This window comes from Actinacidiphila sp. bgisy145, assembly GCF_057708125.1.
Genome location: NZ_JBYIRL010000013.1, coordinates 1 through 198,817, shown reverse-complemented (window position 1 = coordinate 198,817; position 198,817 = coordinate 1). Strand labels below are relative to the sequence as shown.

Below are 198,817 nucleotides of genomic sequence, written 5' to 3'. Positions count from 1 at the left end.
GGGGGGGGGTGACGTCCCAACCCCCCCCCCCCCCCCGCCGCGTTGGCCGTATCCGCCGTACGGCCGACGGTCACACGGTCACACGGTCACACGGTCACACGGTCAGGACGATCTTCCCGGTCGCGTGCCCGGCCTCGCTCTCGCGCTGTGCGTCGGCCGCCTGCGCGAGCGGGTACGTGCGGTGCACGGCGAGCCGAAGTTTCCCGGTCGCGAGCAGTTCCAGGGCCTCGGCGACCGCGGGCCGGCTGCGGTCGGCGTCACCGCCGCCGGTGAAGGCGACCCCGGACTCCTTCGCGGTCGCGGCGTTCGCCACGGTGATGACGCGCGCGGTGCCCCCGGTCAGCTCGACCGAGTCGGCGAGCGCCTGCGGCCGGCCCGCGAGGTCGAACGCGGCGTCCACCCCGTCCGGCGCGACCTCCCGCACCCGCGCCACCAGCCCGTCGCCGTACACGACCGGTACGGCGCCCAGCGACCGCAGCCGGGCGTGGTTGGCCTCGCTCGCGGTGCCGATCACCTTCAGGCCGCGACCGACCGCGAACTGGACGGCGACCGAGCCGACCCCGCCGGCCGCGCCGTGGATGAGCAGGGTCTCGCCGGGGTGCAGGTCGAGGCGTTCCAGGGCGCGGTAGGTGGTCTCGGCGGCGACCAGCAGGGAGGCCGCCTCGGCCCAGTCCAGGCCGGCGGGCTTGGGCAGGAGGGCGTCGGCGGACGCGAGCGCCTGCTCGGCGTAGGCGCCGGTGGCCACCCGGCCGAACACCTCGGTGCCGACGGCGAGATGAGTGACGTCGGGGCCGACCGCCTCGATCACGCCGGACGCCTCGACACCGGGGACGTAGGGGAAGGTCACCGGGAAGACCTCCTGCATGGCGCCCGACCTGATCTTGCTGTCGATCGGATTGACGCCCGCGGCGCGTACGGCGAGGCGCACCTGTCCGGGCCCGGGCTCCGGCAGTTCGATGTCGGTGGCGTGCAGCACGTCCGCGCTGCCGAACTCGGTGAGGGCGATGGCCTTGGTCATGGCGGGTCCGTTCCTGGGTGGGCCGACTGCTCGACGGCGTGCGGGGTACGGCGTTGCTGGTCGCGGTCGCGGTGATCGCGTACCGCCTTCCAGCATCCCTCACCGGCCCGGCCGGCCCCTCCTGCTCCCGGGCGGATTCCGCGCGGGCGAAAGCCGGTTCGCCCGGCCGGCCGACCCGTGCCCGCCCGGTGGCGCGCTACGTCGCCAGCACCCTCGGCGCGCTGGGCGCGGGTTCGCGCGGGCAGGCGGTGGCGGCGGCCCACAGCACGGGGCCCGCCCCGGGCGCCGTGGCGGCGAGGGCGGCCGCGATCCGGGCGGCCCGCACCCCCCGCGCGGCGGGCCGGCCCGATCCGACCCGGACTCGGCCCCGGACGCGGGTACGGACCCGGATACGGGCCCAGGTGCGCGCTCCGGCTCCGGTCCCGGTCCCGGTCCGGGTCCGGGTCCGGGCGAAGACGTACCGCAGCAGCAGGAAGCGTGCGATGCCGGCGGCGCCGGAGGCGGCGAGGTAGACGCCCTGCCGCAGCAGTGCGCCGCCGCCGGTGTGCAGGGCGTCGTAGCCGAGCAGCGCGCCGGTGGTGAAGAGGTACGACAGCAGGACGGTCAGCCCGCTCGCGCAGTGGTCGCTCCAGCCGGCCCGGCCGCGCCGGAAGGTGAAGCGGGTGTGGAGTTCGGTGGCGAGCAGGGTGGTGGCGACGGTCACGACGGCGTTGGCGGCGGCGACCGGCGCCCGGTCGCCGACCAGCAGCAGCGCGGCGCTGCCGAGCAGGGTGACGCCGCCGCCGAAGACCACGAACCGCACGAACGCCGGCAGCGCGCGCACCGCCGCCGGGGCAGTACGCTCTTGCGCTGCTGCCATGCTGCCTGCCACGGGCTCTCCTCGTGTTGCCGACCGACCACCCGACCTTCTCGTGGCGGCGCGGCCCGGCCCATCCGGCACATCCCCGGACTTCCTCGGGGGCTTACCCCACCACCAGGTCAGGGACCGCCCCCTACAGGGTCTCACCAGTCACATAAGCATTCTCTATATGAAAAGGTCATGAGAGAGTTTAGCCATCATTTACAAGGTGGTGGCACATGTCACCCTTTCATCCCCAAGTAATATGCCCGGTTTGTGGCGAGTGACACGCTTGCCAAACTTGCTCTTGCACCCCGACCCGTGCCACAGTCGTAGACAACGGCCGCCACCGACCCGGGCTCGGCCGTTCCAGGACCGCCGCGGAACACCCCCCCTGCTTCGCGGCGATGTAGAAGAGGCCCCCCGCAGTCATCCCCCCCGACGCGCGGAGGGCCTCTTCCCTTTCAGATCCGGTCCATGACCCGCAGCTCGAACCATGTGGTCTTGCCGCGCGCATGGAGATCGACGCCCCACCGGTCGGAGAGCTTGTCGACCAGGAACAGTCCGCGCCCGCTGGTGTCCATCTCGCGCACCGGCAGCCGGCAGGGCAGTGCCCGCGACGGGTCCCGCACCTCCACCCGCACCCGCCCGCGCCGCCGGTGCATCCGCAGCCCGCAGGTGCGTGCGCCGGTGTGCCGTACCGCGTTGCCGACCAGCTCCGAGACGAGGAGCTCCACCGTGTCCGCGAGGTGCGGCAGCCCCCAGCCGCGCACCACCGACAGCGCCAGCCGGCGGGCGAGGGCGGCCGACTCCGGCCGCGAGGTGAGGTGCACCTCCTTGACCGAGGGGTCGCCGAGCCGCTCCAGCGCCCGCGCGGCCGCGGCCGCCACGTCGTCGGGGTCGTCGTCCACCTCCGCGCGTCCGTCCGCGGCGCCGCAGGCCGGGCGGTCGCCGGCAGCGTCGGCCGCGGGGCGGGCCGGGGTCACCATGGCCGCCAGAGGTGCCGTGGCAACCTCCTGAGCCGCCTGCCGTGACTGCTCCGCTCCACCCCGTCCCGCCATGCCCTCATGATGGCCGTAACGGGACGGCTTCGCCCGGTAACCCGGCTAATTCATCTGAACCGGCGTCACCTCCGCCACCTGCGCCCCGCGCTGCGGCGGCCCGGCGGCCCGGGCGGACCGCCGCGGGATCAGGCGAACTCCGCCTTGCCCGGGCCGTTCTCGATGAAGCTGCGCATACCGGTCTCGCGGTCCTCGGTGGCGAACAGCGCGGCGAACAGGGTGCGTTCGAGGGTGAGCCCGCTGGACAGGTCGGTGTCGAGCCCGCCGTCCACGGCCTCCTTCGCGGCCCGCAGCGCGTACGCCGGGCCGCGCGCCAGCCGCCGCGCCCACTCCAGCGCCTGCGGGTACACCTGGTCGGCCGGCACCACCCGGTCGACCAGGCCGATCGCCAGCGCGTCGGCCGCGGTGACCATCCGGCCGGTGAAGATCAGGTCCTTCGCACGCGAGGGGCCCACCAGCCGGGCCAGCCGCTGGGTGCCCCCGGCGCCCGGGATCAGCCCGAGCAGGATCTCCGGCTGGCCCAGCTTGGCGTCCTCCGCGGCGATCCGGATGTCCGCGCACAGCGCCAGCTCGCAACCGCCGCCCAGCGCGTAGCCGTTGACGGCCGCGACCACCGGCTTGGGGATGCGGGCGACCGCGGTGAAGGCGTCCTGGAGGCCGCGCGAGCGGTCCACCATGTCCTGGTACGACATCGCCCGCATCTCCTTGATGTCCGCGCCCGCCGCGAACACCTCCGGGCCGCCCCACACCACCACCGACCGCACGTCCGCCCGCGCGGCCGCCTGCTCGGCCAGCTCCTTGAGCAGGTCCTGCATCGCCGCGTCCAGCGCGTTCATCGGCGGCCGGACCAGCCGGATGGTGCCGACGCCGTCTTCGACCTCAAGGGTCACCGGGGTATCAGTCATGCCCGGAGCGTACGACGACGGCCCGCCCCCGCGAAGGGACGGGCCGTACCTACCTCACCACGGCGAGCGAACACAATCAGGCAGTCCACTCGCTCCAGGGCATGTTCCAGCCGTTGAGGCCGTTGTACCACTGGACGGTCTTGTCCTTGGAGTTGATCACCTGGACGACGTCCCCGATGATCGAGTTGTTGTAGAACCAGGCGGCCGGGGTGTCGGGGTCGCCCGCGCCGCGCACGTCGTGCAGGCCGACGCAGCCGTGGCTGGTGTTGCTGTGACCGAAGACGGAGGTCGCGGCCCAGTAGTTGCCGTGGATGAAGGTGCCGGAGTTGGTCAGCCGCATCGCGTGCGGCACGTCCGGGATGTCGTACTCCCCGCCGAAGCCGACCGTGTCGCCGTTCATCCGGGTCTTGATGTACTTCTCCGAGATCACCATCTTGCCGTTGTAGGTGGTGTGGTCCGGAGCGCCCGAGGAGATCGGGATGGTCTTGAGCACCTTGTTGTCGCGGTAGACGGTCATCGTGTGCTTCGCCGCGTCCACCACGCTGACCTGGCGGCGGGCCACCGTGAAGTGCACCGACTTGTTCTGCTTGCCGTACACCCCGGGCGCGCCCTCGACCCCGTCGAGGTCCAGCTTGAGGGTGACCTTGGTGCCGGCCGCCCAGTAGTCCTGCGGGCGGAAGAACAGCTGGGTGTCGCCGTTCCAGTGGCCGGCGATCGGCACGGACGGCGAGGCGGTCACGCTCAGCCCGGCCTCGACGGCCTTCTTGTTGGTGATCGGCCGGTTGAAGTTGAGGTAGACCTCCATGCCGACCCCCACCGTGGAGTTGTCCTCGGGGGTGAAGAACCCGACGAAGGTGTCCTTCGGCACGACCGTGGTGAAGGTCGCGTGCTTGTCGGACTCGCGGCCCGAGGAGTCCTTCGCGGCGGCGTCCACCGTGTACTCGGTGGAGGTGTTCAGATGACCGGTGGGCGCCCATGACAGGCCGTCGGCGGCGATGCTTCCGTCGACCGCGTTGCCCTTGTCGTCCTTCACGGTCACCGACGACAGCTTGCCGTTGGACGCCGACACCTTGAGCGCGCCGGTGGTCGCGACGTTGCTCGCACCGTCCTTGGGCGCGATGTCGACCACCGCCTTCGAGACGGTCGTGTCGGTGGCGCTGGTCGACGCGCCACCGCCCTTGCCGTCGTCGCTGCCGGAGCTCGCCTTGCTGCCGCCGTTCGGACCGCACGCGGTCACCACCAGCATCAGCGCGCCGAGCACCACGGCCGCGGCCGCGTGCCGTCTGGCACGCCGGGCCCCACCTATCGGCTTCACAGTTCCTGTTCCCCTATTCCCCATACCGCGACACACCCGAACTCCCCCTGCCAGCGCAAGAAAACCATACGAAGTAGGAGCACGCCGCCACGGGAATGTCACCGTTTCGTCCCAACTGCCATCAGGGCGTCTACCCCGGGGACATGGGCAGTCAACACGCGGTTCACCCGCACGGTTCCGTACGGCGCGGCACAGGGTCACGGCATGGCGCCGCGGCTCAGAGCGCGGACCCGGCCGTCCACTCCGGCCAGCTCAGGTTCCAGCCGCTCATCCCGTTGTCCGGGGCGACCACGGCGTCCGGGGAGTTCACCACCTCCACGGTGTCACCGACCAGGGACTGCCCGTAGAACCACCCGGCGGGGGTGTCCGCGCCGCCGCCCTTGACGTCCCGCAGGCCCACGCAGCCGTGGCTGACGTTCGCCGTGCCGAACACGCTCGGCGGCGACCAGTAGTTGCCGTGCACGAAGGTGCCGGAGGCGGTCAGCCGCATCGCGTGCGGCACGTCCGGGATGTCGTACTCCCCGCCGAAGCCGACCGTGCTGCCGTTCATCCGGGTCACCGCGTACTTCTCGGAGATCATCATGATGCCGTTGTACGTGGTGTGCGCGTCGCTGCCCGCGGAGATCGGCAGCACCCGCAGCGGGCGGCCGTCGCGGACGACGGTCATGGTGTGGGCGAGCACGTCCACGGTGCTGTGCTGGTCGCGGCCGATGGCGAAGGACATGTCCTTGGACTGGGTGCCGCGCACACCCGGGGCGCCCTGCACACCGCGCAGCCGCAGGTGCAGGGTGACGCGGGTGCCCGCGCGCCAGAAGCGGGCCGGGCGCAGGTCCAGCCGCCGGTCGCCGAACCAGTGGCCGGTGACCTCGACCGGCGGCACGCTGGTGACGCTGACGCCGCGCTCGACCGCGGCCCGGTCGGTGATGTCCCGGGTGAAGTCCAGGGAGATGATCATCCCGGTGCCGACGGTGGTGCCCTGCTCCGGGGAGTAGATGCCCACGAACGTCGGCGGTTTCGTCGTCGGGCGCGGGCGGGCCGAGCCGTGCGGCTTGCCGTCGGAGCCGCCGCCCGAGCCGCAGCCGGCCACCAGCACGGCCAGCGCGGCCACCGAGGCGGCGAGCACCGCGAGCGGTCCCCGTGCCGTACGGCGGGCGCGCGGCACCCCGTACGGGACCGTGCCCGCCGTCCCGCGCGCCGTCCCGGCCCTCCCGCCGCCGGCTCCCGCGCCCGTCATGTCCCCCGCAGCATCACCCGTCACATCACGTGTCACGCAAGGTCAACGATGTCGTGCCGCGTTGGTGACTGCACGGCGGCGTCAGGGTGACGGCCCGGCCACCGGGGAACAATCCCTGCGAGGAGCGCGACGCGTGCGGGGACCGCGAAGGGTGCGCGGACTGCTCAGGGACGGTCGGCCGCCGGGCACGGGACGCCCCGCGGCACCGGGGAGCCGCTGGAGGGCTGAGACATGTCCGAGACCCGTGAGTTCGACGCCGAACGGGCCGAGCCGTTCCCCGAGCCGGGCCCGGGCGCCGGCCCCGCAACCCGCCCGCCGGGCATACCCGGGGCCCCGGCCGCACCGCCGGGGCCGCGCACCGGCCGCCGTACGCCCCCGCCCGCCGGCCGCCCACCGCCGTCCGCCACCACCACCGTCTGGCCCGGCTCCCCGCAGCCGCTCGGCGCCCGCTTCCACCCCGGCCCGGACGGCACGCCCGGCACCAACTTCGCGCTGTGGGCCGGCGGCGCGGAGTGGGTGGAGGTGTGCCTGTTCGCCGACGACGGCACCGAGACCCGCGCCCCGCTGACCGAGCTGACCCACGAGGTGTGGCACGGCTTCGTCCCCGGGGTGCGGCCCGGGCAGCGCTACGGCCTGCGGGTGGGCGGCCGCTGGGACCCGTGGACCGGCGCCCGCTGGAACCCGGCGAAGCTGCTGCTCGACCCGTACGCGCGGGCGGTCGACGGCAGCTTCCGCACCGCGGCCCCCGAGGTGTACGGCCATGTGCGCGACTGGCCGGAGGCGGGCCTCGCCGACACCGTGCGCGACGACCGGGACTCCGCGCCGTACGTCCCCAAGGGCGTGGTGGTCGAGGACGACGACGACTGGCGGGACGACCGCCGCCCCAAGACCCCCTGGTCGGACACGGTCATCTACGAACTGCACGTGCGCGGCTTCACCCGGCGGCACCCCGGCATCCCGCCGGAGCTGCGCGGCACCTACGCCGGGCTGGCCCACCCGGCCGCGATCGCGCACCTGACCCGGCTGGGCGTCACCGCGGTGGAGCTGCTGCCGGTGCACCAGTCCGCCGACGAGGAGCACCTGCTGCGCCGCGGGCTGAGCAACTACTGGGGCTACAACTCGATCGGCTACTTCGCCCCGCACGCCGCCTACAGCGCCAGCGGCAGCCGGGGCGGCCAGGTCGGGGAGTTCAAGCGGATGGTGCGCGCGCTGCACGCGGCGGGCATCGAGGTGCTGCTCGACGTGGTCTACAACCACACCGCCGAGGGCGGCCAGGGCGGCCCGACGCTGTCGCTGCGCGGCATCGACAACCGCGGCTACTACCGGCTGGGCGCCGACGGCCGCGGCTACACGGACTACACCGGCTGCGGCAACACCCTGGACGTGGTGCGGCCGCACGTGCTGCGGCTGATCACCGACAGCCTGCGCTACTGGGTCACCGAGATGGGCGTGGACGGCTTCCGCTTCGACCTCGCCGCCGCGCTCGCCCGCTCGCTGCACGACGTGGACATGCTCTCGCCGTTCCTCGCGGTGATCGCCCAGGACCCGGTGCTGCGCCGGGTGAAGCTGATCGCCGAGCCGTGGGACGTCGGCGCCGGCGGCTACCAGGTGGGCGCGTTCCCGCCGCTGTGGACCGAGTGGAACGACCGGTTCCGCGACACCGTACGGGACTTCTGGCGCGGCGCGACCACCGACGTGCGCGACCTCGGCTACCGCCTGTCGGGGTCGAGCGACCTCTACGACTGGGGCGGCCGCCGACCGTACGCCTCCGTCAACTACGTCACCGCGCACGACGGTTTCACCCTGCGCGACCTGGTCAGCCACGACCGCAAGCACAACGCGGCCAACGGCGAGGACGGCCGGGACGGCAGCGACGACAACCGCTCCTGGAACTGCGGCGCCGAGGGCGACACCGACGACCCGGCCGTCCTGGCGCTGCGCCACCGCCAGCTGCGCAACCTGCTCGCCACCCTGCTGCTGTCCACCGGGGTGCCGATGCTGGTGGCCGGCGACGAGATGGGCCGCACCCAGCAGGGCAACAACAACGCCTACTGCCAGGACAACCCGACCGGCTGGGTCGACTGGTCGCTGCGCGAGGACCCGTCCTACGCGGCGCTGCTCGACCTGACCGCCCGCCTGATCGCGCTGCGCCGCGCGCACCCGGTGCTGCGCCGCGGCGGCTTCTTCTCCGGGCTGTCGCTGACGCCGGACGGGCTGCCGGACGTCACCTGGTTCGGGCCGGACGGGCGGGAGCTGGCCGAACGGGACTGGTTCGCGCCGTCCGCGACCCTGGGGATGCTGCTGTCCGGGCGGGACATCCCGCAGCGGGACGCGCGCGGGGAGCCGGTGGTGGACGACAGTTTCCTGCTGATCGTGCACGCCGGTGCGCGGGAGCTGGAGTTCACGCTGCCCGGGGTGCCGTGGGCGGCGGGGTACGAGGCGGTGCTCGACACCGCGGCGGAGGGCGACGGGAGCGGCGGCGGTCAACTCCTTTCGGACGGCGGGACGTTGACGGTCGCGGCCCGGTCGGTGCGGCTGCTGCGGGTACGGCCGGCCGCGCAGTGAGCCGGTCGGCCCGGGCGGGCTCGCGGAACCGGGCATCTCGCAGGTCAGAACCCTGTGGAAATCACCGAGTGGTCCAGTCCATATTGGCACCGTGAGCACTCCGCAACCCGGACCCGAAGTCACTGCCGCCGCTTCGGGGTTCACGGTACGCCCGGCCGCCGGCCCGCTGTGGTCGGCGAACTTCCGCGCCTTCTTCACCGCCCGCACGGTGGCGATGCTCGGCGACACCATGCTGCCCGTCGCGCTGTCGGCCGGTCTGCTGGGCTACGGCTACTCCGCCGGCGACATCGGGCTGGTGATGGCCGCGTCCACCGCGTGCTTCGCGGGGTTCGTGGTCTTCGGCGGGGTGTTCGCCGACCGGTTCGACGCCCGCGCGATGATGGTCGGCGCGGACCTGGTGCGGGTCTGCACGCAGTCCACCGCGGCGGTGCTCTTCGCCGTCCACCAGGTGCGGCTGTGGGAGGTGGCGCTGATCGCGGTGGTCAACGGCATCTGCGCGGCGATGTTCCAGCCGGGGGTGGCCAGCACGATCGTGCGCGTCGCGGACGACGTGCAGGGCGCCAACGCCGTCATCCGCACCGCCGAGTCCGTCGCCGGGCTGGTCGGGCCGGGGCTGGCGGGGGTGCTCGTCGGGTTCACCTCCACCGGTGTGGTGTTCGCCGCGCACGCCGGTACGTACCTCGCCAGCGCGCTGTGCCTGCTCTCGCTCCGGCTGCCGCCCCCGCCGCCGCGGCTCGCCGCCGCCGTCTCGTCCTTCCGGGCCGATCTGGTCGAGGGCTGGCAGGAGTTCCGGGCCCGCACGTGGATGTGGTCGGTGATCCTCGTGTGGATGGTGTACATGGTGTGCACGGTCGGGCCGTACACGCCGCTCGCCGCCGCGCAGATCATCCCCGCGCACGGGGCGGGCGCGTACGGGCTGGTCAACTCCGCGCTCGGCGGGGGTACGGCGCTCGGGGCGCTGTGCGCGATGCGGCTGCGGTCCGCGCGGCCGCTGCGGGCGGGGTCGCTCGCGCTGTTCGGGGTGGCGCTGATGCCGACGTCCGTCGGTCTCGGCCTGCCGGTCTGGGCGATCGCCTGCTGCGTGCTGGTGGCGGGGGCGTGTTCGGCGTACTGGGGTGTCAACTGGGCGACCAGTGTGCAGACCCATGTGCCCGGGGACATCCTCAACCGCATCCACGCGTACGAAGTGGCCGGGTCCATTGCGATGGTGCCTGTCGGGCAGGCGCTGGCGGGGCCCGCGTCCGCGGTGTTCGGTGCGCGGGATGTGCTTCTTGTCGGCGGGGTGGTGCCGTTGGTCGTCGCCGCGACGCTTCTCGGGATTCGGTCCGTGCGGAGCCTCCCCGGCAGGTAGCTCCGCGGGTTCAGCCGCGCCCCCCGTTCCCGGGGTGCCCCCGCCGCCCGGGTCCGCGCCCCCGGTGGGCCCGCGCCATGCGCCGCTGCGGTGCACGAGCTTGCCCGGGCGCGCCCGGTGGGGGTGCGGCCAGCCGCCGCTGCGGTGCCCCTTCTCGCCCGGGTGCGCGCCGGTGGGTGGCTGGGCGCGCAGTTCCCCGCGCCCCTACGCCGCCTCCGGCGGCACGGTTCCTGAACCCCGGTGGGGCTGCGGCCAGCCGCCGCTGCGGTGCCCCTCCTCGCCCGGGTGCGCGCCGGTGGGTGGCTGGGCGCGCAGTTCCCCGCGCCCCTGCGCCGCCTCCGGCGGCACGGTTCCTGAACCCCGGTGGGTCTGCGGCCATGCGCCGCTGCGGTGCACGAGCTTGCCCGGGTGCGCCCGGTGGGGGTGCGGCCAGCCGTTGCTGTGGGGCCGGCCGTTGGTGGGGGGTGATGGCAGGGGGTGTCATGGGGTGTTAGGGTTGATGACAGTGGCTGACATCGGGGTGGCCGGATGGCTGGTCGCCCGTGTGCGAGGAGGTTGGGTCATGCGTGTGTTCGTTACGGGTGCGTCGGGTTGGATCGGGTCGGCGGTGGTGCCGGAGCTGCTGGGGGCGGGGCACCAGGTCGTGGGGCTGGCGCGGTCGGACGCGTCGGCGGAGGCGCTGGTGAAGGCGGGGGCCGAGGTGGTGCGGGGCACCCTCGACGACGTGGAGACGCTGAGGGAGGCGGCCGAGGGGGCGGACGGGGTCATCCACTTGGCGTTCAAGCACGACATCGCGTTCAGCGGCGGGTTCGAGGCGGCCGCGGACGCGGACCGGCTGGCCATCGACACGTTCGGCGACGTGCTCGCCGGGACGGGCAAGCCGCTGGTGATCGCGGGGGGCGTGCTCGGGCTGACCCCGGGCCGGGTGCTGACCGAGGAGGACGGGCTGACGGGCCTGGCGGACGACCACGGGGCGGGCCCGTCGAAGCGGATGGACAACGCCCGGGCCACCGTCGCCCTCGCCGACCGCGGGGTCCGCTCCTCCGTGGTGCGCCTGCCTCCGACCGTGCACGGAGACGGCGACCAGGGCTTCGTGCCCACCATCATCAGTGCCGCCCGCACCAACGGCCGCTCCGCCTACGTCGGCGACGGCACCAACCGCTGGCCGGCGGTCCACCGCTCCGACGCGGCGACCCTCTTCCGGCTGGCGGTGGAGTCCGCCCCCGCGGGGTCCGTGCTGCACGCGGTCGGCGAGGAGGGCGTGGCCCTGCGCGACGTGGCCGAGGTGATCGGCCGCCACCTGGACGTGCCCGTGGCGTCGATCTCCCCGGAGGACGCGCCCGCGCACTTCACCTGGATGGCGACCTTCGTCGGCCTGGACAGCCCCGCCGCCAGCACCCGCACCCGCGAACTGCTGGACTGGCGGCCGGCCGGCCCCGGCCTGCTCGAAGACCTCGACCAGGGCCACTACTTCACCGGCCCGGCCGCCTGAGACCCGGCTGCCCAAGGCCCCGCCGGGCTACACCAGGCTGTCCGCCCACGCCTGGTGCAGCCCGGCGAAGTCACCGTCGGCGGCGATGAGTTCGGCGGGGGCGCCGTCCTCGACGACGCGCCCGGCCCGCATCACCAGCACCCGGTCGGCGATCTCCACCGTGGACAGCCGGTGCGCGATGATCACCGCGGTGCGGCCGCGCAGCACCGTGTCCATGGCGTGCTGCACCGCCTGCTCGCCGGGGACGTCGAGCGAGGAGGTCGCCTCGTCGAGGATGAGGACGGCCGGGTCGGCGAGCAGCGCCCGGGCGAAGGCGACGAGTTGGCGCTGCCCCGCGGAGATCCGGCCGCCGCGCTTGCGGACGTCCGTGTCGTAGCCGTCGGGCAGCGCCGCGATGAAGTCGTGCGCGCCGATCGCCTTGGCCGCGGCCTCGACCTCCTCGCGGGTGGCGTCCGGCCGCCCGATGGTGATGTTCTCCGCCACGGTGCCGGAGAAGAGGAACGCCTCCTGGGTGACCATGATCACCCCGCGGTGCAGGTCCTCCCGGCCGAGGTCGCGCAGCGGCACCCCGTCGAGCAGCACCCGGCCGTCGGTCGGGTCGTAGAAGCGGGCCAGCAGCTTGGCGAGCGTGGACTTGCCGGCGCCGGTCGCGCCGACCACGGCGACGGTCTGCCCGGCCGGAATGCGCAGGTCGAAGGCGGGCAGCACCTCCCCGCCGGTCCGGTAGGCGAACCGCACGCCGTCGAAGACGACCTCCCGCCCGGGCAGCGCGCCCGCCGCGCGGGACGGCAGCGGCACCGGCTGCGCCGGCTCGGGCACCGTGGGCGCCTGCGCGAGCAGCCCGGCGATCTTCTCCAGCGAGGCGGCCGCGGACTGGTAGGAGTTGAGGAACATCCCGAGCCGGTCGATCGGGTCGTACAGCCGCCGCAGGTAGAGCACGAAGGCGGCGAGGACGCCCAGCGCCATGCTGCCGCCGGCCACCCGGTAGGCGCCCCACAGCACCATCCCGGCGATCGTGACGTTGGCGATCAGCCGGGAGCGGACGACGTAGCGCGCCATCTCCAGGATCGCGTCGCCGTTGGCCCGGTAGTGCCGCTCGTTGAGCTCGGCGAACGCCGTGTCGTTGGGCTGCTCGCGGCGGAACGCCTTGACCGGGCGGATGCCGTTCATCGTCTCGGTGAACTTCACGATCACCGCCGCGATCGCGGTGGAGCGCCTGCGGTACGCCTCGACCGCGCGCCGCTGGTAGCTGCGGATGGCCAGGTACAGCGGCCCGTACGACACCAGGGTCAGCAGGCCGAGCTTCCAGTCCAGGAAGAGCAGCAGGGCGGTGATGTACACCGCGGACAGCACGACCTCCACGAGTTCGTCGAGGCCGTCGTTGAGCAGTTCGCGGATCGACTCGACGTCGGAGGTGGCGCGGGCGATCAGCCGGCCGGAGGTGTACCGCTCGTGGAAGTCGAGGCTGAGGGTCTGGGCGTGCCGGAAGATCCGCCCGCGCAGGTCGACCAGGACGTCCTGGCTGACCCGGGCGGCGGTCCTGATGAAGACCCGTTGCAGCACGCCGGCCGCGACGCCGCAGCCGATGTAGCCGCAGGCCACCGCGACCAGCGGGCCGTGCCGCCCGTCGCGGACCGCGGGGATGGCGTGGTCGATGGCGTAGGCGACGAGCAGCGGGCCGACCTGGACGGCGGCCTGCTGCACCAGCAGGTAGATCGCGGCGGCCCACACCCGGGCGGAGTGCGGGCGCAGCAGCGAGCGCAGCAGGGTGAGCTGGGCGTTGCGCGGTGCCGGGAGGACGTCCCGGTCGAACGGGTCGGCGGTGTCGACGAGTTCGGCGGTCATCGGGCGTCGCTCCCTTCGAGGGCGGCGAGTCCGCCGGGCCGGTGCGCGGCGCCGGGGCCAGCGGGTGTTCCACGTGGTGGCCGGCCGGGTGCGGCGGCGCCGTCGGCCGGCGCGCCGGACATCAGGTAGCGGTACTCGGCGCTGTCGCGCAGCAGTTCCGCGTGGGTGCCGACCGCGGTGATCCGGCCGTCGGCGAGCAGGGCCACGCGGTCGGCGAGCATGACGGTGGAGGGCCGGTGGGCGACCACCAGCGCGGTGGTCGCCCGCAGTACGTCGCGCAGTGCGGCCTCGACCAGGGCCTCGGTGTGCACGTCGAGCGCGGAGAGCGGGTCGTCCAGTACGAGGAACTGCGGGCGGCCGACCACCGCCCGGGCCAGCGCGAGGCGCTGCCGCTGGCCGCCGGACAGGCTCAGCCCCTGCTCGCCGACCTGGGTGTCCAGGCCCTGCGGCAGGGCGTCGACGAAGTCGCACTGGGCGACGGCCAGTGCCCGCCGGACGTCCTCTTCGTCGGCGCCCTGCGGCCCGGCGCCCATCTCCACGTTCTCCCGGACGGTGGCGGAGAAGAGGGTGGGTTCCTCGAAGGCGACGGCGACGAGTTCGCGCAGCCGGCCGGGGGCCAGGTCCGCGGTGTCGACGCCGTCCAGGGTGATCCGGCCGCCGGTGGCGCGGTGCAGCCGGGGCAGCAGCGCGGTGAGGGTGGTCTTGCCGCAGCCGGTGGCGCCGACCAGGGCCATGGTCTCGCCGGGGCGGATGTGCAGGTCGATGCCGCGCAGCAGTTCGGGGCTGTCCGGCGGCGCGTCGGGGTAGCGGAAGCGGACGCCGGCCAGCCGGATGCCGTCGGGGTGGGAGCCGCGGTCGGCGGCGGCTGCGGCTGCCGCGTCGGCGGTACCGGGGGCGTCGGCGGCATCGGGGGTGTCGGCGGCATCGGCGGTCCGCGGGGTGTCGCGGACCTCGAAGTAGCGGTCGGCGGCGGTGGCCGACTCGTTGCTCATCGCGAGCAGGAAGCCGATCGACTCCACCGGCCAGCGCAGGGTGAGCGCGGTGGACAGGAACGCCACCAGGGTGCCGGCCGACAGCCGGTCGTCGGCGACCCGCAGCGCCCCGACCACGAGGGCGGCGCCGAGGGCGATCTCCGGGAGCGTCATGATGACCGCCCAGATGTTGGAGAGCAGCCGCGCCTTGTCGATCTCGGTGTCCCACAGCGCGCGGGTCTGGCGGCGGAAGGACGCGGCCTGGCTGCGGTGCCGGCCGAACGCCTTGATGATGCGGATGCCGAGCACGGACTCCTCGACGAGGGTCGCGAGGTCGCCGGCCTGGTCCTGGGCCCGGCGGGCGGCGAGCGCGTAGCGGGTCTCGAAGTAGGAGCACAGGATCATCAGCGGCACGGCCGGGGCGAGCAGCAGCAGTCCCAGCAGCCACGACTGGGCGAAGAGGATCGCGAAGCCGATCAGCACCGTGGCGCCGTTGACCACCAGGAACACCAGCGGGAAGGCGAGGAACATCCGCAGGATCTGGAGGTCCATGGTGGCCCGGGAGAGCAGTTGGCCCGACGCCCAGCGGTCGTGGAAGTCGACCGGGAGCCGCTGCAGGTGCTCGTAGAGGTCCTTGCGCATGGCGGCCTCGACGCCGGCCAGCGGGCGGGCCACCAGCCAGCGGCGGACGCCGAACAGGCCCGCCTCCAGCAGCCCGAGCAGCAGGACGATGCCGCCGCCGAGCCACACCCCGCCCGGGTCCCGGTCCTGCACCGGGCCGTCGACCATCCACTTGAGCACCAGCGGGATGAACAGCGACATGCAGGACGCCACCACCGCCACGACCGCCGACAGGGCCAGTCTCGCCCGTACCGGTCTGACGTACGGCCACAGCCGGCGCAGGGAGCGGACGGTGGATCGGTGGCGGTGGTCGGGCGCGGTCGTGTCGCTGGTGGCAGAGGTCACTTGTCGACACTAGGCCCACCGTGTGACAGCGCTCATCCGGTTTTCCGGCCGGGGCCGGGGCGTGGACCGGCCTGCGCTCGGCCGGACTGGTTTTTGCCGTTTTCCACCGGTGTGGGGTGATCGGCACCCGGGGTCCGATTCCGTACAGTGCGGTGTTGGAAACCCGCAATACCCCGTAGGAGATGGATTATGGCAACCGGAACCGTGAAGTGGTTCAACTCGGAAAAGGGCTTCGGCTTCATCGAGCAGGACGGCGGCGGCTCCGACGTCTTCGCCCACTACTCCAACATCCAGGCCACCGGCTACCGTGAGCTGCTGGAGGGCCAGAAGGTGGAGTTCGACGTCACGCAGGGCAACAAGGGACCGCAGGCGGAGAACATCCGCATGCTCAACGGCGCGGTCTGAGGACGGCCGCCGGCTCCGGCCCCCGTGGCTGAGCTCAGGCCCGCACCGACCAGCTCGGTGCGGGCCTTCCCCGTCTCCCCTAGCGCAGCACTCCCGCGGTCATGCCCTCGGTCTCCGGCGGCACCGCGACCAGGCCCGGTTCGGCCGGGTCGGCGAGCAGCGGGTGCGCCGGCAGCACCCGCGCGGTGTAGCCGAACGCGCCGGTACGGTCCAAGGTGAGCGACCCCTCGAAGGTGCAGCGGCCCGCCACGTCGGGCCGCGCCACCGGTTTGAGGGACTGCGCGACGGGCGCGGTCAGCCGGTCGCCGGCGTCCACCGGCCCGGACAGCAGCTGCACGTCCACGTCCGACGGGTCGAGCCCGCCCAGCGCGACCTGCACCCGCAGGGTGAGGGTGGCGCCCAGCTCCGCGTCCTCACCCACCGCGCCGGCCGCCGCCACGGCCTCCACCTCGTCGACCGCGACCCGCGGCCACTCCTGGCGCACCCGGCGCTTCCATCCGGCCAGTTCGGCGGCGGCCGGGCCCTGGACCGCGCGGTGCGAGCGGGCCGCCGGGGCGTAGAGCTGTTCGACGTAGTCCCGGACCATCCGCCCGGCGAGCACCTTCGGGCCCAGCACGGTCAGGGTGTGCCGGACCATCTCGATCCAGCGGCTCGGCAGGCCGTCGCGGCCCTGGTCGTAGAAGCGCGGGGCGACCTGGTGCTCCAGCAGGTCGTAGAGCCCGGCCGCCTCCAGCGCGTCGCGCCGGTCCTCGTCGGCGACGCCGTCGGCGGTGGGGATCGCCCAGCCGTTCTCGCCGTCGTACCACTCGTCCCACCAGCCGTCGCGGACCGACAGGTTGAGGCAGCCGTTGAGGGCGGCCTTCATCCCGGAGGTCCCGCACGCCTCCAGCGGGCGCAGCGGGTTGTTGAGCCAGACGTCGCAGCCGGGGTAGAGGGTGCGGGCCATCCGCATGTCGTAGTCAGGCAGGAAGACGATGCGGTGCCGCACCCGCGGGTCGTCGGTGAACCGCACCAGCTCCTGCACCAGCCGCTTGCCGCCCTCGTCGGCGGGGTGCGCCTTGCCGGCCACCACGATCTGGATCGGCCGCTCCGGGTGCAGCAGCAGCGCCGCCAGCCGCTCCTTGTCGCGCAGCATCAAGGTCAGCCGCTTGTAGGACGGCACCCGGCGGGCGAAGCCGATGGTCAGCACGTCCGGGTCGAGGACCTGGCCGGTCCAGCCCAGCTCGGCGTCGTCGGCGCCGCGCTGCCGCCAGGACGCGCGCAGCCGGTCCCGTACGTCCGACACCAGGCGTTCGCGCAGGGTGCGGCGCAGCTCCCACACGGCGGCATCCGGCACGCCGGCGACCGCCTCCCAGCGCTCGGCGCCGCCGACGGTCAGGGCGTCCTCGGCGCGGGAGGCGCCGAACTGGCGGCTGCCGAGCCGCAGCACCTCCGGCGCCACCCAGGTCGGGGCGTGCACGCCGTTGGTGATGGAGGTGATCGGCACGTCCTGCGGGTCGAAGCCGGGCCACAGCCCGGCGAACATCTCCCGGCTGACCGCGCCGTGCAGGGTGGACACGCCGTTGGCGCGCTGGGCCAGCCGCAGGCCCATCACGGCCATGTTGAACAGGTCCGGGTCGCCGCCGGGGTAGGTCTCCCGGCCCAGTTCCAGGACGCGGGCGACGTCCACGCCGGGCAGTTCGCCGCCGTCGCCGAGGTGGCGGGCGACCAGGTCGCGGGTGAAGCGGTCGATGCCGGCCGGGACCGGGGTGTGGGTGGTGAACACGGTGCCGGCCCGTACGGTCTCCAGGGCCGCGTCGAAGTCGAGGCCGTCCAGGGAGAGTTCCCTGATGCGCTCCAGGCCGAGGAAGCCGGCGTGGCCTTCGTTGGTGTGGAAGACCTCCGGCTGCGGGTGGCCGGTGATCCGGCAGTAGGCGCGGACCGCGCGGACCCCGCCGATGCCCAGCAGCATCTCCTGGAGCAGCCGGTGCTCGCTGCCGCCGCCGTAGAGCCGGTCGGTGACGTCGCGTTCGGCCGGCTGGTTGGGTTCGGTGTCGGAGTCGAGCAGCAGCAGCGGCACCCGGCCGACCCGCACCAGCCAGATCCGGGCGGCCAGGGTGCGGCCGCCGGGCAGCGCCAGGGTGATGCGGGCGGTGCTGCCGTCGGCCTCCCGCAGCGGACTGATCGGCAGCGAGTCCCGGTCCAGCACCGGGTAGTGCTCCTGCTGCCATCCGTCGCGGGACAGGCTCTGCCGGAAGTAGCCGTGCCGGTAGAGCAGGCCGACCCCGACCAGCGGTACGCCCAGGTCGCTGGCGGCCTTGAGGTGGTCGCCGGCGAGGATGCCCAGGCCGCCGCTGTACTGCGGCAGCGCCGAGGTGATGCCGAACTCGGGTGAGAAGTAGGCGACGGCGGCGGGCAGGTCGGTCTGCTCCTGGTACCAGCGGGGGGCGGTGGTGTAGTCCGCGAGCTCCTCGGCGGCGGCGGACAGCCGGCGCAGGAAGCGGCGGTCGGCGGCGAGGGCGGCCAGCCGCTGTTCGGAGACGGCGGCGAGCAGCCGGACGGGGTCGCCCTGGGCGGTCTGCCAGCCGGCGGGGTCGATGCTGCGGAACAGCTCCCTGGTCTCCTCGTGCCAGGACCAGCGTAGGTTCGAGGCCAGTTCCCCCAGCGGGCGCAGAGGTTCCGGCAGGACGGTGCGCACGGTGAATCGACGGATTGCCTTCACGTCTTCGACCGTAGCCCGGGTGCCGCGGGGCCGGGGGGGTTGTCCACGATCTCCTGGGCCAAACGCCCGAACGGCGGCTCACCGGGGCGAAGCGGCCCCGGGGCCGGGCGCGGGCGCGCCCGGGTGGGCCCGCCCGCCGTCCGGGTGCGGCCGCCGCCGGGGCGGCGGGCGGCCCGGGGGCACGGCGGTGCCCGGGCGGTGCGGCGCCGCCGGCCGGGCACGACGGCGTGCGAGCGGTGCTCCGGCGGCATGCTGCCCCGGCAGGCGTACGCGGGGGCGCGCCGCGGGGCGCAGACCCCCGGTGACGAGCGCGGGTAAGGGGCGCGGCCGCTCGGCGGATCGGTCACCGCGAACGCGCGCACTTCGCGCCGCGCTACCGAAACGCCGTCAGGTGGTGCGTTCAGGCCGGGAAGCGTGGGCAGGCTCGCACATGTGACGTCCCGCACCGGCGGCCACCCGGGTGAACCCCTCCTGGAGCGACCTCGCGGGCGAGCCGGTTCGGCCAAGAGCAGTTAAAAAGTAGCGAGGCTCCCTACCGGGCGGCCCCGCCGTCCCGTCCCCCGCAGCCGACCCCAGAACGTCCCGGCAGATCCGGTCAGCCGGCCCCGCCGGCCCCGCCGTCCGCACGTCAGTCGAGCAGTCCCGTCCCGAGCTGTCAGGTGAGGAAATGATCGGTCGTATCCCCGTCGTCGACGTCGAGCCGAGTGTGGACTGCGGCCGCAGGCCCGCCAAGGCGGTGGTCGGCGAACGGTTCCAGGTGACCGCCACCGTCTTCCGCGAGGGCCATGACGCGGTGGCGGCGAACGTGGTGCTGCGCGACAGCTCGGGCCGGTCCGGGCCGTGGACGCCGATGCGGGAGCTGGCGCCGGGCACCGACCGGTGGGGGGCGCACATCACCCCGACGGCCGAAGGGCGCTGGACGTACACGGTCGAGGCGTGGTCGGACCCGGTGGCGACCTGGCGGCACACCGCGGGCATCAAGATCCCGGCCGGGATGGACACCGACCTGGTGCTGGCCGAGGGCGCGCGGCTGCACGAGCGGGCCGCGGCCGGGGTGCCCAAGGGCGACGGGCGGCCCGCGGTCCTGGCGGCGGTGGACGCGCTGCGCGACGCCTCCCTGGCGCCGGCCGCCCGGCACGCCGCGGCGCTGGCCCCGGAGGTGGTCGCGGCGCTGGACCGCTTCCCGCTGCGGGAGCTGGTCAGCGCCTCCCGGCCGATGCCGCTGCACGTCGAGCGCGAGCGGGCGCTGTTCGGGTCCTGGTACGAGCTGTTCCCGCGCTCGGAGGGCGCGAGCGCCGGGCCGGACGGGCGGCTGCGCTCGGGCACCTTCCGCACCGCCGCCGAACGGCTGCCCGCGGTGGCCGCGATGGGCTTCGACGTGGTGTACCTGCCGCCGATCCACCCGATCGGCACCTCCTTCCGCAAGGGCCGGGACAACAGCCTGACCGCCGGGCCGGACGACGTCGGCTCGCCGTGGGCGATCGGCTCGCCCGAGGGCGGCCACGACGCGGTCCACCCGGACCTGGGCACCCTCGCCGACTTCGACCACTTCGTGGCGCGCGCCCGCGACCTGCGCATGGAGGTCGCGCTCGACTTCGCCCTCCAGTGCTCGCCGGACCACCCCTGGGTCAAGGAGCACCCGGAGTGGTTCACGCACCGCCCCGACGGCAGCATCGCCTACGCGGAGAACCCGCCGAAGAAGTACCAGGACATCTACCCGATCGCCTTCGACCGGGACTTCGCGGGCATCGTGCGGGAGACGCTGCGGGTGCTGCGGCACTGGATGGCGCACGGGGTGCGGATCTTCCGGGTGGACAACCCGCACACCAAGCCGGTGGTGTTCTGGGAGAAGGTGATCGCCGACATCAACCGGACCGACCCCGACGTGATCTTCCTCGCCGAGGCGTTCACCCGCCCGGCGATGATGGCCACCCTCGGCAAGATCGGCTTCCAGCAGTCCTACACCTACTTCACCTGGCGCAACACCCGCGACGAACTCACCTCGTACGCGACCGAGTTGAGCGGCGACAGCGCCGCCTACATGCGGCCGAACCTGTTCGTGAACACCCCCGACATCCTGCACGCCTACCTCCAGCACGGCGGCCGGCCGGCCTTCGCCGCCCGCGCGGTGCTCGCCGCCACCCTCTCCCCGACCTGGGGGGTCTACGCCGGCTACGAGCTGTGCGAGGGCGAGCCGGCGCACCCCGGCAGCGAGGAGTACGCCCACTCCGAGAAGTACGAGCTGCGGCCGCGCGACTGGGCCCGGGCGGAGGCCGAGGGCCGCTCGCTGGCGCCGCTGCTCACCACGCTCAACCGGCTGCGCCGCCGGCACCCGGCGCTGCGGCAGCTGCGGGACATCACGTTCCACCCGGTGGACAACGAGGCCCTGCTCGCCTACTCCAAGCGGCACGGCGACGACGTGGTCCTGACGGTCGTCAACCTCGACCCCTTCCACACCCAGGAGGCGACCGTGTCGTTGAACATGGCGGCGCTCGGGCTCTCCTGGCACGAGTCGTTCCCGGTACGCGACGAGCTGACCGGCCAGACCTACCACTGGGGCAGGGACAACTATGTGCGGCTCGATCCGGGCCACGCGCCCGCGCACGTGCTGTCGCTGCGACCGTCTCCATCGATCGGAGGGTCACTCAGTTGATCGTCAACGAACCCGTTCCTGACACCTTCGAGGACACCCCTGCCAAGGACCGTGATCCCGAGTGGTTCAAACGGGCGGTGTTCTACGAAGTCCTCGTCCGCTCCTTCCAGGACAGCAACGGCGACGGCGTCGGCGACCTCAAGGGGATCACCGCCAAACTCGACTACCTGCAATGGCTGGGCGTGGACTGCCTGTGGCTGCCGCCGTTCTTCGCCTCCCCACTGCGGGACGGCGGGTACGACGTCGCGGACTACACCGCGGTGCTCCCGGAGTTCGGCGACCTCGCCGACTTCGTGGAGTTCGTGGACGCCACCCACCAGCGCGGCATGCGCGTCATCATCGACTTCGTCATGAACCACACCAGCGACCAGCACCCGTGGTTCCAGGCCTCCCGCAGCGACCCGGACGGGCCGTACGGCGACTACTACACCTGGGCCGACGACGACAAGCAGTTCTCCGACGCCCGGATCATCTTCGTGGACACCGAGACGTCGAACTGGACCTTCGACCCGGTCCGCAAGCAGTACTACTGGCACCGCTTCTTCTCCCACCAGCCGGATCTGAACTACGAGAACCCGGCCGTGCAGGAGGAGATCCTCGCCGCCCTGAAGTTCTGGCTGGACCTGGGCATCGACGGCTTCCGGCTGGACGCGGTGCCCTACCTGTACCAGGAGGAGGGCACCAACTGCGAGAACCTGCCGCGCACCCACGGCTTCCTGAAGAAGGTGCGCGCCGAGATCGACGCGCACTACCCGGACACCGTGCTGCTCGCCGAGGCCAACCAGTGGCCCGAGGACGTGGTCGACTACTTCGGCGACTTCCCGGCCGGCGGCGACGAGTGCCACATGGCGTTCCACTTCCCGGTGATGCCGCGGATCTTCATGGCGGTGCGCCGCGAGTCGCGCTACCCGGTCTCCGAGGTGCTGGCCAAGACCCCGGCGATCCCGGCGAACTGCCAGTGGGGCATCTTCCTGCGCAACCATGACGAGTTGACGCTGGAGATGGTCACCGACGAAGAGCGCGACTACATGTACGCGGAGTACGCCAAGGACCCGCGGATGCGCGCCAACATCGGCATCCGCCGCCGGCTGGCCCCGCTGCTGGACAACGACCGCAACCAGATCGAGCTGTTCACCGCGCTGCTGCTGTCGCTGCCCGGCTCGCCGATCCTCTACTACGGCGACGAGATCGGCATGGGCGACAACATCTGGCTCGGCGACCGCGACGGGGTGCGCACCCCGATGCAGTGGACCCCCGACCGCAACGCCGGGTTCTCCTCCTCCGACCCCGGCCGCCTCTACCTGCCGACGATCATGGACCCGGTCTACGGCTACCAGGTCACCAACGTCGAGGCGCAGATGAGCTCCCCCAGCTCGCTGCTGCACTGGACCCGGCGGATGATCGAGATCCGCAAGCAGAACCGGGCGTTCGGCGTCGGCTCCTTCACCGAGCTGTCGTCGAGCAACCCGGCGGTGCTCGCCTTCCTGCGCGAGGACGGCGACGACCTGGTGCTGTGCGTGAACAACTTCTCCCGCTTCGCCCAGCCCACCGAGCTGGACCTGCGGCAGTTCGCGGGCCGGCACCCGGTGGAGCTGATCGGCGGGGTGCGCTTCCCGGCGATCGGACAGCTGCCGTACCTGCTCACGCTCGCCGGGCACGGCTTCTACTGGTTCCGGCTGCGCCGCGACCCGTCCTGACGGCGGGGGGCCGGCCGGACCGGCCCCTCGGCCTGACCCGCCGTCCGAGGTGCGCGGGCACCGCACCTTTGGGACGATCGAGCGAAACCCGCAGCAGCCCGTACGGCGGTTTCCTGTCACCCGCCCGGGGCAGGCTCCCCGTGTCGCCGGACAGCCCGTACCCGTCATCCGGGAGGCTGGCGCATCCGCCGCTCCACCACCGCGGCCGGTGCGCGACTCCCCGGGGAAAGGACGTCATGTCGGACAGCTCCTGGACCCGCGTTCCCGCCACCACCGGCCGCGCTGTCGTGCCGGGACTGCTGCGCTCCCTCGATCCGCTGCTGCGGCGCTGGCTGCCGCGGCAGCGCTGGTTCGCCGGCAAGGGCCTGCCGATCGGCGACTTCCGGCTGGCGGCGGCGACCGAGCTGGTTCCCCCGGGTGGCCGACTCGGGCCGCTCGGCCTGCTGCACATCCTGGTCGACGTGGAGCAGCCCGGGCGGCCGCCGGACTGCTACCAACTGCTGCTCGGCGCGCATCCGCTGCTGCCGTCCGCACTGGTGCGCGCCGCGCTCGGCCCGGCCGTCGGCGGCCCCTACGACGGGCTGACCCTCTACGACGCGCCGCACGACCCCCGGATGGCGGCACTGCTGCTGGAACGCCTCAAGCTCCCCGGCCGCACCGGGAACCTGCGCTTCACCACCGAGCCGTCCGCGCAGTTCCCGCCCGGGCTGACCCCGCGGGTGTCCACCGCGGAGCAGTCCAACACCTCCGTGGTGTACGGCGACCGGTACATCCTCAAGCTCTTCCGCCGGGTCTCGCCCGGCAGCAACCCGGACCTGGAGCTGTCGCTCGCGCTGGCCCGGGCCGGGTCCCGCCGGGTGGCGGAGCCGGTGGCGTGGTTCGAGGCGCTGGACGCCGACACCGCCGACGCCATGGACGCCATGGACCCCAAGGACGCCGCCGGCACCGGCGGCCCGGCCGCCGCGCCGCCGGGCGGCCGGGAGCCGATCACCCTCGGGGTGCTCCAGCGCTTCCTGCCCGGCTCCAGCGACGGTTGGGCGCTCGCCCTGGCGTCCGTGGCCGAGGACGGCGACTTCCGCGCCGAGGCCGCGGCGCTGGGCCGGGCCACCGCCGAGGTGCACCGCGCGCTGGCCGACGCGCTGCCGGTGCGCCGGCTGGACGGCAGCACCCTGGAGCGGGTCGCCGCGGCGATGACGCGCCGGCTGGAGGAGACCGCCGCCGAGGTGCCCGGGGTCCGCCCGTTCACCGGTGCGCTGCGCGCCGCCTACGACGACCTCGCCAAGCTCGGCGCGGGCACCGGGCCCGGCGGGGCGGTGTTCGCCCAGCGCATCCACGGCGACCTCCACCTCGGGCAGGCGCTGCGCGGGCCGGACGGCGCGTGGGTGCTGATCGACTTCGAGGGCGAGCCGGCCCGCCCGCTCGCCGACCGGCGCCGCCCCGCGCCGCCGGTCCAGGACGTCGCGGGCATGCTGCGCTCCTTCGACTACGCCGCCCACCACAGCGGCAACGGCCCCTGGGCCGCCCGGCACCGCGCCGCCTTCTGCACCGGGTACGCCGCGGTGGCGGGCACCGACCCCCGTGAACAGCCCGTGCTGATACGGGCCTTCGAAACCGACAAGGCGGTGTACGAAGCCCGGTACGAGGCCCGCCACCGCCCGGCCTGGCTGCCCATCCCGCTGTCCGCCCTCGCCCGCCTGTCCACGACCCCCTGACGAGACCCCGAGGAGTGCTTGCCGTGACCCCCGCCGCACAGCCACCGCGCCAACCGTCACCCGGTGACGGCGCCCTCCCGGAAGCCGCCGCCCGCGGCTACGACGCGACGACGCCGCACCCGGCGGCCTCGGGTACGGCGCCCAAGGAGCGCGATGCGCCCCACTCCACGCCGGTGGTGCGGGGCGAACCAGGCGGCCCCACCCGGCCGGTGACGGACCGCGGCGCCGTCGCGGCCGGTCGCGCAGTTCTTCCCCCAGAGCCTGGCCTGGGAGGTACCCCCAGCGCCGCTGGGTCTTCCGGGGACGCCCCCGAACGCAGCGGCGGCCGCAACTGCGGGGGGACCGGGCTCAGCGCCGAGGAGAGGGGGCGGCTGGTGGGGGGCACCCATCACGACCCGCACGCGCTGCTCGGCGCGCATCGCGAGGCGGAGGGCGTACGGGTGCGGGCGCTGCGCCCGTTCGCCCGCGCCGTGGCGGTCGTGCTGGACGGCGAGCGCACCGAACTGGCGCCGGAGGGCGACGGGTTGTTCTCCGCGCTGCTCCCGCTGACCGAGATCCCCGCGCGGTACCGGCTGGCGGTGTCCTACGACGCGGGCGAGACGGTGGTCGACGACCCGTACCGCTTCCTGCCGACGCTGGGGCAACTGGACCTGCACCTGATCGGCGAGGGGCGGCACGAGCAGCTGTGGAAGGTGCTCGGCTCGCACCCGATGACGCACGGCGGGGTGCCCGGCACGCGCTTCGCGGTGTGGGCGCCGAACGCGCGCGGGGTGCGGCTGGCCGCGGACTTCACGTACTGGGACGGCTCCGGGCTGCCGATGCGCTCGCTCGGCTCGTCCGGGGTGTGGGAGCTGTTCGTCCCCGGGGTCGGCCCGGGCACGGCGTACAAGTACGAGATCATCCGGCCCGACGGCTCGCGCGGCATGAAGGCCGACCCGATGGCGCGCGCCACCGAGGTCCCGCCGGCCACCGCGTCGATCGTCACCGAGTCGTCGTACGCGTGGGGCGACGCGCAGTGGATGGCGCACCGCGCGGACGTCCCCGTGCACCGCGCGCCGCTGTCGGTGTACGAGGTGCACCTGCCGTCCTGGCGGCCGGGCCTGGACTACCGGGGCCTGGCCGAGCAGTTGCCCGCCTACGTGCAGGAACTGGGCTTCACCCACGTGGAGTTGATGCCGGTCGCGGAGCACCCGTTCGGCGGCTCGTGGGGCTACCAGGTCACGTCGTACTACGCGCCGACCTCGCGGCTGGGCTCGCCGGACGACTTCCGGTACCTGGTGGACGCGCTGCACCGCGCGGGCATCGGCGTGATCATGGACTGGGTGCCGGCGCACTTCCCGAAGGACGAGTGGGCGCTGGCCCGGTTCGACGGCGAGCCGCTGTACGAGCCGGCCGACCCGCGCCGCGCCGAGCACCCGGACTGGGGCACCCTGGAGTTCGACTTCGGCCGCACCGAGGTCCGCAACTTCCTGGTGGCCAACGCGGTGTACTGGTGCGAGGAGTTCCACATCGACGGCCTGCGGGTCGACGCGGTCGCCTCGATGCTCTACCTCGACTACTCCCGTGAGCACGGGCAGTGGCTGCCGAACGCGTACGGCGGCCGGGAGAACCTGGACGCGGTGGCCTTCCTCCAGGAGATGAACGCCACCGTCTACCGGCGCTGCCCGGGCGTGGTCACCATCGCCGAGGAGTCCACCGCGTGGGACGGGGTGACCCGGCCCACCCACCAGGCCGGCCCGACCGGCTTCGGCGGCCTCGGCTTCGGCCTGAAGTGGAACATGGGCTGGATGCACGACACGCTCCAGTACATGGCGCACGAGCCGGTGCACCGCAAGTACCACCACGACGAGCTGACGTTCTCGATGGTGTACGCGTACAGCGAGAACTACGTGCTGCCCATCTCGCACGACGAGGTGGTGCACGGCAAGCGGTCGCTGGTGGAGAAGATGCCCGGCGACTGGTGGCAGCGGCGGGCCGGCGCCCGCGCGTACCTGGGCTACATGTGGGCCCACCCGGGCAAGCAGCTGCTGTTCATGGGGCAGGAGTTCGCGCAGGGCGCGGAGTGGTCGCACGACAGCGGCCCGGACTGGTGGCTGCTCGCGCCGGACTACCCCGCGGCCGGCGACCACCGCGGGGTGCGCGACTGGGTGCGCGACCTGAACGCGGTGTACGGCGCGACGCCCGCGCTGTGGCAGCGCGACACCGACCCGGGCGGCTTCGAGTGGATCGACGGCGGCGCCGCCGAGGACAACACGCTGTCCTTCCTGCGCCACGACACCGCGGGCAACCCGCTGATGTGCGTCAGCAACTTCTCCCCCGTGGTGCGCCGGGACTACCGGATCGGCTGCCCCGAGGGGGTGTGGGTCCAGGTGCTCAACAGCGACGAGACCCGCTACGGCGGCAGCGGCGTGTCGGTCGGGGGGCCGGTCAAGAGCGAGCCGACGCCCTGGCACGGCCGCCGGCACAGCATCACGCTGACCGTGCCGCCGCTGGCCACGGTCTGGCTGCGGCCGGCCGCGGGCTGAGCCGCGGCGGCCGGCCGCGGCTCGGCCCGCGACCGGCCGGGCGGGGCTCTCAGAAGACCGACTCGGCCTCCTCCATCCGGTCCTCGGGCACCGTCTTGAGGTGGGTGACGGCGTCGGCGAGCGGCACCATCACCACGCGGGTGCCGTGCAGCGCCGTCATCTGCCCGAAGGAGCCGGCGTGCGCGGCCTCCACGGCGTGCCAGCCGAACCGCGTCGCCAGCACCCGGTCGTAGGCGGTGGGGACGCCGCCGCGCTGGACGTGGCCGAGGATGACCGGGCGGGCCTCCTTGCCCAGCCGCCGTTCCAGCTCGCGGGCGAGCGTGGTGCCGATGCCGTTGAACCGCTCGTGGCCGTACTTGTCGATCGCGCCGACGCCGTACTCCATGGTGTCCTTCGCCGGGTGGGCGCCCTCGGCGACGCAGACCACCGCGAAGCGCTTGCCGCGGGCGAAGCGCTTCTCGACCATGTCCACCAGGTCGGCCGGGTCGAAGGGCCGCTCGGGCACGCAGATGCCGTGCGCGCCGCTGGCCATGCCCGCCTCCAGGGCGATCCAGCCCGCGTGGCGGCCCATCACCTCCACCACCATGACCCGCTGGTGCGACTCGGCGGTGGTCTGGAGCCGGTCGATCGCCTCGGTGGCGACGGTGACGGCGGTGTCGAAGCCGAAGGTGCGGTCGGTGCCGTTGATGTCGTTGTCGATGGTCTTGGGCACGCCGACCACCGGCATGCCGGCGTCGGAGAGCATCCGGGCGGCGGTCAGGGTCCCCTCGCCGCCGATCGGGATGAGGACGTCGATCCCGTACTGGGCGCACAGCTCGTCGGCGTTGTCGGCGGCCTCGCGCAGCCGGGCCCGCTCCAGCCGGGCCGAGCCGAGGATGGTGCCGCCGCGGGCCAGGATGCCGCTGACGGAGTTGAGGTCGAGTTCGCGGAAGCGGCCTTCCAGCAGCCCGACGAAGCCGTCCTCAAAACCGATCACCTCGTCGGTGTGGCCGGTCAGCGCGCGGTGGACGACCGAGCGGATGACGGCGTTGAGGCCGGGGCAGTCGCCGCCGGCGGTGAGCACTCCGATACGCATGGCGATCTCCAGGAGACACGGGTAGCGGGTCGCGGACCGGGTGCGGGTCCGCGCCGCCGCACGGGCCGGGCGGGCCGGGCCCCCGGTGTCACGGGGACTTCGGGATCAGCGTGCACTCAGTGATCCGCCCCGCGAGGTAGTCGTCCACATTGCGGACGGTGGCCGTGACGATCTCCTCGACCGCGTCCACCGTGAAGTACGCCTGGTGCGAGGTGATCAGCACGTTGGCGAAGGTCAGCAGCCGGGCCAGGGTGTCGTCGGTCATCACCTCCAGCGACTTGTCGTAGAAGAAGACCCCGGCCTCCTCCTCGTACACGTCCAGGCCGACGCCGCCGAGCCGGCCCTCGCGCAGCGTGGCCACCAGCGCGTCGGCGTCGATCAGCGCGCCGCGGCCGGTGTTGACCACGATCGCGTCGTCCTTCAGCTCCGCCAGCCGCCGCGCGCCGAGCAGGTGGTGGGTGGAGGGCATCAGCGGCACGTGCAGGCTGATCAGGTCGGACTCGCGCAGCAGCCGGTCGAGTTCGACGTACTCCAGGCCCATCTCCTGGCACTGCGGGTTGACCGAGATGTCCCAGCCGAGCAGCCGCATGCCGAAGCCGCGGGCGATCGCGGTGAAGGCCGCGCCGATCCGCCCGGTGCCCACGATCCCGGCGGTGCGGCCGTGGAAGTCGCGGCCGAGCAGCCCGTCCAGCCGGAAGTCGAAGTCGCGGGTGCGCGAAGCGGCCCGCACGATACGGCGGTTGAGCGCCATCGCCAGCGCCCACGCGAACTCCGCCACCGCGTACGGGGAGTAGCGGGCCACCCGGGCCACGGTCAGCCCGAGTCGCTCGGCGTGCGCGAGGTCGATGTTGTTGTAGCCGGTGGAGCGCTGGGTGATCAGCCGGGTGCCGCCGCGCACCAGCGCCTCCAGCGCGGGCGCGTCCAGGGCCGCGTTGACGCTGGTGGACACCGCTTCGTAGCCCGCGGCCAGCGGCAGCGTGTCGGCGGTCAGGACGGTCTCCAGGCAGCGCACGTCGTGCCGCGGCGCGAACGCGCGCTCCAGCAGGGGCCGTTCGTCACGCTGCACTCCGGTAGCCAGGACCTCCATGGCACCGCCCTCCGTCTCCGATCTGCCCTCACTGTACGGGTACGGCCGGTTCCGTCCGGTGGACCCGCCGAACCGGCCGCGCCGCGCCTGCCGCGCGCTGCCCGAACGGCCCAGAAACGCATCCCGCGCACCGCGTGTCCGCCGACGCGACGTCGGCACGCCCCGCCCTCGTCGGGCATTCGCCCGGTTGGCGCGTTAGCGTCTGCTGTGCGCACGCACGTACGCACTTCCCGCGCCCCGCGGGCCGGCAGCGGTCCGCGGCACGGGGTTCGGCAGCACAGGAACGGAGCACAGGGGTGACGCGCAGCGTCTATGTCACGGGCATCGGCCGTGGCGACGGCCGTCAGGTCGTGGAACTCGGAATGATGGAGCTGCTGACCCGCCAGGTGGACCGGGTCGGCCTCTACCGCCCGCTGGTCCACGACGCCCCGGACCGGATCTTCGAGCTGCTGCGCGGCCGCTACCGGCTCGCCCAGGACCCGGCGACGTACTTCGGCCTGGGGTACGAGGAGGCTGCCGCGCTCCAGGCCGAGCAGGGCGAGGCGGCGCTGATCGGGCGGCTCGTCGAGGGCTATCTGCGGGTCGCGGAGAGCTTCGAGACGGTGCTGATCCTCGGCTCGGACTTCGCCGCCACGAACCTGCCGGCCGAGTTGGGGGTCAACGCCCGGCTGGCGAACGAGTGCGGCGCCTCGGTGCTGCCGGTGGTCGGCGGCCGGGACCAGAACGCCGAGTCGGTGGTCGCGGAGGTCCGCAACGCCCACCACGCCTACACCAACCTCGGCTGCGACGTCATCGCGATGGTCGCCAACCGGGTGGCCCCGGACCAACTGGAGGCGTCCACCGAGCAGTTGCGGCGCAGCCTGGACGTGCCGGTGTACGTGCTGCCGGACGAGCCGGCGCTGTCGGCGCCGACGGTCCGGCAGATCGTGCAGACGCTCGGCGCGGAGGTGCTGCTCGGCGACGACGCGGGGCTGGCCCGCGACGCGCTGGACTTCGTCTTCGGCGGCGCGATGCTGCCGACGTTCCTGCCCGCGCTGACCCCCGGGTGCGTGGTGGTCACCCCGGGCGACCGCGCCGACCTGATCATAGGAGCGCTGGCCGCGCACTCGGCCGGGTCGCCGCCGATCGCGGGCGTGCTGCTCACGCTGGGCGAGAAGCCCGGCCAGGACATCCTGCAACTGGCCGAGCGGCTGGCCCCGGGCACCCCGGTGGTGGCGGTGCCGACCGGCTCGTTCCTCACCGCGACCGAACTGTTCGGGCTGGACGGCAAGCTGGGCGCGGGCACCCCGCGCAAGGCGGAGACCGCGCTCGGCCTGTTCGAGACGCACGTGGACACCACCGAGCTGACCGAGCGGCTGTCGGTGGCCCGCTCGGCCCGGGTCACCCCGATGATGTTCGAGCACGCGCTGCTGGAGCGGGCCCGGAGCAACAAGCGGCGGATCGTGCTGCCCGAGGGCGCCGAGGAGCGCATCCTGCGGGCCGCGGAGGTGCTGCTGCGCCGGGGCGTGTGCGAGCTGACCCTGCTCGGCGAGGAGGACGCGGTCCGCAAGAAGGCGGGCGACCTCGGCATCGCGCTGGACGACCCGGCGCTGGACATCCTGGACCCGCACACCTCACCGCTGCGGGACCGTTTCGCCGCCCTGTACGCCAAGCTCCGCGCGCACAAGGGCGTCAGCTACGAGCTGGCCTACGACGTGGTCGCCGACGTGTCGTACTTCGGCACGCTGATGGTCCAGGAGGGCCTGGCCGACGGCATGGTGTCGGGGGCGGTGCACTCCACGGCGGCCACGATCCGCCCGGCGTTCGAGATCATCAAGACCCGGCCGGGCGCGGCCATCGTCTCCTCGGTGTTCTTCATGTGCCTGGCCGACCGGGTGCTGGTCTACGGCGACTGCGCGGTCAACCCGGACCCGGACGCCGAGCAGCTCGCGGACATCGCGATCCAGGCGGCGGGCACCGCGGCCCGCTTCGACGTGCAGCCGCGGGTGGCGATGCTGTCGTACTCCACCGGCACCTCCGGCTCGGGCGCGGACGTGGACAAGGTGCGGGCGGCCACCGAGCTGGTCCGGCAGCGCCGGCCCGACCTGCTGGTGGAGGGCCCGATCCAGTACGACGCGGCGGTCTCCCCGGTGGTCGCCGCCGCGAAACTGCCGGGTTCGGCGGTGGCCGGGCGGGCCACGGTGCTGGTCTTCCCGGACCTGAACACCGGCAACAACACCTACAAGGCAGTCCAGCGCTCGGCGGGCGCGGTCGCGGTCGGCCCGGTCCTGCAAGGACTGCGCAAGCCCGTCAACGACCTGTCGCGCGGCGCGCTGGTGCAGGACATCGTCAACACGGTCGCGATCACCGCGATCCAGGCCCAGGGGGACCCACGGTGACCGCCGCGACCCATGTACTCGTGCTCAACTCCGGCTCCTCGTCGGTGAAGTACCAGCTGCTCGACATGGCCGACGGGGCCCGCCCCGCGTCCGGGGTGGTGGAGCGGATCGGCGAGGAGGGCGGCGTCGCCGACCACGCCGAGGCGCTGCGCCAGGTCGCCCGCGAACTGGACGGGCAGGGCCTGGGCCTGGACTCGCCGCGGCTGGCGGCGGTCGGGCACCGGGTGGTGCACGGCGGCACCCGCTTCACCGAGCCGACCCTGATCACCGACGTGGTGGTCGCGGAGATCGAGAAGCTGGTGCCGCTCGCCCCGCTGCACAACCCGGCGAACATCACCGGCATCAAGGTCGCCCGCCAGTTGCGCCCGGACCTGCCGCAGGTGGCGGTCTTCGACACCGCCTTCCACGCGAGCATCCCGGAGGCGGCCGCCCGCTACGCGATCGACGCGGCCACCGCCGAGCGGTACGGCATCCGCCGCTACGGCTTCCACGGCACCTCGCACGCCTACGTCTCCCGGGCGACGGCCGCGCTGCTCGGCAAGGAGCCCGCCGAGGCCAACGTGATCGTGCTGCACCTGGGCAACGGCGCCTCGGCGTCGGCGGTGCGCGGCGGGGTGTGCGTGGACACCTCGATGGGGCTGACCCCGCTGGAGGGGCTGGTGATGGGCACCCGCTCCGGCGACATCGACCCGGCGGTGGTCTTCCACCTCCAGCGGGTGGCCGGGATGCCCACCGACGAGATCGACACGCTGCTCAACAAGCGGTCCGGGCTGCTGGGCCTGTGCGGCGCCAACGACATGCGGGAGATCGGCCGCCGGATGGGCGCGGGCGACAAGGAAGCGCAGTTGGCCTTCGACGTCTACGTGCACCGGCTGCGCCGCTACATCGGCGCGTTCACCGCGGTGCTGGGCCGGGTGGACGCGGTGGCGTTCACCGCGGGCGTGGGCGAGAACTCCGCCGCGGTGCGCGCCGCTGCGCTGGACGGGCTGGCGGGTCTGGGCATCGAGCTGGACCCGGTGCGCAACGCGGTGCGCGCCTCGGGCGGCCGGCTGGTCTCGGCCGCGACCAGCCGGGTGGCGGTGGCGGTGGTCCCCACTGATGAGGAGTTCGAGATCGCACGGGATACTTATGCCTTGGCGCGCGCTTAAGGACCTGACGCCGAAGGCACCAGCAACGCAGCCCCACATTATTCCGGAGCGGAACAAACCGATAGGATAGTGCCCATGCGCCGAGCCAAGATCGTCTGCACCCTGGGTCCCGCCGTCGACTCGTACGACCAGCTCAAGACGCTGGTCGACGCCGGTATGAACGTGGCCCGCCTCAACTTCAGCCACGGCAGCCACGCCGAGCACGAGAGCCGCTACCAGCGCGTGCGCAAGGTCGCCGAGGAGACCGGCCGCGCGGTCGGCATCCTCGCCGACCTCCAGGGGCCGAAGATCCGGCTGGCCACCTTCGCCGACGGGCCGGTGGAGCTGGTGGCCGGCGACGAGTTCGTCATCACCACCGAGGACGTGCCCGGTGACCGCACCATCTGCGGCACCACCTACAAGGGCCTGCCCGGCGACGTCTCGCAGGGCGACCCGATCCTCATCAACGACGGCAACGTGGCGCTGCGCGTCATCGAGGTCGAGGGCGCCCGGGTCCGCTCGCTGGTGGTCGAGGGCGGTGTGATCTCCGACCACAAGGGCATCAACCTGCCCGGCGCCTCGGTGAACGTGCCCGCGCTGTCCGAGAAGGACATCGAGGACCTGCGCTTCGCGTTGCAGATGGGCGTCGACATGGTCGCGCTGTCCTTCGTCCGGGACGCCAAGGACGTGCGCGACGTGCACCGGGTGATGGACGAGGAGGGCCGCCGGGTCCCGGTCATCGCCAAGGTGGAGAAGCCGCAGGCGGTGGAGAACATGGAGGACGTCGTCATGGCGTTCGACGCCGTGATGGTCGCCCGCGGCGACCTCGCGGTGGAATACCCGCTGGAGAAGGTGCCGGTGGTGCAGAAGCGGCTGATCGAGCTGTGCCGCCGCAACGCCAAGCCGGTGATCGTGGCGACCCAGATGATGGAGTCGATGATCACCAACTCCCGGCCGACCCGCGCCGAGGCGTCCGACGTGGCCAACGCGATCCTGGACGGCGCGGACGCGGTCATGCTCTCGGCGGAGTCCTCGGTCGGCAAGTACCCGATCGAGACGGTCAAGACGATGGCGCGGATCGTGGAGGCGGCCGAGCAGGAGCTGCTCTGCCGGGGCCTCCAGCCGCTGGCGCCGGGCAAGAAGCCCCGCACCCAGGGCGGCGCGGTGGCCCGCGCGGCCGCCGAACTGGCCGACTTCCTCGACGCGCGCACCCTGGTGGCGTTCACCAAGTCCGGTGACACCGCCCGCCGGCTGGCCCGCTACCGCGTGCCCGAGCCGGTGGTGGCCTTCACCACCGACCCCGCCACCCGCAACCAGCTGGCGCTGACCTGGGGTGTGGAGACGTTCGTGGTCGAGCACGTGGACAACACCGACGCGATGGTGGAGCTGGTCGACCGGGAGATGCTCAAGCTCTCGGAGTACGCCAAGGGCGACACCGTGATCATCACGGCCGGCTCCCCGCCCGGCGTGCCCGGCACCACCAACCTGGTCCGGGTGCACCACCTGGGGAACTGACCCGCCCCGCACGAGCAGCGGCCACGTACCCCTGTGGGAGGGGGTGCGTGGCCGCTTCGTGCGTCCTGCCGCGCGGCCGGGGCCGCGCGCGGGGTGCGGTCAGGGCTGGCCGGGCAGCACCTGCATGCCCGGCACGTGCAGGTTGCCGCCGAACTGGCCGGCGTTGATGACCGTCACGTTGGTGAAGAACAGCTCCGGCAGCGTCAGCGGCGGCGGGGACTTCGGCGTGAAGGTGATCGGGATCAGGCCGAGCAGGTTGCCGCTGAGCGACTCGGTGTAGAGCGTCGTGGTGCCGCCGGTGATCGTGGACGTGGAGCCCTTGGCGGCCTTGACCTCGGTATGGCCCTTGCCGCCCGGGCCGACCACGAACTGGTCGAGGTCGCCGATGTCGATACCGGTGGTGGTGAACTTCAGGACGTCCTTGACCTCGCCGCTGGCGGTCTTCACCTGCACGATGCCGTCGTAGTTCAGGCCGTGCAGGGTCAGGATGCTGCTCTTGAGGGTCCACGGCTCGTCGGGCAGCAGCGGTATGCCGCCCTCGGTCTTCGCGTCCGCGAGCGCCTTGGCGTCGTAGGTCGGGCAGGGGTAGCCCTGCTTGCCGTCGGAGGCCGTGGTGGACGGCGACGGGGTGGCCGTCGCCTTCGGGGTCGCCGTGGCGTCCGTGAGGCCCTTGACGGCCTTCTCGACGGTGTCCGTGGTGGACTTGCTGCTCTTGGTGCCCGTGCTGCTCTTGCTGCTCGTCGTGCCGCTGCCGGACGTCTTGGACGTGGACGTCGGGTCGGGGGCCGGCGTGGTGGCGCTCGCCGTCGGCGTGGGGTCGGCCGTGGTGGGCGTCGCCGTCGGCGTCGGGTCGCTCTTCTTGCCGCCGAGCAGCCCGCTCAGCAGGTCGCCCAGCCCCAGCGGGTCGAGCGGGTTGTACGACGAGGTCGCCGTCGGCGTCGGGCTCGCGGTGGCGGCCGGCGTGGACTTCTTGGCCGAGTCACCGGACGTGGCGGTCGGGCTCGGGCTCGCGGTCGCGGCCGGCCGGTCGCCCTCGGGGCTGGCCGTCGGCGTCGGGGTGGCGGTACCGGACGTGCTGTCCTGGTCCGCCTTCTTGGTGCTCTTCGCGCTGTCCTTGGCGCTGCTCTTCGAGCTGTCCTTCGTGTCCTGCCCGGAAGCCGTCGGGGACGGCGTCTCGGACTGGGAGACGCAGGCGCCGGGCGCGAACGACGGCGTCGAGGGCTCGTCGGCCTGCGCGAGGTGCGGGGTCAGGCCCATGCCCATCAGCACCGCCGTGGGCATCGCGGCGAGCGCCACCGCCTTGCCGGCGGGGACATGCAGCTTGGTCAGCAGCGACTTGCGCGGAGCCGCGTGGCGCGGCCCCGAGGTCGCCCTGGCGCGTGGCCCGTCGCTCGTGGCCGGCTGAGCGTCGTCACCCAGCACGGTGCCTCCCGTTCTTCTCCTTGGTGGTCTCTTCGTCGCCGCGTCCGCCGGCCAGTACCGGCTCCTCGGCGCGTTGCGGCGTCTCGCCCCGCGGCTGGGCGGGCACGAACGGGTCGTCCGGACGCGCGCCGCCGGGGGCGCCCTCGTCCTCGCCGGCCGGTCCCGGGTCGCCGTCGGGCAGTTCCGCCTTCTCACCGGGCTCGTCCGCCGCCGGGACGCCGGGCGCCCAGGAGACCGCGAGCGCACCGCCGAGCAACGCGAGCACGAAGCCCATCAGGAAGCCGCCGACGTTGGAGACCGGCAGCGACACCAGCGCGAGCAGGATCGAGGCGACCCCGGCGAAGATCCGTACCGCGGACTGGAACCACATGGTCAGCCCCAGCACGAACAGCAGCACGCCGATGATCAGCGAGGCGGACCCGGTGGTGGTGGACATCCGCACGGTCAACTGGCCGAGCGTGAGGTTCTCGTACGGGAAGTACGCGATGGGCAGGCCCGCGATGAGGGTCAGCAGTCCGGCCCAGAAGGGGCGTTGCCACCTCCAGTGACGGAACGCCAGACGTCCTTTCCGGAACCCGGCACGCAGTCCTGTCGACTCGGCGCTCATCGAAAACAGCTCCCTGGGACTGGCTTGGTGCGGTGGAAATACGTACGGCGGCCTGGGCGAGCCGCGTCCCGCGCGACTCGCCCGCGGCCACACGGCGCGGCTCTCGCCTGATCGCCTAGTAGCACTCGACTCCGGAACCGGAGCCCTTCTTCACGCTCATGCTCAGCCCGGCGAGCTTGAAGGTGCCCGCGCTGGTCGCCCAGGCGGTCTGGTCCACGTTCGTCAGGACGGCCCGGTCGGCCTCCTGCGCGAACGACCCCGGGTCGGCCTTGTCGCCCGCCGCGACGCCGGGGCCCTTCTGGCTGTCACCCGCCGCGACACCGATGTTGATGTCGTAGAAGGTGGCGTCGGCGTTGAGCTGGTTCAGGTCGATGTAGAGGTTGCTGGCCTTGACCTTCTTGCCGTTGTTGCCGGCCGTCAGCTTCAGCGTCACGTCGCCGACCAGCGGGATCTTCGGCAGGACCACCGACTGGCACAGCCCGGTGATGGTCGCCGACTTGAAGGCCGAGACCGCGACCGGCTGCGCGGTGCCGCCGTGCTGGACGTCGACCGCGCCGTACTGGATGAACCCGGTGCCGTTCAAGGTGTCGGCGTGCACCTTGAACTCCTGGCCCGACACGCTGAAGGACGCGGCCAGCGCCCCCTGGGCCAGCGCCACGCCTATCGCCGCGGTGGCCGCGACGCTCGGCACCATGACGACGGCGAACCGCCGCCATCTGGTACCGCCACGAACGATCGACTCCATACTTCCTCCTTCTCGGACGTACATCTCCGGCCGGGTCGTTCGGGCCCGGCCCGGGATGGGAGAAGTGCTACGTCCTCGGGAAGGAGAGCGCCGGTGGTCGGGAGGCCGTCCCCTCCCGGGGGAGTCGCGGACGGCGCTGTCCGAACGTCGGCGATCACCCCCGAGCGACAACCACTGGCCACGCTCTCGCGCAACCTTGGGGACAGGCTCCATCCGGTTCCATCCGTGGACGGAGACCCCCCTGTCCCGGGGCGACGGCGGTCACCGCGCACCCCGCCCGGCGGGGACCCGCGGCCGTCGCACCGGCTGGCGGCCGGACGCACGGTTACGGGACCGAGCTTGGCCGATCGTGGTCCATTCGGGGGCTGTGCACAAGGGGGTTCGTTACCAGCGGGTAACGGCAGAGCGTCACCAACATGATCGCCACAGCGCCTTTTCTGACGCAGAGTGACCGAAATCCGGGGGCGCGAATCCGGCACCCCGGGACAACGGCCCCCAAACGGGGGCGGGCTTCCTACCGGAAGTAACAGCGGCCGCGCATTGTCACGGTTTGATAAAGTGCGGCCGCCGTATCGCTAAATCCGTGAGTGCCCGCAGGTCCGCGCGCGGGTCACGCGCGGGTCAGAAGAGCACCCGGGCCAGCGCGGTACGCGCCGCGACCACCCGCGGGTCGTCCGGGCCGATCACCTCGAACAGCTCCAGCAGCCGCAGCCGGACCCGGTCGCGGTCCTCGCCCGCGGTGCGCCGCACCACGTCCACCAGCCGGCCGAAGGCGTCCTCCACATGACCGCCGACCAGGTCGAGGTCGGCGGCGGCCAGTTGGGCGTCGACGTCGGCGGGGGCGTCGGCGGCCGCCTTGCGCACCTGCTGCGGGTCCGCGCCCTCCACCCGCTGGAGCAGCTCCGCCTGCGCCAGGCCGAGCTTCGCCTCGGCGTTGCCCGGCTCGTCGGACAGTACGTTGCGGTACGCCTGGATCGCACCGGCCAGGTCGCCCGCGTCCAGCGCCTCGTGCGCCGCGGTCAGCGCGAGCTCCTGCGGGGTGGCGGGGCGCGGCGGGGCCTGCTCGGCGGGCTCCGCGGCCGCGTCGGCCGGGTCCACCTCGGCGCCGACGATGCCGAACCGCTGCTCGGCGACGGCGATCACCTGGTCGAGCACCTCGGTGATCTGCTCCTCGGGCGCGGCGCCCTGGAAGAGCGGCATCGCCTGCCCGGCCAGCACCGCGAAGACCGCGGGCACCCCCTGCACGCCGAACTGCTGGAAGAGCAGCTGGTTGGCGTAGACATCGGCGGTGGCGAGGACGAAGCGCCCCCGGTACTGGCCGGCCAGCCGCTCCAGCACCGTGTTGAGCTGCTTGCTCTGCTCGGCCTGATCGGCCCAGAAGCTGATGACGACCGGGACCTCGGCGGAGCGCTGGAGGACGTCGCTCTCGAAGGTCGCCTCGGTCACCTCGATGACGAGCGGGGCGGCGGGGGCGGCGCCGGGTCCGGCCTCCTGGCGCTGGGCGCGGGCCTGTTCGGCCTTCGCCTTGGCCTCGGTGGCCGCCTTCACCGCGGCGAGGTCGACCACGCCGCTCATGGACATGTTCCGTGGCTGCATGAGGCAATCCTCCCCCGTCGCGGAGCAAAGCGTGTACAGACCCCGATACCCGCCGGATTGCGGGAGGGGCCGGTGGCCGGTCGCGGCGGGGAACGCCGCCGCGGGTGTCCTCGGTACGGAGTCCCCGTCCGTACGGTGTGGCTGTCGCGTCGGCGGGCTCGCAGGCCCACCCTTTCGCTACGAGTCGTAGCGTAACTGCCGGGCGCGGGGCGCGCAGTGGCGCCTGGTGTGACAACGATCACGCGCGCCGCGATGGCTACCGGCGGGTAAGGTCCGGCCTATGTCCCCCACTCCGCCGGCCGGCCCGAGCAGGCGCACCGGTCGGCCCAGAAGCGCCGAGGCGGACCGCGCCATCCTGGACGCGACCCGCGCGGCGCTGGTGGAGCTGGGCTACGGCGGGTTGACGCTCGGCGACGTGGCGGCCCGCGCGGGCGTGGCCAAGACCACCTTGTACCGGCGCTGGGCGGGCAAGAACGAGTTGGTGGTGGACGCGCTCGCGGCGCTCTTCGACGAGCAGCTCGAACTGCCCGACCTCGGCAGCCTCCAGGCCGACATCGAGGGCGTGGTGCTGCGCTTCGCCGAGGTGCTCGACCGCCCGGAGACCCGCACCTCGCTGATGGCGGTGGTCGCGGAGGCGGGGCACGACGAGGCGCTGCGCGCCCGCATCCGGGAGGCGATCGTCGACCGGCAGAAGCACCTGGTGCTGCTCGGCCGGGCCCGCGCCCAGCTGCGCGGCGAGCTGCCCCCGGACGAGGGCGCCGCCGACCCGGCCCGGGACGACCTGATCTTCGACGTGGTGGCCGGGGCGGTGGTGCACCGGGTGATGGTCAGCTCCGAGCAGGTGGACCGGGAGTGGGCCGACCGGCTGGCCCGGCTGCTGGTGAGCGGGCTGACCGCGGCGCCGGACCGCTGAGCCCGGCCGGCGGGCGGCCCGGCCGTCAGCCCGTCTCCGTCGCCCGGCCCGCGTCGGCCCTCTCCCCCGGGTCCGTGTCCGATTCCGTGTCCGTCTCCGCCTCCGCCTCCGTCACGAAGTGGTCGAACTCCCCGGCCTTGACGCCCTTCACGAACGCCTCCCACTTCGCGGGCGTGGTCACCGCGACCACGTCGGGCCGCCGCGTCTCCCGGATATAGATCATCCCGTCGTCACCGACGGTCGCTTCGAGGGCCACGCGGTTCCTTCCGCAGGGTTGCCGGGCTGGGTGCGTATGAGACTAAGGGCGCAGCCAGTAGCATCCCGTGGCCAACTCGGCTTCAGGAAGGGGGCGTTGGTCCGATCAGGTGACGGAAGATCAGAATCGGGCCGGTTCGGTGTACGAACCCCACTCCTCCCGCAGCACCCCGCAGACCTCGCCGAGCGTGGCCTCGGCCCGGATCGCGGTGAGCATCGGCTCGATCATGTTGGAGCCGTCGCGGGCGGCGGCGGTCATCGCCTCGAGCGCGGCGCGCACCGCGGCGCCGTCCCGCGCGGCCTTGCGGTCGGCCAGCACCCGCACCTGCTCGCGCTCCACCTCGTGGCTGACCCGCAGGATCTCCAGGTCGCCGGTGACCGAGCCGGTGTGGCAGTTGACGCCCACCACCTTCTTCTCGCCCTTCTCCAGTGCCCGCTGGTACTGGAAGGCGGACTCGGCGATCTCCCCGGTGAAGTAGCCGTCCTCGATGCCGCGCAGGATGCCCGAGGTGATCGGGCCGATGGGGTGCTCACCGGTCGGCACCGCCCTGGCGCCCAGCTCCCTGATCCGCTCGAAGATCTGCTCCGCGTCGGCCTCGATCCGGTCGGTGAGCGCCTCGACGTACCAGGAGCCGCCGAGCGGGTCGGCCACGTTGGCCACCCCGGTCTCCTCCATCAGCACCTGCTGGGTGCGCAGCGCGATCTCCGCGGCCTGGGCGCTGGGCAGCGCCAGCGTCTCGTCCAGCGCGTTGGTGTGCAGGGAGTTGGTGCCGCCGAGCACCGCCGACAGCGCCTCGACCGCGGTGCGCACCACGTTGTTGTACGGCTGCTGGGCGGTGAGCGAGACCCCGGCGGTCTGGGTGTGGAAGCGCAGCCACTGCGCCTTGTCGGAGGTGGCCCCGTACACGTCGCGCATCCAGCGGGCCCAGATCCGGCGGGCGGCGCGGAACTTGGCGATCTCCTCGAAGAAGTCCAGGTGCGCGTCGAAGAAGAAGGAGAGCCCCGGCGCGAAGGTGTTGACGTCCAGGCCGCGGGACAGGCCCAGCTCCACGTATCCGAAGCCGTCGGCGAGGGTGTACGCCAGCTCCTGCGCGGCCGTCGCGCCCGCCTCGCGGATGTGGTAGCCGGAGACCGACAGCGGCTTGTAGGCGGGTACCGAGCGGGCGCAGTGCTCCATCAGGTCGCCGATCAGCCGCAGGTGCGGGTCGGGCGCGAAGAGCCACTCCTTCTGCGCGATGTACTCCTTGAAGATGTCGGTCTGGAGCGTGCCGTTGAGCACCGCGGGATCGACGCCCTGGCGCTCGGCGGCGACCAGGTACATGCAGAAGACCGGCACCGCAGGGCCGGAGATCGTCATCGAGGTGGTGACGTCGCCGAGCGGGATGCCGCCGAAGAGGACCTCCATGTCGGCCGCGGAGTCGATCGCGACCCCGCAGTGGCCGACCTCGCCGAGCGAGCGGGGGTCGTCGGAGTCGCGGCCCATCAGCGTCGGCATGTCGAACGCGACGGACAGCCCGCCGCCGCCGGCCTGGAGGATCATCTTGTACCGCTCGTTGGTCTGCTCGGCGTTGCCGAAGCCGGCGAACTGGCGGATGGTCCAAGTCCGGCCGCGGTAGCCGGTGGCGTGCAGGCCGCGGGTGAAGGGGTACTCCCCCGGCCAGCCGATGCGGTCGAAGCCGGGTACGTCGGCGCCGGGCGGTGGCCCGTAGACCGGCTGTACGGGGTCACCGGAGAGGGTGGTGAAGTCGGCGTCCCGGGTGCGCGCGGAGTCGTAGCGCGCCTGCCAGCGCCGGCGGCCTGTCTCGATCTCGTGGGCGTCCATGCCTCAAATTTACTTGGACGTCCTAGTAAATGTCGACGGCAGTCGGCCCGCACCCGGGTGATTCCGGGGTGGACGGCGCCGACCTGCGGCGGAGCGGCAGATCCTGGGGCTTTCTTTACCGGGCGGCGCCCCGGGTCAGACCTCGACCGGCTCGGCGGCCTGCTCGGCGCGGACCACCTTCGGGGCCAGCTCGCGGGTGACGCGGCGCTCGACGAAGAAGGCGGCGGTCGGCACGGTGCCGGCCAGCAGCACCCAGGCCATCCGGCTCAGCGGCCACTTCGCCTTGGTGCTCAGGTCGAAGGCGAAGACGAGGTAGACCACGTAGAGCCAGCCGTGGGCGAAGCCCACGATGCCGGTCGCGGTGCTCGCGCCGTCGATGTGGAGCACGTACTCGGCGATGACGCTGAGGGTGAGCACGATCAGCAGCACACCCGTCACATAGGCCATCACCCGGTAGCGGGTCAACACGCTGGATTTCATGGGACGAGCGTAAACCGCCCCGAACCTCCCCCCGAATCCGGGGCGGGCCAGGCCCTCCCAGCAACGCTATTCCGGCTGGCCCCTTTGTCGCTCGGTCCTCCTGCTCGCAGCCTCCGCGGAAGACCTCCTCCGTCGGCCTTCCACTCCGGCTGCTCGGGCGTCAGCCCACACCTCACCCCACTCGGTCCTCCTGCTCGCAGCCTCCGCGGAAGACCTCCTCCGTCGGCCTTCCACTCCGGCTGCTCGGGCGTCAGCCCTCGAAGTCCCCTGCCGCTATCCGCAAGGGGCGCAGGAGCGCGAAGATCTCGCCGCACTCCTCCTTGTCGTACACGCCCAGGCCGAAGTCCATGGCCATCAGGTCGCGGGTGGCCGCCTCGACGATCTCGCGGCCCTTGGGGGTGATGGAGGCCAGCGTGCCGCGCCCGTCGTTGGGGTTGGGGCGCTTGGCGACCAGACCCGCCGAGACCAGGCGGTCGACGGTGTTCGTCACCGAGGTCGGGTGGACCATCAGCCGCTCGCCGATCTTGGACATCGGCAGCTCGCCCTCCTGGGAGAAGGTGAGCAGCACCAGCGCCTCGTAGCGGGCGAAGGTGAGGCCGTACGGCTTGACCACCGCGTCGACCTGGCCGAGCAGGATCTGCTGGGCGCGCATGATGGAGGTGATCGCGGACATCGAGGGCACACCGCCCCAGTGCCGCGTCCACAGCTCGTCGGCGCGGGCGATGGGGTCGAAGGGCAGGCTCAACGGCTTTGGCACGGCCCCGAGCCTACCCGCCGGTCACATACTGGGCACAAGTGTCCATCGTGTGGGCGCTTTCCCCGCCGCCCGGCTACCGGGGGCGCTCGGCCCGCAGGTGGTCGGCCACCGGCTGGAGCGCCTCGCGGTAGGCGGTCAGCGACCCGGGCGTCAGCATGTCGATGAAGTGCCGGCGGACCGAGGAGACATGGCGCGGGGCCACCTCGCTCATGGTCTCCCAGCCCTGGTCGGTGAGGACCGCGTACAGCCCGCGGCGGTCGGACTCGCAGTCCTCCCGGCGCACCAGCCCGGTGCTCTCCATCCTGGTGATCTGGTGGGAGAGCCGGCTCTTCGACTGGAGCGTGGACTTCGCCAGGTCGCTCATCCGCATCCGCCGGTCGGGGGCCTCGGAGAGGTTGACCAGGATCTCGTAGTCGTTGTTGGTCAGGCCGAACGGCTGGAGGTCGCGCTCGAGTTGGTGCATCAGCAGGCGGCTGACGTCCAAGTGGAGTCGCCAGGCGCTCTGTTCTGCCTCGCTGAGCCAGGTGGTGGGGGCATCCTCGGTCTCGGTCTCCATGCCGCCATGTTACCGGGGATCGCACCCCGCGACGGCTGCCAGGGTAGCCGCCCGGTCACCCTGTGGAACGAGCCCGGGGGCGTGCGGGTTACGTGCCGGGCGCCGGTTCCGCGCCGGTCGCGCGCTGCGCGAGCACCGACTCGGTGGACTGGAGCAGCACCTGCCCGGCGCCGACGAACTCGTACTGGTGCTCCTCGCCCGAGGCGCCGCCGATCCCGGTGAGCGCCCGGATGCCGCCGAGCACGCCGCGCAGGTACGCGTGGTCGTAGTGGTGGCAGGGCGAGGGGCAGTCGGCCCAGCCGACGAGCGCCTGCGGGTCCACCCGGATCGGCGGCTCCACGAAGTGCACGGCGCCGTTGGAGGCGGCCACGAACGTGCCGGTGCCGATCAGGGTGAGGAAGCCGGGGATGATCGACTGCTTCAGCGACAGCCCGGGCTGGAAGGCGAGCAGGTTGCCCGAGCGGATGGTGAGGTTGCCGTTGTCCAGGTCGTAGGAGTTGATGTCGTACGACCGGTCGGCGAGCAGCATCTTGCCGCGGCCCTGGGCGACGACCCAGTCCGCGGCGTGCGTCGGGGAGTGGAAGTTCGCCGCGATGAGGTGGTCGAGCGGCCCGGCACCGATCCCCTGGAAGTCGATCTGCCCGTAGTAGGCGATCATCTTCCCCTTCTGCAGGAACCACTGGCCGTCCAGGGCCACGCTGAAGGCATAGGGGTTGACGTTGTCGCCGGAGGGCAGCGTCCACGCGTCGTGGACGACCGGCCCGGACGGCGGTGTGCCCGGCAGCGGCGGCCGGGACGGGGGCGAGGGGGGCGGGGGCGGGTAGCTCACAGTTTCTCCTCCGACGCCTGCACGTAGACCGTTCCGCTGCCGGACAGCTCCAGTTGGAACGCCTCGCCCGAGCCGCGGCCGACCATCTCCCGCCAGCCGATCGCCGCGGTGAGCTTGTTGCGGACGTCGCCGCGGTGCGCGACGTACGCCTGCGGGTCGACGTGGACCGGGCCGCGCGCGGTGATCGGCAGCTCGATGACGCCGCCGTGCGCCATGAACGCCACCGAGCCCTTGCCCGCCAGCGTGGTGGTGAACAGGCCCTGCCCGGTGACCTGGCCGCGTATCACGCCCATCACGCCGCCCTGCGAGCCCATGAACATGGTGCCCTGCTGGAGCGAGCCGTCGAAGGCGAGCAGCCGGTCGGCCTCCACGTAGAGCGTCTCGCCGGCGAGGTCCACGGTGTGGATGTGGTGGCCGCCGTGCCCGAACATCACCGAGCCCGAGCCCTCGACGGTCATCAGCGGGGTCGCCTCGCCCGCGACGCGGCGGCCGATCATCGACATGACCCCGCCCTGGCCGCCGACGATGCTGGGGGTGAAGGTGACCTGGCCGCGGTAGGCGAGCATGGCGCCGCGCTGGCTGAACAGCCGCTGCCCGGGCGCCACGGCCGCCTCGACCATCTTGGAGTTGATCCGGGTGAACGGCACTACAGCTGCCCTCCCACGGTGTCGCGTTCGCTGGGCTGCACGTAGACCAGGCCCTCGCCCTCGAAGCGGAGCTGGAAGCTCTCGCCGGAGCCCTCCCCGACCAGGGTGCGCCAGCCGACCGCCGTCTGGAGCTGCTGGCGCAGGCCGCCGGTGTGGGCGACGTACGCGCCGGGGTCCACCACGAGCGGGGTCTGCGCGGTGACCCGCAGCACGATCGCGGGCCCGTCGGACAGGATGGCGGCCTGCCCGGTGCCCTCGACGGTGGTGGTGAACAGGCCGTTGCCCTGGGAGGCGCCGCGCAGCCCGGTGAAGGTGGTGCCGGTGCGCAGCGACGGCTCGGTGACCAGGAGGTTGGACGCCTCGACGTAGAGCTTCTCGCCGCCCAGCCGCACCAGGTTGATCTCGGTGGCCCGGTCGGCGAAGTAGCAGGTGCCGTGGCCCTTGACCTCCATGACGGCCATCGACTCGCCGGTGATCCGGCGGGTCATCAGGCCGCGCAGGCCCTCGCCGCCGCCGGTCATCTTCTTGAAGGTCATCTCGCCGTCGTAGGCGACCATGGCGCCGTTCTTCGCCTTGACCGCCTCACCCGCCAGGTCCACGGCGAGCACACGGGTGCCCTGGAGCCGGAAGTTCGCCATGGCTCACACGGTATCGGCCGACGAGGCCGGCGAGGCCGGGGAAGGCGAGGAAGCCGAGGCCGGGCCCGGGGAGGCGCCGGGGTGCCGGACCGGCAGCGGCGGCTTGGCGGCGCCGCCCGGCAGCCCGGCACCGGCCCTGGCGGCGGGCGTACGGGCGGGGTTGCCCGCGGGAGTGCCCGCGGTGTCGACCGCGCCGGCCGCCGCCTCGACCTCCAGCAGCGACTCCTCGCGCCGGGACGCCTCGAACGCCGCGTGGCCGCCGCGCAGCCCGAACAGCCGCTTGCCGACGAGGATGTAGAGGACCGCGACGATGTTCAGCGCCAGGGTGCCGACCTTGAACCAGCTCATCTTCTCGGTCAGTTCGTAGACCTCGATCGGCAGGAAGGCGGCGGTGGCGACCACCGCCAGGTACTCCGCCCAGCGCTTGCCGAACCACAGCCCGACCCCCTCGACCGTCTCGATCAGCGCGTAGCCGAGCAGACCGCCGGCCACCACGTGCAGCGTCGACTTCTTGTAGTCGAAGGTCTTCTGGATGGTGTCGACGACCGGCGAGTGGTCCAGGTCGTAGCCGAAGTGGTTCGCGACCGGGCGGAAGACGGTGAGGTCCTGCTCGAAGAGGCGGCGCACCGCGTCCTGGGAGTTGGAGAACTTCCACACCGCCCAGGCGGCCAGGATCACCAGCACCCCGCGCAGCACCCGCTCGACGGCGAGGAAGCGCAGGATGAACAGGTCGCGCAGCGCCCGGCCGCGCGGCACCAGCGGCGCCCGGTCGGCCGGCCCGGAGCCGTGCGGCTCGCCGAGGACGAAGTCCCCGCAGCGCAGGCAGCGCCACACGGTGCCCAGCGCGGTCGGCGCCTGGAGCAGTTCGCGCAAGGCCGGCTCGTCGGGTGCGTAGGTGATGTGTCCCTTGCTGGCGCAGTGCCTGCGATTCCAGTCTCTGCTCATCGGTGTCGGTCCCCGTGGGTCGTCGCTCGGCAACGGAAGGTGGGCGGAAAGGTCCAGGCAGGAGGGCCGCCCGGGCGGTGCGCCGGGGCTCCGGCCCGGCCGCGCTCCCTGGACTGGGACGTTATCGCCCGCCGTACGGTTGCCGACCCCGGCCACCGGTCATCGATACGGTCCGGTGATAATGGAAACGCCTTTGTGATCGCCTTCACAAGAGCTACGCATCCGCCCCGGCCGCCCGGCGGCGGCCCCGCACGACCGTCCCGACAGCGAGGTTCCCGTGGAACTCAAGACCGCCGCCGCTCTGCGCAGGCTGCGCCTGATCTCCGCCCCGGAGGCGGCGTCCTTCGTGATCCTGCTGGTGTGCGTGGTGCTCAAGAGCACCACGGACTTCAACGCCGTGCCCGTGATGGGCATGGTGCACGGCATCCTCTTCATCATCTACGTGCTGTTCTGGGCCGACGCCTGGAACCGGGCCCGCTGGCCGCTGGGCCGCTCGGCGCTCTACCTGGTGCTGTCGGTGCTGCCGACCGGCGGGTTCTTCGCGGAGCGGATGCTCGCGAAGGAGAGCGAGCGCGCGGTGGCGGTGGCCCGGGCCGCGCAGCAGCAGGGCGCGGCCGGCCCGGACGCGTCCGACGCCTCGGACGCCGAGGCGGTGACCTCCGCGTGATCGTCGCCTTCTCCGTGACCCCGCTCGGCGTCGGCGAGGACGTCGGGGAGTACGTCGCGGACGCGGTGCGCGTGGTCCGCGAGTCCGGGCTGCCGAACCGCACCGACGCGATGTTCACCTCGATCGAGGGCGAGTGGGAGGAAGTGATGGACGTGGTGCGGCGCGCGGTGGCCGCCGTCGAGGCCCGCGCGCCCCGGGTGTCCCTGGTGCTCAAGGCCGACATCCGGCCCTCGGTGACCGACGGGCTCACCTCCAAGGTGGAGACGGTGGAGCGCTTCCTCGCGCAGTGAGGGCGCGGCGGGACCCGCCGTACGTACGGCCCGGTCGTACGCCGGGCGGTACGGGTACGGGTGCGGGCAGGCGTACGTCTACAGCAGGCCGCCGGTCGCCATCGCGATGCCCAGCGGGGTGCGCTCGTAGAGCACCTGGTGGCCGTAGCGGCGGGATCTGAGCAGCCCGGCGTCACGCAGCACCGCCAGATGGGCGGAGACCGAGGACATCGCCAACTCGTGCCGGTGGGCGAGGGCGGTGGTGGTGGTCGGGGCGTCGAGCCCGGTGAGGATCGCCGCCCGGTTGGCGCCCAGCAGCCGGACCAGCGCGGCGGACGCGCTGGGCCCGCTGCGCGCCCACAGGCCGCCGACCCCGCGGGCGGGATACACCACGGTCGGCTGCCACGGCGGGTCGAACGCGCTGCCCGCCTCGGGCCAGAAGAAGACGCTCGGCACCAGCACCAGGCCGCCCTCGGTCGCCGGCTGCCGTGTCTCGGGCAGCGCCCCGCCCACCGCCAGCGCCCCGTCCGACCAGCTGAGCAGCGGGTGCAGCCCGGTGAACAGCCGCTGCATGCCGCCGTCGGTCAACCGCCGTGCGTGGTAGGCGACATCGGCCTCCAGGACGGCCCGCAGCCGCGGCCAGTGCGGCGCGAGCAGCGCGGTCCACACGTGTTCGTAGAGCGCCGCCAACTGCCCCACGGTGCCGGCCGGGTCGGCGAGCATGGCGCGGCCGCGCCGGGTGCCGGCCGCGCCCGGGGTCTGGGCCAGCGCCTCGGCGATCTGCTGCCGGGCGAGGTCGGGGCCGGTGGCCCTGATCGCGGCGGTCTCGTCCTCCAGCGCGGCCAACGGCAGTGCCGGCACCGGGTGGAGGAAGCCCGGGCCGTGGCCGCCCACCGGGGCGAGCAGCCGGAACGCGCTCAGATCCAGGCCCGCGACTGCCGTGCGGACCTGGCGCAGCCACGGCAGGTGGTAGCCGTTGCGGTCGGGGTGGGAGAGGGTCCGGATCGCTCCCTGCACCTCGCGCAGCGGCGAGATCGCGAAGCGGCAGCGCAGCAGTTCGTCGGCGGTGAACCGCAGGCGCGACGACACCACACCCCCCAAGATTCGGCAGCAGCCGAAAGACTACGACGGGTGGGGCCCCTGCCACCAGTGTGATGTCATGACAACGGACAGCGAGCACCCGTCGCACGGGGAGCATCCCTCCCCGTCGGCGGACTCGGGCCACTCCTCCGGCACCACGGAGCGGGAGAACGAAAGCGCCGGCTACGGCGCGGTGTTCGCGGTCCGGGAGTTCCGGGCGATGTTCGCCGCCCATGTGCTCTCCATGCTCGGCACCGTCTTCTGCGAAGTGGCCCTGGCGGTCCTGGTGTTCCGGCAGACCGGCTCGGCGCTGCTGACCGCGCTGGTCTTCGCGCTGACCACGCTGCCGTACGCGCTGAGCGGGCTGCTGCTGTCGGGCATCACCGACCGCGCCCCGGCCCGCCGGGTGCTGGTCACCTGCGACCTGCTGTCGGCGTCCTGCGTCGGGCTGATGGTGATCCCGGGGATGCCGGTCGCCGCGCTGCTGGTGCTGCGGATGGGCGTCTCGATCATCTCGCCGCTGTTCACCGGCACCCGCGGCGCGAGCCTGTCGGAGATCCTGACCGGGGACCTGTTCGTGCTGGGCCGCTCGCTGATCTCGATGGTCTCCCAGTCCTCGCAGATCGTCGGCTTCGGGGTGGCCGGCGCGGTCGTGGCGTGGCTGTCCCCGCGCGAGACGCTCTATGTGACGGTGTGCACGTTCCTGTGCTCGGCGCTGCTGCTGCGGTTCGGCACGCTGCGCCGGCCCGCGCGCGGCGGCCCGGGCACGGCGCTGATGCGCGAGTCGCTCGCCGCCAGCGGCCGGCTGTTGTCGCACCCGCGGATCAGGGCGCTGCTGCTGATGTGGTGGGTGCCGCCGATGTTCTTCGGGGTCGCCGAGGGCGTGGCGGTGCCGTTCGCGTCCGACGCCGGGGCCGGCTCGGTCGGCTACGGCATCTTCCTGGCGGCGATGCCCGTCGGGACCGTCGTCGGGCAGATGGTGGCCGGTTCGCTGCTCGGCCCGGCGACCAGGGACCGGATCACGGTGCCGCTGGCGGGCGTCGCCCTGCTGCCGCTGGCCGCGTTCGCGTTCCACCCGCCGCTGCCGGTGGCGGTCGGGCTGCTGATGGTCACCGGGCTGTGCGGGGCCTACGCGCTGGGCATGGACCGGTGGTTCGTGGAGGCGGTGCCCCCGCAGATGCGCGGCCGCGCCATGACGCTGCTGGGCACCGGGCTGATGACCCTTCAGGGGGTCGGGATGACCGCCGCGGGCGCCGTCGCCGAGGCGCTGCCGCCGTACGCGGTGGTCTGCGGCGGCGGGCTGGTCGGGACGGCGGGGGTGCTGCTGGTGCTGCGGGCGGTGCGCCGGACCGTCCCGCCGGTGGAGGCATCCGCCCCGCAGGGCGAACCCGCGTGAACTTACAGGCGTACAGCTACGGCCGCAAGCGTACGGCCGGTAGCCGTACCATCCGTGACCTTACGGGCGTAAGCTTCCGCGCGTACAGGCGTTTCGCTACGCCTCGGTGAGGCCCGCGACGAGGTCGTCCGCCGCCGCGTAAGGGTCCAGGGCGCCGTCGGTGACCTTCGCGGCGAGGGCGGAGAGGCGGGCGTCGCCGTGCAGGGTGCCGATGCGGCGGCGCAGCGCGGTCACCGCGATGGTCTCGATCTCGCGGGCGGCGCGCTCGAGGCGCCGGTCGGCCAGCGTGCCGTGCTCCTCGGCCCAGCCGCGGTGCTTGTCGAGCGCGTCGAGGAGTTCGTCGACGCCCTCGCCGCGGCTGGCGACGGTCCGGACGATCGGCGGCCGCCAGTCGCCGGGCGCGCGGGCCTCGCCCAGGCCCAGCATGTGGTTCAGCTCGCGGGCGGTGGCGTCGGCGCCGTCGCGGTCGGCCTTGTTCACCACGTACACGTCGCCGATCTCCAGGATGCCGGCCTTGGCGGCCTGGATGCCGTCGCCCATGCCGGGGGCGAGCAGCACCACGGAGGTGTCGGCCTGGGCGGCGATCTCGACCTCGGACTGGCCGACGCCGACGGTCTCCACCAGCACCACGTCGCACCCGGCGGCGTCCAGCACCCGGATGGCCTGCGGGGCGGCCCAGGCCAGGCCGCCGAGGTGGCCGCGGGTGGCCATCGAGCGGATGTAGACGCCGGGGTCGGAGGCGTGCTCGGACATCCGCACCCGGTCGCCGAGCAGGGCGCCGCCGGAGAACGGCGAGGACGGGTCCACCGCGAGCACGCCGACCCGGCGGCCGGACCTGCGGTACGCGCTGACCAGTGCCGAGGTCGTGGTGGACTTGCCGACGCCGGGCGAGCCGGTCAGCCCGACGACGTAGGCGCCGCCGGTGAGCGGGGCGAGCGCGGCCATCACCTCGCGCAGCTGCGGGGAGTCGCCCTCCACCAGCGAGATCAGCCGCGCCACCGCGCGCGGCCGCCCCGCCCGTGCCTGCTCGACCAGCGTCCCGACGTCCCGTCCGTGGCTCACCGCGCGTGCTCTCCCTCTCGACCCGGCGCGCCCCGCGGCGCCCCGTGCGACGTCAGTTGCCCGGCACCCGGATGATCAGGGCGTCGCCCTGCCCGCCGCCGCCGCACAGGGCCGCCGCACCGGTGCCGCCGCCGCGCCGCTTCAGTTCGAGTGCCAGGTGCAGCACGATACGGGCGCCGGACATGCCGATGGGGTGGCCCAGCGCGATCGCGCCGCCGTTGACGTTCACCTTTTCCGGTGTCACGCCCAGGTCCTTCATGGACTGCACGGCCACGGCGGCGAACGCTTCGTTGATCTCGATGAGGTCGAGGTCGGCGACGGTCAGCCCGGCCTTGCCGAGGGCGTGCTCGATCGCGTGGGAGGGCTGGGACTGGAGCGAGTTGTCCGGCCCCGCCACGTTGCCGTGCGCGCCGATCTCCGCGATCCAGGGCAGCCCCAGCTCCTCGGCCCTGGCGCGGCTCATCACGACGACCGCGGCGGCCCCGTCGGAGATCTGCGAGGAGGTGCCGGCGGTGATGGTGCCGGCCCCGTCGGCGCCGGCGAAGGCGGGCCGCAGCCGGCTCAGCGACTCCGCGGTGGTCTCCGGGCGGATGCCCTCGTCCTGCGAGAAGACCACCGGCTCGCCCTTGCGCTGCGGGATCTCCACCGGGGTGATCTCCGCGTCGAACAGGCCGTTCTTCCGGGCGGCCGCGGCCCGCTGGTGCGACAGCGCGGCGAACTCGTCCTGCGGGGCGCGCTCGATGCCCAGCCGGGTGTTGTGCCGCTCGGTGGAGGCGCCCATCGCGATCTCGTCGTAGGCGTCGGTCAGCCCGTCGTACGCCATGGAGTCGAGCATCTCGATCGCGCCGTACTTGTGGCCCTCGCGGGACTTGGGCAGCAGGTGCGGCGCGTTGGTCATCGACTCCTGGCCGCCGGCCACCACGACGTCGAACTCGCCGGCCCGGATCAGCTGGTCGGCCAGCGCGATCGCGTCCAGGCCCGACAGGCACACCTTGTTCACCGTGAGCGCGGGCACGCTCATCGGGATGCCGCCCTTGACCGCCGCCTGCCGGGCCGGGATCTGGCCGGCGCCGGCCTGGAGCACCTGCCCCATGATCACGTACTCGACCTGGTCGCCGGCGATGCCGGCCCGGTCCAGCGCGGCCTTGATCGCGATGCCGCCGAGCTCCGCGCCGGAGAAGGCGCGCAGGCTGCCGAGCAGCCGCCCCATCGGGGTGCGGGCGCCGGCGACGATCACGGAGGTGCGGGCTTCCTGACTGCTCATGGTGCGGCCCCTTCGACAGAAGAGAGGTTAACGAGGGTTACCGTCAATGTACTGAGCGGTAGCCTCCGGGTCACGAGGCGGAACGTGTGATGGCGCGCACGTTGCGTGACCATGCGCGCGTACGGTCAACTGGTCGCATGCTGACGCGCATCGACCACATCGGGATCGCCTGTTTCGACCTGGACGCGACCGTCGAGTTCTACCGTGCCACCTATGGCTTCGAGGTGGAGCACACCGAGGTCAACGAGGAGCAGGGCGTTCGCGAGGCCATGATCAGGATCAGTGGGACGGACGACGGAGGGGCCTCCTACCTGCAACTGCTGGAGCCGACCCGGGAGGATTCCGCGGTCGGGAAGTGGCTGGCGAAGAACGGCGAGGGCGTGCACCACATCGCCTTCGGCACCGACGACGTCGACACCGACTCCGAGGCCGTCCGCGACAAGGGCGTCCGCGTGCTCTACAAGGAGCCGCGGCACGGCACCTCCGGCTCGCGGATCACCTTCCTGCACCCGAAGGACTGCCACGGGGTCCTCACCGAGCTGGTCACCTCTGCCCCGGGCACCCCCGCGGCCCACGACGAGCACTAGCGATCCCGCCTGCGGACCGCCGAACAGGCCCGAGACCACTGACCCAACCCCGGTGCCGCCCGGTAGAGTGACCGGAGGCCGACCGGGGTGGGCGGCCGGGAGCACGCTCCTGGGTACGCTCCCGCTCCGCGACGCTGATCTGACACCATTCTCCGTACGGCTCCGTTCTTTCGAAACGGAGCTGCGGAGAATCTCACCCGGTTGGCGGGTGAGGACGCCAGGAGACCGATGGGACCGCGGAGTGCGGGGCAACGACAGCTACCGGGCTGACGACCAGCTCTCTCGACTCGACGCCGAGATGGACCGGCTGCGTACCGAGCGCGGCAAGGCCGTCGATCACGCCGACGACCTCGGCTACCAGGTCGAGGTGCTGCGCGCCAAGCTGCACGAGGCGCGCCGCAACCTCGCCTCCCGTCCCGCCTACGACAACATCGGCCACCAGGCCGACCAGCTGCTGCGCAACGCCCAGATCCAGGCCGACCAGCTGCGGGCCGACGCCGAGCGGGAGCTGCGCGAGGCCCGCGCCCAGACCCAGCGGCTGCTCCAGGAGCAGGCCGAGCACCAGGCGCGGTTCGAGTCCGACTGGCACGCCGAGGCGATCGCCCGCCGCCGCCAGCTCGACGAGGAGCTGGCCGAGCGGCGCGCCACCGTCGAGACCCACGTCAACGAGAACGTGGCCTGGGCCGAGCAGCTGCGCGCCCGCAGCGAGTCGCAGGCCCGGCGGCTGATGGACGAGACCCGCGCGGAGGCCGAGGCGGCCCTTTCCGCCGCCCGCGCGGAGGCCGCCCGGATCACCGAGCAGACCGCCCAGCGGCTGGCCGGGGAGGCCGAGACGGCCCGCGCCGAGGCCGAGCAGCTGCTGCGCCGGGCGCGCGCGGACGCCGAGCGGCTGGTGGCCGGCGCCACCGCGCAGGCCGCCGAGGCGGCCAGCGAGGCCGAGCAGTTGCGCACCACCTCCCGCAGCGAGTCCGACGAGGCGCGCTCGCGCGCCACCGAGCTGTCCCGGCTCGCCGACGAGCGGGCCCGCAGCGCCGAGGAGACGCTGCGGCAGGCCCGCGCCGAGGCCGAGAAGCTGCGCGAGGAGGCCGCGGCAGGGGCCGCGAAGCGGCTGGCGGCCACCGAGACGGAGAACGAGCAGCGCACCAAGACCGCGCGCGCCGAGATCGCCCGCATGGTCGCCGAGGCCACCAAGGAAGCCGAGGCGGCCAAGGCGGAGGCCGAGCAGACCATCGCCGACGCCCGCGCCGAGGCCGACCGGATCAGGACCGAGACGCAGGAGAGCGCCCGCGCCAAGGCCACCGAGGACGCGGCCGCGCAGCTCGCCCAGGCGGCCCGGTCCGCCGAGGAGATCCTCACCAAGGCATCGGAGGACGCCCGCTCCGCCACGAAGGCCGCCGCCGAGGAGGCCGAGCGCATCCGGCGCGAGGCCGACGCGGAGGCCGAGCGGCTGCGGGCCGAGGCGGAGGCGTCCGCGCAGGAGCTGCGCGGCGCCGCGCAGGACGACACCGAGGAGTACCGCGCCAGGACCGTCGAGCTCCAGGAGGAGGCCCGGCGGCTGCGCGGCGAGGCCGAGCAGCTGCGGGCCGACGCGGTCGCCGAGGGCGAGCGCATCCGCGGCGAGGCGCGGCGCGAGGCGGTCGGACAGATCGAGGAGGCGGCGAGCAAGGCCGAGGAGCTGCTCGCCAAGGCCAAGGCCGACGGCGACGAGGTGCGCCAGAGCGCGGCCACCGAGGCCGACCGGATGCGCACCGAGTCCGTGGAGCGGGCCTCGGCGCTGAACGCCAAGGCCGAGGAGGCGCTGCGGCAGGCCCGCGAGGAGGCCGAGGAGCTGCACGCGGAGTCGGTCCGCCAGGCCGAGGCGGCCAGGGCGGCGGCCGAGCAGACCCTCGCCGACGCCCGTACCGAGGCCGAGGCGGCCGCGGCCCGGCTGCACGCGGAGGCCGAGGAGGACCTGACCCGGCTGCGCACGGAGGCCGAGGCGCGGGTGGCCGCGGCCGAGGAGGCGCTGCGCGAGGCGGCGGCGGAGGCCGACCGGCTGCGCGCGGAGGCCGCCGAGGAGGCCGAGCGGCTGCGGGCGGAGACCGCCGAGCGGGTGCGCGCGCTCCAGGAGCAGGCCGAGGCGGAGGCGGTGCGCCTGCGCGACGAGGCGGCCTCGGACGCGGCGCAGACCCGCGCGGAGGGCGAGTCCGTCGCCGTACGCCTGCAGGCCGACGCGGCCGCCGACGCCGAGCAGCGCAGGACCGAGGCGCAGGAGACCGCGGACCGGCTGCGCGCGGAGGCCGCGGCCGCGGCCGAGCGGATCGGGGTGGAGGCCGCCGAGGCGCTGAGCGCCGCGCAGGAGGAGGCGGCCCGCCGCCGCAGGGAGGCCGAGGAGGTGCTGGGCGCTGCCCGCACCGAGGCCGAGCAGGAGCGCACCCAGGCCCGCCGGGAGAGCGAGGAGTTGCTCGCCGCGGCCCGCAAGCGGGTGGAGGACGCCGGTACCGAGGCGGACCGGCTGGTCGCCGAGGCGGAGCAGCGGGCCGCGGAGCTGGTGGGTGCGGCCGAGAGCACCGCGCAGCAGGTGCGCGACTCGGTCGCGGGGCTGCGGCAGGAGGCCGAGGAGGAGATCGCCGGGCTGCGGTCGGCCGCGGAGCACGCCGCGCAGCGGCTGCGGGCCGAGGCGCAGGGCGAGGCGGACCGGCTGCACGCCGACGCCAACTCCGAGCGGGAGCGCGCCGGTGAGGACGCCGCACGGGTGCGCCGGGAGGCGAACGAGGAGGCCGACGCGGCCCGCGCGCTGGCCGAACGCACCGTCGGCGAGGCGATCGAGGAGGCCGACCGGCTGCGGTCGGAGGCCCGCGGTGACGCGAACCGGATGCGCACCGACGCGGCGAACCAGGCCGACCAGCTGGTCGGCAAGGCCCGGGAGGAGGCCGAACGCCTCGGCGCCCAGGCCCGGGAGGCGCTGGCGAGCGCCGAGCAGAACGCCGAGGACTCGCGTGCGCAGGCGCAGCGGGTGCTGGACGAGGCGCGCGAGGCGGCGAACAAGCGGCGCAGCGAAGCCGCCGAGCAGGCCGACGAGTTGATCGGCAAGGCGCAGGCGGAGGCGGTCAAGACGCAGGCCGCGGCGGAGCAGCATGCCGACGCGATGGTGGGCGCCGCCCGCGGCGAGGCGGAGCGGATCGTCGCCGACGCCACCAACGAGGGCAACGCGATGGTGGAGCGGGCCCGTACCGACGCCGATAACCTGTTGGCCGAGGCGCGCAACGACGCCACCAACACCCGTAACCGCACCGCCGAGTTGCGGCAGCGGGTGGAGTCCGAGGTGGAGGAGCTGCACGAGCGGGCCCGCAAGGAGGCCGCCGAGGCCATGAAGGTGGTCGGGGAGCGCGTCGACAAGCTGGTGGCCGCCGCGACCGAGCAGTTGGGGGAAGCGGAAGCGAAGGCCGCCGAGATCAAGAGCACCGCGACGTCCGAGGCGAGCAAGGTGCGGATCGCCGCGGTGAAGAAGGTCGAGGGCCTGCTCAAGGAGGCGGAGGCGAAGAAGGCCGCGGCCGAACGCGAGGCGGAGCGGGTCAGGAGCGAGGCCCGTGCCGAGGCCGAGCGGATCGTGTCCGAGGGCAGACGAGAGCTGGAAGTCCTGGTGCGCCGCCGGGAGGACATCAACGCGGAGATCTCCCGTGTCCAGGACGTGCTGGAGGCGTTGGAGTCGTTCGAGGCACCCGGCAGCGGGGGCGGCAAGAACGCGGTCGCGGCCGGCGCGGGCATTCCCGCCACCCGTACCGGCGGCAAGCGTGCCGACGAGGCGCCACTCGATTGAGCGGACATTCTCCATACCGAATACGCAATGGCCCGGTGACACGCCGCCGCGGCCCCTAGGATTCCCCCTATCACCTCACCGGTCTGAATCATCGACAGGAACCCCATGAGCGACACTTCCTCCCCCTTCGGCTTCGAGCTCGTGCGTCGCGGATACGACCGCGGACAGGTGGACGACCGCATCACCAAACTCGTCGCCGACCGCGACAGCGCGCTGACCCGCATCACCGCGCTGGAGAAGCGCATCGAGGAGCTGCACCTCGAAACCCAGAACGCCCAGGCCCAGGTCACCGACTCCGAGCCGTCCTACGCGGGCCTCGGTGCCCGGGTCGAGAAGATCCTCCGCCTCGCCGAGGAGGAGGCGAAGGACCTGCGCGAGGAGGCCCGGCGCGCGGCCGAGCAGCACCGCGAGCTGGCCGAGTCGGCCGCCGCCCAGGTCCGCAGCGACGCCGAGTCGTTCGCCGCCGACCGCAAGGCCAAGGCGGAGGACGAGGGCGCGCGGATCGTCGACAAGGCCAAGGGCGACGCGACGCAGCTGCGCGCGGACGCCCAGAAGGACGCCTCGGCCAAGCGCGAGGAGGCCGACGCGCTGTTCGAGGAGACCCGCGCGAAGGCCGCCCAGGCCGCCGCGGACTTCGAGACCAACCTCGCCAAGCGCCGTGAGCAGTCCGAGCGGGACCTGGCGTCCCGTCAGGCGAAGGCGGAGAAGCGGCTGGCGGAGATCGAGCACCGCGCGGAGCAGCTGCGGCTGGAGGCCGAGAAGCTGCGCACCGACGCGGAGCGCCGGGCCCGCCAGACGGTGGAGACCGCGCAGCGCCAGTCCGAGGACATCGTCGCGGACGCGAACGCCAAGGCCGACCGGATTCGCAGCGAGTCCGAGCGCGAGCTGGCGGCGCTCACCAACCGCCGCGACAGCATCAACGCCCAGCTGACCAACGTCCGCGAGATGCTGGCGACGCTGACGGGTGCCGCGGTCGCCGCGGCGGGCTCCCCCGCCGACGACGAGCCGGTCTCCCGTGGCGTTCCGGCGCAGCAGTCCCGCTGACCTGCGGTTCTACCTGCCGACAGCGGTCGGCGGCCTGTTTTTCCACAACCCCCGCCCTCTCCTCGGGCGGGGGTTGTGCGTTCTGAAGTAGCCTCGGGCGCATGATTGAGTTGCAGGGGCTCACCAAGCGGTACGGGGACAAGACCGCAGTCGACCATCTGACCTTCACCGTGCGCCCCGGCGTGGTGACGGGCTTCCTCGGGCCGAACGGCGCGGGCAAGTCCACGACGATGCGCATGATGCTCGGGCTGGACAACCCCACCAGCGGCGACGTCCGTATCGACGGCAAGCACTACGCGCAGCTCAGCGAGCCGCTGAAGTACATCGGCGCGCTGCTGGACGCCAAGGCGATCCACGGCGGCCGCACCGCGTACAACCACCTGCTGTGCATGGCGCAGTCCAACCGCATCCCCCGGCACCGGGTGGACGAGGTGCTGGAGACGGTCGGGCTGAGCGCGGTGGCCAGGAAGCGGTCCAAGGGCTTCTCGCTCGGCATGGGCCAGCGGCTGGGCATCGCCGGGGCGCTGCTGGGCGATCCGGAGATCCTGATGTTCGACGAGCCGGTCAACGGACTGGACCCGGAGGGCATCCACTGGATCAGGAACCTGATGAAGGGTCTGGCCGCCCAGGGCCGCACCGTCTTCGTCTCCAGCCACCTGATGAGCGAGATGGCGCTGACCGCGGACCATCTGATCGTCATCGGCCGCGGGCGGTTGATGGCGGACACCTCGATGTCGGACTTCATCGAGAAGAACTCGCGGTCGTACGTGCGGCTGCGCACCCCGCAGCGGGAGCAGTTGCGGGACCTGCTGAGCAGGAGCGGGCAGACCGCGGTCGAGACGGCCGACGGCGCGTTCGAGATCGCGGACGGCGACGCGGCCGCGCTCGGCGAGCTCGCGGCGAAGCACCAGTTGGTGCTGCACGAACTCAGCCCGCAGCGGGCGTCGTTGGAGGAAGCCTTCATGCAGCTCACCGCGGAGTCGGTGGAGTACCACGCGCACGGGCAGGTGGGCGCGCCCCCGCCCGGCGGGCCCGGGGCGCCGGTGCCCGGCGCGGGTCCGGGGCAGCAGCCCGGGGCGCCCGCGGGCCAGCCGCCGTACGCCGGCTCGCCCTACGGCGGCTCGCCGTACGGCCAGTCCCCTTACGGCCAGTCCCCGTACGCGCCCGGCCAGGGCGCACCGCAGGGGCAGGGCGCACCGCAGGGGCAGGGGTGGCAGGCGCCCGGGCAGGGCGGGCAGGCGGCGCCGCCGCAGGCTCCTCCGCAGGCGCCACCGGCACCTCCAGGCGCCCCGGAGTGGGGCGCGCAGTGGCGTGACCAGGGCAAGAAGAAGGGTCGCTGACATGGCTTCCACCTCCGCGGTCCTCCAGTCCGAGTGGACCAAGATCCGTTCGGTGCGCTCCACCGTGTGGACCCTCGCGCTGGCCTTCCTGGTCACCCTCGCGCTGGGCGCGATCATCAGCGCGGTCTTCAACAGCCAGTGGAGCTCGATGTCCATGTCGGACCGGGCCACCTTCGACCCCACGAACACCAGCTTCTTCGGCATGACCCTCGGCCAGCTCGCGCTGATCGTCTTCGGGGTGCTGGTGATGTCCAGCGAGTACAGCACCGGCATGATCCGCACCTCGCTCGCCGCGGTGCCGCAGCGCGGCCACTTCTACGCCTCGAAGGTCGCGGTCGCCGGTGTGCTCGCCCTGGTCGTCGGCATGGTGACCAGCTTCCTGACGTTCTTCGTCGGGCAGGCGCTGCTCGGCTCGCACAGCGCCTCGATCAGCGACCACGGAGTGCTGCGCGCGGTCTTCGGCGCCGGCCTGTACATGACGCTGATCGTGCTGTTCTGCGTCGGCGCCGCGGCCATGCTGCGCAGCCCGATGCTGGGCCTGGGCATCCTGATGCCGTTCTTCTTCCTGGTCTCGCCGATCCTGAGCGCGGTGCCGAAGGTCAAGTCGGTGGCCCGCTACTTCCCCGACCAGGCCGGCCAGAAGATCATGCAGGTGGTGCCGGGCGACGGCGACCACACCTCGTACGGCCCGTGGGGCGGCATCCTCATCATGGCGCTGTGGGTGGTCGCGGTGCTCATCGGCGGCTACGCGGTGCTCAAGAACCGCGACGCCTGAGGCCGGTCCGGTCCGCCCGGGACCTGCCCCGGCTCCTTCGGGCCGAGGCGGGCCGACGGCTCAGTAGCGCGGCGCGTTACGGGACCGCTGCACCTTGCTGGTGCGGCGGTCCCGCGCGTTCCAGCAGGCGCGGTGCCAGTGCCGCCGGTCGTCCACGCCGTTGTACTCGCGCCAGGCCACCACATGGCCGACGCCGGGCGGGATCTCCTGGTCGCAGCCGGGGCAGCGGTAGTGCTTCGCCGAGGCGCTGCCGGCGATCGGCCGCACCACCCACTCCTCGCCCTGCCACTGCTCGGTCCGGCCACTGCCCAGGCCGGGTTCCCACTGCTGGGCGGACTCCCGCTGGTAGGGGCGGTTACGTCGCGGCGACACGGGACACCTCGCGCTCTGCCCGGCCGGAACCCGGGCTGCACTGGCTCGACAGCGGACCGGTCCGAGCCGCCGGAGGGGACGGACCGTTCCCACCAGGTTACGCGTACGCACAAGGACCGGCCGAACACCCCACACGCTGCCGAAAATCATGAAAACTCCCGCACCAGGCCGTGCCTTTGGCACGTGCCAGGCGTTGGACGGGGAAAAGGGGGTGCGTGATGCGGATCGGGACGTTCGTCCTCGCGGCCCAGTTCCCCGGTCAGGGACAGGGCGAGGCGCTGGGCCGGGCGATATCCACGGCCGACGCGGCGGAGGCCGCCGGACTGGACGCGGTGTGGCTCGCCGAACACCACTTCGTGCCGTACGGGGTCTGCCCGTCGGCGGTCACCCTGGCCGGGCTCATGCTCGGCCGCACCTCCCGGATCGGGGTCGGCACCGCGGTGAGCGTGCTGCCCAACGTGCACCCCGTCGCCCTCGGCGAGCAGGCCGCGCTGCTGCACCTCGCCTCCGGCGGCCGCTTCACCCTCGGTGTCGGCCGCGGCGGCCCCTGGGTGGACCTGGAGGTCTTCGGCGCCGGGCTGGACGCCTTCGAGACCGGCTTCCCGGAATCACTCGATCTGCTGATGCGCTGGCTGCGCGAACCAGCCGTCGGGGCCCGCGGCACCCGCTACGCCTTCCCCGAAGTGGCCGTGGTGCCGCGGCCGGACGAACTCGACGGGCAGCCGGGCCCCCCGGTGGTCGTGGCCTGCACCTCCCCCGGGACCGTGCGCGAGGCCGCCCGCCGCTGCCTGCCGATGCTGCTGGGCATGCACTGCGGCGACGACGACAAGGCCGCGATGGTCGCGATGTGGCAGCAGTCCGCCCGCGAGGCCGGGCACCCGCCCGAGGCGGTCTCGGCCGCCGGCCATGTCTCCGCGGGTGTGGTGCAGGTCGCCGACAGCCGCGCGGACGCCGTGGAGACGCTGGCCAAGGCAATGCCCGGCTGGCTGCGCGAGGGCCTGGCCGCGCACCGCACCTACGACGGCAGCCCCCGCCGGATGCGCGACCCGCACGGCTACACCGAACTCCTCTGCGACCTGCACCCGGTGGGCCCGCCCCGGCTCTGCGCCGACCGGCTCGCCGCCACCGCGGAACGCACCGGCATCACCCGCTTCGCACTGCTCGCCGAGGGCTCCGGGGACCTCGCCGCCACCATGGAGAACATCGCCCGGCTGGGCGGCGAGGTGCTCCCGGAACTGTCCTGATCCGGTGTGGACCGCCCCGCACCGCCGCACGCCTGGTTGTGCGCGGCACCGTTGATCGGTTACGGGTGGCTGCCGATCAACGACGGAGCGTACACCGCCGACCTGCCCCACCGGCGGTGCACCGGCCGCGACCAGGCGCCTCGCCCCGGCGCGGGACCGCCCGCCGCCCGGCCCCGCGAACGGGTCGGCCGGCGCGGGCGGCGCGGCGGACGCCTCAGCAGTCCCGCAGCTCCGGCGACTGGTTGAGCACCTGCGACCGCAGCGAGGTGAACTCGGCGTGGCTGCGCTCCACCGCCGGGTCCAGCGGGAAGACCGCCACCCGGTGGCAGTTCTGGAAGGCCAGCCGCACCCCGAAGTGCCGCTGGAGCGCGCCGCGTATCGCGTCACTGGCCAGCGCGCGCAGCAGCTGGCCGCGCTCCTTCTCACTCGGCGGCGGCACCTGATTGTCGGCGAACTCCCCACCGTCGACCTTCAGTTGCGCCACCAGCGAGCTGATCATCTCCCACGCGTAAGGGAGGGACGTCCGGACGCAGTCGACGAACTCTCGCTCGTCGACCTCGCCTCGCTCGGCCTGTTCGAGAAGGGCCGGTGAGACGTCGAGCGACATGGGTACTCCTCTCGTGACCACGCGTCCGGCGGGACGGGGGTCTGCGGGCACCGCGCACGGCCGTAACCGCCGTGCGGGAGGACATGTTGCCCGGAGGCCGCCCAAGCTGTGCGGGTCGGCCCCGGCACGTCAACCGTAGGCGTCACCTGCGCGGCCGCACCAGGCGGCGGCACCCACAACCGGCCAATTTTCCGGGCGGGGCCGGGGTCGGATAGCGTTGCGCACCATGCGCCTCGTGATCGCCCGCTGCTCCGTGGACTACGCCGGCCGGCTGTCCGCCCATCTCCCGTCCGCCACACGGCTGTTGCTCATCAAAGCCGACGGCAGCCTCTCCGTGCACGCGGACGACCGCGCCTACAAGCCGCTCAACTGGATGTCCCCGCCCTGCTCGCTCAAGGAGGGCGACGACGGGGTGTGGACGGTCACCAACAAGGCCGGCGAGCAGCTGATCATCACGATCGAGGAGATCCTGCACGACTCGTCGCACGAGTTGGGGGTCGACCCGGGGCTCATCAAGGACGGCGTCGAGGCGCACTTGCAGGAGTTGCTGGCGGACCGGATGGAGGTGCTCGGCGCCGGCTGGAGCCTGATCCGCCGCGAGTACCCCACGCCCATCGGCCCGGTGGACATCCTCTGCCGGGACGGCGCCGGCGCCACCGTGGCGATCGAGATCAAGCGGCGCGGGGAGATCGACGGGGTGGAGCAGCTCACGCGCTACCTCGAACTGCTCAACCGCGACACCCGGATCGCGCCCGTGAAGGGCGTGTTCGCCGCGCAGGAGATCAAGCCGCAGGCGAGGGTGCTCGCCACCGACCGCGGGATCGACTGCGTCGTGCTGGACTACGACGCCCTGCGCGGCATCCAGGACGACAAGCTCCGCCTGTTCTGATGTGAGGGTGGGGGTGCGGGACCGCTCGGGCTGCCCCGTCTGTCGGTTCCCGGACCGTCCGCCGGTGATGGGCTGGTCGCTCCGTTCTCCCCCAGAGCTTCGCCTGGGCGGTGCCCCCACGCGCCCCTTTGAGAACCGTGCGTACGCTTGCTCGCCTACGGGGCGGGGGAATCGGCGGTGGCCGAGGGCGTGGGGGTGTCCGCCACGGGCGAGGAGGGTGCGCTGGCGGTACGGGTGGTGGTGGCGTCACCGGCCGCGGGCGGGGATGTCGTCGCGGTCGTCGGCGGCGTGGTGGTGGGCGTCGTGGGCGGAGTCGTCGGCGCCGTGGTCGACGGGCTGGGGGTCGAGGTCTTCGTCGGCTTACCGCCGCCCCCGCCGCTGCTGCCACTCCCCGCATGGGTGGGGCTGGTGGTGGTCGAAGGGGTGGTCGGCGGGGTGGTGGGGGGTTCGGCCGTGGGGCTGGTGGTGCCCGCGGCAGCGGTGGACGTGGTGGAGGGCGACGGGGAGGCGCTGGAGGCCGTGGTGGAGGGCGCGGCCGTCGTCGTGTCCTGAGCGGGCTCCGAGGACTGCGGCGGGTCCTCCTGGACGGACTCGATCGGCTTGACCTGGTTGTCCGGGTGGCTGTCGCCGCTGCCCGAGGTGGCGCCGAGGGTGACGATCGTGCCGACCACGGCGGCGATCAGGACCCCGGTGCCCGCGGCCACGAGATTGCGGCGGGACCCGGCCGCCGCGAGCTTGCGCACTCCCGGCCCGGCCGGGGCGGCGGCGGGGACCGCGGCGGGCACGGGCCTGCTGATCAGCACCGGCGGCGCCGGCGGCGCCAGTTCGGGCAGCGTGAGCGTCCCGTCGGCGGCCGGCTGCGGCACGGCCACCGGGGCCAGCACCTCCGTCGCGTCCTCGGCGCCGATCAGGTCGGTGACGAGCGCGAGCGTACGGCGGCCGACGACCGTGCCCTGCCGGTCGGCCAGCGCCGAGCGCAGCGCGATGGACGCCTCCAGGTCGGCGCGGGCCCGCTGGAGGTTGCCGCCGCACAGCGCGAGGACACCCAGTTCGTGCAGGAAGTACGCCTCCTCGGCGACCTCGCCCGACAGCCGCGCGGCCTCCTGGCCGACCCGCAACGCTCGTTCCCAGGCGCCCCAGTGCAGCGCGGCGGCGAACGCGGGCGCGACCGTACGGGCCAGCAGCACCGCGGCGCTCGCGTGCCCGCCGTCACGGCAAGCCGTCATCGCCGCGAGGATCGCCTCGGACTCGGCGGTGGCCCGCTCGGGGGTGACCGAGGGGTGCCCGGTCCACCAGGCGTAGTGCAGCGCCGCGGTGTGCGCCTGGACGTCGGACAGCTCGCCGTCGACCGACAGGCTCGGGGCGAGCTGCGCCACGACCCCGGCCGCCAGCCGGAAGTGCGCGGCGACCGGCACCGCGAGCCCCACCGACGTCAACTCGCCGAGCGCCGCGTCCCCGTGGGTGTCGCCGACCAGCGCGGGCAGGTGCGAGGGGTGCGGGCACTCGCCGTCGAGCGCGACCGCGAAGGCCAGCGCCTCCCGGGCGGCCTCGCTCAGCCGCGACGCCAGCAGGTCCGCGGGGGCGGCGCTCTGCGCGAGCGAGGGCAGCGGGACCCGCGCGGGCCGCGCGCCCGCCGCGGACGGGTCGGCCGCGGGCGCGCCCTTCCGCCAGACCGAGTCGTCCCACTCCCCCGCCTCGGGCTCCTCCACGGCCGTCCGCAGCACGTCGCGCTGCCGCAGCAGCGCGCCCGCCTGCACGAAGCGCAGCGGCAGCCCCTCGGACTCGAACCACAGGTCGGCCGCCCACGCCACCTCGTCGTCGGCCAGCGGCCGTCCGGCGGCCAGGTGCAGCAGGTCGAGGCTGGCGGCGCGGCTGAGCCCGGCGAGGAGGACCTCCTCGACCCCGGACTCGGCGGCGGGTGCGGGCACGTCGGGCGTGGCGGCGGTCAGGAAGGCGCACTCGGGGGCCGCGGCGAGCAGCTCCTCCAGCGCGGCGCCGCCGAACTCCAGGTCGTCCACGACAACCACGGCGCCGACCTCGCGCAGCAGCCCGGGCAGTTCGGCGCGGCCGGGCCGGTAGCCGTCCCCGGCGTAGACGACGCTGTACAGGTCCTGGAGGACGTCGCCGACGGTGCGGTGGTAGCCGGACAGCCACAGCACGCCGTCGGGCGCGAGGTCGCCGCAGGCGTTGGCCACGGACTCCAGCAGGGCGGTGCGGCCGGCTCCGGACGAGCCGGTGACGCGTATGGAGCGGCCGCGGGCCAGCAGCCGGATCACCCGCTCCCGCTCCTCGTCACGCTCCAGCAGCGGCAGTTCGGGGCCGGGCGGGCCGGGCGGCGGGGTGGGCCGGGCGCCGGCGGTGCGCGCGCCGAGCTCGGCCTTGCCGCGGCGCACCGGCACCCGCGCCTCCTCCGGCGGGCAGGCGACGACCTCGGTGCCGTCCACGTGGTTGATGGTGAGCAGGTAGTCCGCGGCCACCACCCGCTCGACCTTGCTGCTCGGGCCGCTGCTGCCGACCATGTCGGGCGCGAGCGGGTCCCGGGCGGGCCGGGTCGTGCGCGGTACGGGCGCGGTCGCGTCGAACAGCGAGGGGGTACTGCTCGGGCGCAGCGCGGGCAGCCGGTCGTCGGACCCGCCGCTGCCGCTGCCGCTGACCGCGCCGGCGGCGAACCCGTCGAAGCTGCCGCCCTGGCGCGCGGAGCGGCCGAAGGCGTCGGACGTGCCGAAGGCGTCGAAATCGTCGGACGGGTCGGAGCTGCCGGAGCTGCCGGAGCTGTGCGCGGCGCCGCTCAGGTCGCGGTCCGCGGGTGCCAGTCCGCCCGGCCCGCTCATGTCCCCGCCGAAGGGGATGAGGCCCGTGCCGGGCTCGCCCTGCCCCTCGGGGGCGTACGGCGCCACGGCACCGAAGTCCCCGCCCGAGCCGACGCCGACCACCGGCCCGACCCCGACCACCGGCCCGACTGCCGTATCGGCGTCGGCCGCGCCGACCTCGCCACCCGAGCCGGCCGCACTACTCGTGTCGGCCGCGCCGCTCGGCTCCTGGCCGTCGGTGCGGTCCGGGGTGGGGCGGCGATTGCCGAACGCGTCGAAGCTCGCGGCGCCCTCGAGCCGCGCGACGGCACCCGCACCGGCGGCGAGCCCGAGGCCGTCGTCCGCCTCGTCGACCGGTGCCTGCGGGACGGCCCCCGGCCCGGCGAGGGCACCGGAACCGTCGAAGCCGTCGGGGTTGTCAGAACCGTTCCCGCCGTGGGGACGCGCCTCGGGGCGGCGCCGGTCGGACCGGCCGAGCGGTCGCGGCGCACCGGCGGCGAACGCGTCGAACGCCCCGGCGGGCCGCTGACCGGCAGCGGAGCCGGGGCCGTGGGGCCGCGGCGCGGAGCCGTGTGCGCCGTCGCCGTCCGGGCCCTCGACGGGCTCGAAGCGCTCGGTATCATCCATGTCGTACGCCCCCAAGGTGCGTCACGGGCGGGGGCCGCCACGGGCTGCCGCGGGTCCGCGCATACGGACCGCCGCCCGGTTTCCCCTCTGCGGCGTGCGCGGTGGCACGCCTCCTGGCCATCGATGCGCAAACTCTAAAGGTTCGCACACCGCCGTTGAAGTGCCGGGGTGCCCCACCGGGGAAAAGCGGGGAACTCCCGGGGGGTACCGGCGGAAAACCGGGGAACAGCGCCGTTCGTCCGCTTTGCCCGGCCGATGCCGGCCGCTCGGCCCCCCGGCCGCTCGGCCCCCGCCTGCTCGGCTCCCGGCCGCGCTACTTCTCCGCCTCGATCGCGAGAATCCGGTGCAGCCGGGTGGCGACCAGCAGCCGCTGCATCTGCGGGGGCACCCCGCGCAGCACCAGCCGGCGGCCACCGCGACCGGCCCGGCGGTGGGCGCCCATGATCACGCCGAGGCCGGTCGCGTCCCACGAGTCGAGTTCGGTGAGGTCCAGCACCAGGTCGCCCTGCCCCGCGTCGAGCGCGGTGTGCAGGGCGGTACGGGCGTCCGCGGCGCTGCGCACGTCGAGGCGCCCCCCGACGACCAGCTCGGCGTGGTCGCCCCTGATGTGCATAGTCACTCTCCCCGTGCGGTGGTCGGACGACGCCCTGCGCGCGGCGCGAACGCGTCGGTCCGTCAGTCCTCACACAACTGACGGTCCGTTGCATACAGAAGTTGCCAGCTGTGAGCGAACCGATACCGAATTCACTCCTCCGAGTGAATTCCGTTAGTGCGTGTAGAACCCTTGCCCGCTCTTGCGGCCCAGATCACCCGCGTCCACCATCCGCCGCATCGACTCCGGCGGGGCGAACTTCTCGTCCTTGGACTCGCTGTAGACGGTGTCGAAGGCGTGCAGCAGGATGTCCACGCCGGTCAGGTCGGCGGTGGCGAGCGGGCCCATGGCGTGGCCGAAGCCGAGCTTGCACGCGATGTCGATGTCCTCCGCGGAGGCGACCCCGGACTCGTGCAGCCTGACCGCCTCCACCACCAGCGCGGCGATCAGCCGGGTGGTGACGAAGCCCGCCACGTCGCGGTTGACCACGATGCAGGTCTTGCCGACGCCCTCGGCGAACTCCCGGGCCCGGGCGAGCGTCTCGTCGCTGGTCTTGTGGCCGCGGACCAGTTCGCACAGCCCCATGAGCGGCACCGGCGAGAAGAAGTGCGTGCCGACGACGCGTTCGGGGTGCTGCGTGGCCGCGGCGATCTTCGTGATCGGGATCGCGGAGGTGTTGGAGGCGAGCACCGTGTCCTCGCCGACCAGCCGGTCCAGGGTGCGGAAGACGTCCCGCTTGACGTCGACGTCCTCGAACGCGGCCTCCACCACGAAGTCCGCGTCGGCGGCCGCGTCGAGGTCGGTGGTCGTGGTGATCCGGGCGAGCGCCGCCTCGGCGTCGTCCGCGGCCAGCCGGCCCTTCGCCACGAACTTCTCGTAGGACGCGGCGATCGCGCTCCGGCCGCGGGCCAGCGCCTCGTCGGTCACGTCGCGCAGCACCACCTCGTAGCCCGCCTGCGCGGACACCTGCGCGATACCGGCGCCCATCAGTCCTGCTCCGACGACGGCGAGCTTCTTCGGCACGGCACACACCTCTCCGTTGGGGTATCTGGCCGGACCCTAACGCCCCTTCAGCACCCGCCGCAGCACCATGTCGGCCGCGTCACCCTGTGTCCTTGGTCGCACAGTTGACGTCCCGGGACGCCACTGCGACGCCGCCGCGGGCGCGGGCGCGGCACCGTGGGCGGCCGCCCACGGCAGGCCCTACGCTCGTCGGCATGGTCAACCTCACCCGTATCTACACCCGTACCGGCGACGACGGCAGCACAGCGCTCGGCGACATGAGCCGCACCGCCAAGACCGACACCAGGATCGGCGCGTATGCCGACGCCAACGAGGCCAACGCGGTGCTCGGCGTGGCGCTCGCGCTCGGCGACCTGGCCGAGCCGGTGGCCGCCGTCGTGACGCGGGTCCAGAACGAGCTCTTCGACGTGGGCGCGGACCTGGCCACCCCGGTGGTGCCGGACCCGAAGTACCCGCCGCTGCGGGTGGAGCAGCCCTACGTGGACCGGCTGGAGGCCGACTGCGACCGCTTCCTCGCGGGCCTGGACAAGCTGCGCAGCTTCATCCTGCCCGGCGGCACCCCCGGCGCGGCGCTGCTGCACCAGGCCACCACGGTGGTCCGCCGCGCGGAGCGCTCCACGTGGGCGGCGCTGGCGGAGTACGGCGACACGATGAACCCGCTCACCGCGACCTATCTCAACCGGCTCTCGGACTTGCTGTTCATCCTCGCCAGGACCGCCAACGTCGCGCGCGGCGACGTGCTGTGGGTGCCGGGCGGCGACCGCTGAGGGGACGGCGGCCGGGAGCGGGGAAAACCGTCAGGCGACGTTGACCCGCTGGCCGGGCGGGGCCGCCTCCAGCCAGGCGAGGAAGCCGGTCAGCGCGTCGTCGCTCATCGCCAGCTCCAGCGCGGTGCCGCGGTGCACGCAGCACAGCACCACCGCGTCGGACAGCAGCGCCAGTTCCTCGGAGCCCTGCGGCTCGCGGCGGCCGGTGACCTCGATCGCGGGCCGCTCCAGCACCCGGCGCGGCCGCACCGCGTACGAGAAGACCCGGAACCACTCGACCCGGTCACCGCTGTAGCGGGCCACCCCGTAGACCCAGCCCTTGCCGGCCGCGGAGTCGCCCTCGCCGGTCGGAACCGTGCGCAGCGAGCAGTCGAAGGTGCCGCCGGGGCGCTGGATGAGGCGGCGGCGCAGGCCGAAGAGGAAGAGGCCGAGCAGCGCTGCCACCAGGACGGCGCCACCCACTTCGAAAGCGAGGATCACGTCCATCGACCTCCTCGCCTCACCATGGTTGCCGCCCTTGCTGCGTGCGGTGCCGCGGTCCGCCCTTGCGGGCGTTCCGCGGCACCGTGGGTCCTGCCGGGTCCTGCGTGGTCCTGCTTGTGGGTGCTGCTGTGTGGGTCCTGCTGCCGTCGTACTCGGGGTACGCCGTGCGGGACTACGTCGTTCAGTGTGCGCCCGCCGCGGCGGCGAGCCGCACCTCCGCCCGCCGCTCGGCCGCGGCGTCGGACTCGGACTTCGAGCGCTGGAGCGCCCGCTCGGCCCGGTCGACGTCGATCTCCTCGGCGAGTTCGGCGATCTCCGCGAGGACGGAGAGCTTGTTGTCCGCGAACGAGATGAACCCGCCGTGCACGGCGGCGACGACGGTGCCGCCCTCGCTGGTCCTGATGGTGATCGGACCGGACTGGAGCACCCCGAGCACCGGCTCGTGGTTGGCCATGATGCCGATGTCACCCGACTTGGTACGGGCGACGACCAGGTTGGCCTCGCCGGACCAGACGTTGCGGTCCGCGGCGACCAGCTCGACGTGAAGATCGGCCAAGACGGCTCCTCGGGTTGGCACCCACCGCCTGCGGAGGATGCATAGGACACAGAATAAGGGGTGCGACCGGAAGGCCGGTCCGGGGACCCCGTACGGAGTCCCGCGGACCGCCCCCCCGGCCGCGTGGGCCTGGCGGCCCGGGTGGTGCGAGGCGTCAGCTCACGCCGAGCTTCTTGGCGTTGGCCTTGAGGTCGTCCAGGCCACCGCACATGAAGAACGCCTGCTCCGGGAAGTGGTCGAACTCACCGTCGGCGATCGCGTTGAACGCCGTGATCGACTCGTCCAGGGACACGTCCGAGCCGTCCACACCGGTGAACTGCTTCGCCGCGTGGGTGTTCTGCGACAGGAAGCGCTCGATCCGGCGGGCCCGGAAGACGGTGAGCTTGTCCTCCTCGCCCAGCTCGTCGATGCCGAGGATGGAGATGATGTCCTGGAGGTCCTTGTACTTCTGCAGGATTCCCTTGACGCGGGAGGCGCACTCGTAGTGCTCCTGCGTGATGTAGCGCGGGTCCAGGATGCGCGAGGTGGAGTCCAGCGGGTCCACCGCGGGGTAGATGCCCTTCTCCGAGATCGGCCGGGAGAGCACGGTCGTCGCGTCGAGGTGCGCGAAGGTCGTGGCCGGGGCCGGGTCGGTCAGGTCGTCCGCGGGGACGTAGATCGCCTGCATCGAGGTGATCGAGTGGCCGCGGGTCGAGGTGATCCGCTCCTGGAGCAGACCCATCTCGTCGGCGAGGTTCGGCTGGTAGCCCACCGCGGAGGGCATCCGGCCGAGCAGCGTGGAGACCTCGGAACCGGCCTGGGTGAACCGGAAGATGTTGTCGATGAAGAACAGCACGTCCTGGTTCTGCACATCGCGGAAGTACTCCGCCATGGTCAGGCCGGCCAGGGCGACGCGCAGCCGGGTGCCCGGCGGCTCGTCCATCTGGCCGAAGACGAGGGCGGTCTGCGGGAGCACGCCGGACTCGGCCATCTCCTCGATCAGGTCGTTGCCCTCACGGGTGCGCTCGCCGACGCCGGCGAAGACGGAAACGCCCTCGTGCAGCTTGGCCACACGCATGATCATTTCCTGGATGAGCACGGTCTTGCCGACGCCCGCGCCGCCGAACAGGCCGATCTTGCCGCCCTTGACGTACGGGGTGAGCAGGTCGACGACCTTCAGGCCGGTCTCGAACATCTCGGTCTTCGACTCGAGGTCGTCGAACTTCGGCGCCTTGCGGTGGATCGCCCAGCGCTCGGTGACCTCGGACTCGGCCTCCGGCTCGTTGAGGATCTGGCCGAGGGTGTTGAAGACGCGGCCCTTGGTGACGTCGCCGACCGGCACGGTGATGCCGTCGCCGGTGTTGGTCACCGGGGCCTGGCGGACCAGGCCGTCGGTGGGCTGCATGGAGATGGCGCGGACCAGGCCGTCGCCCAGGTGCTGCGCGACCTCGAGGGTCAGCGTCTTGGTGGCGCCGTCCGCGGCCGGGTCGATCACGTCGACGTGCAGCGCGTTGTAGATCTCCGGCATGGCGTCGACGGGGAACTCCACGTCGACGACCGGGCCGATGACCCGCGCCACGCGCCCGGTGGCCGTGGTGGTTTCAACAGTGGTGGTCATGTGGTCAGTCACTCCCCGCGCTAGCGTCGGCGAGGGCGCTCGCGCCACCGACGATCTCGCTGATTTCCTGGGTGATGTCGGCCTGTCGGGCCGCGTTGGCAAGCCGCGTGAGCGACTTGATGAGGTCTTCCGCGTTGTCGGTCGCGGACTTCATCGCCCGGCGGCGGGCCGCGTGCTCGGAAGCGGCGGCCTGGAGCAGCGCGTTGTAGATCCGGCTCTCGACGTACCGCGGCAGCAGCGCGTCCAGCACGCCTTCCGCGGACGGCTCGAACTCGAACAGCGGCAGGGCCTCGCCCTTCTTGTGCTGCACGTCGTCGCCGTCGTCGCCGGCCGCGGCGGAGCCCGCCGCGCCGTCGAGGGTCAGCGGCAGCAGCCGCTTGGCCACCGGGTTCTGCGTCATCATCGAGACGAACTCGGTGAAGACGATGTGCAGCTCGTCCACCCCGCCCTCGGCCGTGTCCGTCAGCAGCGCCTCGATCAGGGGCGCCGCGACGGCCTTGGCGTCGGAGTACTGCGGGCTGTCGGAGAAGCCGGTCCAGGACTCCACGACCGGGCGCTCACGGAAGCTGTAGTACGCCACCGCCTTGCGCCCGATGACATAGGACTCCACCGACTTGCCCTGGGCGCTCAGCTGCTCGCCGAGGCGCTCCGCGGCCTTGATCGCGTTGGAGGAGTACCCGCCGGCCAGACCGCGGTCACTGGTCACGACCAGTACCGCGGCCCGGGTCGGGTGCTCCGCCTCGGTGGTCAGCGGGTGCTTGGTGTTGGAGCCGGTCGCGACCGCGGTCACCGCGCGGGTCAGCTCGTCCGCGTACGGGGACGAGGCCGCCACCTGGCGCTGGGCCTTGATGATCCGCGAGGCCGCGATCATCTCCATCGCCTTGGTGATCTTCTTGGTGGCGGAGACGGACCTGATCCGGCGCTTGTAGACCCGAATCTGTGCGCCCATGCGATCAGCCCTCGACCAGCAGCGTGCCCGAGGACGTCTCGAACTGCTTCTTGAAGGCGGCCACCGCGTCGGTCAGTGTCTCCACGGTCTCGTCCGGCAGCTTGCCGGTCTCGACGATCGCGGTCAGCAGCGACTTGTGCTCGCGGTGCAGGTAGTCCAGCAGCTCGCGCTCGAACCGGCGGATGTCCTCCACCGGTACGTCGTCGAGCTTGCCGGTGGTGCCGGCCCAGATCGACACGACCTGGTCCTCGATCGGGAAGGGCGCGTACTGGCCCTGCTTGACCAGTTCCATCATCCGCTGGCCGCGCTCGAGCTGGGCCTTGGAGGCCGCGTCGAGGTCGGAACCGAAGGCGGCGAACGCCTCCAGCTCGCGGAACTGCGCGAGGTCGAGCTTGAGCCGGCCGGAGACCTGCTTCATCGCCTTGATCTGCGCGGAGCCGCCGACGCGGGAGACCGAGATACCGACGTTCAGCGCGGGCCGCTGGCCGGCGTTGAAGAGGTCGGACTCCAGGAAGCACTGGCCGTCGGTGATGGAGATGACGTTGGTCGGGATGAACGCCGACACGTCGTTGGCCTTGGTCTCCACGATCGGCAGACCGGTCATGGAGCCGGCGCCGAGGTCGTCGGAGAGCTTGGCGCAGCGCTCCAGCAGGCGGGAGTGCAGGTAGAACACGTCGCCCGGGTACGCCTCGCGGCCCGGCGGGCGGCGCAGCAGCAGGGAGACCGCGCGGTAGGCGTCGGCCTGCTTCGACAGGTCGTCGAAGACGATCAGGACGTGCTTGCCCTGGTACATCCAGTGCTGGCCGATGGCCGAGCCGGTGTACGGGGCGAGGTACTTGAAGCCGGCCGGGTCGGACGCCGGGGCGGCGACGATCGTGGTGTACTCCAGCGCGCCGGCCTCCTCCAGCGCGGCGCGCACGCCGGCGATGGTGGAGCCCTTCTGGCCGATGGCGACGTAGATGCAGCGGACCTGCTTCTTCGGGTCGCCCGAGCGCCAGTTGTCGCGCTGGTTGATGATCGTGTCGATGGTCAGCGCGGTCTTGCCGGTCTGCCGGTCGCCGATGATCAGCTGGCGCTGGCCGCGGCCGATCGGGGTCATCGCGTCGACGGCCTTGAGGCCGGTCTGCATCGGCTCGTGCACCGACTTGCGCTGCATGACGGTCGGCGCCTGGAGCTCGAGGGCGCGGCGGCCCTCGGTCTCGATCTCGCCGAGGCCGTCGATCGGGTTGCCCAGCGGGTCCACGACCCGGCCGAGGTAGCCCTCACCGACTGCGACGGAGAGCACCTCGCCGGTGCGCTGCACCGGCTGGCCCTCCTCGATGCCGTCGAACTCGCCGAGGATGATCGCACCGATCTCGCGCTCCTCGAGGTTGAGGGCGAGGCCGAGGGTGCCGTCCTCGAACTTCAGCAACTCGTTCGCCATGGCCGAGGGCAGACCCTCGACCTTCGCGATGCCGTCACCGGCAACGCTGACCGTGCCGACCTCCTCGCGCGAGGCGGCGTCCGGCTGGTACGACTGGACGAAAGTATCCAGCGCGTCCCGGATCTCCTCCGGCCGGATCGTGAGCTCCGCCATCTGGGTTCCCTGCTCTCCTTGTTGGGCCCTGTATTCCTCACGGCCCAACTAGGGCCGCCTTCATGCTTGTTGCGTTGGTGGCTGTCAGCCGGCCATGCGGCGGGCGGCTTCGTCGAGCCGGTCCGCGATGGAGCCGTTGATGACCTCGTCGCCGACGCGGACCCGCACCCCGCCGAGGACCGAGGGGTCCACGTCCAGGTTCAGGTGCACCGGGCGGCCGTAGATCCGGGACAGCGCGTCTGCGAGCCGCTGCTTCTGCCGGTCACTGAGCGGAACGGCCGAGACCACTTCCGCCACCGTCCGGCCCCGGCGGGCCGCTGCCAGCTTGGACAGGGATTCGATCCCGCCCTCCAGGCTACGTCCTCGCGGCGCGGTGACCAGTCGTACGACCAGCCGTTCCGTGACCGGGTTGGCGCGGCCGCCGAGCAGGGTGCTCAGCAGCGTGCCCTTGGCCTCCGGGCCGGCGGCGCGGTCGGACAGCGCGGCGCGCAGCTCGGGGCTGCCCGCGGCGATCCGGCCGAACCGGAAGAGCTCGTCCTCGACGTCGTCCAGCGCGCCACCGCGCTGGGCGGCGATCAGGTCGGCGCTGTCGGCCAGCTCCTCCAGGGCGTCCACCAGGTCGCGCGAGCGCGACCAGCGGGACCTGACCATGCCGGCCACCAGGTCGAGCGCTTCACCGCCGAGCTGGGTGCCGAGCAGCCGGCGGACCAGGCCCGCCTTGGCCTCACCGGTCTGGGCCGGGTCGGTCAGCGCGCGGCGCAGCCCGCTCTCGCGGTCGAGCAGCGTGGTGACCGCGGCCAGTTCGCCGGCGAGCGCGGCCGGGTCGACCGACGTGCTGTCGGTCAACGCGTCCAGTCGCTCGCGTGCGGCGGCCAGCGCTTCGCGGCTCGCGCCGTTCATCGTGCCGCCCCGGCCTCTGCGCCGTTGTCCGCGCTCTGCTCAAGGCTGTCCAGGAAGCGGTCGACCACGCGGGACTGGCGGGCGGAGTCCTCCAGGGACTCGCCGACCACCCGGCCGGCCAGGTCGGTCGCGATCTTGCCGACCTCCTGCCGGAGGCTGACCGTCACCTGGCGGCGGTCCGCCTCGATCTGGGCGTGACCGGCCGCGATGATGGCGTCGCGCTGCCGCGAGCCTTCCTCGCGCATCTCCGCGATGATCTGCGCGCCCTGCTCGCGGGCCTGCTCGGTGATCCGGGCCGCCTCGTGGCGGGCCTCGGCGAGCTGGGCCTTGTACTCCTCGAGCGTGCGATTGGCGTCGGCCTGGGCCTTCTCCGCCCGCTCCAGGCCACCCTCGATCGCGTCGTGCCGCTCGGCCAGGGTCTTCTGGATGTTCGGCAGCAGCTTCTTCCCGAGGATGCCGAAGACGATGAAGAAGCAGAGCAGGCCGACGATCAGTTCCGCGGTGTCCGGGATCAGCGGGTTCTGCTGCCCCTCCTCCGCAAGGAAGGTGAACATGTCTGAACCTTTCGTCGAGTGGCTACTGGTCGGGAGCCCAGGTCACTTCTGGAAGATGAAGGGGACGACCAGGCCGAGCAGTGCGAGGACCTCGCAGAGCGCGAAGCCGAGGAACATGTTGGTGCGGATGACCGGCATGGCCTCGGGCTGGCGGGCCATGGCCTCGATCGAGTGGCCGAAGACCAGACCGATGCCCACGCCCGGGCCGATGGCGGCGAGGCCGTAGGCGACCGCGCCCAGGCGGCCGGCGGTGGTGGCGGCGGCGAGGTTAACGAGCTCGGCAGACATTTCCCTGTCTTCCTTTGTGATGCGGTCCGTTGGGGGGCTTCCCAGCGGAAGTTTCGGTGGAGGGGCTCGTGGCGCGGGTCAGTGACCCTCTTCGAGCGCTCCCTGGATGTAGATCGAGGCGAGCAGCGTGAAGATGTACGCCTGGAGGAACTGGATCAGCACCTCGAGCGTGGTCATCAGGAGCGCGATGATGAAGGACGCTCCGGACACCGCCGTGAACAGCGACGGCGTCAGCAGATACCAGCTCGCCACGCTGAACATCACGATCAGCATGTGGCCGGCGAACATGTTGGCCCACAGCCGCACCGCGAGGGTGAACGGCCGGAGGATGACGTTGGAGAAGAACTCCAGCACCACGATGAGCGGCACCAGCGGCCAGGGCAGGCCGTCGATCCAGACGAGGTTCTTGATGCCGCCGCGGAAACCGTTGGTCTTGAACGTCAGGTACATGTAGGTGATGAACACCAGGGCGGCCAGGCCCACCGGGAACGCGAACCGCGAGGTGGCGGGGAACTGCGCGACCGGGATGATCGACATGATGTTCATGAGCCACACGAAGAAGAAGATCGACGTGAGGAAGGGGACGTACTTGTCGCCCTTCTTGCCGATCACTTCGCGGGCGATGCTGCGGGCCACGAACGTGTAGCCGATCTCACCGACCAGCTGGAGCTTCCCCGGTACGAGCTTCGGCTTGCGGAACGCAGCCCAGAAGAAGCCCACCACCAGCAGCATGCAGATGATCGCGAGCAGCATCGGCTTGGTGAAGTCGAAGCTGCCGATGCTGAAGATCGGCTTGAAGTCGAACGAGTTGAGGCCCGGAGCGGGGAATGCGCAACCGTGCTGGATATGGCATCCAGCTTCAGCGAGCAGCGTGTGGGCACTCACCCGTGACTCCTTCGTCGTGACGCATAAGTAACGGCAACCTTGTGTGTCAGCGCGGCTGGTGGGGCCGCTGTTCGGCACTGCGGGTAGGGCGTGGCGAAGCCCGCCCGGTCCGCTGAGAGCCCGCATCGCGTCGCGGGCATCCGTCGTCCGTGCCGCCGATGCGGTTCCGGTTCCGAATACACCGCAGGGCGCGGGGGCTTGACCCTCTGCATGTGCGAGGGGCCCTCACGTCCGGATGCGACTCCGGACGATAGCAGACCTGGATGAAGGCCCCTTACCCTCCCCTTACGTAGCATCGCGCGACCCCGTCCCGACCGCGTCCGCCTCCTGCTTCCGGGCGGCGGGGACCGAGGGTTCGGGATCGACGTAGAGCATCCGGCTGGTGAGCGTCTGCTTGATCTGGCCGCCCACCCAGGCGAGCGCGGTGACCAGCAGGGTCAGGCCGAAGGCGCGGCCGTTGAAGGCGCTGGTGTCCTTGAAGACGACGATGAAGACGCCGATCAGCAGGATCTGCACGGCGTAGACCAGCATGCCCGCGGACATCGCCACCTGCGGCCGGTTCTCGGTGATCCGCATCAGCGCCCAGGAGCCGGCCGCGAAGAAGACCGCCACGACGGCGACTGCCACCACACCGCCGACCAGGCCCTTCTCGCCTGCGACGAGGGCACTGACCACGGTGGCGACCACTCCGACGGGCCCGGCCACGAGGGCGGAGCCCCGGAGAATCCGGGCGTCGTTGGGCTGCATGGGGCGGCTCCTCCGGCGGGAGTTGGGGCGAGCGGGTGTCGTCGGAGACGAGCGAGGGCGAGGCGGAAAGGAAGCGCGGGTGTGCCTCTCGCCGGAAGACCGTGTCTCTCAAGGTCTTTCGGCGTGTCCCTGCTTTCGTGAACGCTATCACAAAGTTTTTGATGCGGTCTTTACCATGAAGATGTGCTGCCTGTCACACGCAGGAGGTAGCGACACGCCGCCCCATTTACCGGAGTTGTCCCCCACTCGGAAAAGGCCTTTTCACTGTCCGCGGTCGGACGCTCACGACCTCGCCGCCGTTTCACCGGCCGCTGTTCGCGGTCGGCGCGGGGCTGGGCGCGGAGTTGGCGGTCCCGGTCTGTGCGGCGGTGGAGCGCTCCGGCATGCGCGGCCGGTCGCCGACCGCGGTCGAGCCGTGCAGCGCCGGCCGGTCCGGGCCGTTCATCTCCCGCTCGGCCGCGGCCGCGGCGGCCGCCAGCCGGCGGCGCCGGCGGCGGTAGCGCGGCGGCACCACGGACTCCGCCCAGCGCGGCGCGTGCGGCCGGAAGGCCGGCAGCAGCAGCACCACCAGGCCGATCCCGCTGAGCGCCACGATCACCAGCACGATCCACAGGCTGGAGGAGCTGACCGAGAACGCCACCGCGGAGAAGGCGAACAGCGCCGCCCAGAAGTACATGATCAGCACCGCGCGGCTGTGGGTGTGCCCCAACTCCAGCAGCCGGTGGTGCAGGTGGCCGCGGTCGGCGGCGAACGGGGACTGGCCGCGCCAGGTCCGGCGCACCACCGCGAGCACCAGGTCCGCGGCCGGGATCGCGATCATCGTCAGCGGCAGCAGCAGCGGCATGTAGACCGGCACCATGAAGTGCACGGTCTGCCGGGTGGACCCGGTGAAGTCGGTGATGGCGTCCGGGTCGACCTGGCCGGTGATCGAGATCGCGCCCGAGGCCAGCACCAGGCCGATCAGCATCGACCCGGAGTCGCCCATGAAGATCCGCGCCGGGTGGATGTTGTGCGGCAGGAAGCCCAGGCACATGCCGATCAGGATCGCCGAGAAGAGCGTCGCGGGCGCGGCCTGCTCGATGCCGTAGCCGTACCACATGCGGTAGGCGTACATGAAGAACGCGATCGAGGCGATGCACACCATGCCGGACGCGAGGCCGTCGAGGCCGTCGACGAAGTTGACCGCGTTGATGGTGATCACCACCAGCGCGACGGTGAGCAGCGTGGACTGGACCGGGGTGAAGATGATGGTGCCGAAGCCCGGCACCGGCAGCCACAGGATGGCCAGGCCCTGGAAGACCATCACGCCCGCGGCGATCATCTGCACGCCGAGCTTGATCAGCGCGTCCACGCCCCACTTGTCGTCGAGCACGCCCAGCAGCCAGATCAGTCCGGCGCCGGAGAGCAGCGCCCGCGGCTCGCTGGAGAGTTTGAAGACCGCGGAGAGGTTGTTGAGGTGGGCGGCGACCAGCAGCCCCGCGCACAGCCCGCCGAACATCGCGATACCGCCCAGCCGCGGAATCGGCTCCTTGTGCACGTCCCGGTCGCGGATCGGGGGCATCGCGCCCGCCGCGATCGCGAACTTCCGCACCGGGCCGGTCAGCAGATAGGTGACGGCCGCGGAGACGCACAGGGTCAGCAGGTACTCGCGCACAGGCAGCCTCCGACGTATTCGGGGGTGCGGCGGGCACGCGCACACGTCCGGGGGATCTTCACAGCGTCACACCCTAGTGGTGGCCGGGCCGGGACCGCGAACACCTACCCAGACTCACAGGGGGCCCGGAGGGTTCCCGGGCACCGGTAGCGGGCAGGTAACAAAGTCGCGCTCGCCATGGCGGCCGCCGAAACCGCAGGTCGGCGGCGGGTGCGCGCAATGCGCCCGGCGGCGGCGGGCGCACGGGGCCGCCGCGGAGCGACCAAGATCACGTTCAGGACGCAGCACGGCGGCGGTCAGGTCACGGCCGCCGGGCCGCCCGTGCAGGGGCGTGCGGGCGTCTCCCGCGGCCGGGCGGCGGGGCGTGCGGCCGCGGGCTCAGACCCGGGCCGGAATCCCGGTGAGCGCGGTCACGACCGGGTCCAGGGCGTCCTGGATCTCGTCGCCGATGCTGCGGAAGTACGTGATCGGGGCGCCGTACGGGTCGTGGACCTCGTCGGCGTCCGGGCTGGGCGCCAGCAGCCAGCCGCGCAGCGCGGCCGCGGCACGCACCAGCGCGCGGGCCCGCTCGGTGACGCTGCCGTCGGGCAGGGTGGCCGGGTCTATCGCCCGCACCAGCCGGGTGAACTCCTTGAGCGTGAAGGTGCGCAGGCCCGCCGCGTGGCCCATCGAGATGACCTGGGCGCGGTGGTCGCGGGTGGCGGTGAGCACCAGGTCGGCGTCGATGACATGGTCGTCGAGCAGTTCGCGGCCGGTGAAGTCCGCGGTGTCCGCGCCGTGTTCGGCGAGGACGGCCGCGGCGTGCAGCTCCATCGGGGCGCCTTCGTGGCCCCAGGTGCCGGCGGACTCCACCAGGATGGCGTCCGCGTCGGCGCCCAGCCGCTGGGCGAGGCCGTGCCGCATCAGCCGCTCGGCCATCGGGGAGCGGCAGACGTTGCCGGTGCACACGTGCAGTACGCGCAGCACATCGTGGGGGGCGTGGACGGGGAGGCCGGCTCCCCCGATCGCGGTCGGTGAAGCGGTGAGTCCTCGTATGGCACGCCCGTTGGGCGCGGTCAACGGCGCTCCTGGAGGTCGGGGGCGACCTTGCGCAGTTCCTCGGCGCTGATCGCGCCCGCCCGCAGCAGCACCGGGACCTTGCCGGTGACGTCGACGATCGAGGAGGGCACGGCGGCGGGCGTCGGGCCGGCGTCGAGGTAGACGGCCACGGAGTCGCCGAGCATGCCCTGGGCGGCGTCGCAGTCCTGCGGGGAGGGCATGCCGCTGAGGTTGGCGCTGGAGACGGCCATCGGGCCGGTCTCGGTGAGCAGTTCGATGGCGACCGGGTGCAGGGGCATGCGGACGGCGACGGTGCCGCGGGTCTCGCCCAGGTCCCACTGGAGCGACGGCTGGTGCCTGGTGACGAGGGTCAGGGCGCCCGGCCAGAAGGCGTCGACGAGTTCCCAGGCCTGCTCGGAGAAGTCGGTGACGATGCCGTGCAGGGTGTTCGGGGAGGCGACCAGGACCGGGGAGGGCATGCTGCGGCCGCGGCCCTTGGCCTCCAGCAGGTCGCCGACGGCGTCCTTGTCGAAGGCGTCGGCGCCGATGCCGTAGACGGTGTCGGTCGGCAGCACCACGAGTTCGCCGCGCTTGACCGCCGAGGTGGCCTCGCGCAGCCCCGTGACCCGGTCGGTCGCGTCCGCGCAGTCGTATCGCCGTGCCATCTTTGTCTCCCTGCGTAGTGGTCTGTCGTCCTGCCGAGGCAGGGCCCGGGTCATCAGGGCATCGCCTTGCGGGCCGTGGTGAAGCGCGGCCGGTTGTTCAGGTCCGGGTGGTCGGCCGCGTCCGCCCAGCCGGCGTCCTCCTTGAAGATCCACGGCACCTGGCCGCCCTGGGAGTCGGCGTGCTCGACGACGACCACGCCGCCGGGCCGCAGCAGGCGGTGGGCGGCGCGTTCGATGCCGCGGATGGTGTCCAGGCCGTCCTCGCCGGAGAACAGGGCGAGTTCGGGGTCGTGGTCGCGGGCCTCGGGGGCGACGTACTCCCACTCGGTGAGCGGGATGTAGGGCGGGTTGGAGATCACCAGGTCGACCTGGCCGTTGAGTTCGGGGAACGCGGCCAGCGCGTCGCCGTGCCGCAGGTCGACCTTGCTGCCGGCGACGTTCTTGCGGGCCCACTCCAGGGCCTGTTCGGACAGCTCCACCGCGTGCACCCGGGAGCGGGGCACCTCCTGGGCCAGTGCGAGGGCGATCGCGCCGGAGCCGGTGCACAGGTCGACGATGAGCGGCTCGGCGACGTCCATGGCCCGGACGGCGTCTATCGCCCAGCCGACCACCGACTCCGTCTCCGGGCGGGGCACGAACACCCCGGGCCCGACCTGGAGTTCCAGGTAGCGGAAGAAGGCGCGGCCGGTGATGTGCTGGAGCGGTTCGCGGGCCTCGCGGCGGGCGACGGCCTCCCAGTAGCGCGCGTCGAAGTCGGCGTCGGCCACGGTGTGCAGCTCGCCGCGCTTGATGCCGTGTACGTAGGCGGCCAGTTCCTCGGCGTCGAAGCGGGGCGAGGGCACGCCCGCGTCGGCCAGGCGCTGGGCGGCCTGGGCCACCTCGGCGAGCAGCAGGTTCACGTGGGGCCCCTTCTCAGCTGCCGTCGCCGGCGGCGGCCAGCTTCGCGGCGGAGTCGGCGTCGACACACGCCTGGATCATCGCGTCGAGGTCGCCGTCGAGCACCTGGTCCAGGTTGTACGCCTTGAAGCCGACGCGGTGGTCGGAGATCCGGTTCTCCGGAAAGTTGTACGTCCGGATGCGCTCGGAGCGGTCGACGGTGCGGACCTGGCTGCGGCGGGCGTCGGACGCCTCGCGCTCGGCCTCCTCCTGGGCGGCGGCCAGCAGCCGGGAGCGCAGGATGCGCATCGCCGACTCCTTGTTCTGCAGCTGGCTCTTCTCGTTCTGGCAGGAGACCACCAGGCCGGTGGGGAGGTGGGTGATGCGGACCGCGGAGTCGGTGGTGTTGACCGACTGGCCGCCGGGGCCGGAGGAGCGGTAGACGTCGATCCGCAGGTCGTTGGGGCCGATCTCGACCTCGACCTCCTCGGCCTCCGGGGTGACCAGCACGCCGGCGGCAGAGGTGTGGATACGGCCCTGCGACTCGGTGGCGGGCACGCGCTGCACGCGGTGCACCCCGCCTTCGTACTTCAGGCGGGCCCAGACGCCCTGGCCGGGCTCATGGGTGCTCTTGGCCTTCACGGCGACCTGGACGTCCTTGTAGCCGCCGAGGTCGGAGGCGTTGGCGTCGAGGATCTCGGTCTTCCAGCCGACCCGCTCGGCGTACCGCAGGTACATCCGCAGCAGGTCGCCGGCGAACAGCGCGGACTCCTCGCCGCCCTCGCCGGCCTTGACCTCCAGGATGACGTCCTTGTCGTCGCTGGGGTCGCGCGGCACCAGCAGCAGCCGCAGCCGGTCGGTCAGCTCCTCGCGCTGCTTGTCCAGCTCCTTGACCTCGGCGGCGAACTCCGGTTCTTCCGCGGCCAGTTCGCGGGCGGTCTCGGCGTCCTCGCCGGCCTGCCGCCAGGAGCGGTAGGTGGCGATGATGGGGGTGAGTTCCGCGTACCGCTTGTTGAGGCGGCGGGCGTTGGCCTGGTCGGTGTGGACCGCGGGGTCGGCAAGCTGCTTTTCGAGGTCGGCATGTTCGCCGATCAGTTCCTCGACCGCCTCGAACATCATGGCTTCCTGGAGGAGTAGGTACTGCCTGGGACCGGGGCGCCTGGGACGCGGCGCCGCCGGCTTCGGACGCGGGGCAGGACGACAAAGCGCCGGTCCGGTCGCCCTGGGCGGGGCGACCGGAGACCGGCGCTGGTCGGGCCGCTACTTCTTGGCGGACCCGGCGTTCTTGCCGAAGCGGGCCTCGAAGCGGGCCACGCGGCCGCCGGTGTCGAGGATCTTCTGCTTGCCCGTGTAGAACGGGTGGCACTCGGAGCACACGTCCGCACGGATCTGGCCGCTGGTCTCGGTGCTGCGGGTGGTGAAAGAGGCGCCGCAGGTGCAGGTGACCTGGGTCTCTACGTACTCGGGGTGGATCTCGCGCTTCACGGGTGCTCCTAGGTTCGGGAGGGCGCCGGGTCGCTCCTGCGGGTTTGCGTGAGCGTGAACCGGGACCAGCGGACCAGTCTGCCAGGACTGGCCGCAGCTACCAAAACCAGCTCCGGGCCCGAATCATTCCCGGGATGTCCGCCCAGGTCAGCGCGGTGCGGACGAGGAGCTGCCGACCACCTTGCCGGCCTTCTCCCGCTCGGCGACCGAGCCCTTGGTGGCGTCGGCGGGGATCGGCTTGTCGGCGCGCAGCGCGGCCCACACCCGCGCGGCCTGGGCCTGGATCGGCTCGACCCGGTTGTGGTCGGCGGGGTCGTAGCGGACCGGTAGCGTCACCATGTGCACATGGTCCGGTCGCAGGTGCTGCACGCTCTGGGCGAGCCCCATCAGCTTGTTCACCGAGCCCAGGCCGGTGTCGGTGGTGACCGCCTTGGTGGCGGTGTCGGCGACGGAGAACAGCTTCTCCGGGTTGGTGAACAGCCCCAGGCCGCCGACCCGGTGGATCAGCGCCTTGATGAACGCCTGCTGGAGCTGGATACGGCCCAGGTCGCTGCCGTCGGCGACGCCGTGCCGGGTGCGGACCAGGCCGAGCGCCTGGTCGCCGTCGAGGGTGTGGGAGCCGGCCGCCAGGCTCAGGTGGCTCTTGTCGTCGTGGATGGCCTTCGTGGTGGTCAGCGGCACCCCGCCCAGCGCGTTGACGAGGTTCTTGAAGCCGGTGAAGTCGACCTCGATGTAGTGGTCCATCCGCAGCCCGGTGAGCTGCTCGACGGTCTTGACCGCGCAGGCGGGGCCGCCGGTCTCGTAGGCGCTGTTGAACATGACCTGCTGCTGGGCGGGCTCGGCGGCGCCCTTGGCGCCGGTGCACGCGGGGCGGTCGACGAGGGTGTCGCGCGGGATGCTCACCACGCTCGCCGTGCGGTGGCCCTTGGCCAGGTGCACGACCATCGCGGTGTCCGAGCGGGCGGTGCCGCTGTCGTGGCCGTACACGCGGTTCGCGCCGGAGCGGGAGTCCGAGCCGAGCACCAGGATGTCCATCGAGCCGTTGCCGAGCTTGGCCGGGCGGTGGGTGCCCAGCGCGCCGTCGATGTCCACGCTGTGGATGTTGGCGTTGAACCGGTGGTAGAGGTAGCCGGCGCCGCCCGCGCCCAGCAGCACCACCCCGGACACGGCCCACGCGGTCGCGTGCAGGGCCCTCCGGCGGCGCCTGCGGCCCTCTCCGGCCCCACTGGGGCTGGAGCCGGTCCGCGGCTGCTGTGCGTCCGGCATGGGCAGCACCTCGGCTTCCTGCGTCCTCGACGAGCCGGTCCCCCGGACCTTCCATCGTGCGCCCCCGGGGCCGGGTGCCGCCATCCGAGCGGCGGGCCACTCCACCGGCACAACGCAGGACCGCCCGCGTATCCCCAGGTCAACGGGGTTACGCGGGCGGTTCGGCCGATTACGGCGACATGCGCCGCCGACGACGGTCAGTCGTTGTTCTGGCCAGGGGTGGTCTTGGCGATCTGCATCAGGAACTCGGCGTTGGACTTGGTCTGCTTCATCTTGTCCAGCAGCAGCTCGATCGCCTGCTGCGAGTCGAGCGCGTGCAGCACCCGGCGCAGCTTCCAGACGATCGCCAACTCCTCGCGGTCCAGGAGGATCTCCTCCTTGCGGGTGCCGGACGGGTCGACGTCCACCGCGGGGAAGATGCGCTTGTCGGCGAGCTTCCGGTCGAGCTTGAGCTCCATGTTGCCGGTGCCCTTGAACTCCTCGAAGATCACCTCGTCCATCCGCGAGCCGGTCTCGACCAGCGCGGTGGCCAGGATGGTCAGCGAGCCGCCGTCCTCGATGTTGCGCGCGGCGCCGAAGAAGCGCTTCGGCGGGTAGAGCGCGGTCGAGTCGACACCGCCGGACAGGATACGGCCGGAGGCGGGCGCGGCCAGGTTGTAGGCGCGGCCCAGGCGGGTGATGGAGTCGAGCAGCACCACCACGTCGTGGCCCAGCTCCACCAGGCGCTTGGCGCGCTCGATGGCGAGCTCGGCGACGGTGGTGTGGTCCTCGGCGGGCCGGTCGAAGGTCGAGGAGATGACCTCGCCCTTCACCGAGCGCTGCATGTCGGTGACCTCTTCGGGCCGCTCGTCGACGAGGACGACCATCAGGTGGCACTCGGGGTTGTTGGTGGTGATCGCGTTGGCGATCGCCTGCATGATCATCGTCTTGCCGGTCTTGGGCGGGGCGACGATCAGACCGCGCTGGCCCTTGCCGATCGGCGAGACCAGGTCGATGATCCGGGTGGTCAGCACGCCCGGGTCGGTCTCCAGCCGGAGCCGGTCCTGCGGGTACAGCGGGGTGAGCTTGTTGAACTCCGGACGGCCGCGGCCGGAGTCGGCGCCCATGCCGTTCGCGGAGTCCAGGCGGACCAGCGCGTTGAACTTCTCGCGCCGCTCGCCGTCCTTGGGCTGGCGCACCGCGCCGGTGACGTGGTCGCCCTTGCGCAGGCCGTTCTTGCGGACCTGGGCGAGCGAGACGTACACGTCGTTCGGCCCCGGCAGGTAGCCGGAGGTGCGGATGAACGCGTAGTTGTCGAGGATGTCGAGGATGCCCGCGACGGGGATCAGCACGTCGTCCTCGGCGACCTGCGGCTCACCGGCGCCGAACTCGTCCCGGCCCCGGCCGCGGCCGCGGCGGTCGCGGTAGCGGCCCCGGCGCCGGCCGCGGCCCTCGCCGAACTCGTCGTCCTCCTGCTGGCCCTGCTGATGCTGGCCGCCGCCCTGGTGCTGCTGGCCGCCGCCGCCCTGCTGGCGCTCCCGGCGGCTCTGGCCGCCGCCCTGCTGGCCCTCGCCGCCGTCCTCGCCGCGGTTGCGCTGGCGGTCGCGCTGCCGCTCACGGCGGTCCCGGGGGCCGCGCTGGCGGTCCTGGCGGTCGTCCGCGCCGCCCTGGTGCCTGGCGTCGCCGCCCTTGGCCTCCCGGCCCTCGGCGGTGTCGGCGACGGCCTCGGCGGCCTTGTCGGCGCCGCTGTCGGCCGCTGCCGCCTGCGCCCCCTGCGACTTCTCGCCGGCCGCGGCGGCGGCCTTCGCCTTCTCACCGGCCGGCTGGCCGGGGATCTCGATCTGCTGCTGCTTCGCCTTCTCCGGCTCCTTCACGGCCGGTGCGGCGGCCGCCGGGGCCTCGGCGGCCTTGTCCGCCTGCTCCAGGCGGGCGCGCGAGGTGGCGCGGCGCTTGGGCTTCTCGGCCGGCGCGCCGGCCGCGGGGGCCGCCTTGTCGGCCGCGGCGCCGCCGCCGGCCTGGCGCTCCTTGATCGTCTCGATGAGCTGGCCCTTGCGCATCCGCGCGGTGCCCTTGATGCCGAGACCTGCGGCGACCTGCTGGAGTTCGGCCAGGACCATGCCCTCCAGGCCGGTCCCGGACCGACGGCGCCGGGCGGCCGTGGCAGCACCGGAGGCAGGCGCGTCGGCTTCGGACGCGGCGACAGTGTTGTCTGCGCGCACGCCCATCAGATCGGTGGTGTCGCTCACGAAGGGTCCTTCCCTGGAGCGGGCGTCGGCCTGTCTGGCTCGGCGACCGGTCGTGCTGTCCGGGTCTTCGCGTTCCCGCTGCTTCGACCCGGGGCGGTGGTCTGCCTGATGACGGCAGAAATACATGAATGCTCTCGGCACGGAGAGAACTCGTACCGAATCCGGAGCGTGCTCGGCACGTCCCGCAGAGGCTGTCCGGCCGACCCGGACTGGCTGCCTATACGGGGTGGGAGGCTCCCGGAAGAAGTGCGGTCCCACTGCGGGGACACAGCCCATCGCGCCCAAAGGGCGGCGAATGCTGGCTTGAGGTTAACACTACCCGGTCCAACAGATATTCCCCCTCTCTTCGACCGGCAATCGTGTCACTGCCCACCTGCGAGCGGCAGGACACTCGCCCCGGCGGCGTCCAGCGCCAGGCGGTTGGCCGCCCAGCCGTCCCCGGCGAGCCGGGACACCTTGTCCGCGGCCCCCTCGTCGGTCAGGGCCAGTACGGTCGGCCCGGCACCCGACACGACAGCAGGGACGCCATCGGCCCGCAGACGGTTCACCAGCGCCAGGGTCTCCGGCATGGCCGGGCCCCGGTACTCCTGGTGCAGCCGGTCCTCGGTGGCCGGCAGCAGCAGCTCGGGGCGCCTGGTCAGCGCCTCGACCAGCAGCGCGGCCCGGCCCGCGTTCGCCGCGGCGTCCACGTGCGGCACGGTACGGGGCAGCAGCCCGCGCGCGGTCTCGGTGAGCACCGGCACCGCCGGCACGAAGACCACCGGGACCAGCGAGGCGGCCGGCTCCATCCGGACCGCCCGCGCGGCCCCGTTCTCGGTCCAGGCCAGCGTGAAGCCGCCCATCAGGCACGCCGCCACGTTGTCGGGGTGCCCTTCGATCTCGGTGGCCAGCTCCAGCAGGGCGGTGTCGCCGAGCCCCGCCGGGCCGCCTATCGTCACCGCGCGGGCGGCCATGATGCCCGCGCAGATCGCGGCCGACGACGAGCCCAGGCCGCGGCCGTGCGGGATGCGGTTGGCACACACCACCTCCAGGCCGCGCGGCTGGCCGCCGAGCAGGTCGAAGGCGGTGCGCAGGCTGCGCACGACCAGGTGCTTCTCGTCGCGGGCCAGGGTGTCCGCGCCCTCACCGGCGATGTCCACGTGCAGACCGGAGTCGGCTACGCGGACCACCACGTCGTCGTACAGCCCCAGGGCCAGGCCGAACGCGTCGAAGCCAGGGCCGAGGTTCGCGCTGGTCGCGGGGACGCGCACTCTTACTGCGGCGGCGCGGAACGCAGGACCGGCCATCGTTCGACGAATCTCCTTGGTGCGTACGCCCTGCGGGCGTGGCTCCGTTGCCATGCGGCAAGGCGGGAAATGGCGATGCGGCGGCATCAGCCGGAACCGGGCGCGATTGCGCCGCTGGGGTAAGCCTATCGAAACAAGGTTCCCCCGCGACATAGGGCGCACGGACCGCGCGTGATGCGTGTCGCCGCGGCGGTGTGCGCCCCTTACGGGGGTGGCTGCTGGGAAAAGGGGTGCGCGGGAGGGGCGCGGGGAGCACACGGCTCCCCGCGCTCCTCCGCAAGGGGTTCAGGCCAGGCCGAGTTGCGTGGCGGCGGCGTCCGCGTCGACGGGGACCGTGATGGGCTGCGGGGCGCCGGCGACGGCCCAGTCCGGGTCCTTGAGCCCGTTGCCGGTGACCGTGCAGACGATGCGCTGGCCGGGGTCGACGCGCCCCTCGTCGGCGGCCTTGAGCAGCCCGGCGACGGAGGCGGCGGAGGCGGGCTCCACGAAGACGCCCTCGCGGCCGGCCAGCAGCCGGTAGGCGGACAGGATCTGACGGTCGGTCACCGCTTCGATGAGCCCGCCGGACTCGTCGCGGGCGGCCTCGGCGAACTGCCAGGACGCCGGGTTGCCGATCCGGATGGCGGTGGCGATGGTCTGCGGCTCGCGCACCGGCGCGCCGTTGACGATCGGCGCCGAGCCGGCCGCCTGGAAGCCCCACATCCGCGGGGTGCGGGTGGCCAGGCCGTCGGCGGCGTACTCGCGGTACCCCTTCCAGTACGCGGTGATGTTGCCCGCGTTGCCCACCGGCAGCACGTGGATGTCGGGCGCGTCGCCGAGCGCGTCCACGATCTCGAACGCGGCGGTCTTCTGCCCCTCGATCCGCACCGGGTTCACCGAGTTGACCAGGGCGACCGGGTACTTCTCGCTCAGGCCGCGGGCCAGGTCCAGGCAGTCGTCGAAGTTGCCGTCGACCTGGAGGATGCGGCTGCCGTGCACCAGCGCCTGGCCCATCTTGCCCAGCGCGATCTTGCCCTGCGGCACCAGCACCGCGCAGACCATGCCGGCGCGGACCGCGTACGCCGCCGCCGACGCCGAGGTGTTGCCGGTGGAGGCGCAGATGACCGCCTGGGCGCCGGCCTCCTTCGCCTTGGTGATCGCCATGGTCATGCCGCGGTCCTTGAAGGACCCGGTGGGGTTGGCCCCCTCGACCTTGAGCCGGACGTCGCACCCGGTGCGCTCGGACAGCACCTGGGCCGGCACCAGCGGCGTGCCGCCCTCCAGCAGCGAGACCACCGGCGTGTCCGCGCCCACCGGCAGGCGGTCGCGGTACTCCTCGATGATGCCCCGCCACTGGTGGGTGCCGGACATTCGGCGCTGCTCGACCTTGACGTTCATAACGGTGCTACTCCCCTTCAACGCGCATGATGCTGGCCACGCCGCGTACGGTGTCGAGTTCCCGCAGAGCCGCGACGGTCGCCGACAGCGCGGCGTCGGTCGCGCGGTGGGTGACGACGACGAGCGAAGCCTCGCCGCCCGCGCGCTGCCCGCCACTGCTCTGCTCGACGGCGGCGTCGTCGCCGCTGCCTTGGTTCCTGCCCTGCTGCCGCACCGTGCCGATGGACACTTCGTGCCGGGCGAACACCGTCGCGACCTGAGCCAGGACACCCGGTTTGTCCGCCACGTCGAGGCTGATGTGGTAACGGGTGACCACATCGCCCATGGGGCTGACCGGCAGCCGCGTGTACGCGGACTCGCCTGCTCCGATGGTAGCCGCGAGCTTGTTGCGGCAGGCCGTCACCAGGTCGCCGAGGACGGCGGAGGCGGTGGGGGCGCCGCCCGCGCCGGGCCCGTAGAACATCAGCCGGCCGGCCGCCTCCGCCTCGACGAAGACGGCGTTGTACGCCTCGCGGACCGAGGCGAGGGGGTGGCTGAGCGGGATCATCGCCGGGTGCACCCGGGCGGTGACCGAGCGGCCGTCGGCGCTGCGCTCGCAGATCGCGAGCATCTTGACCGTGCAGCCCATCTTGCGCGCGGAGGCGATGTCGGCGGCGGTCACCTCGGTCAGGCCCTCGCGGTGCACGTCGTCGATGGTGACGCGGGTGTGGAAGGCGATCCCGGCCAGGATCGCCGCCTTCGCCGCGGCGTCGAAGCCCTCCACGTCGGCGGTCGGGTCGGCCTCCGCGTAGCCGAGCGCGGTGGCCTCGTCCAGCGCCTCGCTGTAGCCGGCGCCGGTGGAGTCCATCTTGTCGAGGATGAAGTTGGTGGTGCCGTTGACGATGCCCAGCACCCGGTTGACCCGGTCCCCCGCCAGCGACTCGCGCAGCGGCCGGATCAGCGGGATCGCCCCGGCCACCGCGGCCTCGTAGTACAGGTCGACGCCGTGCTCGACGGCCTTGGCGTGCAGGTTCGCGCCGTCGGCGGCCAGCAGCGCCTTGTTCGCCGAAACCACCGAGGCGCCGTGCTCGAACGCGGTGGTGATCAGGGTGCGGACCGGCTCGATGCCGCCGATCACCTCCACCACCACGTCGATGTCGCCGCGCTTGACCAGCGCGGTGGCGTCGGTGGTCAGCAGCTCGGCGGGCACCCCGGCGCGCACCTTGTTCGGGCGGCGGACGGCGATCCCGGCCAGCTCGATCGGCGCCCCGATCCGCGCGGCGAGGTCGTCCGCCTGCGTCGTGATGATGCGCGTGACCTCGGAGCCGACCACACCGCACCCCAGCAGCGCCACCTTCAGCGGACGCGTACGCATCATCCGACCTCGTCTCTCGTCACACGTGTCTGGCTCGTCGAACGGGGCCGGACCCCGCCCCCGCCGGCCCGCTCGCGCGGGTAGCGGAGGCGCCCGCACCTCGTTGAAAGGACCAGTCTCACGCACCGAACGGGAGAAACCACGCCCTGTCCGGATCGCGAGACCCGCCGTACGCCCCATGAGATCTTCCGCCCCCGCGCGGGCGGAGCCGGACGAATTCGGGGAGCGCGCCGAACCGCACGCGCAACCCTCCGCCGGTGAACGGTCCCGGAAGCGGCGCCGCCCACCGGCGGAAGCGGGCCTCAGCCCACGTCGAGCGCGAGCAGGTCCTCCTCCGTCTCGCGCCGCACGATCACCCGGGCCTCGCCGTCGGCGACCGCGACCACCGGCGGCCGCAGCGCGTGGTTGTAGTTGCTGGCCATCGCCCGGCAGTACGCGCCCGTCGCGGGCACCGCCAGCAGGTCCCCCGGCGCGAGGTCGGCCGGCAGGAACGCGTCCTTGACCACGATGTCGCCGCTCTCGCAGTGCTTGCCGACCACCCGCGACAGCATCGGCTCGGCGTCGCTGGCCCGCGAGACCAGCGCCACGCTGTACTCGGCGTCGTACAGCGCGGTACGGATGTTGTCGGACATGCCGCCGTCGACACTGACGTACGTCCGCAGGCCGTCGAGCGGCTTGACGGTGCCCACCTCGTACAGCGTGAAGGCGGTCGGGCCCACGATCGCCCGCCCGGGCTCGACGGACAGCCGCGGCGGGGTCAGCCGCGCCGCGTCGCACTCGCGGGCGACGATCTCGCCGAGCGCCTTCGCGATCTCGTGCGGCTCGCGCGGGTCGTCCTCCGGGGTGTAGGCGATGCCCAGGCCCCCGCCGAGGTCGATCTCGGGCAGTTCCACGCCGTGCTCGTCGCGCACCTCGGCGAGCAGCGAGACCACCCGGCGGGCGGCGACCTCGAACCCGGCCATGTCGAAGATCTGCGAGCCGATGTGGCTGTGGATGCCGGCCAGCTCCAGGCTGTCGAGCTGGAGCACCCGGCGGACGGCCTCGGCGGCCTGCCCGTCGGCCAGGCCGATGCCGAACTTCTGGTCCTCGTGCGCGGTGGCGATGAACTCGTGGGTGTGCGCCTCGACCCCGACGGTCACCCGGATCTGCACCCGCTGCCGGCGGCCCTGCCGGGTGGCCTCGGCGGCGACCCGGGCGATCTCCTGGAAGGAGTCCAGCACGATCCGGCCGACGCCCTCGCGCACCGCCCGCTCGATCTCGGCGGCGCTCTTGTTGTTGCCGTGCAGCGCGATCCGCTCGGCGGGCATCCCGGCGTCCAGGGCGACCGCCAGTTCGGTGCCCGAGCAGACGTCGAGGTTCATGCCCTCCTCGTACAGCCACCGCACCACCGCCCGGGACAGGAACGCCTTCCCGGCGTAGAACACGTCGGCCTCGTGCCCGAAGGCGGCGCGCCAGGCGCGGCAGCGGGCCCGGAAGTCGGCCTCGTCCAGGAAGTAGGCGGGGGTGCCGAACTCGGCGGCGAGGTCGCGTACGTCCAGGCCGGCGATCTCCGCGGCGCCGTCGCCGTTGCGGGTGACGGTGCGCGACCAGATCCGCGGGTCGAGGGCGTTGAGGTCGGCGGGCGGGCCGGCGTAGTGCCCTTCGGGCAGGACATCGGCGTGGCGGGGGCCGGCGGGGTGTGCGGAACGGCTCACTTGGGGCTTCCTCGGGGCGGTCGTGGTCCGGGCGGGGCAGGGCCCGGGCGGTTGTTCTGGTGGGGTGGGGTCCGGCTCGGGTGGGGTCCGGCTCGGGTGGGCTCTGGTCCGGGTGGGTCCGGCCGCCGGGGGTCAGATCCGGTGGGGTCAGATGCGGTGGAGTCAGATGCGGTCGGGGGCGCTGATGCCGAGCAGGCGCAGGCCGTCCGCGAGCACGATCCCCGCCGCGTCGGTGAGGCGGAGTCGGGCCGCGTGGACGGCCGAGGGTTTCTCGTCGCCCTTCGGCAGGACCGGGCACTCGTCGTGGAACCGGGCGAACGCGTCGGCGAGGCGTTCCAGGTGCCGGGCGACCCGGTCGGGGCCGCGGCGGCGGGCGGCGCTCTCCACCACGCGGGGGAAGTCGGCGATCAGGCCGAGGAGTTCGGTCTCCGCGGGGTGGTGCGGCAGGCCGGGCGGGCCCGGTGGCGCCGTTGCGGACCCGTCGCCGTCGACGAAGGTGCCGCTCGTACCGCTTCCTTCGACCGTACACGGGTCCGCTTCACCGTACGGGTCGTCGTACGGGGCCGGGCCGTCGGACGGCATGCCCAGGTCGCGGGCGTTGCGGAGGAGGGCGCGGGTGCGGGCGTGGGCGTAGCGGACGCGGAAGAGCGGGTTGGCCTCGGTCTGGGCGAGCAGGGCGGCGCGGGCGGCGGCGTCCAGGCGCGGGGGGTCCTCGGCGGGCGGGCGGAGCAGGGCCCAGCGGGTGGCGTCGGGGCCGAGGAGGGTTTGGAGGGCGGCGTACGTGAGGGGGGTGGGTGCGCCGTCGGTGGGCGGTTCGGCCACGTCCAGGGGCTCGGGCGGGGTGCCGGGGTGGGCGCCCGCGGCCCGCAGCAAGCCGTTCACCACTTCGGCGACGAGCGTGCCCCGTACGGTGCCGGGGGCCGCGGCCACGGTGGCGTGCAGGTCGGCGAGGCCGTCGCCGTACCCGTACCGCTCGCGCTGCTCGCGGACCCGGTGGACCACGACATCGTACGCGCGCGAGCTGAGCGTGATGTTCAGGAAGCCGGCGCCGGCGATCTGCACGTCGGCGATGCCCGGTTCGCGGGTGAGGCGGCGGCGCAGGATCTCCGCGACCTCCCGCGGGGTGCGGCCGGCCGGGCCGGCGAGCTGGAGTGCCACGTTCGTGGCGTAGTCGCCGCAGCCGGGGCGGGGCGGGCGCTGCACCACCACCTTCTCGGGGACCGCCACGGCCAGCTCGGCCGCGTCGACGGCACGGCGCACCGTGGTCAGGACGGCGCGGGACAGCTCGGCGGGGGTCACGGGAAGAGCGTAGGCGAGGGTGGGGGTGGGGCGGCGAGCGGGTTTACGGGGTGGGGCTCACGGGGCGGGTGCGGTTTCGGGGTCCTTCGGCGGGGCGGGGTCCGTGGGGGAGGTCGGGTCCTTCGGCGGGGCGGGTGGGCGCGGGCCGCGCCGGACCAGCCTGCGTACGGTCTCCACGAGCACCGCGGGCTCGAACGGCTTCGCCAGGTACGCGTCGACCCCGCCCGGGCCGCCGGCCGCCTCCGGGAGGCCGCCGGCGCTGACCATCACGATGCCCACCTGGCGGGTCCGCGGGTCCGCCCGCAGCCGGTCCGCCGTCCGTACCCCGTCGAGCCGGGGCATCACCACGTCGAGGGTCACCACGTCCGGCTGCACCGAATGCACGATCTCCAGGCACTCGGCACCATCGGCCGCGGTCACCACCTCGAAGCCCTCCAGCTCCAGGTTGACCCTGATCAGCTGCCGGATGACCCTGTTGTCGTCGACAACGAGCACCCGGCCGGACGCGCCCGCCACACCCGGAATCGTAGGCGCCCCCTCGCGACGCGTCCGCGTTTTGCCCACTTCTTCCCCGCCAGGGGTGAACCCTCCCCCGGGCCCCGACCGCCCTCCCGCCCCCACCCCGAAACCCCGTCACGCCCACCCTCCCCAACCTGCTAATGTTCTTCCCGTCGCCCCCGTAGCTCAGGGGATAGAGCAACGGCCTCCGGAGCCGTGTGCGCAGGTTCGAATCCTGCCGGGGGCACACCTGAAAAGCCCGTTGACCTGCGGAAACGCAAGCCTGACGGGCTTTTATTTTGCCTACATGCGCATCAAGGCCCGGGCCGTTTCCGTTTCGGCCACGAGCCTCGACCACAGCCTCGTGACCTGCAGTTTCTCTGTCAGCAACCATGTCGGCTGAGGTGCTTGAAGGCCCCGTGCTCCGGTCTCGTAGGCCATCCATGGGCCGCCACAAGCAGCGATCGCCGCCAGCCCTGGGCAGCAGCTCTCTGATCAGCGAAGGTACCGTGTCACGCGCTACTGACAGCTCGTTAGGCACACGGTCCACCGGGCCGTTGCACCTTCTCCGAAACAGCGATCATTCCTCTGATCAGGCATTTCGCATGGAAGAGAGCTCGCCCTAGGGACTGCGTCTAGCCTGGGATCACGGGCTTCTTCGCTTCCGGTCGGGGCGACGGGTCGGGAGCCATCAGTCGGGGGCAGCAGCGGTCAACGGACGGATCACTCATACTCGTCCAGCAGCTTCTCGATGCGGCTGTTCGCGACCGTCTGTCGCCCGTAGAGGCACTTCGCGTACTGGCGCAGCAGGCTCGACGGTGTTGCCCGCCCGCTCGGCGACCTCCGTGGGATCGACGCCTGCGTTGAGCCAGGTCGAGAGTGCCGAGTGGCGCAGGTCGTAGGGTCGTCTGGCCAGTGGCGAAGCCACCAAGGTCAGGAGGCAACGCCAGAACGCGTGCGTCATGCCAGGTTTTGCAGTACCCGCTGGAGCCGAGAATACGTTTGCGTTCGGTGAAGAACAGCCTGCCGTCCTCAGCCGTGCCGAACGTGTCGAAGCTTTCCCGCCACAGAGCTACCAACTGCGGCGGGAGAGGAACCACCCGGACTGCTCCGCGCTTGCGGCGCTTCAGCCCACGCTCGTCGTGGCTGCGACCGCTGTCGGTGTACTTCTTGGTGGTTTGCGGACGCGCCTCGTGCACCACGAGCCGTCCCCACCCGTCCGAAGGCAACTCACAGTCCTGATACCTAACGACAACAGCTTCCTCAGGACGCAGTCCCGCGTAATACATCCCCGCGAAGAACCCGACCAGCCGCCGTCCCCGGGCACGGCCGTACGGACCCACGTACGAAAGCGCGACCAGCAGGGAACGGGCTAGACCCGGATTGATCACTCTCCGCGGATCGAACTCCTCGGCAGACCGTGGCGCCCGCCAGAGGAACTCAGGACGCAGCCTCGTGGCGTCGAAGGCATACCCGATCACGCTCACCAGAGTGTTCTTACGATGGCGCTGCGTGTCCGCGGGTACGACAGAGCCGTCGGGACGCACGCTCATGGACGTGATGACGTCCCTTATCACGCCCATGTCCAGCAGATCTCCTACCGGCCGCGTCGCTCCGGCAACCCAACGCAGCGTAGCCCGTTCGTCGCCCGGCACCTCCCGATCCTCGGGACGCGGGACAACGAACGCGTTACGCAAACTCGCCGAAGCAGTTCCCGCCCGGACCCGTGCGACCAGTCCTTCACCATGGCCTCGGTCAGGGCACACAGTGCGTCGCCGACCTCGCTTCGCGTCTTCGCAGCGGTCTGCCGCCAGCGCCAATCCGAGTACTCAAGTGCAAAGTCATACCAATTCCGGCCGGCGAACGGTCCGCCGTCTACGGCACCAGTGCCCGCCTCGCCGCGAACGCCAGCCCCGGCTTCCCACCTCACGGCGCTCACCAGCTCAGCCGCCAGGTCTTCAGCAACACGTCTCACACTCGTCGATGCACCCGCCGATGGCCTGCTGCTCCGATGCATGACCGAGGCAGACTTCCTTTTGCGCTTCCTCCCTGCAGGTGGCCTCATAGCTGATCCTGCAACCTCTCGCATGACGTCCACCACCGTTCCACCTATAGAACGACTGGCGCAGGGGCCACGTGCCAGTAGGACCAGACCCACGAACCAAAATGATCTGGCTGCGAGCGCGCTCGACGAGCTGCCCTTCTGGCGATGGCTAGCAGGGGTTCGTCCGCACAGTCGCGGCCCGCCACACAGCCGGGCATACTGCCGTTATGAATGCAGGGGCCCGCTACGCGCACCTTCGCCCGTACATGGTTCCCAAGTCGCTCAGCGAGCTGGCCGGACCAACGAGCGGAATCGTTAATCTGCCCCTGAGCTTGGACTGGTCCCAGCAGCGCCGCTACGACCTCAGCATCGACAAGGACCGGCGTTGCCTCTACGAGGCTGTCATCCGCGAAGCCATGAACGTCTCTGAACTGCGGCGGTTTCTTGACGCAGGATTGCTGCTGCACCGGTGGCCCTCGCTGTGGCTGCCCGTACGCGCGAAATCGCTGTGGCAGGAGAGATTCCCCCAGCTGCGGTGCGCTGCTGCCGCATAATGTGATCCGCATGGATCACCTTCACACCCGTCTGACCCGGCTCGCCTTGTCGGCCTCAGCCGCAGATGGCTTTGTACTTGCCGGCGTATATGTCGTCCAGGCTCACGGCTCTCATAATTGCGTTTCCGATGATGTCGATCCCCTTACCAAACAGCGTTATCCGCAGAAATTCGACGCGGCATCGCCACGTCTGACACTTTGGTAGGACTGAGGGCACGCGGCCCGCCCTCATCCGGCCGGAGCAGCGGATCACATCCACTCGTCGGCTTGCTCCTCCGCCTGTCTGAGTACCCGCTCGACGGCCGTCTGGAGCCGATCCGGCGGGTAGCCGTGCCTGCGCAGCAGCCGCAGCACACGGGCCACGACCCGGTCCCGGGCGTGGTCCTTCAGTCGCCAGTCGACCGTGGTGACACTCCTGATCTGGCCGTACAGTTCGCACGCAAGCCGGGCGAGGACTGCCGACCCCATCATGTCGGTCACGAGCGTGTCGACCACGAGCGCGTCGTAGAAGGCCAGTTCGTCCTCGGTCAGTTCTAGCCGCTGCGCCCGCGTACGGTCGTCGGACACTTCGCGAGCCAGGGCGACCAGGGAGGCCATGACCTCGGCGGCCGTCACCAGGCCATTGGCGTAGCGGTCCACGGCCTGCCGGGTCCTCGCGGTGAGGGCCTCCTGGCGGACGATGTTGTCCGGTTGTGCCTGCTGGATGTTCCTGTCAAGCGTACGGCGCAGCGCCTCGACGGCCAGGTGCGGGCGGCGGCTCGCCCGCAGCCGGTCCAGCAGGGCGTCGTCCTGGCGAGAGAGGTCCACTTCGGCCAGACCAGCGGCGTCGTAAAGCTCGGCCGGGCCGCCGGTGCCGTCGGCAGACGCGGCCAGCCTCTCCCACATGGTCCGCACGGCTTCGAAGAAGCGGATGTCCGGGAGCAGGTCCCGCACGCCGGCGTCCGTCGAACAGAGCGAGAACGCGCCGCGCATGAGATTTACGTGCCGCGTGAACCGATCGCCACGCCGGGCCGTTCCCGACCGCGCGCCGGGCTCAGGGGCGACGAGGTGATCCAGTACTGCCGTCACGGCCTCCCGGTAAGTGTCCGGGCCGCTGCCGTCTCGGATCTCTCGCCACGGACAGCCAGCCAGGATGGCAAGCAACCGCCGGTGGTTGTCCCGCACAGCGTCAACCGCGTGTGCGACGTCCGTAATGGGTGCACCACCGTCCCTGTCCTGCCAAGTCGCGTCGGCCAGCACCTCGGTGAGTTGCGGACCGACGCCCTGGTAGTCCACGACTAGGCCGGACGGTTTGCCGTCCCACGTGCGGTTAACCAGGGTGACGGCCTCCAGCAGTGCTGGGCCGCGCATCCGCTGGTCCAGGTAGAGGGTGTGTAGCGGCGGGACGTCGAAACCGGTCAGCCACAGCGACCGGACGATGACTAGTTCTAGTTCGTCGTTAGGGTCCACGATCCGGCGCTGGATCGTCCTCAGTCCCTCCGGGGTGTGGACGTGGTCGGCAATCTCGACGGGGTCCCCGATGTGGCCCGTGACGGCCGCCCGGATACGTCCGCCGGTGTCGGACAGCAGCCCCGTCCGGGGGTCACGGCCGTCGGCCCACTCCGGCCGCAGCCGCGCGAGGGCATCGAACAACCGCGCCGCCGCCAGCCGTGACGAGGTCACCACCATGCCCTTACCGGGCCGGCCGGTGAGCTTGGCCATCTCGGCGCGCCGCACGTCCCAGTGCGCGAGAATATCCCGGGCCAGGGCCTCCGTCCGCGCGGAGGAAGCGGCCAAGTCAGCGGCATCGGGCACGGAGCCGACGTCGGGGTCGGGGTCGAAGCAAAGGTCGACGTCGTCGGGCAACGTCCGAATCAGGCGCGACTCGTAGAAGACGGGCACGGCCGTGCCGTCGTCCACCGCCTGCGCCAGATCGTAGATGTGGATGGTGTCGCCGAACACGGCGTGCGTGCGGCCGTTCCGGTCGTCCGCCAGGGTGCCGGTAAACGCGATGAAGGTGGCATTCGGCAGCGCTTCGCGCAAGTTGAGGGCGTGCAGGGCGCTCTGTCCGCGGTGGGCTTCATCGACCATGACGATGATGTCGCGGCGTGCGGACACCAGCGGATGGCGGGCGCCCGCGTCACGTTCCTCGTGGGTGAGGCGGAACTTCTGCACGGTAGCGAAGACGACACCGCTGTGGGCGTCGCGCCGCAGCAACTGCCTCAGCTGCGTGCTGTCCTGGGCCCATTCGACGCCTCCGGCGATTGCCGTCGGAAGAGTGCAGTTGGCGGTGAAGGCCGCGTAGAGCCGGTTGCCGAGGTCGACGCGGTCGGTGAGGACTACGAACATCGGGTGCGGCAGTTCGGGCGCGCGCGCGGCCTTGCCGACGTAGAACAGCATCTCCTGGCTCCGGCCAGCACCCTGCGCGTGCCGGACGACCCCGGCCCGGCCGTCCGTCGCGACGGCGATCTCGGTGGCGCGGACCGCCGCGTTGACGGCGAAGAACTGGTGGGCCCTGGCGAGGGTGACGGTGTCCACCTCGCCCGTCCGGCGCGCGGAGTACGACAGGAAGTTGGCCACGAGATCAAGGAGCCGGGCGGGTTCGAAGGCACCAAGCAACATCCGCTCCAGGGCGCGCCCGTCCTGCCTCTCATTCTGGGGCAGCAGCGTTCCGTCGGGATCGGCGTGCCAGGGAGCCATGTGGTCCCAGGGAGTGAACGGAGTGCCGATCCGGGCGGTCGGTCCGTCGGAGACGACGGTCACCAGGACGTTCGCGAACGTGCCTGTCTCCTTCAGATCGCGGCGGAAGCCCTGGATCTGGTCGTACGCGTCGCGGACGCCGCCCCGGCCGCTGGCCTGCTTCAGCTCGATTGCCGCGAGGGGCAGGCCGTTGACGTACAGCACGATGTCGAAGACGGCCACGCGGTCCTGGGCGTTGCGGACCTTCACCTGACGGGCGGCGAGCAGGTCGTTCGCATACGGGTCGGAGAAGTCGACTGGGCGGACCACCGTGTGCCGTTTCCCGCCACCTACCGCGTCCGGGTACAGGACGCCGATGCCGCCGACTAGCCGCTGGTGGAATCGGTGGCTCTCGCGAAGGTCGTTCCCAGTGGCCTGCTCCAGCAGTTGGGTGACCGCGTCGTCCACGGACCGTTCGGGTAGATGTGGGTAGCGTCGCCCGATCGCCTCGCTCAGGCGCGGCCTCAGGACCAGGTCGTCCCAGTTGGTCCGCTCCCCGGAGGACGGCGCGAGTTCGGCCCCGTCGACTGGCTGCCAGCCGCACTCGCCGAGGAGTTCGAGGGCGTGCCCTTCCAGCTCTCGCTCAGTCGGTCCTGCGGTGCCTGCGCCGCGCTCAGTCATCCTGCCTCCCTCACCGCGCGGGCTGCGTCGCCGACCCGCAGTCGGCCGGAGACCAGGCCGGGGAGCAGGGTGTCGCGCAGCGCCGCGAGGGTACGGTTCTCGGCCTCGGTCTGCGCTGCGCTCGCGTGCAGGGCGTCCAGCCTCACGGACAGTCTGGCCCGCTGGCCCTCGGCCGGAAGGGGGAGCGGCCAGCGGGGCATGTCCCCCAGCGGAAGCCGGTCAACAGTGGCGCCGTGGATGGTACGGCGGCCAATCTCGTCCTGGAACGCAGGGCTGAGGTAGGCGTGCAGGAGCAGCGCGCCGCCCACCGCAGGCGTCTTCGCCCGCAGGAGTGCCATCCGGCGCCCCAGGCTCGCGCGGACATCGGGAGGCATGAGCGCCGCGTGGCCGAGCCGGGTCTCGTACGAGAAAAGCACGTCGCCGGCCCGCGGTTGGATGCGCCGAGTCCAGCGGGCGAAGTCCTCCTCGGACAGATGGGCCGAGGAGGCCAGGTCCAGGCGGCCGGCGTCAAGGCTGCTGATGCTGAGGAACCACGGGCCGGATGCGGTCTTCACCGGCGTGGCGTGCGGCCCGTCGTGTAGTTCCGCGACTTGGCCCAACCGCTGTGGGGTGCCTGCTGGCACCGCCCCGAACGAGGCGCCGGCCAGCTCAATGCAGATTTCCGCCGTGCGCTTGTTCGCGGCGATCTTGTCGTCCAGCGCCCCGAGGACATCGGCGACGGCTCGCTGCTCCGGCAGCGGCAGGGCGGGAACCGGGAGATCGCCGAGGATGTCCGGGGTGACGTGCGGAACCCCCGTAGTGACGGCACGGGAATGCAGGAGCGACACCATGCCCGGGTCCCGGAAGCAGTAGTAGAGGAACCTGGTGTCCGCGCGGTCCGGGTCCACCCGTATCCGGGCCTGGGCCGGTGACAGGACGTAACGGTCATGGATTCCGGCGGGCACAATTCCCACCTGACCGAACGTACCTCGCTGGGTGAGGACGAGGTCGCCCGGAATGGCGAGGTGGCGGGCGAGTGTGCCGTCCGCGTGGGCTGCCGGGACGAAGACGAGACCGGCCGACGAAAAATATCCGCCGCCAGCCAGGTTCTGGCCGCGGACAACCGGAACCCCCTCCGGGACAAAGTGCCGCTTTCCGAGGCGGGAGCTGAGCGGTCCGCCCACGAGGCCGTTCGGGACAGCGAAGTCCTTCAGGGGCCGCGTGGGGACGGCCGTCACGGCACTCTCCGCAATTGCGCCTCGACGGCCTTCGCCAGGCGCTCGGACTCAGCGAACTGCTCACGCAGCAGGGCGGTCAGCCGGGCGACCCTCGCTTCCGGCGACTCGGCGTCCGGGTCCGCCGCGGCCTCGGCCGTGCCGACGTACCGGCCGGGGGTCAGGACGAAGTCCTGCTCGGCGATGACCGACATCGGCACGCTCGCGCAGAAGCCCGGCTTGTCCTCGTACATGCCCGCGTCAGGCTCGCCGCGCCAGGCACGGACAAGGTGGCCTATGCGGACGATCTCCTCGTCGCGCAACTCCCGCAGGGTACGGTCAGCCATGAATCCCAACTCCCGGGCGTCGACGAACAGCACCTCGCCGCCGCGTTCCCGCGCCCAGCCAGAGCCCCGCCCCTTACCGTCGGCGAGGAGCCACACGCACGCCGGGATGGCGGTGGTGCGGAACATCTGGCCCGGTAGTGCGATCACGCAGGCCACAAGGTCCGCTTCGACCATCGCTCGGCGGATGGCCCCCTCACCGGACTGCCGGCTACTCATCGACCCGTTGGCGAGCACCACTCCCGCCCGCCCTCCCGGGGCGAGCTTGCTCGCTGTGTGCTGGAGCCACGCGTAGTTCGCGTTGCTGACCGGCGGGGTCCCGTAGACCCAGCGCCGGTCCATCGCCAGGAAGTCGCCGCCCCAGTCGGCGAGGTTGAACGGCGGGGCGGTCAGCGCGACCTGTGCCTTGAGGTCTGGGTGCCGGTCGTCGAGGAAGACGTCGGCTGGCCCGGCGCCGAGACCGGCCTCGATCCCGTGTACGGCCAGGTTCATGTGCGCCAACCGCCAGGTGGTGGCGTTCACCTCCTGGCCGTAGAACGCCACGTTCAGCTGGTCGCCGCCGTGCGTCCTGACCGAGTGCGCCGTCTGGACGAACATGCCGCCGGCGCCGCACGCCGGGTCGTACACCCGCTCGCCCTCCCGGGGGCCGAGGACTTCCACCAGCAGTTGGACGACGCTGGCCGGAGTGAAGAACTCACCCCCCCTGCGTCCCTCGGAGGCGGCGAACCGGGCGAGGAAGAACTCGTAGACTTCGCCCACAACGTCTGGGGCGCGGGGCCCACCAACCTGGTCCTGGAACACCACACGGTCGAGTAGTTCCACGAGGTCAGCCAGGCGCCGCCCGTCCACACTGCTGTCGCCGTAGATCTTCGGGAGGGTCCCGAGCAGGGCCGGATTATAGCCCTCGATCGCGCGCATCGCGGAGTCGATCGCCTCGCCGATGCTGGCCTCGCCCCCCGCGCCCCGTGCCAGGTCCACGACGCTCTCCCAACGGGCAGCCGGGGGCACGTAGTACACGCCGGAGCCCGTGTACTCACGGCGCTCCTCCAGGGTGGCGAGCAGTCCGGCCTCCTCCCATCCGTCCTCCGCGCGCAGTTCAGCTTCCAGTTGCCGCCGCCGCTCTGTCATCGCCGCGGACACGTACTTGAGGAAGACCAAGCCCAGCACGAAGTGCTTGTAGGCGGCGGCGTCCAAGCTGCCGCGCAGCTTGTCGGCGGCACGCCAGAGGATGTCCTTCATCTCCTCCGAGGACCGCTTCTTCCGTGGCGGCACAGGTGCCTCGCTTCTCTCGTGTTGGACAGCGGCGCTTCCCCCCATAGGACCACCGGCTATCGGCTGGGCCGGCGCCGCAACGCCAGCGCGCCGTCGGCGACCCCGGCAGCAAGCCGCTCAGCCAGCGTGTCCAGCGCGTCCAGCTGGCGCCGCACCTCGGCGCGGTGCCGATCGGTCTCGGCGAGGACGGCCTCCAGTTCGGTGATCTCCTCGGGCGGCAGCTGCGGCAGGTCCATGTCGCGTACGCTGACCCGCCGCACCAGCGAACCGCTACTGCGCTGCTGGTTCCTGGGCGCGGCCAGCAGCCGGGCCAGCGGGTGCGGGCCAATCCACAGGCCGCCCGTCGCCCGCTGCTGGTGCTGCGCGTACGCGGTGATCCGCAGGCCCTGCACTGGCGCCAGCAACACGCAGCCGCCCACGTCGTCCACACGGGTGCGCACCCCGTGCTCGGTGAGCAGTATGACGTCGCCGCGCTCGGTCACTGCCGCCTGTGGGTACGCGGCCAGCGCCTCCGGCGCGATACGCCGCTGGCCGATCGTCACTGTGCCCAGCATCTCCTCCCGGCCGATGACGACCAGGCCTTCGTCGGCGATGTCCTCAGCATGGATGCGGTGCCCCGGGAGTAGCTTCAGCTGCCCGGCCCGCACGTGCTCGTCGAGTCGGCGGTGCGGCACCGGGCTCTCCCGCTTGGCGATGCCCAGGCCGCCGATCCACTCTCGCAGGTCGGGCAACGCCGCCGCCGCCTCCCGGCGCGCGTCCAGGGATGCCCCGAAGTGGTCGAGTCCCCGCTCCGGGGAGGCCAGCCGGTGGGCGGGCAGCAGGGACCGGCCATCCAGCAACTGCTCCCCGCGCGGGCTCGCTGCCGTCACCGGGATGTCGCGGACCCCTTCGGAAGCCGGGAGGTCCGCCGTGCTCAGCGCTTCGGTGACGAACTCGACCCAGCGCTGCCCTAGCCCCGTCCGCAGCGCGATCCGGTCGCCGTCCACCACCCGCGTCCGGCCGCGCTCGGCCGGTCCGGCATCCCGCCGCAGGACCAGAAGGGCGAGTTCCGCACCAGTGCGGAACGGATGGATGCGGCGCGGGAGCTGGACGATACCGGCCACCGCGTCCTCCATGAGGAGGTGCTCCCGCAGCCGGACGTTCGGGCTGCGGACGCCGGTCCGCTGACGGGCCAGCGTCCACGACGGCACGACCACATACGCGGTGCCGCCGGGCCGGAGCAGATCCAGCGCCTCGACAGCCCTGCTCAGCGGCCCGTCCTCGTCCGTCTCGCGCTCGCCCGCCGCATAGGGCGGGTCGGCGACGACGATGTCAGCCGCCGTACACCCGTCGGCCCGCAGTGCCGAGACGTCGGCGTACAGATCAACGCCCCACACACCGTGCGCCAGCAGGCGGTAGCGCAGCAGTTCACGGCGGAGCCCGTCCGCCTCCGCCGCGGTGATCCGGCCGTGCCGGGCGCGGTCGAGGGCGAAGAGCAGGTCGCCCGTGCCGGCGTGCAGGTTGATCACGGAGGGGCGAGCACACGCGGCCTCACCGGCGGCCTCGCGGCGGCGGACCAGCGCGCCGATCAACTCCGCCACAACCGCCGGAGTGGCGTCCGTGGCCAGTTCGGATTCGAGCCGGCCAGCCAGGCCGAGCACCGCGTCGGCGGCGGCGCCCGGCGTCTCCGTACCGTCCAACAACTCGTCCACTGCCTGTTCGAGCTGTCTGCCTGCGGCCGGAACCCGACGGTTGTCCGCGGCCCTAGCGGCGATCAGCTCCAGAGCGGACCTAATCAGCGTCTCCGCCGAGATGCCGTCGTGCTTCAGCGCGACCAGGCGCCGCAGCCGCAAGGCCTGGCGGAACTGGTCTCCGTACGTCGGCAGACGTCCGTCCTCCCGCCGTTCCACGTCGGGGACGGGCCGGGTGTCCAGCCACTCGGCGACCTCCTCTGCGTCGAACAGCGGCTTGTTCTCGGAGCCGCCCATCGCAGCCGGAAAGGACTCGTGCCGGCGGCGCCAGTTGCTCACGGTGGGGCGGCCCACGCCGGCGAGTTCCTTGATCTCGCCGAGCGTCACCGGCTCGAACCGGTTCCGGTTCGTAGGCGTCCGCTGGATCCCCTGGCTCACAGGCGAATCTCCTCCTCTCCGGACAGCACTCGCTCCCTGCGGGCCAGCACCTGCGGCACTTGGCCGAACTTCTCGTGCAGCGCGGCCGTCTCGGGGCTGACGTAGCCCAGAAGCATGAGCGCGGCAGCGAAGCGCGCCTCCACCGGCAGGTGGAAGACGCGCTCGTGGTGGGCGACCCGGTTGCGTAGCTCCAGAAGTGCCTTCAACTCTCGGTGCAGTGCGTCGCGGCGGACGCCGTGCGCCCGGAACAGATACTGGAGCGACGCATTCCACAGCTGCATCTCGTAGTGGCGCCCCTCGCCCTTAGCGAAGAGGCCAACCCAGAAGCCGAACGTCAGCCGCGCCATGATGTTGCCGGGGGTCTCCGCCTTGCCTCTCTTACGTAGCTCCTGTCGCGCGTCAGCGATGTTGCCCCGGCCGGCCTGGTGCAGGCGGATGCGCTGGTCATTCCACCAGTCGTCCCGGCGGTACTTACCCGCGAGCTGCCGGTGGACGGCGTTCCTGTAGCAGATCTCCAAATCGCGCAGCGTGCTGTGTAAAGCCCGGCTGACCTCCGCGTCCCACGCGTACAGGCGGAGCGCCACCGTGGTATCGCCCCCGCACTCCGTGACGAACGGTCGGAAGCGCTCGGCCGAGATCGCCCGCACGAGTTCCTGCTCTTCACTCCGCATCACTGCGCCCCCCTTCTGACGCAGATAGCAGATAGCTGTGCTAAATTTACCTGCGTACGCCTTGGACCCTCTGTCACTGCACCTAGTTGCACACAGCCCGAGGCAGAAGCATGGTCCGGTTCCCTGCCCCGGAGTCCGCCCGCAGCGATCAGGCGGACTCTGGGGCATAGCTGTATCCCGCCCGAGACACAACTCCGCGGCTGGGCGACGTTCATCACCTCGACCAAGGCAAACGCTAGCAGTAGAATCAGCCCCGGCGCCACACTCCAGGGCGGGAAGAGCTGAGAAGTCCACTTCTCAGGAATCAGATGCGTTAGGCAGCCCAGTAGAGCGAGGACGGCGGGCAGGGCATCTCGGCCGTGCTGGTCGGCCGACGGTAAAGCGGGGCAGGTCAGCCTGGGGTTCGGGACCGCAATAAGGCCGGCACGCGGCCTTCGCGGCTACCATTCCGTCCGGGTTGTCCTCGACCGCGACGGCCTGGGCAGACTGGAGGGCAAGCCCTCATCCGCGACGCGGGGCCTGACCGGACTGCGGGGCGTCCTCGCGGCGGGCTATAGTCCGCCGCGTCCGGGCGGCGGGATGCCGCGGCGAGCCGTACGATGCAGCCGGGTGTATCCGGCACCCGTGGGTAGAAATCCGGCATACCCAGCTATCGGCGGCGGGCATCGGAGGGGTGACAGGCGCATGACGGCGAACGCCGAGCACCTGAAGGCTCTGGTGAGCGCCCACGCCGAGGCTGACGATGATCGCTTCTACAGCGTGGCCCTGCAGGTGGCGGCAAAGTCCGCCCGTCAGGGTCAAGGCAGGTTCGCTGTGGAGCTGCGTGAGCTGGTCGAGGCAGCGCGTCAGAACCAGAGCCATGCGGGCGCGGGCCGGGCAGCGACGCCGGTGGTCCAACCACGAGGTGAGCTGTCCAATCTGCTGACGGCCGGGTATCCGGACGCTCGGCTGGACGACATGACGCTCGACAGCGACCTGCGGGCATCACTCGATCGGGTGCTGCACGAACAGCGGCAGCGCGCGCGACTGGAGCGTTTCGGGTTCACCCCGGTGCACCGCATCCTGCTCTCCGGGCCTCCAGGAACCGGCAAGAGCATGACCGCCGCAGCCATGGCCGGGGAACTGAAGCTGCCGTTGTTCACCATCCGTCTGGACGGGCTGATCAGCCGGTTCATGGGTGAGACAGCAACGAAGCTGCGCCTGGTGTTCGATGCTGTGGCCCAGACACGAGCCGTGTACCTGTTTGATGAGTTCGATGCGCTAGGGGCTGAGCGCACCGCAGGGAACGATGTCGGCGAGGCCCGCCGCATTCTGAACTCGTTCCTGCTGTTCCTTGATGAGGCCCCATCCGAAAGCCTGGTCGTGGCCGGCACCAACCACCACCAGCTCCTGGACCGAGCGCTGTTCCGACGCTTCGACATGATCGCCACTTACGGTCCACCCACACCGGAAGAAGCCGTGCATGTTATGCGCAGACGGCTGGCCGGTATGGATACCGGCACACTACGGTGGGACGCCGTGACAGATAGTGCATCCGGGTTGAGTCATGCCGAGCTGGTCAAGGCCGCCGAATCCGCGGCCAAACGCGCCATTCTCACCGGGCGGGACACGGTGGACGAGACGCTTCTCCTGGAGGCGTTGACCGAGCGGCACGCTTCCCACCATGCCTGAGCCGGCAGCCACCGCGAGACCCACCCCTCACCTGGTCGTCCCGTGGCAGGCTCGCACCCTGACACCCCGGTCCGAGCCACCTGGTGGGAGCAGACTGGCCCTCCTGGAACGTGCAGACCGGGCCGCGCATGCTGCCGCACTCGTGGACGGCCTGGAGTCCGCCGAGCAGGGAGCGGCCCAGCTCGCCCAAGCCATACCCGAGAGCTACCAGCCCGATGGTTTCGCGATCCGTGTCGAGGCCGCGCAGGGCCAATCGCTGGCGCTGGAGAAGTTCGACGGCTCGGGCCTGACGCTACTCAGCAGCCGTCCCAAGACCGATGACGCTCCCCAGGACGTGCTGGTCTGGGTGCCCTTCGACAAGGTGGCCTCGTTCGCGGAGCGGATCACTGCCTTCACCCAGGACACCGACCGCGGAAATCCGCAGCAGGCGGCGCTGGTGGCCAACATGGAGCAGATCCACCGGGCTCTCCTGGGAAACCTGTGGCAGGAGAAGCAGGAGCTTCCTCCCCTGGACGAGGAGAGGTGGTGGGAGCTGTGGTTCGACCCGAAAATCTGCCCGACCGGTCCTGTTGCCGTCCTGCGCGCACTGGCGGACGAGCGGCGCTGGCAGGTCGGCGAACGGGCCATCCAGGTAGGGGAACGGCTCGTCGCCCATGTCTCCACAACGGGACAGCAGCTGACGGCGCTCCTGGCGACAAGTGCCTGTCCGGCCGAGATCCGCACACCGACGTTCGCCGAGGGCCTCTACTACGTCGACCGGAACTTCCGTGTTGGCCTCGTCACCGATCTGGCCCAGCGAGTCGAACCGGCAGACCCGCACGCGCCGGCTGTCTGCGTCCTGGACACAGGGATCGCGCAGGAGCACGTCCTCCTCAAGCCTTCACTGCATGAGCGGGCCTTCAGCGTCGTGCCCGGAGCGACACCGGCCGACCGCGCTGGGCACGGTACCCAGATGGCCGGCCTGGCACTGTTCGGCGATCTTGCCGCTGCTCTGGAGTCCCAGGGCCCGGTAGTACTCGGACACGGCCTGGAGTCAGTAAAGATCCTGCATGACGCCCACGCTCACGCCCCCGCCGCCCTCCCCCGCACCTTCGCCGAGACGACCGCCAACGCGGTAGCGACAGCTGAAATCGGAAACGGTGGACCCGCACCGTCTGGTCGGATCTTCTCGATGGCCGTTACACGGCAGTCTGGCGATGGCGTGAACGGCACCGACGGCACGGCAACCCTGTGGTCGGCCACCCTCGACGCCTTGGCCGCAGGCACGGACGTGGCTGTACACGATGACCGCATCGAACTGATCGGTGCCCCTGACCTTGCAGCGTCGCGGCTGATCATCGTCAGTGCCGGCAACATACGCGGGCCCCTGCCCCAGGACATGCGCTCCGAGACCGGCGAACTGGACCCGCTCCAGCTATCCGACCTATCTCGCATCGAAGAGCCCGCACACGCCCACAACGTGTTGACCGTCGGCGCCTACACCGACCTCGACACCATCCCTGACGGGCCGATGTTCGAGGGGGTCCGTCCCCTCGTCGCGCGTGGTGGCCTATCGCCTTTCAGCAGGACCTCGGTAGCGCTGACCGACGCAGCGGTGACCAAACCCGACATCGTCCTGGAAGGCGGCAACATGCTTGTTACCCCGGACGAGAGCGTTCTGGACGAACACGACCTGCTGAGTGTCGCCACCACCCATCACGACCCCGCTCGGCAACTGGCCTGGGTTAACGCCACCAGCGCCGCCACCGCGCAAGCCGCTGCCCTCGCCGCCCTGGCCATGCGCACCTACCCCGGTCTTCGGCCCGAGACGATCCGGGCACTGCTCGTCCATGAGGCCCAGTGGACGCCCGCAATGATCGACCAGGGTCTGTTCAAGGCCACCGGCACTCCCAAGCACGCCAAAGGCATCCTGATGCGGCAGGTGATCCGCCGCTACGGCTGGGGCGTCCCCACCGCCGAGCGGATCCGCAGCAGCGCCTCCAACGCCGTCACGATGATCATCGAGAACACCCTCGTGCCGTTCAAGCGCGCCCCGGGAAGCCAGGTCAGGCTGGCGGAGCTCAAACTGCACGAACTGCCCTGGCCGTTGGAACAGCTCCGCGACCTGGCCGAGACCACGGTCGACCTGCGCGTGACTCTCGCCTACATGATCGAACCCAACCCCGGGCGGCGCGGCATGCTCGGCCGCTACAGCTATGCCTCGCACGGGTTGAGATTCGCGATCAAAGGCCCCACCGAGTCCGGTGACGCCTTTCAGAGACGGCTCGCCGAGCAAGCCGAGCACGAATCCGACGGAACGGGCAATCCCAAGGCCTTCGAATCCAACCCCCGCTGGCTGGTCGGCCCCAAATTCCGCAACCTCGGCTCTCTCCACGCGGACGTCTGGCGCGGGTCAGCCGCAGAACTCGCGGATTGCGGCATGCTCGCGGTCTACCCAGTCGGCGGCTGGTGGAAGGCGAACAGGCGCAGCGACCGCATCGGGCGCCCCGTCAGCTACGCGCTGATGGTCTCCCTGCGGACCCCGGACATCACCACCGACCTGTACACCCCCATCGCCACCCAACTCGGGGTACCCGTAGGAATCGCACCGTCCGCGCAAACCGACGTCACCAACGGCATCCCCATCCAGATGGACTTCGGCTGGTGACACCGCCGGAAGCAAGAGGACGTGACAACCAGCGTTTCGATGGCAGAGCACAGCGGCGTCACCCGGGCAGGCCCTCAGGGTTGGCTGATTGCCGGATGTCCTGGAGCTGGCCGAACCAGAGGCGCCAGGCGACGGTCAGGGCTGTGAGGCCGAAGGCCAAGAGGACCGGACACAGGATCCAGGGAGGGGGCCAGATCGCAGGTAGGTGTCGACTGAGTGCGAAGGCGAAGGTACTCGTCATCCCGATTGTGATGAGTGGCACGATCCAGGCGAAGGGAAGGGTTCCGAGCCGTCGGCTCCCGAAGCAGTCCGCGACGGTCAGGTGCATGAAGACGTTGAGGAGGACGAAGTACCACAGTATCCATCCATCGTTGCTGGCGCTGGTGCTGAGAGCGACAGAGGCGGGGATGGCCGCGACCAACGTCAGGTGACAGAGGGCAAAGAAGGTGACGACGTACCGGGTGAGTCGGCCGACCTGTGGTTTCCGCCGGACGAGGTGGGATTCGGGACGTAGCGTCGCTGGATCTGGCCCAGGGCTTGGCGGTTCCGGGGCGTCGGTCTCGTGGGTGAGGGCCGTGCCGATCAGTTCTTCCAGGTCGTCCCTGCCGGCGGTTGCTCGCCCCTGGGCTTCGCTGATGAGGTTGCTGGCCCACTGGTAGGTGTCGGGGTCTGCGTCCGGGGTGGCGGCACGTTCGGCGACGGCATGTTCTAGGTCGGCGAGCCACTGGTGGGCTTGATCGCTGCCGAGTTCTGCGGTGACGCCCTGGACGGCGATGGGCAGCAAAAGCTCGGGGGCCGCGGCGACTGCTCGTTGGGCGCCGGCTGCGAGGCCGGGCTGCTCCTGGGCGTTGCGGGCGACGGTGCTGAGTGTCTGGTGGCGCTGCTCGGTGGCGAGGGAGTCGTGCTGCAGGAATGCTTCGATGAACTCCTCACCACTGTCGGTCTCGACTTCGGCGAGCCAAGGGACGGCCAGTGGTTCACCGACAGAGCCCCAGTGGGCCCCGTCGGAGGCCGGGTAGGCAGCGGTCAGGATGTCATCCAGGGCGGCCAACTGGCGAGCGTCTGGGGGTGCGGTGGCTCCGTAGCCGCGGTGGTGGACATCGAAGCCGGCCCGGACAACGGCGCGGCCGTCTTGTGCGGTTCGTGCCCCGGCGAGGAACTGTGCAGTGACCAGGGTGCGGATCAGCTTGTCGTCGACGGTGCCTTCGGGCAGGCGTGATTCGGCGACGCGCCGTACGTATTCCACTTCGTTGGCGAGCAGGACGTCCATCGGGTGGTCCTTGAGTGCGAACTCGGGGTTGGCGTGGGCCAGTACATCGGCGAGTGCGGCGATGTGGTGGTAGATCACCGGCTGCCGAGCGGCGTGTTCGATGTCGGCGCCGTACAGGCGTGGTGCGTCGGCGACCACGCTGTCTGGCCAGGTGTCGTCGCCGTGACCGGTCTGCTGGAGCAGCCGGATACGGCGGGCGAATGCGGCCTTGGCCCCTACGTAGATGTCCTCAGGGCTGTGCCCGTGCAGGGCGTCGTCGGGCGTGAGGGCGAAGGGTCGCTCAACCGATCCCACGTGCCGGGTCCGTAAGTGGCGGCGCAGTGCCGGCCACCAGGTGTCGTGTCCGCGGGCGAGGAGCAGGACCCGGATGGCGGCACCGTCGTGGGATCTGGCCAGGGCTGCCATGAGGTTGCGGATCTGGGCGAGGCGCGTTTCTGCGAGATCGACGGCTAGGAGTAGCGGGTGGCTGGCGGTGGCGAGCATCCTGTAGTCGGCGTGGGTGGGGTACTCGGCAAGGAAGCCGCCGTTCCACGGTTTCTGACCGCCTGAGCCCGCGGTGAGCCGGTGCAGCACTTCGATGAGGAGACGGGACTTGCCGGTGCCGCCCAGGCCGGTCAGAGCGGCGACGTTGACGCGCTCGGGACCTTTGCACCACTGCTCGACCTCGTGCACGAGGGCGCTCACGCCCGTGAGATCGGTGACCTGGGAGCGCGGATCGAGCAGGTAGGAGGAGGACAGCGTCGGGTCCGGTTCGGTGTCCATCAGCGGCCGCAGGTCAGCAGGCTGAAGACGCGAGGCCATACCGGTGTGGGCGGTGACCGTGCTGGTGAAGCCGTCAGCGGTGAGCAGGTGAGAGAGCGGTAGCACCATGAGAAGCCGGTCCCACCGGCGGTCGACCAGGCGGGCGAGGCCGATCAGTACCTCATTGCAGAACACCCCGGCTCCGGACAGCCCTTGCCAGTCCTTCACTTCGTTCGGTTCGGCATTGTCGACTTCTAGTCCGTACAGCTTCGAGCGGGATCCGGTGTGCAGGGCGATCGTCCCCTCCACCGTCTTCAGGTCGTCGACGTACCGCTCGCAGGGTGTGGAGACCCGGCGGCGCATCGCCTTGGGGAACCCGTTCATCGAGCACACGGGACGATGCCCCGGGGCGTCGCAGACCAGTTCGCCCCAGCGCACCACGCCCAGGCCGGCGCCGACCCGTGTCCGGTCGGCCTTCAGCAGCACTGCGTCCAGGCCGGGGTTCTCCCACACTACCGACGCCTCGGTGAAGCCGACGCTCACGGTGTCGCGGACCGTGACAACACTGCCGTCTGCAGGCAGGGCCACGTGATACGCGGTGAGAATCAGGCCGGGCGCTATCAGGCAGCCGGTTCCGTAGGAGCCCTTGCCCTGGTTGCTGACTTCGACGGTCCGTACCGCTACCACCGCATCCCTCCTACCGCAAGCCGTCCACGGTCCCGCCGCGGCCGCCGCCCGTATCGCCGATCAGCAGGTCGCTGCCTTCGCCGTCCAGAGCCACAGCCAGCGTGACCGTCATCCGGTGCGTGACAGTCTTCGCCCGCTCTCCCTTGGCATCCGTGGAGACCACGAACGCCTTGACCCCGCCGCCGGCCGACGCGGTATGCCGCAGTTCGATACCCAGATCCAGTACGACTTCCTTGACCGTGAACCGGACCGGTGACCCGTCTCCTTCCTGCTGCGCGGATGCCAGTCCCCCACGAACAGCCTTGATCGCCTCCGACAGTTCGGTGGGCTCCAACTCCACGGTCTCCCCCTTTGTCGCTTCTGCGCGGAGAGCCAGTCTGCCGCGCGGCACCCGGCGGCGAAAGGACGCGTTGGTCCGCCTGGCACAGGTCTGGGGGCCAGGACACCCCGGGCCCTCCTGCGCGGCCACCCGCCTCAGGAGCGCACCGCTTCCTGTTGGCATCAGGCCGCGTGGCAGCAATAAGCCTGAGCTGGTCGATACGGGAGACGGAGCATCTGGATGCGACGCGCATCCCGTCGGAGTAACGGATGCAGGGCTAAGCACGCTGTCCGGGGTCCCTGGCCTTGACCTGGGTCACCATCCGTTTCATAGGCGGATAGGAGGTGTTCGATGCGTTGGTTGGTGAGGGACTGGCGGTAGTAGAGGCATTTGGCGTAGCGGGTGAGGAGGACTTTGACGCTGTTGCCAGCGCGTTGGGCGACTTCGGCGGGGTCGGCGCCGGCTGCGAGCCAGGTCGACAGAGCGAAATGGCGCAGGTCGTAGGGGCGTTTGCCGAGCGGGGTCGCTGCGAGTTCGGGTTGTAGTGCGAGTTCGCGGGCTTCGTTCCAGGCTCTGTGGCAGGTGGTGTAGCCAAGGATGGTTCCGCGTTCGGTGAAGAACAGCCGCCCGTCGGGTGCGGTGCCGAAGGTCTGGACGCTGTCGCGCCAGATGCTCACCAGGGATGGCGGGAGGGGAGGATGCGAACATCTCCGGGCGGCCGGGACTTCAGGCCACGGTCGTCGTGCATCGCACCGCTGTCGGTCCACTTCTTGCCCGCCTGGGGGCGGGCGCGGTGCAGAACCAGGCGGCCCCAGCCGCTGGTGGGCAGGGTGCAGTCCGGCAGAGCCACCGCCACAGCCTCCTCCGGGCGCAGCCCGGCGTAGTACATGCCGGCGAACAGCCCCACAAGCCGGCGTCCCCGGGCGCGTTTGAAACCGCCGACGTAGGACAGCGCCCCCAGCAGGTTCTGGGCTTGGAGAGGGTTGACCACCACCCGCGGGTCGACCGCCCGGGCCTGTTTCGGGACACGCCACCGGACCCGGTCCAGCGGGTTGCTGCCCAGCTCTCCCTGCTCCATCGCGTAAAACAGGGCATTGACCAGGATCCTGCGCTTGCGCCCGGACGTGTACGGAGCCGCCGGCTTGCCGTCACGCTTCACCGACAGCGCCTCCAGCACCGCACGGGCCACGGCCGGGTCGTGCAGGTCGATCAGCGGCCGTGACGCCTTGGCCACCCACGCCAGCACCAGACGGTCCTGCGGGGGTACCTCCCGCGCCTCCGGCCCCGGCACCACGAACGCCCACGACCGCAGCACCCGGTGCAGCACCGCCTCACTGGGCCGGCCGGGCATCTCCCACAGCATCGCCCGCGTCACGAGCGTCAGCGCCTCGCTCGTTCCGTTCCGCGTCGTCGCCGCCCGACCCACCCAATGATCCCGGGCATACCCGGTCGCGAACTCAAACCAGGACAGCTCCGATGGGCCCCGCACCCCGTACGCACCCTGCCCGGCCGGCAGCAGACTCGCCCGCAACGCACGCGCCAGCTCCGCCCCGAACTCCCCCGCCACCTCCACCAGCCCCGGACCCCGCCCCACCGGGTCTGCGTACCGAACTGCCCGCCGCCGGCACCGGCCCACTATGGCCCCGCCCGACTCCACCAGCCTGCCCTGCACCACGCGACCAGCCCCTCCCCATCCCGAGAATCGCAACCGCCCACACTCCGCCCACGCACCACATGCACCGGCAGGAGGACGCTCAGCCCACCGACTCCTCGGGTCGGACGGCACACCATTCACCTACGCCCCTCCCCGCGTCCGTCTCGCTCCTTTGCTCCCCTCAGCCACCCGAACGGGTGATGCGGCATCCGAACGCCACCACGGAGCGAGGCGGACATGCTTCCCTGTTCAAGACTGGCCGGAGCGGACCGTCCACAGAACCAGGCACGACGACGGCAACGACAGGAAGCCCCCGAACCGAAGGGCAGGAACCAAAGCCTGGGAACAGGGACATTGGTGTGGCGTAGGCTATTTGTGGGCCGCCACGGTTGACAACCCGTCAGATGACGCGCTGACCTGCGACGACTTTTCCAAAGACCGCGTCCTCCGGAGCCGTGTGCGCATGTTCGAATCCTGCCGGGGGCACTCGCCAGGCGATCAGCGTGAACGCACCGCTGACCAGGTCGGATGCCACACGAAAAGGGCGGGAGTCAGTCTCACTGACTCCCGCCCTCTCTCGTTCTCTCTCACGGTTCGCGACACACCCCCGACACACGGAGCCCTTTCCAACCTGGCAGCTGTGCTGGTCAGTTGGGCTGGCAGACAGGTGAAGCCCGTGGTAGATGGGTTTTCAACCAAGAAATCCGTCTCCACCAGGGGTTTCGTGTGCTTGTCTACCCGTCGGGCGTCGACGTGTCCAGCTCTGCCCTTCGCTTCTTGTCCGCCAGGCTCCGCCAGCACCGCCGGGAGCTCGGCACTCGGTCGAGGCGTCTGAGCCCGGGGCGGCAAGCTCTGCTCACCCTCGCCTACCTTCGCAACGGCCATCCGTACGCCCAGCTCGCAGCCGGTTTCGGCATCGGGACCACGACGGCCTACCGGTACGTTGCCGAAGCCGTCGAACTCCTGGCCACGCTCGCCCCGACTCTCGCGGAAGCGGCCCGGACGGCATCGACGAAGGCGTTCGTGCTGCTGGACGGCACCCTGTTGCCGATCGATCGCATCGCCGCGGACCGCCCCTTCTACTCCGGCAAGCACAAGAAGCACGGGATGAATGTGCAGGTCCTGGCCGATCCTCCGGCCGGCTGCTGTGGGCGTCACCGGCTCTGCCCGGAGCCGTCCACGATATCCGGGCCGCCCGTGAACACGGCATCATCGCCGCTCTTGCAAAGGCCGGCGTCACCTGCTGGGCCGACAAGGGCTACCGAGGTGCCGCGGTTACGGTCCGCGTCCCGCACTGGGGCCGATGGGAGAAGCTTTCCGCAGGCCAGAAGGCCGTCAACCGGTCCACGCGAAGATCCGAGCCCTGGTCGAGCGGGCCGTCGCCACACTCAAGTCCTGGCGACTCCTCCGCAAGATCCGTTGCTCGACCAACCGCGTTACCGGCCTCGTCCAAGCCGTCCTCTGCCTGCATCTGGCCAGCTCAGACTGAGGATGGAAAACGCTCACGGACTTCCAGCAGGAACGATCCCCTGCGGACTGTCCGTCGCCGGGTTGGTGATGGCGGCGGTTGGATGTGTGGTGTCGTCAGTCCGATCGCTGGGGCTGTGGTGGCTGAGCCTGTCCGTGTGCGCAGGTTGACTGACCAGGAAGGGCCAAGGCTGCAGCAGATCGCGCGCCGGGGCAGCACCAGTTCGGTGCGCTACCGGCGGGCGATGATGCTGCTGGCTTCGGCCGGCGGCAACCGGGTTCCGGTGATCGCGCAGCTGGTGCAGGCTGACGAGGACACCGTCCGCGACGTGATCCACCGGTTCAACGAGATCGACCTGGCCTGCTGGACCGTCGGTGGGCGGGAGGCCGTCCCCGCCTGCTCAGTCCTGACCAGGAGGACTTCGTCGTGGCGACGGCCACCACCCGCCCGACCAAGCTCGGCCAGCCCTTCACCCGCTGGTCCATCCGCAAACTCGCCGCCTACCGGCGCAAAGGCCAGGGCCGCGTCATCCTCATCGGCCGCGAGGCGTTACGGTGCCTGCTCGCCCGCCGAGGCGTCACCTTCCAGCGCACCAAGACGTGGAAGGAGCCACCGGACCCCGAGCGCGAGGCCAAGCTCGACCGCGTCGAGCACGTCCTGGAACGCTTCGCGGACCGGGTGTTCGCGTTCGACGAGTTCGGCCCGCTGGGCATCCGCCCCGCTACCGGCTCGTCCTGGGCCCAGGCCGGTCACCCCGAGCGAGACCCGGCGACCTACCACCGCACCCACGGAGTGCGGTACTTCCACGGCTGCTACAGCGTCGGCGACGACACCTTGTGGGGCGTCAACCGGCGCAAGAAGGGCGCCACGAACACCCTGCCTTGCCGCGCTGAAGTCGATCCGCGCGGCCCGCCCGGACGGCGCCCCGATCTACGTGATCCTGGACAACCTGTCCCCCCCACAAGGGCGACATGATCCGGCGCTGGGCGAAGAAGAACCGGGTCGAGCTGTGCCTCACCCCGACCTACGCCTCCTGGGCCAACCCGATTGAGACCCACTTCGGACCGCTGCGGCAGTTCACGATCGCCAACTCCCATCACCGCAACCACACCACCCAGACCCCGGCCCTGCACGCCTACCTGCGCTGGCGCAACCAGAACGCGAGACATCCGGACGTACTGGCCGCCCAGCGCCGCGAGCGGGCCCGCATCCGCAGCGAGAAGGGCCTTCGCTGGGGCGGACAGCCTGTGAAAGCCGCGTGACCAGGCAGACAACACCGGCAACACTGACGTCATGACCGTTGATCGTGAAGCACTGCAGGCCACCTGGAACCGGACCCGCGGTCACCTCGACGAAGCCCGAGCTCACCTCATGGGCCACCCGGAGATCGATCTCTCGGCCACGCTGGAGTTCCTGGAGCACAACGAACTCGGACTCGCCTTCGACTGCCTCGTCGACATCGCTGACGACCTCGACCTGCCGCTCGCCTTCTGGGAGCACATGGATCGAGCAGCTCGTGAGATGGGGCTCTACAGCCACGCGCTGCACAAGCCCCACCTCACGGCTGCCGACCTCTGCCGCCGCCATCTCGCAGCCGCCTCTGAGCAGGACTGACCACCAACCCGGCCAACCTATGCGGTCACAGCACAAGTCGCGAGCCAGGCGGCAGTGGTCTCGCCCAGCGACATGGCGGCTTCGTACCGGCCGTCGGCGAGTAGAGCATGGGTGCCGGACCTCGCCGCAGAAGCCAGTACGGGGGGCCACCCGAGGCATCCGCAGCTTGCATCGCTCGTTCCGCTGCAAGCCACGAGATATCCGACTCTCCGATCTTCGCGAGCGTCGTGGCCGCGAGGTGGTGAGTACGGGCGGACACCGCCCAGCAGTCGTGCCCATCCTCTTCACGGGGAGCCGCGCGGTCCTCCATTTCTTGGGTGGTCTGCCGAAGAGCGGGCAGAGCGGCGATGACGCTGCCCAACCGCCCGCCCTGGTAGTCGTTCCGCGCCTGCTCAACGCGCACGGCAACGGGTGCGGGGGCGCACCCGCGCGAGTTCCGCGAGCATGTCGATCCTCGGCGGCCGGCGCTGCCCCGACTCGGCTTTCGCCAGCCAATCGGTGCTCCGGCCTACCAGACCGGCCAGCACCTCTTGCGTGTATCCGCGGCGCTTCCTGTAGAACGCGATCCGTTCGCCGATGTTGAGGTGATCTCCAAGACCACGCATGCGCGCTGCCCTCCTGCTTCTGATGGGCCACGTCCACGGTACCGACGCCCCCTACCGACAGACACCCTTGTCGATCCGTACCTGTGCTTCTCATGCTGCGGTTCGCTTCAGCCGTCCGCCCGGACAGATTGTCCGGGCGGACGGCTTGCAGATCCGCACGTCTCATTTCGCTTACCGAAGATATCCGCATGCTCGTTCGAGCCGGATCGGCCACCTCATTGATCGCTTATCGCACGCGCGCGATGTTCACGCAAGGAATCACGAGATAAGGGCGCACATGACGCCCGCTTGTCTGGTGCTAGGCAGGAGCGAGAACTAGCCAACGGTCTTGCATTGTAAGCGATCAAGCTGCACCTATGCACACTCCCCACAAATCGTCAACAGTACACCCATCGCGCCATACTGTGATCACCGGCCGCAAAACGCCCTCAGCTCCCCATGTGGGTTCTTACAATGACGGGAGCCGCTGGTTGCCTATAGGGGGTGGGATGGTGAGCGCCAGTCTCCCAGACGAAGGCCCTTCCGAACGATTACTGACGCACACAACCAGAATCTTGGAGCAGCAAGCAAAAGTTCGATCCAGGAAAATTCAGCTCCGCACCCTGTACGGCACTTTCTTCGCCGCCCTCCTCTCCAGCTTGGCAATTTATGTCGCAACGGTCTCGACATGGCGGACACGTGACCTTGGACCCGCCAATAGGGTTGCAATCCCACTAACTGTCCTATGCTGGATAGCATTCGCCATATGCGCGCACAGGGAGGACAAGCGCGAGGAGAAAGTATCCGTTCGGAAACTTCAGCTCGGATTAGACGTGGCCGAAGAGCAGAAGTTACTAGAGGCGTTCAAGCTCGCAATTCCGGCCCCGCAGCGCCAGTTCACCTACAAGGAAGCACTCCCTCGCGAGCTGGAACGGCTCAGGACCGAAGCGCAACACTATCGCAGGATTCACAACTCGTTCCAATCAATCATCATCATGGGCTCGATTGGAACCACGACAGCCGCAAGTCTGACCGACACTCCGTCTTCATTGAAGTGGGTGACCGTCGGGTTGAGCTTCGGAGTAGGCGTCGCGGCCGGTTTCACCGGATACTTCAAGTACCGCGAACGCAGCTTTTACCTCCAACAGACAGCGGACGCAATCGAGCAGCACATAAACGCCTACGAACTCGGAATACCACCATATACCGACGAGGAGGAAGTTAACCTAACAAAGCTAGCTCGCGAAGTCGAGAACTTGCGTGTCGAACAGAGGAAACGAGAGCAGCAGCTCGACCAACCGCATGAAGGGCGCGACGGCACAGTGTAGGACCGTTCCCATTGATCGGAGACGCCACCTGATGCGCCGCAAAACAAAACGCTGGCTTTTATCCCCGCTGACGCAGTGGCGCGCCCATAGGTTAGCGGCCGCTCAGGGCTCCGGGATGACAACCGAAGTCGCCTGGTTACTGATGAGGCTTAGGGAACACCCAGACGAAGTGAGCTACGCTCTGGCCGGTAGTGCCATCCCAAGGAGCGATACGCCAGGCGTGCGCTTCGATAGCTGGGACGATCTAACGGAGAGTGAGAAGAACCGTCGGCTGAAGTGGTTAGCGGTCCACGGCAGATCTCCGTTTCAAGGGCTCATGATTGACCCGCAATTCTTGGTCAGGGCCGGTATCGAGGTCAAAGACTGGGGTACACCCTGACTTGTCGGCGGCACGAGCGTCCCACATGTCCGACTGTCCGGTTAGCCCGCCTGAGCTGCATAAATGAACCGGACAGACATCGGGGCAGGTGTCCCACCTGTCCGGCTGGGGTCAAGACGGCTGTAACACCCCGGCGTGTTACACGCCTGTCGGCGAAGCCGACCCAGGAGGGTCGCAAGCGCCGCAGGCGCCTCCCGCTCCGCCGCCCAGCGGGGAGCGCGACACACTTCCGACACAGTCCGTGTCGCCGCGCGACTCCCGTCCATCTTCGCTGCAGGCCAGAGGGCATATGGGGAGACAAACAGTCAATCACTCCGGAGCCGTGTGCGCAGGTTCAAATCCTGCCGGGGGCACTTCGCAGGAAGTGCCGACAGACCCCCTGACACGTCACTCGAACACCTCGTCGACGCGGGCACGAACGACCCCACGGACGCCATCTCCGAGATCCGCCGCATCCGTGACGAAGCAGAGGCCGAGACCGGCCTGTCAACGAGCGGACCTGGGACTACAACCCGAGCGCCGACCATCTGACCACCGGACTGCCGCCCGGCGTCATCGCCGAGGTCGAGCGCCTCGCCACCGAGCTCGCCGCGCTCGGCGAAGGCTCCACGAAAGTCGGCCGCCCCTTCGACCGGGAAGGCGGCCTCCGCGAGTTCGACATCCTCAACGGCCGCGGTTTCATCAGCTTCCTCTCCGTCCCGCGCCACGCTTGCGTCTACGTCTGCAACGTCACCTTCCACGGCTGAAGCCGACGCGTCCGGAATCCCCCACTGACCGGCCGACGGGCCCCGCACTCCGCGAGGCTCGACCCCAGGGAGCACCTCTCCCCCCGGCCGGGTGCGGGAGCTACCCCAGCGAGTTCCGTACGGCCCCGGGCCCGCTCCCGCGCGCGGCCGGATGCGGGCGGAAGTAGCCGCCTGACAGTGCTCACGTCATGACGACGTCCTGACCGTGCGCAGGCTCGTCGCAGGTCAAGGCCCCACTGCGTTCCCGCGTGAGATCCGGCAGCAGATCTGGTCCTCACGCCCATAGCTCGCATCGAGGGGCGCTGTGGGTTACTGGCGGCCCATAGGATCAGGAGAAATTGGAAGGGGGGTGGGGTCGGAGCTGCACGAAATCCCGGACCAACCAGGCTCGGGGACCTCTTCTGAGCCACCCCCCTTGGCCGCGCTGTCGTCACACGGAGACAGCAGACCGGCCCAACAGTCATCAGGCTAGGCGGAGCCACTGACAATCGCGCTGTGCCACTGTCGCGCCAGATACGGCGGGGAACCACGGGGAACACGGCTGGTCACGTCCGCTGGGGTGGTGTTTCGACGGCCACTCGGTGATCTTGTGCTGAGGCTATGCGGTGAGTTGGGTGGGCAGGGTGGTCTCGTTGTCTTCTGACTCGATCGGGTGGCTGGTCTTGGCCGGTAGTTCGCGGCTCATGTAGCGGCGGGCTTCTGTCCATGCGTCGTTCTGCTCGGCCAGGACGGCGCCGACCAGGCGGATGACGGCGGTGCGGTCGGGGAAGATCCCGACGACGTCGGTGCGGCGGCGGATCTCCTTGTTCAGGCGTTTTTGGGGGTTGTTGGACCAGATCTGCCGCCAGCTCTCACGCGGGAACGCAGTGAACGCCAGCAGATCGGCCTGGGCTGTGTCGAGGTGATCCGCGGCCTTGGGGAATTTGGCTTCCAGCGCGTCCAGGACGTGCCGCATCTGGGCGTGGACCGCGTCGCTGTCGGGCTGTTCGAAGACCGTCCGCAGGAGGGTGGCCACCCAGGGCTGGGCGGATTTCGGCACCTGGGGCAGCAGATTCCTGGCGTAGTGGGTGCGACCGCACGGCATGTGAGCAGGCGCTCGCCGAGTCTGCCCCGGCACCTGGAGCGACGCCATGAGGGCGACGAGCCTGAGTGGATCACCTACTTCGACGAGGCCGAACTCGCCGCCGAGGCCGCACACTGCTTCCGCGACGTGAACCGCGCGCGGCAAGCCGTCGAGCACGCGGGCAACGCGATGAGCGGCGCCCACGTGCGCTCGGACTTCTTCGCAACCATGGTGCTGGCCGACGCCCACCTGCGGGCCGGCTGAACAATAGTCAATACTTGAGGGTGGCTTGGTTACGGACGGTTGGTTCCCTGGATAACCTGCCAAGGAGTGCTCGGGGTGGATGACGTCAAGAGTTGGATTCCTGTGCCTAGGAAGGTCACGAGACCGGTGTGGACGGGTTCGAGTTCATCGATGGCACGCCCGTAGCGGAGGATCTGCGTCACCGCCAGGTCGATGGCGTCTACCGAGTCGCGGATACGGTCGAAGCGGGCGCCGCAGCGGACCGGTCCGAGCATGCAGCGCACCGTGGCGGTGGCCTCGGTCGGATTCACGACGGTGACCTGATCGATTTCCAGTTCTACCTCCACTACGTGGTTGCTGGAGGTGAAGATCTCGGTCATGCTGCCACCTCGGCGTGCTCGACGAGAATGCCGTTCTCGAATCTGGCGCCTGCCCGGACCAGAGGGACAAGATGGGCCCCTCTTATCGCGCGCCAGCGGGCCTGGGCGGACTCAACGAGCTTGAACACCATGGCGAGGGCGGCGACCGGGCTGCCGGCGCCGCGGGTGACCTTGGTGCGGAGCTTGACGGTGAAGAACGTTGACTCGATCGGGTTCGTTGTCCGCAGGTGGATCCAGTGCTCGGCCGGGAAGTCGTAGAACGCCAGCGGTTCCTCCTGGTAGTCGGTGATCTTCGCGACGGCTTTGGGCCACTTGGTGCCGTAAGTGCGGGCGAACACGGCGATCGCCCGCTCGGCATGCGTGCGGTCCTCGGCGTTGTAGATCTCCTGCAGCGCCTTTGTGGCGCTTGGTTGCGCGGACTTCGGCAAGGTGTTCGATACGTTGCGGGCTTTGTGAACCCAGCACCGCTGGTGCCGGGCGGCGGGGAACACCTCGGCCAGCGCCATCCACAGCCCCATCGCGCCGTCGCCGACGACCAGCTCGGGATCGTGCATGCCCCGGCGGCGGCAGTCGCGCAGAAGATCGTCCCACGACTCGGTCGACTCCCGCAGCCCCTCCGAGAGGGCGATCAGTTCCTTGGTGCCATCCAAACGGACTCCGAGCAGCACCAGCACGCACGAGTGTGCCTGCCCGAGCCGGACCTCGGGGTGCACCCCGTCGGCCCACACGTAGACGTAGTCCCGCTCGGACAGGTCCCGGCCCTGGAAGACGGCGTGGTCGTCGGCCCACTGCCTCGTCAGGCGGGTCACGGTCGACGGCGGCAGCCCGGCCGCCGAGCCGAGGAACTGCTCCATCGCCGGCACGAAGTCCCCCGACGACAGGCCGTGCAGGTAGAGAAGGGGCGGAACCTCGGAGATCTTCGGGGACTTTCGGCACCACGGCGGCAGGATCTTCGAGGAGAACCGCTGGCGTTCGCCGGTGGCCTCATCGACGCGCCGGTCGTTGACCCGCGGGGCCTTCACCTCGATCGGACCGGCCGCGGTGGTCACGGTCCGGGGCCGGTGATGGCCGTTGCGGACCACCAAACGCCGCCCGGCCCCGTCGGTCTCGGCTGCCAGTTCGGCTATGTACTGGTTGACCTCGGCTTCCAAAGCGGCGGCCAGCATCCGGCGGGCTCCCTCCCGGACGATCTCGTCGATCAACGAACCAGACCGGGTAGAACCATCGTCGGTGACTACGCTGAGCACGGGGCGTGCCTTCCCGACCCGCGCTGCGAACGCGGGCCTACTCGGTGACCATCACAGGATCAATCGGGAAGGTACGCCCTCCGCGTGCCCATCCCGGAACCGATCTACAGGTCTTGAGCATTGCTCGGCCGACGACCTGGAGGAGGCATGCCGGGTGGCCCTGGACGCGCTCGACCTCGGGGAACAACTCCGCTCAGCCCGGTGCGTGAGCTACCTCAGCGAGTTCCGTACGGCGCTGGTCCCGCACGCCGGCTCCGCCACCGTGCGGGACTTGGCGGCACAGGCCGCAGAGCATCGGATCTGGCAGGCCGCCGCGGGTCCAGGGCAAGATGCGTAGGAACGCGTAGTCAGAAGGGTCGCCAAAGGCGCCGGTCGCCGTTTGTACGGATGGTTTCGACGCGGCGGGCGAACTCCTCGGCCGCTTTCGGCTCCGCCGCATCCTTGCCACCCAGCCACAGCGTCATCATCAACTCGCTGAGGTTGGCCAGCACTTGGTAGCCGGGCCAGTTCATGATGTCGAAGCCGTAGTGGTGGACGAACGACTCGTACTCTGCGCGCGCGTGCCACCCGAACCGGTCGTAGAACAGCGCGGTCTGGATGAGGTCCCACTCGCGGGGTGCCAGGGCGAAGCCGTCGAGGTCGATCAGCACGGCCTGGCCGGCACGGTCCCGCAGGACGTTGCCGACGTTCGCGTCACCGTGGATCAAGCCGAAGGGGAGTACGAAGTCGAGCCGGGCGTACGCGTGCGCCAACTCGGCTGTGCGGTCGGCCAGGAACGCGGCGTCCTCCGGGCCCACGCCCGCTCCGAGTTGCCGCACCGACGCCTGCACCTTCGCCACCGGATCGAAGTACGGCAACCCCAGCGACACCGGCTCCTCCAACCAGTGCAACCGCTTCAGCAGATCCGCCAACTCCGGTAGCGTCGCGTACTCCTCCTCGTCCTGGACGCTCTCCCAGAACGTCACCACCCGGCCGCCCACGACCAGGGGCTGACGGGCGATCCCCGGAAGCAACCGGTTCGCCGGGATCTCCTCCTCGGCCAGCCACCGCGCCACCCTCACGGCCCGCTCCATGTCGGCAAGCGCATCCGGGTCGGGGGCAATCCGCACGATCACCGGCCGCCCGGCAAGCGCGAACACGGCGTTCGACCCCAGCCGCACAAGCCTCGCCCTGGCCCCGTCGAGCCCCACCTCACCACACGCCCCGCGCAGCACCCCCGTGGCAACCTCCCCGGTGAACCCCTCCCCCGTGCCGGCGTCACCCGCCACGTCCGCCCCTTGACCACCGCTCGCCACACCCCGACCCTACGGCGCCCAAGGGGTTATCCACACGCCCTTCGCCGCATGCCGCCGGAGCCGCCGTTTCGCGAGTGCGGCACCCTTCGTGCGCTTGCCGTGCTTCCTTCACCACCGGTTGCACGCCTCCCCCACACTGGCCCTCGCTGCGACCGTTGCGTTCACGTCCAACATGCCCTTGACGACCCGAGGAGCAACCATGGGAGAACGCCAACCGAAGTGCCACGCCCGGACACTGAAAGGGACGAGTTGCCAACGTCCCGCGATGAAGGGGTCATCCCGTTGCCAGGATCATCAGGGCGCGTGGTCGGCACATGAGGCGAACAAGCGCCGCACAGCCAGCAAGAAGACCACCAGGAAGAAGCGCTGACCCATCGTTGTCGCTCTGGACAAGGGCAGTCAGACTGATGGCATGCCTCCCAGCATTTCATCCGGTATCCAAGTTCGTCCTTCGATCGCTACTGGGGGAACGGTGGATGCCGTCCAAGATCGTGAGAGTCTGCTGGAGCGGCTGAACCAGGCAGTGCGCTTGCCCGAGGACTTCGGCGGCCTTCCAACGGTGGTGCGCCTGCTCGACCGACTCGCGGCGGTCCAACCGAGCCGCGGGGATCACGTGTGGATTCCCGACACGAATGGGCGCCTGGCTCCGTCTGCGATGCTGAGGCAGAGTTTTCCCGACGCGGAGGTCCATGTCGTCGCGTCCCAGTACGGGGAGGATGCTCACCGCCGGGGTTGGCTCCGGCTGGACCGTACGCTCACGCCCGCGGAGCACTCGGTCGTCGTCGACACCGCTGTGGTCTGGTCGAGGAACAACCGCTCATTGCAAGAGGTCGTGGACGAGTTCGGCCCGCCATCTGTCATCTTCGGCTCCACGGACCCGGACCGCCCAAAGACCATCAGCTACACCACCTCCGACCCCGCGGCCCCTGTCGTCGCCTTTCACCTCGGTTTCGCGCCGCCGGAGGCAGACACGGGTTCAGACGAGGGACCATCGACCAGCCCGGTCCTGCTGGCGGTCCGCGTCCACGATGGCTTCGTCGGCGGGTGGGAGGTCACACCACTCGGAGAGAGCCGGTTCGGCTGAGCGTTGGTACACAGACCTCCGGGCCCACGTCGTAGGGGCGTAATGATCACGCCTCCACCGTCGCTCTATCCCAACTCCGCCCTGATCAGGGCCATTCAACGAGTAACCGCTCCCCCGGCCTCCGGAGTCGTGTTCGCAGGTTCGAATCCTGCCGGTGGCACTTCCGGAGAAGCCTGTTGACCTGTGGAAACGCGAGCCTGACGGGCTTTTGCTTTGCCTGAAGAGGTCCCGCGTCCGGACCGTTGTCGTTTCAGTCACCGAGCCTCGGCCGCAGCCCAGTGACCTGCCACTTCTTACCTGGTGACCATGTCGGCCGAGGTGCCTGAACGCCCCTTCGTCCAGCCTGGTGGGCCATGCATGGGCCACCGAGAGCATCAATTGTCGCCCCCGCGTGGCGTAGGCCTCTGACCAGCAAAGGCAGGGTGTCGCACCCTACTGACGGCCTGTTAGGCACACGGTCCGGCGGACCGGCGAGAACTTACACCTTCATGCCGTGCTTCCAGGAGCACGAATGCCTTCGACGACGCTGTCCGCATCGCCTCCGCGAGGGTCGGCGCGAGGGCGGCCAGGACCTCGACGGCCTCGGTGATGTACCGGTACGCGGTCGTCGTACCGATGCCGAACCCCGCCGCGAGTTGGGCATACGGGTGGCTGTTGCGGAGATAGGCAAGGGTGCGGAGCGCCTGACGGTCAGCGCTCAGACGTCTCCAGCGGGTGCCGAGCTCCCGGCGCCGCCGCCGCACCTTGGCGGACAGGAAACGCAAGGCAGAACTGGACACGTCGACGCCCGACGGGCAGACAAGCACACGAAGCCTCTGGTGGAGACGGATTTCTTGGTCGAAAACCCATCTACCAGGGGCTTCACCCGTCTGTCAGCCCAACTGACCATTCCGCCAGACAGGATGGAAAAGGCTCACGGCAGGAAAGGTCGGTCAGGGTTGCCGTAAGTCGGCAATGAAGCGGCGTGCCTCGCTGTGTCAGGATTTCGTCAAGTGGGGGATCGGCGACAGTGACCGGAGACGGCGCGCATGGGCTGGCCGATCACAAGGGAGTCACAAGGGAGGGGGGTGGCGTGGGGCTGCAGCACGCGGCGGGCGGGCGACGGCGGCACAGCACGATCGGCGCCGTACAGGCCGCGTTGGCCGTGCTGGTGGTGGGCGGAGTCGCCCTGGGAGCACTGCTGCTGCACCCCGACACGGGCCTGTTGGCCAAGGGCCGCGGGCCGCTCGGCGGCAACCCCGTCCTCGTGGTCGGCCTCGCCCTGCTCGCGCTCCTCGGTGGCTTCGCGCTGCGCGAGAAGTACCGAGAGCAGGTAGGCGCAAACCGGGAACTCAACCCGGTGGAACAGCGGGTGGTTGACGGCGTGAGCCGCGTCCTGCTGGCCGCGACGCTGGTCGTCCCGCTCCTCATCCTGGTCCTGCACCGGTTCGGTTCGTCCGGCAGCCATGAGACCGGCCAGGGGCACGGCCGCGAATCGTCACCGTTTCCCAGCCCGCAACCAGACCCGGCACCCACCCCGCTACCCCCACGGCATGCCGGGCACGCGGGCCACAGCATGCACTTCGGGCTGACGCGCATCCTGCTCGGCCTCGGCATCGCCCTGCTTGTCGCGGTCGTCGTGATCGCCGGGCTGCGTTTGTGGCGGTATGTGCCCCGGCCACCAGCGGCCGAGGCCCCGGCGACGTACGCGACGCTCGACGACGAGCAGGAACGCCTGGTCCAGGCCGTGGACTCCGGGCGCCGTGCCCTGCTGGACGGAGCCGACGCCCGCGCTGCCGTCATCGCCTGCTATGCCGCCATGGAGGAGTCGCTCGCCGACTCCGGGGTGGCCCGGCGCGCCTCGGACAGCCCGCAGGACCTGCTGGAGCGGGCCGTCGCCAACGGCCTGCCCACAGGGGCGGCCGCCGCCGCGCTCACCACCCTGTTCCGCGAGGCCCGTTACTCCACGCACCCGATGGACGGCAGCCACCGCGACCGTGCCGCGGCCGCGCTCGCCGAGATCGCCGACAGCCTGCGCTCGCGGACGCCTGGACCCGAAGCCGTGGTGGATACCCCGTGAAGGCGCCTACCTGGATACGGACCCTCGTCAACTCCGTGCCGTCAAGGCCGGGTTCGGTGCGCCACTCGCTGTCCGTGCTGGGCACCGTCGCGGTCGCGGCCGAAGTGCTGCTCGCTCTGGCCGACGGTGCCGCCGCGGCCGCCACCGGCCTCGCCCTCATCACCGCGGTGGCGCTGGCCCTGGGGCGCTATGCCGCGGGCGGCGCCGCCCAGGACAGCGGCTATCGCAGGCCGGTGCGCCTGCTGGGCAGCCGGGCCCCGGCCCTCGGCGGGTGGCAGCGCATCGTTGCCAAGGCCCTCGCGGACGACGGCGAAGCGCACCTCGACACCCAGCTGCGGCCGCAGTTGCAGCGGCTGTTCGCCGCCCGGCTGGCCGAACGGCACGGCGTGGCGATGTACCGGAACCCGCAACGGGCCCGGGTGCTGGTCGGAGCTGAGCTGTGGCCGTGGATCGATCCCGAGGCGACCGCTCCGCAGCCCACTCTTCCCGAACCCGTCCTGCGCGCCCTGCTCGACCGCCTGGAAGCCCTGTGACCGCTAGCGCCGCAACCGACCCCGCAGCCCGCGCGCCCCGACCCCACCCCGTGAGGAACCGACCGTGACCACCCTCCGACCCACCCCGGAACACGACGCCCTGACTCCCCGGCAGGCGGGCGAAAGGGCTGCGGCCGTGCTCGACGAGATCCGCACGGCCGTGGTCGGCAAGGCGGAACCACTGGCGCTGGTGATGCTCGGCATCCTCGCCGGCGGCCATGTCCTCATCGAGGACCTGCCGGGACTCGGGAAGACGCTTCTGGCACGCTCCTTCGCTACCGCTCTGGGCCTGGACTTCCGCCGCATCCAGTTCACCCCGGACCTGCTGCCCTCCGACGTCACCGGAGCTCCGTTCTACGACCAACGGACCGCCGACATGGTCTTCCGGCCCGGACCGGTGTTCACCCACCTGCTGCTCGCCGACGAGATCAACCGCACCCCGCCCAAGACCCAGGCCGCGCTGCTGGAGGCGATGGCCGAGTCCCAGGTGTCCGTCGACGGAAACACCCGGCCGCTGCCGGAGCCCTTCGTGGTCGTCGCCACCGCCAACCCCATCGAGTACGAGGGCACGTACACCCTGCCCGAGGCCCAGCTCGACCGCTTCCTGCTGCGGGTCCGTATGGGCTATCTGGCGGCGTCGGAGGAGGTGGGCATGTTGCGCGCGCGTGTCGGTCGGGCGGCGCCCGAGGCAGTGCTGCGCACGCTCAGCGGTCCGGGCGAGGTGCTGGCCATGCGGGCCGCCATCGAACGCGTCGAGGTGGACGACGACCTGCTGGAGTACGTCGTCGCGCTGGTCGGCGCCACCCGGGCCCACCCGCACATCCAGGTCGGCGCCTCTCCGCGCGGCGGCCTTGCCCTGGTGCAACTCGCCCGCGCCCGTGCCGTCCTGGACCTGCGGGACTACGTGACCCCGGAGGACGTCAAGTCCGTGGCGGTGCCGGCCCTGGCGCACCGCGTCACCCTCAAGCCGGAACTGTGGGTCCGGCAGATCGACGGCGACGACGTGATGCGCGAGATCGTGCAATCCGTGCCCGCCCCGCAGACCATGCCGCGCACTCCGATCGCGTCATGACGGATCCAGTGCCGGCCCGCGGAGCGGCCGCCGCTGTCCGGCGGGCCCTGGACGGCCGCCACGACGGGACCGCCGACCCCCCGCCGCCTCCGCCGCCCGGCTGGCGCGTCGGTGAACGCGTCCTACGGCTCGGCACGTTGGCCGTGGTCGCGCTGGCCGCCGCGCTGGTCACCGGACGCCCCTGGGTACTTGCTCTCGCGGCCGCACCCCTGGCGCTGATCGCCCTCACGCTGCCGAGCGGGCCGCGTCCGGAGGCGGTGACGGCCGAGGCGGAGGTGGAGCCGCGGCGGTGCTTCGAGGGCGAGCAGCTCAGGGTGCGGATCACGGTGTCCTACGACGGTGAGTCCGGCCGCCTGGACCCTGGCGTCACCCTCGGCCACGGGGTCGGGCTCGACCACCTCGCGGTCGGCCCGCACCGCGTCGATCTCGTCCTGACCGCGCAACGCTGGGGCCGCTGGACGCTCGGCACGGTCGACGTCGACGTCTACGACCGCGGCGGGCTGGCCCGGCGCACCGTGCGGGCCGAACTCGGTGAGGTCGCCGTCTTCCCCCTGCCCGGACACGCCGGCCTCACGCCCATCCCGGTCCGGCTGCCGCAACGGCTCGGCGAGCACACCGCCGTGCAGCGCGGCGAGGGCGTCGAGGTCACCGGCGTGCACCCGTATGTGCGCGGCGAACGTCAGCGGCGGATCCACTGGCCGGCCACCACCCGTCGCGGCGCCTTGCAGGTCCACCAGTTCGCCGCGGAGCGCACCGCCGACACCGTGGTGCTCCTGGACGTGCTCGCCGACGTGGTCGACCCGGTCAGCGGCACGTCCTCGCTCGACGAGACCTTCCGGACCGCTGCCGGGCTGGTCCGCGCCTACCTGCGTACCCACGACCGGGTCGGCGTGGTGTCGGTGGGTGGAGCGACCCGCTGGCTGCAACCGGGCAGCGGCCAGGGGTACTTCTACCGCATCGTCGAGAGCGTGCTGGAGGTCCGCAAGGACCGCGCGTACCGCACGGAGGGACTCAGCCTGCTCCCACCGCCCGCGTTGCCCGAGGGAGCTCTGGTGTACGTCATCACGCCGCTGACCGACCAGCGGATTCTCGACATCCTGCACCAAGTGCGCGCACGGGCCAACCCGACGGTCGTGGTCGAGATCCCCGCCGGCGACCCAGTCGTGGAACCCGGCGACACCGAGGGCGAACTCGCGCTGCGGCTATGGCGGGCCGACCGCGACGCCATGCGCTTCGCCTTGGTGGAACGCGGCATCGCGGTCGTCACCCACCGACCGGGCGAGACCCTCGACCTCGCCCTTGCGCCGCTGCTGCGCACCCGCATCCACGGGGGGACCCGATGACCGCCGTCCCCGCCCGGCCAGGCTCGCACCCGCCCGGCAGCCGAACCGCCCAGCTCCTCGGACGCCTCACCTCCCGCATCACCGACCGGTTGCTCGGAACCGCCCTTGCCGTTGCCGCCTGCGATCCGCCGGCCGCCCTGCACGCACCGTTGCCGGTCAGGGCGCTGGTGGTCGGAGCGGCAGCGGCCGCGTGGTGGGCAGCTCCGATGGTCGACGCCCGCCCCGTCCTGACCTCCATGCGCTGGCGGACCATCGCGGCCCGCCGCAGGACGACTGTGCTTCCGGCCGCGGCCATCGCGGTCGCCGCGGCCACCAACCCCGCAGTCTGGCTGGTCGTCTGCATCGCCGCCCTGCTGCTCGCCTACCTGCTCGTCACCGACGCCTGGACAGTTGGTGTCACCGCCCCTCCCGGCCGCCCGCAGGCGACACCCGCACTGGCGGCCGCCGCCGCGACCGCAGTGGTACTGCTCGCCGCCCAAGCACCGGTCGCGGGCACCTCATGGGCACGTCTGCCCGCCTCGCTCGCCATCGCCGCGACCACGGTTTGCCTGGTACTGGCCCTGGGCGCCCGTCGCAGCCGCCCGGCTGACCGCCGAGACCACTGACGGGTTTGCCGCCTATCTCGGCGGCACCCCAAAGACCGCCAAGTGGGGCCGAATCCCACTGAGCCTCTTCCAACCTGCCGGTGACGGTGTGCAGTCGGGGTGACAACGTGGCGGTCGGGTGTCCCGGAGGGATCTCACCTCCGGGCTCCCACAGATCCCGGCGTGGCAGCACGCCGCGCCGGGGAAGGCAGGGGCGTGCGGGCCGGGGGGAGGGAGATTCCGTCGAGCAGCAGGGTCAGGAGACGCTCCCAACCGGAGTACGACCGGCTGTCGATGGCGGCGGACATGCCGCACAGGGCCATGCCGAGGTCCTGCGCGGTGACGTCGGCCCGGATCGTTCCGTCCGCCTGCGCCCGCGCCAAGGTCGTGTCCAGCTTTTCGAGGAAGGTCCGCAGCGCCGCCGACACCTCGGCGGCGTCCGTATGGGCCGGATCGGCCATCGCCGCCCGTGCGCCGGCGTTCGCCTCCAGGAAGCGCAGCACCTCCCGCAGCGCTTCGGTGAGCGGCGCCCGCCCGGATTCGTTCGCGTCCACCACCCTCTGCACGGTGAGCGCCATACTGTCGAAGCTGTCCGCGATCAGTTCTGCCGCAAGGGCGGCCTTGGTGGGGAAATGCCGGTAGACGGTGCCGAGCCCCACCCCGGCGCGCGCCGCCACCTCGTCCATCTGCGTTCCGAGCCCGGACGCGGCGAACACCTCCCGCGCCGCCGTGAGGATGCGCTCTCGGTTACGCCGCGCGTCCGCCCGCGACGAGGCTGCCGCCTTCAGCGGGCGGACAGGCGGGTCAGCAGGCATGTTTGACACTCTACCCGGACGGTTCCTAGGCTAGAAACGGAAGTGGAAGTCCGCTTCAGATCGGAGTCAGGGATGTCATTCTCGACGGGGTCGGCGTGGTCGGCTTCCGAGCTGGTCACCCGCGCGGACAAGGTGCCCAGCGTGTGGGCCTGGGGCGGACGATGGAGTCCACTGGTCTCCTCGGACGACGCCGGCGGGAGCTACTCGATCCTGGAGCAGACGATGCCGGCGCAGGCCGGACCTCCGCCGCACGTCCACGAGCACAACGACGAGGTCTTCTACATCCTCGATGGCGAGGTCCGTCTCCAGATCGACCACGACGTCGCCATCGGCACAGCAGGGGACCTCGTGCGGATACCGCGCGGGGTGCCGCACGGGTTCGCGGTGAAGAGCGACACCGCGCGTTTTCTCAACCTCTACGTCCCCGGCGCCCTCGACGTCGTCATCTCGGCACTCGGGACCCCCGCGGCCGGGCCGGGCCTACCGGCCGACGGTACGGAGCAGTCGCCGAGCCCGGAGCAGGTCGCCGCGCTCGGCAGGCGGTTGGAGGAACTGGCCGCCCAGAAGTGGACGGGGCAGCAGGACCTGCTGGCCGCGTTCCGGCCCGCCTCCGGCGGTCTCGGCGTCAGCGGTCCCGACGGGCGCTGAGGTCCCGTATCAGCGCCCCATCACCCCCCGGTCCGCCTCCTACCTCAGGAGGGCGGCAACGTCCTCGCATGACGTTGCCGCAGGCCGGACGCTCCTCGGCGATGCCCGCGCGCCCCGCAAACCGTGAGCTGGGGTTTCGAAGTTCGCCGGCAGGCGGGCGTTCACGATGCCGACGAGCGGACGACGAGGTGGCGACGGCCTTCCGCCGGTACGGGTGCGGGCTCCGCGTCGAGGGGCCCTCGTCTGGCGTGGCGGTCATCCGGCCGGCCCGGGCCCCGCGGGGTCAGGCGCTCAGGGCGACCGACCCCGCCAGCACGGCGACGATCACCGCCAGGCTGACCAGGGAGGGGATCTCCGGCACGCTGTGGCTGATCGTCTTGTGCGCGGCCTGGAGGACCAGCTTCACCGCGATGAACGCCAGGATGACCGCCAGGCCCTTGCTCAGGTGGTGGAAGCGGTCCAGCAGCCCGGCCAGCATGAAGTACAGCGCGCGCAGGCCGAGGATGGCGAAGGCGTTGCTGCTGTAGACGATGAACGGGTCGTCGCTGACCGCCAGCACCGCGGGCACGCTGTCCACCGCGAACACCAGGTCGGCCGCCTCGATGGCGACGACCACCGCGAGCAGCGGCGTGGCGACGCGCCGGCCCGCCTCCCGGACCAGGAACCTCGCCCCGCTGTACTCCTCGCGGACCGGGACGACCTTGCCCAGCAGCCGCACGGCCAGGCTGCGCCCCGGGTCGAACTCCTCATCCTCGCCCCGCAGGATCTTGTAGACGCTGTACAGCAGGATGGCCGCGAAGACGAACAGCACCGCGGAGAACCGGGTGACCACCGCCACGCCCGCCGCCAGGAAGAGCCCGCGGAAGACCAGCGCGCCCAGGACTCCGAAGAACAGCACCCGGTGCTGGTAGGGGCGCGGCACCTTGAAGTAGCCGAAGATCAGGGCGAAGACGAACAGGTTGTCGACCGACAGGCTCTTCTCCAGCAGCCAGGCGGTGGTGTACTCCACGCCCGCCGTGGTGCCGAGCACGCCGAAGACGAGGCCGGCGAAGACGACCGCGAGGCCGACCCAGAACCCGCTCCACAGCGCGGCCTCCCGGAAGCCGATCACCTGCGTGTCGCGGTGGGCCAGCAGGTCGACGGCCAGGGACCCGATCACGACGGCGGCGAACGCGAGCCACAGCCACAGCGGTACGTCGGGCACCTGGCCCTCCTCGGGCACGGCGGGGACACGGACACGGGCTTCCGTCTCCGCCCAAGCCTGGCCGACCCGGCCGCCGCTGTCCGCAGACGCGGCCGGACCGGCCGCCGGACCGCCGGGCCGCCGGCACCGGGGCCGTCCCAACACGGCGTCCATCCGCGGTAGTTCCGTGACGTTTCTGCGGTGAACGGTCTAACCCGTACGAGTGACCAAAGGCTTGCCCATCTATGCATCAAGTGTGGGCACAGGAAAGGTATGGGTTTGGCAATGAAGCCGTGCCGTGTACGACGGCCTCACCTGCCCTCCGGCAGGCGCCTTTCACCCCCACGAGGAGTCACGATGAAGTTGAAGTACGGAAGCAAACTGCGCGAGGACATCGCCGCGCCGGGCACGACCCCCCTGATCGGCGTCTACGACATGTACTCGGCGTCGCTGGCCGCAGAGCACTTCGACGGCATGTTCGTCTCGGGCTTCGGGTTCGCCGCGTCGTACTACGGGCTGCCCGACATCGGGTTCATCGCCTGGCCGGACATGGTGGCCTTCGTGCAGCGGCTGCGCGGCGCCTTCCCCCGCCACCACCTCCTCGTGGACATCGACGACGGCTACGTGGACCCGGAGGTGGCCTGCCACGTCGTGGAGGGCCTGGAGCGGATCGGCGCCTCGGGCGTGATCCTGGAGGACCAGAAGCGGCCGCGCCGCTGCGGCCACGCCGACGGCAAGCAGGTCCTCCCGCTGGAGGAGTACCTGGAGAAGCTGGAGATGGTGCTCGCGACCCGCCGGGACCTGGTCGTGGTGGCGCGCACGGACGCGACGGAGGAGGAGGACATCCTGCTCCGGGCCGAGCGGCTGGCCGCCACGGACGCCGACGTCGTCCTGGTGGACGGCGTCCGCAGCGTGGAGTGGATGCGGCGAATCCGCGCGGCGGTCGGCGACAAGCCGCTGCTGTTCAACCAGATCGCCGGCGGCAAGTCGCCCCGGCTGTCGCTGGGCGAACTCACCGAACTCGGCATGGACGTGGCGATCTACAGCACCCCGTGCCTGTTCGCCGCGCACGCCGCGATGGAGTCGGCACTGCTCGAACTCAAGGCCACCGACGGCCGTCTGCCCGCCGTGGACCCCGCGCAGGGGATCGGTGTAGCGGCGTCCACGAAGCTGCTGGAGCGGAACATCGCCCGCCACCACCCGGAGCCCGAGACGGTCGGCGCGTGAGCTGCCTGCCGCGTCCGGCCGCGGGCGGGACGACGGGGGAAGGGCGGGTTCCCCGATGAGCGCGGACTTCCCACGGGCCCGGGCCCGGGCCCGGGCGGTGCTGCTGCTGACCGCGGCGGCGCTGGGCTGCGCCGCGGCGCCGGCGGTGGCCGACGGGAGCCTGGTCACGGTCCTGGACAACTCCCACTCCGACTCGATCCTGGAGGTGGACCGGACGGCCAACCTCCAGACCGGCCACGGCGACGCCGGCAGCGACCACGACGGCAGCGCGGTCGACGCCCTGGAGGTCCTCTTCGGCGCGGGCGGCCAGGGTGAGGACGGTGACGACTGAGCCGACCGGCGGAAGACGGTAGGCGTCCGCGCGGGTCCTCCGGAGTTCCGTCACCGGGTGTTCCGGGTGCTCCGGGTGCTCCGGGGCTTTCGGGGGTCGCGTGCGGCGCCGGGCGGTCGCGCGGCGGTGTACGTGGCCGCCCGACCCGGCGGGACCGCGAGCTGGATGTGGCCGGGCAGCACACGGCGTACAAGGGCGCGGCCGTCGTCGGTGAGGGTGACGGCGGTGGCGCGCTCATCGTCGGGGTCGGGGCCGCGGATGATCAGTCCGGCCTTCTCCAACAGCCCGGCCTGGTAGGTCAGACCGCTGCGACTGTAGACGACACCGTCCGCCAGCTGGGTCATCGTCAGCGACCCGTCCGCGTCCGCGAGCCGGGCCAGCAGCTCGAACTGCACGTAGCTGATCCCGCCCTCGGCGCGCAGTTGCTGCTCCAGCTTGTACTGGAGCAGGCTCACGGACTCCAGCAGCACGAAGTCGAAGGGGGGAGCACCGCCGGCGTCGGGGACGGGGCGGGATTCGGGCTGTACGGCAACGTCATCCTGGGCCCTCCGCGCTGACCCGCGCGCGACGTTCGGTACTCGGCGCGGGCCCATCCCCGCGGGTGCGGGGAGCACTTGCTCTGCCCGGTGACGGCCATTTTGCCGATGGGACCATCCCCGCGGGTGCGGGGAGCACGACTCGATCCAGGAGGGGTCGAGGTCGTTCTTGGGACCATCCCCGCGGGTGCGGGGAGCACTCTTTCTGACCTGGGACTCTAGCGGCCCACGGGGTCAGATTTTGCAACTACCGACGAATCGGTCATATCGAACATATCAACCTCGCACTCCCGCACCGCGCACCGATATGCCGCACCATCGGCCACGATGCCCCCTGGCCCCTGGCCCCTGCGCCCCTGCGCCGTCGGTCGGAGCGGCGGGTCGGGGGCGGTTCGATGCCGATCCGACGCGCTGTGAAGGTCGGCGGGTGACGCGCATCGACAACGGGCACCGCGGTGCCGGTTATCGGTCGATGCTCGCAGTGAACTCGACGATGGCCTTGGCCAGTTCTTCCGGAGCCTCCATGGCGACGTAGTGGCCGACCCCGTCAAGCAGGACGGAGCTGACTTCGGTCGAGGCGGCTTGAGTCATGGTGGCCGAGGTGAAGGAGCCCGCGCCGGCCCCGACCGCGAGCACGGGTACGTTCAGCCCCGGCGTCTGAGCCAGAGCCGTGATGCCAGGGCCCTCTTCGAGCATGGACCGGTAGAGGCCGATCGCTCCGCGCCAGCCGTCGGGCCGCGCGTAGGTACGGACGAACTCGTCGAGGTCGGCTTCGGCGACCGCTCCCGGGACGGAGGTCAGGGCGGGGAACAGGAACCGCGCCATGAAGTCGTACTCGCGGCCAGTGAGGAGCATCTCGGGGATGCCGGGGGTGGTGAGTACCCCGATGTACCAGGCACCGCCGTGGGTGATGTCGGCCAGCACCTCCATGCCGAAGCCCGGCAGCCCGGTCTCGATCGCGGTGAGGCTGAGCACGTCGCGCGCGTAGGCGGCCGCGAGCCGGAAGACGGTCGCCCCGGCGATGTCCTGGCCGGTGAGGTGGACGGGCCCGACACCCAGGTGCTCGATGAGCAGGTGCAGGTCCTCCGCGGCGGTGGCGCTGTCGTAAGGGCCCGGGCCGTTGCCGGAGTCGCCGAAGCCGCGCAGGTCCACGGCGAACACGCGGTGGTTCCGGGCGAGCAGCGGGATGAGCCGGTGGAAGGCCCACCAGGTTTCCGGGAAGCCGTGGACCAGCAGGATCGGGGTTCCGCTGGAGCCGGCGGCCACATAGTGCAGCGTGGTCCCGTTCAGCTCGACGCGGTGGTGGGCGACCTCGGGAATCGTCGCGCCCTGCGGCGGAGTCGTCATGGCATCTCCATGGTTAGGCAACCTGGTTGCGCAATAGTAAGCAACCAGGTTGCCCAACCACAACCCACTCCCGTAACCTGCTGCGATGTCCCGCTCCGGCGCCGATCTGGCGCTTCTCCTCCTGGGCGGTTTCCGCACGCTGGTGGACCGCGCGTCCAGCGAACTCGCGCGCCGCGGATTCCCCGACGTACGCCCGGTCCATGACTTCGCCATGCGGGCGGTCGCCGCGGGCGCGGACGACGTCACACGGCTGAGCCAGCACCTGTCGGTCTCCCGCCAAGCGGCTGCGAAGACCGTCGCGGTCCTCCAGGAACGCGGTTACGTGATCCGCGAGACCGACCCCCTCGACGGCAGGCGCAAACGCCTCCAGGTCACCGCCCTCGGCTTCGACGTCCTACGCCAGGGCGAGCAGATCTTCGACGAACTGCGCGACAACTGGGCACGGCAAATCGGTGCCGACGGCCTGAAGCGCCTGGAAGAACAACTGGCGGCCCTCATCGGCACCCCCGCCATCCGCTTCGACACGCCCGGCTGGCTCGCGCGCGACCTCGGCGAATCGGAGTAACACGGGACGCCCTCACGCAGCGGGGCACGAGCTGCCAGCGCCCGGCAATGACGGGCTCGTCCCGCTGCCAGAGCCACCAGGGCGACTGGTCGGCGTACGAGGCGAACAAGCGCCGCGCCGCAGGGAAAGAGGGCAGCAAGAGGAAGCGCTGACGGAGCGCCGCCCGCACCGGGCAGGCCGACCGCACTGACGCATACCCTCAGCAAACCATCCCCGCGGGTGCGGGGAGAACACTTGCTGGCCTGGGACTCTAGCGGCCGACGGGCGCAGGTTGCCGACTCGGGCATATCGAACATGTCCACCTCGCACTCCCCCATCGCTCCACCGCACGCCGGCCTCACGAGATGCCGCTCAGGCGACGCGCTCGCGGAGTCGAACTCCGCCGGGGGCACCCCGCAGAAGGGGTCGGCGGTCCCCGGTGCCGGAGGAACGGTTCACGGTGGTGCCGCACGGGGAGCCGGCAGCGAATCCACCGGGCGAGGCCCCGGGCCCGGGCCCGGGGCACGGTCAGAAGTGGTGGTTCCGGAGGTCGCCGAGCAGGATGCCGAGCTGCTTCTCCTGTTCCGCGGCCGGCGCCGGCCGGATACCGCCGTGGTCGATGGCGTAGGTCTTGAGCACCGCGTCCATCTGGCCGTCGAGCAGGGTCCAGGTGGCGTTGTCCACCGCTTGGAGCGAGGTGGCGTCGGCGTCCCAGTCGTCGCGCATCGTCTGCACGGTGGCGTGCGAGGCCGCGGCCGTTCCGGCCTTGTCCTGCGCGATCGCTGTCTGCGTGAGCCTCTCGTACTTCGCCACCGCCGCGGCGGTCTGACTGCTGGTCAGGGCCGCCTTCTTGCAGGCAGGCAGCGTTTCGCTCTGGCCGGTCGGGTCGCAGGTGACGTGGGGCTGGTGGTGGGCCCAGACCATCAGGGCGACGGTGGCGGCGGCGAGCACGCCGAAGGCTCCCAGCGCGGTGCGCTCCCTGCGCGGGTTGGTGGTGACGGCCGGAACGTGGGTGATCTCGTGGGTCTCGGCGACGTCGCTGCGGCTGATGGCGAGGTAGACGACGGTGGCCAGGATGGCGCTGAGGAAGATCAGGCTGGTGGCGAAGGTGCCCAGGCCCAGTCCGACAGGCTCGCCGGGGGCGGCCGGGGTCTTGGGGGAGGCGAGCCAGTCGCCGATGTTGGCGCCGAGCGGGCGGGTGAGGACGTAGGCGAGCCAGAACGACAGGACCGGGTTGGCGCCGAACCTCCACAGGGCGGCGATCGCCGCGATCAGACCCAGGGGCAGGAACACCGACCGGGCGGGCGTCCAGTTGGTCAGTTCCAGCGTCCAGTCACCCGTGGCGGTGCCCAGCGCGAACGTCACCAGGACGGTCAGCCAGTAGAAGGCTTCGCGCGGGAAGGACGTGATGCTGTGGATGGACAGGGTCCGCTCCCGCAGCCACCACACCCCGAAGACGACCACCAGGAGGGCCGAGAAGACCGTCGAGCTCAGCCACAGGGGGACGTGCATCTGGTCGGTGAGCATGTCGGTGTACAGGGTTCCGGTGACGCTGACCACGACCACCGTGAGCCAGTACGGGAACGGGCTGTAGCGCCTGGTGCGGAACTGCCAGGTCAGCACGGCCGCGAAGACCACGGTGAACAGCAGCATGGTGTTGGTCAGGCCGAAGCCCAGCGTGGTGTTGATGTAGTCGGCGAAACTCTCGCCGACGGTCGTGCACAGGATCTTGATGATCCAGAACCAGACCGTTACCTCGGGCACCTTGTTCAGCAGGCGGCTTCCCGCAGCACTTCGTGGCGTCACGGCAGTCGTGGGCGTCGTCATGCCGCGACCCTATCGTCTACACGCTTGTAGACAATAGATTCCGCTTCCGTCCCAGGCCGCGCCGCGCGTGTCGGCTGCGTACGTCGCACGTGCGGCGCCCCGTCCGGCCGGCTTCAGGGCGGTGCTTCGGCACCTGTCCGGCATGCGGGGCGGAGGAGCGGTTCTCCCTCCTGCGACCAGCGCTTGGCGAGAAGCGAACAGATGACCAGTTGGGTCTGGTGGAAGATCATCACCGGGACCAGGACCGCGCCGGCGCGGGGGCCGAACAGGACTGCCGCCATGGGCATGCCGTTGACGAGGCTCTTCTTGGAGCCCGCGAAGACCAGGGCGATCCGGTCGGCCCGGTCGAAGGCCGGAAGGCGGCCGAGAGCCGAGGTGGTGAGCACAGCGGTGGCAAGCAGGGCGAGGTCGATGGTCAGCAGGGCCAGCAGGCGGGTCGGGGTGAGGGAGCGGTAGAGGCCGCCGCCCGCACCGCGGCTGAAGGCGGTGTAGACCACGAGCAGGATGGAGCCGCGGTCGAACAGGCGCAGCAGGCGCTGGTGGCGGGCGAGGGGGCCGCCGATCCACCGCCGGACGGCCTGGCCGGCGGCGAACGGCAGCAGGATCTGCGCGGCCAGGTCGCCCAGGCGGGCGGCGTCGAAGCGTACGGCCGTGCCCAGCAGCGCCGTGGCCAGCAGCGGAGTCAGGAGCATGCCCAGCAGGCTGGAGCAGGTGCCGGCGCACACGGCCGCGGGGACGTTCCCGCGGGCGAGGGAGGTGAAGGCGATCGAGGACTGGACGGTGGAGGGCAGCAGGCACAGGAAGACGACCCCGGTGGCCAGCCGGGCTCCGACCAGGTCGGGCAGCACAGGGCGCACCAGCACCGCGAGGAGCGGGAAGAGGACGAAGGTGCTGGCGGCGACGGCGACCTGAAGGCGCCAGTGGCCCAGGCCCGCGATCGTCTCCTGAGCCGACAGGCGGGCGCCGTAGAGGAAGAACAGCAGCGCGATCGCGGTGTCGGCCCCGCCCGTCACCGCGCGCTGGGTCGTTCCGGTGGCGGGGAAGGCGGCCGCGAGGGCGACGCAGCCCAGGAGCGCGAGGATGTACGGGTCGACGGCATGGGAGAGGCGTCCGCGCGACGAGCCCGCACGGTCGCCTGCGGGCGGGTTCCTCACGGCGCCGCGGTCGCCGTGTCCGGCACCGGTCCCGCCGCCGCAGGCCCCCCTGGCACCGGTCCCGCCGCCGCAGCCCCCGCCGCGCCGATGGACGGGTCCGACGCGTCGACGTGGTCGAGCCAGGCGCGGACCGACCGGTCGTGCTGGCCCAGGGTGGGCGGCGGTGCGTGCGGACCGAGGTCGCGGTGGTCGAAGCGCCAGGGCGGCCCGGGCAGGGCGATACGGCCGAGGGTGGCGTGGTCGACCTCGATGACCAGTCCCTGCTGCCGGGTCTGCTCCCAGCCGTAGACGTCGTCGATGGTGCGGATGCGGCCGGCCGGTACGCCGGCGGCGGCCAGGACCGCCAGCCAGTGGTCGGCGGTGTTCTGGGCGAACCGCCGGGCCAGCTCGTCCTCGAGCCGGTCGCGGTGGCGCACCCGTTCGGCGTTGGTGGCGTAGCGCGGATCGTCGGCGTCGAGGCCGGTGGCGCGGGCCAGCGCCCGCCACAGGTTCTGGCTTCCGGCGGCGAGCTGGATGTCGGTGTCGGCGCAGTGGAACAGACCGTAGGGCGCGATGGACGGATGCTGGTTGCCGGTGGCCCGGGGGACGTGGCCGGCCACGGTGAACGCGGCGCCCCGGAAGCTGTGGACGCCGACCAGTGCGGACAGCAGCGAGGTGCGCACCACCTGCCCGCGCCGGGTCGTGCGGCGCTCGATGAGGGCGGCGAGGACGGCGCAGGCGCCGAAGACGCCGGCGAGCAGATCGGCGACGGGCAGCCCGGTCCTGACCGGGCTGCCGGGTTCGCCGGTCAGGCTCATCAGCCCCGCCTCGCCCTGGGCGATCTGGTCGTACCCGGGGCGGCCGCCTTCCGGGCCGTCGGGTCCGAAACCGCTGATCGACAGGACGACGAGGGACGGGTTCAGCTCGTGCAGGCGCTCGATGCCGAGGCCGAGCCGGTCCAGGGCGCCCGGGCGGAAGTTCTCCACCACCACGTCCGCGCGGCGGGCCAGCCGCCGTACGAGTTCGCGCCCCTGATCGGTGCGCAGATCGGCGGTGACCGACTCCTTGTTGCGGTTGCAGGACAGGAAGTACGTGGACTCCTCCGCCGCGTCCGGCTCGGGCGGCCGGGCGAACGGCGGTCCCCAGCCGCGCGTCTCGTCCCCCTGCGGCGCCTCGACCTTGATGACCCGGGCGCCCAGGTCGCCGAGCATCATGGTGGCGTGCGGCCCGGCCAGGGCATGGGACAGGTCCAGGACGAGCAGACCGCTCAGCGGACCCTGACCGCTGGGGTGGGGGCGGGCATTCACGGTCCGGCCGTCGGTGTGCGCGTTCACGGTCTCTCCCGGTACGTCAAAGGCCCTGGCGGCGCCGGGGCGGGGGACGATCTGCCCTCGAACCTACGTAGCCGTCGGCCAGCGGACGCCTATCGGAAGGTTAAAGATCGCTGACCTTCCGCGTTCGGTCCGATGCGGGGTGTAATGATCCGTATGGCATCTGCTGACCTGCTGGTGGTGGAGGACGACACCGACATCGCCACGGAACTGGTGCGGGCACTCACCGGTCACGGCTACCGCGCGGACCTGGCCCGCAGCGGGGCACAGGCGCTCTCCCACGTGCTGGACCACCGGCCGGACCTGGTCCTGCTCGACCTGGGCCTGCCCGACATCGACGGTGTGGCGCTGTGCCGCCGGCTGCGGGCCCTGCTGCCCGTGGAGAGCGTCATCGTGGTACTCACCGCCCGTACCCAGGAGTTCGAGGTGGTCGTGGCCCTGGACGCGGGCGCCGACGACTACCTGACCAAGCCGTTCCGCTGCACCGAACTCCTCGCCCGCCTGCGGGCCCACCTGCGCCGGCGGGAGGCCGCCTCGGGGCCGCCGGTCATCCGGCTCGGGCGCGTCCGGATCGACACCCGGGCCCGCCGCCTCCACGTCGCCGACCGCGAAGTCCTGCTGCGCCCCAAGGAGTTCGACCTCCTGGCGGCCCTGGCCGAGCACGCCGGAGCCGTGGTGCCCCGGGAGGAGCTGATGTCACGGGTGTGGGACGAGCACTGGTTCGGCCCGACCAAGACTCTCGACGTCCACGTGTCCGCCCTGCGCCGCAAGATCGCCGACGCGGCGCCCGACGAGGGCCCGGTCATCACCACGGTGCGCGGCCGGGGATACCGCTACGAACCACCGCCGCCCCCATCGCCCGCCGGCGACTTCGCACCGGTGACCGCCTGGCTGCCGTCCTCCGCCGGCTCAGAAGGCAGCTCCGAAGGCACCTCGGAGGGCACCTGAAAGGGCAGCAGCACACTGAACACCGGCCGGGGCCCCGCCCGGCGCACCACCAGCCGTCCTCCCTCGGCCTCGGCCAGCGACCGGGCCAGCGGCAGCCCGATGCCGTGCCGGGCGCCGGGTGACCGCCCGGTGAACGCCGGTTCGCAGGCCGGCAGCAGCCCGGCTCCGTCGTCGCCGACCTCCACCGCGACGCCGGTCCCGACGTCCGCGACACTCACCCGGATCTCGCCGCGGCCGTGCACGAGCGCGTTGTCCAGCAAGGTGCCCAGGATCTGCGCGAGGGCGGCCTCCGATGCCGTCACCGGCGCAAGGCCGCGCTCACACCGCACGACGAGCCGGCGCCCAGCCTCCTCCGCCGCGGCGCGATAACGGCACGCGACCTGCTCGGCCACCTGCCCGGCGTCCGCGCCCGCACCGGCCCGGTGCGTCTCCCGCGCCAGGCGCAGCACTTCGTCCACCGTCTCCGCCAGGTGCTCGGCCCGCCGCAGCGCGAGCGCCACCGCCTCCCGCCGCACGCCCTCCGCCGATTCCTGCGCCGCTTCCAACCCCAGCACCAGAGCCGTCAGCGGAGTGCGCAACTGGTGCGAGACCGCGGTGGAGAACCGCCGCTCCCGCTCCAGCACCTCCCCCAACCGCCGCGCCGTGGCCGCCAGCGCCCGCCCCGCCAGGTCCGCCTCGCGGATGTCGGTACGGGGGGCCTGGACGGTGAAGTCGCCGTCCCCCAGCGCGCGGGCGACCGTGGTCAACCGCTCCAGCGGAACCGCCACCCGCCGCGCCAGATGCCAGGCCGGCAGGCCCGACCACGCGACCACGACCGAACCGAGCCCGGCCAGCAGCAGCCACGCCCGCATCCGGCGGTCGGTCACCGAGTCCCACGGCACCCACACCCGCACCGCCGCCACCACCCGCCCGCCGCGCACGACGGGCGCCGCCACCGCCAGGTTGGCCACCTCGATGCCCTGGTGCAGCCCCCCGTCGCGGGCCAGACGGGCCACCGGTGAGGCCCCGGGCCCCTCGCCGGCGATCCGCCGTCCCCCTGGGCCGTACACGCCGGCGTCGACACCATGCGGCAGCTCGGCCGAACCGGCCAGGCCGCCGGCGACGGGCCCCGGCCGCGCCACGAGGTTCTCCGCCACCGAGATCGCGTCACGCTGGAGCAGCACCACCGCACCCCGGCGGTAGACCTCTGCCACGGCCCAGGCCAACGGCACCGTGAACAGCAGCACCGCACACGCCGTCACCGCCATGAGGCAGGACAGCACCCGTCTGCGCAGACGGACCCCGCCACCGCGCGGCATGCTCCCCTGTCCACACCGACCACCCGGACCGCCCACGGCCCCACTTTCTGACACTCCATCATATTCCCCCGCCACCCGCCCCGACGGCACACTCTCGGCAGTGCCGGCGATGCTCGAACGATCGTGCGCGCGGCCCCTTCAGCGCGCCGCGCAGGCTTCTCTAACGATGTAAATCCGCAGCCCCCCAGGGCTTCCCGCTCCCCCGGGCGGCGCCCCCTCACGCCCTCGGCCCGCCCCGCGCCCGCGGAAAGCCTCCCGGGCCAGCCTGTCGGCGTCACAGCGATGAGCTGCACACATACGGGTCATGACCATCCGTCGGCGAAGGCGTTTTGCATCAACTCCTGCCGCAACCCTTGACGGTTCCTGTGTGCCGGTGGCGGAATCTGTGCGTTACATCGTTGTAGGGCGATGACGAAAGGACCGTCAGATGGTCCCAGCAGTGGTGTCCTCGGGCAGGCGCGGGCCGCGATCGATCGGAGCGCCGAGGGGCCGTTGGCTCGCCTTCACCGCCGCCCTCGCGGCCCTCGTCCTGCTCGCGCTGGTCAGCCCGGCGTCACCGGCCCGCGCGGCCGGCGCGTACGACAGCGCCGCCGCCGGCCCCGGCAGCAGCCCCGCCGCCGGCCCCGGCACCCCGGCCTCCGCGGTCGGCGCCGGAACGCACATCCTGGACGACGCGTCCTACCTGTCCGGCTTCGCCGACCCGGACTGGTACGAGTCGAACATCCCGTTCGTCGACCTGCCGGACGCCACCATGCAGAGCGTCTACTACTACCGCTGGCGCACCTACAAGGAGCACCTGCGCTACACCGACCCGCAGGACGGCTGGATCTCCACGGAGTTCCTCGACTGCTGCGGCTACGCCGCGCCCTACCAGGCGATCGACGCGGCCGCCGGCCACCAGATCACCGAGGGCCGCTGGGTCAGGGACCAGACGTACGACGACGACTACATCCGGTTCTGGCTGACCGGGCCCGGCGCGGGCGCCAAGCCGGCGACCGACGACGTCAACGCCGACACCACCGACTGGGCGCACGAGTACAGCGTGTGGCTGGCCACCGCCGCCTACCAGCAGGCCGAGGTGACCGGCGACTACACCGAGGTCACCTCGCTGCTGCCGGCGCTGGTCCGCCAGTACCGCGGCTGGGGCAAGCAGTTCGACGCGAGCCTCGGCCTGTACTGGTCGGTGCCGGTGTGGGACGCGATGGAGTACTCCGCGTCCTCCTACGCCTCCGGCGACCCCTACCACGGCGGCGCGGGCTACCGGCCGACGCTCAACTCGTACCAGTACGGCGACGCGGAGGCGATCAGCGAGATCGCGCGGCTGGCCGGCGACAGCGCGCTCGCCCGGGAGTACGCCGGGCGGGCCGCGAAGCTCAAGTCGGCGATGCAGAAGTGGCTGTGGGACCCCAGCCGCGGCTTCTACTACACGATGGCGCGCGACGGCAATCCGGACCACCAGCTGTCCGGCACCCGCGAGGAGATCGGCTACCTGCCCTGGATGTTCGGCGCCGCCCAGCCCTCCGACGCCGGCGCGTGGTCGCAACTGCTCGACCCCCAGGGCTTCGCCGGCGCCTACGGGCCGACCACGGCCGAGCGCCGCAGCCCGTACTTCATGAAGGACGCCGGCACGTGCTGCCGCTGGGACGGCCCGAGTTGGCCCTTCGCCACGTCGCAGACCCTGACCGGGCTGGCCGACCTGCTCGACGACTACCCCGCGCAGGCGTCGATCGCCAAGGGCGACTACGCCGCGGCGCTGGCCACCTACGCCAGGACCCAGACCAAGGACGGCACGCCGTACGTCGCCGAGGCCCACGACCCCGACACGGACGCCTGGATCTACGACGGCGCCGACCACAGCGAGGACTACAACCACTCCACCTACGACGACCTGGTGCTGTCCGGGCTGATCGGCCTGCGCCCCCAGCAGGGCGACACGCTGAAGGTCCAGCCGCTGGTCCCCGCCTCCTGGGACCACTTCGCCGCCGAGAACGTGCCCTACCACGGCCACAACGTCACCGTGCTGTGGGACCGCGACGGCAGCCACTACCACCAGGGCGCCGGCCTGAGCCTGTACGTCGACGGCAGGCTCGTACAGCGCTCGGCGACGCTCCGCGACACCACCGTGCGGGTCGGCGGCACCGTCACCGCCCCCGCCGGCGGCCTGGTCGACGACGCCGCCAACCCGCTGCGCACCGGCTACCCCCAGCCCATCGCCTCCTACACCTGGCAGAACGACAACGCCTGGAACGCCCTGGACGGCAAGACCTGGTACGACGAGGTGCCCGAGGACACCCGCTGGACGAACTACGCCTCCCCGAACAGCAGCGACTTCTACGGCGTCGACTTCGGCGCCCCCACACCCGTCAGCGACATCCGCTGGTCCGGCTACGACGACGGCGGCGGGGTCCGGCCGGCGGCCGGCTACCGCCTCCAGTTCTGGGACGGCTCCGCGTGGAAGGACGTGCCCGGCCAGGTGCACAGCCCCGCCCAGCCGGTGGGCAACGGCACCAACCGCGTCACCTTCCCGCAGCTGACCACCAGCAAGGTGCGGCTGGTGTTCACCGACCCGCCCGGCGCCTTCGTCGGCGTCACCGAGTTCCAGTCGTGGACGCCCTCCAGCCCCGACGCCGCCCTCAGCGTCGGGCCCGCCAACCAGAGCGGCCTGGTCACCGCCACCGCGTCCACGCCGATCAGCGTCACCGTGCGCAACACGACCCAGCGGCCGCTCACCTCCGCCCAGGTCGAACTCGGCCTGCCCCCGGGCTGGTCGGCCGACCCGGCCACGCGTCCCTCCGGCGCGATCCGCCCGGGCGCGTCCGCGGTGTGGACCTACACCCTGCACGCTCCCCCGACCGCCGACCCCGGCAGCGCCGCGGCGCTCACCGCCACCGCCACCTACCGGCCCGCGGGCGGCACACGGCAGTCGACCCACCGGCTGCAGAACCTCCGCGTCGCCTACCCGGCCGGCCGCCAGGACCCGGTCGGCACCTGGACCCTCGACGAGGGAAGCGGCAGCACCGCCCACGACAGCTCCGGCGCACACGACGCCACCCTCACCGGCGCCCCGGCCTGGGTGTCCGGCGTCTCCGGCACCGCCCTGCAACTCGACGGCTCCGACCAGTACGCCCAGACCGCCGCACCGGTCCTGGACACCGCCGGCAACTTCACCGTCTCCGCCTGGGTACGCCTGGACTCCTCCGGCGGCTTCGCCACCGCCGTCAGCCAGGACGGCACCACCAGCAGCGGCTTCTACCTCCAGTACTCCTCGGCCGACCACCGGTTCGCGTTCTCCACCAGCGGCGGCCGCGCGCTGTCGGACCAGGAGCCGCAGACCGGCCGCTGGTACCAGCTGGTGGGCGTCCACGACGCCGACGCCGGCACCTACACCCTCTACGTGGACGGCGTCGCGCAGACCACCGTGTGGAACCAGGCCACCGGGGCCGCCGCGAACGGCCCGCTGGCCATCGGGCGCGCGTTCTCCGGCGGGCACACCAGCGACCCGTGGCCCGGCAGCATCGACCAGGTCCAGGTGTGGAACCGGGCGCTGACGGCCGCGGACGTGGCCGGGCAGTACCACCCGCAGACCTGACGGCCGCTCGACTGCCCCACGCCCACGGGCGATCCGGGGCGGCCGGCCACCGCGTGGCCGGCCCGCCCCGCGCACGGCGTCCGACCACCCACGGACGGCGCCCCCTCCACCCGACGGAAGGAACAACGGTGATGCGCAGAGCAGGCCGTGCGGTGGCGATCGCCGCCGCGCTGATCGTCACGGCGGGCACCGCCGGCACGGCCGCCGCGGCCGGCCAGGCGCAGGCTCAGTCTCAGGCGCGGGCTCAGGCGGGGCAGTCCCCCGGCTCCGCGGCCGCCGCCGACCCGTGGACGCTGACCAGCAGCTCCTACACCGCCCAGGACATCACCACGATGCCCTTCGTCGGCAACGGCTACCTCGCCGAGCGGCTGCCCGCCGTCGGGCAGGGCTACGAGGGCGGTCTCGGGCCGTCCGGCTACCAGTTGGACCAGCAGCCCAAGCAGCGGCTGACCACCTCCATGGTCGCCGGCCTCTACAACAAGGGCCTGACCTCCGCGGTGCCCGACATGGAGTACATGGTCTCGCTCCCCACCTGGAGCACCATGGCCCTCGGCGTGGACGGGCACACCCTGGACGCCGCCGCGCCGCAGGAGCAGATCAGCGACTACCGGCAGCGCCTGGACCTCGCGCACGGCTCCGTCGACACCTCGCTGACCTGGACGCCCGAGGACGGCAAGGCCACCGGCGTACGCGTCGAGGTGCTCGCCAACCGCTCGCTCGAGCACCTCGGGCAGGTCCGCCTCGCCGTCACCCCGCGGTGGAGCGGGAACCTGGACCTGTCCGCACTCCTGGACGGCGCCGGCGCGCAGGGCGTCAGCGCCACCTCCCGTTCGGTGGCGATCTCCGCGGACACCGCGACCGTCCGGCTCACCACGCCGGGCAACGGCACCCGCGTGGTGGAGACGCAGCGCCTCCAGGCCGGCCCGGGGACGAGGGTCTCCGCCCGTACCGCCGCGGAGCCGTCGGACGACACGGCCACGGCGGGCGAGAACTGGACGATGCCCGTCACCGCGGGCGCCACCTACACCGTGACCAAGTACGTCGGCACAGCGACCTCCGACGATCCCGGCGACCCGGCCGCCACCGCGGCCGCCACCGTCGAGACCGCCGTCCACCAGGGCTGGTCGAAGCTCGTCGCTCGGCACGACGCGGACTGGGCCGCGCTGTGGCAGCCCAACATCGAGGCGGCCGGTGACAGCGACCTGCAGGCCGACATCAACATGTCCTTCTACACGCTGTACTCCAGCGTGCGCGCCGGCAGTTCGTGGAGCATCCCGCCCGCCGGCCTGACCAGCCAGGACTACAACGGCGACATCTTCTGGGACGCCGACACCTGGATGTTCCCCTCGCTGCTCGCCCTCCACCCCGAACTCGCCGAGTCCATCGTCATGTTCCGCTCGCGCACCCGGGTCCAGGCCGAGGCCAACGCGAAGGCCAACGGCTACGGCGGAGGGATCTGGGCCTGGGACAACGGTCCCGGCGGCGCCTGCGGCGACCTCGGCCACCCGATGTGCGTCACCTTCGAGGACCACCTGGAAGGCGACATCGCGCTCGCGCAGTGGCAGTACTACCAGGCCACCGGGGACACCACCTGGCTGAAGGACTACGGCTACCCGGTGTTGAAGGACGTCGCCGCGTTCTGGGCCGACCGGGTCACGAAGGCCGCGGACGGCAGTTACCACATCGACGGCGTCACCGGCCCGGACGAGTACCACGAGCACGTCGACGACAACGCCACCACCAACGCCGGCGCCGTCCTCGCCCTGAGGGACGCCGCGGCCGCCGCCGCCGTACTGCACCAGCGCCCGGACCCGGCGTGGACGGCGATCGCCGACGGCATCGCCGTGCCCACCGACGCCGACGGCAGCCACCCGGAGTACGCCGGCTACACCGACCAGACCGTCAAGCAGGCCGACACGGTCATGCTCAGCTACCCGCTGGGCTACGTCACCGACGCGTCGTCGGCCGCGGCGGACCTCGACCGGTACATGCCCGTCACGGACGTCAACGGGCCGGCCATGACGAACTCGGTGGAGTCGGTGGTCGCCGCGCAGATCCAGCAGCCCGGCTGCCTGGACTACACACTGTTCGAGAACTCCTACCAGCCCTACATCAAGGGGCCGTTCCGCCAGTTCGCCGAGACCCAGGGCGACGTGCCGCTCCAAGGCGGCGGCACCGGCCCCGCGTTCACCTTCGCCACCGGGGCCGGCGGCTTCCTCCAGACCTTCCTGTACGGCTTCGGCGGCATGCGGTGGACCGCCGACGGCCTCACCCTGGCGCCCACCCTTCCCCCGCAGCTCGCCTCCGGCATCACCCTGGCCGGCATCCAGTACCGCGGCAGCCGGCTGGACGTGCACATCGGTGCGAAGACCACCACGGTGACGCTCGTGTCGGGCAAGGCGCTCACCCTCGGCACGCCCGAGGGCGACAAGCACCTCACCCGCGGCCGCCCGCTGTCCCTGCCGACCGCCCGCCCCGACCAGGCCGCCACCGACGACCTCGCCCGCTGCCAGGCGGCATCGGCGCAGTCCGCGCAACCCGCGATGCCGCCCGCGGGGGCCGTGGACGGCAACGACACCACCACGTGGACGGCTTCGGCCACGTCCTCCTCCCTCCAGGTCGCCCTGTCCGGCCGCAACCTGACCGACCACCTCCACGTGCGGTGGGGCACCACCCGCCCGGACACGTACACCGTCGAGGTCCAGGACGGGCCGGGGGCGGCCTGGCACCAGGTGGACCAGGGCAGTGTGCCGCCGCTGGGCGACCTCGTGGCGCGCTGGAGCCGTACGGAGGCCACCGCGGTGCGCCTGTCGTTCGACGGCGCGGTGCCCGCGTCGGTCGCCTCGCTCTCCGTGCCCCGCGCGCAGGCGGCCGACCTCACCGGGGTGCTGACGGCCGACGGCACCTCGCCCGGCAAGGCCGCCACCGTGCACCTCGCCCTCACCTCCGTCGGCGGCGCGGACGCCCGGCACGTGGAGAGCAGCCTGCGCGTGCCGGACGGCTGGCAGGTCAGCGGCGACCCCGCTGCGGTCACCATCGCCGCGGACGGCCACGCCGACCTCCAGTGGACGGTCACCCCGCCCGCGGGACAGGCGACCACGGCCGCCGGGCTCACCGCCACCACCAGCTGGGACGGCACGGCCGGACGGGACACGCAGACCGCCACCGCCCTCCTCCCGGTCGTGACGCCGTCGCCGCTGGGCTCCACCATCGAGGCCGAGGACGGCGCGCTCAGCGGGGGCGCGCAGCTGGCGAACGACCACGGCGGCTACACCGGCAGCGGCTTCGTGGCCGGCTGGTACGCCGGGGCCGCCGGCACCGTCGCGGTGGATGTCCCGGCCGCCGGCCCCCGCACCGTCACCATCCGCTACGCCAACTCCCTGGGAGGCCAGCGCCCGCCGCTGGAGAACGTCACCCGCACGATCACCCTCACCGCAGGGGGCGCCTCCCACCAGGTGGAACTGCCGGTCACCGGCAGCTGGGACACCTGGTCGACCGTCACCGTCCCCACCGACCTCCCGGCCGGCACCGACCCGATCACCTTGACGGTGGGCCCCACCGACTCCGGCAGCATCAACATCGACAGCCTGACGGTGACCTGAGTCCAGGCCCCAGGGCGACTGCAACGGCCACGTCACGTCGGCATCAAGCAGCCCCCTGTGACGGCGGGCGCCGCTAGCATCACAGCGTGCCGGGGGGCGGCGCACGCCGAGGGGGGCGGATGGTGACCAGAGAACGCGGCATGATCGCGGCGGCTGTCGTCCTGGGGCTGGCCCTGGTGCTGGCGACGCTCTACGGCGGGTACGTGGTGTTCCTGCGGGACCGGACCACGAGTCCCCGGCGGGACCTGCTGCTGCCGAGCCTGCCCGCGCCGGGGCAGTGGCAGCAGAGCGGGCGCCTGCCTTCGGAGGACGGCGAGGCCACCCGCACCTGGAACCGCCCAACCGACGGCTTCGCGGAGGTCGTCTACGGCTACCACTCCAACGGTGCGGCCGCCCGGCAGTTCACCCGGTCCTCGCCCCAGAGGACGGAGCCGTACCTCAACGGCAACGCACGGCCCGACGACATCGGCGTACGGGTCCCGCAGGCGGACCAGGCGCAGTACATGTGCGGCGAGTACGACCACCAGGTGTGCGACACCTGGTGGGCCTGGCTGCGGTTCGGCAAGGTCGACGTCGAGCTCCGCTACGAACACGAGGTCGGCGCCTCACCGGCCCTGACCGACCCCGAACTCGCCTCCGTCGTCACCCGGGCGGCAACGACCATCGCGGCCATGGCCGAGGGAACCTGACGCCGCTCCCCCTTCCCGCGCGCCGGTGCGTACGGCGGCGCGCCGGGAAGGGCGGGGGCAGGTGTGGTTCGCTGCGGGGGTGACTCAGGATGGGGAGATCGTGGCGTTCGCCTCTGCCGAGGCGTTCGGGGCGTGGCTCGGCGAGCATCATGGCGACTCGCCCGGGATCTGGCTGAAGCTGCGTAAGAAGGGTCCCGGGGTCGTCGCGCTGGAGTACGCGCAGGCGGTCGAGGTGGCGCTCTGCTACGGCTGGATCGACGGCCGGAAGGCGGGGTTGGACGACGAGTGGTGGTTGCAGCGGTTCACCCCGCGCACCCCGCGCAGCAGGTGGTCCAAGGTCAACCGGGAGAAGGCGGCGGCCCTGATCGCGGAGGGCCGGATGCGGCCGGCGGGACAGGCCGAGGTGGACCGCGCCAAGGCGGACGGCCGGTGGGACGCGGCCTACGACAGCGCGCGGACCGCGACGGTGCCGGACGACCTCGCGGCGGCGCTGGCCGCCGACCCGGCCGCGGCGGCGTTCTTCGAGACGCTGGACCGGCAGAACCGCTACGCGATCCTGTACCGGGTGCAGGACGCCAAGAAGCCCGAGACCCGCGCGCGCCGGATCGGGAAGTTCGTGGCGATGCTGGCGCGGGGCGAGAAGCCGCACCCGTAGGCCGCGGCGAAGGCCGGTCGGGCGGCGGGGCTCACCCCGCGGGGCGGTACGCGGGGAGCGCGGTCTCGGCCAGTACCTCGTCGAGGGCGCGGCGCGTGGCCGCGTCCAGCGGTGCCGCAGGGAGGCGTACAGCGGGGCAGGCGATGACGCCCCGGCGCACCAGGACCTCCTTGTGCACCGCCCACGCCTGCCCGGCGCGGATGCCGAGGTGGATGAGCGGCAGCAGCCGGCGGAACGCGGCGCGGGCGGTGGTGCGGTCGCCCGCGCCGAGGGCGTCCAGCAGCCCGCGCAGCACGTCGGAGAACTCGCAGGCGGGCATGGTGCCGACCGCTCCGCAGTCCGCCTCGTCGATGACGTACTGGGCGTTCTGCCCGCCCAGTACGGCGAGTCGCCGGCCCACCGCGGCGGTGACGGCGGCGATCTTGGCGGGCGGTGCGGGCACCTCGACCTTGACCGAGGTGATGCCCGGTTCCGCGGCGAGCGCGGTGATCTGGTCGACGCCGATGCCCACACCGGTGACGCCGGGCGCGTCCTGGATCATGACCGGTACGGGCGCGGCCGCGGCCACCTCGGCGTAGAAGTCGAGGACCTGGCCCGCGGAGGGCTTGGTCAGGAACGGCGGCAGCACCATCAGGTGGTCGGCGCCGTCCTCGGCGGCGCGGACGGCCTGTTCGCGCGCGGTGACGGTGCTGGTGGCGTTGACCCCGGCCACCACCGGCAGGTCCGGCCCGGCGGTGGCACGGACCGTGCGCAGAATCGCGGTGCGTTCGGCGCCGGTGAGCGCGAAGCCCTCGCTGGCCATGCCGAAGACTGCGACCCCGTCGACGCCGGAGGCGAGCTGGAAGTCCACCAGGGTGCGCAAGGAGGGCAGGTCAAGGTCTCCGGCGGCGGTGAAGGGCGTGGCGAGGATGGGTATCAGGCCGTGCGGCTGCCGGGCGGCGGGGGCGGCTTCGGGGCTGTCGGCGCTGCGGGGGCCCTGCGGGTCCTGCGGGCTCTGCGGGGTGGTCACGGCGGTCACTTCTCCTCGGACAGTGCGGTGATCTTCTCCACGTCCACCTCGACGCCCAGTCCGGGCCCGGTGGGAAGCGTGTATCCGGCCGGTGTCGCGTCGAGCGGAACGCGCAGGATGCTCTGGGCCACCGGCAGGGAGTCGGCCTGGAACTCGAAGAAGGGGCAGTCGGCCGTGGCGGCGCTCAGCTGGATGCCCGCGGCCAGCGCGACGCCGAGGCCGACGGAGTGGTGCGGGGCCACGGGCACGTGGGCGGCGGAGGCGAGTTCGCAGATCACGGCGGCCTCGGTGATGCCGGTGCGGGCGACGTCGGGCTGGGCCAGCCTGAGGGCGCGGCGGCCGAGCCAGTCGGCGAACTCGTAGCGGTTGCGCAGCGCCTCCCCGACGGCCACGGGGGTGGTGACGCGGGTGGCCAGTTCGGCGTGGCCGGCCACGTCCTCGGGCGCGAGCGGCGCCTCGTAGAACAGCGCGCCGCGCCGGTCGAGCTCCCGGCCGAGGGTGACGGCCTCCTCCAGGCGGTAGGCCCAGTGGGCGTCCACCGCGATCCGCAGCCCCGGGGCGCCGGCGGCGACGGCGTCGAAGGTGGCGAGGTCCTGCTCGATGCCCTTGCCCAGGGCGAGCTTGACCAGGCTCGCCCCCTTGCGCTCGTAGTCACGGGCGAGGGCGGCCCGCTGCGCGTCGGTCGGTTCCGGCAGGCCGGAGACGTAGGCGGGGACCTGGTCGCGGTAGGCGCCGCCCAGCAGTTCGGCGACGGACAGCCCGGTCAGCTTGCCGTGCAGGTCCCACAGGGCGATGTCCACGGCGGCCATGGCGTCCGCCTGGTGACCCACCAAGTGGCCGCGCTCCCGCATCAGTTCACGCATCCGCTGCCACAGCGGCCGGACCCGGCGGGGGTCCCGGCCGACCAGTTGCCCGGCGAGCAGCCGGTCCACCACGGCGGCGGGCACCTCCGGGCCGACCGGCGCGAGGGCCTCGCCCCAGCCGACGCAGCCGTCGTCGGTGCGGACCTCGACCAGCAGGGTCTCGAAGCGCCCGGAGTACAGGCTGCGCCAGGGCTCGCGGACGACGTAGCCGCGCTCGGCCGTCAGCTCGCCGCCGTCGTCGAGGCGCCCCAGGTAGGCCCGGGGCCCCGACAGCTTCAGAACGTGCGTGACGACCTCGGTGATCTTCGCCATGCGTAGCGCCTTTCATTTTTCGAGCGGTGCACTGTGGATTCTGCACGTGGGTTGCAAATAGAGCAAGCAGCGTTAACATCTCTGCCATGAGTTCCGAACGAGGCGGTAACCAGACCGTCGAGCGCGCCGCGGCCGTCCTCCGGGCCTTCACCCACGGGCGTCCCGCCCTGCGGGTCTCGGACGTCGCCTCGGCGCTCGACCTCAACCTGTCCACCACATCCCGGCTGCTGGCCACCCTGGAGGCCGCCGAGCTGGTGCGCCGCGACCCGGTCAGCCAGCTGTACGAGCTGGGGCCCGCGGTGATCTCCATGGCCGGCGTCGCCCTGAACAACGACCCCGTCTACCGGCAGTCCCGGCCGGTCACCCAGCGCCTCGCCTGGGAGCTGGGGCTCGGCGCGAACGTGGCCGTGCGCCGCGGCGGCGAGCTGTTCTACCTCCAGAACGTGGAGGGCCAGCTCGCCCACAAGTCGTACTCGCTGCTGGGCCAGCGCAACCCGCTGCACGCCACCGCGATGGGCAAGTGCCTCGCCCTGGGCATGACGGCGAAGGAGCGCGCGCAGCTGCTCGGCGCCGGCCCCTTCCCCTCGTACACCCCGCGCACCCTCACCACCCCCGAGGCGCTGGAGGCGGAACTCGCCGCGGTCGCCGAGCGCGGATGGGCCACCGAGGTCGAGGAACTCGCCCTCGGCCGCGCCTGCATCGCCGCACCCGTACGCGATCACACCGGGGGCGTCGTCGCCGCGATCTCCGTCTCCGGTGCCCTGTCCGCGATCGCGCTGCACGACCGCGAGGCCGACCTCGGCCGCCGGATCATCGAGGCGGCGGACAGCGTCAGCGTCGGCCTCGGCTACCTGGGTCCCGCCCCCGCCCCGCGGGCATCGGCCGCCACGTCACCGGCCGCGGCAGAGGGCGGCCACCGTTCGTGAACCTCCCGGAGTTACCGCCGCACGCGGTGACCACCCGCACCCCATCGAGGTCCCCATGTCCCAACAGACCGCCGCCGCGCCCTTGTCGGGCACGCGGACGTCCGCCTCCGCTCCCTCCGGCAGAGTCCTCGTGGCCGGCAGCATCGGCAACTTCGTCGAGTGGTTCGACATCGGCATCTACGGCACCCTCTCGTCCGTGATCGCCGGGAACTTCTTCGCCAAGGGCAACCACACCGCCGCGCTGCTGTCGACCTTCGCCATCTTCGCGCTGGGCTTCGCCGTCCGGCCGCTGGGCGGCCTCTACTTCGGCCCGCTCGGCGACCGGATCGGCCGCAACCGCACCCTGGCCGTCACGGTCATCCTCACCTCCGCCTCCACGTTCGCCGTCGGCGTGCTGCCCACCTACGCCACCGTGGGCACGCTCGCCCCGTGGCTGCTGGTCCTCGCCCGGCTCGTCCAGGGGTTCGCTGCCGGCGGCGAGACCTCCAGCGCCGTGAGCCTGCTGTTCGAGTACGCGCCCCGCAACCGCCGCGGCTACTACACCAGTTACGCCGCCAGCCTCGGCTTCGTCGCCTTCGTCGCCGGCGCCGGCACCGCGCTGCTGCTCACCCTCGGGTTCGGCGACGACCAGATGTCCTCCTTCGCCTGGCGCATCCCGTTCCTGATCGCCCTGCCGCTGGGCATGGCCGGGCTCTACCTCCGGCTGAAGCTCGACGACACCCCGGAGTTCGTCCGGATCGAGAAGAGCGGCGAGCTCGCCGCGTCGCCGGTCCGGGAGACCTTCCGCACCGCCGCCGGGCCGATGGCGATCCTGGCCGGGCTCATCGTCCTCAAGGGCGTCGCGCACTGGATCCTCCAGACCTTCATGATCAGCTACCTCACCGACACGATGCACTTCAGCCGGACGCAGTCCTTCGCCGCCTCGATGGTGTGCATGGGGGCCGTGGCGCTCCTTATCCCCGCCGCGGGGCTGCTGTCGGACCGGGTGGGCCGCAAGCCGCTGCTCATCGGCGGCTCGGTCGGCCTGATCGCCCTGGCCTGGCCCTGCCTGCTGCTGATGTCCTACGGCAACGCGGTGCTGGCGGTCGCCGCGATGGTGCTGCTCGGGCTGCCCATTGCCGCGTACGACGGGGCCGCCAACGCCAGCATGGCCGAGCTGTTCCCCGCGCGGATCCGCACCGGCGCCATCGCCATCCCGTACAACGTGTCGGTCAGCCTCTTCGGCGGCACCGCGCCCTACGTCGCCACCTGGCTGGTCAGCGGGACCGGGTACGACCTCGCCCCGTCGTACTACCTGATGTTCGCCGGGCTGCTGACGCTGGTCACCGTGGTGCTGGGGGTACGGGAGACGGCCGGGCCGCGCGCCGACCCGGAGTTCACCTACTGACGGCACGTCAAACGCCCCACCCCACGAGGAGTTCCGATGTCCCTCCCCGCTCCGCCCGAACGGTCCGACCGGCGCTTCGGCGAGGCTCTGGCGCGGCACGGCCTGGTCGCCATCCTCCGCTCCACCCGGGGCACCCGGCTGCCGGAGGTGATCAGCGTCCTGGCCGGCGCCGGGGTTCGGCTGATCGAGGTCACCGTACGCACCCCCGGGTGCCTAGCGGCGCTGCGGGAGACGGGGGACCGGCTCCCCGCGGGGGTGTACCTCGGCGCGGGCACCGTCACCACCCTCGAGGAGGTCGAGGCCGTACGGGCCGCCGGGGGGACCTTCACCGTCAGCCCGCACTGCGACCCCGAACAGGTCCGGGCCGCCCGCGACGCACGGCTGGCGGCCCTGCCCGGCGCGATGACCCCGACGGAGATCCTCACCGCGTGGCGGGCCGGCGCCACAGCGGTCAAGGTCTTCCCGGCCGCACGGGCCGGCGGCCCGTCCTACACCGCCGACGTGCACGCCACGCTCCCGGAGATCCCGCTGGTCCCCACCGGGGGCATCGGCGCCGGGCAGATCGCCGCCTACCGCGCGGCCGGAGCGGTAGCCGTCGGGGTCGGCTCGCCCCTGCTGGGCGACGCCCTCGACGGCGGATCGCTGACCGAACTCGCCTCCCGTGCACGGGACTTCGTGGCAGCTGCGGCCGCGCGATGACCAGCACGACCGACCGGAACGACGTGACCACCATGACCGGCCCCACCGGCCCGACCCACCCGACCGACCGGACCGACCGGACCGACCCGACCGACCTGACCGTGCTCGGCGAGACCATGGCGAGCCTCACCCCCGACCATATCGGCCCGCTGCGGCACGCCCGCGGGCTCGGCCTGTCCGTGGCCGGCTCCGAGTCGACCGTGGCCATCGGCGCCGCGCGGCTCGGCCACCGCGCCGCCTGGATCGGCCGCATCGGCGACGACGAACTCGGCCGCACCGTCCTGAACCGGCTGCGCGGCGAGAACCTCCTCGTCCACGCCGTGACCGACCCCGAGGCGCCCACCGGGCTGATGCTCAAGGAGCGGCCCGCCGCCGGCCACAGCCGGGTGCACTACTACCGCGCCGGTTCCGCCGGCTCCCGGCTGCACCCCGACGACCTGCCCGGGCCGCTGCTGGAACGCACCCGCGTGCTGCACACCACCGGCATCACCCTGGCCCTGTCCGACAGTGCCCGCACGACCGCCCACGAGGCGATGCGCCGCACCCGCGCGGCCGGCGGCACCGTCTCCTTCGACCTCAACCACCGTGCCCGGCTGTGGTCGAAGGACACCGCGCGCGCCGCGCTGACCGCCGTACTGCCCCTGGTGGACCTGCTGTTCGCGAGCGTGGACGAAGCGGTGATGGTGACCGGACGGCCGGACCTGACCCCGGCGCAGACCGGGCAGCAACTGCTCTCCCACGGCCCCGGCACCGTCGTCCTCACCGACGGGGCCGCCGGAGCGGTGTGCGTCACCGCCGACCGTACGATCCCGGTCGCCGCCGTCCCGGTCCAGGCCGTGGACCCGGTCGGCGCGGGCGACGCGTTCGTCGCCGGCTGCCTGTCGGGCTTCCTCGCCGGCCTGACCACCGAGGAGGCGCTCGCCCGCGCCGCCGCGGTGGCCGCGCTGTGCGTCGCCTCGGAGGGCGACTGGGAAGGGCTCCCCGAACCGGACCGCCTCCCCCAGGCCGCCCACCGGCCCGGCACGGTCCTGCGCTGACCCGGCCGTCGGGCCGCCAATTCGTCGCGATAGCGACGTCATAGGGACGGGATTACGCGGGTTCCTAGCCTCGGAGCAGAAGTTGCCGCCGGACACGCACCGAGGAAAGGACCCCCGATGTTCACCCACCGCGCCTTCCCCACCGCCTTCGCCGCCGTCGCCGCCGCCGTGCTCTGCGTACCTCTGGCCCTCGGCCTCTCCGCCGGCCGCGCGCACGCCCAGGCCGGTCACACCCCGGCCGGCCACACCGCCGCCCGGACCCTGGCGGCCGCGCCCGCGAGCACGGCCGCCGACGACTCCACCGGCGGCACCGACAGCACCGACCCCTGGGGCTGAGCCCGCGAGCTCAGCAGCCGTCCGCGCACTGACCGGTGAGGGCGGCCATGAGCTCCTCCGCCCGCTTCAGTTCCCGGGCCATCTGCTGCTTCCGGAAGACCGGGACCGCCGCTTCCAGCAGGCGGTCGGCCTGACGGCGCCGGTCCCCGCGGAGCAGCAGCAGCGCCGCCAGGTCCAGGGAGACCGACGCGACACCGGAGTGGTCGAGGATCTCCTCACGGACGGACAGTGCCCGGGTGAAGAAGTCCTCGGCCTGCGCGGGCCGGCCCATCGACACGTTGACGCGGCCCAGATCGTGCAGCAGATGGCCCTCGCCGATCACGTCGCCGCTGCTGGAGACCATCGCGAGCACGTCGGTCAGGATCTGCTCCGCCTTGGTCAGCTCCCCGCGCTGCTGGTGCACTTGTCCGACCCGCTGCAACGCCCGGGCCTGGCCCCCGAGGTATCCGCTTGCGCGGTAGATCTCCAGCGCCTCCTCCAGTTGCGCCAGGACCCGGCCGGTATGGCCCTGCCGCAGCCAGATGTCGGCGCTCTGCGTCAGCACGGAGGCCCGGCCCACGTGGTCGCCGGCCCGGTCGAAGTCCCGCCGGGCCTGGTCGTAGAGGAGCAGTGCCTTGTCGTCGTTGCCCTGGACACGTTCCAGGAAGGCCAGGTCGCGCCGGCACAGGGCAAGGCCCTTGGGGTCGGCCAGCTCCTCGAACAGCTTCTGCGACTCCGTCAGCGCGGCGCGGGACTCGCCGAGCTGGCGCCTGTTGAGGTAGAGGGTGCCCAGGGAGCCGAGCACCGCCGCGTGCCCGCGCCGGTTGCCGGCCTGGCGGACCGCGGAGAGCGCCTTGCGGTGGGTCCGGGCCCACACGTCCAGGTAGCCGCGGGCCTCGAAGAACGACACGAGGCTGACGGCCAGTTCCCAGCTGACCTCGTCCTCGCCGGTCCGCGCCGCGTGCTCCACGGCGATGCCCAGGTTCTCCCGCTCCCGGTCCAGCCACTCCATGGGGTCGGCCAGCAGTTCCCGGACATGGCTCTCGGGCGGCTGCCAGCGGATCGTCCCACCGCGCAGGTAGTCGGTACCGAAGATCTTCCGGCCGGCCCGCTCCGCGAGCGCCAGCCATCCGCCGAACATGCGGCGCAGTGCCTCCTGCCGCTGCTGTCCCCCGATCTCCTCGGCGAGCCGTTCGCGTGCGAACAGGCGGATGATCTCGTGGAAGCGGTACCGGAAGTGCCCGCCGGCGTCGACGCCGACGACATCCAGCATCTGCACGTCGACGAGCGGTTCCAGCAGGTCCGACGCGTCCGGCCGCCGGTCGTCCACCAGCGCGCCCGCGAGCCATCCCGGCAGCGTCGAGCCCTGCGCCAGGCTGAGCAGGCAGAGCAGTTGGCGCTGCGGACGGCCGAGCCCGTCGTGGGTGAGCGACAGGCTCGCCCGCATCCTCATCTCGCCGTGGGCGAGCTCGTCCAGTCCGCCCCGCTCGTCGGCCAGGCGCCCCAGCATCGACGCCAGCGACCAGTGCGGCCGGGCGGCGAGGCGCGCCGCGAGGATGCGCAGGGCGAGCGGGAGTCCGCCGACCGCTCGGATGAGGGCTTTCGCGGCTTCCGACTCGCGGGCGACCCGGTCGTGGCCGACAACGTTGCCGATCAACTCCAGCGCCCGGTCCGTGTCCAGGATGTCCAAAGTGACGCGGTGGGTGCCGGGAAGGCCGGTGAGCCGGTTCCTGCTGGTGACCAGGACCGCGCAGCTTCTGGAGCCCGGCAGCAGCGGACCGACCTGCGCCTCGTCCGCCGCGTCGTCCAGGACGACGAGCATCCGCCGGGTGGCCAGCAGGCTCCGGTACATCTCGGCGCGCTCGTCGAGCCCGTCGGGGATCAGGGAGCCGGGGATGGCCAGCGCTCGCAGGAAGCGGCCCAGCACCTCCCTGGCGTTGAGGGGATCGGGGCGCACCCCGCGAAGGTCGCAGTAGAGCTGGCCGTCGGGGAAGTACTCGTCGCTCAGCCGGTGGGCGATGTGGGTCGCCAGGGTGGTCTTCCCGATTCCGGGGCGGCCGACGATGGCGACGATCCCCATGGCCCGGCCGGATCCGGTGGCCCGCAGCACGGCCTCGGTCTGCGCGATGACCGCGTCGTCCCCGACGAAGTCGGCGGTGTCCGCGAGGAGTTGGTGCGGCACTTCGTCGCGCTGCCGGTACTCGGACTCGGCCTCCGCCCCGGCCTCGGCGTCGGGTATCGCTTCGGGTTTCGCTTCGGCTTTCCCCTCGGCTTTCCCTTCGGCCGCCGCTTCGGCTTCGGGCGGGCGGGGGGCGACGGCGGCCGGGGCGGAGGCGCCGCCCTGGGGTCCGGGTGACGGGAGGTTCAGGCCGATGCCCGTGCCCGCCCGAAGTGCCGGGTCGTCGGCGAGGATGGCGCGCTCCAGGTTGCGCAGATCCTGGCTCGGCTCCAGGCCGAGTTCGTCGCGCAGCAGCGTACGGCCGGCCCGGTAGGTCTCCAGTGCCTCCGCCTGGCGTCCGGACCGGTGCAGGGCGAGCATGAGCTGTCCGCGGAACCGGTCACGCAGCGGGTACTCGCGGACCATCCGGCCCAGTTCGGCGATGAGCTGGGTGTGCCAGCCGAGGTCGAGCTCCAGTTGCAGATAGGTCTCCGTGGCCGCCAGGCGTTCTTCGTCCAGCTGGATTCCGGTGCGCTCCAGGGCCTTGCTGGAGATGCCGCTCAGGCAGATGCCGCGCCAGATTCCCACCGCGTGGCGCAGCGTCTCCGCCGCTTCGGCCGGTCTTCCCCCCTTCACCAGCGCGCGGGCATCGGCCGTCAGGCGGTTGAAGACGGTCAGGTCGATCGACGCGTCGTCGACCTGGAGCAGGTAGCCCGGGGGCCGGGTCACGACCGACGCCTCGGACCCGGCCGCGGCAAGGGCCTTGCGAATCCGGGAGACGCAGATCTGGACCTGGGTACGGGCGGTGTCCGGCGGGTTCTCGTCCCAGAGGACGTCCACCAGGTGGTCGGTGCGCACGATGCGGTTGCTGTGCAGCAGCAACGCGGCCAGCACCACCTCCTGGCGGCCCGGACGGATGCTCACCGGCCCGTCGGCGCCGAAGACCTCGAGCGGTCCGAGCAGGCGGAATCTCAGCCGTTCGTCGCGGGGCCGCTGCTCGTAGGGTAACTCCCCCACCAGGCCTCTCCTTTCCGGCTCATGGTCGCCTTCGACAACGCCATTCGACTGCGCGAAAGTCCCCCGAGCCGCACACCGGCAGCGGCCTGTGCCCGTCGACGTGCATTCATGCATGTTACGTGAGCAACCCCGTAACTACCCAGCACGCCAAGGGGACACGCCACGCCGACGCGCCTGCCGTTCGGTGCGCGCCGCGGCCGGCAGCTGGATCGTCCGGGCGTCGCCCCGGTCGCGTACCGCTGATCCGCGGCTGCCGGGCGGCGCCGCCGCCCGCCCCCATCGTCCGGAGAAAGCGGCGCGATAGGGCCGGGTTATGCGCCCGCACGATGCTCGAAGGCGTAAGGACCGGCCGTCAAGGGCCCGGTCGCCGCACGAGGGAAACGGCCTCCGACATGAGCCGCGAGAATCTGGAACCCCGTTATCCCAGCACCGCCCTGACGGCTGCCGGGATCACGCACGCGATGCTGACCTACCGTTACCGGGACGCCGGAGACCTCGACGGCTACGGCTCCTTGCTGGACGAGGGAGTCGAGGTTGCGGAACCCGGCGCTCCCCGCTGTCGCGGCCGCGGGGAGGTCCTGCGGTCCGAGGCCGGTGCGACGGGCCGCCGCGGCAGACACCGGCTTCGCCGGGTGGTGGCCGAGGGGGACACCATCGTCGTCATCGGCCGGCTCTCGGCCCCGGACGGCAGCACCGCCGAAGACGGCCCGGAAGACGTGGAGTTCGTCGACGTCTTCACGCTGTCGGACGCGGCGCTGATCCTCGACTGCCGCAGGTACTACCACGCCGAGCCCTGGGCACCCCCGGCCCCGGCATGACCGGCGGACCGCGACCGGTCCGCACCGGTCCCCGCGCTACGCCCCTTCCGGCGGTCGGCGCACCGCGGTCTCCAGCGCGGCCGCCGCCCGGTCCGGGGCGGCGGGGCCCACCCGGGGCCTGCGTCGCCCGCGTTCGACATTCGACGTCATCGATCCGCCCACGATGGGAGTTTGGAAATGACCCAGCCGACCGACCTCATCGGAAGCACTCGATCGTCGTTACGGTCCGCCGCGATCGGCCTGGCCGAGAGAAGCCTGCGGGAAGAGGACCTCAGCCCCACCTCGATCGCCCGCGGACTGAACGTCTCGGTCCGCACCCTGTACCGGGCCTTCGACGGCACCGGGGAGACGCTCATGGGCTATGTCCGCCGCCGGCGGCTGGAACAGGCCCGGGTCGACCTCATCTCTGGCCACGGCCACCTGACGGTGAGCGAGATCAGCCAGCGCTGGCGCTTCGCGGACAGCAGCCACTTCATCCGGGCCTTCCGGCAGCGCTACGGAACGACACCGGCGCGGATCTCCGACGCGCTCGTCGGCGCGGGCGATCCGTAGCCGAGGCCGCGCGGGCGGGTCCGGCCCGGAAGGCCGACGGGACGGCCCGCCCGCGCCGCCGACAGTCACGGGGACTGCTCGAACGAGCAGTCCGGCCCCTCTTGTTGAAAGGCAGGTTGTCGTGCCCTCGTTCTCGATCCGCATGGATCACGTACGCCTCGACGTCACGGATGTGGCCCGGTCGGCAGCGTTCTACGCGGCCGCGCTGCACCTGGAGCAGGTCGTCCGCTATGAGCTGGACCGGCGGACGATCCTCCAGATGGCGCCCGCCGGCATGCCCGCGGGCGTCGAACTCTGGCAGGAGGACGGCCTCCTGCCGGCGCCGCACCCCTCCCAGCACCTGGCCTTCTCCGTCGACGACGTGCCCGGGATCGTGGCCCACGTCCGGGCGCTGGGCTATCAGATCGTCGAGGAACCGCGGCGCATCGGCGGGGAGACCGTCGCGTTCCTCTCCGATCCGGACGGCCACTTGATCGAGATCAACGACTTCCGGGGCCGTGGGGTGGCCGAGGCGGGCAGGGCCCCGGACAGCTCTTCGAGCAGCAAGGTCGTCGAGTAGCCGTCGACGAAGGGCACGGTGACCACCTCGCCGCCCCAGGCCCGCACCGCCTCGGTCTCCGGCAGCTGCGCGGCGTGGTAGTCACCGCCCTTGACGAAGACGTCCGGGCGCAGCGCCCGCAGCGCGCGCTCGGGGGTGTCCTCGTCGAAGACCACCACCGCGTCGACCGAGCGCAGCGAGCGCAGCATCCCGGCCCGGTCGACCGCGGGCAGCACCGGCCGCTCCGGGCCCTTGAGCCGGGACACCGACTCGTCGCCGTTGATGCAGACGACCAGCAGGTCGCCCAGGCGGCGGGCCTCTTCCAGCATGGTGACGTGTCCGCGGTGCAGCAGGTCGAAGCACCCGCCGACCGCCACCACGGTGCCGCCTGCGGCCTGCACCCGCCGCGCCATGGCCAGCGGGTCCTCGTCCGGTCGGGCCTCGTCCGGGGCGGCCGGCCGGTCACCGACGTTCCGGGGGCCGCCGTTCTCCACGTACGTGGTGGCGGCGTCCGTCGCGGCGGCCACCGCCTCGGCCGTCGTGGCGCCTTCGGCCAGCCGCAGGACCGTCGTCGCGGCGAACCGGTCCCCCGCCCCGCAGCTGTCGAGCGCGACGATCCGCCGGCTGTTGACCACCAGCGGGGTGCCGCCGCCGCTGTGCACCAGGACGGCGCCGTGCGCGCCCCGGGTGACCACGGCCTGCTCGGCCGGCCACCGGTCCAGCAGGGCCCGGGCCGCGGCGACGACCGCGGACAGGCCGTCAGGGCCGCCGGTCTCCTGCCGGCCCGTCAGCACCTCCGCTTCCCGCTGGTTGGGGGTGACCAGGCGGACCCCGGGTACCGCGGCGGTGCCCCGCGGATGCGGGTCCCACACCATCGGCACCCGGCCCGCCGCCTCGGACAGCAGCCGGCGCAGTCCCGGCAGCGCGGTCACGCCGCGGCCGTAGTCCGACACGAGGACCGCGTCGGCCCCGGCCAGCGCTTCGGCGGCGCCGTCCAGGCCGGCCGGCCGTATCTCGCCCGCCGGGCCTGCCTCGTCCAGCATCAGCAGGGTGCGGTCCGCGGTACGGATACGGGACTTGACGGGTGTCGGTCCGCTCAGGCCGAGATCGACGACACGGACGCCGGCTTCGTCGAGCAGGGTGCGCAGCAGGGCGCCGGGGGCGTCCTTCGACAGCGCGGTCACCAGGGTCACGTCGTGGCGGTCCGTCGCGGCGAGCACCGCGGCCAGCCCCGCGCCGCCGGGCCGGTGGACCGTGTCGAGCCCGGCGAGGACCGGGACGGGTGCTTCCGGGGAGAGCCGGCTGACCGAGCCGGTGCTGTCCCGGTCGAGCAGGGTGTCCCCGACCACCACGATCCTCGGCCGCCTCGGGGTCCCGCTCCGCTCGGCCGGGACGGCGGCCGGAATCGCGGCCGGAGCCGCGGTCGGAACCGCGACCGGAACCGCGACCGGGCTCTCCGCGGGGGCCGGCGCGGCCGGCACCGGCGCCGGCTCCGTACCCGGCTCCGACACCGGCGCCGACGCTTCGAGCAGCCGCTCGTCGACCGCCGACGCGAGCAGGTGCACCACCACGAGCTGGCACTCCTGGACGTTGGCGGAGGTGTCCGCCTCGATCGCCAGTGCGTCGTCGGCGAGTTCGGCCAGCGGATTCGGCCCGGGCCCGGTGAGGGCCCAGGTGGTGGCTCCGGCCGCACGGGCCGCCTCCACGGCGTGGAGCAGGTTGGTGCTGCGGCCCGATGTCGACAGCAGCAGCACGATGTCGCCGGGCCGGGCGTGCGCCTCGATCTGGCGCGCGAACACCCGGTCGTATCCGTAGTCGTTGGCCACCGCGGTCACGGTGGAGGAGTCGGCGTGCAGGGCGACCGCGGCGACCGCCCGCCGTTCGCGCTGGTAACGCCCGACGAGTTCCGCGGTCAGATGCTGTGCCTCGGCCGCCGAGCCGCCGTTGCCGGCGGCCAGCAGCGTTCGCCCGGTACTGAGGCGGTCCGCGAGTTCAGCGCCCCAGCGCGTGATCCGGTCCACATCGAGACCGGCCAGCGCCTGCGCCAGACCTGTGAGATGGCTGTGGCTGTGGTCCGCGGACGCCGAATGGGCAGCCATGGTTTCTCCCTCGATGACACGCGACATCGGCCCGTATCCCTCAGGGGTACCGGGAGTCGCGCCGCTCGCTTCGTGGTTTTGCCAGCTACGACCTGATCGATGCCGCCCCTTCCGGGCGCGGAGATCCTGGTCGACGGTGATGCTTCGCCAGTCCAATACGGAATGTATAGCCAGAACAAATTCTCCGACGCCGGGAACCCGGACATTCCGGCCCGGATCGACCAAAGTTGGCGCTGCTTTTCCATTCGTGGCCCGGAAATTCCGTCCGGCTCCGGGGAGCGGTCGCCGAACGGCGGACAACCGGCCCGGCGGACGATCCGGAACCTGGCGCGCAAGTTCAATGAACCGCCTTTCGGCATGTCGTACGGTTCCAACTGGACGGCGCGAGGCCGTATCGGCGCAACCGGCCGATTCTCTTGTCAGTTTGGCGGGACGTGATGACGACTCCTTGTGGGACACCGAACGGAATTCATCCGCCGTCAGCCGACGTGCTTGTGGTCGGCGGCGGACTCGCGGGGCTTTATCTGGCCCGCCGGATGGCCGCGACTCATTCGGGCAGCATTCTCGTCGTCGAGGCCGGGCCGGACGCCGGACACGGTCACCTCCGGTGGGAGCACGACCGGGAAAAGGCCGACCGGATATGGCTCGACCCCGCGTCCGATCCCTACTTCCGGCGGCCCTATCACCCCACCGCGACGGGGTTCGACGGAATTTCGGGTCTGCGCGGCCGGCTCGGCGGGCGGGCGCTGTACTGGGGTGGCGTCGCGCTTCCGATCGAGCCGTGGGCGCTGGCGGACGGCAGCTGGCCGGCCGAGGTCGTGGCCGATCTGACGATGCCGCGGAACGGCGAACCGCCGCTCTACGACTCGGTCGTCGCCGACCTGGAGAAGTGGGCGGGCGGCCCGCTCTGCGCCGGGCGCGGGTTCGAACTCGGCGGCCGCCGGTTCACCGAGGTGCCCCGGGCGGTGCTCGCCGAGGAGGGCTCCCCGCGCTGGCGGGCCTGGTCGCCGCTGGAGGACCTGCACGACCCGGCGCGGCCCGGCGCGGTGTCCGTGCGCTGCGACCTCCAGGTGGTCGCGGTGGTGACCGGGCCGGACGGTACCGCCCGCGGGGTGCTCGTCGAGCACGACGGGGAGCGGACGGTGATCGGGGCCGGACGCGTCGTCCTGGCCGCGGGCACCGTGGAGAACAGCCGGCTGGTGTTGCAGGCGCTGCCACCTGACGGCGCCACCGGGACCGCCTCGCTGCCGGGCCTGGTGGACAAGCTGGCGCAGGGGTTCGTGACGGCCTTCGCCCCGGCGGCCGTGCCGGAGCAGCTCCGGCCGTTCGCCGAGGCCGGCGGCCTGTTCATGGCGCCCGGCCCGGCCGGTTCGCGCTCCAACCTGTTCCTGCGCGTCTACACCAACGACCACGGCCTCACCGTCGTGGACTGCTACCTCATGGGCGAGCAGACCCGCGATCCGTCCGGCCGGGTGTGGTGCGAGCCCGGGCCGGAGCTGCCCTGGCCGACGTTCGCGGCCGGCCATGTAGGCGAGGCGGACCGGCGGTTGGCCGGCGACCAGCGGCGGGAACTGCGGCGGATGCACCAGCTCCTGGGCGGGCAGGCGAACACGACCGCGGCCCCCCTCGTGTTCGAGGACGGGTTCGGCTCGGCCGACCTCGCCGGCCGGATCACCGCCGGGGACAGCATGCAGGTGCCCGGACAGCCGGTGACGTACAGCTTCCCGCTCGGCTGGGAGCAGCACGAGGCCGGCACGCTGCCGCTGGGCGGCGCGGTGGTGGACGAGCGCGCCCAGGTGCGGGCGGTGCCGGGGCTGTACGTGTGCGGGCCGGCGACGTTCCCGCGCACCGGCGCGGCGAATCCCGCCCTGACCGTCCTCGCCCTTGCCGCGCGGCTGGCCGGCGAACTCACCGGGGCGCGCCGATGAGCGCCGCCGCGACCGGCCGGCGCAACGCGCTGCTGTTCCTCAACGGCGGCCTCGGCAACGGCATCATCCTCGCCCCGCTGCTGGCGGAGCTGGAACGGACGCTGCCCGGCCTGCGGTACTGGTCGCCGCCCAACGCGATGCTGGAGGCGGACTGGGTGCGCGAAGCGGCCGGCCTGCGCGGTCCGACCGCCGTCCTGCCCACGCTCTGGCGGCGGTTCCGCCCCGCCGACCAGCCGGCCATCGTGGAGTTCTGCCGGCAGCACGACGTCACGCTCATCGTCAACCTGCGCCACGAGGAGTGGCAGCGCGACGGCGACTACCTCGACTTCCGCGAACGGGCCGCCGGACTCGGCATCGAGTGCTGGGACATGCACGAGATCACCGAGCCGGAGAAGCTCCTGCCGATCGGGAGCCAGGCGGCGGCGTGCCTGCGCCGGCACGGGGTCGAAACCGACGGGGCCGACGCGGCGTGGCTTGCCGGGTACCGGGCGCCGCGGCCGGGGTCGACCGGCATCTGCGTGGGCGCGAGCACCCGGCCCAAGCGCTGGCCCGCGTCCCGCTGGTCGGAACTGATCGGCGAACTCGGCCCGGTCGAGGTCTGCTCGGGGCCGGACGAGTCGGAGCGGGAGATCGCGCGGGAGCTGGCCGCCCGCCATCCCGGCCGGGTCACGCTGCGCCTGGTGGACAGCACCACGGAGCTGCGGGACTGGATCGGCGGCCTGGAGCGGCTGCTGACCAACGACTCGCTGGCGGTGCACCTGGCCGCGGCGCTCGGCTGTCCGGTGGTCGCGCTGTACCTCGCCACCGACGCCCGGATCTGGTCCCCGCTCGCGCTTCCGGGCCGGTTCCGGGCCGTGCAGAGCGGGCGGGCGCGCGCGTGCGCGTTCATGGGCGCGAACGGCACCTGCACCAACTACTACGACGTGTGCTTCGAGACCTGCCGTGACGGGGTCGCCGCGGCCGAGGTGCTGGCCGCGGCCGGCCGCCTGGCGCCGGCCGGCGCGAGCACACCCGACCATCGCGGCGAAGGAGCGGCAGCAGTATGAGGAATCGGGCGATCGCGGTCCTGGGCGGCCGAGCGGGCAACGCTGGTTCCAGCGCGCTGGAACTCGCCGACGCCATCGGCGGGGAGATCGGGCGCCGCGGGTACGGCATGGTCACCGGCGGGGACGGCGGTATCGCGGAGAGCGCGCAACGTGCCTGCGTGGCGGCGGGCGGGCAGACCCTGGGGCTGCTCAAGTGGAACCGGTTGGACGACGCCACCGACTGCACCACCTGGGCGCTGCCCACGTCGATGGACCTGGCCCGCAGCAACATCCTGAACTGGGCCGGGGACGGGGTGATCGCCTTCGAGGGCCGGTACGGGACGCTGGGCGAGATCGCGCTGGCCCTGGACACCGGGCGCCCGCTGGTCGTACTCGGGCAGCAGCCGTTCCTGGACGCCCGCGCTCTCGACGCGCCCACCTGCCGGCACTTCCCCGACCCGAAGCCGGAGGACGCCGCCTCGATCCTCGACAGCCTGGAGGAACTGATCGCGGCGTGCGCGCCGGCCCCGGTGCGGCCCGGCGCGGCACTGTTCGCCGACCAGGCGGCCGGCGCCGGCGGCATCGGACTGCGCCGGGCGGTGCCCGAGGATCTGGCCCTGTTCGAGCGGGCGTTCCGCGACGCCGAGGTGCGCAGGTGGTGGGACCTGCCCGCGGAACCCGAGCACCTGGCCCGGTTCCAGCACGAGCGCTGCCTGCCCTTCACGAAGGACGGCAGGACGGTCGGCTTCATCGAGTACGAGGTCGACTCCCGCACGGACACGGTGCGTCCGGACGTCGTGGTCGCCGCGCCGGAGGACCGGGGCCGCGGGCTGGGGTCCGCCGCGCTGGCCGCGTTCGCCGCCGCCGTCTTCGCGGCCGGCCACGCCCGGGTGGCCGTGCTGGCCGACGCCGCCAACACCCGCGCCCTGCGGTGCTACGAGAAGGCCGGCTTCCGCCACGTCGGAAGGCTGCGCTCCTACCTGCCGGGCCCGGACGGGCGGCGTGACGCGCTGCTGCTGGACCTGCTGCCCGATGACCTCAAGTCCGCCGAGGAGGACACGAAGTGAGTATCCGTCAGACGACGCTGTCGGCCGAGGCGCAGGACCGTCTCGCCTTCGATCTGGCCGTGCGCCAGGACGTCTTCGGCGACGCGGAGTCGATCCGCGTGGCGGACGAGGACGTGGAGAGCTGGGGGGAGTACGCGCGGTTCCTGCGGTGCGGCCGCCCGATCGAGGTGCGCGGCGGGGCGCGGGTCCCCCGCTATCCGGCGGCGGACAAGGGCCCGGCGCTCTGGTTCTCCGGCGGCGTGGAGTCGACCTACACCCGGGAGGTGCTGGCCGCGCAGGGCATCGAGCCGACCCTGCTGAGCATCCACGACTACGACCTGTTCGACGGGCCGGACCGCAAGATCGGCCAGATCCACTTCCTGTGCGCCGCCATCGCGTCCGCGCTCGGGTACGGGCCGGTCTATCTCGGCATGGAGCGCAACGACCTGCTGCTCGGGCACAGCGAGTTCATGCGCGGCTACTTCGAGCGGCACCCGCGTTTCGCCGACTGGTGGTCCCGGTACCAGCCGGCGCACCCGGTGCGTACCGTCGCCGGCGGCCTGCACAAGGAGGAGATGATCACCTGGCTGCACGAGCGGGACATCCCGATCCTCGGCACCTGCGACCGGCTGACGAACGGCGCGTGGTGCGGTGAGTGCTACAAGTGCTACGAGGCCTTCTACAGCGCGAAGGCCGTCGGCATAGACCTGGGGATTCCGCTGACCCGCCAGGCGTACGAGCTCTACCACGCCGAGTACGAGCGGTTCGTGGCCTCCGGGTTCACCGACAACTTCAACAACGCGTCCCAGCACTACGTCCGGCTCCAGATCACCTACGGGCCGCTCTTCGACCCGGACGCAGACTGCTGCGAGGTGCCGGCGTGAGCCCCCGGCCTCCCCGGCACGGCGCGGACGGCGCGGACGGCGCGGCCCCGATCACCGTCGTCCTGGAGTTCCCGGGAAGCGGCACCGCCGGACGCATCCGCGCGATGGACCTGGAGAGCCAGGGCTTCACCACCCGGTACCTGCTCGACGAGTTCCGGCCGCGACGGACCGGGATCGACGAGTACGCCCGGCAGTTGTCCGAGCGGGTCGCGGAAGAGGACGTCGGCGCCGTCGTGTCCTACTGCGGTGCCGCCGCCGTCGGCCGGCACCTGGCCGCGCACTGCCGCCGGCGTCCCACGCTCGTGGCGCTGAACCCGGAGCCGACACCGGCGGCCGGGGTGGCCGGCCTGTTGCGGCGCACGCTGGCCCGGGTCCCGCTGCCCCCCGAGGAGGCGGAGCGCTACCTCGCCGACGCCGACACCGTGCGCGAGGTCATCGCCGGCTGGCTGCCCGACATGGAGCGGGCCATGGCGCGGTCGTACGCCGGAGCGCCGCTCAACCTCGGGCCGGTGGCCGACCGCCTCGCCGCCATGCAGGCCGACTGGCTCGCCCATGTCACCGCGACCTGCGATCCGGACCGGCGGCCGGCCGGCCCGGAGGAACTGCACCTGGTGGCCCGGGACCACCCTTGCGACCCGGACTGCCCGGCGAAGCACGAGACGGTCGAGGTCGGCCGGGCGGACTTCTTCGCGGCACCGCAGACCAGGGACGCGCTGATCGGTGTGCTCAGCGCCTGAGCACACCGCGTCACACCGGAGGGACCGAAAGACATGCAGACTCTCAGTGCGAACCACGCGGTCGACGGGCGCGCGGGCGCGACGTCCGACTCCCTGCTGCTTCCCGGCAGCCGCCGCCGGATCTGGCCGCAGGCGATGGTGCGCAGCGCCGGCTACCCGGCGTCGGCCGCCCTCGCCCTCGCCGACCCTGCCGTCTGCCGCGCGGCCGACGCGGTGCCCGACGTCTCCCTGAGCCGGCGGATCGACCTCGCTTCCTTCGACCCGGCGTGGCGGGAGTACCGGCGCAGGGCCGACCGGTCCATGGCGGAGCTGGCCGGCTCGTCGTGGCTGCGGCTCGCGGTGACCTGGCAGAACCGCGCTGTGCTCGCCACCGGCATCGATCCGCTGCTCGCGCACATCAACGAGGGCCGGGGGCGGGACGCCAAACGCCGGGCCCGGGAGGCCACGCTCGTCACCTACGTGCAGCGGTACTGCACGAAGAACGAGACGATCGGGTTCTTCGGCCCGATCGCCTGGGCCGGGCTGGACCCCGCCCGCCCGGCCGCCGTGGCGGTCCGCCCGGGCAGCGGCCTGCTCTCCGGTGTGGACGTGCACATGGAGGGCTGGGCGGTGGACGCCGTGGCGGCGCACTTCGCCGAGCGGTTCGACCTGCGGCCGTGGCTGCCCGTGCGGCGCGTGCCCTCGCTGCGGCCGGCCGCCGACGGCGTACGGTTCTCCTCCGGCCGGGTGCAGCCGGCCGATCCGGTCACCGCGGCCGTCCTGGCCCGGGCGGACGGCCGGATGCCGGCGTGGCTGCTGGCGGCCGAGGTGGCGCGCGAACACCGGCTGGACGGCCCGGAGCAGGTCATGGCGCTGCTCGCGGAACTGGCCGACCGGCGCTGGCTGACCTGGGACCTCAACCTGGCCGGGCCGCTGCACACCGACGACGAACTGGCCGCGCTGGCGCAGCGGATCACCGATCCGGTGATCGGCGGGGCGCTGCGGTCCGCGGTCGGCAGGCTGGTTGCGGCCAAGCGGCAGGTCGCCGAGGACTGGGCCGACCCCGACCGCCTGGACCGGGCACTGGGCGCACTCGACAAGACCTTCGTCGAACTGTCCGGGGTGGACGCCACGCGGCGGCACGGAAAGGCATACAGCGGCCGCACGGTCGCCTACCCGGAGAGCCGGCGCGATGTCGCGGTCGACCTCGGCGGTCCGTTCGTCGACGCGCTCGCACCGCTGGGGCCGTTGGCCGACAGCGCGCGCTGGCTGACCTGGCGGGTGCGGGAGCTGTTCCTGCCGCACGTCCGCGCCGCGTACCGGAAGCTGCTGGCCAGGGGCATCGACACCCCGGACGCGATGGCGCTGTGGCTGGCCTGCCTGCCGCTGCTGGCCTCGGCCCTCCCCGGGGCGCTGGCCACCGCCCGGGAGGAGTTCGACGCGCGCTGGCGCCGGGTGCTGGCTCCGGAGCCCGGGCAGCGGGTGCTGCACCGCACCACCGCGCAGCTCGCCCGCGGCGTCGCGGCCGAGTTCGCCGCGCCCCGGCCGGGCTGGAGCGAGGCGCGGGTGTGCTGTCCCGACCTCATGATGATCGGCGGTGCGGCGCCCGGGGAGCCCTTCCTGGTACTGGGCGAGATGCACGTGGCCCTCAACACCCTCGACTACCAGGCGACCGCGCGCCAGCACCCGGACATGGCCGCCCTGCAGGACATGCTCAGCGCCGACTTCCCGGAGCCGCGCCTGCTCATGGCGCTGCCCAAGGACGCCCGGCCGCGGCTGACACCGCGCTCGCATCCGGCGCTGGTACGCCCCGCGGACTACCGGCTCCTGCTCAACCCGAAGCACCCGACGCCGGCCGACGGCGTCCTCGTCGCGGCGAGCGACGCACAGGTCCACGAAGAGGACGGCGAGCTCGTCGTGGTGCTGCCCGACGGCCACCGGTTCGACGTGATGGACCTGTTCGCCGAGCAGCTCAAGGAGCCGGTGTCCCAGGTGTTCGGCCTGCTGCCCGGTGCGCGGCGGCCCCGGATCGTCGTGGACTCGATGGTGGTGGCCCGGCAGAGCTGGACGGTGCCGGCCCGCAAGGCGGCGTTCGCGATGTGCGGCGACGAGCGGGAGCGCTTCGTGGCGGCCCGCGGCTGGGCCCGCCGGCTGGGACTGCCGCGCTTCGTGTTCGTGAAGTCGCCGTTGGAGACGAAGCCGTTCTTCGTCGACTTCGACGCCCCCGCGTTCGTGGAGGTCCTGGCCCGGACGGTGCGCCGGCTCATGCGTGAACCCGGCGAAGGGGACGTCACCGTCGTGGAGATGCTGCCGGAGCCGGACCAGTGCTGGCTGACCGACCGGCAGGGCCGCGGCTACACATCGGAGCTGCGGCTGGTGCTGGTCGAGGAGGACACCGCGGCGGCGTCATGAGGGCTGCCGGCCGAGCGAGCGGTGAGGGATTCGACGGACGTCGAGATGAGGAGATTGATCATGGCGGTAAACGGGCCGACCTTGGAAGAGTTCACCAGGCTGTGTGCCGACATCCTCGGCGTGCCCGAGCTGTCGGGGGACGCCAACTTCTTCGAAGCCGGCGGTGACTCGATCGGCGCGGCGCAGCTGGCGGTCGAGGTCGACGAACGCTGGGGAGTGCAGGTCGACATGCTGGAGATGTTCGCCGTGCCGAACCTCAGCGCGCTGCATGCCGGGATTCGTGAGGCGTCCGGTGCCAACTGAACCGGCGGGCGCCGGGACCGTCGTCCTGGTCGACCCCTACTCCTCCGGTGTCGCGCTCGGCCGCACCCTGCGCCGTGCGGGCTTCGACACCCACGCGGTGCTCACGTCGCCGCGCCCCGACCCGTCGTACACGCGCACCTTCCAGGCCGCCGACCACGCCGGGACGACCGAGGCCGCCATCGGCTTCGACGAGGTCCTCGACCGTGTCCGCCGGATGCGCCCGGTCGCGGTGTTCCCCGGGGCGGAGTGCGGGGTCGAGTTCGCCGACGCGCTCGCGGCCCGGCTCACCCCGGAGTTCGCCAACGATCCGGAGCGCTCGCAGGCCCGCCGCGACAAGGCGGTCATGATGCGGACGCTGCGCGCCGCGGGGGTCCCGACCATCCCCACGGTCGCGGTCGACGACTGGCGCGGCTGCGTCGAGGCGGCGGCGGCCGGCGGCCTGTCCACCGACACCGGCGCGCTGGTGGTCAAACCGGCCCGCAGCTCGCTGTCGGACGGGCTCACCCTGGTGCCCGAGGGCGGCGACCTCGAGGCGGCGGTGCGCGGCCTGCTGGGCGCGGTCAACCTGCTGGGCGCGGTCAACGAGACCGTCCTGATCCAGCGGCGGATGTACGGCACCGAGTACGTGGTGGACACCTTCACCCGCAACGGCCGCCACGCCGTCACCAGTGTCTGCCGGTACAACAAGGTCCCGGTCGGCCCCAGTTTCGCGGTGTACGAGAGCACCGACTTCAGGCCCGAGGACGCGCCGGAGAACCCCGGGCTGATCGCGTACGTGCGCCGCGTCCTGGACGCGCTGGGCGTCCGCTTCGGCCCCTGCCACACCGAGGTCCTGCTCACCGCCGACGGCCCGGTGCTGATGGAGTCGGGCGCGCGCCTGGCCGGGGCCGGCCTGGCCGGTGCGTCCGAGCTGGCCACCGGGGGAAGCGCCCTCTCGCGGTACGTGCACAGCCTCACCGGCGCCGCCCCCGACGAGGGCGACTACCGGCTGCGCCGCCGGGTCCGCGGGGTGTACCTGATCTTCCGCCGGGCCGGCACCGTCGGCAACACGGCCGCCCTCGGCCGGGTGCGGCAGCTGCGCAGCTGCCGGCACTTCCAACTGTCCCTGCGCGACGGTGATCCGGTGGCGCCGACCACCGGCCTGATGTCCACCATGGACCGGGGCTGGGCCCTGCTGGCCGACCGGGACATCCACCGGGTCGAGGCCGACCACGCCGAGTTCCGCAGGATCGAGCAGGAGCTGCGCGTGGTGGCGGACGAGGACGGCACGCCATGACGCCGGCGATCGAAGTGCACGGGATCGGCCGGTCGTTCGGCCGCCCCGGTGCCGAGGTGGCGGTCCTGCGCGACGTGACGTTCGAGGTGGCGCCCGGGGAGATCGTGGCGCTGCTCGGCGGCAACGGCGCGGGCAAGACCACGCTGCTGAAGATCCTGTCCACGGTGCTGGTGCCGGATCGGGGAACCGCCCGGGTGCAGGGCTTCGACGTGGTCACGCAGGCCCGCCGGGCCCGCGGCGCGCTCGGTGTCTCCTTCGGCGGGGACCGCGGGCTGTACGGGCGGCTGAGCGCGCGGGACAACCTGCGGTACTTCGGGATGCTGCGCGAACTCGGCGGCCGCGGGCTGCGCGAGCGCATCGCGCAGGTGCTGGAGCAGGTGCACCTGACCGATGTGGCCGGCCGGCGGGTCGAGACGTACTCCAAGGGCATGCGCCAGCGGTTGCACCTGGCGATCGGCCTGCTGGGCCGCCCGTCGGTGCTGATGCTCGACGAGCCGACGGTCGGCCTGGACGCGTTCGAGGCGCAGAGCCTGCGCGAGACCGTGCTGTCCCTGCGCGACGAGGGCGTGGCGATCCTCCTCACCAGCCACTACCTGCTCGACGTCGAGCGCCTCGCGCAGCGCGTCGTGCTGCTGCGGGACGGGGCGGTGCAGCACCAGAGCGAGCTGGAGGAGTTCACCCGCCTGGCCGGGTACGTCGCCACCATCGTGGTGCGGGGCGAAGGCCCACTGCCGGATCTGACCGGGCCGCACCTGCCGGAGGTGCTGGTGCGTCAGGAGGGCGGCGGCTGGGAGATCGGGCTGCGTCCGCAGGCGTGGGAGGCGGGCGTCTTCACGGAGATCGGGCGGCTGCTCGGTGATGTGACGGTGCACGAGGTGCGGGTGGAGGACACCCGCCTGGAGGAGGCGTTCACCAGCCTGAGCGGGCGCACGGCGGCACCGGCCGCGGCCTCGGCGCCGGGACGGCGGGCGTGATGCCCGGCTCCGGGACGGGCGAGGCGCTCGCGGTCGCCGCCCGCCACCAGATCCTGATCTACGCCGCGGAGTGGAAGTTCACCCTGGTCCTCGGCTTCGTCCAACCGGCGGTGCTCCTGGTGGTGAACCTCAACTCGACCACCGACCCGGTGGCGGCCGGGCGGGTGGTGTCCGGCATCCTGCTGATGGCGTTCTGGACCTCCACGGTCTGGAACGGCGCGGGCATCCTGAGCCTGGAACGCGCCGAAGGCGTGCTGTCGGCCGGCCTGTTCGGCGTGCGGTCGGCGCTGGTCGTGCTGGTGGGCAAGTCGCTGGGCTCGAGCGTGCTGTCCGTGGGGTCGATCCTGGCCACGGTCGCCGCGACACTCGCCGCCCTGCGCCAGCCGATCGCGTTCGGCGATGTGGGGTGGCTGCTCGTCGGCCTGCTCGTGGTGGTGTGCTCCGGCACCGCCCTCGGCATGCTGCTGGCCTGCGTGTTCCTGGTGAGCCGGTACGGCTCCCAGATCTCGGGCGCGCTGATGTACCCGGTGTTCCTGCTCGGCGGCCTGCTGATCCCGCTCCGCCTGATCCCGCGGCCGCTGGGCGCGCTGTCCTGGCTCATCAGCTTCCGCTGGGCGATGGAGTTCCTCACCTCCTGCACCCAGCGGACCCCGGACCTGCGCTTCCTGGGCCTGACGGTCCTGCTCAGCGCCGGCTACGCGCTGCTGGGCCACCGTGTCTTCACTTACGTGTCCCGGCGGGCCCGTGTCCTCGGCACCCTGGATCTGGAGTAACCGTGGTGGACTACACGACCGCCGCACGGCTGGCGTGGACCGAGCACGTCGCGGCAGTGCCGCCGCGCATCTCGCTGACCGCGGCCTGGCCCAGGGCGGTGCTGCAGTGCCTGTTCTGGGTGCTCGTCGGCCGGGTCAGCGGTACCGGCGCGGCCTACGCCTTCCCGGGCTCGGTGGCGCTGAGCGTCACCCTGTCCACGGTCATCGGCCTGTCCGACGTGCCCATGCTCGACCAGCGGTCGGGGACGTACCACCGGGTGCGGATGGCCAACGTGTCGATCGCCGGCCTGTACGCGGCCCGGAGCGTGCCGTGGCTGGCGGATGCCACGGCGGTCTACCTGCTGTGCGTGGTCGTCGTCGGCCCGGTGTCGGGCCTGGGTGCGATGACGCCGACGCTGCTGGAGGCGTGCCCCCTCTACCTGTTGATGATCCTCAGCAGCGCGGCGGCCGGCCTGGCGGTGGCCTCGCTCGGCACCCGGTTCAACAGCAACGTGCTGCTCGGCAACACCCTGACGTACCTGATGCTCGCGGCGGGCAGCCTGGTCACCGCGACGACGCGGGTGCCGGTCCTGGGCACGGTCGGCGCGGGGCTGCCGATGACCCACGGAGTCGCCGCGGTCCGCGCGTTCGCCGACGGCCGGCCCTGGTGGCCCGACACCGTTCGCGAAGCGGCGGTCGGCGCGGTCTGGGCCGTCCTGGCCGCCCTGGCCTACCGGGTGCAGGCGGCGCGGGCCCGGCGCACCGGCAGGGACTTCCCGATCTGATGCGGCCTCACGACGCGACGGCCCTGCCGCGCTCTCCCCTTTGCGAATCCGATGGATCACTGATGCCGAAGGCGGTGTGGACAATGCGGTGCCCGGTCCTGGACAGGGTCGAGTTGGCGGCCCGGACGTATGCCGACCGGACGGCGGTCGTCGCAGGAGGCGCGGGAACCGGGAAGGCCCGGGAGGAACTGACCTACGCCGAACTGTGGCAGGCGGTCGGCAACGTCGCCGACGCGCTGCGCGACCGTTTTCCGGCCGGCTCGGCGGTGGCCGTCACCACACGCGGCGGCGTCGGCCTGCCCTCGGCGTTCCTGGGTGTGCGGGCGGCCGGGCTGGTGCCGTTCCTGGTCGACGCCTACCTGCCCAGGGCCAGGGTGCGGGCGCTGCTGGAGATCGTCCGCCCGGCGGCCGTGATCGAGGAGAGCGCACCGGAGGTGGTGTCGCCGGGTGATCCGCACCCGGCGGTCCTTCCCGAGGGCGCCGGCTACCTGGTCTTCACCTCGGGCAGCCAGGGCACGCCCAAGGGCATCGTCGGCAACGCCGCGGGCCTGGCCGCCTTCCTCGACTGGGAGGCCGCCGAGTTGGGCCTGGCGCCCGGGCACCGTGCGGCGTCGCTGACCTCCCCCTCGTTCGACGTGGTCCTGCGCGAGGTGCTGCTCCCCCTGGTCTGCGGGGGCCGCGTCCACATGGCGGGCGCCCGGGTCCGCAGCAATCCGCGGGCGGTGCTCGGCTGGCTGCGCGACGAGCGCATCGACCTGGTGCACCTCGTGCCGAGCATCAGCGCCCGCTGGCTGGCGGCCGCGGACGGCACCGTGCTTCCCGATCTGCGCTGGTCGGTCTTCGCCGGGGAGCCGCTGTTCGCGCGCCATGTGCGGCAGTGGCGGCAGGCCGCCCCCGCCTCCCGGATCGGCAACCTGTACGGGCCCAGCGAGACGACCCTGGCGAAGTTCTGGTACCCCGTCACCGATCAGGCGGGCGAACTGCCCGACGGGCCGCTGCCGGTGGGCCGCCCCCTGCCCGGCACCGTGCTGCACCGGCTGCCGGTCCCGGCGGAAGCGGCCGCGGTGCCGGGAACGTTTCGGATCGGCATCCGCACACCGCACGGCTCCTACGGCTATCTGCGACCGGAGCGGATCGGGCCGGCGGCAGCGGCGCTGCGGCGCGCGGACGGCATGACCGTGTTCGACACCCAGGACCGCGGCCGGCTGCTCGCGGACGGCGCGCTGCTGGTGACCGGCCGGCTCGACTCGGTGGTGAAGCGGCGGGGGGCCGCGGTCGACACGGCCGCGATCACGGCGGCGGCGCTGCGCGACCCGACCGTCGGGGCGGCCTGCTGCTTCCAGGCCGACTGGCAGGCCGAGGGCGAACTGGTGCTGGCGCTGGAGAGCGCGCCGGACACCGACCGCGACGCGGTGATCGGCGCGCTGCGCACCGCGCTCGGCGCGGAGATGCCGGACGTGGTCCTCGGCTGCCCCCAACTGCCGCGGCTGCCCAGCGGAAAGGTCGACGCCCGGTCGGTCGCGCACGACGTGGCCGCCGGCGGACCGGGCTTCGTGACGATGTACGGCCGCCGGCCGGCGAACCGGGACATGACGAAAGAAAGGACGCACGCATGGTGAACTCCCAACACACCGAACCCTCCATGACCCCTGAGACGATCAGGGCCGCGGTCCGCGCGGCGATGGCCGAGGTGACCGACCAGGCGGGCCTGGACGAGATCGGCGACCAGGCGGACTTCTTCGCGGCCGGCCTCGACTCGATGGCGGTCGCCGCGATCGTGGCGCGGCTCCAGCAGCGGCTGGGCTTCGACGTACCGCTGTCCGCGGTCTTCGAGTACCCGAACGTCAACGGCCTGGTCTCCTTCCTGGCCGGGTCGGCCCACGTCCCGGTGGAGCGGATGCCCCCGCCGGCCCTGCCGGGCGCGTACTTCCCGGCGCCCGCCATGACCACCTACCTGGCCCGCCGTATGGGCCCGGACTGGGAGCGCACCCCGGCACCGGTCTGGGGAGCCGTCGAGCTGCCGGCCGGGACGATCGACCCCGGCGTCCTCCGTACGGCGCTGGACACCCTGGTCGAGCGGCACGAGGCGCTGCGGGTCTCCCTGCACCGGCGCGGCGACGAGGTGCTCGCACGGCTCGATCCGCCGGCCCCCATCCCGCTGGAGGTGGTGGACGCGCCCGGCGCCGACGACCACGAGCTGAACCGGATCGTCCTGGCGCGCAGGGAGCACCTCTTCGACCGCACCCGGACCCCCATGGCCGCGGTCACCCTGATCCGCGGCACGGAGCTGGAACTGCTCTTCATGGTCGTCGACCACAACGTCGCCGACGCGTGGTCGCTGCGGATGCTGCTGCTGGAGATCGGCGAGTTGTGCGCGGGCGGGCAGCCCGAGCCCGCCGCCGAGCCGCAGTTGACCCTGTCCCAGTGGTGCGCGACGGAGAACCGGCTGCTGGCCGACAAGGGCAAGGAGGCCGCGGAGTTCTGGCGCGAACTGCTCGAGCCGTCCTGGCGGACGCCGGGCCAGGGCGAGGTACCGGGCAGCGCGCCGGACCGGTTGACCACCCGCCGGTTCGAGGTCGGCGCCGAGCCGCGCCGCCTGCTGCTGGAGCGCGCGGCGGCCGAGGGCCTGAGCCTGTCCTCGCTGCTGGGCGGCCACCTCCTCCACGCGGTCCGGGCCGGCCTGGGCGCCGACCGGGTGCCGGTGGTCGTGCACTCGATCAACCGGGACCTGGTGGGCACCTCGACGCTGGTCGCCTCGACCTCGCGCGAGCTGTGGCTGTCGGTCGACCTGACCGAGCGCGGCACGCCCGAGCAGGCGGCCGCGGCCCTCCAGAGCTGCCTGCTCCAGGCCGTGTCCCGGCAGATGACGCCGCCGGCGCTGGTGCTGGGAGCCGACGGCTTGCGGTTCGGCCCGAAGTGGAAGCCGTGGCTGTTCCTCGAGGTGAGACTGTGGCAGCCGGTGCTGGACTTCCCGTCCGGCCCGGTGCGGCTGCGGTCGATCCCGGCGGCCAAGGACGCCAGCGCCCCGCTCGACCTGCACGTCGTCGACATGGGCAGCCACCTGGTGTTCGAGCTGACCAGCTGGCCGGGCGCCATCACACCCGAGACGACCGATCAGGTGGTCCGGACGCTGGTCGAGAGCGTCGCCGCACCCTCCGGACCGCTCCCCCGGGTCCAGGACCCGGACGCGGCGGCGCAATCCCCGGCGGCGCCATGACCGGCCGCGGGGAGTTCGATCCGCGCATCGCGATCAGCGGGACGGAGTTCCGCGACGAGCCGATCGACACACTGCTGCGCACCGCGGACGAGGTCGGGGTCGCCGCGATCGAGCTGTGGTACCCGGAGAACCTCCGTGCGGACGCCGGCGGCGTTGCCCTGGCCCGGCTGGCCGCCTGGCCCGGGCAGGTCGCCGCGGTGTCGGCCGGCGTCGAGATCGGGGAGACCTCCGACGTGCCGGGCAGCCGGTCCCGGCTGATCGAGGCGCTCGAACTGGCCGACCGGCTCGGCGCGCCCGTGGTCAACACGTACTTCGGCGCGCCCGGCTACCGGGACGACCGGCGCTCCGGGGAGGTGCTCGCGCGCAACCTCGAACCGGTGCTGCGGCGCGCGGAGTCCCTCGGGGTGACCGTGGTGCTGGAGAACGAGTTCGACGCGTTCGGCCGCGACCGCTACGGCGGCGACCTCACCCGGCGCCCGCACGCCCTGCGGGAGGCCGTGCGCCGGATCGGCAGCGCGCGGCTGCGGCTCAACTTCGACGCGGCGAACTTCTACTGCGCGGGCGTCGAGCCCTTCCCGTACGCGTACGAGGTCCTCGCCGACGACGTCGAGTACCTCCACGTCAAGGACATCAGGCGCGCCGACCCGGCCGTGCCCGCGCAGGACGGGCCGTCCGTCCGCTACCACGACTACGACCGCGCGTACGTGACCACCGCGCTCGGCTCCGGGGCGGTCAACTGGCCCGGGCTGCTCGCGCGGCTGGCCGCCGACCGCTACCCGGGTCCGCTGACGCTGGAACCGCACGTCCGGCCGGAGCACCGCACGGCCGCTCTCGCCCAGGCCGCCGGCTGGCTCCGTGCCGAGGTCGCCGGCCTGCGCGGGCGCCCCGCCGACCCTTCCCCGCCCGTCCCCCCGTTGTCCGCTCCGCAATCCATCCTCATGGGAGGTCACTGATGCCAGGACCCGGTTTGTCCATGATCGGCCTGGAGGAACAGGCCGAGGTGCTGGACGTCCTCACCAGCCGCGAGCTCAGCCGGTACCGCTTCGACGGCGACCCCACGCCGTCCAAGGTGTACCAGTTCGAGCGCGAGTTCGCGGACCTGACCGGTTCGCCGCACTGCCTGGGCCTGAACAGCTGCACCAGCGCGCTCTACACCGGGCTGCTCGCGGCCGGGATCGGCCCGGGCGACGAAGTGATCGTCCCGGCCTACACGTTCATCGCCTCGATCGCGGCGATCGCCTACACCGGCGCCACCCCGGTGCTCGCCGAGATCGACGACAGCCTCCTGCTCGACCCGGTGGACGTCGCCGAGAGGATCACCCCGCGGACCCGGGCGGTCCTCGCGGTGCACATGCTCGGCGCACCGTGCGACCTCGACTCCCTGGCGGAGATCGCCCGCGCCCACGACCTGCTCCTGGTGGAGGACTGCGCGCAGGCCGGCGGCGGGACGTTCCGGGGGCGGCACCTCGGTACCGTCGGCACGTTCGGCGCGTTCAGCCTCAACGTCTTCAAGACGTTCACCGCCGGCGACGGCGGCATCCTCACCACCGCGGACCGGGCGCTGTACGAGACCGTGTTCGCCCTGCACGACCACGGCGCCGCGCCGCTGCGGACGGGCGTGACCGACGGCCCCGCGCTGTTCGGGCTCAACCTGCGGATGCACGAACTCACCGGCGCCGTGGCCCTGGCCCAGGTGCGCAAGCTGCCGGACATCCTGGCGACGCTGCGCGCCAACAAGAAGGCGCTCAGCGCGGCGATAGGCGAGGTTCCCGGCGCCACCGAGCGGGTCGTGCACGACCTGGACGGCGAGTGCGCGACGGCGCTGGCCTACACCTTCGAGTCGGCCGGCCTCGCCGCAGAGGTCGCCCGGCTGCTGGGCACCATCACGCTCGACCGGTCGGGCAAGCACAACTACGCCAACATGCCGCAGTTGACCGGCGGCGGCGCCGCCGGCCCGGACCTGCCGCACCCGGCGGCGGCACGACCGGCCTACCGGCGCGGTGACCTCCCGCGCACCGACGACAGGCTCGCCCGCACGGTCGCGCTGAGCGTCGGGGTGGTCGACTCCTATCTGGGAACGGCCGTCGGGATCGACATCACTTCGGACGAGGAACGCATCGACGCGGCCGCCGCGAACTTCCGCACGGTGGTCGGGAAGGCGCGAAAGGAGTCGGCATGCTGAACAAGGTCCGCATCCGGGGCTGGTCGGTGGTCGGCACCGGCGAGCCCACCGAGCTGGAACCGCGGTGGCGCCACCGGGACGACGTGCCGCTGCCGGCGGACCGGTGGAGCCGCGCGCAGGGCGTGGCCCCCGGGGCGCCGGTGGGTGAGGCCGACCGGCTGCTCGTGCTGCGGGCGACCGGAGCGCGGCCGGTCGAGATCGAGTTCGTGCTGGGCAGCCAGGGATCGGCCGAGCCTTCGCGCACCGCGCCGGCGGAGCGGATCACCCTCGCCCCCAGCGAGACGCTGATGCTGGACGCGCGCCTGTGGTGGCGCGGCGACGCCTCCGACGACGTCGTGGCCGAGATCTGGGAGCAGATATGACCGACCACCTCGACGAGCTGCGAACGGCCGGCTTCACCGTCGTCCCGGGCGCCTTCCCGGTCACCGAGGTCGACGCGCTGGCGGACCGCATGGACGCCCTGCTGGCGGACGACGAGGCCACCTGGGGCAAGGACCGGCTGCTGAAGATCCACCAGTGGGGCGCGCTGCGCAACCTGGCCGACCGGGGACCGGAGTTCGAGCGGCTGCTCGACACCGAGCCGCTGCACGCGATGGCGGCCGAACTGCTCGGCCCGTCCTACCGGCTGCACTCCTTCGACGGACTGGTACTCCAGCCGGGAGAGGGGCGGTTCCCGTGGGACTTCCACACGGACCTGGACGCCCTCGCCGGCACGGCCTTCCCCGCCGACTCCCCGCCCGGGCTGAACAGCCTGGTCGCCGTCGACGAGAGCGGACCGGAGAACGGCGCCACCTGGCTCATCCCGGGCAGCCACCGGTCGGTGGTCCGCGACCCCGGCCCCGAGGAGCTCGCCGGGCTGGCGATCCAGCCCCGGCTGCGGCGCGGGGACCTGCTGCTGTTCGACGCCCGGATCTGGCACTGCGCCGGGGAGAACCGGTCGGCCGCCGTACGCCGCCTGATCAAGATCGAGATGGTGCGGCCCTGGCTGCGTACGCAGATGGACTACGCGCGATCGGTGCGGCCGGAGGTCCTGGCGCGGCTGTCGCCTCGGGCCAGGGCCGCGATCGGCGAGCCGCTGCCGGCCGGCGTCGAGGAGTTCTGGCAGGCCGTGGAGCGTGCGACGTGACGGTCGCGACGCCCCTGCGGGTCAGCCGCGGCGACGCGGTGGTGGCCCAACTCCCGGGCGCCGGTGCGCCGACGCCCTTCCAGAGCGCCGGCTGGTGCCGCGCCTGGATCGCCGAGGCGGCCGCCGCCGAGGGCGCCGCCCCGCTGCTCCTGCGGGCCGCGACCGCGGCCGGGCGACCGGTGTACGCCGGACTCCAGGTGCACAGCGAACCGGCGGGCAAGGTGCTGCGGCCGCTGTGCTGGCCCTGGGCGGACTACCACCGCGCCTGGTGGCCGGAAGGCGAGCCGGAACCGGAGGGTGCCGCGGCCGCGCTGGCCGCGGCGCTGGCCGAACTCCAGCGGATCGAAGGCGCGGCCCTGGACCTCCAGGACGTGGCCGAGGGGGACCTCCTGCACCGCGCGGCGCTGCTGGCCGGTGCCCGCAGCAGCCCGGCCAGCCCGGTGGTGGCGTTCGACCTGACCGACGCCGAGCGGGTCGCCGCGGTGCTCGGGCGCAAGGAGACCGTGCGCAAGGCGCGGCTGCTCGCGCGGCGCGGCCGGGTCGAGCTGATCCACTGGCGTGATCCGGCGGACCTGCGGGAGCGGTTGCCGGTGTTCTTCGCGATGCACGCCGCGCAGTGGCGGGACCGGCCCGACGTCGTCGCGCCGTTCGACGGCGGGCCGGTCGACCGGACCTTCGCCGCCGCGGCGCAGCGCGGGGACTGCGGTGTCGTGCTCAGCGAACTGCGGCTGGAATCGGTGCCGTTGGCGATGTACTACGGCTTCCTGCACCAGGACCGCTACTGGGCGTACCGGACCGCCTTCGACCAGGAGTACCGGCGGCTGTCCCCGGGCTACCAGCTGGTGGCCGGCATGATCCGCGACTTCGTCGCAGCGGGCGTGACCTGCTTCGACCTCATGCGCGGCGACTACCCGTACAAGGCCGACTACGCCGAGGGCGTCAGCCACAACGTCCGCCTCGAACGGGCGAAGCCCTGACGGACCCCACGAGCGGGGCGCTCCTGCCATGTCGGCGATCTGCCCGCCGGGTTCGGGCAGCAACGGAGAGAGAAGAAGAATGTACGTCACGCCTTTCTGGCACTACGAGACCACCGACCGCGAGACCGCGCTGTCGAACACCGTGACCGGCCGGCAGGTGACGGTCCCCGCCGGGGCGCTGGACACGCTCGGCGCCGTCTTCGCCGACCCCGGTCTGCCGATGCCCGGCGAGCTGCTGGCCGCCCTCGCCCCGGCCGAGATCGTCTTCCCCGACCGCGAGGCAGCCGACACGTGGCTGGCGGGTTCCCTGGCCCAGGTCCGCGAGCGCCCCCTGATCGACCAGATCGAGCTGACCAACCGCTGCCCGTACACCTGCCAGATGTGCCCGCGGACGAGCTCGATGACGCGCGAACTGGGCAGCATGGAGATCCCGCTGTTCGAGCGGATCATCGAGCAGATCGCGCCGTACCAGCAGTACACGGCGCTGCACCACTTCGGTGAGTCCCTGCTGCACCCTGAGATCGACACCGCGGTGCGGGTGGCGCGCGCCCACGGGGTGAAGACCGGGCTGTCCTGCAATCCGCCCAGCCTCACGCCGCGGCTGAGCCGGCGGCTGCTCGACGCCGGCCTGGCCAACATGGTGCTCTCCCTGGACTCGCTGGACGCCCGCACCTACCGCAGCATCCGCGGGCACGCGGCGCGGCTCGACAAGGCCGACAAGCACGTCCGGCGCATCGTCGAGGCACGTGACGAAGGCGGCTACGACACGTGGATCACCCTCCAGATGATCGCGATGCGGGCCAACCAGTCGGAGATCGACGGGTTCCTGTCCTACTGCGAGGAAGTCGGCGTCGACCGGGGCATCGTGGTGCGGCTGGGCCGGTGGGACTTCGAGGACGACAAGGTCGAGGACCTCGGCGGCCACGACAGTCCCGGCTACACCGCGCCCTGCACCCTCCCGCAGAGCTCGGTGGTCGTCCTCTGGGACGGCCGGGTGGTGCCGTGCTGCCACGACTACGACGGCGACGTGGTGCTCGGCGACCTCAACACGCAGACCCTGGAGGAGGTCTGGGCGTCGCCGGCCGCGCAGCGGTTCCGTGAGCGCAACGAGGACTACGAGCTGTGCCGGCAGTGCGCGTTCAGCCGCTGGTTCAAGGAGAGCCAGCGGGAGAAGGACGGGTTCACCGACTTCCACCGCAAGCGGACCACCGCGCTGTCCGTCCGGTACGAGTGGACCAATCCGGCCTCGCTGAGCCGCGGGGACGGGGGCGAGCTGTTCGACCGGTTCGACGTCTACACCAGGGACTGAAGCGCGGTCGGGCCCCGGGCCGGTCCCGGCCCGGGGCCTTTCCCGGCACTACGCCGGCCGCGGTACTCCGTCGATGTCGGCACTGCTCCGGTGTCGGCACTACGCCGGCCACGGCTCGAAGTCCTGCGCGGCCAGCAGCGGGTAAACCGGCGAACCGGGCGCGGGGGTCGGCACGAAGACCAGCCGTTCCCACAGCCACCGCGCGCCCGGGGTGGCGTCGGCGGTGCATCCCGGCATCGGCCGCTGCCAGCACCACGCGCCGACCCCTTTCGCCCGGAGCCGGTCGATGGTCGCGTCCCGGGTGGCGGACAGCAGCGGGAGCAGCGTCAGGACCTCCGACGCGACGGTGCGCGGCGGCAGCAGGGGGCCGAGCGCGGTCCGGGCGGCGCGGTCCGCGGCGAGTCCCCGCGCGACCTCGGCCGCGCGGTCGAGGCGGTCCCAGCGGGCGCCCACCGAGGCGTCGGCACCGACCGCGCCCCGCAGCCGCGCCGCGCCGCCGCCGACCGCCAGACCGCCCTCGGGCCACAGGAACTCCTTGCGCGGGCTGAACACGACGAGCGGCCCGGCGGGGGGCGCGGCCATGCCCAGTGCCGTCCGCAGGCCGAAGCAGGCGTCCTGGATGACGGTCAGGTCGTCCCTCGGCGGCGGGGGCAGCCAGCGCCCGAAGGGCTGGTGCCACACCAGCGTCCGGAACCGGTCGTCCGTGGGAAGGCGTACCGGCGCGAGGTCGGCGCCCAGGTCGTAGACCCGCACCGGGACGCCGGCCGCCTCGATGTCCTCGGCCACCTCGGCGCAGTACAGCGCGGGCAGCAGCACGCCGCTGCCCGCCTGGCCGCAGGCGGCGGCCAGCAGGTGCTTCGCCCGGTCGGCGAGCAAGGGGCGGTCCCATGTCATGGCAGCTCCGTTCCGCTGTCGCCGGGCCCGGTCCCGCCGGGCGGTGGGTCGGCGGGCGCGTCCCGGGGTCCAGCCAGGAAGTTCGCGAGGCCGGCCGCTGTCTCGGCCGCGGACCGGAAGGCGATGGCGCGGCCGCCGAGCCCGCGTACCGCGTCGACGTTGCGCGCCTTGTCGTCGACGAGCACCAGTCGGTCCGGCGTCGCACCGGCCGCGGCGCACAGTTCCGTGAAGTATTCCGCGGACGGTTTGCGCACGCCGTGCCGATAGGAGGGAAACCATTCCACCGCGATTCCGGACAGGAACCTGCGGCGGAGCGACTCGGCCCATTCCGGGCAGTTCGTCGCGATCACCGTGCGGTGCTTTCCGGCGTAATGCGCCACGAGGTCGCGCATTCCGGGAATCCACCGGCAGCCCGCTTCGTGGACCCGGTGGAACATTCGGGAATCCGGTTCCGTCCCGAGCGCGCGCAATCGGCGCCAGTATTCCGCCTCGGTGATCTCGCCGCGCTCCAGGCTGTGGTAGAGCGGCTTCATGCCGATAGCGAGGAGCCGTGCCATCGGCAGCCCGGTGGACGCCTCGTGGGCCTGCTCGAAAGGATCGGTGAGCAGGGTGCTCATGAGGTCGAAGGCGAGCAGCGCGGTCAAGGCTTGCCGGCTTCGAAGACGTCGAACAGCTCCCGGGCGCGGGCGCGGACCCCGCCGATGTCGAGGCGGCCCGCGCCGGGCAGGGCCGCGCGCAGCTTCGTCATGTCCGCGCCGGTCCAGTACTGGTAGCGGGCGGAGAGCGGGTTGGCGACCAGCCGGACGTCGAGGGGTGATCCGGTGAACTCGGCGCACCACTCGAGCAGGGTCGCGAAGCTCACCGGCAGGCCGGAGCCCAGGTTGTAGATCCCCGAGGGCACCTCCGCGTCGACCAGCCGCAGGCAGACCCCGGCCACCTCCCGCACCGGCACGTAGTCGCGGCTCGCCTGAAGGGTGTCGGCGAACACCGGTATCCGTTCCCCTTGCGCGGCTCGGCGCAGGATCTGCGAGATGATCGAGGCCATCGCCTTCTTGTGTTCCTCGAAGGGGCCGAACACGTTCGTGTAGCGCAGCCCGACCCAGGTCGGGCCGGCGGGGCGGCGGGCCATCTCCCGGTCGAGGGCGAGCTTGGAGGCGGCGTAGCGGTTGAGCGGACCGGAGCACTGCCCGGGGCCGGCGTCCTCGGCGATCAGGGTCCCTTTTTCGAAGGTGCCGTAGACGCTGTGCGAGGACGCGTAGACGAAGCGGGTGCCGGAGGCCGCGCAGGCGTCGGCGAGGGCGAGCGGGCCGTCGGTGTTGGTCCGCCGCAGCAGGTCGCGGTCGCTTTCGGTCGTGCTGCTGATGCCGCCCTGGTTGATCACGGCGGCGAAGCGGCCGGCGCGCACCTCCTCGAGCACGTCCGGTTGTGCCAGGTCGGCCCGCAGGACCCGGCAAACGAGCGCCACGTCCTGCGGCGCCGGCTTGATGTCGAGAGCGGTCACCTGATATCCGGAGGCGGCACACAGAAGCGCGCAGTGCCGCCCGATGAATCCGGCGGCACCGGTGACCAGTATTTCACCCGGCATTCACATGACTCCATCCGATGACAGAAACAGTGATGCGCCGACGATAACACGGCACCGGTACCTTTTCCGAGCGGAAAACCGGCCCGACAATGACAGCGAAATACAATCTCGCGCACCCCGGCGTCATGTATGACGGGCGCCGCTATTTCACCGTTCAGCCCTCCGCGAGGGCCCGCCCGAGCGGGTCCGCGCCGACGAAGCCGGCGAGCGCGGCGCGGGCGGGCAGTGCGGTGGCGACGTTCCCGGACCGACGCCGCGGCGCGGAGGCGTCTGCGGGAACAGCTCAACGAGGCGGTGCGCAGGCCGGAGGAGTTCGGGGGCCTTGCGACGGTGGCGGGTCTCCTCGACAGGCTCGCGGAGCTCGCTCCGCAGGACGGGGACCACGTGTGGCTTCCCGACAGCAACCGCCGGCCGGCTCCGTCGACGACGGGGCGGCTGGTCTTTCCCGACGCGGACATCCACGTCGCCGCATCGCAGTTCGGCGAGGACGCCCACCGTCTGGGCCGGCTCCGGCTCGACCGCACACTGACGCGTGCCGAGCACGCCGTGCTCGTCGACCGTGCGGTCGCCTGGTCGAAGCACGACCGCTCGCTGGACGAGATCATCGCCGCGTTCGGGCCTCCGTCGATCACGTTCGGGTCCCCCGACCCGGACCGCCCGAAGACCCTCGGCTACGCAACTGCCGACCGTACGGCGCCCGTCGTCGCCTTTCACCTCGGCCACGCACAGGCAGGGACGGAGCCGGCCGCGAACGGTGTGCCGCCGGACGGTGTGGCCTTGCTCGCGGTGCGCGTCCGCGAGGACTTCGTCCGCGGCCGGCGGGTCACACCGCGCGGCGGCAGCTACTTCTCCTCCTGAGCTTCGACACGAAGGAGCCCGCCCGGCGCGGGCTACGCGAGGTCGAGGACGAGTTTGCCGCGGGTGCGGTTGGCTTCGCCGAGGCGGTGGGCCTCGGCGGCCTGGTCGAGGGGGAAGGTGCGCTCGACCTCGACGCGGAGCGCGCCGGACTCGACGAGGGCGGCGACAGCGGTGAGGGCGGGGGCGTCGGGTTCGACGAGGAGCGGGCTGGTGCGGACCCCCGCGCTGGCGGCCGCGGCCGCGAGCGCGGGGGAGACACCGCCGGGGATGGAGACGACGAGGCCGCCGGGCCTGGTCACCGCGACCGAGCGGACGTCGGTGGCGTCGGTGCCGCCGACCAGGTCGATGACGACGTCGACGGGCGCGGTGGCCTGCTCGAAGGGACCGGCGGTGTAGTCGATCGCCTCGTCCGCGCCCAGTTCCTTCAGCCAGGTGTGCCGCGGCGCGCGGGCGGTGGCGACCACCTCCGCACCGAGGTGCCGGGCGATCTGCACCGCCAGGTGCCCCACCCCGCCCGCCGCCGCGTGCACCAGGACCCGCTGCCCGGCGGTGACGCGGGCGGTGTCCACCAGGGCGTGCCAGGCGGTGAGCACCGCCAGCGGCAGCGCCGCGGCCTCGACGTGGCTGAGGGAGGCGGGCTTGCGGGCGAACTGGCGCGAGGGCGCGGTGACGTACTCCGCGTAGGCGCCGGCCGGGCGCGGGAACCACGGCATGCCGTACACCTCGTCGCCCGGTGCGAGCGTGGTGACGCCGAAGCCGACGGCCTCGACGACGCCGGAGACGTCCCAGCCGAGGATCAGCGGGAACTTCTGCAACCCGGCCATGCCCTGGCCCGCGCGCGTCTTCCAGTCCACCGGGTTGATCCCGGCGGCGTGCACCCGCACCAGCACCTCGGTCGGCAGCGGCTCGGGGCGCGCGACCCGGCCGACGGCCAGCACCTCCGGGCCGCCGAACCGGTCGACGGTCACCGCCCGCATCGTCTGCTCCGCCACACCCTTGTTCTTGCCGCTCATGTCTCTCGCGCCCCTCGTCGTTCTCTCGCAGGTCACAGGTACGGACCCGGGTCCTTATCCCAGGCCCGGGTCCACCCGCCGGGCCTCTGGCCTCGGCGTGCCTCAAGGTTCGCGGGGTCCGCCCCGGAGCGGTCAGTGGCCGGGGAGCCACCTGTCGTACTATTCCGGCCATGCCGCACCTCGTCGCCGTCCTCGCACTGGACCACGTCATGCCGATGGACCTGGGGATCGCCGCCCGCGTCCTCAACGAAGCCCTGGACCCGGCCGGTGAGCGCCTGTACTCGGTGCTGACCTGCTCGCTCGGCGGCGCACCGGTCCGTACGAGCGAGGGCTTCCGCGTCCTGCCCGACGAGGACGAGTCGCTGCTCGAACGCGCCGGCACCGTGGTGATCGCCACCCAGGAACCGGGCGAACACCTGCTCGCCACCGGCGAGTTGCCCGCCGACGTGGCCGCGGCCCTGGCCCGGATCGCCCCCGGGACCCGCATCGTCAGCCTGTGCACGTCGGCGTTCCTGCTCGCGGCCGCCGGGCTGCTGGACGGCCTGCGCGCCACCACCCACTGGACCCTGTGCGACCGGCTCGCCCGGCTGTTCCCGGAGGTGGCGGTCGACCCGGACATCCTCTTCGTGGACAACGGGCGCGTGCTGACCGGCGCCGGCGGCGCGGCCGGCATCGACCTGTTCCTCCACCTCGTCCGCCGGGACCACGGCACGGCCGTGGCCAACGCGGCGGCCCGGCGGTGCGTGGTGGCGCCCTGGCGGGAGGGCGGCCAGGCACAGTTCATCGAGCGCCCGGTGCCGAAGGAGGCGGACCGCTCCACGTCGGCCACGCGCCGCTGGGCCATGGACCACCTCGCGGAGCCGCTCACCCTCCAGGACCTGGCCCGCCACGCCCACATGAGCGAACGCACCTTCACCCGGCGCTTCCGCGCCGAGGTCGGCACGAGCCCGCTGCAGTGGCTGGTGCGCAGCCGCCTGGACCATGCCCGCCACCTGCTGGAGAGCAGCGAGTTGACGGTCGCGCGGATCGCCACGGCCACCGGCTTCGTCGACCCGACCGTGCTGCGCCGGCACTTCCACGCCCGGCTGGGCCTGTCCCCGCTCGCCTACCGCAGGAGCCACCGCCCGCCGGCCACCGCGACCGCCCTACCGGTCCTCACCCACGGCGTCGGCAACAGCCCTCACTGAGCGGCCCGTTCACCGATCCGGCTGCCGCGCCGCGTCCTCGCCCCCGGTGCGGAACAGGCCGCGGACCCCGGTGATGGCCAACAACCGCTCCAGGAGCGGGGGCACGTGGTCCAGGTGGAGGCCGACTCCCGCGGCGCCGGCCGTACGGTGGACCATCAGCAGCGCCGAGAGCCCCGACGAGTCGCAGAACCGCAGTTGGGCGCAGTCCAGGTGCAGGTCGCGCAGGTCCGGGTGGGTGCTGACGCAGTGGGCGGCGCGGTGCACCAGCACCTCGGCGCTGTCGTCGTCGAGGTCGCCGCAGATCCGCAGGTGGACGGCGCGCGGGCCGGCCTCGACGGTGACGGCGAAGGGGAGGTGCGGCAGGGTCACGCTGGTGCTCCGGGGGGTGGTCCGGTCGGTGCGGCCATGGCGTCCAGGGCGCGGCGGGCGCCGTCGAGCAGCCGCACGGACCGCGGGAAGTCCCGCAGTTCGGCGGCTAGGACGGTAAGGGCCGGCCGCAGGGACCGCGCCGGCACGTTCCGCGCGGTGAGGACGTCCGCGGTCCAGGTGATGAAGCCGGCGAACAGCTCGTCGTCGTCGCAGTACAGGGCCGCGGTGAGGAACTCGACGATGTGCGCGAGGTCCTCGGCGGTGCGCTCGCGCTGCTGCGCGGTGTAGGAGGCCATGGCCGGCAGGTGGGACTCCAGTTGGGCCAGCACCTCCCTGACCAGGGTCGGCTGGGCGCGGGCGACGAGCGTGTACTCCTGGTCGGCGAGGTGCGGCAGGTCGTCGATCGGCTGCCGTCCGGCGGCCAGGTCGGGCGCGGGGATGCCGTCGGCGAGCTGCCTGGCGGCGGAGCGCGCGTCGGGGGCCCAGGCGTTCGCCCCGAGCAGGCGGGCGTTGCGGCCGTCCGGGCCGAAGGCGGCGCCGCCGACGATGACCGGCAGGCCGATCGCCTGGCAGCTGGTGATCGCCGCGTGGGCGGTGGGCAGCCGGGTCGGGAGCGAGGAGGACAGCGCGACCGCGTCCGGAGCGCCGGCGTGGAGGTGGGCGATCAGGTGCGGGGTGGGCACCTGGGCGCCGAGGAAGTCGACCTGCCAGCCCCGCAGGGTGAGGACCTCCGCGAGGAGGCGGGCGGGCAGGGCGTGCCACTCGTGGTCCACGCACGCCACGGTGACCCGGCCGCGGCGGGGCGTGGCGCGCGCGGCCGGGTGGTGGGCGAGGGCGGCGATGACGCGTTCGGTGATGGCGCTCGCGGCGTGTTCCTGGGCGACGCTCAGGCGGTTGGCGGCCCATTCGGCGCCGACCTTCGTCTGGAGCGGGGCCAGCAGGTCCAGCAGGATCGCCTCGGCGTCCGCGCCCTCCTGGAGCGCGCCCAGGACGAGGGCGGCGGCCCGGTGCTCGTCCCGGTCGACCACCGCGGTCCACAGCGGGTCGCGCACCGCGCGGAACGGGTCGGGCGCGGGGCGCGCCTGCTCAGCGGGGCGCGCCTGCCCAGCGGCTCCCTGCTCAGCGGCTCCCTGCTTGCCGGGCCCCTGCTTGCCGGGTCCCTGCCCGGCGGGGTCCTGCTCGGCGGCTTCTACGGTCATACCGTGTACCTGCCCCGGGTGTGCCCGTCCACCGCACTGAGATGGGTGGTGCGGGGCGCGCCGATGGCGACCAGGGCCATGTCGTCGTGGCTGCCGTCGTGCAGCCACTGGAACGCCAGCATCTGGATGCGCTCCACGATCGCCTCCGCGGGCAGGTCGGCGCACTCCGACAGCGCCCGCTTCAGCCGCTCCTCGCCGAACATCTCGCTGCCGAGCGGGCCGCCGCGCGCCTCGGTGAACCCGTCGGTGTGCAGCAGGCAGGTCTCGCCGGGCTGGAGGACGACCTGCGCGGAGTGCGCCTCGATGGCCGGCAGGGCGCCGATCAGGGTGCCGCGGGTGGGCACCTCCTCGACGCTGCCGTCCAGGCGCACCACCAGCGGGGCGGGGTGGCCGGCCGAAGTGAGCCGCAGCCGCACCTCGTTGTCGTGCCGGCGCACCGAGCCGAGCACCATGGTGGCGAAGCGGGTGTGGTGGGAGTTGAGCAGGGAGCCGTTGAGGAGTTCGAGTATCCGCCGGTGGTCGTCGCCCAGCGGGGACAGCGCCTGGAGGGTGCTGCGGATCTTGCCGGTCAGTACGGCCGCGTCCAGGCCCTTGCCGCACACGTCGCCGAGCACCACCAGCGAGGCGTCGTCGGTGCCGGGTCCGGGGTGGACGTCGTAGAAGTCGCCGCCGACCCGCTCGTGGCTCTCCGCGGCGCGGTAGCCGCCGGCGAACTCCACGCCGTTGACGCGCTGGAGCGTGGGCGGCAGCAGTTCGCGCATGAGCGTGCGGGTGATCGCGCTCTGCTCGCTGTAGAGGCGGGCGGCGGACAGTGCGGCGCCGGCCCGGGCGGCGAACAGCCGCGCGAAGTCCTCCTCGCTCTCGCTGAACCGGGCGGGGCGGCCGGCGCGCAGCAGCACCAGCGCCCCGGCGGACACCCCGTGGCCGGGCAGGGGGGTGACGACGATCGACCCGATGGGGCCGCCGCAGCCCTCGGGCAGCAGCCAGTCGGGCAGCAGGGCGCCGTCGATCCACCGCGAGGGCAACGGCGGGAAGCCCTGGAGCGCCTCGCTGAGCCCGGGCAGGACGGCGGGGTCGGCCGCCACCTGGCGGCGTACGGCGTCCTGGCCCGCCACGGCGGAGACGGTCAGCAGCTTGCCGCGGGAGGGGGGCGCGACGACGACGGCCGCGTCCGCGAGGTGCTCGGCGGCCAGCGTGACCGTGGCCGCCATGCAGCGGTCGGGGTTCAGCGAGGCGAGCAGGACGTTGGACGCCTCGACGAGGAAGCCGGTGCGCTCCCGCTCGGCGGCGAGGGCCTGTTCGGCGCGCCGCCGCTCGGTGCCGTCGACCATCCACCAGACGACCTCGCCGGCCTCGCCCGGGGTCGGGTACGCCTCGAAGCGCCGCTCCCCGATCGGGCCGGCGGCCGGTGCGAGGGGCGCGCCCGGCCGGTCAGCGTCGCCGGGCACCCGGACGTGCGGGGCCGCCTCGGCGTGGGCCCGGGACAGCCAGGCCGGCACGGCGTCGGCCATGTTCGCGCCGGGCTCCGCTCCGCTCAGCAGCAGCCGGGCGGCGGGGTTGGCCCGCAGCACGGTGCCGGCCGGGTCGGCCACGAGGACGGGGTAGGGGGCCAGTGCCCACAGACCGGCGGTGGCGCCGGGCCCGGGCCTTGCGGCGGGAGTTCCCTCGACAGAGGTCATGAACGCCGGCTCGCACGCGGCGAGCCGCACCAACTTTCCGTAGGAGGCGAATTCATTTGCCGTGCGGCAACTATCGCTCACCCCGTACGCGATGACAACCCGCCCCCCACCCGCCGCCCGTGCGGAAAGCCGCCCGGACCTGGGGCGGTTGCCACCTGCGGCGACGCGGAAACGGTACGCGCGGCGCCGCAGGCGGCCGAACGTCAGGCCCCCGCTCCCCCGTCGGGGCGGCCGGTCCAGTCCAGGCACATCACCAGGGCGTCGTCGGCCGCCGGCCCCGGACCGCGGTGGCCCAGCAGGTTCTGGAGGATGGCCCGCGGCACCTGCGAGGCGGGCAGCAGCCGTGTCTCGTTGATCGACCGCACCAGCGCCCGCAGGCTGTACTTCTCGCCGCCCGGGGAGAGCGCGTCGTAGACGCCGTCGCTGATGAACAGCAGGCGGTCGCCGGGCAGGACGGTGAACGACTGCGGCTCGTAGACGGTGTCCTCGAACATCCCCAGCGGCATCTGGGGCTCCAGCTCGACCAGGTCGACGGCGCCCTCGCGCACCCGCCATATCCGGGGCGAGCCGGCGTCGATGACCTCCACGTTCCCGGTCGGCAGGTCGAAGCGCAGCAGCAGCGCCGCCAGGTACTGGTCCCCCTGGTGCTGCCCGTAGACGGCCTGGTCGGCCAGGTACGCCTGGTCGCTGAGGGACAGCCCGGCGCGGCGGGCGTTGCGCAGCGCGCTGACCGCGAGGTTGGTCAGCAGCGCGGCCTGTATGCCCTCGCCCATGCCGTTGTTCACGGTGACGTGCAGGTGGTCGGCCGAGGAGGACCAGTCGAAGCTGTCGCCGAAGATGGCGTAGGCCGGTTCGAGCTGGGCGCCGAGGGTGTACTCGGGCCGGGCGCACGCGCGGCCGGGCAGCAGCTGCCACTGCATCTCCGCGGCCAGGGTGAGCCGTTCGGCCCGGCGTGCCTGGAGGAACAGGTCGGTGTCCCGCCCGGCGACGACCAGTTCGTGCGCGAGCGCGTCCGCGCACGCCTGGAGTTCGCCGACGGTCTGTGCGGTCGGGCCCGCGCCGTCGGGGTCCGGCAGTGTGACGCTCAGCACGCCCAGCCGGTCGCCGCGTACGCTGACCGGAAGGTGCACCGCCACCGCGGCGGCCGGGGCGTCGGGCACCGCGTACGGCTCCTGGGCGCCGAACGCGCGGCCCGGCGCGGTGTCGTGGACCGACAGCGGTGCACGGGTGTGCGGCAGCGCGTCCACCGGCTGGAGCCTGGTCACCGCGTAGTCCGCCATCAGCAGTTCCACCGTGTGCGCGCGGTGGCGGCGCTCGATCGTGGCGCGGATCACCTCGAAGATCTCGTGGGGCTGCGCCTCACGCAGGCGGCCTTCGACCGTCCCGGGTCTGTCCAACGCTATCGGTCCCACTTTCGTTGACATATCGTCGTCCAGGCGACTGCTGGAGCGAACAGAAGGAAAGAGCCCGAAACGGCTCACTGGGGAGTGTCACATGGACGAGGCCTCGGCCGCTGTGCGCCGGCTCGCGTCCCCTGCTGTCGGCGAGCTCGGCGAGGTGCTGGAGCTCCTGGAGATCGCGTGGGAGCGGGGCCGCCGCGACTACAGCACCGCGCCGCTGTCGGCCGCCCAGGCCCGGGTGCTGTACGTCGTCGAGCGCGAGCCCGGGATCAACCTCACCGGCCTCGGCCGTGCGCTGTCGGCCGCGGCTCCCTCCGTCACCCGGCTGTGCGACCGCCTCCAGGCGGCCGGGTTCCTGCGCCGGGCCGCGGGCGCGCAGGACCGCCGCGAGGTCGAGCTCGAGCTCACCGAGGCCGGCGCCGCCCACCTCCGGACGATCCGGCACCGCCGCGAGCAGGCCCTCGGCCGGGCGATGGGCCTGATGTCCCCCGAGGCCCGCCAGGCCCTCGTCACCGGCCTCACCGCCCTCAACGACGCCGTCAGCCCGCCGGCCCGCCCCTCCCCCCGCGCCCGCCGCGCCGTCTGACCCGACCGTCCGACCCCGCCGTCAAGCCCCGCCGGCCGCGCCCGCACGCAGG

At 72.3% G+C, this 198,817-nt stretch carries 162 protein-coding genes, 1 tRNA gene and 7 pseudogenes; 78 read left to right on the top strand and 92 right to left on the bottom strand.

Features of this window, described 5'->3' with window-relative positions; all coding sequences use genetic code 11:
• Window positions 1–94: 94 nt before the first annotated feature.
• The 6 genes from AC3ERT_RS14720 to AC3ERT_RS14695 all read right to left on the bottom strand — a co-directional run bounded on the left by AC3ERT_RS14720 (window position 95) and on the right by AC3ERT_RS14695 (window position 6,371).
• The gene (locus tag AC3ERT_RS14720; protein ID WP_435129224.1) at window positions 95–1,018 is read right to left on the bottom strand and encodes an NADP-dependent oxidoreductase; all 924 of its coding nucleotides are present in this window, start codon (window positions 1,016–1,018) and stop codon (window positions 95–97) included.
• Between the two features lie 196 nt (window positions 1,019–1,214).
• A complete protein-coding gene (locus AC3ERT_RS14715) occupies window positions 1,215–1,877 on the bottom strand; it encodes a hypothetical protein (protein ID WP_435174446.1) in 663 nt (220 codons plus the stop codon).
• Between the two features lie 443 nt (window positions 1,878–2,320).
• The gene (locus tag AC3ERT_RS14710) at window positions 2,321–2,917 is read right to left on the bottom strand and encodes an ATP-binding protein (RefSeq protein WP_335974556.1); all 597 of its coding nucleotides are present in this window, start codon (window positions 2,915–2,917) and stop codon (window positions 2,321–2,323) included.
• Window positions 2,918–3,045: 128 nt separating this feature from the next.
• Window positions 3,046–3,822 (bottom strand): enoyl-CoA hydratase/isomerase family protein, encoded by a 777-nt coding sequence (locus AC3ERT_RS14705; RefSeq protein WP_435129218.1) that lies wholly within the window; start codon window positions 3,820–3,822, stop codon window positions 3,046–3,048.
• 76 nt (window positions 3,823–3,898) lie between these two features.
• The gene (locus tag AC3ERT_RS14700; RefSeq protein WP_435174443.1) at window positions 3,899–5,161 is read right to left on the bottom strand and encodes a L,D-transpeptidase; all 1,263 of its coding nucleotides are present in this window, start codon (window positions 5,159–5,161) and stop codon (window positions 3,899–3,901) included.
• 193 nt (window positions 5,162–5,354) lie between these two features.
• Window positions 5,355–6,371, bottom strand: a complete 1,017-nt coding sequence (locus AC3ERT_RS14695) for a L,D-transpeptidase (RefSeq protein ID WP_435174440.1) — start codon at window positions 6,369–6,371, stop codon at window positions 5,355–5,357.
• A gap of 231 nt (window positions 6,372–6,602) precedes the next feature.
• Here AC3ERT_RS14695 and glgX point away from each other — a divergent pair, with 231 nt between their 5' ends.
• From glgX to AC3ERT_RS14680, 3 genes are all read left to right on the top strand, one after another.
• Complete coding sequence (gene glgX / locus AC3ERT_RS14690; RefSeq protein ID WP_435174437.1) at window positions 6,603–8,936, top strand: glycogen debranching protein GlgX; 2,334 nt, start codon at window positions 6,603–6,605, stop codon at window positions 8,934–8,936.
• A 91-nt stretch (window positions 8,937–9,027) separates the two neighbouring features.
• On the top strand, window positions 9,028–10,287 hold the full coding sequence (locus AC3ERT_RS14685) for an MFS transporter (protein ID WP_435129206.1): 1,260 nt from the start codon (window positions 9,028–9,030) through the stop codon (window positions 10,285–10,287).
• A 562-nt stretch (window positions 10,288–10,849) separates the two neighbouring features.
• Entirely contained in the window at window positions 10,850–11,779 is a 930-nt protein-coding gene (locus tag AC3ERT_RS14680; protein WP_435129203.1) for an SDR family oxidoreductase, read from the top strand.
• A 27-nt stretch (window positions 11,780–11,806) separates the two neighbouring features.
• On the opposite strand, the gene AC3ERT_RS14675 is transcribed toward AC3ERT_RS14680, so the two are convergent.
• On the bottom strand, window positions 11,807–13,624 hold the full coding sequence (locus tag AC3ERT_RS14675) for an ABC transporter ATP-binding protein (RefSeq protein ID WP_335974577.1): 1,818 nt from the start codon (window positions 13,622–13,624) through the stop codon (window positions 11,807–11,809).
• Window positions 13,621–15,561 carry an ABC transporter ATP-binding protein gene (locus AC3ERT_RS14670; RefSeq protein WP_435174434.1) on the bottom strand — a complete coding sequence of 647 codons (1,941 nt, stop codon included), beginning with the start codon at window positions 15,559–15,561 and terminating at the stop codon, window positions 13,621–13,623. The genes AC3ERT_RS14675 and AC3ERT_RS14670 overlap by 4 nt, the downstream gene beginning before the upstream one ends.
• Before the next feature lie 189 nt (window positions 15,562–15,750).
• Between AC3ERT_RS14670 and AC3ERT_RS14665 the strand changes: the two genes are divergently transcribed.
• Window positions 15,751–15,966 carry a cold-shock protein gene (locus AC3ERT_RS14665; RefSeq protein ID WP_335974580.1) on the top strand — a complete coding sequence of 72 codons (216 nt, stop codon included), beginning with the start codon at window positions 15,751–15,753 and terminating at the stop codon, window positions 15,964–15,966.
• A 79-nt stretch (window positions 15,967–16,045) separates the two neighbouring features.
• On the opposite strand, the gene glgP is transcribed toward AC3ERT_RS14665, so the two are convergent.
• The gene (gene glgP, locus AC3ERT_RS14660; protein ID WP_435174431.1) at window positions 16,046–18,667 is read right to left on the bottom strand and encodes an alpha-glucan family phosphorylase; all 2,622 of its coding nucleotides are present in this window, start codon (window positions 18,665–18,667) and stop codon (window positions 16,046–16,048) included.
• A gap of 667 nt (window positions 18,668–19,334) precedes the next feature.
• Here glgP and AC3ERT_RS14655 point away from each other — a divergent pair.
• The 4 genes from AC3ERT_RS14655 (at window position 19,335) to glgB (ending at window position 27,254) form a co-directional block, all read left to right on the top strand.
• Window positions 19,335–21,320 (top strand): alpha-1,4-glucan--maltose-1-phosphate maltosyltransferase, encoded by a 1,986-nt coding sequence (locus AC3ERT_RS14655; protein WP_435129194.1) that lies wholly within the window; start codon window positions 19,335–19,337, stop codon window positions 21,318–21,320.
• Window positions 21,317–23,017 carry a maltose alpha-D-glucosyltransferase gene (gene treS, locus AC3ERT_RS14650; RefSeq protein WP_335974589.1) on the top strand — a complete coding sequence of 567 codons (1,701 nt, stop codon included), beginning with the start codon at window positions 21,317–21,319 and terminating at the stop codon, window positions 23,015–23,017. The genes AC3ERT_RS14655 and treS overlap by 4 nt, the downstream gene beginning before the upstream one ends.
• Window positions 23,018–23,253: 236 nt before the next feature.
• Window positions 23,254–24,729, top strand: a complete 1,476-nt coding sequence (locus AC3ERT_RS14645) for a maltokinase N-terminal cap-like domain-containing protein (protein ID WP_435174428.1) — start codon at window positions 23,254–23,256, stop codon at window positions 24,727–24,729.
• Window positions 24,726–27,254 carry a 1,4-alpha-glucan branching enzyme gene (gene glgB / locus AC3ERT_RS14640; RefSeq protein WP_435174452.1) on the top strand — a complete coding sequence of 843 codons (2,529 nt, stop codon included), beginning with the start codon at window positions 24,726–24,728 and terminating at the stop codon, window positions 27,252–27,254. Before AC3ERT_RS14645 ends, glgB begins: the two co-directional genes overlap by 4 nt.
• Window positions 27,255–27,303: 49 nt before the next feature.
• Here glgB and AC3ERT_RS14635 read toward each other — a convergent pair whose 3' ends face one another.
• Together AC3ERT_RS14635 and AC3ERT_RS14630 are read right to left on the bottom strand one after the other, a co-directional pair.
• Window positions 27,304–28,329, bottom strand: a complete 1,026-nt coding sequence (locus AC3ERT_RS14635; protein WP_335974603.1) for an ATP-dependent 6-phosphofructokinase — start codon at window positions 28,327–28,329, stop codon at window positions 27,304–27,306.
• An 88-nt stretch (window positions 28,330–28,417) separates the two neighbouring features.
• Window positions 28,418–29,416 (bottom strand): 2-hydroxyacid dehydrogenase, encoded by a 999-nt coding sequence (locus AC3ERT_RS14630; protein ID WP_335974606.1) that lies wholly within the window; start codon window positions 29,414–29,416, stop codon window positions 28,418–28,420.
• 296 nt (window positions 29,417–29,712) lie between these two features.
• On the opposite strand from AC3ERT_RS14630, the gene pta reads away from it, so the two are divergent.
• From pta to pyk, 3 genes are all read left to right on the top strand, one after another.
• Complete coding sequence (gene pta / locus AC3ERT_RS14625; RefSeq protein ID WP_335974610.1) at window positions 29,713–31,794, top strand: phosphate acetyltransferase; 2,082 nt, start codon at window positions 29,713–29,715, stop codon at window positions 31,792–31,794.
• Window positions 31,791–32,942, top strand: a complete 1,152-nt coding sequence (locus AC3ERT_RS14620) for an acetate kinase (RefSeq protein WP_435174424.1) — start codon at window positions 31,791–31,793, stop codon at window positions 32,940–32,942. The genes pta and AC3ERT_RS14620 overlap by 4 nt, the downstream gene beginning before the upstream one ends.
• 75 nt (window positions 32,943–33,017) lie before the next feature.
• On the top strand, window positions 33,018–34,436 hold the full coding sequence (gene pyk, locus AC3ERT_RS14615) for a pyruvate kinase (RefSeq protein ID WP_335974618.1): 1,419 nt from the start codon (window positions 33,018–33,020) through the stop codon (window positions 34,434–34,436).
• A gap of 99 nt (window positions 34,437–34,535) precedes the next feature.
• Here the strand turns inward: pyk and AC3ERT_RS14610 are convergent, their stop codons facing one another.
• From AC3ERT_RS14610 to AC3ERT_RS14595, 4 genes are all read right to left on the bottom strand, one after another.
• Window positions 34,536–35,858 (bottom strand): hydrogenase expression protein HypF, encoded by a 1,323-nt coding sequence (locus tag AC3ERT_RS14610; protein WP_435174421.1) that lies wholly within the window; start codon window positions 35,856–35,858, stop codon window positions 34,536–34,538.
• Entirely contained in the window at window positions 35,848–36,465 is a 618-nt protein-coding gene (locus tag AC3ERT_RS14605) for a DUF6114 domain-containing protein (RefSeq protein WP_335974623.1), read from the bottom strand. The genes AC3ERT_RS14610 and AC3ERT_RS14605 overlap by 11 nt, the downstream gene beginning before the upstream one ends.
• A 115-nt stretch (window positions 36,466–36,580) precedes the next feature.
• Complete coding sequence (locus AC3ERT_RS14600; protein WP_335974628.1) at window positions 36,581–37,210, bottom strand: DUF6230 family protein; 630 nt, start codon at window positions 37,208–37,210, stop codon at window positions 36,581–36,583.
• A gap of 621 nt (window positions 37,211–37,831) precedes the next feature.
• Window positions 37,832–38,806, bottom strand: coding sequence for a tetratricopeptide repeat protein (locus AC3ERT_RS14595; protein WP_435174418.1), 975 nt, complete (start codon window positions 38,804–38,806; stop codon window positions 37,832–37,834).
• 280 nt (window positions 38,807–39,086) lie between these two features.
• On the opposite strand from AC3ERT_RS14595, the gene AC3ERT_RS14590 reads away from it, so the two are divergent.
• On the top strand, window positions 39,087–39,719 hold the full coding sequence (locus tag AC3ERT_RS14590) for a TetR/AcrR family transcriptional regulator (RefSeq protein ID WP_335974635.1): 633 nt from the start codon (window positions 39,087–39,089) through the stop codon (window positions 39,717–39,719).
• A 25-nt stretch (window positions 39,720–39,744) separates the two neighbouring features.
• Here AC3ERT_RS14590 and AC3ERT_RS14585 read toward each other — a convergent pair whose 3' ends face one another.
• The 9 genes and pseudogenes from AC3ERT_RS14585 to AC3ERT_RS14545 all read right to left on the bottom strand — a co-directional run.
• On the bottom strand, window positions 39,745–39,975 hold the full coding sequence (locus AC3ERT_RS14585; RefSeq protein ID WP_435174416.1) for a DUF397 domain-containing protein: 231 nt from the start codon (window positions 39,973–39,975) through the stop codon (window positions 39,745–39,747).
• Between the two features lie 120 nt (window positions 39,976–40,095).
• Window positions 40,096–41,796: a coenzyme B12-dependent isobutyryl-CoA mutase large subunit gene (gene icmA / locus AC3ERT_RS14580; protein ID WP_435174414.1), complete on the bottom strand. Its 1,701-nt coding sequence runs from the start codon at window positions 41,794–41,796 to the stop codon at window positions 40,096–40,098.
• 135 nt (window positions 41,797–41,931) lie between these two features.
• Window positions 41,932–42,276, bottom strand: coding sequence for a DUF3817 domain-containing protein (locus tag AC3ERT_RS14575; RefSeq protein WP_335974645.1), 345 nt, complete (start codon window positions 42,274–42,276; stop codon window positions 41,932–41,934).
• Window positions 42,277–42,526: 250 nt separating this feature from the next.
• Window positions 42,527–43,033 carry a MarR family winged helix-turn-helix transcriptional regulator gene (locus AC3ERT_RS14570; protein ID WP_335974648.1) on the bottom strand — a complete coding sequence of 169 codons (507 nt, stop codon included), beginning with the start codon at window positions 43,031–43,033 and terminating at the stop codon, window positions 42,527–42,529.
• A gap of 73 nt (window positions 43,034–43,106) precedes the next feature.
• Complete coding sequence (locus AC3ERT_RS14565; protein WP_335974652.1) at window positions 43,107–43,589, bottom strand: MarR family winged helix-turn-helix transcriptional regulator; 483 nt, start codon at window positions 43,587–43,589, stop codon at window positions 43,107–43,109.
• Between the two features lie 88 nt (window positions 43,590–43,677).
• Entirely contained in the window at window positions 43,678–44,373 is a 696-nt protein-coding gene (locus AC3ERT_RS14560; RefSeq protein WP_335975238.1) for an AIM24 family protein, read from the bottom strand.
• Between the two features lie 41 nt (window positions 44,374–44,414).
• Window positions 44,415–45,065, bottom strand: a complete 651-nt coding sequence (locus AC3ERT_RS14555; protein WP_335974653.1) for an AIM24 family protein — start codon at window positions 45,063–45,065, stop codon at window positions 44,415–44,417.
• Window positions 45,065–45,703 (bottom strand): AIM24 family protein, encoded by a 639-nt coding sequence (locus tag AC3ERT_RS14550; protein WP_335974656.1) that lies wholly within the window; start codon window positions 45,701–45,703, stop codon window positions 45,065–45,067. The genes AC3ERT_RS14555 and AC3ERT_RS14550 overlap by 1 nt, the downstream gene beginning before the upstream one ends.
• Before the next feature lie 192 nt (window positions 45,704–45,895).
• Window positions 45,896–46,648, bottom strand: a pseudogene (locus AC3ERT_RS14545) (DUF2127 domain-containing protein); the annotation flags it as partial.
• A gap of 277 nt (window positions 46,649–46,925) precedes the next feature.
• Here AC3ERT_RS14545 and AC3ERT_RS14540 point away from each other — a divergent pair.
• Both AC3ERT_RS14540 and AC3ERT_RS14535 read left to right on the top strand, forming a co-directional pair.
• On the top strand, window positions 46,926–47,315 hold the full coding sequence (locus AC3ERT_RS14540) for a DUF3817 domain-containing protein (protein ID WP_335974660.1): 390 nt from the start codon (window positions 46,926–46,928) through the stop codon (window positions 47,313–47,315).
• On the top strand, window positions 47,312–47,605 hold the full coding sequence (locus AC3ERT_RS14535; protein ID WP_335974666.1) for an MTH1187 family thiamine-binding protein: 294 nt from the start codon (window positions 47,312–47,314) through the stop codon (window positions 47,603–47,605). Before AC3ERT_RS14540 ends, AC3ERT_RS14535 begins: the two co-directional genes overlap by 4 nt.
• A gap of 78 nt (window positions 47,606–47,683) precedes the next feature.
• Here AC3ERT_RS14535 and AC3ERT_RS14530 read toward each other — a convergent pair whose 3' ends face one another.
• The gene (locus AC3ERT_RS14530; protein WP_335975242.1) at window positions 47,684–48,673 is read right to left on the bottom strand and encodes an ArsR/SmtB family transcription factor; all 990 of its coding nucleotides are present in this window, start codon (window positions 48,671–48,673) and stop codon (window positions 47,684–47,686) included.
• Between the two features lie 70 nt (window positions 48,674–48,743).
• On the opposite strand from AC3ERT_RS14530, the gene AC3ERT_RS14525 reads away from it, so the two are divergent.
• Complete coding sequence (locus AC3ERT_RS14525) at window positions 48,744–50,060, top strand: MFS transporter (RefSeq protein ID WP_335974670.1); 1,317 nt, start codon at window positions 48,744–48,746, stop codon at window positions 50,058–50,060.
• A 96-nt stretch (window positions 50,061–50,156) separates the two neighbouring features.
• Here AC3ERT_RS14525 and meaB read toward each other — a convergent pair whose 3' ends face one another.
• Window positions 50,157–51,122, bottom strand: a complete 966-nt coding sequence (gene meaB, locus AC3ERT_RS14520; RefSeq protein WP_435174412.1) for a methylmalonyl Co-A mutase-associated GTPase MeaB — start codon at window positions 51,120–51,122, stop codon at window positions 50,157–50,159.
• Window positions 51,123–51,174: 52 nt separating this feature from the next.
• Window positions 51,175–52,386, bottom strand: a complete 1,212-nt coding sequence (locus AC3ERT_RS14515; protein ID WP_335974677.1) for an acetyl-CoA C-acetyltransferase — start codon at window positions 52,384–52,386, stop codon at window positions 51,175–51,177.
• A 137-nt stretch (window positions 52,387–52,523) separates the two neighbouring features.
• Here AC3ERT_RS14515 and mce point away from each other — a divergent pair, with 137 nt between their 5' ends.
• From mce to AC3ERT_RS14490, 5 genes and pseudogenes are all read left to right on the top strand, one after another.
• On the top strand, window positions 52,524–52,973 hold the full coding sequence (gene mce, locus AC3ERT_RS14510; protein ID WP_335974682.1) for a methylmalonyl-CoA epimerase: 450 nt from the start codon (window positions 52,524–52,526) through the stop codon (window positions 52,971–52,973).
• 241 nt (window positions 52,974–53,214) lie between these two features.
• Window positions 53,215–56,772: a polarized growth protein Scy gene (gene scy / locus AC3ERT_RS14505; protein ID WP_435174410.1), complete on the top strand. Its 3,558-nt coding sequence runs from the start codon at window positions 53,215–53,217 to the stop codon at window positions 56,770–56,772.
• A 105-nt stretch (window positions 56,773–56,877) separates the two neighbouring features.
• Complete coding sequence (locus AC3ERT_RS14500) at window positions 56,878–57,816, top strand: coiled-coil domain-containing protein (RefSeq protein WP_335974688.1); 939 nt, start codon at window positions 56,878–56,880, stop codon at window positions 57,814–57,816.
• Window positions 57,817–57,917: 101 nt separating this feature from the next.
• A pseudogene (locus AC3ERT_RS14495) lies at window positions 57,918–58,895 on the top strand (ABC transporter ATP-binding protein); the annotation flags it as partial.
• Between the two features lie 262 nt (window positions 58,896–59,157).
• Window positions 59,158–59,931 (top strand): ABC transporter permease, encoded by a 774-nt coding sequence (locus tag AC3ERT_RS14490; RefSeq protein WP_335974691.1) that lies wholly within the window; start codon window positions 59,158–59,160, stop codon window positions 59,929–59,931.
• A 60-nt stretch (window positions 59,932–59,991) separates the two neighbouring features.
• On the opposite strand, the gene AC3ERT_RS14485 is transcribed toward AC3ERT_RS14490, so the two are convergent.
• On the bottom strand, window positions 59,992–60,303 hold the full coding sequence (locus AC3ERT_RS14485) for an ATP/GTP-binding protein (RefSeq protein ID WP_335974695.1): 312 nt from the start codon (window positions 60,301–60,303) through the stop codon (window positions 59,992–59,994).
• Between the two features lie 218 nt (window positions 60,304–60,521).
• Between AC3ERT_RS14485 and AC3ERT_RS14480 the strand changes: the two genes are divergently transcribed.
• Window positions 60,522–61,547: an LLM class flavin-dependent oxidoreductase gene (locus AC3ERT_RS14480; protein WP_335974698.1), complete on the top strand. Its 1,026-nt coding sequence runs from the start codon at window positions 60,522–60,524 to the stop codon at window positions 61,545–61,547.
• Between the two features lie 214 nt (window positions 61,548–61,761).
• Here AC3ERT_RS14480 and AC3ERT_RS14475 read toward each other — a convergent pair whose 3' ends face one another.
• Window positions 61,762–62,154: an SCO5389 family protein gene (locus tag AC3ERT_RS14475; RefSeq protein ID WP_335974700.1), complete on the bottom strand. Its 393-nt coding sequence runs from the start codon at window positions 62,152–62,154 to the stop codon at window positions 61,762–61,764.
• 226 nt (window positions 62,155–62,380) lie between these two features.
• Here AC3ERT_RS14475 and nucS point away from each other — a divergent pair, with 226 nt between their 5' ends.
• Window positions 62,381–63,043 carry an endonuclease NucS gene (gene nucS / locus AC3ERT_RS14470; protein ID WP_335974704.1) on the top strand — a complete coding sequence of 221 codons (663 nt, stop codon included), beginning with the start codon at window positions 62,381–62,383 and terminating at the stop codon, window positions 63,041–63,043.
• Window positions 63,044–63,198: 155 nt separating this feature from the next.
• Here the strand turns inward: nucS and AC3ERT_RS14465 are convergent, their stop codons facing one another.
• From AC3ERT_RS14465 to AC3ERT_RS14455, 3 genes are all read right to left on the bottom strand, one after another.
• On the bottom strand, window positions 63,199–66,480 hold the full coding sequence (locus AC3ERT_RS14465) for an ATP-binding protein (RefSeq protein ID WP_435174407.1): 3,282 nt from the start codon (window positions 66,478–66,480) through the stop codon (window positions 63,199–63,201).
• Window positions 66,481–66,793: 313 nt separating this feature from the next.
• The gene (locus AC3ERT_RS14460) at window positions 66,794–67,093 is read right to left on the bottom strand and encodes an STAS domain-containing protein (protein WP_335974715.1); all 300 of its coding nucleotides are present in this window, start codon (window positions 67,091–67,093) and stop codon (window positions 66,794–66,796) included.
• A gap of 153 nt (window positions 67,094–67,246) precedes the next feature.
• On the bottom strand, window positions 67,247–68,095 hold the full coding sequence (locus tag AC3ERT_RS14455) for a 3-hydroxyacyl-CoA dehydrogenase family protein (RefSeq protein WP_435129149.1): 849 nt from the start codon (window positions 68,093–68,095) through the stop codon (window positions 67,247–67,249).
• Between the two features lie 194 nt (window positions 68,096–68,289).
• On the opposite strand from AC3ERT_RS14455, the gene AC3ERT_RS14450 reads away from it, so the two are divergent.
• Window positions 68,290–68,862, top strand: a complete 573-nt coding sequence (locus tag AC3ERT_RS14450) for a cob(I)yrinic acid a,c-diamide adenosyltransferase (RefSeq protein ID WP_335974726.1) — start codon at window positions 68,290–68,292, stop codon at window positions 68,860–68,862.
• A 30-nt stretch (window positions 68,863–68,892) separates the two neighbouring features.
• On the opposite strand, the gene AC3ERT_RS14445 is transcribed toward AC3ERT_RS14450, so the two are convergent.
• From AC3ERT_RS14445 to AC3ERT_RS14330, 24 genes are all read right to left on the bottom strand, one after another.
• Window positions 68,893–69,342: a DUF2550 domain-containing protein gene (locus AC3ERT_RS14445; RefSeq protein WP_435129423.1), complete on the bottom strand. Its 450-nt coding sequence runs from the start codon at window positions 69,340–69,342 to the stop codon at window positions 68,893–68,895.
• A 184-nt stretch (window positions 69,343–69,526) separates the two neighbouring features.
• Window positions 69,527–69,901: a F0F1 ATP synthase subunit epsilon gene (locus AC3ERT_RS14440; RefSeq protein ID WP_335974732.1), complete on the bottom strand. Its 375-nt coding sequence runs from the start codon at window positions 69,899–69,901 to the stop codon at window positions 69,527–69,529.
• A gap of 154 nt (window positions 69,902–70,055) precedes the next feature.
• The gene (gene atpD / locus AC3ERT_RS14435; RefSeq protein ID WP_335974734.1) at window positions 70,056–71,498 is read right to left on the bottom strand and encodes a F0F1 ATP synthase subunit beta; all 1,443 of its coding nucleotides are present in this window, start codon (window positions 71,496–71,498) and stop codon (window positions 70,056–70,058) included.
• A 4-nt stretch (window positions 71,499–71,502) separates the two neighbouring features.
• Window positions 71,503–72,447 carry a F0F1 ATP synthase subunit gamma gene (locus AC3ERT_RS14430; protein ID WP_435129144.1) on the bottom strand — a complete coding sequence of 315 codons (945 nt, stop codon included), beginning with the start codon at window positions 72,445–72,447 and terminating at the stop codon, window positions 71,503–71,505.
• A 4-nt stretch (window positions 72,448–72,451) separates the two neighbouring features.
• Window positions 72,452–74,023, bottom strand: coding sequence for a F0F1 ATP synthase subunit alpha (gene atpA / locus AC3ERT_RS14425; protein WP_335974741.1), 1,572 nt, complete (start codon window positions 74,021–74,023; stop codon window positions 72,452–72,454).
• An 84-nt stretch (window positions 74,024–74,107) separates the two neighbouring features.
• On the bottom strand, window positions 74,108–74,923 hold the full coding sequence (locus tag AC3ERT_RS14420) for a F0F1 ATP synthase subunit delta (protein WP_335974745.1): 816 nt from the start codon (window positions 74,921–74,923) through the stop codon (window positions 74,108–74,110).
• Window positions 74,920–75,477: a F0F1 ATP synthase subunit B gene (locus AC3ERT_RS14415; RefSeq protein WP_435174405.1), complete on the bottom strand. Its 558-nt coding sequence runs from the start codon at window positions 75,475–75,477 to the stop codon at window positions 74,920–74,922. Before AC3ERT_RS14415 ends, AC3ERT_RS14420 begins: the two co-directional genes overlap by 4 nt.
• A 42-nt stretch (window positions 75,478–75,519) precedes the next feature.
• Window positions 75,520–75,765: an ATP synthase F0 subunit C gene (gene atpE / locus AC3ERT_RS14410; RefSeq protein ID WP_037913419.1), complete on the bottom strand. Its 246-nt coding sequence runs from the start codon at window positions 75,763–75,765 to the stop codon at window positions 75,520–75,522.
• Window positions 75,766–75,843: 78 nt separating this feature from the next.
• A complete protein-coding gene (gene atpB, locus AC3ERT_RS14405) occupies window positions 75,844–76,650 on the bottom strand; it encodes a F0F1 ATP synthase subunit A (protein ID WP_435129135.1) in 807 nt (268 codons plus the stop codon).
• Between the two features lie 285 nt (window positions 76,651–76,935).
• Window positions 76,936–77,397 (bottom strand): Cg1360 family ATP-synthase-associated protein, encoded by a 462-nt coding sequence (locus tag AC3ERT_RS14400; RefSeq protein ID WP_335974757.1) that lies wholly within the window; start codon window positions 77,395–77,397, stop codon window positions 76,936–76,938.
• 301 nt (window positions 77,398–77,698) lie between these two features.
• Complete coding sequence (locus AC3ERT_RS14395) at window positions 77,699–79,051, bottom strand: MraY family glycosyltransferase (RefSeq protein ID WP_435129131.1); 1,353 nt, start codon at window positions 79,049–79,051, stop codon at window positions 77,699–77,701.
• Window positions 79,052–79,429: 378 nt separating this feature from the next.
• Window positions 79,430–80,110 (bottom strand): arsenate reductase/protein-tyrosine-phosphatase family protein, encoded by a 681-nt coding sequence (locus AC3ERT_RS14390; RefSeq protein WP_435129128.1) that lies wholly within the window; start codon window positions 80,108–80,110, stop codon window positions 79,430–79,432.
• Window positions 80,107–80,754, bottom strand: a complete 648-nt coding sequence (locus AC3ERT_RS14385) for an L-threonylcarbamoyladenylate synthase (protein ID WP_335974763.1) — start codon at window positions 80,752–80,754, stop codon at window positions 80,107–80,109. The genes AC3ERT_RS14390 and AC3ERT_RS14385 overlap by 4 nt, the downstream gene beginning before the upstream one ends.
• Before the next feature lie 53 nt (window positions 80,755–80,807).
• Window positions 80,808–81,653: a peptide chain release factor N(5)-glutamine methyltransferase gene (gene prmC, locus AC3ERT_RS14380; RefSeq protein WP_335974766.1), complete on the bottom strand. Its 846-nt coding sequence runs from the start codon at window positions 81,651–81,653 to the stop codon at window positions 80,808–80,810.
• 13 nt (window positions 81,654–81,666) lie between these two features.
• Window positions 81,667–82,746: a peptide chain release factor 1 gene (prfA, locus tag AC3ERT_RS14375; protein WP_335975252.1), complete on the bottom strand. Its 1,080-nt coding sequence runs from the start codon at window positions 82,744–82,746 to the stop codon at window positions 81,667–81,669.
• Window positions 82,747–82,890: 144 nt separating this feature from the next.
• The gene (rpmE, locus tag AC3ERT_RS14370; protein WP_202236258.1) at window positions 82,891–83,115 is read right to left on the bottom strand and encodes a 50S ribosomal protein L31; all 225 of its coding nucleotides are present in this window, start codon (window positions 83,113–83,115) and stop codon (window positions 82,891–82,893) included.
• 147 nt (window positions 83,116–83,262) lie between these two features.
• Window positions 83,263–84,381, bottom strand: a complete 1,119-nt coding sequence (locus AC3ERT_RS14365; protein ID WP_435129123.1) for an LCP family protein — start codon at window positions 84,379–84,381, stop codon at window positions 83,263–83,265.
• 197 nt (window positions 84,382–84,578) lie between these two features.
• Window positions 84,579–86,585 (bottom strand): transcription termination factor Rho, encoded by a 2,007-nt coding sequence (gene rho, locus AC3ERT_RS14360; protein WP_435174449.1) that lies wholly within the window; start codon window positions 86,583–86,585, stop codon window positions 84,579–84,581.
• 383 nt (window positions 86,586–86,968) lie between these two features.
• The gene (gene thrB, locus AC3ERT_RS14355; protein ID WP_335974779.1) at window positions 86,969–87,892 is read right to left on the bottom strand and encodes a homoserine kinase; all 924 of its coding nucleotides are present in this window, start codon (window positions 87,890–87,892) and stop codon (window positions 86,969–86,971) included.
• Between the two features lie 285 nt (window positions 87,893–88,177).
• The gene (thrC, locus tag AC3ERT_RS14350) at window positions 88,178–89,242 is read right to left on the bottom strand and encodes a threonine synthase (RefSeq protein ID WP_335975255.1); all 1,065 of its coding nucleotides are present in this window, start codon (window positions 89,240–89,242) and stop codon (window positions 88,178–88,180) included.
• 34 nt (window positions 89,243–89,276) lie between these two features.
• A complete protein-coding gene (locus AC3ERT_RS14345; RefSeq protein ID WP_335974783.1) occupies window positions 89,277–90,626 on the bottom strand; it encodes a homoserine dehydrogenase in 1,350 nt (449 codons plus the stop codon).
• 299 nt (window positions 90,627–90,925) lie between these two features.
• Window positions 90,926–92,317 carry a diaminopimelate decarboxylase gene (gene lysA, locus AC3ERT_RS14340; protein ID WP_335974787.1) on the bottom strand — a complete coding sequence of 464 codons (1,392 nt, stop codon included), beginning with the start codon at window positions 92,315–92,317 and terminating at the stop codon, window positions 90,926–90,928.
• Between the two features lie 162 nt (window positions 92,318–92,479).
• The gene (nrtL, locus tag AC3ERT_RS14335; RefSeq protein WP_435129115.1) at window positions 92,480–93,616 is read right to left on the bottom strand and encodes an ArgS-related anticodon-binding protein NrtL; all 1,137 of its coding nucleotides are present in this window, start codon (window positions 93,614–93,616) and stop codon (window positions 92,480–92,482) included.
• Window positions 93,617–93,673: 57 nt separating this feature from the next.
• On the bottom strand, window positions 93,674–94,132 hold the full coding sequence (locus tag AC3ERT_RS14330; RefSeq protein ID WP_435174402.1) for a response regulator: 459 nt from the start codon (window positions 94,130–94,132) through the stop codon (window positions 93,674–93,676).
• A 157-nt stretch (window positions 94,133–94,289) separates the two neighbouring features.
• Here AC3ERT_RS14330 and AC3ERT_RS14325 point away from each other — a divergent pair.
• A tRNA-Arg gene (locus AC3ERT_RS14325) sits at window positions 94,290–94,361 on the top strand.
• Window positions 94,362–96,385: 2,024 nt separating this feature from the next.
• On the top strand, window positions 96,386–96,712 hold the full coding sequence (locus AC3ERT_RS14320) for a hypothetical protein (protein ID WP_435174399.1): 327 nt from the start codon (window positions 96,386–96,388) through the stop codon (window positions 96,710–96,712).
• Between the two features lie 249 nt (window positions 96,713–96,961).
• On the opposite strand, the gene AC3ERT_RS14315 is transcribed toward AC3ERT_RS14320, so the two are convergent.
• The 5 genes from AC3ERT_RS14315 to AC3ERT_RS14295 form a co-directional block, all read right to left on the bottom strand.
• Window positions 96,962–100,051, bottom strand: coding sequence for a type I restriction endonuclease subunit R (locus tag AC3ERT_RS14315; RefSeq protein WP_435174396.1), 3,090 nt, complete (start codon window positions 100,049–100,051; stop codon window positions 96,962–96,964).
• A complete protein-coding gene (locus AC3ERT_RS14310) occupies window positions 100,048–101,268 on the bottom strand; it encodes a restriction endonuclease subunit S (RefSeq protein ID WP_435174393.1) in 1,221 nt (406 codons plus the stop codon). Before AC3ERT_RS14310 ends, AC3ERT_RS14315 begins: the two co-directional genes overlap by 4 nt.
• The gene (locus AC3ERT_RS14305; RefSeq protein WP_435174391.1) at window positions 101,265–102,827 is read right to left on the bottom strand and encodes a type I restriction-modification system subunit M; all 1,563 of its coding nucleotides are present in this window, start codon (window positions 102,825–102,827) and stop codon (window positions 101,265–101,267) included. Before AC3ERT_RS14305 ends, AC3ERT_RS14310 begins: the two co-directional genes overlap by 4 nt.
• A gap of 89 nt (window positions 102,828–102,916) precedes the next feature.
• Window positions 102,917–104,968: a hypothetical protein gene (locus AC3ERT_RS14300; RefSeq protein WP_435174388.1), complete on the bottom strand. Its 2,052-nt coding sequence runs from the start codon at window positions 104,966–104,968 to the stop codon at window positions 102,917–102,919.
• Window positions 104,965–105,639 carry an Abi family protein gene (locus AC3ERT_RS14295; protein WP_435174385.1) on the bottom strand — a complete coding sequence of 225 codons (675 nt, stop codon included), beginning with the start codon at window positions 105,637–105,639 and terminating at the stop codon, window positions 104,965–104,967. Before AC3ERT_RS14295 ends, AC3ERT_RS14300 begins: the two co-directional genes overlap by 4 nt.
• A gap of 684 nt (window positions 105,640–106,323) precedes the next feature.
• Between AC3ERT_RS14295 and AC3ERT_RS14290 the strand changes: the two genes are divergently transcribed.
• A complete protein-coding gene (locus AC3ERT_RS14290) occupies window positions 106,324–107,310 on the top strand; it encodes an AAA family ATPase (protein WP_435174383.1) in 987 nt (328 codons plus the stop codon).
• Entirely contained in the window at window positions 107,303–109,957 is a 2,655-nt protein-coding gene (locus AC3ERT_RS14285) for a S8 family peptidase (protein ID WP_488180733.1), read from the top strand. Before AC3ERT_RS14290 ends, AC3ERT_RS14285 begins: the two co-directional genes overlap by 8 nt.
• Before the next feature lie 58 nt (window positions 109,958–110,015).
• Here the strand turns inward: AC3ERT_RS14285 and AC3ERT_RS14280 are convergent, their stop codons facing one another.
• The 4 genes from AC3ERT_RS14280 to AC3ERT_RS14265 all read right to left on the bottom strand — a co-directional run bounded on the left by AC3ERT_RS14280 (window position 110,016) and on the right by AC3ERT_RS14265 (window position 114,568).
• Complete coding sequence (locus AC3ERT_RS14280) at window positions 110,016–112,655, bottom strand: S1 family serine peptidase (protein WP_435174377.1); 2,640 nt, start codon at window positions 112,653–112,655, stop codon at window positions 110,016–110,018.
• 10 nt (window positions 112,656–112,665) lie between these two features.
• Window positions 112,666–112,995, bottom strand: a complete 330-nt coding sequence (locus tag AC3ERT_RS14275) for a trypco2 family protein (protein ID WP_435174375.1) — start codon at window positions 112,993–112,995, stop codon at window positions 112,666–112,668.
• Between the two features lie 161 nt (window positions 112,996–113,156).
• A complete protein-coding gene (locus AC3ERT_RS14270; protein ID WP_435174372.1) occupies window positions 113,157–113,651 on the bottom strand; it encodes a hypothetical protein in 495 nt (164 codons plus the stop codon).
• A complete protein-coding gene (locus tag AC3ERT_RS14265; RefSeq protein WP_488180732.1) occupies window positions 113,648–114,568 on the bottom strand; it encodes a hypothetical protein in 921 nt (306 codons plus the stop codon). The genes AC3ERT_RS14270 and AC3ERT_RS14265 overlap by 4 nt, the downstream gene beginning before the upstream one ends.
• A gap of 786 nt (window positions 114,569–115,354) precedes the next feature.
• Here AC3ERT_RS14265 and AC3ERT_RS14260 point away from each other — a divergent pair.
• The 3 genes and pseudogenes from AC3ERT_RS14260 (at window position 115,355) to AC3ERT_RS14250 (ending at window position 117,710) form a co-directional block, all read left to right on the top strand.
• Window positions 115,355–116,117 (top strand): annotated as a pseudogene (locus tag AC3ERT_RS14260) (IS5 family transposase).
• A 118-nt stretch (window positions 116,118–116,235) separates the two neighbouring features.
• Window positions 116,236–117,358: pseudogene (locus AC3ERT_RS14255) on the top strand (IS630 family transposase).
• 31 nt (window positions 117,359–117,389) lie between these two features.
• Window positions 117,390–117,710, top strand: coding sequence for a MafI family immunity protein (locus tag AC3ERT_RS14250; RefSeq protein ID WP_435174367.1), 321 nt, complete (start codon window positions 117,390–117,392; stop codon window positions 117,708–117,710).
• Window positions 117,711–118,102: 392 nt separating this feature from the next.
• Here the strand turns inward: AC3ERT_RS14250 and AC3ERT_RS14245 are convergent, their stop codons facing one another.
• Window positions 118,103–118,315, bottom strand: coding sequence for a helix-turn-helix domain-containing protein (locus tag AC3ERT_RS14245; RefSeq protein WP_435174365.1), 213 nt, complete (start codon window positions 118,313–118,315; stop codon window positions 118,103–118,105).
• 554 nt (window positions 118,316–118,869) lie between these two features.
• Here AC3ERT_RS14245 and AC3ERT_RS14240 point away from each other — a divergent pair.
• The gene (locus tag AC3ERT_RS14240) at window positions 118,870–119,622 is read left to right on the top strand and encodes a DUF4231 domain-containing protein (protein ID WP_435174363.1); all 753 of its coding nucleotides are present in this window, start codon (window positions 118,870–118,872) and stop codon (window positions 119,620–119,622) included.
• Window positions 119,623–120,306: 684 nt separating this feature from the next.
• Here AC3ERT_RS14240 and AC3ERT_RS14235 read toward each other — a convergent pair.
• Together AC3ERT_RS14235 and AC3ERT_RS14230 are read right to left on the bottom strand one after the other, a co-directional pair.
• The gene (locus AC3ERT_RS14235) at window positions 120,307–120,741 is read right to left on the bottom strand and encodes a hypothetical protein (RefSeq protein ID WP_435174360.1); all 435 of its coding nucleotides are present in this window, start codon (window positions 120,739–120,741) and stop codon (window positions 120,307–120,309) included.
• A gap of 604 nt (window positions 120,742–121,345) precedes the next feature.
• Window positions 121,346–121,819 (bottom strand): annotated as a pseudogene (locus AC3ERT_RS14230) (transposase); the annotation flags it as partial.
• A gap of 12 nt (window positions 121,820–121,831) precedes the next feature.
• Here AC3ERT_RS14230 and AC3ERT_RS14225 point away from each other — a divergent pair.
• Window positions 121,832–122,074, top strand: coding sequence for a hypothetical protein (locus tag AC3ERT_RS14225; RefSeq protein WP_488180731.1), 243 nt, complete (start codon window positions 121,832–121,834; stop codon window positions 122,072–122,074).
• A gap of 29 nt (window positions 122,075–122,103) precedes the next feature.
• Here AC3ERT_RS14225 and AC3ERT_RS14220 read toward each other — a convergent pair whose 3' ends face one another.
• The 3 genes from AC3ERT_RS14220 to AC3ERT_RS14210 form a co-directional block, all read right to left on the bottom strand.
• Window positions 122,104–122,433, bottom strand: coding sequence for a hypothetical protein (locus AC3ERT_RS14220; protein WP_435174357.1), 330 nt, complete (start codon window positions 122,431–122,433; stop codon window positions 122,104–122,106).
• Window positions 122,430–123,680 (bottom strand): IS256 family transposase, encoded by a 1,251-nt coding sequence (locus AC3ERT_RS14215; RefSeq protein WP_435174354.1) that lies wholly within the window; start codon window positions 123,678–123,680, stop codon window positions 122,430–122,432. The genes AC3ERT_RS14220 and AC3ERT_RS14215 overlap by 4 nt, the downstream gene beginning before the upstream one ends.
• 347 nt (window positions 123,681–124,027) lie before the next feature.
• Entirely contained in the window at window positions 124,028–124,948 is a 921-nt protein-coding gene (locus tag AC3ERT_RS14210) for a phosphotransferase (RefSeq protein ID WP_435174351.1), read from the bottom strand.
• Between the two features lie 439 nt (window positions 124,949–125,387).
• Here AC3ERT_RS14210 and AC3ERT_RS14205 point away from each other — a divergent pair, with 439 nt between their 5' ends.
• Window positions 125,388–126,059, top strand: a complete 672-nt coding sequence (locus tag AC3ERT_RS14205) for a hypothetical protein (protein ID WP_435174349.1) — start codon at window positions 125,388–125,390, stop codon at window positions 126,057–126,059.
• Window positions 126,060–126,556: 497 nt separating this feature from the next.
• Here the strand turns inward: AC3ERT_RS14205 and AC3ERT_RS14200 are convergent.
• Window positions 126,557–126,865: pseudogene (locus tag AC3ERT_RS14200) on the bottom strand (helix-turn-helix domain-containing protein); the annotation flags it as partial.
• A 266-nt stretch (window positions 126,866–127,131) separates the two neighbouring features.
• Here AC3ERT_RS14200 and AC3ERT_RS14195 point away from each other — a divergent pair.
• The 5 genes from AC3ERT_RS14195 to AC3ERT_RS14175 all read left to right on the top strand — a co-directional run bounded on the left by AC3ERT_RS14195 (window position 127,132) and on the right by AC3ERT_RS14175 (window position 131,671).
• Window positions 127,132–128,118 carry a DUF4129 domain-containing protein gene (locus AC3ERT_RS14195; RefSeq protein ID WP_435174346.1) on the top strand — a complete coding sequence of 329 codons (987 nt, stop codon included), beginning with the start codon at window positions 127,132–127,134 and terminating at the stop codon, window positions 128,116–128,118.
• Window positions 128,115–128,651 carry a hypothetical protein gene (locus AC3ERT_RS14190; protein ID WP_435174344.1) on the top strand — a complete coding sequence of 179 codons (537 nt, stop codon included), beginning with the start codon at window positions 128,115–128,117 and terminating at the stop codon, window positions 128,649–128,651. Before AC3ERT_RS14195 ends, AC3ERT_RS14190 begins: the two co-directional genes overlap by 4 nt.
• 64 nt (window positions 128,652–128,715) lie before the next feature.
• Window positions 128,716–129,723: an AAA family ATPase gene (locus AC3ERT_RS14185; protein WP_435174341.1), complete on the top strand. Its 1,008-nt coding sequence runs from the start codon at window positions 128,716–128,718 to the stop codon at window positions 129,721–129,723.
• Window positions 129,720–131,066: a DUF58 domain-containing protein gene (locus AC3ERT_RS14180; protein ID WP_435174338.1), complete on the top strand. Its 1,347-nt coding sequence runs from the start codon at window positions 129,720–129,722 to the stop codon at window positions 131,064–131,066. The genes AC3ERT_RS14185 and AC3ERT_RS14180 overlap by 4 nt, the downstream gene beginning before the upstream one ends.
• Window positions 131,063–131,671, top strand: coding sequence for a hypothetical protein (locus AC3ERT_RS14175; RefSeq protein WP_435174335.1), 609 nt, complete (start codon window positions 131,063–131,065; stop codon window positions 131,669–131,671). Before AC3ERT_RS14180 ends, AC3ERT_RS14175 begins: the two co-directional genes overlap by 4 nt.
• Window positions 131,672–131,805: 134 nt before the next feature.
• On the opposite strand, the gene AC3ERT_RS14170 is transcribed toward AC3ERT_RS14175, so the two are convergent.
• Window positions 131,806–132,465, bottom strand: a complete 660-nt coding sequence (locus tag AC3ERT_RS14170) for a TetR/AcrR family transcriptional regulator (protein WP_435174332.1) — start codon at window positions 132,463–132,465, stop codon at window positions 131,806–131,808.
• Window positions 132,466–132,537: 72 nt separating this feature from the next.
• Here AC3ERT_RS14170 and AC3ERT_RS14165 point away from each other — a divergent pair, with 72 nt between their 5' ends.
• Complete coding sequence (locus tag AC3ERT_RS14165; RefSeq protein ID WP_435174329.1) at window positions 132,538–133,113, top strand: cupin domain-containing protein; 576 nt, start codon at window positions 132,538–132,540, stop codon at window positions 133,111–133,113.
• Window positions 133,114–133,396: 283 nt separating this feature from the next.
• Here AC3ERT_RS14165 and AC3ERT_RS14160 read toward each other — a convergent pair whose 3' ends face one another.
• A complete protein-coding gene (locus AC3ERT_RS14160) occupies window positions 133,397–134,317 on the bottom strand; it encodes a TerC family protein (RefSeq protein WP_335974842.1) in 921 nt (306 codons plus the stop codon).
• 342 nt (window positions 134,318–134,659) lie between these two features.
• Here AC3ERT_RS14160 and AC3ERT_RS14155 point away from each other — a divergent pair, with 342 nt between their 5' ends.
• Both AC3ERT_RS14155 and AC3ERT_RS14150 read left to right on the top strand, forming a co-directional pair.
• Window positions 134,660–135,523, top strand: a complete 864-nt coding sequence (locus AC3ERT_RS14155; RefSeq protein WP_335975259.1) for an isocitrate lyase/PEP mutase family protein — start codon at window positions 134,660–134,662, stop codon at window positions 135,521–135,523.
• A gap of 55 nt (window positions 135,524–135,578) precedes the next feature.
• Window positions 135,579–135,854 (top strand): hypothetical protein, encoded by a 276-nt coding sequence (locus AC3ERT_RS14150; RefSeq protein WP_435129078.1) that lies wholly within the window; start codon window positions 135,579–135,581, stop codon window positions 135,852–135,854.
• Window positions 135,855–135,904: 50 nt separating this feature from the next.
• Here AC3ERT_RS14150 and AC3ERT_RS14145 read toward each other — a convergent pair whose 3' ends face one another.
• Entirely contained in the window at window positions 135,905–136,324 is a 420-nt protein-coding gene (locus tag AC3ERT_RS14145) for a MarR family winged helix-turn-helix transcriptional regulator (RefSeq protein ID WP_435174326.1), read from the bottom strand.
• Between the two features lie 528 nt (window positions 136,325–136,852).
• The gene (locus AC3ERT_RS14140; protein ID WP_435174323.1) at window positions 136,853–137,737 is read right to left on the bottom strand and encodes an alpha/beta fold hydrolase; all 885 of its coding nucleotides are present in this window, start codon (window positions 137,735–137,737) and stop codon (window positions 136,853–136,855) included.
• An 85-nt stretch (window positions 137,738–137,822) separates the two neighbouring features.
• Between AC3ERT_RS14140 and AC3ERT_RS14135 the strand changes: the two genes are divergently transcribed.
• On the top strand, window positions 137,823–138,302 hold the full coding sequence (locus tag AC3ERT_RS14135; protein WP_435174321.1) for a MarR family winged helix-turn-helix transcriptional regulator: 480 nt from the start codon (window positions 137,823–137,825) through the stop codon (window positions 138,300–138,302).
• Window positions 138,303–138,809: 507 nt separating this feature from the next.
• Here AC3ERT_RS14135 and AC3ERT_RS14130 read toward each other — a convergent pair.
• From AC3ERT_RS14130 to AC3ERT_RS14120, 3 genes are all read right to left on the bottom strand, one after another.
• Entirely contained in the window at window positions 138,810–140,108 is a 1,299-nt protein-coding gene (locus AC3ERT_RS14130; protein ID WP_435174319.1) for a COG4705 family protein, read from the bottom strand.
• 113 nt (window positions 140,109–140,221) lie between these two features.
• Window positions 140,222–141,262, bottom strand: coding sequence for a bile acid:sodium symporter family protein (locus AC3ERT_RS14125; RefSeq protein ID WP_435174317.1), 1,041 nt, complete (start codon window positions 141,260–141,262; stop codon window positions 140,222–140,224).
• Window positions 141,259–142,575, bottom strand: coding sequence for a CaiB/BaiF CoA transferase family protein (locus AC3ERT_RS14120; protein WP_435174315.1), 1,317 nt, complete (start codon window positions 142,573–142,575; stop codon window positions 141,259–141,261). Before AC3ERT_RS14120 ends, AC3ERT_RS14125 begins: the two co-directional genes overlap by 4 nt.
• A gap of 153 nt (window positions 142,576–142,728) precedes the next feature.
• Between AC3ERT_RS14120 and AC3ERT_RS14115 the strand changes: the two genes are divergently transcribed.
• Window positions 142,729–143,520, top strand: coding sequence for a response regulator transcription factor (locus tag AC3ERT_RS14115; protein WP_435174313.1), 792 nt, complete (start codon window positions 142,729–142,731; stop codon window positions 143,518–143,520).
• On the opposite strand, the gene AC3ERT_RS14110 is transcribed toward AC3ERT_RS14115, so the two are convergent.
• Window positions 143,406–144,818: a sensor histidine kinase gene (locus tag AC3ERT_RS14110; RefSeq protein ID WP_435174311.1), complete on the bottom strand. Its 1,413-nt coding sequence runs from the start codon at window positions 144,816–144,818 to the stop codon at window positions 143,406–143,408. The genes AC3ERT_RS14115 and AC3ERT_RS14110 overlap by 115 nt on opposite strands.
• 427 nt (window positions 144,819–145,245) lie before the next feature.
• On the opposite strand from AC3ERT_RS14110, the gene AC3ERT_RS14105 reads away from it, so the two are divergent.
• The 4 genes from AC3ERT_RS14105 to AC3ERT_RS14090 all read left to right on the top strand — a co-directional run bounded on the left by AC3ERT_RS14105 (window position 145,246) and on the right by AC3ERT_RS14090 (window position 153,353).
• Window positions 145,246–148,407 carry an MGH1-like glycoside hydrolase domain-containing protein gene (locus AC3ERT_RS14105; RefSeq protein WP_435174308.1) on the top strand — a complete coding sequence of 1,054 codons (3,162 nt, stop codon included), beginning with the start codon at window positions 145,246–145,248 and terminating at the stop codon, window positions 148,405–148,407.
• 131 nt (window positions 148,408–148,538) lie between these two features.
• Complete coding sequence (locus AC3ERT_RS14100) at window positions 148,539–152,009, top strand: glycosyl hydrolase family 65 domain-containing protein (protein WP_435174305.1); 3,471 nt, start codon at window positions 148,539–148,541, stop codon at window positions 152,007–152,009.
• 119 nt (window positions 152,010–152,128) lie between these two features.
• The gene (locus tag AC3ERT_RS14095) at window positions 152,129–152,698 is read left to right on the top strand and encodes a hypothetical protein (protein WP_435174303.1); all 570 of its coding nucleotides are present in this window, start codon (window positions 152,129–152,131) and stop codon (window positions 152,696–152,698) included.
• 61 nt (window positions 152,699–152,759) lie between these two features.
• Complete coding sequence (locus AC3ERT_RS14090; protein ID WP_335974951.1) at window positions 152,760–153,353, top strand: YdeI/OmpD-associated family protein; 594 nt, start codon at window positions 152,760–152,762, stop codon at window positions 153,351–153,353.
• 31 nt (window positions 153,354–153,384) lie between these two features.
• Here the strand turns inward: AC3ERT_RS14090 and AC3ERT_RS14085 are convergent, their stop codons facing one another.
• Window positions 153,385–154,362: a dihydrodipicolinate synthase family protein gene (locus AC3ERT_RS14085; RefSeq protein WP_435174300.1), complete on the bottom strand. Its 978-nt coding sequence runs from the start codon at window positions 154,360–154,362 to the stop codon at window positions 153,385–153,387.
• 5 nt (window positions 154,363–154,367) lie between these two features.
• Entirely contained in the window at window positions 154,368–155,537 is a 1,170-nt protein-coding gene (locus AC3ERT_RS14080) for a mandelate racemase/muconate lactonizing enzyme family protein (RefSeq protein ID WP_335974960.1), read from the bottom strand.
• 86 nt (window positions 155,538–155,623) lie between these two features.
• Here AC3ERT_RS14080 and AC3ERT_RS14075 point away from each other — a divergent pair, with 86 nt between their 5' ends.
• The 5 genes from AC3ERT_RS14075 (at window position 155,624) to AC3ERT_RS14055 (ending at window position 159,922) form a co-directional block, all read left to right on the top strand.
• Entirely contained in the window at window positions 155,624–156,463 is an 840-nt protein-coding gene (locus AC3ERT_RS14075; protein WP_435174297.1) for an IclR family transcriptional regulator, read from the top strand.
• 55 nt (window positions 156,464–156,518) lie between these two features.
• Complete coding sequence (locus tag AC3ERT_RS14070; RefSeq protein WP_335974969.1) at window positions 156,519–157,850, top strand: MFS transporter; 1,332 nt, start codon at window positions 156,519–156,521, stop codon at window positions 157,848–157,850.
• 36 nt (window positions 157,851–157,886) lie between these two features.
• Window positions 157,887–158,549: a bifunctional 4-hydroxy-2-oxoglutarate aldolase/2-dehydro-3-deoxy-phosphogluconate aldolase gene (locus AC3ERT_RS14065; protein WP_335974974.1), complete on the top strand. Its 663-nt coding sequence runs from the start codon at window positions 157,887–157,889 to the stop codon at window positions 158,547–158,549.
• Entirely contained in the window at window positions 158,546–159,586 is a 1,041-nt protein-coding gene (locus AC3ERT_RS14060; protein ID WP_435174294.1) for a sugar kinase, read from the top strand. The genes AC3ERT_RS14065 and AC3ERT_RS14060 overlap by 4 nt, the downstream gene beginning before the upstream one ends.
• Window positions 159,587–159,703: 117 nt before the next feature.
• Window positions 159,704–159,922 (top strand): hypothetical protein, encoded by a 219-nt coding sequence (locus tag AC3ERT_RS14055; protein WP_335974982.1) that lies wholly within the window; start codon window positions 159,704–159,706, stop codon window positions 159,920–159,922.
• 10 nt (window positions 159,923–159,932) lie between these two features.
• On the opposite strand, the gene AC3ERT_RS14050 is transcribed toward AC3ERT_RS14055, so the two are convergent.
• A complete protein-coding gene (locus AC3ERT_RS14050) occupies window positions 159,933–163,076 on the bottom strand; it encodes an AfsR/SARP family transcriptional regulator (RefSeq protein WP_435174292.1) in 3,144 nt (1,047 codons plus the stop codon).
• Window positions 163,077–163,468: 392 nt separating this feature from the next.
• On the opposite strand from AC3ERT_RS14050, the gene AC3ERT_RS14045 reads away from it, so the two are divergent.
• The 3 genes from AC3ERT_RS14045 (at window position 163,469) to AC3ERT_RS14035 (ending at window position 165,005) form a co-directional block, all read left to right on the top strand.
• Entirely contained in the window at window positions 163,469–163,894 is a 426-nt protein-coding gene (locus AC3ERT_RS14045) for a nuclear transport factor 2 family protein (protein WP_335974990.1), read from the top strand.
• A 177-nt stretch (window positions 163,895–164,071) separates the two neighbouring features.
• A complete protein-coding gene (locus AC3ERT_RS14040) occupies window positions 164,072–164,446 on the top strand; it encodes a helix-turn-helix transcriptional regulator (RefSeq protein WP_335974994.1) in 375 nt (124 codons plus the stop codon).
• Between the two features lie 121 nt (window positions 164,447–164,567).
• Window positions 164,568–165,005: a VOC family protein gene (locus AC3ERT_RS14035; RefSeq protein ID WP_435128980.1), complete on the top strand. Its 438-nt coding sequence runs from the start codon at window positions 164,568–164,570 to the stop codon at window positions 165,003–165,005.
• 125 nt (window positions 165,006–165,130) lie between these two features.
• Here the strand turns inward: AC3ERT_RS14035 and AC3ERT_RS14030 are convergent.
• Window positions 165,131–167,083, bottom strand: a pseudogene (locus AC3ERT_RS14030) (PfkB family carbohydrate kinase); the annotation flags it as partial.
• A gap of 99 nt (window positions 167,084–167,182) precedes the next feature.
• Between AC3ERT_RS14030 and AC3ERT_RS14025 the strand changes: the two are divergent.
• The 20 genes from AC3ERT_RS14025 (at window position 167,183) to AC3ERT_RS13930 (ending at window position 187,995) form a co-directional block, all read left to right on the top strand.
• Window positions 167,183–167,521, top strand: a complete 339-nt coding sequence (locus tag AC3ERT_RS14025; protein WP_435174290.1) for a hypothetical protein — start codon at window positions 167,183–167,185, stop codon at window positions 167,519–167,521.
• Window positions 167,521–169,011: a GMC oxidoreductase gene (locus AC3ERT_RS14020; RefSeq protein WP_435174288.1), complete on the top strand. Its 1,491-nt coding sequence runs from the start codon at window positions 167,521–167,523 to the stop codon at window positions 169,009–169,011. The genes AC3ERT_RS14025 and AC3ERT_RS14020 overlap by 1 nt, the downstream gene beginning before the upstream one ends.
• Window positions 169,008–170,057: a glycosyltransferase family 9 protein gene (locus tag AC3ERT_RS14015; protein ID WP_335975013.1), complete on the top strand. Its 1,050-nt coding sequence runs from the start codon at window positions 169,008–169,010 to the stop codon at window positions 170,055–170,057. The genes AC3ERT_RS14020 and AC3ERT_RS14015 overlap by 4 nt, the downstream gene beginning before the upstream one ends.
• The gene (locus AC3ERT_RS14010) at window positions 170,054–171,103 is read left to right on the top strand and encodes a GNAT family N-acetyltransferase (protein ID WP_335975015.1); all 1,050 of its coding nucleotides are present in this window, start codon (window positions 170,054–170,056) and stop codon (window positions 171,101–171,103) included. Before AC3ERT_RS14015 ends, AC3ERT_RS14010 begins: the two co-directional genes overlap by 4 nt.
• A complete protein-coding gene (locus AC3ERT_RS14005) occupies window positions 171,100–171,966 on the top strand; it encodes a hypothetical protein (protein WP_435174286.1) in 867 nt (288 codons plus the stop codon). The genes AC3ERT_RS14010 and AC3ERT_RS14005 overlap by 4 nt, the downstream gene beginning before the upstream one ends.
• Window positions 171,963–172,703: a hypothetical protein gene (locus AC3ERT_RS14000; protein ID WP_435174284.1), complete on the top strand. Its 741-nt coding sequence runs from the start codon at window positions 171,963–171,965 to the stop codon at window positions 172,701–172,703. Before AC3ERT_RS14005 ends, AC3ERT_RS14000 begins: the two co-directional genes overlap by 4 nt.
• Window positions 172,704–172,736: 33 nt before the next feature.
• Window positions 172,737–175,094, top strand: coding sequence for a lantibiotic dehydratase (locus AC3ERT_RS13995; protein WP_435174282.1), 2,358 nt, complete (start codon window positions 172,737–172,739; stop codon window positions 175,092–175,094).
• A 60-nt stretch (window positions 175,095–175,154) separates the two neighbouring features.
• Entirely contained in the window at window positions 175,155–175,397 is a 243-nt protein-coding gene (locus AC3ERT_RS13990; RefSeq protein WP_335975030.1) for an acyl carrier protein, read from the top strand.
• The gene (locus AC3ERT_RS13985) at window positions 175,387–176,673 is read left to right on the top strand and encodes an ATP-grasp domain-containing protein (protein ID WP_435174280.1); all 1,287 of its coding nucleotides are present in this window, start codon (window positions 175,387–175,389) and stop codon (window positions 176,671–176,673) included. Before AC3ERT_RS13990 ends, AC3ERT_RS13985 begins: the two co-directional genes overlap by 11 nt.
• Entirely contained in the window at window positions 176,670–177,647 is a 978-nt protein-coding gene (locus tag AC3ERT_RS13980; protein WP_335975035.1) for an ABC transporter ATP-binding protein, read from the top strand. Before AC3ERT_RS13985 ends, AC3ERT_RS13980 begins: the two co-directional genes overlap by 4 nt.
• Window positions 177,647–178,420 carry an ABC transporter permease gene (locus tag AC3ERT_RS13975; RefSeq protein ID WP_435174279.1) on the top strand — a complete coding sequence of 258 codons (774 nt, stop codon included), beginning with the start codon at window positions 177,647–177,649 and terminating at the stop codon, window positions 178,418–178,420. The genes AC3ERT_RS13980 and AC3ERT_RS13975 overlap by 1 nt, the downstream gene beginning before the upstream one ends.
• Window positions 178,421–178,422: 2 nt before the next feature.
• Complete coding sequence (locus AC3ERT_RS13970) at window positions 178,423–179,184, top strand: ABC transporter permease (RefSeq protein ID WP_335975045.1); 762 nt, start codon at window positions 178,423–178,425, stop codon at window positions 179,182–179,184.
• Window positions 179,185–179,246: 62 nt separating this feature from the next.
• Window positions 179,247–180,803, top strand: coding sequence for an AMP-binding protein (locus tag AC3ERT_RS13965; RefSeq protein ID WP_435174278.1), 1,557 nt, complete (start codon window positions 179,247–179,249; stop codon window positions 180,801–180,803).
• On the top strand, window positions 180,797–182,401 hold the full coding sequence (locus tag AC3ERT_RS13960) for a condensation domain-containing protein (protein WP_435174276.1): 1,605 nt from the start codon (window positions 180,797–180,799) through the stop codon (window positions 182,399–182,401). Before AC3ERT_RS13965 ends, AC3ERT_RS13960 begins: the two co-directional genes overlap by 7 nt.
• The gene (locus AC3ERT_RS13955) at window positions 182,398–183,354 is read left to right on the top strand and encodes a sugar phosphate isomerase/epimerase family protein (protein WP_435174275.1); all 957 of its coding nucleotides are present in this window, start codon (window positions 182,398–182,400) and stop codon (window positions 183,352–183,354) included. The genes AC3ERT_RS13960 and AC3ERT_RS13955 overlap by 4 nt, the downstream gene beginning before the upstream one ends.
• Window positions 183,354–184,583: a DegT/DnrJ/EryC1/StrS family aminotransferase gene (locus AC3ERT_RS13950; protein WP_435128940.1), complete on the top strand. Its 1,230-nt coding sequence runs from the start codon at window positions 183,354–183,356 to the stop codon at window positions 184,581–184,583. Before AC3ERT_RS13955 ends, AC3ERT_RS13950 begins: the two co-directional genes overlap by 1 nt.
• Entirely contained in the window at window positions 184,577–184,945 is a 369-nt protein-coding gene (locus AC3ERT_RS13945; RefSeq protein ID WP_435174273.1) for a hypothetical protein, read from the top strand. The genes AC3ERT_RS13950 and AC3ERT_RS13945 overlap by 7 nt, the downstream gene beginning before the upstream one ends.
• Complete coding sequence (locus AC3ERT_RS13940) at window positions 184,942–185,709, top strand: phytanoyl-CoA dioxygenase family protein (RefSeq protein ID WP_335975067.1); 768 nt, start codon at window positions 184,942–184,944, stop codon at window positions 185,707–185,709. Before AC3ERT_RS13945 ends, AC3ERT_RS13940 begins: the two co-directional genes overlap by 4 nt.
• Window positions 185,706–186,686 carry a GNAT family N-acetyltransferase gene (locus AC3ERT_RS13935; RefSeq protein ID WP_435174271.1) on the top strand — a complete coding sequence of 327 codons (981 nt, stop codon included), beginning with the start codon at window positions 185,706–185,708 and terminating at the stop codon, window positions 186,684–186,686. Before AC3ERT_RS13940 ends, AC3ERT_RS13935 begins: the two co-directional genes overlap by 4 nt.
• Window positions 186,687–186,765: 79 nt before the next feature.
• Window positions 186,766–187,995 carry a radical SAM/SPASM domain-containing protein gene (locus AC3ERT_RS13930; RefSeq protein WP_335975075.1) on the top strand — a complete coding sequence of 410 codons (1,230 nt, stop codon included), beginning with the start codon at window positions 186,766–186,768 and terminating at the stop codon, window positions 187,993–187,995.
• A 99-nt stretch (window positions 187,996–188,094) separates the two neighbouring features.
• Here AC3ERT_RS13930 and AC3ERT_RS13925 read toward each other — a convergent pair whose 3' ends face one another.
• Genes AC3ERT_RS13925 through AC3ERT_RS13915 form a run of 3 tightly spaced genes read right to left on the bottom strand, consistent with a single transcriptional unit; the run spans window position 188,095 to window position 190,474 of the window.
• Entirely contained in the window at window positions 188,095–188,889 is a 795-nt protein-coding gene (locus AC3ERT_RS13925) for a hypothetical protein (protein WP_435128927.1), read from the bottom strand.
• Window positions 188,886–189,533: an HAD-IA family hydrolase gene (locus AC3ERT_RS13920; protein WP_435128924.1), complete on the bottom strand. Its 648-nt coding sequence runs from the start codon at window positions 189,531–189,533 to the stop codon at window positions 188,886–188,888. Before AC3ERT_RS13920 ends, AC3ERT_RS13925 begins: the two co-directional genes overlap by 4 nt.
• Window positions 189,530–190,474, bottom strand: a complete 945-nt coding sequence (locus AC3ERT_RS13915) for an NAD-dependent epimerase/dehydratase family protein (protein WP_435128921.1) — start codon at window positions 190,472–190,474, stop codon at window positions 189,530–189,532. The genes AC3ERT_RS13920 and AC3ERT_RS13915 overlap by 4 nt, the downstream gene beginning before the upstream one ends.
• A gap of 384 nt (window positions 190,475–190,858) precedes the next feature.
• Here AC3ERT_RS13915 and AC3ERT_RS13910 point away from each other — a divergent pair, with 384 nt between their 5' ends.
• A complete protein-coding gene (locus AC3ERT_RS13910) occupies window positions 190,859–191,332 on the top strand; it encodes a hypothetical protein (RefSeq protein ID WP_435174269.1) in 474 nt (157 codons plus the stop codon).
• A gap of 32 nt (window positions 191,333–191,364) precedes the next feature.
• On the opposite strand, the gene AC3ERT_RS13905 is transcribed toward AC3ERT_RS13910, so the two are convergent.
• Entirely contained in the window at window positions 191,365–192,345 is a 981-nt protein-coding gene (locus tag AC3ERT_RS13905) for an NADP-dependent oxidoreductase (RefSeq protein ID WP_435174267.1), read from the bottom strand.
• A 170-nt stretch (window positions 192,346–192,515) separates the two neighbouring features.
• Between AC3ERT_RS13905 and AC3ERT_RS13900 the strand changes: the two genes are divergently transcribed.
• Entirely contained in the window at window positions 192,516–193,532 is a 1,017-nt protein-coding gene (locus AC3ERT_RS13900; protein WP_435174266.1) for a GlxA family transcriptional regulator, read from the top strand.
• Window positions 193,533–193,541: 9 nt separating this feature from the next.
• Here the strand turns inward: AC3ERT_RS13900 and AC3ERT_RS13895 are convergent, their stop codons facing one another.
• The 4 genes from AC3ERT_RS13895 to AC3ERT_RS13880 form a co-directional block, all read right to left on the bottom strand.
• Window positions 193,542–193,901: an STAS domain-containing protein gene (locus AC3ERT_RS13895; protein WP_335975107.1), complete on the bottom strand. Its 360-nt coding sequence runs from the start codon at window positions 193,899–193,901 to the stop codon at window positions 193,542–193,544.
• Window positions 193,898–195,100, bottom strand: coding sequence for a cobalamin B12-binding domain-containing protein (locus tag AC3ERT_RS13890; RefSeq protein ID WP_435174264.1), 1,203 nt, complete (start codon window positions 195,098–195,100; stop codon window positions 193,898–193,900). The genes AC3ERT_RS13895 and AC3ERT_RS13890 overlap by 4 nt, the downstream gene beginning before the upstream one ends.
• On the bottom strand, window positions 195,097–196,779 hold the full coding sequence (locus tag AC3ERT_RS13885; RefSeq protein ID WP_435174262.1) for a SpoIIE family protein phosphatase: 1,683 nt from the start codon (window positions 196,777–196,779) through the stop codon (window positions 195,097–195,099). The genes AC3ERT_RS13890 and AC3ERT_RS13885 overlap by 4 nt, the downstream gene beginning before the upstream one ends.
• 203 nt (window positions 196,780–196,982) lie before the next feature.
• On the bottom strand, window positions 196,983–198,176 hold the full coding sequence (locus tag AC3ERT_RS13880; protein ID WP_435174261.1) for a PP2C family protein-serine/threonine phosphatase: 1,194 nt from the start codon (window positions 198,174–198,176) through the stop codon (window positions 196,983–196,985).
• Window positions 198,177–198,273: 97 nt separating this feature from the next.
• Between AC3ERT_RS13880 and AC3ERT_RS13875 the strand changes: the two genes are divergently transcribed.
• The gene (locus AC3ERT_RS13875) at window positions 198,274–198,765 is read left to right on the top strand and encodes a MarR family winged helix-turn-helix transcriptional regulator (protein ID WP_335975122.1); all 492 of its coding nucleotides are present in this window, start codon (window positions 198,274–198,276) and stop codon (window positions 198,763–198,765) included.
• Window positions 198,766–198,817 lie beyond the last annotated feature (52 nt).

Coding starts and splice junctions, on each gene's coding strand:
- AC3ERT_RS14720 (WP_435129224.1), bottom strand. CDS start 1,018: ATGACCAAGGCCATCGCCCTCACCGAGTTCGGCAGCGCGGACGTGCTG.
- AC3ERT_RS14715 (WP_435174446.1), bottom strand. CDS start 1,877: ATGGCAGCAGCGCAAGAGCGTACTGCCCCGGCGGCGGTGCGCGCGCTG.
- AC3ERT_RS14710 (WP_335974556.1), bottom strand. CDS start 2,917: ATGGCGGGACGGGGTGGAGCGGAGCAGTCACGGCAGGCGGCTCAGGAG.
- AC3ERT_RS14705 (WP_435129218.1), bottom strand. CDS start 3,822: ATGACTGATACCCCGGTGACCCTTGAGGTCGAAGACGGCGTCGGCACC.
- AC3ERT_RS14700 (WP_435174443.1), bottom strand. CDS start 5,161: ATGGGGAATAGGGGAACAGGAACTGTGAAGCCGATAGGTGGGGCCCGG.
- AC3ERT_RS14695 (WP_435174440.1), bottom strand. CDS start 6,371: ATGACGGGCGCGGGAGCCGGCGGCGGGAGGGCCGGGACGGCGCGCGGG.
- glgX (WP_435174437.1), top strand. CDS start 6,603: ATGTCCGAGACCCGTGAGTTCGACGCCGAACGGGCCGAGCCGTTCCCC.
- AC3ERT_RS14680 (WP_435129203.1), top strand. CDS start 10,850: ATGCGTGTGTTCGTTACGGGTGCGTCGGGTTGGATCGGGTCGGCGGTG.
- AC3ERT_RS14675 (WP_335974577.1), bottom strand. CDS start 13,624: ATGACCGCCGAACTCGTCGACACCGCCGACCCGTTCGACCGGGACGTC.
- AC3ERT_RS14665 (WP_335974580.1), top strand. CDS start 15,751: ATGGCAACCGGAACCGTGAAGTGGTTCAACTCGGAAAAGGGCTTCGGC.
- AC3ERT_RS14655 (WP_435129194.1), top strand. CDS start 19,335: ATGATCGGTCGTATCCCCGTCGTCGACGTCGAGCCGAGTGTGGACTGC.
- AC3ERT_RS14645 (WP_435174428.1), top strand. CDS start 23,254: ATGTCGGACAGCTCCTGGACCCGCGTTCCCGCCACCACCGGCCGCGCT.
- AC3ERT_RS14635 (WP_335974603.1), bottom strand. CDS start 28,329: ATGCGTATCGGAGTGCTCACCGCCGGCGGCGACTGCCCCGGCCTCAAC.
- AC3ERT_RS14630 (WP_335974606.1), bottom strand. CDS start 29,416: ATGGAGGTCCTGGCTACCGGAGTGCAGCGTGACGAACGGCCCCTGCTG.
- pyk (WP_335974618.1), top strand. CDS start 33,018: ATGCGCCGAGCCAAGATCGTCTGCACCCTGGGTCCCGCCGTCGACTCG.
- AC3ERT_RS14605 (WP_335974623.1), bottom strand. CDS start 36,465: ATGAGCGCCGAGTCGACAGGACTGCGTGCCGGGTTCCGGAAAGGACGT.
- AC3ERT_RS14600 (WP_335974628.1), bottom strand. CDS start 37,210: ATGGAGTCGATCGTTCGTGGCGGTACCAGATGGCGGCGGTTCGCCGTC.
- AC3ERT_RS14595 (WP_435174418.1), bottom strand. CDS start 38,806: ATGCAGCCACGGAACATGTCCATGAGCGGCGTGGTCGACCTCGCCGCG.
- AC3ERT_RS14590 (WP_335974635.1), top strand. CDS start 39,087: ATGTCCCCCACTCCGCCGGCCGGCCCGAGCAGGCGCACCGGTCGGCCC.
- icmA (WP_435174414.1), bottom strand. CDS start 41,796: ATGGACGCCCACGAGATCGAGACAGGCCGCCGGCGCTGGCAGGCGCGC.
- AC3ERT_RS14575 (WP_335974645.1), bottom strand. CDS start 42,276: ATGAAATCCAGCGTGTTGACCCGCTACCGGGTGATGGCCTATGTGACG.
- AC3ERT_RS14565 (WP_335974652.1), bottom strand. CDS start 43,589: ATGGAGACCGAGACCGAGGATGCCCCCACCACCTGGCTCAGCGAGGCA.
- AC3ERT_RS14550 (WP_335974656.1), bottom strand. CDS start 45,703: ATGGCGAACTTCCGGCTCCAGGGCACCCGTGTGCTCGCCGTGGACCTG.
- AC3ERT_RS14525 (WP_335974670.1), top strand. CDS start 48,744: ATGACAACGGACAGCGAGCACCCGTCGCACGGGGAGCATCCCTCCCCG.
- AC3ERT_RS14515 (WP_335974677.1), bottom strand. CDS start 52,386: ATGAGCAGTCAGGAAGCCCGCACCTCCGTGATCGTCGCCGGCGCCCGC.
- mce (WP_335974682.1), top strand. CDS start 52,524: ATGCTGACGCGCATCGACCACATCGGGATCGCCTGTTTCGACCTGGAC.
- AC3ERT_RS14500 (WP_335974688.1), top strand. CDS start 56,878: ATGAGCGACACTTCCTCCCCCTTCGGCTTCGAGCTCGTGCGTCGCGGA.
- AC3ERT_RS14490 (WP_335974691.1), top strand. CDS start 59,158: ATGGCTTCCACCTCCGCGGTCCTCCAGTCCGAGTGGACCAAGATCCGT.
- AC3ERT_RS14480 (WP_335974698.1), top strand. CDS start 60,522: ATGCGGATCGGGACGTTCGTCCTCGCGGCCCAGTTCCCCGGTCAGGGA.
- AC3ERT_RS14475 (WP_335974700.1), bottom strand. CDS start 62,154: ATGTCGCTCGACGTCTCACCGGCCCTTCTCGAACAGGCCGAGCGAGGC.
- nucS (WP_335974704.1), top strand. CDS start 62,381: ATGCGCCTCGTGATCGCCCGCTGCTCCGTGGACTACGCCGGCCGGCTG.
- AC3ERT_RS14465 (WP_435174407.1), bottom strand. CDS start 66,480: ATGGATGATACCGAGCGCTTCGAGCCCGTCGAGGGCCCGGACGGCGAC.
- AC3ERT_RS14460 (WP_335974715.1), bottom strand. CDS start 67,093: ATGCACATCAGGGGCGACCACGCCGAGCTGGTCGTCGGGGGGCGCCTC.
- AC3ERT_RS14450 (WP_335974726.1), top strand. CDS start 68,290: ATGGTCAACCTCACCCGTATCTACACCCGTACCGGCGACGACGGCAGC.
- atpD (WP_335974734.1), bottom strand. CDS start 71,498: ATGACCACCACTGTTGAAACCACCACGGCCACCGGGCGCGTGGCGCGG.
- AC3ERT_RS14430 (WP_435129144.1), bottom strand. CDS start 72,447: ATGGGCGCACAGATTCGGGTCTACAAGCGCCGGATCAGGTCCGTCTCC.
- atpA (WP_335974741.1), bottom strand. CDS start 74,023: ATGGCGGAGCTCACGATCCGGCCGGAGGAGATCCGGGACGCGCTGGAT.
- AC3ERT_RS14420 (WP_335974745.1), bottom strand. CDS start 74,923: ATGAACGGCGCGAGCCGCGAAGCGCTGGCCGCCGCACGCGAGCGACTG.
- AC3ERT_RS14415 (WP_435174405.1), bottom strand. CDS start 75,477: ATGTTCACCTTCCTTGCGGAGGAGGGGCAGCAGAACCCGCTGATCCCG.
- atpE (WP_037913419.1), bottom strand. CDS start 75,765: ATGTCTGCCGAGCTCGTTAACCTCGCCGCCGCCACCACCGCCGGCCGC.
- AC3ERT_RS14400 (WP_335974757.1), bottom strand. CDS start 77,397: ATGCAGCCCAACGACGCCCGGATTCTCCGGGGCTCCGCCCTCGTGGCC.
- AC3ERT_RS14385 (WP_335974763.1), bottom strand. CDS start 80,754: ATGGCACGGCGATACGACTGCGCGGACGCGACCGACCGGGTCACGGGG.
- prfA (WP_335975252.1), bottom strand. CDS start 82,746: ATGTTCGAGGCGGTCGAGGAACTGATCGGCGAACATGCCGACCTCGAA.
- AC3ERT_RS14365 (WP_435129123.1), bottom strand. CDS start 84,381: ATGCCGGACGCACAGCAGCCGCGGACCGGCTCCAGCCCCAGTGGGGCC.
- rho (WP_435174449.1), bottom strand. CDS start 86,585: ATGGGCGTGCGCGCAGACAACACTGTCGCCGCGTCCGAAGCCGACGCG.
- thrB (WP_335974779.1), bottom strand. CDS start 87,892: ATGGCCGGTCCTGCGTTCCGCGCCGCCGCAGTAAGAGTGCGCGTCCCC.
- thrC (WP_335975255.1), bottom strand. CDS start 89,242: ATGTCCGGCACCCACCAGTGGCGGGGCATCATCGAGGAGTACCGCGAC.
- AC3ERT_RS14345 (WP_335974783.1), bottom strand. CDS start 90,626: ATGATGCGTACGCGTCCGCTGAAGGTGGCGCTGCTGGGGTGCGGTGTG.
- AC3ERT_RS14320 (WP_435174399.1), top strand. CDS start 96,386: ATGAATGCAGGGGCCCGCTACGCGCACCTTCGCCCGTACATGGTTCCC.
- AC3ERT_RS14315 (WP_435174396.1), bottom strand. CDS start 100,051: ATGACTGAGCGCGGCGCAGGCACCGCAGGACCGACTGAGCGAGAGCTG.
- AC3ERT_RS14305 (WP_435174391.1), bottom strand. CDS start 102,827: ATGAAGGACATCCTCTGGCGTGCCGCCGACAAGCTGCGCGGCAGCTTG.
- AC3ERT_RS14295 (WP_435174385.1), bottom strand. CDS start 105,639: ATGCGGAGTGAAGAGCAGGAACTCGTGCGGGCGATCTCGGCCGAGCGC.
- AC3ERT_RS14290 (WP_435174383.1), top strand. CDS start 106,324: ATGACGGCGAACGCCGAGCACCTGAAGGCTCTGGTGAGCGCCCACGCC.
- AC3ERT_RS14285 (WP_488180733.1), top strand. CDS start 107,303: ATGCCTGAGCCGGCAGCCACCGCGAGACCCACCCCTCACCTGGTCGTC.
- AC3ERT_RS14250 (WP_435174367.1), top strand. CDS start 117,390: ATGACCGTTGATCGTGAAGCACTGCAGGCCACCTGGAACCGGACCCGC.
- AC3ERT_RS14245 (WP_435174365.1), bottom strand. CDS start 118,315: ATGCGTGGTCTTGGAGATCACCTCAACATCGGCGAACGGATCGCGTTC.
- AC3ERT_RS14220 (WP_435174357.1), bottom strand. CDS start 122,433: ATGACCGAGATCTTCACCTCCAGCAACCACGTAGTGGAGGTAGAACTG.
- AC3ERT_RS14205 (WP_435174349.1), top strand. CDS start 125,388: ATGCCTCCCAGCATTTCATCCGGTATCCAAGTTCGTCCTTCGATCGCT.
- AC3ERT_RS14180 (WP_435174338.1), top strand. CDS start 129,720: ATGACGGATCCAGTGCCGGCCCGCGGAGCGGCCGCCGCTGTCCGGCGG.
- AC3ERT_RS14175 (WP_435174335.1), top strand. CDS start 131,063: ATGACCGCCGTCCCCGCCCGGCCAGGCTCGCACCCGCCCGGCAGCCGA.
- AC3ERT_RS14170 (WP_435174332.1), bottom strand. CDS start 132,465: ATGCCTGCTGACCCGCCTGTCCGCCCGCTGAAGGCGGCAGCCTCGTCG.
- AC3ERT_RS14165 (WP_435174329.1), top strand. CDS start 132,538: ATGTCATTCTCGACGGGGTCGGCGTGGTCGGCTTCCGAGCTGGTCACC.
- AC3ERT_RS14150 (WP_435129078.1), top strand. CDS start 135,579: ATGAGCGCGGACTTCCCACGGGCCCGGGCCCGGGCCCGGGCGGTGCTG.
- AC3ERT_RS14140 (WP_435174323.1), bottom strand. CDS start 137,737: ATGACGACTCCGCCGCAGGGCGCGACGATTCCCGAGGTCGCCCACCAC.
- AC3ERT_RS14135 (WP_435174321.1), top strand. CDS start 137,823: ATGTCCCGCTCCGGCGCCGATCTGGCGCTTCTCCTCCTGGGCGGTTTC.
- AC3ERT_RS14130 (WP_435174319.1), bottom strand. CDS start 140,108: ATGACGACGCCCACGACTGCCGTGACGCCACGAAGTGCTGCGGGAAGC.
- AC3ERT_RS14115 (WP_435174313.1), top strand. CDS start 142,729: ATGGCATCTGCTGACCTGCTGGTGGTGGAGGACGACACCGACATCGCC.
- AC3ERT_RS14110 (WP_435174311.1), bottom strand. CDS start 144,818: ATGCCGCGCGGTGGCGGGGTCCGTCTGCGCAGACGGGTGCTGTCCTGC.
- AC3ERT_RS14105 (WP_435174308.1), top strand. CDS start 145,246: ATGGTCCCAGCAGTGGTGTCCTCGGGCAGGCGCGGGCCGCGATCGATC.
- AC3ERT_RS14100 (WP_435174305.1), top strand. CDS start 148,539: ATGCGCAGAGCAGGCCGTGCGGTGGCGATCGCCGCCGCGCTGATCGTC.
- AC3ERT_RS14095 (WP_435174303.1), top strand. CDS start 152,129: ATGGTGACCAGAGAACGCGGCATGATCGCGGCGGCTGTCGTCCTGGGG.
- AC3ERT_RS14080 (WP_335974960.1), bottom strand. CDS start 155,537: ATGGCGAAGATCACCGAGGTCGTCACGCACGTTCTGAAGCTGTCGGGG.
- AC3ERT_RS14075 (WP_435174297.1), top strand. CDS start 155,624: ATGAGTTCCGAACGAGGCGGTAACCAGACCGTCGAGCGCGCCGCGGCC.
- AC3ERT_RS14070 (WP_335974969.1), top strand. CDS start 156,519: ATGTCCCAACAGACCGCCGCCGCGCCCTTGTCGGGCACGCGGACGTCC.
- AC3ERT_RS14065 (WP_335974974.1), top strand. CDS start 157,887: ATGTCCCTCCCCGCTCCGCCCGAACGGTCCGACCGGCGCTTCGGCGAG.
- AC3ERT_RS14060 (WP_435174294.1), top strand. CDS start 158,546: ATGACCAGCACGACCGACCGGAACGACGTGACCACCATGACCGGCCCC.
- AC3ERT_RS14055 (WP_335974982.1), top strand. CDS start 159,704: ATGTTCACCCACCGCGCCTTCCCCACCGCCTTCGCCGCCGTCGCCGCC.
- AC3ERT_RS14045 (WP_335974990.1), top strand. CDS start 163,469: ATGAGCCGCGAGAATCTGGAACCCCGTTATCCCAGCACCGCCCTGACG.
- AC3ERT_RS14040 (WP_335974994.1), top strand. CDS start 164,072: ATGACCCAGCCGACCGACCTCATCGGAAGCACTCGATCGTCGTTACGG.
- AC3ERT_RS14025 (WP_435174290.1), top strand. CDS start 167,183: ATGCCGCCCCTTCCGGGCGCGGAGATCCTGGTCGACGGTGATGCTTCG.
- AC3ERT_RS14020 (WP_435174288.1), top strand. CDS start 167,521: ATGACGACTCCTTGTGGGACACCGAACGGAATTCATCCGCCGTCAGCC.
- AC3ERT_RS14015 (WP_335975013.1), top strand. CDS start 169,008: ATGAGCGCCGCCGCGACCGGCCGGCGCAACGCGCTGCTGTTCCTCAAC.
- AC3ERT_RS14010 (WP_335975015.1), top strand. CDS start 170,054: ATGAGGAATCGGGCGATCGCGGTCCTGGGCGGCCGAGCGGGCAACGCT.
- AC3ERT_RS13995 (WP_435174282.1), top strand. CDS start 172,737: ATGCAGACTCTCAGTGCGAACCACGCGGTCGACGGGCGCGCGGGCGCG.
- AC3ERT_RS13990 (WP_335975030.1), top strand. CDS start 175,155: ATGGCGGTAAACGGGCCGACCTTGGAAGAGTTCACCAGGCTGTGTGCC.
- AC3ERT_RS13980 (WP_335975035.1), top strand. CDS start 176,670: ATGACGCCGGCGATCGAAGTGCACGGGATCGGCCGGTCGTTCGGCCGC.
- AC3ERT_RS13975 (WP_435174279.1), top strand. CDS start 177,647: ATGCCCGGCTCCGGGACGGGCGAGGCGCTCGCGGTCGCCGCCCGCCAC.
- AC3ERT_RS13965 (WP_435174278.1), top strand. CDS start 179,247: ATGCCGAAGGCGGTGTGGACAATGCGGTGCCCGGTCCTGGACAGGGTC.
- AC3ERT_RS13960 (WP_435174276.1), top strand. CDS start 180,797: ATGGTGAACTCCCAACACACCGAACCCTCCATGACCCCTGAGACGATC.
- AC3ERT_RS13955 (WP_435174275.1), top strand. CDS start 182,398: ATGACCGGCCGCGGGGAGTTCGATCCGCGCATCGCGATCAGCGGGACG.
- AC3ERT_RS13950 (WP_435128940.1), top strand. CDS start 183,354: ATGCCAGGACCCGGTTTGTCCATGATCGGCCTGGAGGAACAGGCCGAG.
- AC3ERT_RS13945 (WP_435174273.1), top strand. CDS start 184,577: ATGCTGAACAAGGTCCGCATCCGGGGCTGGTCGGTGGTCGGCACCGGC.
- AC3ERT_RS13940 (WP_335975067.1), top strand. CDS start 184,942: ATGACCGACCACCTCGACGAGCTGCGAACGGCCGGCTTCACCGTCGTC.
- AC3ERT_RS13930 (WP_335975075.1), top strand. CDS start 186,766: ATGTACGTCACGCCTTTCTGGCACTACGAGACCACCGACCGCGAGACC.
- AC3ERT_RS13925 (WP_435128927.1), bottom strand. CDS start 188,889: ATGACATGGGACCGCCCCTTGCTCGCCGACCGGGCGAAGCACCTGCTG.
- AC3ERT_RS13915 (WP_435128921.1), bottom strand. CDS start 190,474: ATGCCGGGTGAAATACTGGTCACCGGTGCCGCCGGATTCATCGGGCGG.
- AC3ERT_RS13905 (WP_435174267.1), bottom strand. CDS start 192,345: ATGAGCGGCAAGAACAAGGGTGTGGCGGAGCAGACGATGCGGGCGGTG.
- AC3ERT_RS13900 (WP_435174266.1), top strand. CDS start 192,516: ATGCCGCACCTCGTCGCCGTCCTCGCACTGGACCACGTCATGCCGATG.
- AC3ERT_RS13890 (WP_435174264.1), bottom strand. CDS start 195,100: ATGACCGTAGAAGCCGCCGAGCAGGACCCCGCCGGGCAGGGACCCGGC.
- AC3ERT_RS13885 (WP_435174262.1), bottom strand. CDS start 196,779: ATGACCTCTGTCGAGGGAACTCCCGCCGCAAGGCCCGGGCCCGGCGCC.
- AC3ERT_RS13875 (WP_335975122.1), top strand. CDS start 198,274: ATGGACGAGGCCTCGGCCGCTGTGCGCCGGCTCGCGTCCCCTGCTGTC.